At 67.8% G+C, this 221,177-nt stretch carries 219 protein-coding genes, 5 tRNA genes and 1 pseudogene (2 of these 225 cut by a window edge); 126 read left to right on the top strand and 99 right to left on the bottom strand.

Going from position 1 to position 221,177, the window contains the following annotated elements:
* A protein-coding gene (locus ABL840_RS33145) for a MaoC family dehydratase (RefSeq protein ID WP_093206665.1) crosses the window boundary here: on the top strand, positions 1–153 show its final stretch. It extends 318 nt beyond the left edge of the window; 153 of the gene's 471 nt are visible here — the last part of the coding sequence; its start codon lies off the left edge, out of view; its stop codon occupies positions 151–153.
* A 41-nt stretch (positions 154–194) separates the two neighbouring features.
* Here ABL840_RS33145 and ABL840_RS33140 read toward each other — a convergent pair whose 3' ends face one another.
* The 3 genes from ABL840_RS33140 to ABL840_RS33130 all read right to left on the bottom strand — a co-directional run bounded on the left by ABL840_RS33140 (position 195) and on the right by ABL840_RS33130 (position 1,838).
* Positions 195–488, bottom strand: a complete 294-nt coding sequence (locus ABL840_RS33140; RefSeq protein WP_093206666.1) for a DUF4148 domain-containing protein — start codon at positions 486–488, stop codon at positions 195–197.
* 130 nt (positions 489–618) lie between these two features.
* Positions 619–1,080 carry a tRNA (uridine(34)/cytosine(34)/5-carboxymethylaminomethyluridine(34)-2'-O)-methyltransferase TrmL gene (gene trmL / locus ABL840_RS33135; protein WP_093206667.1) on the bottom strand — a complete coding sequence of 154 codons (462 nt, stop codon included), beginning with the start codon at positions 1,078–1,080 and terminating at the stop codon, positions 619–621.
* Positions 1,081–1,112: 32 nt separating this feature from the next.
* Complete coding sequence (locus tag ABL840_RS33130; RefSeq protein WP_093304730.1) at positions 1,113–1,838, bottom strand: ComF family protein; 726 nt, start codon at positions 1,836–1,838, stop codon at positions 1,113–1,115.
* A gap of 41 nt (positions 1,839–1,879) precedes the next feature.
* Between ABL840_RS33130 and ABL840_RS33125 the strand changes: the two genes are divergently transcribed.
* The 8 genes from ABL840_RS33125 (at position 1,880) to ABL840_RS33090 (ending at position 8,388) form a co-directional block, all read left to right on the top strand.
* The gene (locus tag ABL840_RS33125; protein ID WP_093304245.1) at positions 1,880–2,797 is read left to right on the top strand and encodes a biotin synthase; all 918 of its coding nucleotides are present in this window, start codon (positions 1,880–1,882) and stop codon (positions 2,795–2,797) included.
* 224 nt (positions 2,798–3,021) lie between these two features.
* A complete protein-coding gene (locus ABL840_RS33120; protein WP_093206720.1) occupies positions 3,022–3,498 on the top strand; it encodes a DUF2244 domain-containing protein in 477 nt (158 codons plus the stop codon).
* Positions 3,499–3,556: 58 nt separating this feature from the next.
* Entirely contained in the window at positions 3,557–4,735 is a 1,179-nt protein-coding gene (coxB, locus tag ABL840_RS33115; protein WP_093206669.1) for a cytochrome c oxidase subunit II, read from the top strand.
* A 43-nt stretch (positions 4,736–4,778) separates the two neighbouring features.
* The gene (gene ctaD / locus ABL840_RS33110; RefSeq protein ID WP_093206670.1) at positions 4,779–6,419 is read left to right on the top strand and encodes a cytochrome c oxidase subunit I; all 1,641 of its coding nucleotides are present in this window, start codon (positions 4,779–4,781) and stop codon (positions 6,417–6,419) included.
* A gap of 19 nt (positions 6,420–6,438) precedes the next feature.
* Positions 6,439–6,552: a cytochrome oxidase small assembly protein gene (locus ABL840_RS33105; protein ID WP_019656111.1), complete on the top strand. Its 114-nt coding sequence runs from the start codon at positions 6,439–6,441 to the stop codon at positions 6,550–6,552.
* Between the two features lie 40 nt (positions 6,553–6,592).
* Entirely contained in the window at positions 6,593–7,219 is a 627-nt protein-coding gene (locus ABL840_RS33100) for a cytochrome c oxidase assembly protein (RefSeq protein WP_093206671.1), read from the top strand.
* On the top strand, positions 7,216–7,434 hold the full coding sequence (locus ABL840_RS33095) for a DUF2970 domain-containing protein (RefSeq protein WP_093206672.1): 219 nt from the start codon (positions 7,216–7,218) through the stop codon (positions 7,432–7,434). Before ABL840_RS33100 ends, ABL840_RS33095 begins: the two co-directional genes overlap by 4 nt.
* A 72-nt stretch (positions 7,435–7,506) precedes the next feature.
* Positions 7,507–8,388, top strand: a complete 882-nt coding sequence (locus tag ABL840_RS33090) for a cytochrome c oxidase subunit 3 (RefSeq protein ID WP_093206673.1) — start codon at positions 7,507–7,509, stop codon at positions 8,386–8,388.
* A 77-nt stretch (positions 8,389–8,465) separates the two neighbouring features.
* On the opposite strand, the gene ABL840_RS33085 is transcribed toward ABL840_RS33090, so the two are convergent.
* A complete protein-coding gene (locus tag ABL840_RS33085) occupies positions 8,466–8,696 on the bottom strand; it encodes a twin transmembrane helix small protein (protein ID WP_093206674.1) in 231 nt (76 codons plus the stop codon).
* Between the two features lie 27 nt (positions 8,697–8,723).
* Between ABL840_RS33085 and ABL840_RS33080 the strand changes: the two genes are divergently transcribed.
* The 6 genes from ABL840_RS33080 to ABL840_RS33055 are packed head-to-tail and all read left to right on the top strand — an operon-like array spanning position 8,724 to position 13,876.
* Positions 8,724–9,593 carry an SURF1 family protein gene (locus tag ABL840_RS33080; RefSeq protein WP_093304244.1) on the top strand — a complete coding sequence of 290 codons (870 nt, stop codon included), beginning with the start codon at positions 8,724–8,726 and terminating at the stop codon, positions 9,591–9,593.
* Positions 9,580–10,260 (top strand): SCO family protein, encoded by a 681-nt coding sequence (locus tag ABL840_RS33075; RefSeq protein WP_093304242.1) that lies wholly within the window; start codon positions 9,580–9,582, stop codon positions 10,258–10,260. The genes ABL840_RS33080 and ABL840_RS33075 overlap by 14 nt, the downstream gene beginning before the upstream one ends.
* An 18-nt stretch (positions 10,261–10,278) precedes the next feature.
* On the top strand, positions 10,279–11,505 hold the full coding sequence (locus tag ABL840_RS33070; RefSeq protein WP_093304240.1) for a COX15/CtaA family protein: 1,227 nt from the start codon (positions 10,279–10,281) through the stop codon (positions 11,503–11,505).
* A complete protein-coding gene (gene cyoE, locus ABL840_RS33065) occupies positions 11,502–12,407 on the top strand; it encodes a heme o synthase (RefSeq protein WP_093206678.1) in 906 nt (301 codons plus the stop codon). The genes ABL840_RS33070 and cyoE overlap by 4 nt, the downstream gene beginning before the upstream one ends.
* A 10-nt stretch (positions 12,408–12,417) precedes the next feature.
* Entirely contained in the window at positions 12,418–13,035 is a 618-nt protein-coding gene (locus ABL840_RS33060; RefSeq protein WP_093304238.1) for an SCO family protein, read from the top strand.
* Between the two features lie 16 nt (positions 13,036–13,051).
* Entirely contained in the window at positions 13,052–13,876 is an 825-nt protein-coding gene (locus ABL840_RS33055) for a DNA alkylation repair protein (RefSeq protein WP_093304236.1), read from the top strand.
* A 48-nt stretch (positions 13,877–13,924) separates the two neighbouring features.
* On the opposite strand, the gene rpoH is transcribed toward ABL840_RS33055, so the two are convergent.
* Positions 13,925–14,866, bottom strand: coding sequence for an RNA polymerase sigma factor RpoH (rpoH, locus tag ABL840_RS33050; protein WP_093206681.1), 942 nt, complete (start codon positions 14,864–14,866; stop codon positions 13,925–13,927).
* 98 nt (positions 14,867–14,964) lie between these two features.
* Positions 14,965–15,429, bottom strand: coding sequence for a DUF962 domain-containing protein (locus ABL840_RS33045; protein ID WP_093304234.1), 465 nt, complete (start codon positions 15,427–15,429; stop codon positions 14,965–14,967).
* A 185-nt stretch (positions 15,430–15,614) separates the two neighbouring features.
* On the opposite strand from ABL840_RS33045, the gene ABL840_RS33040 reads away from it, so the two are divergent.
* Both ABL840_RS33040 and ABL840_RS33035 read left to right on the top strand, forming a co-directional pair.
* Positions 15,615–16,346, top strand: coding sequence for a response regulator transcription factor (locus tag ABL840_RS33040; RefSeq protein ID WP_093304232.1), 732 nt, complete (start codon positions 15,615–15,617; stop codon positions 16,344–16,346).
* Complete coding sequence (locus ABL840_RS33035) at positions 16,343–18,139, top strand: ATP-binding protein (RefSeq protein ID WP_418116093.1); 1,797 nt, start codon at positions 16,343–16,345, stop codon at positions 18,137–18,139. Before ABL840_RS33040 ends, ABL840_RS33035 begins: the two co-directional genes overlap by 4 nt.
* A gap of 229 nt (positions 18,140–18,368) precedes the next feature.
* Here the strand turns inward: ABL840_RS33035 and ftsY are convergent, their stop codons facing one another.
* Entirely contained in the window at positions 18,369–19,625 is a 1,257-nt protein-coding gene (gene ftsY / locus ABL840_RS33030) for a signal recognition particle-docking protein FtsY (protein WP_093304228.1), read from the bottom strand.
* Between the two features lie 29 nt (positions 19,626–19,654).
* On the opposite strand from ftsY, the gene ABL840_RS33025 reads away from it, so the two are divergent.
* Positions 19,655–21,106: a M16 family metallopeptidase gene (locus tag ABL840_RS33025; protein ID WP_371287212.1), complete on the top strand. Its 1,452-nt coding sequence runs from the start codon at positions 19,655–19,657 to the stop codon at positions 21,104–21,106.
* Positions 21,107–21,120: 14 nt separating this feature from the next.
* Positions 21,121–22,500, top strand: a complete 1,380-nt coding sequence (locus ABL840_RS33020; RefSeq protein WP_093304226.1) for a M16 family metallopeptidase — start codon at positions 21,121–21,123, stop codon at positions 22,498–22,500.
* A 131-nt stretch (positions 22,501–22,631) separates the two neighbouring features.
* Here the strand turns inward: ABL840_RS33020 and ABL840_RS33015 are convergent, their stop codons facing one another.
* Complete coding sequence (locus tag ABL840_RS33015) at positions 22,632–23,546, bottom strand: LysR family transcriptional regulator ArgP (RefSeq protein ID WP_093206686.1); 915 nt, start codon at positions 23,544–23,546, stop codon at positions 22,632–22,634.
* A 78-nt stretch (positions 23,547–23,624) separates the two neighbouring features.
* Here ABL840_RS33015 and ABL840_RS33010 point away from each other — a divergent pair, with 78 nt between their 5' ends.
* The 7 genes from ABL840_RS33010 to pcp all read left to right on the top strand — a co-directional run bounded on the left by ABL840_RS33010 (position 23,625) and on the right by pcp (position 28,674).
* The gene (locus ABL840_RS33010; RefSeq protein ID WP_093206687.1) at positions 23,625–24,263 is read left to right on the top strand and encodes a LysE/ArgO family amino acid transporter; all 639 of its coding nucleotides are present in this window, start codon (positions 23,625–23,627) and stop codon (positions 24,261–24,263) included.
* Between the two features lie 34 nt (positions 24,264–24,297).
* Entirely contained in the window at positions 24,298–24,966 is a 669-nt protein-coding gene (locus tag ABL840_RS33005) for an RsmD family RNA methyltransferase (protein ID WP_093304223.1), read from the top strand.
* Positions 24,967–25,009: 43 nt separating this feature from the next.
* On the top strand, positions 25,010–25,513 hold the full coding sequence (coaD, locus tag ABL840_RS33000; protein WP_019658578.1) for a pantetheine-phosphate adenylyltransferase: 504 nt from the start codon (positions 25,010–25,012) through the stop codon (positions 25,511–25,513).
* Positions 25,514–25,519: 6 nt separating this feature from the next.
* A complete protein-coding gene (gene pxpB, locus ABL840_RS32995; protein WP_093304222.1) occupies positions 25,520–26,182 on the top strand; it encodes a 5-oxoprolinase subunit PxpB in 663 nt (220 codons plus the stop codon).
* Complete coding sequence (locus tag ABL840_RS32990) at positions 26,179–27,177, top strand: biotin-dependent carboxyltransferase family protein (RefSeq protein ID WP_093304219.1); 999 nt, start codon at positions 26,179–26,181, stop codon at positions 27,175–27,177. Before pxpB (ABL840_RS32995) ends, ABL840_RS32990 begins: the two co-directional genes overlap by 4 nt.
* Positions 27,178–27,238: 61 nt before the next feature.
* A complete protein-coding gene (gene pxpA, locus ABL840_RS32985; RefSeq protein ID WP_093304218.1) occupies positions 27,239–27,979 on the top strand; it encodes a 5-oxoprolinase subunit PxpA in 741 nt (246 codons plus the stop codon).
* A gap of 32 nt (positions 27,980–28,011) precedes the next feature.
* The gene (gene pcp, locus ABL840_RS32980; protein WP_093304215.1) at positions 28,012–28,674 is read left to right on the top strand and encodes a pyroglutamyl-peptidase I; all 663 of its coding nucleotides are present in this window, start codon (positions 28,012–28,014) and stop codon (positions 28,672–28,674) included.
* A 22-nt stretch (positions 28,675–28,696) separates the two neighbouring features.
* On the opposite strand, the gene ABL840_RS32975 is transcribed toward pcp, so the two are convergent.
* Positions 28,697–29,407 carry an alpha/beta fold hydrolase gene (locus tag ABL840_RS32975; protein WP_093304214.1) on the bottom strand — a complete coding sequence of 237 codons (711 nt, stop codon included), beginning with the start codon at positions 29,405–29,407 and terminating at the stop codon, positions 28,697–28,699.
* 126 nt (positions 29,408–29,533) lie between these two features.
* Here ABL840_RS32975 and ABL840_RS32970 point away from each other — a divergent pair, with 126 nt between their 5' ends.
* Both ABL840_RS32970 and ABL840_RS32965 read left to right on the top strand, forming a co-directional pair.
* Positions 29,534–30,178, top strand: a complete 645-nt coding sequence (locus tag ABL840_RS32970; RefSeq protein WP_093206694.1) for a Yip1 family protein — start codon at positions 29,534–29,536, stop codon at positions 30,176–30,178.
* A 31-nt stretch (positions 30,179–30,209) separates the two neighbouring features.
* Positions 30,210–30,908, top strand: a complete 699-nt coding sequence (locus tag ABL840_RS32965; RefSeq protein WP_093304211.1) for a histidine phosphatase family protein — start codon at positions 30,210–30,212, stop codon at positions 30,906–30,908.
* Between the two features lie 7 nt (positions 30,909–30,915).
* Here the strand turns inward: ABL840_RS32965 and ABL840_RS32960 are convergent, their stop codons facing one another.
* The 3 genes from ABL840_RS32960 to ABL840_RS32950 all read right to left on the bottom strand — a co-directional run bounded on the left by ABL840_RS32960 (position 30,916) and on the right by ABL840_RS32950 (position 34,487).
* A complete protein-coding gene (locus ABL840_RS32960) occupies positions 30,916–32,520 on the bottom strand; it encodes an amidohydrolase family protein (RefSeq protein ID WP_093304209.1) in 1,605 nt (534 codons plus the stop codon).
* A 127-nt stretch (positions 32,521–32,647) separates the two neighbouring features.
* Positions 32,648–34,024, bottom strand: coding sequence for a tetratricopeptide repeat protein (locus ABL840_RS32955; protein ID WP_093304208.1), 1,377 nt, complete (start codon positions 34,022–34,024; stop codon positions 32,648–32,650).
* Between the two features lie 64 nt (positions 34,025–34,088).
* On the bottom strand, positions 34,089–34,487 hold the full coding sequence (locus ABL840_RS32950) for a tautomerase family protein (protein WP_093206698.1): 399 nt from the start codon (positions 34,485–34,487) through the stop codon (positions 34,089–34,091).
* Between the two features lie 115 nt (positions 34,488–34,602).
* Here ABL840_RS32950 and ABL840_RS32945 point away from each other — a divergent pair, with 115 nt between their 5' ends.
* Genes ABL840_RS32945 through ABL840_RS32935 form a run of 3 tightly spaced genes read left to right on the top strand, consistent with a single transcriptional unit; the run spans position 34,603 to position 37,571 of the window.
* Positions 34,603–35,463 carry a LysR substrate-binding domain-containing protein gene (locus ABL840_RS32945; protein ID WP_093304205.1) on the top strand — a complete coding sequence of 287 codons (861 nt, stop codon included), beginning with the start codon at positions 34,603–34,605 and terminating at the stop codon, positions 35,461–35,463.
* A gap of 41 nt (positions 35,464–35,504) precedes the next feature.
* A complete protein-coding gene (locus ABL840_RS32940) occupies positions 35,505–36,131 on the top strand; it encodes a YitT family protein (protein WP_093304204.1) in 627 nt (208 codons plus the stop codon).
* A 54-nt stretch (positions 36,132–36,185) separates the two neighbouring features.
* Positions 36,186–37,571, top strand: a complete 1,386-nt coding sequence (locus tag ABL840_RS32935) for an MFS transporter (RefSeq protein WP_093304201.1) — start codon at positions 36,186–36,188, stop codon at positions 37,569–37,571.
* A gap of 9 nt (positions 37,572–37,580) precedes the next feature.
* Here the strand turns inward: ABL840_RS32935 and ABL840_RS32930 are convergent, their stop codons facing one another.
* From ABL840_RS32930 to ABL840_RS32900, 7 genes are all read right to left on the bottom strand, one after another.
* Positions 37,581–38,993 carry an amidase gene (locus ABL840_RS32930; protein WP_093304199.1) on the bottom strand — a complete coding sequence of 471 codons (1,413 nt, stop codon included), beginning with the start codon at positions 38,991–38,993 and terminating at the stop codon, positions 37,581–37,583.
* Between the two features lie 167 nt (positions 38,994–39,160).
* Positions 39,161–40,648 (bottom strand): ABC transporter substrate-binding protein, encoded by a 1,488-nt coding sequence (locus ABL840_RS32925; RefSeq protein WP_093304196.1) that lies wholly within the window; start codon positions 40,646–40,648, stop codon positions 39,161–39,163.
* Positions 40,649–40,886: 238 nt separating this feature from the next.
* Positions 40,887–42,380: an ABC transporter substrate-binding protein gene (locus ABL840_RS32920; RefSeq protein WP_093304194.1), complete on the bottom strand. Its 1,494-nt coding sequence runs from the start codon at positions 42,378–42,380 to the stop codon at positions 40,887–40,889.
* A 114-nt stretch (positions 42,381–42,494) separates the two neighbouring features.
* Positions 42,495–43,325, bottom strand: a complete 831-nt coding sequence (locus ABL840_RS32915) for an ATP-binding cassette domain-containing protein (RefSeq protein ID WP_093304192.1) — start codon at positions 43,323–43,325, stop codon at positions 42,495–42,497.
* Entirely contained in the window at positions 43,322–44,311 is a 990-nt protein-coding gene (locus tag ABL840_RS32910; protein ID WP_093304189.1) for an ABC transporter ATP-binding protein, read from the bottom strand. Before ABL840_RS32910 ends, ABL840_RS32915 begins: the two co-directional genes overlap by 4 nt.
* A 5-nt stretch (positions 44,312–44,316) precedes the next feature.
* Positions 44,317–45,192, bottom strand: coding sequence for an ABC transporter permease (locus ABL840_RS32905; RefSeq protein ID WP_093304188.1), 876 nt, complete (start codon positions 45,190–45,192; stop codon positions 44,317–44,319).
* The gene (locus tag ABL840_RS32900; RefSeq protein WP_418116092.1) at positions 45,189–46,139 is read right to left on the bottom strand and encodes an ABC transporter permease; all 951 of its coding nucleotides are present in this window, start codon (positions 46,137–46,139) and stop codon (positions 45,189–45,191) included. Before ABL840_RS32900 ends, ABL840_RS32905 begins: the two co-directional genes overlap by 4 nt.
* A gap of 104 nt (positions 46,140–46,243) precedes the next feature.
* Here ABL840_RS32900 and ABL840_RS32895 point away from each other — a divergent pair, with 104 nt between their 5' ends.
* Positions 46,244–46,537 (top strand): YfhL family 4Fe-4S dicluster ferredoxin, encoded by a 294-nt coding sequence (locus ABL840_RS32895; RefSeq protein ID WP_093308005.1) that lies wholly within the window; start codon positions 46,244–46,246, stop codon positions 46,535–46,537.
* On the opposite strand, the gene ABL840_RS32890 is transcribed toward ABL840_RS32895, so the two are convergent.
* The 8 genes from ABL840_RS32890 to ABL840_RS32855 all read right to left on the bottom strand — a co-directional run bounded on the left by ABL840_RS32890 (position 46,534) and on the right by ABL840_RS32855 (position 53,099).
* On the bottom strand, positions 46,534–47,040 hold the full coding sequence (locus tag ABL840_RS32890; protein WP_093308006.1) for a hypothetical protein: 507 nt from the start codon (positions 47,038–47,040) through the stop codon (positions 46,534–46,536). The genes ABL840_RS32895 and ABL840_RS32890 overlap by 4 nt on opposite strands.
* Positions 47,041–47,080: 40 nt before the next feature.
* Positions 47,081–47,716, bottom strand: coding sequence for an aminoacyl-tRNA hydrolase (gene pth, locus ABL840_RS32885; protein WP_093209697.1), 636 nt, complete (start codon positions 47,714–47,716; stop codon positions 47,081–47,083).
* Positions 47,717–47,799: 83 nt separating this feature from the next.
* Complete coding sequence (locus ABL840_RS32880; RefSeq protein ID WP_093209698.1) at positions 47,800–48,477, bottom strand: 50S ribosomal protein L25/general stress protein Ctc; 678 nt, start codon at positions 48,475–48,477, stop codon at positions 47,800–47,802.
* Between the two features lie 86 nt (positions 48,478–48,563).
* The gene (locus tag ABL840_RS32875) at positions 48,564–49,538 is read right to left on the bottom strand and encodes a ribose-phosphate pyrophosphokinase (protein WP_081269883.1); all 975 of its coding nucleotides are present in this window, start codon (positions 49,536–49,538) and stop codon (positions 48,564–48,566) included.
* 138 nt (positions 49,539–49,676) lie between these two features.
* Positions 49,677–49,753, bottom strand: a tRNA-Gln gene (locus ABL840_RS32870).
* A gap of 70 nt (positions 49,754–49,823) precedes the next feature.
* On the bottom strand, positions 49,824–50,705 hold the full coding sequence (gene ispE / locus ABL840_RS32865; protein WP_093308003.1) for a 4-(cytidine 5'-diphospho)-2-C-methyl-D-erythritol kinase: 882 nt from the start codon (positions 50,703–50,705) through the stop codon (positions 49,824–49,826).
* A complete protein-coding gene (locus tag ABL840_RS32860) occupies positions 50,702–51,238 on the bottom strand; it encodes a lipoprotein insertase outer membrane protein LolB (RefSeq protein ID WP_093209702.1) in 537 nt (178 codons plus the stop codon). Before ABL840_RS32860 ends, ispE begins: the two co-directional genes overlap by 4 nt.
* A 1-nt stretch (position 51,239) precedes the next feature.
* Positions 51,240–53,099: a tetratricopeptide repeat protein gene (locus ABL840_RS32855; RefSeq protein ID WP_093308001.1), complete on the bottom strand. Its 1,860-nt coding sequence runs from the start codon at positions 53,097–53,099 to the stop codon at positions 51,240–51,242.
* A gap of 82 nt (positions 53,100–53,181) precedes the next feature.
* On the opposite strand from ABL840_RS32855, the gene mutM reads away from it, so the two are divergent.
* The 3 genes from mutM (at position 53,182) to mutY (ending at position 57,130) form a co-directional block, all read left to right on the top strand.
* On the top strand, positions 53,182–53,994 hold the full coding sequence (mutM, locus tag ABL840_RS32850) for a bifunctional DNA-formamidopyrimidine glycosylase/DNA-(apurinic or apyrimidinic site) lyase (protein ID WP_093307999.1): 813 nt from the start codon (positions 53,182–53,184) through the stop codon (positions 53,992–53,994).
* A gap of 102 nt (positions 53,995–54,096) precedes the next feature.
* Entirely contained in the window at positions 54,097–56,058 is a 1,962-nt protein-coding gene (locus ABL840_RS32845; protein ID WP_093209705.1) for a dynamin family protein, read from the top strand.
* Between the two features lie 37 nt (positions 56,059–56,095).
* Positions 56,096–57,130: an A/G-specific adenine glycosylase gene (gene mutY, locus ABL840_RS32840; protein WP_093307998.1), complete on the top strand. Its 1,035-nt coding sequence runs from the start codon at positions 56,096–56,098 to the stop codon at positions 57,128–57,130.
* A gap of 19 nt (positions 57,131–57,149) precedes the next feature.
* Here mutY and rapZ read toward each other — a convergent pair whose 3' ends face one another.
* Genes rapZ through ABL840_RS32825 form a run of 3 tightly spaced genes read right to left on the bottom strand, consistent with a single transcriptional unit; the run spans position 57,150 to position 60,620 of the window.
* Positions 57,150–58,028 (bottom strand): RNase adapter RapZ, encoded by an 879-nt coding sequence (rapZ, locus tag ABL840_RS32835; RefSeq protein ID WP_093209708.1) that lies wholly within the window; start codon positions 58,026–58,028, stop codon positions 57,150–57,152.
* Positions 58,025–59,707 carry a DNA repair protein RecN gene (gene recN / locus ABL840_RS32830; protein WP_093307997.1) on the bottom strand — a complete coding sequence of 561 codons (1,683 nt, stop codon included), beginning with the start codon at positions 59,705–59,707 and terminating at the stop codon, positions 58,025–58,027. Before recN ends, rapZ begins: the two co-directional genes overlap by 4 nt.
* Before the next feature lies 1 nt (position 59,708).
* Positions 59,709–60,620, bottom strand: a complete 912-nt coding sequence (locus tag ABL840_RS32825) for an NAD kinase (RefSeq protein WP_093209711.1) — start codon at positions 60,618–60,620, stop codon at positions 59,709–59,711.
* Positions 60,621–60,651: 31 nt separating this feature from the next.
* On the opposite strand from ABL840_RS32825, the gene hrcA reads away from it, so the two are divergent.
* The 5 genes from hrcA to greB all read left to right on the top strand — a co-directional run bounded on the left by hrcA (position 60,652) and on the right by greB (position 62,761).
* On the top strand, positions 60,652–61,659 hold the full coding sequence (gene hrcA / locus ABL840_RS32820; RefSeq protein ID WP_093209713.1) for a heat-inducible transcriptional repressor HrcA: 1,008 nt from the start codon (positions 60,652–60,654) through the stop codon (positions 61,657–61,659).
* 31 nt (positions 61,660–61,690) lie between these two features.
* Positions 61,691–61,767: transfer RNA gene (locus ABL840_RS32815), tRNA-Ile, on the top strand.
* 82 nt (positions 61,768–61,849) lie between these two features.
* Positions 61,850–61,926, top strand: a tRNA-Arg gene (locus tag ABL840_RS32810).
* A 126-nt stretch (positions 61,927–62,052) separates the two neighbouring features.
* Positions 62,053–62,129, top strand: a tRNA-Arg gene (locus ABL840_RS32805).
* Between the two features lie 56 nt (positions 62,130–62,185).
* Positions 62,186–62,761 carry a transcription elongation factor GreB gene (greB, locus tag ABL840_RS32800; RefSeq protein WP_093307995.1) on the top strand — a complete coding sequence of 192 codons (576 nt, stop codon included), beginning with the start codon at positions 62,186–62,188 and terminating at the stop codon, positions 62,759–62,761.
* A gap of 7 nt (positions 62,762–62,768) precedes the next feature.
* Here greB and ABL840_RS32795 read toward each other — a convergent pair whose 3' ends face one another.
* The 4 genes from ABL840_RS32795 to ABL840_RS32780 all read right to left on the bottom strand — a co-directional run bounded on the left by ABL840_RS32795 (position 62,769) and on the right by ABL840_RS32780 (position 66,930).
* Positions 62,769–65,024: a RelA/SpoT family protein gene (locus ABL840_RS32795; protein ID WP_093209716.1), complete on the bottom strand. Its 2,256-nt coding sequence runs from the start codon at positions 65,022–65,024 to the stop codon at positions 62,769–62,771.
* 93 nt (positions 65,025–65,117) lie between these two features.
* Positions 65,118–65,321: a DNA-directed RNA polymerase subunit omega gene (rpoZ, locus tag ABL840_RS32790; protein WP_007835875.1), complete on the bottom strand. Its 204-nt coding sequence runs from the start codon at positions 65,319–65,321 to the stop codon at positions 65,118–65,120.
* Positions 65,322–65,365: 44 nt separating this feature from the next.
* Positions 65,366–65,986, bottom strand: a complete 621-nt coding sequence (gene gmk, locus ABL840_RS32785) for a guanylate kinase (RefSeq protein ID WP_093209718.1) — start codon at positions 65,984–65,986, stop codon at positions 65,366–65,368.
* A gap of 20 nt (positions 65,987–66,006) precedes the next feature.
* A complete protein-coding gene (locus ABL840_RS32780) occupies positions 66,007–66,930 on the bottom strand; it encodes a YicC/YloC family endoribonuclease (protein ID WP_093209719.1) in 924 nt (307 codons plus the stop codon).
* A gap of 91 nt (positions 66,931–67,021) precedes the next feature.
* Between ABL840_RS32780 and ABL840_RS32775 the strand changes: the two genes are divergently transcribed.
* The 12 genes from ABL840_RS32775 (at position 67,022) to ABL840_RS32720 (ending at position 76,372) form a co-directional block, all read left to right on the top strand.
* A complete protein-coding gene (locus ABL840_RS32775; protein ID WP_019656438.1) occupies positions 67,022–68,029 on the top strand; it encodes a serine/threonine protein kinase in 1,008 nt (335 codons plus the stop codon).
* 4 nt (positions 68,030–68,033) lie between these two features.
* Positions 68,034–68,939: a PP2C family protein-serine/threonine phosphatase gene (locus ABL840_RS32770; RefSeq protein ID WP_093209721.1), complete on the top strand. Its 906-nt coding sequence runs from the start codon at positions 68,034–68,036 to the stop codon at positions 68,937–68,939.
* 53 nt (positions 68,940–68,992) lie between these two features.
* Complete coding sequence (rph, locus tag ABL840_RS32765; protein ID WP_093307994.1) at positions 68,993–69,724, top strand: ribonuclease PH; 732 nt, start codon at positions 68,993–68,995, stop codon at positions 69,722–69,724.
* Between the two features lie 3 nt (positions 69,725–69,727).
* On the top strand, positions 69,728–70,333 hold the full coding sequence (locus ABL840_RS32760) for a non-canonical purine NTP pyrophosphatase (protein WP_093209724.1): 606 nt from the start codon (positions 69,728–69,730) through the stop codon (positions 70,331–70,333).
* Positions 70,333–71,595 carry a radical SAM family heme chaperone HemW gene (gene hemW / locus ABL840_RS32755; protein WP_093307992.1) on the top strand — a complete coding sequence of 421 codons (1,263 nt, stop codon included), beginning with the start codon at positions 70,333–70,335 and terminating at the stop codon, positions 71,593–71,595. Before ABL840_RS32760 ends, hemW begins: the two co-directional genes overlap by 1 nt.
* A gap of 32 nt (positions 71,596–71,627) precedes the next feature.
* Positions 71,628–71,712, top strand: a tRNA-Ser gene (locus tag ABL840_RS32750).
* Between the two features lie 406 nt (positions 71,713–72,118).
* Entirely contained in the window at positions 72,119–72,307 is a 189-nt protein-coding gene (locus ABL840_RS32745) for a phage integrase central domain-containing protein (protein ID WP_418116091.1), read from the top strand.
* Between the two features lie 153 nt (positions 72,308–72,460).
* Positions 72,461–72,628, top strand: coding sequence for a hypothetical protein (locus tag ABL840_RS32740; RefSeq protein ID WP_418116090.1), 168 nt, complete (start codon positions 72,461–72,463; stop codon positions 72,626–72,628).
* Positions 72,629–72,692: 64 nt separating this feature from the next.
* On the top strand, positions 72,693–73,901 hold the full coding sequence (locus ABL840_RS32735) for a PP2C family serine/threonine-protein phosphatase (protein ID WP_143043062.1): 1,209 nt from the start codon (positions 72,693–72,695) through the stop codon (positions 73,899–73,901).
* Positions 73,858–74,934, top strand: a complete 1,077-nt coding sequence (locus tag ABL840_RS32730) for a serine/threonine-protein kinase (RefSeq protein ID WP_093307990.1) — start codon at positions 73,858–73,860, stop codon at positions 74,932–74,934. Before ABL840_RS32735 ends, ABL840_RS32730 begins: the two co-directional genes overlap by 44 nt.
* A 101-nt stretch (positions 74,935–75,035) precedes the next feature.
* Complete coding sequence (locus ABL840_RS32725; RefSeq protein WP_418116089.1) at positions 75,036–76,019, top strand: serine/threonine-protein kinase; 984 nt, start codon at positions 75,036–75,038, stop codon at positions 76,017–76,019.
* A 203-nt stretch (positions 76,020–76,222) separates the two neighbouring features.
* Positions 76,223–76,372, top strand: coding sequence for a hypothetical protein (locus ABL840_RS32720; RefSeq protein ID WP_176947693.1), 150 nt, complete (start codon positions 76,223–76,225; stop codon positions 76,370–76,372).
* A 465-nt stretch (positions 76,373–76,837) separates the two neighbouring features.
* On the opposite strand, the gene ABL840_RS32715 is transcribed toward ABL840_RS32720, so the two are convergent.
* Positions 76,838–77,578, bottom strand: a complete 741-nt coding sequence (locus ABL840_RS32715; RefSeq protein ID WP_176947692.1) for a putative phage abortive infection protein — start codon at positions 77,576–77,578, stop codon at positions 76,838–76,840.
* A gap of 48 nt (positions 77,579–77,626) precedes the next feature.
* Here ABL840_RS32715 and ABL840_RS32710 point away from each other — a divergent pair, with 48 nt between their 5' ends.
* Complete coding sequence (locus ABL840_RS32710; protein WP_418115967.1) at positions 77,627–78,604, top strand: IS5 family transposase; 978 nt, start codon at positions 77,627–77,629, stop codon at positions 78,602–78,604.
* 103 nt (positions 78,605–78,707) lie between these two features.
* Here ABL840_RS32710 and ABL840_RS32705 read toward each other — a convergent pair whose 3' ends face one another.
* Positions 78,708–78,959 (bottom strand): hypothetical protein, encoded by a 252-nt coding sequence (locus tag ABL840_RS32705; protein WP_093307634.1) that lies wholly within the window; start codon positions 78,957–78,959, stop codon positions 78,708–78,710.
* Between the two features lie 627 nt (positions 78,960–79,586).
* Here ABL840_RS32705 and ABL840_RS32700 point away from each other — a divergent pair.
* Positions 79,587–80,234, top strand: a complete 648-nt coding sequence (locus ABL840_RS32700) for a helix-turn-helix transcriptional regulator (protein WP_143043036.1) — start codon at positions 79,587–79,589, stop codon at positions 80,232–80,234.
* Between the two features lie 26 nt (positions 80,235–80,260).
* On the opposite strand, the gene ABL840_RS32695 is transcribed toward ABL840_RS32700, so the two are convergent.
* Positions 80,261–81,325 carry an AraC family transcriptional regulator gene (locus tag ABL840_RS32695; protein WP_093307637.1) on the bottom strand — a complete coding sequence of 355 codons (1,065 nt, stop codon included), beginning with the start codon at positions 81,323–81,325 and terminating at the stop codon, positions 80,261–80,263.
* A 215-nt stretch (positions 81,326–81,540) separates the two neighbouring features.
* Between ABL840_RS32695 and ABL840_RS32690 the strand changes: the two genes are divergently transcribed.
* The 5 genes from ABL840_RS32690 to ABL840_RS32670 all read left to right on the top strand — a co-directional run bounded on the left by ABL840_RS32690 (position 81,541) and on the right by ABL840_RS32670 (position 86,873).
* On the top strand, positions 81,541–82,389 hold the full coding sequence (locus tag ABL840_RS32690; protein ID WP_093307639.1) for a TauD/TfdA dioxygenase family protein: 849 nt from the start codon (positions 81,541–81,543) through the stop codon (positions 82,387–82,389).
* Between the two features lie 49 nt (positions 82,390–82,438).
* Entirely contained in the window at positions 82,439–83,497 is a 1,059-nt protein-coding gene (locus ABL840_RS32685; protein ID WP_093307641.1) for a 3-keto-5-aminohexanoate cleavage protein, read from the top strand.
* A 49-nt stretch (positions 83,498–83,546) separates the two neighbouring features.
* Complete coding sequence (locus tag ABL840_RS32680; RefSeq protein ID WP_093307643.1) at positions 83,547–84,518, top strand: Bug family tripartite tricarboxylate transporter substrate binding protein; 972 nt, start codon at positions 83,547–83,549, stop codon at positions 84,516–84,518.
* 43 nt (positions 84,519–84,561) lie between these two features.
* Positions 84,562–85,533 carry a quinone oxidoreductase family protein gene (locus tag ABL840_RS32675; RefSeq protein WP_093307644.1) on the top strand — a complete coding sequence of 324 codons (972 nt, stop codon included), beginning with the start codon at positions 84,562–84,564 and terminating at the stop codon, positions 85,531–85,533.
* Between the two features lie 113 nt (positions 85,534–85,646).
* Positions 85,647–86,873, top strand: coding sequence for a porin (locus ABL840_RS32670; protein ID WP_093307646.1), 1,227 nt, complete (start codon positions 85,647–85,649; stop codon positions 86,871–86,873).
* Between the two features lie 33 nt (positions 86,874–86,906).
* Here ABL840_RS32670 and ABL840_RS32665 read toward each other — a convergent pair whose 3' ends face one another.
* Complete coding sequence (locus ABL840_RS32665; protein WP_093307647.1) at positions 86,907–87,356, bottom strand: MerR family transcriptional regulator; 450 nt, start codon at positions 87,354–87,356, stop codon at positions 86,907–86,909.
* Positions 87,357–87,480: 124 nt separating this feature from the next.
* Here ABL840_RS32665 and ABL840_RS32660 point away from each other — a divergent pair, with 124 nt between their 5' ends.
* The 8 genes from ABL840_RS32660 (at position 87,481) to ABL840_RS32625 (ending at position 99,113) form a co-directional block, all read left to right on the top strand.
* Positions 87,481–88,425: an NAD-dependent epimerase/dehydratase family protein gene (locus ABL840_RS32660; RefSeq protein ID WP_093307649.1), complete on the top strand. Its 945-nt coding sequence runs from the start codon at positions 87,481–87,483 to the stop codon at positions 88,423–88,425.
* A 558-nt stretch (positions 88,426–88,983) separates the two neighbouring features.
* On the top strand, positions 88,984–90,393 hold the full coding sequence (locus ABL840_RS32655) for an EAL domain-containing protein (protein ID WP_418116088.1): 1,410 nt from the start codon (positions 88,984–88,986) through the stop codon (positions 90,391–90,393).
* A gap of 2 nt (positions 90,394–90,395) precedes the next feature.
* The gene (locus tag ABL840_RS32650; RefSeq protein ID WP_093429440.1) at positions 90,396–90,680 is read left to right on the top strand and encodes a hypothetical protein; all 285 of its coding nucleotides are present in this window, start codon (positions 90,396–90,398) and stop codon (positions 90,678–90,680) included.
* Positions 90,681–90,732: 52 nt separating this feature from the next.
* Positions 90,733–91,275, top strand: coding sequence for a hypothetical protein (locus ABL840_RS32645; protein WP_240652177.1), 543 nt, complete (start codon positions 90,733–90,735; stop codon positions 91,273–91,275).
* Positions 91,276–91,304: 29 nt separating this feature from the next.
* Positions 91,305–92,708: a CsgG/HfaB family protein gene (locus tag ABL840_RS32640; RefSeq protein WP_093307652.1), complete on the top strand. Its 1,404-nt coding sequence runs from the start codon at positions 91,305–91,307 to the stop codon at positions 92,706–92,708.
* Positions 92,709–92,806: 98 nt separating this feature from the next.
* Positions 92,807–97,516 carry a beta strand repeat-containing protein gene (locus ABL840_RS32635; protein WP_093307654.1) on the top strand — a complete coding sequence of 1,570 codons (4,710 nt, stop codon included), beginning with the start codon at positions 92,807–92,809 and terminating at the stop codon, positions 97,514–97,516.
* A gap of 101 nt (positions 97,517–97,617) precedes the next feature.
* On the top strand, positions 97,618–98,403 hold the full coding sequence (locus tag ABL840_RS32630; RefSeq protein ID WP_093209752.1) for a Crp/Fnr family transcriptional regulator: 786 nt from the start codon (positions 97,618–97,620) through the stop codon (positions 98,401–98,403).
* A gap of 53 nt (positions 98,404–98,456) precedes the next feature.
* On the top strand, positions 98,457–99,113 hold the full coding sequence (locus ABL840_RS32625) for a Crp/Fnr family transcriptional regulator (RefSeq protein ID WP_093209753.1): 657 nt from the start codon (positions 98,457–98,459) through the stop codon (positions 99,111–99,113).
* Positions 99,114–99,167: 54 nt separating this feature from the next.
* On the opposite strand, the gene ABL840_RS32620 is transcribed toward ABL840_RS32625, so the two are convergent.
* Positions 99,168–100,181 carry an AraC family transcriptional regulator gene (locus tag ABL840_RS32620; RefSeq protein ID WP_093307655.1) on the bottom strand — a complete coding sequence of 338 codons (1,014 nt, stop codon included), beginning with the start codon at positions 100,179–100,181 and terminating at the stop codon, positions 99,168–99,170.
* A 209-nt stretch (positions 100,182–100,390) separates the two neighbouring features.
* On the opposite strand from ABL840_RS32620, the gene ABL840_RS32615 reads away from it, so the two are divergent.
* The 5 genes and pseudogenes from ABL840_RS32615 (at position 100,391) to ABL840_RS32595 (ending at position 105,486) form a co-directional block, all read left to right on the top strand.
* Positions 100,391–101,182 carry an SDR family oxidoreductase gene (locus ABL840_RS32615; RefSeq protein WP_093307657.1) on the top strand — a complete coding sequence of 264 codons (792 nt, stop codon included), beginning with the start codon at positions 100,391–100,393 and terminating at the stop codon, positions 101,180–101,182.
* Between the two features lie 33 nt (positions 101,183–101,215).
* Positions 101,216–102,454 (top strand): styrene monooxygenase/indole monooxygenase family protein, encoded by a 1,239-nt coding sequence (locus tag ABL840_RS32610; RefSeq protein ID WP_093307659.1) that lies wholly within the window; start codon positions 101,216–101,218, stop codon positions 102,452–102,454.
* Positions 102,455–102,473: 19 nt separating this feature from the next.
* Positions 102,474–103,175 (top strand): annotated as a pseudogene (locus ABL840_RS32605) (styrene monooxygenase/indole monooxygenase family protein); the annotation flags it as partial.
* 507 nt (positions 103,176–103,682) lie between these two features.
* Positions 103,683–104,207: a flavin reductase family protein gene (locus tag ABL840_RS32600; RefSeq protein WP_240652178.1), complete on the top strand. Its 525-nt coding sequence runs from the start codon at positions 103,683–103,685 to the stop codon at positions 104,205–104,207.
* A gap of 43 nt (positions 104,208–104,250) precedes the next feature.
* A complete protein-coding gene (locus ABL840_RS32595; protein WP_093307662.1) occupies positions 104,251–105,486 on the top strand; it encodes a dienelactone hydrolase family protein in 1,236 nt (411 codons plus the stop codon).
* 24 nt (positions 105,487–105,510) lie between these two features.
* Here the strand turns inward: ABL840_RS32595 and ABL840_RS32590 are convergent, their stop codons facing one another.
* A complete protein-coding gene (locus ABL840_RS32590) occupies positions 105,511–106,428 on the bottom strand; it encodes a LysR family transcriptional regulator (protein WP_093307664.1) in 918 nt (305 codons plus the stop codon).
* A gap of 158 nt (positions 106,429–106,586) precedes the next feature.
* Here ABL840_RS32590 and ABL840_RS32585 point away from each other — a divergent pair, with 158 nt between their 5' ends.
* Positions 106,587–107,579 carry a Bug family tripartite tricarboxylate transporter substrate binding protein gene (locus ABL840_RS32585; protein ID WP_093307665.1) on the top strand — a complete coding sequence of 331 codons (993 nt, stop codon included), beginning with the start codon at positions 106,587–106,589 and terminating at the stop codon, positions 107,577–107,579.
* The gene (locus tag ABL840_RS32580; protein ID WP_093210063.1) at positions 107,579–109,129 is read left to right on the top strand and encodes an amidase; all 1,551 of its coding nucleotides are present in this window, start codon (positions 107,579–107,581) and stop codon (positions 109,127–109,129) included. The genes ABL840_RS32585 and ABL840_RS32580 overlap by 1 nt, the downstream gene beginning before the upstream one ends.
* Positions 109,130–109,138: 9 nt before the next feature.
* Here ABL840_RS32580 and ABL840_RS32575 read toward each other — a convergent pair whose 3' ends face one another.
* A complete protein-coding gene (locus ABL840_RS32575) occupies positions 109,139–110,560 on the bottom strand; it encodes a short-chain fatty acyl-CoA regulator family protein (protein ID WP_093307667.1) in 1,422 nt (473 codons plus the stop codon).
* Between the two features lie 112 nt (positions 110,561–110,672).
* Between ABL840_RS32575 and ABL840_RS32570 the strand changes: the two genes are divergently transcribed.
* Genes ABL840_RS32570 through ABL840_RS32550 form a run of 5 tightly spaced genes read left to right on the top strand, consistent with a single transcriptional unit; the run spans position 110,673 to position 116,992 of the window.
* Complete coding sequence (locus tag ABL840_RS32570; protein ID WP_093307669.1) at positions 110,673–111,074, top strand: acyl-CoA thioesterase; 402 nt, start codon at positions 110,673–110,675, stop codon at positions 111,072–111,074.
* A complete protein-coding gene (gene prpC / locus ABL840_RS32565; protein WP_093307670.1) occupies positions 111,071–112,234 on the top strand; it encodes a bifunctional 2-methylcitrate synthase/citrate synthase in 1,164 nt (387 codons plus the stop codon). Before ABL840_RS32570 ends, prpC begins: the two co-directional genes overlap by 4 nt.
* 56 nt (positions 112,235–112,290) lie before the next feature.
* Positions 112,291–114,897 (top strand): Fe/S-dependent 2-methylisocitrate dehydratase AcnD, encoded by a 2,607-nt coding sequence (acnD, locus tag ABL840_RS32560; protein ID WP_093307672.1) that lies wholly within the window; start codon positions 112,291–112,293, stop codon positions 114,895–114,897.
* 18 nt (positions 114,898–114,915) lie between these two features.
* On the top strand, positions 114,916–116,112 hold the full coding sequence (prpF, locus tag ABL840_RS32555) for a 2-methylaconitate cis-trans isomerase PrpF (RefSeq protein ID WP_093307673.1): 1,197 nt from the start codon (positions 114,916–114,918) through the stop codon (positions 116,110–116,112).
* A 19-nt stretch (positions 116,113–116,131) separates the two neighbouring features.
* The gene (locus tag ABL840_RS32550) at positions 116,132–116,992 is read left to right on the top strand and encodes an isocitrate lyase/PEP mutase family protein (protein WP_093210072.1); all 861 of its coding nucleotides are present in this window, start codon (positions 116,132–116,134) and stop codon (positions 116,990–116,992) included.
* A gap of 51 nt (positions 116,993–117,043) precedes the next feature.
* Here the strand turns inward: ABL840_RS32550 and ABL840_RS32545 are convergent, their stop codons facing one another.
* On the bottom strand, positions 117,044–117,439 hold the full coding sequence (locus ABL840_RS32545) for a hypothetical protein (RefSeq protein ID WP_093307675.1): 396 nt from the start codon (positions 117,437–117,439) through the stop codon (positions 117,044–117,046).
* Between the two features lie 626 nt (positions 117,440–118,065).
* Here ABL840_RS32545 and ABL840_RS32540 point away from each other — a divergent pair.
* The 3 genes from ABL840_RS32540 to ABL840_RS32530 all read left to right on the top strand — a co-directional run bounded on the left by ABL840_RS32540 (position 118,066) and on the right by ABL840_RS32530 (position 119,690).
* A complete protein-coding gene (locus ABL840_RS32540) occupies positions 118,066–118,545 on the top strand; it encodes a GNAT family N-acetyltransferase (RefSeq protein ID WP_176947667.1) in 480 nt (159 codons plus the stop codon).
* A 94-nt stretch (positions 118,546–118,639) separates the two neighbouring features.
* The gene (arr, locus tag ABL840_RS32535; protein ID WP_093307678.1) at positions 118,640–119,035 is read left to right on the top strand and encodes an NAD(+)--rifampin ADP-ribosyltransferase; all 396 of its coding nucleotides are present in this window, start codon (positions 118,640–118,642) and stop codon (positions 119,033–119,035) included.
* 94 nt (positions 119,036–119,129) lie between these two features.
* Positions 119,130–119,690 carry a dihydrofolate reductase family protein gene (locus tag ABL840_RS32530; RefSeq protein WP_093307679.1) on the top strand — a complete coding sequence of 187 codons (561 nt, stop codon included), beginning with the start codon at positions 119,130–119,132 and terminating at the stop codon, positions 119,688–119,690.
* Between the two features lie 67 nt (positions 119,691–119,757).
* Here ABL840_RS32530 and hpaI read toward each other — a convergent pair whose 3' ends face one another.
* Genes hpaI through ABL840_RS32510 form a run of 4 tightly spaced genes read right to left on the bottom strand, consistent with a single transcriptional unit; the run spans position 119,758 to position 124,685 of the window.
* The gene (gene hpaI / locus ABL840_RS32525) at positions 119,758–120,567 is read right to left on the bottom strand and encodes a 4-hydroxy-2-oxoheptanedioate aldolase (RefSeq protein ID WP_093307681.1); all 810 of its coding nucleotides are present in this window, start codon (positions 120,565–120,567) and stop codon (positions 119,758–119,760) included.
* Positions 120,568–120,603: 36 nt separating this feature from the next.
* Positions 120,604–122,085, bottom strand: coding sequence for an NAD-dependent succinate-semialdehyde dehydrogenase (locus ABL840_RS32520; RefSeq protein ID WP_418116087.1), 1,482 nt, complete (start codon positions 122,083–122,085; stop codon positions 120,604–120,606).
* A 37-nt stretch (positions 122,086–122,122) separates the two neighbouring features.
* Entirely contained in the window at positions 122,123–123,646 is a 1,524-nt protein-coding gene (locus tag ABL840_RS32515; protein WP_093209951.1) for a UxaA family hydrolase, read from the bottom strand.
* A gap of 43 nt (positions 123,647–123,689) precedes the next feature.
* Complete coding sequence (locus tag ABL840_RS32510) at positions 123,690–124,685, bottom strand: tripartite tricarboxylate transporter substrate binding protein (RefSeq protein WP_093307684.1); 996 nt, start codon at positions 124,683–124,685, stop codon at positions 123,690–123,692.
* A 140-nt stretch (positions 124,686–124,825) separates the two neighbouring features.
* Between ABL840_RS32510 and ABL840_RS32505 the strand changes: the two genes are divergently transcribed.
* Entirely contained in the window at positions 124,826–125,755 is a 930-nt protein-coding gene (locus ABL840_RS32505) for a LysR substrate-binding domain-containing protein (RefSeq protein WP_093307711.1), read from the top strand.
* 26 nt (positions 125,756–125,781) lie between these two features.
* Here the strand turns inward: ABL840_RS32505 and ABL840_RS32500 are convergent, their stop codons facing one another.
* Positions 125,782–126,228: a universal stress protein gene (locus ABL840_RS32500; RefSeq protein WP_093209947.1), complete on the bottom strand. Its 447-nt coding sequence runs from the start codon at positions 126,226–126,228 to the stop codon at positions 125,782–125,784.
* A gap of 145 nt (positions 126,229–126,373) precedes the next feature.
* On the opposite strand from ABL840_RS32500, the gene ABL840_RS32495 reads away from it, so the two are divergent.
* A complete protein-coding gene (locus ABL840_RS32495; RefSeq protein ID WP_176947668.1) occupies positions 126,374–126,721 on the top strand; it encodes a FlxA-like family protein in 348 nt (115 codons plus the stop codon).
* A 1-nt stretch (position 126,722) separates the two neighbouring features.
* Here ABL840_RS32495 and ABL840_RS32490 read toward each other — a convergent pair whose 3' ends face one another.
* The gene (locus tag ABL840_RS32490) at positions 126,723–127,271 is read right to left on the bottom strand and encodes a MarR family winged helix-turn-helix transcriptional regulator (protein ID WP_093307686.1); all 549 of its coding nucleotides are present in this window, start codon (positions 127,269–127,271) and stop codon (positions 126,723–126,725) included.
* A gap of 189 nt (positions 127,272–127,460) precedes the next feature.
* On the opposite strand from ABL840_RS32490, the gene ABL840_RS32485 reads away from it, so the two are divergent.
* Positions 127,461–128,447: a tripartite tricarboxylate transporter substrate-binding protein gene (locus ABL840_RS32485; protein ID WP_093209942.1), complete on the top strand. Its 987-nt coding sequence runs from the start codon at positions 127,461–127,463 to the stop codon at positions 128,445–128,447.
* 123 nt (positions 128,448–128,570) lie between these two features.
* Here ABL840_RS32485 and ABL840_RS32480 read toward each other — a convergent pair whose 3' ends face one another.
* Genes ABL840_RS32480 through ABL840_RS32465 form a run of 4 tightly spaced genes read right to left on the bottom strand, consistent with a single transcriptional unit; the run spans position 128,571 to position 132,436 of the window.
* Positions 128,571–129,737: a mandelate racemase/muconate lactonizing enzyme family protein gene (locus ABL840_RS32480; RefSeq protein WP_093209940.1), complete on the bottom strand. Its 1,167-nt coding sequence runs from the start codon at positions 129,735–129,737 to the stop codon at positions 128,571–128,573.
* A gap of 39 nt (positions 129,738–129,776) precedes the next feature.
* Positions 129,777–130,487, bottom strand: a complete 711-nt coding sequence (locus tag ABL840_RS32475; protein ID WP_093307688.1) for an SDR family NAD(P)-dependent oxidoreductase — start codon at positions 130,485–130,487, stop codon at positions 129,777–129,779.
* Complete coding sequence (locus ABL840_RS32470; RefSeq protein WP_093209936.1) at positions 130,477–131,448, bottom strand: Bug family tripartite tricarboxylate transporter substrate binding protein; 972 nt, start codon at positions 131,446–131,448, stop codon at positions 130,477–130,479. The genes ABL840_RS32475 and ABL840_RS32470 overlap by 11 nt, the downstream gene beginning before the upstream one ends.
* 49 nt (positions 131,449–131,497) lie before the next feature.
* Entirely contained in the window at positions 131,498–132,436 is a 939-nt protein-coding gene (locus ABL840_RS32465; protein ID WP_093209934.1) for a dihydrodipicolinate synthase family protein, read from the bottom strand.
* Between the two features lie 112 nt (positions 132,437–132,548).
* On the opposite strand from ABL840_RS32465, the gene ABL840_RS32460 reads away from it, so the two are divergent.
* Positions 132,549–133,484, top strand: coding sequence for a LysR family transcriptional regulator (locus ABL840_RS32460; protein WP_093307689.1), 936 nt, complete (start codon positions 132,549–132,551; stop codon positions 133,482–133,484).
* Between the two features lie 113 nt (positions 133,485–133,597).
* On the opposite strand, the gene ABL840_RS32455 is transcribed toward ABL840_RS32460, so the two are convergent.
* Both ABL840_RS32455 and ABL840_RS32450 read right to left on the bottom strand, forming a co-directional pair.
* Positions 133,598–134,269, bottom strand: a complete 672-nt coding sequence (locus tag ABL840_RS32455) for an RraA family protein (RefSeq protein ID WP_093209931.1) — start codon at positions 134,267–134,269, stop codon at positions 133,598–133,600.
* A gap of 25 nt (positions 134,270–134,294) precedes the next feature.
* Positions 134,295–135,533: an aspartate transaminase gene (locus ABL840_RS32450; RefSeq protein WP_093307691.1), complete on the bottom strand. Its 1,239-nt coding sequence runs from the start codon at positions 135,531–135,533 to the stop codon at positions 134,295–134,297.
* A 143-nt stretch (positions 135,534–135,676) separates the two neighbouring features.
* Here ABL840_RS32450 and nac point away from each other — a divergent pair, with 143 nt between their 5' ends.
* From nac to ABL840_RS32390, 12 genes are all read left to right on the top strand, one after another.
* On the top strand, positions 135,677–136,615 hold the full coding sequence (gene nac, locus ABL840_RS32445) for a nitrogen assimilation transcriptional regulator NAC (protein WP_093209927.1): 939 nt from the start codon (positions 135,677–135,679) through the stop codon (positions 136,613–136,615).
* Between the two features lie 140 nt (positions 136,616–136,755).
* Positions 136,756–137,190: an acetyl-CoA carboxylase biotin carboxyl carrier protein gene (locus ABL840_RS32440; RefSeq protein ID WP_093307712.1), complete on the top strand. Its 435-nt coding sequence runs from the start codon at positions 136,756–136,758 to the stop codon at positions 137,188–137,190.
* Between the two features lie 13 nt (positions 137,191–137,203).
* Positions 137,204–138,559 carry an acetyl-CoA carboxylase biotin carboxylase subunit gene (gene accC / locus ABL840_RS32435; protein WP_093307693.1) on the top strand — a complete coding sequence of 452 codons (1,356 nt, stop codon included), beginning with the start codon at positions 137,204–137,206 and terminating at the stop codon, positions 138,557–138,559.
* Positions 138,556–139,212, top strand: coding sequence for a 5-oxoprolinase subunit PxpB (gene pxpB / locus ABL840_RS32430; RefSeq protein WP_093209923.1), 657 nt, complete (start codon positions 138,556–138,558; stop codon positions 139,210–139,212). Before accC ends, pxpB (ABL840_RS32430) begins: the two co-directional genes overlap by 4 nt.
* On the top strand, positions 139,209–140,198 hold the full coding sequence (locus tag ABL840_RS32425) for a biotin-dependent carboxyltransferase family protein (RefSeq protein ID WP_093307695.1): 990 nt from the start codon (positions 139,209–139,211) through the stop codon (positions 140,196–140,198). Before pxpB (ABL840_RS32430) ends, ABL840_RS32425 begins: the two co-directional genes overlap by 4 nt.
* Before the next feature lie 5 nt (positions 140,199–140,203).
* Positions 140,204–140,587, top strand: coding sequence for an acetyl-CoA carboxylase biotin carboxyl carrier protein (locus ABL840_RS32420; protein ID WP_093307697.1), 384 nt, complete (start codon positions 140,204–140,206; stop codon positions 140,585–140,587).
* A 22-nt stretch (positions 140,588–140,609) separates the two neighbouring features.
* Positions 140,610–141,377 (top strand): LamB/YcsF family protein, encoded by a 768-nt coding sequence (locus ABL840_RS32415; protein ID WP_093307699.1) that lies wholly within the window; start codon positions 140,610–140,612, stop codon positions 141,375–141,377.
* A gap of 178 nt (positions 141,378–141,555) precedes the next feature.
* Positions 141,556–142,308 carry an SDR family oxidoreductase gene (locus ABL840_RS32410; RefSeq protein WP_093209916.1) on the top strand — a complete coding sequence of 251 codons (753 nt, stop codon included), beginning with the start codon at positions 141,556–141,558 and terminating at the stop codon, positions 142,306–142,308.
* 45 nt (positions 142,309–142,353) lie between these two features.
* Positions 142,354–143,055 (top strand): amino acid ABC transporter permease, encoded by a 702-nt coding sequence (locus ABL840_RS32405; protein WP_093209914.1) that lies wholly within the window; start codon positions 142,354–142,356, stop codon positions 143,053–143,055.
* Positions 143,056–143,076: 21 nt separating this feature from the next.
* Entirely contained in the window at positions 143,077–143,841 is a 765-nt protein-coding gene (locus tag ABL840_RS32400; protein WP_093307701.1) for an amino acid ABC transporter permease, read from the top strand.
* Between the two features lie 44 nt (positions 143,842–143,885).
* Positions 143,886–144,620 (top strand): amino acid ABC transporter ATP-binding protein, encoded by a 735-nt coding sequence (locus tag ABL840_RS32395; protein WP_093209910.1) that lies wholly within the window; start codon positions 143,886–143,888, stop codon positions 144,618–144,620.
* Between the two features lie 47 nt (positions 144,621–144,667).
* Positions 144,668–145,510 (top strand): ABC transporter substrate-binding protein, encoded by an 843-nt coding sequence (locus ABL840_RS32390; RefSeq protein WP_093307702.1) that lies wholly within the window; start codon positions 144,668–144,670, stop codon positions 145,508–145,510.
* Positions 145,511–145,669: 159 nt separating this feature from the next.
* Here ABL840_RS32390 and ABL840_RS32385 read toward each other — a convergent pair whose 3' ends face one another.
* Genes ABL840_RS32385 through ABL840_RS32370 form a run of 4 tightly spaced genes read right to left on the bottom strand, consistent with a single transcriptional unit; the run spans position 145,670 to position 150,663 of the window.
* Complete coding sequence (locus ABL840_RS32385; RefSeq protein ID WP_093307704.1) at positions 145,670–148,057, bottom strand: LPS-assembly protein LptD; 2,388 nt, start codon at positions 148,055–148,057, stop codon at positions 145,670–145,672.
* 37 nt (positions 148,058–148,094) lie between these two features.
* Positions 148,095–148,784: a response regulator gene (locus ABL840_RS32380; protein WP_093209904.1), complete on the bottom strand. Its 690-nt coding sequence runs from the start codon at positions 148,782–148,784 to the stop codon at positions 148,095–148,097.
* Positions 148,785–148,788: 4 nt separating this feature from the next.
* Entirely contained in the window at positions 148,789–149,553 is a 765-nt protein-coding gene (locus ABL840_RS32375) for a nuclease-related domain-containing protein (protein WP_093209902.1), read from the bottom strand.
* Between the two features lie 18 nt (positions 149,554–149,571).
* Positions 149,572–150,663, bottom strand: coding sequence for a hypothetical protein (locus ABL840_RS32370; protein ID WP_093445753.1), 1,092 nt, complete (start codon positions 150,661–150,663; stop codon positions 149,572–149,574).
* A 230-nt stretch (positions 150,664–150,893) separates the two neighbouring features.
* On the opposite strand from ABL840_RS32370, the gene ABL840_RS32365 reads away from it, so the two are divergent.
* Positions 150,894–152,054 (top strand): porin, encoded by a 1,161-nt coding sequence (locus ABL840_RS32365; RefSeq protein ID WP_093210124.1) that lies wholly within the window; start codon positions 150,894–150,896, stop codon positions 152,052–152,054.
* A gap of 164 nt (positions 152,055–152,218) precedes the next feature.
* A complete protein-coding gene (gene pilQ, locus ABL840_RS32360) occupies positions 152,219–154,315 on the top strand; it encodes a type IV pilus secretin PilQ (RefSeq protein WP_093429427.1) in 2,097 nt (698 codons plus the stop codon).
* A gap of 32 nt (positions 154,316–154,347) precedes the next feature.
* On the opposite strand, the gene ABL840_RS32355 is transcribed toward pilQ, so the two are convergent.
* The 5 genes from ABL840_RS32355 to ABL840_RS32335 form a co-directional block, all read right to left on the bottom strand.
* Complete coding sequence (locus tag ABL840_RS32355) at positions 154,348–155,301, bottom strand: T6SS immunity protein Tli4 family protein (protein ID WP_093210118.1); 954 nt, start codon at positions 155,299–155,301, stop codon at positions 154,348–154,350.
* Positions 155,302–155,338: 37 nt separating this feature from the next.
* Entirely contained in the window at positions 155,339–155,530 is a 192-nt protein-coding gene (locus tag ABL840_RS32350) for a hypothetical protein (protein WP_418116086.1), read from the bottom strand.
* On the bottom strand, positions 155,527–155,931 hold the full coding sequence (locus tag ABL840_RS32345; protein WP_418116085.1) for a hypothetical protein: 405 nt from the start codon (positions 155,929–155,931) through the stop codon (positions 155,527–155,529). The genes ABL840_RS32350 and ABL840_RS32345 overlap by 4 nt, the downstream gene beginning before the upstream one ends.
* A gap of 4 nt (positions 155,932–155,935) precedes the next feature.
* Positions 155,936–157,078: a hypothetical protein gene (locus tag ABL840_RS32340; RefSeq protein WP_418116084.1), complete on the bottom strand. Its 1,143-nt coding sequence runs from the start codon at positions 157,076–157,078 to the stop codon at positions 155,936–155,938.
* Between the two features lie 362 nt (positions 157,079–157,440).
* Positions 157,441–157,662, bottom strand: a complete 222-nt coding sequence (locus ABL840_RS32335; protein WP_093209827.1) for a hypothetical protein — start codon at positions 157,660–157,662, stop codon at positions 157,441–157,443.
* Between the two features lie 321 nt (positions 157,663–157,983).
* Between ABL840_RS32335 and ABL840_RS32330 the strand changes: the two genes are divergently transcribed.
* The 4 genes from ABL840_RS32330 (at position 157,984) to ABL840_RS32315 (ending at position 160,230) form a co-directional block, all read left to right on the top strand.
* Positions 157,984–158,751, top strand: a complete 768-nt coding sequence (locus ABL840_RS32330) for a hypothetical protein (protein ID WP_418116083.1) — start codon at positions 157,984–157,986, stop codon at positions 158,749–158,751.
* 54 nt (positions 158,752–158,805) lie between these two features.
* On the top strand, positions 158,806–159,324 hold the full coding sequence (locus ABL840_RS32325; protein ID WP_093307454.1) for a GTP-binding protein: 519 nt from the start codon (positions 158,806–158,808) through the stop codon (positions 159,322–159,324).
* A gap of 65 nt (positions 159,325–159,389) precedes the next feature.
* A complete protein-coding gene (locus ABL840_RS32320; RefSeq protein ID WP_093209824.1) occupies positions 159,390–159,773 on the top strand; it encodes a roadblock/LC7 domain-containing protein in 384 nt (127 codons plus the stop codon).
* Between the two features lie 97 nt (positions 159,774–159,870).
* Positions 159,871–160,230, top strand: a complete 360-nt coding sequence (locus ABL840_RS32315; RefSeq protein ID WP_093209822.1) for a hypothetical protein — start codon at positions 159,871–159,873, stop codon at positions 160,228–160,230.
* A 21-nt stretch (positions 160,231–160,251) separates the two neighbouring features.
* Here ABL840_RS32315 and ABL840_RS32310 read toward each other — a convergent pair whose 3' ends face one another.
* Genes ABL840_RS32310 through ABL840_RS32285 form a run of 6 tightly spaced genes read right to left on the bottom strand, consistent with a single transcriptional unit; the run spans position 160,252 to position 167,396 of the window.
* The gene (locus ABL840_RS32310) at positions 160,252–164,037 is read right to left on the bottom strand and encodes a PilC/PilY family type IV pilus protein (protein WP_103893647.1); all 3,786 of its coding nucleotides are present in this window, start codon (positions 164,035–164,037) and stop codon (positions 160,252–160,254) included.
* Positions 164,038–164,042: 5 nt separating this feature from the next.
* Positions 164,043–164,687, bottom strand: a complete 645-nt coding sequence (locus tag ABL840_RS32305) for a pilus assembly PilX family protein (RefSeq protein ID WP_143043023.1) — start codon at positions 164,685–164,687, stop codon at positions 164,043–164,045.
* On the bottom strand, positions 164,684–165,880 hold the full coding sequence (locus ABL840_RS32300) for a PilW family protein (RefSeq protein WP_093307453.1): 1,197 nt from the start codon (positions 165,878–165,880) through the stop codon (positions 164,684–164,686). The genes ABL840_RS32305 and ABL840_RS32300 overlap by 4 nt, the downstream gene beginning before the upstream one ends.
* Positions 165,877–166,317: a type IV pilus modification PilV family protein gene (locus ABL840_RS32295; RefSeq protein ID WP_093307394.1), complete on the bottom strand. Its 441-nt coding sequence runs from the start codon at positions 166,315–166,317 to the stop codon at positions 165,877–165,879. Before ABL840_RS32295 ends, ABL840_RS32300 begins: the two co-directional genes overlap by 4 nt.
* Before the next feature lie 6 nt (positions 166,318–166,323).
* Entirely contained in the window at positions 166,324–166,929 is a 606-nt protein-coding gene (locus ABL840_RS32290; protein ID WP_418116082.1) for a pilus assembly FimT family protein, read from the bottom strand.
* A complete protein-coding gene (locus tag ABL840_RS32285; RefSeq protein ID WP_093307393.1) occupies positions 166,923–167,396 on the bottom strand; it encodes a type IV pilin protein in 474 nt (157 codons plus the stop codon). Before ABL840_RS32285 ends, ABL840_RS32290 begins: the two co-directional genes overlap by 7 nt.
* 60 nt (positions 167,397–167,456) lie before the next feature.
* Here ABL840_RS32285 and ABL840_RS32280 point away from each other — a divergent pair, with 60 nt between their 5' ends.
* Both ABL840_RS32280 and ABL840_RS32275 read left to right on the top strand, forming a co-directional pair.
* Entirely contained in the window at positions 167,457–167,945 is a 489-nt protein-coding gene (locus tag ABL840_RS32280) for a hypothetical protein (protein WP_176947653.1), read from the top strand.
* Positions 167,942–168,562, top strand: a complete 621-nt coding sequence (locus ABL840_RS32275) for a tetratricopeptide repeat protein (protein WP_176947652.1) — start codon at positions 167,942–167,944, stop codon at positions 168,560–168,562. The genes ABL840_RS32280 and ABL840_RS32275 overlap by 4 nt, the downstream gene beginning before the upstream one ends.
* Before the next feature lie 408 nt (positions 168,563–168,970).
* Here ABL840_RS32275 and ABL840_RS32270 read toward each other — a convergent pair whose 3' ends face one another.
* Together ABL840_RS32270 and ABL840_RS32265 are read right to left on the bottom strand one after the other, a co-directional pair.
* A complete protein-coding gene (locus ABL840_RS32270; protein ID WP_093307390.1) occupies positions 168,971–169,456 on the bottom strand; it encodes a pilin in 486 nt (161 codons plus the stop codon).
* 237 nt (positions 169,457–169,693) lie between these two features.
* Positions 169,694–171,916 carry an ATP-binding protein gene (locus tag ABL840_RS32265; RefSeq protein ID WP_093307389.1) on the bottom strand — a complete coding sequence of 741 codons (2,223 nt, stop codon included), beginning with the start codon at positions 171,914–171,916 and terminating at the stop codon, positions 169,694–169,696.
* A 247-nt stretch (positions 171,917–172,163) separates the two neighbouring features.
* Here ABL840_RS32265 and ABL840_RS32260 point away from each other — a divergent pair, with 247 nt between their 5' ends.
* Both ABL840_RS32260 and ABL840_RS32255 read left to right on the top strand, forming a co-directional pair.
* Positions 172,164–172,949, top strand: coding sequence for a response regulator (locus tag ABL840_RS32260; protein ID WP_418116081.1), 786 nt, complete (start codon positions 172,164–172,166; stop codon positions 172,947–172,949).
* A gap of 210 nt (positions 172,950–173,159) precedes the next feature.
* Complete coding sequence (locus ABL840_RS32255; RefSeq protein WP_093429428.1) at positions 173,160–173,381, top strand: hypothetical protein; 222 nt, start codon at positions 173,160–173,162, stop codon at positions 173,379–173,381.
* On the opposite strand, the gene ABL840_RS32250 is transcribed toward ABL840_RS32255, so the two are convergent.
* From ABL840_RS32250 to ABL840_RS32230, 5 genes are all read right to left on the bottom strand, one after another.
* Positions 173,326–173,928: a response regulator gene (locus ABL840_RS32250; protein ID WP_176947651.1), complete on the bottom strand. Its 603-nt coding sequence runs from the start codon at positions 173,926–173,928 to the stop codon at positions 173,326–173,328. The two genes, ABL840_RS32255 and ABL840_RS32250, sit on opposite strands and share 56 nt — an antisense overlap.
* 40 nt (positions 173,929–173,968) lie before the next feature.
* Positions 173,969–174,358 carry a hypothetical protein gene (locus ABL840_RS32245; protein ID WP_143043021.1) on the bottom strand — a complete coding sequence of 130 codons (390 nt, stop codon included), beginning with the start codon at positions 174,356–174,358 and terminating at the stop codon, positions 173,969–173,971.
* A gap of 76 nt (positions 174,359–174,434) precedes the next feature.
* A complete protein-coding gene (locus ABL840_RS32240) occupies positions 174,435–176,645 on the bottom strand; it encodes a TonB-dependent siderophore receptor (RefSeq protein WP_418116080.1) in 2,211 nt (736 codons plus the stop codon).
* Between the two features lie 103 nt (positions 176,646–176,748).
* Positions 176,749–177,021 (bottom strand): hypothetical protein, encoded by a 273-nt coding sequence (locus ABL840_RS32235; protein WP_093209800.1) that lies wholly within the window; start codon positions 177,019–177,021, stop codon positions 176,749–176,751.
* A gap of 118 nt (positions 177,022–177,139) precedes the next feature.
* Complete coding sequence (locus tag ABL840_RS32230; protein ID WP_093307385.1) at positions 177,140–177,931, bottom strand: fumarylacetoacetate hydrolase family protein; 792 nt, start codon at positions 177,929–177,931, stop codon at positions 177,140–177,142.
* A gap of 171 nt (positions 177,932–178,102) precedes the next feature.
* Here ABL840_RS32230 and ABL840_RS32225 point away from each other — a divergent pair, with 171 nt between their 5' ends.
* Positions 178,103–178,990, top strand: coding sequence for a LysR family transcriptional regulator (locus ABL840_RS32225; protein ID WP_093307384.1), 888 nt, complete (start codon positions 178,103–178,105; stop codon positions 178,988–178,990).
* Positions 178,991–179,061: 71 nt separating this feature from the next.
* Complete coding sequence (locus tag ABL840_RS32220) at positions 179,062–179,826, top strand: sulfite exporter TauE/SafE family protein (protein ID WP_093307383.1); 765 nt, start codon at positions 179,062–179,064, stop codon at positions 179,824–179,826.
* Here the strand turns inward: ABL840_RS32220 and ABL840_RS32215 are convergent.
* Positions 179,811–181,037: an ABA4-like family protein gene (locus ABL840_RS32215; protein ID WP_093307382.1), complete on the bottom strand. Its 1,227-nt coding sequence runs from the start codon at positions 181,035–181,037 to the stop codon at positions 179,811–179,813. The two genes, ABL840_RS32220 and ABL840_RS32215, sit on opposite strands and share 16 nt — an antisense overlap.
* Before the next feature lie 132 nt (positions 181,038–181,169).
* Between ABL840_RS32215 and ABL840_RS32210 the strand changes: the two genes are divergently transcribed.
* Positions 181,170–181,796, top strand: coding sequence for a TetR/AcrR family transcriptional regulator (locus ABL840_RS32210; RefSeq protein WP_093307381.1), 627 nt, complete (start codon positions 181,170–181,172; stop codon positions 181,794–181,796).
* A 34-nt stretch (positions 181,797–181,830) separates the two neighbouring features.
* Here the strand turns inward: ABL840_RS32210 and ABL840_RS32205 are convergent, their stop codons facing one another.
* Positions 181,831–182,274, bottom strand: coding sequence for an Lrp/AsnC family transcriptional regulator (locus ABL840_RS32205; protein WP_093209833.1), 444 nt, complete (start codon positions 182,272–182,274; stop codon positions 181,831–181,833).
* A 141-nt stretch (positions 182,275–182,415) separates the two neighbouring features.
* Between ABL840_RS32205 and ABL840_RS32200 the strand changes: the two genes are divergently transcribed.
* The gene (locus tag ABL840_RS32200) at positions 182,416–183,321 is read left to right on the top strand and encodes a DMT family transporter (RefSeq protein WP_093307380.1); all 906 of its coding nucleotides are present in this window, start codon (positions 182,416–182,418) and stop codon (positions 183,319–183,321) included.
* Positions 183,322–183,337: 16 nt separating this feature from the next.
* Here ABL840_RS32200 and ABL840_RS32195 read toward each other — a convergent pair whose 3' ends face one another.
* The 7 genes from ABL840_RS32195 to ABL840_RS32165 form a co-directional block, all read right to left on the bottom strand.
* A complete protein-coding gene (locus tag ABL840_RS32195) occupies positions 183,338–186,463 on the bottom strand; it encodes an efflux RND transporter permease subunit (RefSeq protein WP_176947656.1) in 3,126 nt (1,041 codons plus the stop codon).
* 13 nt (positions 186,464–186,476) lie between these two features.
* On the bottom strand, positions 186,477–187,613 hold the full coding sequence (locus ABL840_RS32190) for an efflux RND transporter periplasmic adaptor subunit (RefSeq protein ID WP_093307378.1): 1,137 nt from the start codon (positions 187,611–187,613) through the stop codon (positions 186,477–186,479).
* Between the two features lie 235 nt (positions 187,614–187,848).
* Positions 187,849–188,391 (bottom strand): Rrf2 family transcriptional regulator, encoded by a 543-nt coding sequence (locus ABL840_RS32185; protein ID WP_093209786.1) that lies wholly within the window; start codon positions 188,389–188,391, stop codon positions 187,849–187,851.
* Between the two features lie 27 nt (positions 188,392–188,418).
* Complete coding sequence (locus ABL840_RS32180) at positions 188,419–189,117, bottom strand: Bax inhibitor-1/YccA family protein (RefSeq protein ID WP_093307377.1); 699 nt, start codon at positions 189,115–189,117, stop codon at positions 188,419–188,421.
* A gap of 184 nt (positions 189,118–189,301) precedes the next feature.
* The gene (locus ABL840_RS32175; protein WP_418116079.1) at positions 189,302–189,697 is read right to left on the bottom strand and encodes a hypothetical protein; all 396 of its coding nucleotides are present in this window, start codon (positions 189,695–189,697) and stop codon (positions 189,302–189,304) included.
* A gap of 81 nt (positions 189,698–189,778) precedes the next feature.
* On the bottom strand, positions 189,779–192,007 hold the full coding sequence (yccS, locus tag ABL840_RS32170; RefSeq protein WP_093307450.1) for a YccS family putative transporter: 2,229 nt from the start codon (positions 192,005–192,007) through the stop codon (positions 189,779–189,781).
* 84 nt (positions 192,008–192,091) lie between these two features.
* Positions 192,092–193,417 (bottom strand): NUDIX domain-containing protein, encoded by a 1,326-nt coding sequence (locus ABL840_RS32165; protein ID WP_093307375.1) that lies wholly within the window; start codon positions 193,415–193,417, stop codon positions 192,092–192,094.
* Positions 193,418–193,556: 139 nt separating this feature from the next.
* Here ABL840_RS32165 and ABL840_RS32160 point away from each other — a divergent pair, with 139 nt between their 5' ends.
* Positions 193,557–194,774, top strand: a complete 1,218-nt coding sequence (locus ABL840_RS32160) for an acyl-CoA dehydrogenase family protein (protein ID WP_093307374.1) — start codon at positions 193,557–193,559, stop codon at positions 194,772–194,774.
* A gap of 35 nt (positions 194,775–194,809) precedes the next feature.
* Here ABL840_RS32160 and ABL840_RS32155 read toward each other — a convergent pair whose 3' ends face one another.
* Positions 194,810–196,132 (bottom strand): PhzF family phenazine biosynthesis isomerase, encoded by a 1,323-nt coding sequence (locus ABL840_RS32155; protein WP_143093999.1) that lies wholly within the window; start codon positions 196,130–196,132, stop codon positions 194,810–194,812.
* A 2-nt stretch (positions 196,133–196,134) separates the two neighbouring features.
* Complete coding sequence (locus ABL840_RS32150; RefSeq protein WP_093307373.1) at positions 196,135–197,124, bottom strand: Bug family tripartite tricarboxylate transporter substrate binding protein; 990 nt, start codon at positions 197,122–197,124, stop codon at positions 196,135–196,137.
* A 103-nt stretch (positions 197,125–197,227) separates the two neighbouring features.
* Here ABL840_RS32150 and ABL840_RS32145 point away from each other — a divergent pair, with 103 nt between their 5' ends.
* On the top strand, positions 197,228–198,067 hold the full coding sequence (locus ABL840_RS32145) for an AraC family transcriptional regulator (protein ID WP_093307372.1): 840 nt from the start codon (positions 197,228–197,230) through the stop codon (positions 198,065–198,067).
* A 129-nt stretch (positions 198,068–198,196) separates the two neighbouring features.
* On the opposite strand, the gene ABL840_RS32140 is transcribed toward ABL840_RS32145, so the two are convergent.
* Together ABL840_RS32140 and ABL840_RS32135 are read right to left on the bottom strand one after the other, a co-directional pair.
* The gene (locus tag ABL840_RS32140) at positions 198,197–198,889 is read right to left on the bottom strand and encodes a response regulator (RefSeq protein ID WP_093307371.1); all 693 of its coding nucleotides are present in this window, start codon (positions 198,887–198,889) and stop codon (positions 198,197–198,199) included.
* Complete coding sequence (locus tag ABL840_RS32135; RefSeq protein ID WP_093307370.1) at positions 198,886–200,508, bottom strand: ATP-binding protein; 1,623 nt, start codon at positions 200,506–200,508, stop codon at positions 198,886–198,888. Before ABL840_RS32135 ends, ABL840_RS32140 begins: the two co-directional genes overlap by 4 nt.
* A gap of 170 nt (positions 200,509–200,678) precedes the next feature.
* On the opposite strand from ABL840_RS32135, the gene ABL840_RS32130 reads away from it, so the two are divergent.
* Both ABL840_RS32130 and ABL840_RS32125 read left to right on the top strand, forming a co-directional pair.
* Complete coding sequence (locus tag ABL840_RS32130) at positions 200,679–200,828, top strand: hypothetical protein (RefSeq protein WP_418116078.1); 150 nt, start codon at positions 200,679–200,681, stop codon at positions 200,826–200,828.
* Positions 200,825–201,667: an intradiol ring-cleavage dioxygenase gene (locus ABL840_RS32125; RefSeq protein WP_093307368.1), complete on the top strand. Its 843-nt coding sequence runs from the start codon at positions 200,825–200,827 to the stop codon at positions 201,665–201,667. The genes ABL840_RS32130 and ABL840_RS32125 overlap by 4 nt, the downstream gene beginning before the upstream one ends.
* Positions 201,668–201,681: 14 nt before the next feature.
* Here ABL840_RS32125 and ABL840_RS32120 read toward each other — a convergent pair whose 3' ends face one another.
* From ABL840_RS32120 to ABL840_RS32110, 3 genes are all read right to left on the bottom strand, one after another.
* The gene (locus ABL840_RS32120; RefSeq protein ID WP_093209769.1) at positions 201,682–202,368 is read right to left on the bottom strand and encodes a winged helix-turn-helix domain-containing protein; all 687 of its coding nucleotides are present in this window, start codon (positions 202,366–202,368) and stop codon (positions 201,682–201,684) included.
* 18 nt (positions 202,369–202,386) lie between these two features.
* Positions 202,387–204,789: an outer membrane protein assembly factor BamA gene (gene bamA / locus ABL840_RS32115; protein WP_093307367.1), complete on the bottom strand. Its 2,403-nt coding sequence runs from the start codon at positions 204,787–204,789 to the stop codon at positions 202,387–202,389.
* Positions 204,790–204,877: 88 nt separating this feature from the next.
* Positions 204,878–205,549 (bottom strand): nuclease-related domain-containing protein, encoded by a 672-nt coding sequence (locus ABL840_RS32110; RefSeq protein WP_093209829.1) that lies wholly within the window; start codon positions 205,547–205,549, stop codon positions 204,878–204,880.
* A gap of 203 nt (positions 205,550–205,752) precedes the next feature.
* On the opposite strand from ABL840_RS32110, the gene ABL840_RS32105 reads away from it, so the two are divergent.
* The 9 genes from ABL840_RS32105 to ABL840_RS32065 all read left to right on the top strand — a co-directional run bounded on the left by ABL840_RS32105 (position 205,753) and on the right by ABL840_RS32065 (position 213,280).
* Entirely contained in the window at positions 205,753–206,913 is a 1,161-nt protein-coding gene (locus ABL840_RS32105) for a porin (RefSeq protein ID WP_093210124.1), read from the top strand.
* Between the two features lie 116 nt (positions 206,914–207,029).
* The gene (locus ABL840_RS32100) at positions 207,030–207,266 is read left to right on the top strand and encodes a hypothetical protein (protein WP_093198418.1); all 237 of its coding nucleotides are present in this window, start codon (positions 207,030–207,032) and stop codon (positions 207,264–207,266) included.
* Positions 207,266–207,886, top strand: a complete 621-nt coding sequence (locus ABL840_RS32095) for an ATP-binding protein (RefSeq protein WP_176947479.1) — start codon at positions 207,266–207,268, stop codon at positions 207,884–207,886. The genes ABL840_RS32100 and ABL840_RS32095 overlap by 1 nt, the downstream gene beginning before the upstream one ends.
* A gap of 235 nt (positions 207,887–208,121) precedes the next feature.
* Positions 208,122–208,805, top strand: a complete 684-nt coding sequence (locus tag ABL840_RS32090) for a response regulator transcription factor (protein WP_093302448.1) — start codon at positions 208,122–208,124, stop codon at positions 208,803–208,805.
* Entirely contained in the window at positions 208,802–210,172 is a 1,371-nt protein-coding gene (locus tag ABL840_RS32085) for a sensor histidine kinase (protein ID WP_093302446.1), read from the top strand. Before ABL840_RS32090 ends, ABL840_RS32085 begins: the two co-directional genes overlap by 4 nt.
* A 144-nt stretch (positions 210,173–210,316) precedes the next feature.
* Positions 210,317–210,805, top strand: a complete 489-nt coding sequence (locus ABL840_RS32080; RefSeq protein WP_093302442.1) for a tripartite tricarboxylate transporter TctB family protein — start codon at positions 210,317–210,319, stop codon at positions 210,803–210,805.
* 37 nt (positions 210,806–210,842) lie between these two features.
* Complete coding sequence (locus ABL840_RS32075) at positions 210,843–212,354, top strand: tripartite tricarboxylate transporter permease (protein WP_093302440.1); 1,512 nt, start codon at positions 210,843–210,845, stop codon at positions 212,352–212,354.
* Positions 212,355–212,493: 139 nt separating this feature from the next.
* Positions 212,494–212,973 carry a hypothetical protein gene (locus ABL840_RS32070; protein ID WP_418116077.1) on the top strand — a complete coding sequence of 160 codons (480 nt, stop codon included), beginning with the start codon at positions 212,494–212,496 and terminating at the stop codon, positions 212,971–212,973.
* 127 nt (positions 212,974–213,100) lie between these two features.
* Positions 213,101–213,280 (top strand): DUF3606 domain-containing protein, encoded by a 180-nt coding sequence (locus ABL840_RS32065; protein ID WP_093198403.1) that lies wholly within the window; start codon positions 213,101–213,103, stop codon positions 213,278–213,280.
* Between the two features lie 27 nt (positions 213,281–213,307).
* Here ABL840_RS32065 and ureG read toward each other — a convergent pair whose 3' ends face one another.
* The 7 genes from ureG to ABL840_RS32030 all read right to left on the bottom strand — a co-directional run bounded on the left by ureG (position 213,308) and on the right by ABL840_RS32030 (position 218,382).
* Positions 213,308–213,958 (bottom strand): urease accessory protein UreG, encoded by a 651-nt coding sequence (gene ureG / locus ABL840_RS32060; protein WP_093198400.1) that lies wholly within the window; start codon positions 213,956–213,958, stop codon positions 213,308–213,310.
* A 16-nt stretch (positions 213,959–213,974) separates the two neighbouring features.
* Positions 213,975–214,643: an urease accessory protein UreF gene (locus ABL840_RS32055; RefSeq protein WP_093302433.1), complete on the bottom strand. Its 669-nt coding sequence runs from the start codon at positions 214,641–214,643 to the stop codon at positions 213,975–213,977.
* 26 nt (positions 214,644–214,669) lie between these two features.
* Positions 214,670–215,314 carry an urease accessory protein UreE gene (ureE, locus tag ABL840_RS32050; RefSeq protein WP_093198395.1) on the bottom strand — a complete coding sequence of 215 codons (645 nt, stop codon included), beginning with the start codon at positions 215,312–215,314 and terminating at the stop codon, positions 214,670–214,672.
* Positions 215,315–215,406: 92 nt separating this feature from the next.
* Positions 215,407–217,125, bottom strand: coding sequence for an urease subunit alpha (ureC, locus tag ABL840_RS32045; protein ID WP_093302431.1), 1,719 nt, complete (start codon positions 217,123–217,125; stop codon positions 215,407–215,409).
* Positions 217,126–217,128: 3 nt separating this feature from the next.
* The gene (locus ABL840_RS32040; protein WP_056594107.1) at positions 217,129–217,434 is read right to left on the bottom strand and encodes an urease subunit beta; all 306 of its coding nucleotides are present in this window, start codon (positions 217,432–217,434) and stop codon (positions 217,129–217,131) included.
* Positions 217,435–217,447: 13 nt separating this feature from the next.
* A complete protein-coding gene (locus tag ABL840_RS32035) occupies positions 217,448–218,050 on the bottom strand; it encodes a HupE/UreJ family protein (RefSeq protein WP_093302427.1) in 603 nt (200 codons plus the stop codon).
* Positions 218,051–218,079: 29 nt separating this feature from the next.
* Positions 218,080–218,382, bottom strand: a complete 303-nt coding sequence (locus tag ABL840_RS32030; protein ID WP_019656517.1) for an urease subunit gamma — start codon at positions 218,380–218,382, stop codon at positions 218,080–218,082.
* A gap of 104 nt (positions 218,383–218,486) precedes the next feature.
* Between ABL840_RS32030 and ABL840_RS32025 the strand changes: the two genes are divergently transcribed.
* Positions 218,487–221,177, top strand: partial view of an ATP-binding protein gene (locus ABL840_RS32025; protein ID WP_093302425.1) — the 5' portion only. It continues 897 nt past the right edge of the window; only the first 2,691 of its 3,588 coding nucleotides appear in the window; the start codon lies at positions 218,487–218,489; the stop codon falls past the right edge of the window.

The following is a 221,177-nucleotide window of genomic DNA, read 5'->3' as shown; positions in this document are numbered from 1 at the left end:
GTGGGCAAGCGCCTGCGGGCCCGCATGAAGCTGCTGACGGCCGAGCCCATTGCCGATGACGGTTTCCAGATGACCTGGGAAACCACCATCGAACTCGAAGGCGCCGCCAAGCCGGCCTGCGTGGCCGAGTCGGTGGTGCGCCGCTACCGCTGAAGCGGCGGCGGCAGCCCCTCTTTCTTTCTCTTTCTTTCTTCTTACATCCTGCGGTCGGTCACTTCGCCGTAGGTGGCCGCGCCCTGGCGGGTGATGCTCCGCGCGCTGGCGCGCACCGCGTCGCGGTCGATGTTTCCGCTCCTGGCCTGCTGCACGCCGGTGCCGCCATTGCTTATCTGCAGCGGCTGGCGCGCATCGGCCTGCACCTGCGCGCGCGACAGCGTCGACTGGAAGGGGGCGGGCGGCAGCGGGTTCTGTTCTCCCTGGAAGGCTTGGGCGCCGCCGGCGAAGGCGAGCGTGGCGAAGACGGCGAGGGTGATCGGCTTGGCGTTCATGGCGAGACTCCTTCGAGCAAGGTGGTGAATGGATCGATGCCGGCCTGCTTCCATCTGACAGCCGGCATGTCTTCCATACGGCGCGTCCGGCCGATCGGATGCGCCCCTGTTGCCCGAAGGGGCTGTTGCTTCAGCCGAAGCCGTTCTGCCGCCAGGCCTCGAACACCGTGACGGCCACCGCGTTCGAGAGATTCAGGCTGCGCTGGCCTTCGCGCATCGGCAGCCGCAGGCGCTGCGGTTCGGCGAAGCCATCGCGCAGGGCGGGCGGCAGGCCGCTGGTTTCCGAACCGAACACCAGCCAGTCGCCGGGCTGGAAGCGCACGTCGTGCACGGGGCGCGAGCCGCGCGTGGTGAGGGCGAACATGCGGTCGGCGGCGGGCTGCTCTGATGCGAGCAGGGCCTGCCAGTCGGCATGGCGCTTCACTTCGGCGTACTCGTGATAGTCGAGGCCGGCGCGGCGCAGCAGGCGGTCGTCCATCGAGAAACCCAGCGGCTCGACGAGGTGCAGCTTGCAGCCGGTGTTGGCGGCGAGCCGGATCACGTTGCCGGTGTTCGGCGGGATTTCGGGGTGGACGAGAACGATATTGAACATGCGTCGATTGTCGGCGGGCCGGCGCGACCGGCTCAGCGCGGCGGATCGGTCCGGGCGAGCACGACGGCGGTGATGTGCGCGGCGCCGGCCTGCCGCAGTACCTGGGCGGCAGCGAAGATCGATGCGCCGCTGGTCATCACGTCGTCGACCAGCACGAGGCGCCGGCCGCGCAGTTCGTCGACGCGCAGCGGCTCCACCGCGAAGGCGCCGCGCAGGTTGCGCAGCCGGTCGGCGCGCGACAGGCCGCTCTGGGCGGGCGTCTCGCGGGTGCGCAGGAGCAGGGTGGCGTCGGTCTTCGCGGGCGCGAGCCGGCGCGCCAGCTCGTGCGCCTGGTTGAAGCCGCGCTCGCGCAGCCGGCCGGGCGCCAGCGGCATCGGCAGCACGATGTCGCAGGCTTCCAGCGCCGGTTCCACCCAGGGCGCGCTGCGCAGCAGCGTGGCGAAAGGCCCGGCCCGGCCGGCTTCGCCACGGAACTTGAACGCCGCGATGGCGTCCGGCCAGGGCCATGCGTAGGTGCAGGCCGCGAGGCAGGCGTCCAGCGGCGGAGGATGTTTCACGCACTCGCCGCAGCGGCTCACGCCTTCGGGGACGGGCAGGGCGCAGCCGCTGCATCGCGCGGTGGGCGGGGCGAAGCGGGCCACGCAGGCATCGCACACCGGGCGCGAAGGCCAGGCGCGGCAGACCGCACACTGGCTGGGCAGCCGCGCGAGCAGGGCGGTGAAAGCCCCGAGAGGTCTTGAAGACGGGAAAGGCCACATGGCCCGGTGGCTGAGCATCGCCTCAATATACTCACGGCCCCATGGCCACCGACCCCTCAAGACGACCGCCGACCATCGATGCCACGGCGGCCGCCCGCTGGCGCCGGCTTGCGCCTGCAGAAGGCGCCTCTCCCTGGCTGCACGAGGAGATCGGTCGCCGCATGGAAGACCGGCTGCAATGGATCAAGGCCCAGCCCCGCAGCTGGGCCGACTGGGCGCCGCTGCGCAGCGGGCTCGAGGCGCATGAACTCGTCGCGCGCCGCTACAAGGACGCCGCCTCCTTCGTGATCGAACCCGAGCCCGCGCTCGCCGCGGCCACCAGCCAGGCGCTGGCAGCGCCGTGGTGGAGCGCGCGCCGCTGGCAGGCCGGCAAGGCACGCTTCGAGGCACCGCCCGAGGACGGCGTCGACCTGCTCTGGGCCAACATGTCGCTGCACATGGCGGCCGACCCCGAGGCACTGATCGCGCACTGGCACAAGCTGGTGGCGACCGACGGCTTCCTCATGTTCTCCTGCCTCGGTCCCGACACCGTGCGCGAGCTGCGCGCGCTGCATGCCCGCCTGGGCTGGCCGGCCGCTGGCCACGAGTACACCGACATGCACGACTGGGGCGACATGCTGGTGCATGCCGGTTTTGCCGAACCGGTGATGGACATGGAGCGCATCGTGCTGACCTGGGCCACGCCCGAGGCCGCGCTTGCAGAGCTGCGCACGCTGGGCCGCAACCTGCATCCGGCGCGCTTTCCCGCATTGCGCGGCAAGGGCTGGCTGCAGGAGCTGAAGAAGGCGCTGCCCGAGCTCGCGCCGGCCGAAGGCGGCGACGGCCGCATCGCGCTGACCTTCGAAGTCGTCTACGGCCACGCGTTCAAGCCGGTGCCGCGCGTGTCGCTGTCGGCCGAAAGCGCGGTGTCGCTGCGCGAGATGCGATCGATGCTGCAACGGGGTCGCCCGGGCGCCTGATCGCTTGCCGGCGAGTCGGCGAAAACGCCTGTCGCACAGGCCGTTTCTTGCCTACTAGTAGTGACCCGTAGGCGTCCCACAGGGCACTCGGGCACTGATATCTACCCGCTACAATCCGCCGTTGCGTGAAACTCGCGGGTATTGTCCCGCGATCGAGGGGTGTCGAATCCTGTTTGTACGAGGGGTTTGGCGACCGTCGACGCACCGATTTGCTGAACTCGCCCGTGTCGAATTCCGTGTTTCGATTTGCCACCGTTTCAGGCCAGAGCATTCAATGGTTCCTGAAGCGCAACTGCTCGGTGACGCCGGGCCAGCTGGGCTGGCTCTACGCTTCGCTGTGCGTGGTATCGCTCGGCATCGGCACCCTGTTCTGGCTGCACGGTGCGCCCATGGTGCTGCCTTTTGCCTGGCTCGAACTGGCCGCTGTCGGGTTTGCGTTCATGGTCTACGCACGACATGCGACCGACGGCGAGAAGATCGCGCTGCAGGAGGGACGGCTCGTCGTGGAGCTCGAGAACGGCGGGCATTACGAGCGCACGGAATTTCTTCCGCACCAGGTGCGGATCGAACCCCAGACCGGCGATCGCTCGCTGATCGAGGTCTCGGGGCAGGGTCGATCGGTCAGGGTGGGGCGCTATGTACGCCCGGAGTTGCGTGCGGCCTTGGCCCGCGAGATTCGAATGGCGTTACGCGGCGCCTGAGGGGGCTCGCGCAGTGCTGCACGGTTGGTTGTCGAAAAATTGAAGAAACGTGAACACGATGAAGAGCATTTGGCGCAATAAGTACAGGCCGGCGAATCTGTTGCTGGCGGCCGGCGCGGCTTTCAGCAGCGCGGCGCACGCAGTCAACGATCTGCCCGGCGGCCCCTCGGTGCGCCAGTTGAATCTTCCGGTCGGCGTGACCAAGATCGCTCAGGAGCAGCATCTGCTCCACACGATCATGATGATCCTGTGCACGGTCATCTTCGTCGGCGTGTTCGCGGTGATGTTCTATTCGATCTGGAAGCACCGCAAGTCGGTGGGCCACAAGGCCGCCAACTTCCATGAATCGGTGGTGGTCGAGGTCATCTGGACCATCGTGCCCTTCCTCATCGTCATCGTCATGGCGCTGCCCGCCACCAAGGTGCTGGTGGCCCAGAAGGACACCACCAATGCCGACCTCACGATCAAGACCACGGGCTACCAGTGGAAGTGGGGCTACGACTACCTGAACGGCGAAGGCGAGGGCCTGGCCTTCATCTCCACGCTCGACAGCTCGCAGCGCGCCATGTCCGACGCAGGTGCCAAGGGCCAGATGCCCGACGACTACCTGCTCAAGGTCGACAACCCGCTGGTCGTGCCGGTGCAGAAGAAGATCCGCATCATCACCACCGCGAACGACGTGATCCACGCCTTCGCCGTGCCGCAGCTGGGCCTGAAGCAGGACGCCATTCCCGGCTTCGTGCGCGACACCTGGTTCCGCGCCGAGACCGTCGGCGACTACTACGGCCAGTGCCAGGAGCTGTGCGGCAAGGAGCACGCCTACATGCCGATCCACGTGAAGGTGCTCTCGGCCGCCGACTACACGGCCTGGGTGTCCGCCAAGCGCAAGGAAGCCGCCGCCAAGCTCGACGACCCGACCAAGGTCTGGACCCTGCCCGACATGCTCACGCGCGGCGAGAAGGTCTATGCCGCCAACTGCGCGGCCTGCCACCAGGCCAATGGCAAGGGAGCCGGCCCGATCAAGCCGCTCGACGGCTCCGCCAAGGTGACCGACGCCGACCACAAGATCCAGCTGGCTGTGCTGCTCAACGGTCAGAACAACGGCGCGATGCCCTCCTGGAAGCAACTGAGCGATACCGACCTCGCGGCCGTGGCCACGTACACCAAGAACAGCTGGTCGAACAAGACGGGCCAGCTGGTGCAGCCGGCCGAAGTGCTGGCCCTGCGCGGCAAGTGATGCGCGAGCGTCCCGCGACGAAGAAATTGCAAGGAACAACGAAATGAGCGCAGTTCTCGACCCCCACGGTCACGCAGCCCACGGCGATCACGCACACGACGAGCATCACGATCACCATGCGCCCACCGGCTGGCGCCGCTGGGTGTTCGCCACCAACCACAAGGACATCGGCACGCTCTACCTGCTGTTCAGCTTCACGATGCTGATGGTGGGCGGCGTGCTCGCGCTGCTGATCCGCGCCGAGCTGTTCCAGCCGGGCCTGCAGCTGGTGAACCCCGAGCTCTTCAACCAGTTCACCACCATGCACGGCCTGATCATGGTGTTCGGCGCCATCATGCCGGCCTTCGTGGGCTTCGCGAACTGGATGATCCCGCTGCAGGTGGGCGCCTCCGACATGGCGTTCGCGCGCATGAACAACTTCAGCTTCTGGCTGCTGATCCCGGCGGCGCTGATGCTGGTGGGCTCGTTCTTCATGCCCGGCGGCGCACCCGCCGCGGGCTGGACGCTGTACGCGCCGCTCACGCTGCAGATGGGCCCCTCGATGGACGCCGGCATCTTCGCGATGCACATCATGGGCGCCTCGTCGATCATGGGCTCGATCAACATCATCGTGACCATCCTCAACATGCGCGCCCCCGGCATGACGCTGATGAAGATGCCGATGTTCTGCTGGACCTGGCTCATCACCGCCTACCTGCTGATCGCCGTGATGCCCGTGCTCGCAGGCGCCATCACGATGACGCTGACCGACCGCCACTTCGGCACCAGCTTCTTCAACCCCGCCGGCGGCGGCGACCCGGTGATGTACCAGCACATCTTCTGGTTCTTCGGCCACCCCGAGGTCTACATCATGATCCTGCCGGCGTTCGGCATCATCAGCCAGGTGGTGCCGGCCTTCGCCCGCAAGAAACTCTTCGGCTACGCCTCGATGGTGTACGCCACCTCGTCGATCGCCATCCTGTCGTTCATCGTGTGGGCGCACCACATGTTCACGACCGGCATGCCGCTGACCGGCCAGCTGTTCTTCATGTACGCGACCATGCTGATCGCCGTGCCCACGGCCGTGAAGATCTTCAACTGGATCGCCACCATGTGGCAGGGCTCGATGACCTTCGAGACGCCGATGCTGTTCGCGGTCGGCTTCATCTTCGTGTTCACGATGGGCGGCTTCACCGGCCTGATCCTGGCCGTCGCGCCCATCGACACGCAGCTGCAGGACACCTACTACGTGGTGGCCCACTTCCACTACGTGCTGGTGGCCGGCTCGCTGTTCGCCATGTTCTCGGGCTTCTACTACTGGGCGCCCAAGTGGACCGGCGTGATGTACAACGAGACGCGCGGCAAGGTGCACTTCTGGTGGTCGCTGATCTCGTTCAACGTGACCTTCTTCCCGATGCACTTCCTGGGCCTGGCCGGCATGCCGCGACGTTATGCCGACTACCCGATGCAGTTCGCCGACTTCAACGCCATCGCGTCGGTCGGTGCGTTCTTCTTCGGCTTCGCCCAGCTCTACTTCTTCCTGTTCATCGTGTGGCCCTCGATGCGCGGCAAGGGCGAGAAGGCTGCACAGAAGCCGTGGGAAGGCGCCGAAGGCCTCGAGTGGGAAGTGCCGTCGCCGGCACCGTTCCACACCTTCGAGAACCCGCCCAAGCTCGACGCGACCGCCACCCGGGTGATCGGTTGAACGATCTGTACGGCACACGATGACACCCGAGCAGAAAAGGAACAACCGTCGCATGGGGCTCACGCTGGCCTCCATCGCCGTGGTGTTCTTCATCGGCTTCATCGTCCGCATGGTCTGGTTCAGCGGTCGCTGAACCAGGCATTCGAGCAGGCAACGAACGGGAGCACACGCGCATGAGCCTCGGTCCTCGCATCCGCCGCGCCAACGTCCGCATGGTCGGCAAGCTGGCCGTCGTGGCCTGCGGCATGTTCGCGTTCGGCTACGCGCTGGTGCCGATGTACCGCGCGATCTGCGAGATGACCGGCATCAACATCCTCGCGCTCTCCGAGCTCGAGGTGCCCGGCGGAGCGAGCGGCGGCAAGAACGTGCGCGTGCCCGACAACACGCAGGTCGACACCAGCCGCACCATCACGGTCGAGTTCGATTCCAACGTGCGCGGCGGCCTCTGGGACTTCAAGCCCGCGGAGCGGACCATGCAGGTGCATCCGGGCCAGCTCAACACGGTGATGTACGAGTTCCAGAACGTGCAGAACCGCCGCATGGCGGCGCAGGCCATCCCGAGCTACGCGCCGCAGCAGGCCGCGCCGTACTTCAACAAGCTCGAGTGCTTCTGCTTCAACCAGTACACGCTCGATCCGGGCGAGAAGAAGCAGTGGCCGGTCGCGTTCGTGATCGACCCGAAGATTTCCAAGGACGTGAAGACCATCACGCTGTCGTACACCTTCTTCGAGGTGGGCGGCAAGACGCCCGCGGCTCCGGTCGCGGCAGTTTCCGGCACCGCCGATGAGCCGCGCTCGTGACCGATCCCTCGAACCGGCCGAAGGCTTCGCTGTGGGACACGGTGAAGGCGGTGGGCTGGTCGTTCTTCGGCGTGCGAAAGAACAGCGCCTACCAGGAAGACCTGCGCAAGCTGAATCCGCTGCACATCATCGCGGTGGCGTTCGTTGCGGTCGTCGTCTTCGTGGTCGCGCTTGTGCTGCTGGTGCGCCATGTGGTCGCCACGGCCTCGGCCTGACGGAAAAGACGCGTTCCACGACAAGCAGAATCCATTGAATCGAGAGAAGAAAGAAAGCCAGGAGCTGAAGAAATGAGTTCAACCACCCACGGAACCACGCCCTACTACTTCGTGCCCGGACCTTCGTCCTATCCGGTCTCGGCCGCGATCGGCCTGTTCTTCGTGATCCTGGGTGCCGCGCAATGGATCAACGGGCATGCGTGGGGCGCCTGGTCGCTGCTGGCCGGCATGGTGATCTGGCTCGCCACGCTGTTCGTATGGTTCCGCGCCGCCATCGGCGAGAGCGAAAGCGGGCAGTACGGCCACAAGGTGGACCTCTCGTTCCGCTGGAGCATGAGCTGGTTCATCTTCTCCGAAGTGATGTTCTTCGGCGCGTTCTTCACCGCCCTGTGGTGGGCCCGCACCCACGCGCTGCCCGCGCTGGGTAGCCTCGACAACGCGCTGCTGTGGCCCGACTTCAAGGCCGTGTGGCCCAGCGTCGCTCCCGGCGCCACCGCTTCGCCGGCCGGCATCGTCGAGCCCTTCCAGACCGTCGGCCCGTTCTGGCTGCCCACGATCAACACCGCGCTGCTGCTGAGCTCGGGCGTGACGCTGACCATCGCCCACCACGCGCTGCGCGCCGGCCATCGCGCGCAGACCATCCGCTTCATGTGGCTCACCGTGCTGCTCGGCCTGATCTTCCTGGGCGTGCAGGGCTACGAGTACCACCACCTGTACACCGAACTGAACCTCAAGCTCAGCTCGGGCACCTACGGCTCCACCTTCTTCATGCTGACGGGCTTCCACGGCCTGCACGTGTTCATCGGCATGCTGATGCTGCTGTTCATCACGCTGCGCCTGCGCAAGGGCCACTTCACGCCCGAGCGCCACTTCGGCTTCGAGGGTGCGGCCTGGTACTGGCACTTCGTGGACGTGGTCTGGCTCGGTCTCTACCTGCTGGTCTATTGGCTTTGAGCGAAGGACCTCTCGGCATTCCAGAAAAAAGGCGCCGGAAGGCGCCTTTTTCTTGGTTCTCCTGGAACGAGCACCACCTACTTGCCGAGCGGCAGTCCGGTGGGCTGGATGTATCCGAACTTCCAGGCGAGCAGCATGCAGAGGAACAAAAACACCGACAGGCCGATCCGAACGGTGAGCGCGCGCGCCATGCCGCCGCTCTTGGCACGCCCGTTGCGCCCGTCCTTCAGCATGAAGTAGAGGGCAAACGCGAGGCTTGCGAAGATGCCCACGAACACCAGGGCAACGAAGTATTTCATGACCCGCATTATCGGCCGCACGCCCCGTTCCCTCCAGTGACCCCCGAACCCCTGTATCCCGAGAAGCGCCTCCGGCGAGGCCGCTTCTGGGTGTTGACCATCGCCGCCGCGCTGACCGTGTCGGCCACCATTTCGCTTGGCCGCTGGCAGCTTTCTCGCGCCGCGCAGAAAGAAGCACTGCAGGCCAGCATCGACGCCGAGAAGCTGAAGCCGCCGCTGACCCAGGCGGAGTTCCTTGCGCTCGGCAAGGCTTCCGACGCCATGCACCGCTCGGTGCGCCTGCGCGGCCTGTGGCTCACGCCGCAGACCGTGTACCTCGACAACCGCCAGATGCACGGCGTGCCGGGCTTCTACGTGCTGACGCCCTTCGCCCTCGAAGGCACCGAGCAGACGGTGATGGTGCAGCGCGGCTGGATCCAGCGCAATTTCGTCGATCGCACGAAGCTGGGAGCGGTCGAGACGCCGGCCGGCATCGTCGAGGTCACGGGCCTGATCGAGCCGCCGCCGAGCCATCTGCTGGAGCTGGGCTCCGCCGCCGCGCCGGCGCCCGCGCCAGCGCCAGCGGCCTCCGCGCCTGCTGAAGCCGCTTCCGCTCCCGCAGCCCCGGCTGCTGCGGCACCGGTCGCCGAAGGGTATTCGCCCATCCGGCAGAATCTCGACCTCGAGGCCTTCCGTGCCGAGACCAAGCTGCCATTGCGCACCGACGTGTCGCTGCAGCAGGGCGGGCCGGCTTCCGAGGGCCTGCAGCGCGACTGGCCGGCGCCGGCGCTGGGCCTCGAGAGGCACTACGGTTACGCATTCCAGTGGTTCGGCCTGTCGGCCCTCGTCGTCATCCTCTATGTCTGGTTCCAATTCATCACGCCCCTCCGCCGCGCAAGGCGCCGCGCACGCGATGGCCGCTTCTGACGAGCCGCTGGGCCTGACGGTGCACTCGATGCCGTCGCCCAACCAGGCGCTCGACGGCGCGGAGGGCCGGCGCACGGTCATCGGGCGCTGGAAGATGATCGCGGTGATGCTGATGTGCGCCTCGCCGGTCATCGCCTCGTACTTCACCTACTACGTGATCCGGCCCGAAGGCCGCAGCGTCTATGGCGAGCTGATCGATCCGCAGCGCGAGCTGCCGAAGCTCGTCGCCGCCGATCGCAGCGGCGCGCCGGTCGACTTCTCCACGCTCAAGGGCCAGTGGCTGCTGGTGACGGTGGCCGATGCCGCATGCGACGCGCTGTGCGAGCAGCAGCTCTACCTGGCTCGGCAGCTGCGCGAAAGCCTCGGCCGCGAAAAGGATCGCATGGACCGCGTCTGGCTCGTGAGCGACGCCGCTCCCGTGCCCGAACGCCTGAACAACGGCCTGCACGGCGCGACCGTGCTGCGCGTGCCCGCCGAGCAGCTGGCGAAGTGGCTCGCGCCCGCGCAGGGCCACTCGCTGGCCGAGCACCTGTACGTGGTCGATCCGATGGGCAACTGGATGATGCGCTTCCCCGCCCGCATGGACGCCGCCGGCGCCAGCCGCGCCAAGCGCGACCTCGACCGCCTGCTGCGCGCCTCGGCGTCGTGGGACGAACCGGGCCGCTGACCGCACGGCAGACGCAGCATGGACACGACGAGCTCTCTCTACGATCTGACGCCAATCGCCTGGCTCATGGCGGTCGGCGTGCTGATCGCGCTCGGCCCGCTGGTGTGGGTCTGGCGCCGCAATGCGGGCAGCGGCCCCGCACGGCGGCTGCATGCGCTGACGGTGCTCACGCTGTTCCTCACCTTCGACCTCACGCTGTTCGGCGCCTTCACGCGGCTCACCGATTCGGGCCTCGGTTGCCCCGACTGGCCCGGCTGCTACGGCAACGCCAGCCCGCACGGCGCGCGCCACGAGATCGCGATGGCGCAGTCCGCGCAGCCGACCGGCCCCGTCACGCACAGCAAGGCGTGGGTCGAGATGGTTCACCGCTATCTGGCCACCGGCGTTGGCGTGCTGATCCTCACGCTCGCGGGCGCGACCTGGATCGTGCGCCGTCGCCAGCGCCGCGCGCCGCCAGCGGAAGGTGAGCACCACGCCACGCTCAGCGCGTGGTGGCCAGCCTTCACCTTGTTCTGGGTCTGCCTGCAGGGCGCTTTCGGCATGCTCACGGTGACCTGGAAGCTGTTCCCCGCGATCGTCACGCTGCACCTGCTCGGCGCCGTGGTGCTGCTGGCGCTGCTCTGCATCCAGGCCGTGCACTACAGGCAGGCGGCTGCGCAGCGGCTGCCCACGCCCGTATCGCCCGCGCTGCGCAATGGCCTCATCGCGACGACCGCACTGCTCGTGCTGCAGATCGCGCTGGGCGGCTGGGTCAGCACCAACTATGCGGTGCTGGCCTGCACGCAGTTCCCGACCTGCCAGGACAGCTGGTGGCCGCCCATGAACTTCGTGCAGGGCTTCGAGATCTGGCGCCACCTTGGCGTGACCGGCGAAGGCCAGCCGCTCGATTTTTCCGCGCTCACCGCGATCCACTATGCACACCGGCTGATGGCCTACGCGGTGTTCGTCGCGCTGGGCGTGCTGGCGTGGCGCATGCGCCGCATCGAGGCGCTGCGCCCGCAGGCGCGATGGCTCGCGGGCCTGGCGCTGCTCCAGCTGGCCACCGGCCTGGGCAACGTGCTGCTCGGCTGGCCGCTGGCCGCGGCCGTGCTTCACACCGGCGGCGCCGCGGCGCTCGCCGTGGTGCTCACCTGGGCGCTGTGCGAGAGCCGGCGCGTCCCGGCGGCGCAGATCGCGCGCGCCAGTGACAATGCGGCTGGTCAGAACAACAACAGTCAAAGAAATCAAAGAAAGGCCGCTGCGTGAGCACCCCGATCCCCGTTCAGCAAACAGGCAACGCCAACGTGCTGCGCCAGTTCTACGCGCTGACCAAGCCGCGCGTGGTGCAGCTGATCGTGTTCTGCGCTCTGATCGGCATGGTGCTGGCCGTTCCGGGCCTGCCTTCGTGGGCCGAAGTGAAGCTCGCGGCGGTGGCCTGCGTCGGCATCTGGCTGGTGGCCGGCGCGGCCGCGGCGTTCAACTGCCTCGTCGAGAAGGGCATCGACGCGAAGATGAAGCGCACCGCCTGGCGCCCCACGGCGCGCGGCGAGCTCAGCGACAGGCAGACCCTGGTTTTCTCCGCGCTGCTGTGCGCGGCTGGCTCGGCGCTGCTGTGGTTCATGGTCAACCCGCTCACCATGTGGCTGACCTTCGCCACCTTCGTCGGCTATGCGGTGATCTACACCGTGATCCTCAAGCCGCTCACGCCGCAGAACATCGTGATCGGCGGCGCCTCGGGCGCGATGCCGCCGGTGCTGGGCTGGGCCGCGATGACGGGCGAGGTGGGGCCGGAGGCGCTGATTCTCTTCCTCATCATCTTCCTGTGGACTCCGCCGCACTTCTGGGCGCTGGCGCTCTACCGCGTCGAGGACTACCGCAAGGCGGGGCTGCCGATGCTGCCCGTCACGCACGGCAACGAGTTCACGCGGCTGCAGGTGCTGCTCTATACCTTCATCCTGTTCGCGGCCTGCCTGATGCCCTTCATCTACGGCATGAGCGGCTGGCTGTACCTCGCGGTGGCCGTGGCGGTGAGCGTCGGCTTCACGGGCTATGCCTTCGCGCTGTGGCGCAGCTACTCCGACACGCTGGCGCGCAAGACCTTCCGCTTCTCGCTGATCCACCTGAGCGTGCTGTTCCTCGCGCTTCTGGTCGATCACTACATTCACTGACTTCGTTTCCATGAACAAGCGCAACGCTCTTCGACTGATGGCTGCCGGCGCCGGCTGGGTGGGCGTTGGCGCCACCCTCGGCCTGGGCCTCTCGGCCTGCAGCGAGACCAAGCAGAGCTTCAATGCCGTCGACATCACCGGTGCCGACTACGCCAAGGACTTCTCGCTGAAGGACGCGGACGGCAAGGTCCGCACCATGGCCGACTTCAAGGGCAAGCTGGTCGTGCTGTTCTTCGGCTACGCGCAGTGCCCGGACGTCTGCCCGACCACCATGACAGAGATGGCTCAAGTGAAGCAGCAGCTCGGCAAGGACGCCGACAAACTGCAGGTGCTGTTCGTCACGGTCGACCCCGCGCGGGACACGGCCGAGGTGCTCAAGGCCTACATGGGCGCGTTCGATCCGAGCTTCGTCGCGCTGATCCCCACGGCAGACGAGCTGGTCGCGGTCGCGAAGGACTACAAGGTCTATTACAAGAAGGTCGACGGCAAGACGCCGACCAGCTATTCGATGGACCACTCGGCCGCCAGCTACGTCTACGACACGCAGGGCAGGCTGCGGCTCTACGCGCGCTACGGCGCGGGCGTGGCGCCGATGGTGTCCGACCTGAAGACGCTGCTGGCTTCCTGAGAAGGGTCGCCACCAGATGGCCGTCGCAGACCAGCTCGGGCACCTGAAAGGACGCAAGGGCGCCTTCCGCATCGCGCTGATTCCGCCAGAGGTGCTTGATGCCCTCAACGACGGGCTGCTCGAAACCGTCAATCTCAATGAATTCCTGGCGCTCGAATTGCCCCGGCTGGCGCGCAGCGTGGCCGGGCACATCGGGCTCGACGCCGAAAGCGAGCGGCTGGCCGACACCATCGCGATGCTCGGCGCCTTCAAGCCGATGCAGCGGCACGGGCACATCGCGCGCGCCCTCTACGACCTGACGGCGCTGCACGGCGAACGCGATGCCGTCGCCCATCGGCTGGCCACGCACGCCAGTGACGTGGCGCGATGCTGGGCGGCGCAATGGGTCACGCTCTCGGGCCTGCCGCTGGCGGCGCAACTGGAGGCGGTGCGGCGCTTTGCCGCCGACCCGCATTTCGGCGTGCGCGAGATCGCGTGGATGGCCGTGCGCGACGCAGTGATCGGGTCGCTCGACGAGTCGATCATGCTGCTGCAGCCCTGGGTGCTCGATGCCGATCCCAACATCCGCCGCTTCGCCAGCGAACTCACGCGCCCGCGCGGCGTGTGGTGCGCGCAGATCGAGGCGCTCAAGACCGAGCCCTGGCGCGCGCTGCCGCTGATCGAGCCGCTGCGCGCGGATACCAGCCGCTACGTGCAGAACTCGGTCGCGAACTGGCTCAACGACGCGAGCAAGAGCCAGCCCGAATGGGTCGACAAGCTCTGCGCGCGGTGGGTGGCGGAGTCGGACACGGCCGAAACCCGCTACATCGCGAAGCGGGCGCTGCGAACGCTCTCCAAATGAAAAAGCCCGGCAGTGCCGGGCTTTGTTCCTGATGGGCGACGGACGGGCTTATGCGTAGTCCGCGAGCGCCTTCTTCATCTTCTTCATGGCGGCCACTTCGATCTGGCGGATGCGTTCGGCGCTCACGCCGTAAACCGCGGCCAGGTCGTGCAGCGTCATGCCGCCCGAGCCGTCGTCGTTGACCTTGAGCCAGCGCTCTTCCACGATGCGGCGGCTGCGGTCGTCCAGCGCCTCGAGCGCGGTCGCGATGCCGTCGCTCGACAGGCGGTCGCGCTGCTGCGATTCGAGCAGGGCGGTGGGTTCCTGCGAGGCGTCGGCCAGGTAGGCGATCGGGCCGAAGGCTTCGTCGCCGTCGTCCGTCGGGCCCGGGTCGAGCATGATGTCGCCGCCGGACAGGCGGGTTTCCATCTCGAGCACTTCCTCGGGCTTGACGTTGAGGCGGGTCGCCATCTGCGACACCTCGTCGGGGCTCAGCGTATCGCGGTGCGTGCCGGTATCGGCAGCGGCCGAGTCGGCCTTGAAGCCCTGCTTCATCGAGCGCAGGTTGAAGAACAGCTTGCGCTGGGCCTTGGTCGTCGCGACCTTGACCATGCGCCAGTTCTTCAGGATGTACTCGTGAATCTCGGCCTTGATCCAGTGCATGGCGTAGCTCACGAGCCGCACGCCCTGGTCGGGGTCGAAGCGCTTCACGGCCTTCATGAGACCGACGTTGCCTTCCTGGATCAGGTCGCCGTGCGGCAGCCCGTAGCCCAGGTACTGGCGGGAAATGGAGACCACGAGGCGCAGGTGCGACAGCACGAGGGCGCCGGCGGCTTCGAGATCGTTGTGGTCGCGCAGCTTGCGCGCGTAGCCCTGCTCTTCTTCGAGCGTGAGCATCGGCAGGCGGTTGGCGGCCGAAATGTAGGCGTCCAGGTTGCCCAGCGGGGGAACCATCGACCACGGGTTGGCGACGGCCAGCTGGTTGGCAGAGACTCCAGACAGCGTTGTCATCAGGGGGAACTCCTTTGTGTTGGCCATATTAGCACTCGGTTAGAGGGAGTGCTAATCCAAGGGTTCCCTTGAATTTCTATCGCTGGAATAGCCAGGGGCTACCAGCGGATGCCCAGTCTTAGGAAGAGCTTGGACAAGACGAACAGGGGACCGACCCAGAGATATTGAATGTCTTCGAAGAAGGAAGGCTTCTTGCCCTCGATCTTGTGGCCCACGAACTGGAAGATCCAGGCCACTACAAAGATAGCGGCGGAAACCGGCAATACAAGTCCTCCCATCGCGTGCACCAGCACCAGGGCCAGCGCGGTCAGGACGAGCATGGCCACCAGGAAGGCCGGGGCGCGCAGCAGCACGTAGTAGACGAGGCTGGCGGCCACGAAGACATAAGCCACCCAGGGATGGATCGCGAACAGCAGCCCGACGATGCTCAGCATGATGGCCGGGATGGCCACGAAGTGGATCAGCTCGTTGGTCGGATTGCGGTGGCTTTCCTCGTAGTGGGCGAGCAGGCGGTCGACCTTGCGGTCGCTCGATTCCAGAGGGGCGGCGGCGGTGTGCGTCATGGCAAGTCTCCGTGGGCGCCGTGCGATGCGGCGAGACTTTCGATGGTGCCGACAGAGAAGCCCGATGGCAAGCGCGGATGCCATGTGAAATTGCTATCAAATAAGTAGCATAAAGCACTACAACCACGGAGGCTGGCGTGACTTTCTACACTGTCACCGGAAGGTTACATCGCTAAGATCGGCGAGTGCCTCCCTTCGACTCCTCACCCGCACCCCTGTCCCCGGCCGCGGAGACCGGCACGGCCGCCCGCACGCCCCGGGCGATCCTCGTCGTGGACGACCACGACCTGCTGCGCCTGGGCGTCTGCGCGCTGGTCCAGGCCCAGGCGAGCCCGTCCGGTGCGAGCATCGAGGTCTTCGAGGCCAGCAACGTTGCCGACGCGCTCAGGCTGTACGAGGCCCATCAGGCGTCCATCGGCCTGGTGCTGCTCGACCTGGCGCTGCCCGACACGCACGGCCTGAGCGGCCTGGCCGAGTTCCGGATGCGCTTTCCCGACGCGCGGATCGTCGTGCTCTCCGGCACCGGCAACAGCACTCTGGCGCAGGGCGTGCTCGCGCTCGGCGCAGCCGCCTTCCTGCCGAAGTCGGCCGACCTGAAGGAAGTCGTGAGCTTCATCCGCGCCTGCGGCCTGCTCGACGGCGGCGCCGACGCGTCGTCGCAGCAGCAACAGGCCGCGCCGTCCCAGCCCGTGCCCAGGGCGCTCACCGGGTATGCCGAATTCGCCCACGCCAGCGCCTGGCAGGAACTCACGCCGCGGCAGATGCAGGTGCTGCAGTGGGTGCTCGAGGGCAAGGCCAACAAGGAAATCGCCCAGCTCGCGAACCTGAGCGAAGGCACGGTGAAGAACCATGTCTCGACCATCCTGCTGCTGTTCGGCATGCGTTCGCGCGCCCAGTTGATCAGCACCCTGCATTGAGCGTGCAGTCCGCCGCGCCGAGCACCCCCGTCGCCGACCACGAACTCGGCCAGCGGGTGCTGCGCGAGCACGTCGCCTCGGTCTACAGCACCTATGGAGTCTCGACGCTGACGCACATGGCCTTCGTGGTCGTGTTCGGCAGCATCATCTATTCGCAGCTGAAGGATCCGAGCCTGCTGTTCTGGCTGGCCGGCCTGCTGATGGCCGACATCTACGTGTTCTTCACGCCGCGCTGGAATCCGTCGAGGCCCGTGCGGGAGAGCGCCTACTGGGCGCGAAAGATCTCGCGCATGGTCACGCTGGTGAGCATGGTCACGGCGGTGGTGCCCTGGCTCATCGTGCCGCACAACAACCTGCCGATGACCTCGCTGCTGATGGCGGTGATCGTCGGCAGCTGCGCGCGGGCGGCGCAGTCGCTCTGGCCGCTGAAGCCGGCGCTCTTCGGCTACACCATGCCGATGTCGCTGGGCATGATCACCGCGCTGGCGTGGCAGGGCGACGGCCTGCACCTGTTCCTGGCGGCGGCCGGCGCGGCCTACCTCCTGCTGACGCTGTACGCGGGCATCGGGCAGCACAAGCTGCTGACCGAGTCGCTGATGCTGCGCTTCGAGAACGAGGCGCTCGCCGCGCGCCTCGGCGAGCAGATCGCCGCCACCGAGCGCGCGAGCGAGGAAAAGACCCGTTTTCTCGGCACCGCCAGCCACGACCTGCGCCAGCCGCTGCATGCCATCGCGCTCTTCGGCGCCGCGCTCGAGAACGAACTGCGCGACCGTCCCGAGGGCCGCAACGCCGAACGCCTGATGCGCGCGGTGAACGCGCTGGGCGCCTCGCTCGACACCATGCTCGACGTCTCGCGCCTGGACGCCGGCGTGATCACGCCGGAGCCCCGCGCGGTGCAGCTCGATGCGCTGTTCCTGCCGCTGAACCACACCTTCGCGGCGCGCGCCGAGCACAAGCAGCTGCAGCTGCGCGTGCGCGCCAGCGGCCTGTGGGTGCACAGCGACCCGCAATTGCTGCACCGCATGCTGTCGAACCTGATGGACAACGCGCTGAAGTACACGATGCGCGGCGGTGTGACGGTCACGGCGCGCGAGCGCGGCGAAACGGTGTGGATCGAGGTGCGCGACACCGGCATCGGCATCGCGGCCGAGCAGTCGGGGCGAATCTTCGAGGAGTTCTATCAGATCAACAATCCGGGCCGCGATCGCTCGCGGGGCCTGGGCATCGGGCTGTCGATCGTGCAGCGGCTGTCCCGGCTGCTGGGGCACCCGGTGCAGATGCACTCACGGCCAGGGCGGGGCACGCATTTCCGCGTGGTGGTGCCCGTCGCGAGCGCTCCGGCCGGCGCCAGGGCCGGAGCGCTCGCCACGGCCTCCCTGATCGAAGAGCGCGGCGCCTCCGCGCTGGCGTTGCCCGGGCGCGTGCTGCTGCTCGACGACGAGCTGGAAATCCGCGAGGCCATGACCGGTCTGCTGCGCTCCCATGCCATCGACGCCCATGCCGTGGCGGACGAGGCCGGCGCCGCGGCCGCGCTGCGCCTGGCGGCCCGCGAGGGGCGGCCCTTCGATCTGCTGCTTTGCGACTACCGGCTCGCCGACGGCGCCGACGGGCTCGATGCCGGCCTGCGGCTCAGCCAGGCCGAGGGGGTGACGACGCCGCTGCTGCTCATCACCGGCGAGACCTCGCCCGACCGGCTGCAGCGCGTGCGCGAATCGCGGGTGCCGGTGCTGTTCAAGCCGGTCGTGGCCGACCTGCTGCTGCAGGCGATGGCCGAGGTCGCGGTTGCCAGATGAAGGCAAAGGCGGCCGCAGGCATCGAGCCTGATTTTGAATTCATTTGTATTCGTTTTGTCGCCAGATGCAGCGAATAGACGCCACAGTCATCGAAACCCATGACTTTCGACACTGGCAGCTACCGGCCCTGTGCCCTATCTTCAAGGCATCGCGTTTCTCGCGAACGGAGTAGGTAGGGGAGAGAGAAAGTGAGCGGCCCCGGCGCAAGCCGGGGCCGTTTTTTTCTTTCTTATCCGAGCAGTGCCTGCGCGAATTCGCGGGCGTTGAAGGTTTCCAGGTCTTCCAGCTTTTCGCCCACGCCGATGAAATAGACCGGAATCGGCCTTTCCCGCGCGATGGCGCACAGCACGCCGCCCTTGGCCGTGCCGTCGAGCTTGGTCACGACCAGGCCCGTGAGGCCCAGCGTCTCGTCGAAGGCCTTGACCTGCGCCAGGGCGTTCTGGCCGGTGTTGCCGTCGATCACCAGCAGCACCTCGTGCGGCGCGGTGCCGTCGGCCTTGGTGACGACGCGCTTGATCTTCTTCAGCTCGTCCATCAGGTGCAGCTGCGTCGGCAGGCGGCCGGCCGTGTCGACCAGCACCACGTCCTTGCCGCGCGCCTTGCCGGCGTTCACCGCGTCGAAGCTCACGGCCGACGGGTCGCCGCCTTCCTGGCTCACGATCTCCACGGTGTTGCGGTCGGCCCAGACCAGCAGCTGCTCGCGCGCCGCCGCGCGGAAGGTGTCGGCCGCGGCCAGCAGCACCGAGGCGCCTTCGTCGGCCAGGTGCTTGGTGAGCTTGCCGATGGAGGTGGTCTTGCCCGCGCCGTTGACGCCGGCCACCATGATCACGGTGGGCGTGAACTGGCCGATGACCAGCGGCTTCTCGAGCGGGCGTAGCAGGTCGGCCACCGTCTCGGCCAGCAGGGCCTTGACTTGCGAGGCGTCGGTGGCCATCTGGCGCTTGACCCGGCCGCGCAGGTCGTCGAGCAGGTATTCGGTCGCCTTCACGCCGGTGTCGGCCATCAGCAGGGCGGATTCGAGTTCTTCGTACAGTGCCTCGTCGATCTTCGCGTTGACGAACACGGCCTGGATGCCGGTGCCGGTCTTGCGCAGGCCGGTCTTGAGCTTGTCGAACCAGCCCTTGCGCTCGGTGGCGATGACGGGTTCGGCAATCGGAGCGACGACCGGCGCTGGCGCCGGAACGGGGGCGGCAACCGGGGGAGCGGAAACAGGGACTGGAGCGGGCGATGCAACCGGTGCGGGGGCCGGCGCAGGAGCTGGCGAAGGCACTGGCGCCGGTGCCGGTGCTGCAACGGGTGCGAGAGCGGGTGCGGGTGGCGGGGCAGGCGTTTCTTCCACCGTCGGCTTCGAGCCGAACCAGCTCGAAGGCGAGAACACCGAGCGCGCCGGCGCGGGCTCCGGGGCAGGCGCCGCCGGGGCCGGCGGGGTGGACGCCGGCGCATCGGGGGTTTCGGCAGGCGGTTTTTTCTTGAAGAAACTGAACATCGGGAGCTTTTTACAATCCGAGCCATTCTATGAAACACCTCCCGCCACGCCGTGCTGCGTCTGGTGCGGTGCTGGCGATGGCGCTTCTGGCGCCGTGGGCCATGCCTGTCCAGGCCCAGTCCACACCGGCTTCCAGCCCGTCTTCCGCCGCCGCAGCCGCGGCGCCTGGCCCCCAGCAATTCACGCTCGCCAACGGCATGACGCTGATCGTGCAGCCCGACCGGCGCTCGCCGACGGCGGTTCAGATGGTCTGGGTGCGCGTCGGTTCCATCGACGAGGTCGACGGCACCTCCGGCGTGGCGCATGCGCTCGAACACATGATGTTCAAGGGCACCAAGGACATCAAGCCCGGTGAGTTCTCGCGCCGCGTGGCCGCCCTCGGCGGCCAGGAAAACGCCTTCACCACCCGCGACTACACCGGCTACTACCAGCAGATCCCGGTCGGCAGCCTCGAACAGGTGATGAAGCTCGAATCGGACCGTTTCGCCAACAACCAGTGGCCCGACGACGAGTTCAAGCGCGAGATCGAGGTGGTCAAGGAAGAGCGCCGCCTGCGCACCGAAGACCAGCCGCGCGCCCTGCTCGGCGAGCAGCAGAACGCCGCCGTGTTCACAGCTTCTCCCTATCACCGCCCCGTGGTCGGCTGGATGAGCGACCTCGACGCCATGACGCCCGAGGACGCACGCGCCTTCTTCAAGCGCTGGTACGTGCCGGCCAACGCTGTGCTCGTGGTGGCCGGCGACGTCGACGTGGCCCAGGTGCGCGCCATGGCCGAGAAGTACTACGGCCGCATCCCCTCGCGCGCGGTGCCCGAGCGCAAGCCGCGCACCGAGCCGGCCCAGCGCGGCATCCGACGCCTCGAGCTGAAGGCGCCCGCCGAGCAGGCCTATGTGTCGCTGGCCTATCGCGTGCCGCAGCTCGCCAATATCGACGACGTGAACAGCGACGCCTGGGCGCTGGTGGTGCTTTCCGCAGTGCTCGACGGCTACGCCGGTGCCCGGCTTGACCGCGCGCTGACCCAGGGGCCCGACCGCGTCGCCGATTCGGCCGGTGCCTATTCAGGCTTCGTCGGTCGCGGCCCACAGCTCTTCGTGCTCGACGGCGTTCCGGCCGCGGGCAAGAGCGCCGAGGTGGTGGAAGCCGCCCTGCGTGCGCAAGTGGCGCGCATCGCCAAGGACGGCGTGGGCGAAGCCGAACTGGCACGCGTCAAGACCCAGTGGGTGGCGAGCGAAACCTACAAGCGCGACTCGGTGATGGCGCAGGCGCGCGAACTCGGCAGCAACTGGATCCAGGGCCTGCCGCTCGACGCCAGCGAGCGCATCGTCGCGCGGCTGCAATCCGTCACGGCCGCGCAGGTGCAGGCCGTGGCCGCCAAGTACTTCGGTGACGACCAGCTCACCGTCGCGACGCTGCGTCCGCTGCCGCCCGAAGCCAAGCCTCGTGGCCGCGGCTTTGCCGCGCCCGCCGGCGAAATGCGCTGAAAGGGCCCGATTCCATGACGAAGACTCTCATCAAGAAGATCGCGCGCCGCGCCCTGTTCGCGGGCGCGGCCGCCATCGCGGGCATCACCGGCGCGCAGGCCGCGCTGCCCATCCAGCACTGGACGCTGGCCAGCGGCGCAAAGATCTACCTGGTGTCGACCAACGCGCTGCCGATCGTCGACGTGCAGATCGATTTCGACGCCGGCAGCCGCCGCGACCCCACCGCGCAGGCCGGCCTGGCCAGCACCACTGCCACCATGGTCGAGAAGGGCGTGCGCGCCGGCAGGAACGGCGAGCCCGCGCTCGACCAGAATGCGCTGGGCGAAGCCTGGGCCGACCTGGGCGCCAGCTTCGACGCGAGCGCCGGCACCGACCGCACCAGCTATTCGCTGCGCTCGCTGTCCGATCCGGCGCTGCTCAACAAGGCGGTGGCGCTGGCGGCGCGCGAGATCGGCGAGCCGTCCTTCCCCGACGATGTGTGGCAGCGCGAGCGCGAGCGCATCAACGCGGCCATCAAGGAAGCCAACACCAAGCCCGCCACCATTGCCGGCCGCACATTCGCGGCCGACGTCTACGGCGTGCATCCCTACGGCCAGGAAGTGACGGAGGAGACGCTCGCGCGCATCGACACCGCCGCCATGCGCCAGCGCTACCAGCAGCTCATCGTGCCGTGCCGCGCCAAGCTCAGCATCGTCGGTGCCGTCACGCGCGCCGAGGCCGAGACCATCGCCACCACGCTGCTGTCGCGCCTGCCCGGCCCCGAGGCCTGCACGCCGCTGCCGCCCATCGCGCCGGTGGCCGCGCTGACCGGGCCGAAGGACGAGCGCATCGCCTTCGACTCGGCGCAGGCCCACGTCCTCATCGGCCAGCCCGGCTACCCGCGCAAGGACCCGGACCACTTCGCGCTCACGCTGGGCAACTACGTGCTGGGCGGCGGCGGTTTCGTCTCGCGCCTGATGAACGAGGTGCGCGAGAAGCGCGGCCTCACCTACAGCATCTACAGCGGCTTCGCGCCGGGGCTCGAGGCGGGCGCGTTCCGCGTCGGCTTCCAGACCCGGCCCGACCAGGCCGAGGAGGCCGTCAAGGTGTCGCGCGAGGTGCTCGCGAAGTTCGTGGCCGAAGGCCCCACCGCCAGCGAGCTGAAGGCCGCCAAGGACAACCTGATCGGCGGCTTCCCGCTGCTGCTGGACAGCAACCGCAAGCTGATCGGCAACGTCGCCAACATCGCCTGGCACGACCTGCCGCTGGACTACCTCGACACCTGGACCGCGCGCATGAACGCGGTCACGGCCGCCGACATCAAGGCTGCTTTCCAGCGCAAGCTGCAGCCCGAGCGGATGGTGACGGTGGTGGTGGGCGCCAAGGACGCGAAAACCGCCAAGGCGCAGCAGTAGCCTGCCCCTCTCCCGGCACCTGCGGCAGGCTCCTTCGTGGGCACCGCGGAACCGGCTCCGCCGGGCCGCAGGTGTCGTCCCACGCGAGGGGGGCGCAGCGACACGAAGCGCGCGAAGCCTGGGGGGAGTGCCTAGCCCAAGGCGTGCGGGCCGCTGCCGGCGGCTGCGCGCACGGCGGCTCCCAACCGCTCCAGCAGCTTCGGCGCCGCGCGCGCGTGCTGCCAGTAGAGCGGCACCGGCAGCGTCGAGCCCGGCACCAGCTCGACCAGCCTTCCTTCCCTGAGTGCGTCGGCCACCATGCTGACGGGGTGCATGCCCCAGCCCATGCCCGAGCACGCCGCCTCGACGAAGGCGCTGGGCGACGGGATCCAGTGCCTGGGCGTCTCGACGTTGCGGTGGCAGATGCGCCGTACCCAGCGCGCCTGCAGCCGGTCCTTGCGGTCGAACACCAGGCTCGGCGCCTCCGCCAGCGTGCGGGCGCCCACGCCTTTTGCGAAATGCTCGCGTACGAACTCCGGGCTGGCCGCCGCCACGTAGTGCATGGTGCCCAGCGCCTCGCTGTTGCAGCCGGCCACCGGCTGGGCCAGCGCCGTCACCGCCGCGAGCACCGCACCGCTGCGCAGCCGTTCGGCCGTGTGGTCCTGGTCGTCCACCGAGAGGTCGAGCAGCGCACCTGGCTCCTGCGCGGCGAAGGCCGAGGCGGCGGCGATGAACCAGGTCGCGAGGGTGTCGGCGTTGACGGCCACCCGTATCGTGACGCGCTCGTCGCCCGCCTCGCCGCCGCCCATGCCCAGGGCGGGCAGGGTCTCGCGCAGCTCGTGCTCCAGCATGCCCACGCGTTCGACGTGCCGGCACAGCTGCTGCCCGGCCTCGGTGGCCACGCAGGGCTGGCCGCGTACCAGCAGGGCGCCGCCGGTGCGTTCCTCCAGTTGCCTGATGCGCTGCGACACAGCCGAGGGCGTGACATGCAGCGCGCGGGCGGCGCGTTCGAAACTGCCTTCTCGCACGACGGCGGCCAGGGCGTTCAGGGCGGCGTAGTCCAGCATGGTTTGAATGAAGAAAAACTGAATCGAATTAAGGAAGTTTAGTTTGAATTAATCCGGTGCGGACGGCATCCTCGAAGCATGCAAGCCGTACACGTCACCACCGCCTTCGCCAACGGGCTCTTCATGAGCCTGGTCCTCATCGTCGCCATCGGCGCGCAGAACGCATACGTGCTGCGCCAGGGCTTGCGTCGCGAGCATGTGGGCGCGGTCGTGCTGTTCTGCGCCGCCAGCGACGCGGTGCTGATCGGCGCCGGCGTGGCCGGCATGGCGCAGGTGCTCCAGGGACGGCCGATGCTGGCCACCGTGCTCGCGGGGCTCGGCGCGGCCTTCCTGTGCGCCTACGGGCTCAGGGCGCTGTGGCGTTCGCGCCAGCCCGCGGCGCTGCAGGCCACGGCGCAGGGGGCTTCGTCGCTGTCGCGCGCGGCCGTGGTGGCGCAGGCGGCCGGCTTCACGCTGCTGAATCCGCATGTCTACCTCGACACGGTGCTGCTCGTTGGCAGCGCCGGCGCGCAGTACGCGGGCATGCTCAAGGTCTGGTTCGTGGCAGGGGCCAGCGCGGCTAGCGTGCTGTGGTTCACCTCGCTGGGCTTCGGTGCGCGGCTGCTCGCGCCGGTGTTCGCCCGGCCGCGCGCCTGGCAGATGCTCGACGCGCTGGTCGGCGGCACCATGCTCGTGCTGGCGGCCATGTTGGCGCGGCGCGCGCTGACGGGGGCGTGAGAGCCAGCGCATGCGGCGGCGTTAAGCTCGCCGCATGCCCCAGAAGAAAGCCGCCCCAGCCTCCCGTTCCGCGCCAGCAGGCAAGTCCAAGCCTGCGGTGAAGCGCCCGTCGAAGCCCAGCGAGGTGCGCATCATCGGCGGCGAATGGAAGCGCACCCGCCTCGCCGTGGCCGACAGGCCCGGCCTGCGCCCCACGCCCGACCGCGTGCGCGAGACCCTCTTCAACTGGCTTGCGAGCCTGGCCGGTGCCGGTGGCGGCGAACTGCCGGGCTGGCAGTGCGTGGATGCCTTCGCGGGCACCGGCGCCCTCGGTTTCGAGGCCGCCTCGCGCGGCGCGGCCGGCGTGCTGCTGTGCGAGCAGGACGCTTCGCTCGTCGCCCAGCTGCAGGCCGTGAAGACCAAGCTCGAGGCCGAGGCCGTGCGCATCGAGCGCGGCAACGGCGTCACGGCGCTCGAACGCGCGCCGGCCGGCAGCCTCGACGCCGTGTTTCTCGATCCGCCCTTCGACAACATCGCCCTCTACGAACCCGCGCTTCGCGCCGCCGCGCGCGCACTGCGCGCCGAGGGCTCTGTGTACCTCGAGGCGCCGCGTCGCTGGAGCGGCGAAGAGCTCGCGGCGCTTGGCCTCGCGGAGTTCCGCTACCTCAAGGCCGGCGCGGTTCACGCGCATCTGCTGAGGCCGGCGGCGCAGGGGACTGCATAATCCGCCGGACAAGCCGCACCGGCAGCATGAGGAAGAAGCAACCATGGCCAGCAACGTCATCGCGGTTTATCCCGGCACATTCGACCCCATCACCCTCGGTCACGAGGACGTGGTGCGCCGTGCCACCCAGCTCTTTTCCAAGGTGATCGTCGCGGTGGCGGCGGGCCACCACAAGAAGGCGCTGTTCACGCTGTCCGAACGCATCGACATGGCCCGCGAGGCCGTCAAGCCCTACAGCGACCAGGTTTCCGTCGAGAGCTTCTCCGGGCTGCTTCGCGACTTCGTCGTCGCGCGCGGCGGCAAGGCCATGGTGCGCGGCCTGCGCGCCGTGACCGACTTCGACTACGAGTTCCAGCTCGCCGGCATGAACCGCTCGCTGATGCCCGACGTCGAGACCGTGTTCCTGACCCCGAGCGACAAGTACCAGTTCATCTCCAGCACCTTCGTGCGCGAGATCGCCATGCTCGGCGGCGAGGTCCACAAGTTCGTTTCCCCGAACGTGGAGCAGCAGCTCGCCGCCAAGGTCCGCAGCCTCGGCCGTGAATAAGCCGCAATGAGCGGCACCCCTCCGCCCCGCCTGCATCTGCTGGGCGATGCAGCACTGCTGTGCGAGCTGCCCGCGCCGGCCACTCTGGCGCAGCAGCAGCGCATCTGGGCGCTGGCCGAGCATGCGCGGGAGTGGCCCGGCGTCGGCGAGACGCTGCCGGGCATGAACAACCTCACGCTCACTTTCGATCCCGTCGTCATCGACCTGGACACGCTTACCGCCCAGGTGCTCGAGGCCTGGCCCAGGCTGGCCGCCGGCGCGGTCAGCGGGAGGCTGGTCGAGATCCCGGTCGCCTACGGCGGCGAACACGGGCCCGACCTGGCCGACGTCGCGGCGCACACCGGCCTCACGCCGGCCGAGGTGGTGCGGCGCCACACCGGCGCCGAGTACGTGGTCTACCTGCTGGGCTTCCTGCCCGGCTTCAGTTTCATGGGCGGGCTGCCGCCCGAGCTCGCCACGCCGCGCCGCGCCGAGCCGCGCCTTGCCGTGCCCGCGCGATCGGTCGGCATCGGCGGCGAGCAGACCGGCATCTATCCGCTGGTGTCGCCGGGCGGCTGGCAGCTGATCGGCCGCACGCCGCTCGAGCTGTTCGACCCCGCGGCCGAGCCGCCCACGCTGCTGCGCCCCGGCGATCGCGTGCGCTTCGTGGCGGAGAGCGTGCAGACATGATCGTCATCCGCAAGCCCGGCGTGCTTGCGTCGGTGCAGGACCTGGGCCGCCACGGCCATCGCCAGCTCGGCATCTGCCCGGGCGGCGCGCTCGACGTGCTCGCGCTCACGCTGGCCAACCGGCTCGTGGGCAATGCGGACGGTGCCGCGGGGCTCGAACTCACGATGGGCGGCTGCGAGCTGCAGTTCGAGACCGACACGCGCATCGCGCTCGCCGGCGACGACTTCCAGGCCACCCTCGACGGCGTGCCGCTGTGGCCCTGCTGGAGCGTGTCGGTCGCGGCCGGCCAGACGCTCAGGCTCGCGGGCGCCAACGCGCCCGGCGTGAAGAAGGCCGGCGTGCGCAGCTGGCTGGCGGTGGCGGGCGGCATCGAGGTGCCGGCGGTTCTCGGCTCGCGCAGCACCGACCTCAAGGCCGGCTTCGGCGGACACGAGGGGCGCGCGCTGCGCAAGGGCGACCGGCTGCCGACGGGCGCTTCGAGGCTCGACGCCGCGCAGCGGCAGCACCGCGCCTTCGGCGTCCGGGGCCCCGACTGGGGACCTGGCGAGGACGACGGCGCCATCTCCCTGCGCGTGCTGCCCGGCCCCGAGTTCGAACTGTTCACGCTGGCCGCGCGCGAGCAGCTCTGGGGCGAGCGCTGGCGCATCACGCCGCAAAGCAACCGCATGGGCAGCCGGCTCGAAGGCGCCGAGCTCAAGCGCAAGCGCAGCGGCGACATGCTCTCCTCGGGCGTGATCCCCGGCACGATCCAGGTGCCGCCCTCGGGCCAGCCGATCATCCTGATGGGCGACTCCCAGACCACGGGCGGCTATCCGCGCATCGGCGTGGTCATCCGCGCCGATCTCTGGAAGCTCGCGCAGGCGCCGCTCAACGGCAGGCTGCGCCTCGTGCAGGTCGACCAGCCGCAGGCGCTGGATGCGTGGGCCGGCCAGCAGCGCTACCTGTCGCAGGTGACGCAAGGGCTTGCTGCTGCGGGTTGGTCGCGCGCGGCATAGACTTTGCAGAAAACCGCGAGATAGTCGCGAGAGATCCGCGACAGTAAAAGGAAGCCCCGCCATGCAAATCGACCTCAACGCAGACCTCGGCGAAGGCGCCGGCAACGACGAAGCCCTGCTCGCGCTGGTGAGCTCCGCCAACATCGCCTGCGGCTGGCACGCAGGCGACGCGAAGACCATGCAGCAGTGCGTGCGCTGGGCGCTGAAGAACGGCGTGGCCATCGGCGCGCATCCCAGCTTTCCCGACCGCGAGAACTTCGGCCGCAGCACCATGCACCTGCCGCCCGAGGAGATCGTGGCCAACGTGCTCTACCAGGTGGGCGCGCTGGCGGCCATCGTGAAGGCCGAGGGCGGCAAGCTCTCGCACGTGAAGGCGCACGGCCAGCTCTACAACCAGGCCGTGAAGGAGCCCGAACTCGCCGATGCGCTGTGCGAGGCCGTTCGCCGCTTCGATCCCTCGCTCAGGTTCTTCGGGCTCGCGGGCAGCAACATGATCGACGCGGCCCGCCGCGCGGGCCTGGAGCCCGTGGAGGAAGTGTTCGCCGACCGCGGCTACATGCCCGACGGCAGCCTCGTGCCGCGCAGCCAGCCGGGCGCGCTGATCGAGAGCGAGGAGCAGTCGATCGCACAGACCCTCTCGCTGGTGCGCGACCGCCGCGTGACCGCCATCGACGGCAGCGTCGTGCCCGTCAACGCGCAGACCGTGTGCCTGCACGGCGACGGCGCCCATGCGCTGGCCTTCGCGCGCCGCATCCGCGAGCGGCTGCAGGCCGAGGGCATCGCCGTACAGGCGATGGCCTGACGGCTCGAACGCCTGAACGAACAAGGCAGGCCGTGGCAGCCAAGCCCATCAAGGTCCTGCTCACCGGCTTCGAGCCCTTCGAGCAGGAGACGCTCAACCCCTCCTGGGACGCCGTGCGCGAGCTCGACGGCTGGAAGGTCGGCCGCGCGACGGTGCATGCGCGCCTGGTGCCTTGCGTCTTCGGCGACGCCATCGATGCGCTGATGCGCGCGATGGACGAACTCCGGCCGCAGCTGGTGCTTTGCATCGGCCAGGCCGGCGGACGCGCCGAGTTCACGCCGGAGCGCATCGCCATCAACATCGACGATGCCCGCACCGCCGACAACAAGGGCCGGGAGCCCATCGACGTGCCGGTGGTGCCGGGCGCTCCCGCCGCGTACTTCTCGACGCTGCCGATCAAGGCCATGGTGCGCGAGCTGCGCGCGGCAGGCATTCCGGCCTCGGTCTCGAACAGCGCGGGCACCTTCGTGTGCAACCACATCTTCTACGGCCTCATGCACCGTATCGCGACGCATCCGGTGCCGGGGCTGCGCGGGGGCTTCATCCACATTCCCTACCTGCCGCAGCAGGCGGCGCGCTTTCCGGGCGCGCCGAGCATGTCGCTCGAAACGCTGGTCAAGGCATTGCGCGTCGCAGTGACCACCGCGCTCGCGGTGGAGCACGACATCGCCGAGACCGGCGGCCGGCTGCACTGAGCCGGCCGGGCGGCTTAAGGGCTCAGGCGGCCGGGAAGTGCTTCGCCAGCCAGCCGTTGAGCGCGGCGTTGACGAGCTCGGGCTTCTCCATCGTCAGCATGTGGCCGCAATCGGGCACCCAGACGACCTGCGCCTGCGGCAGAAGCGCCGCCATCTCGGTCGTGCACTCGGGGGGCGCGAGCCGGTCCTCGTTGCCGCACACCAGCAGCACGGGCGCGCGTACCGATGCGAGGTGCAGGCGGGCGTCGGGCCGGCGCATCACCGCGCGGTTCTGGCTGATGAGTTGCCGGGCGCCCGCGCCGAGCACGATGTCGAGGTAGCGCTGCACCAGCACTTCGTCGGCTGCCTGCGCGGGGTGGAAGGCGAAGTAGACGTTCGGCTCGATCACCTCGCGCAGCTCGCCGCGCTCGAAGTACTCGATGGCGCCTTCGCGCAGCGTGAACATGTCGGGCGTCTCGGGCCGCGCGCTGGTGCCGAGCAGCGCGAGCCCGGCGATGCGTTCGGGGGCCTGGCGGGCCGCTTCCATGGCGACCATGCCGCCCATCGAGGCGCCGCAGAGCACCAGCGGCCCCTCGTTGTCGCGCAGCACGGCTGCGGCCATGCCTTCGATGGTGTCGTTGTGCCGCTGGACGTCGCTCACGCGGGCGCCGAAGGCGGAGGGAAGGGCGGGCAGCTGGGCTTCCCAGATGCGCTCGTCGCAGGCGAGGCCGGGCAACAGGATCAGATTGGGCATGGTCACGGATTCTGCGCGATTGCCGCAGCGAGCGCAGCGGCATAGGTCGTGGCATAGGCCTCATGGCCAGCAGCCATCGGAGGCCGGCCTCGACATACTCCAAGTCACATGTCCGGGAACCCCGCAATGAATCTGGTCGAACGCGTCCAAGCCATCCTGCTCAAGCCCAAGGCCACCTGGCCCGAGATCGACTCGGAGCCGGCCGACGCCGCATCGCTCTACAAGAACTACGTGATGATCCTCGCGCTGATCCCGGCGGTGGCCAGCTTCATCGGCCTGTCGCTCATCGGCATCGGCGCCTTCGGCGTGAGCTTCCGCGTGCCGCTGGCCTCGGGGCTCGCGAACATGATCGTGGGCTACGTGCTGTCGCTGGTGATGGTGTTCGTGCTCGCGCTCATCATCGACGCGATGGCGCCCACCTTCGAAGGCACCAAGAGCCAGATCGGTGCGCTCAAGCTCTCGGCCTATGCGAGCACGGCGGCCTTCGTGGGCGGCGTCTTCAGCCTGCTGCCTTCGCTGTCGGTCCTGGGGGCGCTGGCGGCGCTCTACGGCGTCTACCTGCTCTACACCGGCCTGCCGGTACTCATGAAGTGCCCGCCCGACAAGGCCGTCGCGTACACCGCCGTTGTGGTGGTCTGCGCCATCGTCGGCGGCGTGGTGATCGCCTGGGTGCTGGCGCTGCTCACGCCGTCGCCGATGCGACTGGGCGCGGTGTCCGCGGCCGAAGCGGTGGTGGCGGTCGTGCAACAGGGTGCGAGCCTGAAAACCTGAGCGTCACTCGCAGGGTGGAAAATGGGCGGCAATGCCAACGCCCAAGCCCGAAACCACCACCGACCTGATCCTCATCCGCCACGGCGAGACCGCCTGGAACCGCGAGCTCCGCTTCCAGGGGCACGCCGACGTTCCGCTCAACGACATCGGCCACGAGCAGGCTCGCCGCCTCGGCCTGAGGCTGGCCAGCGAGACGGCGGTGCAGCACGTCATCAGCAGCGACCTCATGCGCGCGCAGCAGACGGCGGCGCCCGGGGCGCAGCAGCTGTCGCTGCCGGTGGTCACCTCGGCGGCGCTGCGCGAGCAGTTCTTCGGCGTGGTCGAGGGCATGCGCTCCGAGGAGATCCAGAGCCTGCATCCGCGTGCCTGGGAGGAATGGCTGGAGTTCCGTGAGGACCACGCCATGCCAGAGGGCGAGACGGCGCGCGAGTTCCACACGCGCATCGTCGCGGCGCTGGGCGGCATCGCGGCCGCGCACAAGGGGCAGTACCTGATCGTCGTCACCCACGGCGGCGTGCTCGACATGGTGTGGCGCACCGCCAGGGGGCTCAGCCTGAGCGGGCCGCGCCGCAGCGAGATTCCCAACGCGGGCTTCAATCGCATCCGCATCGCCGATCCGCAGCGGCCCGACGACATCGAGATCGTCGAGTGGGCCGACACCCGGCACCTGGCCGACCTGCCGCCGCAGCCGACCTACGACCAGACGCGGCACCTGAAGAACAAGGGCTGAGGCTGCCTCAGCCGGCCGCGCCGCAGCTGCCCGGCTTCGGCGTGCGCAGCAGCGGCTGGCCGGCGCCCACGCCCGTGGGCTTGCCGCCGTCGACCGCGAGCTGCCCGTTCACCAGCACCGTGGTCACGCCTTCCGACAGCAACGTCGGCTGCGTGTAGGTGGCCTTCGCCGCATAGCGCGCCGGATCGAACACCACCACGTCCGCGTAGTAGCCCGGGCGCAGGTGCCCGCGCTGCTTCAGCCCCAGCGTGTCGGCCGTGAGCGACGAGCTGCCGCGGATGAATTGCGCCAGCGAGATCGTGTGTTCCTTCACCACGTACTGGTCGTACTTGCGCGCGAAGGTGCCGTAGGCGCGCGGATGGCCCAGCGAGGAGTCGGACGAGGTCATGACCCACGGCCGCTTCATGAAGGCGCGCACGTCGTCGTCGCTCTGGTTGAAGGAGGCGATCATCAGGTCGCCGTCGCGCAGCACGGCGATGGCTGCGTCCACCGGATCGGCGTTCGACGCCTTGGCCACGTCGGCCAGCGTCTTGCCCACGTACTTCGTGCTGCCGGCCGAGAACAGAATGGTTTCGGGGCCGCCGCGCAGCCGCAGGTTCTCGCGCATGTCCTTGCGCAGGCGCTCCTGTTGCGAGGCGTCGTCGAAGCGCTGCAGCGTCGCCGCGCGGCCGCCTTCGTTGGCCCAGGGCGGCAGCAGCGCGGCCGAGAAGCGGGTGCTCGACGCGGTCCACGGATAGTGGTCGGCCGTGATGTCCAGGCCGCCCGCGCGTTCCTTCTCGATGCGCTTGATGATGTCGCCGCTCTGGCCCTGCACGTCGACGCCCAGCGCCTTGATGTGCGCCACGTGCACCGGCAGCTTCGCCTCGTGGCCGATGCGGATCACCTCGTCGATGGAGCCCTTGAGGCCGATGTTGTACATGGACTCGTCGCGGATGTGGCTGTCGTAGAGGCCGCCATGCCGCGCCGCCACCTTCGCGAGCTCGATGACCTCCTCGGTCTTCGAGAAGTTCTGCGGCGTGTAGAAGAGCCCGGTGGAAAGGCCCAGCGCGCCTTCGCACATGCCCTGGCTCACGCGCTTCTTCATCGCCTCGAGCTGCTCGGGCGTCGGTGCCCGGTTGGCCTCGCCCAGCTCGCTCATGCGCACCGGGCCGAAGCCCACGTACATGGCGACGTTGGTGCCCACCGGCGCGGCGCGCAGCTTCTGCGCCTGCGCCGCGATGTCGAATCCGCCGAAGCCGTCGTTGCCGATCACCGCGGTGGTCACTCCCTGCGTGATGAACGGAATGTTCAGGCGCTTCTTCGGGTCGCTGGAGTGCAGGTCGGCATCCGCATGCGTGTGCGCGTCGATGAAGCCCGGCGCCACCACCATGCCCGCTGCGTCGATGACGCGCTTCGCGGTGAACTGCGCCGGCGCAGCCTTGCCGGCGAACACGATGCGATCGCCTGCGATGCCAACGTCGCCCACCACCGGCGTGTCGGAGTCGCCGGTGTAGACGGTGCCGCCGCGCAGCAGCAGGTCGAGCGCGACAGGAGCTTCGTTGGCGGCATGCAGGTTGACGGAGAAGGGCGCGAGGGTCGAGAGAACCGCCAGCGTGACGAGGGACTTGCGCATGGGATGGTTGGCCCGCGAAGGCTTCTTGTTGAAGGAGTGCGGCCAGTTTAGGAGCCGCCTCCGCGCCCTCGCCAATTCCTTTTGCACCATGCCCCATGACCTGAAGGCATGGGCTGCCGGGCCGTGCTCAGCCCTGTGTCGTGAGCTGCCCGAGGCCCAGCCGCCGGTACACCGCCGCCGTCTGCCGGCGCAGCCGCAGCGACTCGGGCTGGCCGTTGAGCTGCAGCTGCAGGATGCCTTGCGCTGCGGCCAGCGAGGCTTCTGTGCCGCTGCGCACCAGCGCATCGAGGTACACCTGCTCGAACAGGTCGCGCTGCGCATGGCTGCCGCCGATCTCGATCATGCGCGGCAGGGCCGTGCCCAGGCCCTCGATGGCCGCAGCGAGGTCGCCGCGCGCATGCGCCACCAGCCCGTGCGCGGCCGGCACGCACACGCGTTGCCATGCCGCGCGGGTCGAGGCAGGTGCATCCGGCGCGAAGGCCACGATGTTGCGCAGCAAGGCATCGGCCTCCGGGCGGCCGGCGCGCGCGAGGCCGTAGAGGTATTGCAGGTCGAGAAAGGGCAGCACATGGTCGGTCTGGCGCTGCCGCAGGTAGCTCGCCACGTCGCTCCAGCGATCGCCCACGTCGATGCCCGCGAGCTCCAGCCGTGCGAGCAGCGAGACCGCGCCGATCTGGTCCTGCGAGTAGTCCTTCACCACGCCCCACGCGTGCTCGTCGTACACCGCGAGCGCCTCGGCATCGCGGCCCAGGTCGATGAGGAACAGCGCCACGTGCCACCAGTTGTGCGTGACCATGAAGGAGTTGAGCCCGGTCCAGGTGTCGCTCACGCTTTCCATGAACGCCAGCCCCTCGGCGAGCCGGCCCTCGGTGAGCATGACGTGCGCCAGCGCGTGATGGGCCCATGGCTCCTTGCGGCACATGGCGATGGCGCGGCGCGCGCTCGCCTCGGCCTCGCGCATCAGGTGGCACTGCTCGTAGCCGAAGGCCGCCATGCCGTGCACGTAGGGCACGTCGGCCGCATGCGGCAGCACCGCCAGCGCGAGCCGCAGCATGCCGGGGCAATCGCCGGTGTTGAAGCAGTGGTATTGGCCGAGCTTGACCGAGACCAGGTCTCGCGGATGCTCCAGGGCCTGCTCGGTGTGCAGCGCGACGGCGCGCGCGATGTCGCCGTCGGCCCAGGCTTCGATGGCTGCGATGTAGCGCTGCTCGCGCGGCGTCGCGCGTGCAGCGCCGGCACGGGCCTTCGCGAGGAACGGCCGCGCATTGGCCGCGGCCTCGCGCGACTCGGCGAACAGGTGCAGCGTGGCGCAGTAGGCCTGCACGACGGGGCTCGCGTCGGCGTCGGCCAGTGCGATCAGGTTGACGGCGCGGGCTTCGCTGGAGATGAAGCCCATGACGAAGTCGTCGACCAGCGGCAGGCTGGCGGCATCGTCGAGGGTGAGCGGGTTGCCGAGGCTGTCGGCGAAGGGCTGGGCGCTGTTCGTGGGGGTTCCGGAGGGCATGGCGGCATGGTGCCATGCCCCCGGCGATGCTTCAACGTCGTACGTCGATGTTCGACGACGCGGCTCAGACGCCGGCCTGCTGGTGGCGGTACTCCTGCGTCCTGCCGCCGTAGCCGTAGGCCGCGCCGCGAGCGTCGATCACGTGGATGTACGACACCTCGTGCAGGTCCGGCCGGATCTTCGCCATGGCCGCGTGCACCTCGCGCAGGTAGCGCGCCTTCTCGGCCTTGGTGTTGGTCTCGTCGGTGATGCTGATATCGAGGTGGAAGGCCGACTTGCCCAGCGAGGCCAGCGACTGCCCGCCGATGAACCAGGCGTCGGCGGCGATGTACTGCACGGTGATGGCGATGACCGGCAGCTGCTTGCCGAGCACGCTCTGCGTGAGCTCGGCAACGACGTCGACGGTCTTGCGGGTGAGGTCGGCGTCGGGTTGGCCGGAGAGGTGGACGACGATGTGGGGCATGGTGGACTCCTTGGATGAACGGGTTGTCGATGGGGTGATTGTGGGAGTCCGATGGCCATCGGAAAAGCGGGAAGATATGATGAATTCCATCGGAATAACGGATGGATGAAGAGCCATGCAGGGATTCGATCTCGAGCAGCTGCGCACCCTGGCCGCCGTCGTCGACGCCGGCAGCCTCACTGCGGCGGCGCCGCGCGTCTTTCTTTCCCAGTCGTCGGTGAGCGAGCAGATCCGCAAGCTGGAAGAGCGCGCGGGGCAGTCGCTGCTCACGCGAAGCAAGGCCGGCGTCGCGCCCACCGAGGCGGGCGTGCGGCTGCTGGGCTACGCGCGGCGCATCCTGGCGCTGAGCGACGAGGCCTTTCGCGACCTGCACGGCGAAACGCTCCAGGGCGAGCTGCGGCTGGCCGTCACCGACTATTTCCGGCCCGGCGACCTGACCCGGCTGCTCGGGCGGCTGGGCGAGAGCTATCCGCAGGTGCGGCTGCACGTCGCCATCCTGAAGAGCGACGAGTTGCGCGCCGCCTATGCGCGCGGCGACTTCGACGTGGCGGTGGGAATGAACATCGCCGGTGTTTCCGCCGCGCAGCCCCGGGCGTCGGTGATCCGGCGCGAGTCGCTGGTGTGGCTGGGTGCGGCGGGCATGCGGCCGGTGCGCGGCGAGCCGGTGCGCCTGCTGGTGCTGCCCGACACCTGTTCGCTGCACCAGTTCACGGTGGCGTTGTTGAGGCGCAGGCATGTGCCCTATACGCTGGCGCACGTGGCGTCGGGCGTGGCGGGGCTGCAGTCGGCGCTGGCGGCGGGGCTGGGCGTGGCCTGCCTCAACGAATCGGCGATCAGCGTGGGGGTGACGCGGCTCGCCACGCCCCACGGGTTGCCGGCGCTGCCGCGCGTGGCCTTCGAGTTCCTGCCCGGGCGCCGGGGCGAAACCGCGTTCGTGACCCGGGCCCGGGAGCTGCTGGCTACCCATCTGGTGTGAGCCGGGCGCCAGGGTGGCGCGGGATTTGCGTCAAGAGAGCCATGGACGCGCCACCTCCCACCACCCAGCCAGACTGGCTACGCCATTCCCGCTTCGACGACGCGCAGGCGATCTTCTCGGGCACGCTTTTCGTCGCCATCGCCATGATGCTGTTCGGCCAGGCGGGTCTGCTCACGGGCGGCACGGCCGGCGTGGCGTTCCTGCTGCACTACGCCACCGGCCTGAGCTTCGGAAAGCTGTTCTTCCTGGTCAACCTGCCGTTCTACTGGTTCGCCTGGCGCCACATGGGGCGGGCGTTCACCATGAAGACCTTCTCGGCCATCGCGCTGCTTTCGGTGATGACCGACCTGGCGCCGCGCTACCTGTCGATCGATTCCCTGAACCCGGCCTTTGCCGCTGTGCTCGGCGGGCTGCTGCTGGGCACCGGCTGCCTGTTCCTCGCCCGCCATCGCGCGAGCCTCGGCGGGGCGACCGTGCTGACGCTGTACCTGCAGGAAAAGCGCGGCTGGCCCGCGGGCAAGGTGCAGATCGGCATCGATTGCACGGTGGTGCTGCTTGCCCTGTTCGTGATTCCGCCGCAGCGCGTGGGGTGGTCGGTGCTGGCTGCCGTGGTGATGGGGATCTTTCTCTGGGTCAATCACAAGCCTGGGCGGTACGCGGCCACCTGAGAGCGGCCCGGCGCCGCGAAGTCTCGTCTAATTCGCCTCCCGGACAATGCGCCCATGCCGCCCCGCTACCGCATCGTCCCGCTCATCGTCGCCGCGCCTCTTTTCCTGCAGAACCTCGACACCTCGGTGATGGCCACGGCGCTGCCGACCATCGCGCACGCGCTCGACGTCAGCGTGCTGCACCTGAACCTCGCGATCACTTCATACCTGCTGAGCCTGGCGGTCTTCCTGCCCGTCAGCGGCTGGCTGGCCGATCGCTTCGGGCCCAAGCGGGTGTTCTGCGCGGCGGTGGCCTTCTTCTCGCTGGGCTCCACCCTGTGCGGAGCGGCGCAGACGCTGCCGCAGCTGGTGGCATTCCGGGTGCTGCAGGGCATGGGCGGCGCGATGATGCTGCCGGTCGGCCGGCTCATCCTGCTGCGCAGCGTGCCGCCTGCGCAGATGGTCTCGGCGATGGTGTGGTTCACGGTGCCGCCCGCTTTCGGCCGGCTGGCGGGGCCGCTGTTCGGCGGGGCAATCGTCACGCTGACTTCGTGGCGATGGATCTTCCTGGTCAACATCCCCTTCGGCCTGATCGCCATCGCCGGGGCGATGCGTTTCATCGGCGACCTGCCCGAAGACAGCTCTCCCGCGCCCTTCGACATCGAAGGCTTCGTGCTGCTGGCCCTGGGGCTGACGGCGTTGCTCGGCAGCCTGGAGATGGTGGGCAAGGCGCTGCTGCCGGTGTCGGTCATCTGGGCGATGGCGGGCGTCGGCGTGCTGGCCTCGCTGGTCTATCACCTGCGAAGCCGCGGCAAGGCAGAGCCGCTGATCGACCTGGGCATCCTGCGCTTCTCGACCTACCGCGCGTCGATCATCGGCGGCACGCCGCTGCGCATCGCGATCGGCGCTTCGCCCTTCCTGCTGCCGCTGATGCTGCAACTGGGCTTCGGGCTTTCGCCGCTGGCCTCGGGCAGCCTGACGATGGCCGCCGCGCTGGGCTCGCTGGCCACGCGCACGGTCATGGCGAGGGCGATACGCACGGTGGGTTTCCGCTCGCTGCTGGTCGGCGCAACCTGCCTGACCTGCCTTTGCTATGTGAGCTACGGCCAGTTCCGGCCCGCCACGCCGCATGTGCAGATCTTCGTGACGCTGCTGTTCGGCGGGCTGGTGAATTCGATGGCGATGGTGTCGCTGCAGACGCTGGGCTTCTCGCAGATTCCCAAGCCGCGCATGAGCCACGCGACCACGCTCAACAGCATGGCGCAACAGCTGTCCCTGAGCCTGGGTGTGACGCTCGGCGCCACGCTGGTCACGCTGGCGGCATGGTGGAACGGCAGCAGCACCAGCCAGCTGAGCGCGGCGGACTTTTCCCCTGCCTTCGGCGTGGTGGGCGCGATGACGCTGCTGTCCCTTCTGTCGTTCACCAAGCTGTCGAAGGACGAGGGCGCCGGGCTGCGCTGACGGGCGTGCCTAGGGCCCCGGGGCCTTGGGCCAGGGCCGCTGCGGCTCGCGGATCTGCTCGAAGGCGCGAGCGACGCGCAGCACCCCGAGGTCGTCGAATCGCTGGCCGGCAATCTGCAGCCCGATCGGCAATCCGCCCGCCGAGTACCCGCAATTCACCGAGGCGGCCGGCTGCTCCGACATGTTGAAAGGCACCGTGAACCCGATGTGCTCCAGCGGCCGCAGCGGGTCGTTGGTGGGTGACGGGGCCTCGGCCGCTGCAGGCATGTTCGGCGACACCGGCGAGATCACGTAGTCGAAGCGCGCGCATGCGCTCACGGCGGCCACGCGCGTCGCGTGGAACTGGCTGAAGCTGCGGAACACGTGCTCGCCGCTGAACTCGGCTGCGCTCTCGGCCCATTCGCGGATGTAGGGCAGCACCTTCGAGCGCTGGTCGGCGCGCAGGCCTTTCAGATCCACCAGGGAACGCATGCGCCACAGGTGGTCCATGCCGTCGAGCATGGCCTGCGACATGAAGGGCTGCATCGGCTCGATGATGGCGCCGGCCTTTTCCAGGAGCCGTGCCGCCTGCTCGACGGCCGCCTGTATCTCCGACTCCACAGCCAGCCCGCAGCCCGCGTCCAGCAGCAGCCCGATGCGCAGGCCGCGCAGATGGTCGGGCGACACGTCGAAGCCGGCCCAGTCGATCTCCTGCGGCGGCAGGCTCATGCTGTCGCGCGCGTCGGGCTTCGACAGCGCCTGCATCAGCAGCGCGGCGTCGCCCACGGTGCGGGTCATCGGCCCGGCCGCGCGGCCCATGTAGGGCGGGTCGATCGGAATGCGCCCCAGGCTCGGCTTGAGCGTGAAGATGCCGCACCAGCTCGCCGGCAGGCGCAGCGAGCCGCCGATGTCGGTGCCAAGGTGCAGCGGGCCGTAGCCCGCCGCGGCGGCAGCGCCGGCACCCGCGCTGGAGCCGCCCGGCGTGAGGCGCAGGTCCCACGGATTGCGCGCCAGCGTGTGGAAGCTCGAAAGTCCCGAGGACAGCATGCCGTAGTCCGGCATCGTCGTCTTGCTCACGATCACCGCGCCGGCTTCCTTTATGCGCGCGGCCGGCGGTGCGTCGGCGGTCGCGGGCCTCAGGTCGACGGCCGCGGTGCCCGCGGGCATCGGGTCGCCGCGCGTCGCGATGTTCTCCTTGATGGTGGCCGGCATGCCGTCGAGCGGGCCGAGCGCGTCGCCGCGCAGCCAGCGCGCCTCCGAGGCGCGCGCCTGCTCGAGCGCGGCCTCGGGCCTGAAGAGCCACGTGGCCTGCAGGTGCGGCTCCCAGCGCTCGACCTGCGCGATCACGGCCTGCGTGACCTCGACCGGCGAGAGCTCGCGGTCGCGGTAGGCGACCGCGAGTTCCTGTGCGGAAAGACTGCTCAGCAAGGCGACATCGGACATTGCTTTACTCACTCATGCTCCGCATTCCGCGCGATTCGCAGCGCACGAAATGCCCACGGCTCCTTCGGGAAACACCGTGGAACCGGCTTTGCCGGGCCACCGGTGTTGCCCCCGGTAGGGGGTTGGCGAAGCGACACCAAGTGCGCGAAGCCTGGGGGCGAGCTTGATCACCCCCACGAGAGTGCGGAGAGGTCGTTCACGAAGATCGGGTTTTCCTTCCAGATGCCCTTGACGCTCTTCTTCGCGACCGTCGGGAACTGCGGCTGGTAGAGGAAGCCGTTGGCCGCGTCGGTGGCCAGCATCTTCTGCGCGTCGCCCAGCAGCTTGTTGCGCTCGGTGGCGTTGGCGGTGGTCTTGATCTTGTCGAACAGCGTGTCGAAGGCCTTCGACTGGTAGCCCCAGTAGTAGTCCGCCTTGGCGTAGTTGCCGAGGTCGAAGGGCTCGACGTGCGACACGATCGACAGGTCGTAGTCCTTGTTGCCGTAGGTGCCGCTGAGCCACTGGGCCCACTCGACGTTCTGCACCTTCACCACGATGCCGATCTTGGCCAGCTGGGCCACGATCACCTCGCCGCCCTGGCGCGCGTACGGCGGCGGGGGCAGCGTCATCTTCAGCTCGAGCGGCGTCTTCACGCCTGCTTCGGCCAGCAGCTTCTTGGCCTTCTCGATGTCGAAGGGGTTGATGCCGGTGGTGTCGACGAAGCCCGCCGCGCCCGGCACGTAGTGGCTGCCGATGGGCACGCCGAAGCCGTCGGCCGCGCCTTCGATGACCGCCTTGCGGTCGATGGCCGCGAGGATGGCGCGGCGCACGCGCACGTCGTCCAGCGGCTTCTTCCTGTTGTTGATCGACAGGATGGTCTTGGCGCGCGAGCCGGCCAGGATCACCTGGAACTGCGGGTTCATCCTGAACTGCTGCACCACGCGCGTGCCGATGCGCGGGAACACGTCGATGTCGCCCGAGAGCATGGCCGCGGCCTGTGCCGCCGTGTCGGAGATGAAGCGGAAGGTGACCTTGTTGATCTTGGCGGTGGCGGGGCTGCGGAAGCCTTCCCACTTGCTCAGCGTGATCGACGAGCCCTTGGCCCAGTTGTCGAGCTTGTAGGGGCCGGTGCCGACCGGCTTGGTGGCGTTGCCCTCGGCGCTCTTGGGCTCGACGATCACCGCCGTGGCCTGGCCCAGCACGAAGGGCAGGTCGGGGTCGATCTCCTTGTTGATGATCACCACGGTGTAGTCGTCGACCACCTGCGTGCTCAGGTTGGCGAAGGTGCGCTTGTCCTTGTTGGTGCTCTTCTCGCTGCCGGCGCGGTCGAACGAGAACTTGACCGCGGCCGCGTTGAAGGGCTCGCCGTTCTGGTACTTCACGCCGCGGCGCAGCTTGAAGGTGTAGGTCTTCAGGTCGGGGGAGATTTCCCAGCTCTCGGCCAGCAGCGGCGTGACGCTGCCGTCGGAATTGATCTTGGTGAGCGTCTCCAGGATGTTGTACTGCACCACCTCGGCGATGGCGGCCGCGGCACCGGTGGTCGGATCGAGCCCCGGCGGCTCGAGCGCCATGCCGATCACGATGGCGTCCTTCCTGCCCTGCGCCATGCCGGCGAGCGGGCTGGCCAGCGCCACGGTGGCGCCGGCGGTGGTAAGGAGGGTGCGACGGTTCAACATACGTGTGATCTCCGGAAAAACAAGCCAGGTTCGAATGGCGGACGACTGCTCCGGCGCACGCCGTGCCCCGAAGGGAGGCGCGACGCCGCGAAAGACACGGCACGCAGCACGAAAGATGCCACGTGCGCGGCCGGTCATTCTCTCGCAGCGGGCGCGCCGGTGCGCGGCCCGCGGGCCGGTTTTTCCTCGGGAGGTTCCCGTAGAGCCCTGGAGTCGCCGCGGCGAAGGCGCGCCGGGTTCAGGCCCAGGACAGGGATGCGATGTCGTTCACGAAGATCGGCGTGTCCTTCCACAGCCCGCGCAGGTTGCGTCCGGCCACGGTGATGAACTGCGGCTGGAACAGGAAGACGTTGGCCGCGTCCTCCGCCAGCAGCCGCTGCGCGTCGCCCAGGTAGCGCAGGCGGTCGGCGGGGCGCGCGGCGTTGCGCGCCTTGTCGAAGACCTCGTTGAACTTCGCCGACTGGTAGCCCCAGTAGTACTCCGGCTTGGTGTAGTTCACCAGGTCGAAGGGCTCGACGTGCAGGATCAGCGAGAGGTCGTAGTTCTTGTTGCCGTAGGTGCCGCTGATCCATTGCGCCCATTCGACGTTCTGGATCTTCGCGACGATGCCCACCTTGGCGAGCTGCGCGGCGATCAGCTCGCCGCCCTGGCGTGCGTAGGGCGGGGGCGGCAGCACCAGTTCGAGTTCGAGCGGCGTCTTCACGCCGGCCTCGGCCAGCAGCTGCTTCGCCTTCTCGACGTTGTATGGGTTGATGCCGGTGGTGTCGACGTACCCCGGCGCGCCCGGCACGTAGTGGCTGCCGATGGGAATGCCGCGGCCGTCGACGGCGGCTTCGATCACGGCCTTGCGGTCGATGGCCGCGGAGATCGCGCGGCGCACGCGCACGTCGTCCAGCGGCTTGCGCCGGTTGTTGATGGCGAGGATGGTCTTGCCGCGCGATGCGTTGAACACCACCTGGAAGCGCTTGTCGTTCTGGAACTGCGGCAGGCTGCGCGACACCGATGCGTGCGGGAACAGGTCGACGTCGCCCGAGAGCAGCGCGGTGGTCTGCGCGGCCGGCTCGGAGATGAAGCGGAAGCTGGCCTTGCGGATCTGCACCGCGTCGGCATTGCGCCAGCCGTCCCACTTGGCGAGCACGATGCTCGAGCCCTTGGCCCAGTTGTCGAGCCTGTAGGGGCCGGTGCCGACCGGCTTGGTCGCGTTGGTCTCCACCGTCTTGGGCTCGACGATGATGGCCGAGGCCTGCCCGAGCAGGAACAGCAGGTCGGGCTCGATCTCCTTGGTGATCAGCACCACCGTGTGCTCGTCGACCACCTGCGTCGCGATGTTGGTGAAGGTGCGCTTGTCCTTGTTGGTGCTGTTGGCGGCGGCCGCGCGGTCGAACGAGAACTTCACGCTCTGCGCGTTGAAGGGCTCGCCGTTCTGGAACTTCACGCCGCGCCTGAGCTTGAAGGTGAGCGTCTTGAGGTCGGGCGAGACCTCCCAGCTTTCGGCCAGCAGCGGCGTGACGCTGCCGTCGGAGTTGATCTTGGTGAGGGTTTCGAAGACGGTGTAGAGCACCACCTCTGCGATCTCGGCGCCGGCCTTGGCCGTGGGGTCCAGGCCCGTGGGCTCGAGCGTGAGGCCGATGACCAGCGCATCCTTTCTCTTCTGTGCCAGCGCGAGCGTCGGCAGGGCCAGCGGTGTCAGGGCTGCGGCGCCGGTGGCGAGCAGGGTGCGTCGTTTGAGCATGGAGCGGTGTCCTCGAAACAGGGGGCAGGCATCATCCGCGACGGCGGACGCATGCGCAACCAGATGCTTATGACCCACTCATCCTAAGCAGAGTGGGCGACGCTTCGATGTCAGTCAGGCCGCGAGCAGCGTGCCGCCCGTGGGCGTGCGAGGCACCGCGTCGAGCAGCGTGCGCGTGTACTCGTGCTGCGCGTGATGGAAGAGCTCGGCGGGCGGCCCCTGCTCGACGATCAGCCCCTTCCACACCACGCACACGTTGTCGCATAGATGGTTGACCACCGCGAGGTCGTGGCTGATGAGCAGGTAGCTGATGCCGAACTGCTGCTGCAGGTCCTGCATGAGGTTGAGCACCTGGGCCTGCACCGACACGTCGAGCGCGCTGACGGGCTCGTCGGCCACGATGAGCTTGGGGCGCGTGATGAGCGCGCGCGCGATGGCGATGCGCTGGCGCTGGCCGCCGGAGAACTCGTGCGGGTACTTGTCGAGGTCGGTGGTGCGCAGGCCTACTGCGGCCAGGCTTTCCGAGGCGCGTTCGCGCTGCTCCGAGCGGCTGGTAGCGGCCAATGCCTCGAGCGGCTCGGCGACGATGCGCGCAACGGTCTGGCGCGGATCGAGCGAGCCATAAGGGTCCTGGAACACCATCTGAAAGTCGCGCCGCGCCACGCGCAGCTCTTCCTTCGACAGCGCGTGCAGGTCGCGGCCTTCGAGCGAGACGGTGCCGGATGTGGGCGTGTCGAGCGCCATCACGAGGCGAGCGATGGTCGACTTGCCCGAGCCCGATTCACCGACGATGCCCACGCTCCGGCCTGCCTGCACTTCGAAGCTCACGCCGTTGAGCGCCTTCACGGTGGGCGGCGGGCCGAAGAGTTTCTCGCGCGGCAGCGCGTAGTGGCGAACGAGGTCGGTGACCTTCAGCAGCGGCGGCACGTTGGTCTTCTCGCTCATGGTGCGGCGGCGACCTCGGTCGCGATCTCTTCCAGCCGGATGCATCGCACCGCATGCTCGTGCGGCAGCATCGTGGCCGGCGGCGTCGTGGTCCTGCAGGCGTCGATGGTGTAGCTGCATCGGCCCGCGAAGGGGCAGCCCTTCGGCAGGTCGACCAGCTCGGGCACGCTGCCCCTGATGGTGGCCAGCCGCAGGCCGCGCGGCGCGCCGATGGCCGGACGCGCGGCGAACAGGCCCTGCGTGTAGGGATGGGCGCGGCGTGCGAACACGGCCTCGGTGGGGCCGCTCTCGACCACGCTGCCGCCGTACATCACGAGCATCTTCGAGACCGTCTGCGCGATCACGCCGAGGTCGTGCGAGATCAGGATCAGCGCCATGCCGCGCTCGGCCACGAGGCTCTTGATCAGCTCGAGGATCTGCTTCTGGATGGTCACGTCGAGCGCGGTGGTGGGCTCGTCGGCGATCAGCAGCTCGGGCCCGCAAGCGAGCGCCATCGCGATGCCGATGCGTTGGCGCTGACCGCCGGAGAACTGGTGCGGATAGGCGTCGAGGCGCGAAGCCGCGTCGGGAATGCCCACGCGCTCCAGCAGCGCGAGCACTTCCTTGCGCGCATCGGCCTTCGAGAGTCCGCGATGCAGCCGAAGAGGCTCGCCGACCTGGCGCGCGATGGTGTGCACCGGGTTCAGCGCCGTCATCGGCTCCTGGAAGATCATGCCGATGCGGTTGCCCCTGATCTGGCACATCTGCTTTTCGGGAAGGCCGACGAGCTCCGTGCCGTCGAAGCGGATGCTGCCGCCGACCTTCGCGGTCGATGGAAGCAGGCCCATCAGCGACATCACGGTGATCGACTTGCCGCAGCCGGATTCGCCGACGATGCCCAGCGTTTCGCCGCGCTCCAGCGTGAAGCCGATGCCGCGCACGGCCTCGGCGGGGCCGCGCTGCGTCTGCAGGCCGATGCGGAGATCCTTGACTTCGAGCAGAGGCATCTTGCTTACCTCGCCCGTGCGAGTCGGGGGTCGAGCAGGTCGCGCAAACCGTCGCCCAGCAGGTTCAGGCCGAGCACTGCGAACGCGATGGCCATGCCGGGGAACACGGCGAGAAGGGGGGCCTGGAACATCATCGTCTGCGCCTCGCTGAGCATGCGGCCCCACGAAGGCTGCGGCGGTTGGGTGCCGAGGCCGAGGTAGGAGAGGGCGGCTTCGGCGAGGATGGCGATGGCGAAGCGGATGGTGATTTGCACGATCAGCACGGCCGAGATGTTCGGTAGCACGTGCTGCATCGTGATGGCGAACGAGCCCTTGCCGCAGGCGCGTGCAGCGGCCACGTACTCGCGCGACCAGATTGCATTGGCCGAGGCGCGCGTGATGCGCGCGAAGGTCGGAATGTTGTAGATGCCGATGGCGATGATCGCGTTGACGATGCCTGCGCCGAACACCGCCGTCATCATGATGGCCGAGAGGATCGCGGGGAAGGCGAGAGAGAAGTCGGTGAACCGCATGATGGCTTCTTCGACCCAGCCGCGCTTTGCTGCAGCGAGCAGGCCCAGTGCGGTGCCGACCACGAGGCCGATGCCGACGGCGATCACGCCCACGAGGATCGACGCGCGTGCGCCCACCAGCAGCAGCGACGCTACATCGCGCCCGTAGGTGTCGGTGCCCAGCCAATGCGCGCCCGTCGGCGGCTTCAGCTTGTTGGCCATGTCCATCTCGTAGGGGGACCACGGCGTCCACACCAGCGAGACGGCGGCAGCGAGCAGCAGGAGCAATGTCAGCGTTCCGCCCAGCACGAAGCTGCGGTGATGCAGTGCGCGGCGCCAGGAGCCCGGCACCTTGAGCGCGGCCGCGTTGGGGACTGCTGCGGTGCTCATATGTCGCTGGCCTTGATGCGCGGGTCGATCACGGCATAGAGCACGTCGACCACGAAGTTCACGACGACCACCATGGCCGCCAGCAGCATCACGCAGTTGCGCACCACGATCAGATCGCGGTTGCTGATGGCCTGGAAGATCAGCCGGCCCAGGCCGGGGAGATAGAAGACGTTCTCCACCACGATCGTGCCGGCCAGCAGCTCGGAGAACTGCATGCCCATCACCGTGATCACGGGGATCATCGCGTTGCGCAGCACGTGCGTCCAAAGCACCATGCGCTGCGACACGCCCTTGGCGCGCGCCGTGCGCACGAAGTCCTCGCGCATCACCTCGAGCACGGCCGAGCGCGTGATGCGAGCGAGGATCGCCGCCTGCACCACGGCCAGCGAAAGGGCAGGCAGCAGCAGCGACTTGATCCCCGCGAAGATGCCTTCGCCCCAGCCCTCGAAGCCGCCGGCGGAGAACCACTGCAGCTGCACCGAGAACACCAGGATCAGCAGGATGGCGAACCAGAAGTTCGGGATGGCGATGCCGACCTGGGCCATGCCCATGAGGCCGACGTCGCCGAGCTTGTTGTGGCGGGCCGCGGCCGTGACACCGACCAGCAGTGCGATCACGACCGTGAAGGTCATGGCCAGCACGGCCAGGGGCACCGTCAAGGCGAGGCGTTCGAGGATGAGGTCGAGCACCGGCGAGCTGTAGGCGTAGCTGTCGCCGAGGTTGCCGGTGAGCAGGCCGCCGATCCAGTGCCAGTAGCGCGTCCAGGCGGGCTGGTCGAGGCCGAGCTTGGTGGCCAGGGCGGCGACGGCCTCGGGCGAGGCGTCGGGGCCCATGAGCATCTGCGCGGCGTTGCCGGGCAGGATCTCGAGCACGAGGAAGACGATGACCGAGGCGCCGATCAGGGTGCCGATCAGCGTGGCGAAGCGCTTGACTAGAAACAGACTCATGGGGCGGGGCGCAGCATAACTGACTCCTGCAACAAGTGTGCCCCGAATGTGGCCTTTGTCATTCACCGACGGCCCGCCCGTTGGGAGCCGCGATAATCGGGGGTATGGCCCTCATGATCACCGACGAATGCATCAACTGCGATGTCTGCGAGCCCGAGTGCCCGAACGATGCGATCTACATGGGCGAGGCGTTCTACGAGATCGATCCGCACAAGTGCACCGAGTGCGTAGGCCATTTCGATGAGCCGCAATGCGTGCAGATCTGCCCGGTGGCCTGCATTCCCGTGAATCCCGAGCACGTGGAAAGCCGCGAGACGCTGATGCAGAAGTACCAGCGTCTCACGGCGATCAAGGTGACTGCCGCGGCTGCGGCATCATCTGCTTCGTCCGGCGCCTAGTCGGCCGACTTCCGCTTCTTTTTCCTGCGCTCCGGCGCGTCGCCGGCTGCCTTCGCGCTCTGGCCGCTGGTGAAGCTCATGCTCGACTTGCGCGGCTCGCCGGCCTCCTTGCGTGCCCGGTCCCGCTCTTTCTGTTCGGCCATGGCGAGGCGCTTTTCCGCGAGCGCGGCGCTTCTCGCCTCCCGCGCGGCCCGCTGGTCGCGGTCATGGGCAGCCTTTTCCAGCGAAAGGCGGTTGCGCTCCATGCGGTCGGCCTGGGTTTGCGCGTTGCGGGTGCCGGCATCGGCGGCGCGGCGGTCTTCGTCGCTGCGGCGGTCGTCCACCTTCACCGTGCTGCCGCCCTCGCAGGGGCGGTCGGAATAGGCGTTGCCGCATCGCCAGGTGCTCGCTCCCTGAGCGTAGGCGCCCGCGGAGCAAATGCCGAGTGCTATTGAAAACATAGCAGCTGCGGCCTTCGAAGCCGTCTTCCTGCTTTCCTCTTTCTCTTTCTTCTTTTCGCTCATCATTTTTTATTTCTCTCCCTCCCTGCACTTCAATGGCCGGCTAGGTGGCGGCAGGCGTTGTGCCCCCTTCGCCGGGCTCCCTCCGCGGCGGCTTGGGCCGGGGCGGTTTGCTCGTGTGAATGACCAGGGTCGCCTTCTCCATCTCGCCCGCCACCAGCGCGGGGATCGCGTGCAGGGTGCGGGTAATGGCGTCCTCGATCGCTTCGCGTTGTTCCTTGAGCGGCTTCTTGAGCACCCAGTTGACGACCTCCGACTTCACGCCTGGGTGCCCGATGCCGAGGCGCAGCCGCCAGTAGTCGCCGGTGCCCAACTGGGCGTGAATGTCGCGCAGCCCGTTGTGGCCGGCATGGCTGCCGCCGAACTTGAGCTTGACCTGGCCTGGGACAACGTCGAGTTCGTCGTGCACCACGAGGATTTCCTCGGGCGCGATCTTGAAGAAGCGCGCCAAGGCGGCCACCGACTTGCCCGACAGGTTCATGAAGGTCTGCGGCTCCAGCAGCCAGATGCTCTGGCCGCCGATGCTCGTGCGCGCGGCAAGGCCGTGGTAGCTGCGCTCGGGCACGAGATTGAGCTTCCATTCGCGCGCGAGGGCGTCGATCCACCAGAAGCCGGCGTTGTGCCGCGTGGCTTCGTACTCGGGGCCCGGGTTTCCGAGGCCGACAAACAGCTTAATCATGGTCGTGGATTATCCGGTCGCCGGAAAAGCAGAAGGCCCGCACGAGGCGGGCCTTCGAGAAGCAACGAATGCGAAGAAGCGGATTACTTCTTGGCAGGTGCCTTGGCAGCGGGCGTCTTGGCCGCGGCCTTGCCACCCTTGCCAGCCGGAGCGGCGGCTGCGTCGGCAGCAGCTGCGCCTTCGGCGGGAGCTTCTTCTTCAGCAGCCGGCGTCACGGCCGAAGCCAGCACCGGGTTTGCCTTGCCGTGGCTGACCCACTTCACGCCGCGGGGCAGCTTGATGTCCTTCAGCGTGACGGTACCGTTCTTCTTCAGGCCCGACAGGTCGACTTCGATGAACTCGGGCAGGTCGGTCGGCAGGCAGTTCACTTCCAGTTCGGTCGTGACGTGGTTGACCAGGTTGTGGTCGAGCTTGACGGCTTCGGACTCTTCCTCGCCCTTGAAGTGCACGGGCACCTTCAGGGTCATGCGGGTCTTGGCGTCCACGCGCTGGAAGTCGATGTGCTGAACCAGCTGGCGGAAGGGGTGGTATTGCACGTCGCGCAGCAGAACCTTGCTGACGTTGCCGCCCAGTTCCATCTCGAGAACGCTCGAGTGGAAGGCTTCCTTCTTCAGGGCGTGCCACAGCGCGTTGTGATCGATCTCGATCAGTTGCGGCTGGGTGTCGCCACCGTAGACGATGCCGGGGGTCTTGCCCGAGATGCGGAGACGGCGGCTCGCACCCGTGCCCTGCTTTGCGCGCTCAAAAGCGACGAATTTCATAACTAGCTCCTGTGAGAGTCCACCGCGACCAGTGCGACTCCGGTTCAAAAAGGCCTCCAGCAAAGGAGGCCCGCTTCATGCCCCGGTCAGAACAGGTTGTCCTGATCCGAGAACAAACTCATCACCGACTCGCCCTTGGCAATGCGCTGGATCGTTTCGGCGATCAGCGGTGCCACGGAGAGCTGGCGGATCTTTCCGCAGGCATTGGCGCCGTCGGAAAGGGGAATGGTGTTGGTCACGACCACTTCGTCGAGGGCCGAGCCCTGCGTGATGCGCTCGATGGCCGGGCCCGAGAAGATCGGGTGCGTGCAGTAGGCGTACACGCTCTTGGCGCCTCGTTCCTTCAGCACTTCGGCTGCTTTGACCAGCGTGCCGGCGGTGTCGATCATGTCGTCCATGATCACGCAGTTGCGGCCGTCGATCTCGCCGATCACGTTCATGACTTCGCTGACGTTGGCCTTCGGGCGGCGCTTGTCGATGATGGCGAGGTCGCAGTTCAGCTGCTTGGCCAGCGCGCGGGCGCGGACCACGCCGCCCACGTCGGGCGAGACCACGATCAGGTCTTCGTAGTTCTTGGCGCGCAGGTCGCCCAGCAGGACCGGCGAGGCGTAGATGTTGTCGACGGGGATGTCGAAGAAGCCCTGGATCTGGTCGGCATGCAGGTCCATCGTGAGCACGCGCTCGACGCCGACGGTTTCCAGCAGGTTGGCCACCACCTTGGCCGAGATCGGCACGCGGCTGGAGCGCGGACGGCGGTCCTGGCGGGCGTAGCCGAAGTAGGGGATCACGGCGCTGATGCGTTCGGCCGATGCGCGCTTGAGCGCGTCGACCATGATCAGCAGTTCCATCAGGTTTTCGTTGGTCGGCGCGCAGGTCGACTGAACGACGAACACGTCGCGCGCCCGGACGTTCTGGTTGATCTCGACGGTGACTTCTCCGTCGGAGAAGCGGCCGACGCGGGCAGCGCCCAGCGAAGTGCCGAGGTTGTGCGCGATTTCTGCGGCAAGGCCCGGATTGGCGTTGCCGGTGAAAACCATGAAATCAGGGTGATTAGCCTGCATGAGCGCGTCCCGGCAGTGCAAGTGGGCTTAGGAAGCCGCCAAAAGGTTCGTATGCGTGGCGGCCGGTGAGCCGCCGATTATTGCAGCGGGTGGGCTGCAAATGAAGACTGCGGCCGTCGGGCCGCAGTCGTGAAGATTTGGCAGGGGAGAAAGGATTCGAACCTTTGCATGCTGGAATCAAAATCCAGTGCCTTAACCAGCTTGGCGACTCCCCTACACGGGTCGATGGTTTTCACCACCAACCGATATATGTCGCATCGAACCGAATGAACGGTCCGATCATCTTCAGGTTGCCCATCCAAGGAGCGGATGAACTTCCAGGTTGCTGCATTGACGAACCTGCCAGCCTTCGGGGGCTTCGAGCAGTTCCGCTTCCTGCGGCGATTGCGGCAGCTTCGCGAACACCGAGCTTCCGGAGCCGGTCATCCGGGCCTTCAATCCCTGGGTGCCGAGCCATTCGATGGCTTCGGTGACCGCGGGGCAAAGTCGCTGGGCAACCGGCTGCAGGTCGTTGTGACCGAAGTCGAAAACCTGGTTTCCCAAGTTTGTCGCTTCAGACGATTCGCTGTCTGCAGCAAAGCCTGAGATTATAGCAACAGGCGTAGCGCGTTGGAGATCTGAAGCCGAAAAAATTAATCGGGTATCGAGTCCCTCGGGTGGTTTGACCACCGCGAAACGCGCGGATGGGAGTGTAACCGGTGTGATTTGCTCCCCGATGCCCTCGACCCACGCATTGCGGCCACCGAGGAAGAAGGGCACGTCGGCGCCCAGCTTCAGGCCGATGTGGGCCAGCCGCGACAGCGGCAGGTTCAGCCCCCACAGGCGGTTCAGCGCGAGCAGGCAGGTGGCGGCATCCGACGAGCCTCCGCCCATGCCCGCCTGTGCCGGCACATGCTTGGCGACGCCGATGTGCGCGCCCTGCCCGGGCGCCGCGAACGGCTGCAGGGCGCGTGCGGCGCGCAGGATCAGGTCGTCCGCGGGCAGTTCAGTCGTCAGGTCTTCGCGGCTCAGCTGGCCGTCGCGCCGCAGTTCGACGTGCAGCGTGTCGCACCAGTCGATCAGCATGAAGACCGACTGCAACAGGTGGTAGCCGTCGTCGCGCCGGCCGGTGATGTGAAGGAAAAGATTGAGCTTGGCCGGCGCTGGAAGGTCGTAGATCGCCTTCATGACCGCTCGAACACGATGCGCAGGTCGGCCCGCGGGCTCGGCGACTCGCGCACGGCATTCAGCCGCCCGGAGCCGAGTTGCGCAAGATCGGGCTTCCAGCCGGGCACGGGCTCGTTGCGGCCGGCCAGCCAGCCGAACAGGGCGCCGACCGGAATGGCCGCGCCGGTGGCCGCCTCGATCAGTTCGTCGACGGAGTCGAAGCGCCGTGTCTTGCTGCCGTCCTTCAAGAGAGCTTCGCCCGGCGCCCAGTGCAACTGGGCGAGGGTGCTGCCGATGGGCGTCGTGAGCGTGAGGTCGCCGGCCTCGGCAGACCCGCGCAGTTCGAACAGCGCAGCGAAGGTCTGGACCGGCTCGCTCTCGATGCGCAGCGACATGCGGCCGCTCCAGCTCTCCGAAGGCTTCGGCACGGCAGAGCCGCCGGACAGCTGCGCGCATCCGGCGGCCAACAGTGCCGCCGCACCGCCCGCCGCCAGAAATGCGCGACGGCCATGGCGGCCGGCCTGCATCGGCGCGAGTGCTCCTGCCTGCGCCATGTCAGGGCTTCACTCGCAGGCGCTTCAGCGTTTCCTGCAGCGTTTCGTTCTCGGCATCGCTCAGCAGGGCTTCCTTCCAGATCGTGACCGCGCGGTCCTTCTGGCCGGAGGTCCACAGGACTTCGCCGAAGTGAGCGCCGATCTCGGGATCGGGCCGGGTCTTGTAGGCCGCCTCGAGGATGCGGATGGCCTCGGCCGTGTTGCCGAGCCGGAACTCGACCCAGCCCAGGCTGTCGGCGATGAAGGGGTCTTCCGGCGCCAGCTGCACCGCCTTCTGGATCAGCGTGCGTGCCTCCTCGAGACGGATCTTGCGATCGGCCAGCGAGTAGCCCAGCGCGTTGTATGCGTTCTGGTTGTCGGGCTTGAGCTCGATGAGGCGGCGCAGCAGGCGCTCCATGTCGTCGAGGCGATTGAGCTTCTCGGCGATCATGGCCTGGTCGTACACCAGATCGCCATCGTCCGGCGACGCAGCCGAGGCCTGGGCGAGCATGTCGTAGGCCGCCTGGTACTGCTTCGCGTCGCGCAACAGCTGCACTTCGGCAAGGAACTTCTGCTTCTTGTCGTCGGCCGTGCGCTCGGGCAGGCCGCGGATGATCTCGCGGGCCTGGGGCAGCTTGCCCTGGCGCGCCAGCAGGGTCGCGCGGCGGGTCTGCGCGGCCACCACCTCGTCGGCGCCGTCGACGCGCGAGAGCCAGCGTTCGGCCGCCGCATAGTCCTTGCGCCGTTCGGCCAGCTGCGACAGAGCGAAGTACGCCTGCGACACGCCGCGCTTGCGGTCGGCCGCATCGTCGGCATCCTTGCTGTTGCCGCTCTTCGAACCGGCCGACAGCTCGATGAAGCGCTTGATCGAAGCCTCGGCCGCCGCGTCCTGCCGGGCCTGCATCTGCAGGCTGCCCAGCAGCAGCCACGGTTCCGCGAGCTCGGGGCGCGAAGTGGTCAGCGCCTGAAGCTGCGCGGAGGCGTCGCTGTAGCGGCGGTTCTCGACCAGCACGCGCGCATAGGCGACGCGCAGGTCGGGCGAGGCCTTCGGGTTGTTGTTCAGGAAGCGCGTGACGATCGGTTCGGCCAGCGGCTGGCCGGGGTCGATCATCTCGAGTGCCAGAGCGGCGGGCGCGTCGGAGGCCGGGTCGATCTCCTGGCCCTTGCGCGCGGCTTCCAGCGCACCGGAAGCATCGCCCGCGTTGAGACGCAGCCTGCCGACGGTGGCCCAGGCTAGCCCGCCGGTGGTGGGGCTCTTCAGCTCGTCGACCAGCGCCTGCTCGACCACCGAGGCGGCCAGCTTCTTGTCGGATGCGCGCGAGTAGTTGCGCGCGATCACGGCCATCAGCAGCGGACGCTCGATCTGCGAGGTGGCGGCCACCTCGGCGCGCAGCGGCTCGACGGTTTCGCTGATGCGGTTCAGCGCGATCAGGATCTGCAACTCGATGCGGCGTGCGTCGCGCGAGTTCGGCAAGGTTTCCTGCCAGGCGCGTGCCGCGGCAAGCGCCGCGTCGCCGGAGCGCGACTGCAGGGCGATCTCGACCGCGCGCTGGAACAGCTTGCCGTCGCGCAGCCGCCGTGCGGCGTCGAGCACCAGTGCGTAGCCGGAACCGGGATCGCCCGAACGGGCCGTCATCTCGCCCATCAGGATCTCGTAGAACAGGTCGGCCGTCAGCGCTGACTGCAGCGGCGCGGGTTCGGCGGCCGCTTTGGCCGCGGCCGGTCGCGGCCTGACCACAGGCTTCGACGGAGCCGGCCGTTCGATGACGGGAGCGGGGCTGGTGGGGGCTGCGGGATCGGGGGATTGCGCCTGGACGGCGCAGGCCAGCAAGGCGAGAGACGCGGCCGCCGCAAGGCGGTGTCGGCGGGGCGAAAGATTCATCTGACCATAATAATCCAGCCTTTTGTACGAGCATCGCGTGGGGCTTCGTTGCCGCTGGCGTTTGCCGAAGATTTACTTTTTCATGCCCGAGCTACCCGAAGTCGAAGTCACCCGCCGTGGGTTTGCCGACCGCATCGCAGGCGGGCGCATCGAAGCGGTGCGCATCGGCAAGCCCCTGCGCTGGGCGCTGATGGTGCTGCCCGAGGCGCTGGTCGGACGGCAGGTGCGCGAGGTGCGCCGGCGCGGCAAGTACCTTCTGATCGATCTCGACCGCGGCATCCTTCTGCTGCACCTGGGCATGTCGGGCAGCCTGCGCTTCGATGCAGCGCTGCCGCCGCCTGGCCCGCACGATCACTTCGATCTTGTTACCAACCGCGGCACTCTCAGGCTCAACGACCCGCGCCGCTTCGGTGCAGTTGTTTACGTGGAAGACGAGTCCGCGCCTTGGGCAATAAAGCTGCTGGGCGGCCTTGGCATGGAGCCGCTGGACGAGGGTTTCGACCTCGACGCCTTCCATGCCGGCCTCAGGAAGCGCAAGACCGCCGTCAAGCAGGTGCTGCTGGCGGGCGACGTGGTGGTGGGCGTGGGCAACATCTACGCGTCGGAAGCGTTGTTCCAGGCGGGTATCCGGCCGACGCTGTCGGCGGCGCGCATCAGCCGCCCACGAGCCGCCAAGCTTCATGCGGCGGTGCGCGAGATCCTGGCGCGGGCGGTGGAGAAGGGCGGCAGCACGCTGCGCGATTTCTCCAATGTGGACGGACAGAATGGCTATTTCCAGCTCGAAGCGACTGTCTACGGCCGGGCCGGCGAGCCCTGTCGGGTTTGCGCAACGCCGATCCGGCTGCTGCGCCAGGGGCAGCGCTCCACCTATTACTGCCCCAACTGCCAGAAGTAGGCGCAGGCTCGCAAGATGGAAACAGCAAAATAGAAACAATCTAGAAACGGTGGCAGCACGCCCGCCGATGTATATTTGTAAATTGTTTCTTACATATTCCCCTTGAGCCGCTCCTTCAACCAACAACTCGATCAGCACGGTGCGTGGCGAAGCAATTTCGCCCACCGGCTGCAGTGGCTGTCCCGCTGGCTGACCGAGAACGAGCTGCTCGACCAGGCAGTGGCTGAGCGCCTGCGCGGGCTCGAGACGCAGATTCGCACGAGCAAGGTCATGGTCGCCTTCGTGGCCGAGTTCTCGCGCGGCAAGTCGGAGCTGATCAACGCCATCTTCTTCGCCGGCTACGGGCGGCGCATCATGCCCGCGAGCGCCGGCCGCACCACGATGTGCCCGACCGAGCTGGGCTACGACGCCGCGCATGCGCCCAAGCTGCGCCTGCTGCCCATCGAGACCCGGCTGGAGCCTCATTCGCTGGCCCATTGGCGCGACAAGCCCACGCGCTGGACCGAGATCGCCATCGACGTCGGCAACGCCGAACAGCTGGCGCAGGCGATGGGCAAGGTGGCCGAGGTGCGCTGGGTGAGCAAGGACGAGGCCCGCACGCTGGGCTTCTGGAACGACGACACGCCCGATGACAACCCGGTGCAGGACGCCGAAGGCCGCGTGGAAATTCCGCGCTGGCGCCACGCGGTGCTGAACATGCCGCACCCGCTGCTGGAGCAGGGGCTGGTGATCCTCGATACGCCGGGCCTGAACGCGATCGGCGCCGAACCCGAACTCACCGTGAGCCTGATCCCGCAGGCGCACGCGGTGGTCTTCATCCTGGGCGCCGAAACCGGCGTGACGCGCTCCGACCTTTCCATCTGGCGCGAGCACCTGATCACCGAGGACGAAGGCAACGACACGCGCTTCGTGGTGCTCAACAAGATCGACACCATGTGGGACACGCTCAGCACGCCCGCGCAGATCGAGCAGCAGATCGAGCGCCAGCGCGAAGGCGCGGCCCGCCTGCTCGAAGTGCCGCTGGCGCAGGTGCTGCCCGTGTCCGCGCAGAAGGGCCTGCAGGCCAAGATCCAGCACGACGGCCAGCTGCTGCAGGCCAGCCGCCTGCCGGCGCTCGAATCGCTGCTCGCCGAAGGCGTGCTCGGCAAGCGCGAGACCATGCTGCGGCTCGCGGTGGATGCGGGCATGACCGCGCTGCGCGCCGAGGCCGAGCGCATTCTGAAAGTGCGCCAGCGCGACCTGGCCGAGCAGGCGCTCGAGCTGCAGGGGCTGCGCGGCAAGAACGTCTCGGTGATCCGCCACATGCGCGCGCGCATCGACCAGGAGCATGCCGAGTTCGAGGGCAGCAACACGCGCATCCTGGCGCTGCGCTCGGTGCAGGGCAAGCTGCTGCGCGAGGTGTATGCCGTGCTCGGCCGCACCGCGCTGAAAGCCGACATGGTGAAGCTTTCGGCCGCGCTCAAGCGCCCCGGCGTCAAGTTCAACGTGCGCAAGGTGTACGCCGAGACATTCGACTCGCTGCGCAACAACCTGCGCGAGGTGCAGGCGACCACGGCAGAGATCCAGTCGATGCTGCATGCCACCTTCCGCCAGCTCAACGCCGAGCAGGGCTTCACCCTGCAGGCGCCGGCCGAGCCCGACCTCACGGGCTTCGAGCAGGAGCTGGCGCAGATCGAGCGCAGCCATATCCACTACCTGGGCGTGGGCAACCTGCTGAAGCTCGCTCAGGCCGACTTCTGCGACAAGCTGGTCCGCGCGCTCGCCAGCCGGCTGCGGCTGGTCAACGAGGCCGCCATGACCGAGGTCGAGCGCTGGAGCAAGGGTGCGAGCGCGCAGATCGATGCGCAACTCAAGGAGCGCCGTCGCAACTTCAGCAAGCGCATCGAGGCGATCGAGCGCATCCAGAGCGCGGCGGGCAACCTCGATGAGCGACTGGTCGAACTCGCCGCGCAGGAAAGTAACCTCTCCGAGCTTCATGTGCAGCTGCGCGAGTTCACTTCGCTGATCGCGCAGCACGGAAGGCCGCAGCCCGCGGCCACCATCGGCGAACTGCGTGCGGCCTGAAGATTCCGCCTCCAAGGCGGCGACTGCAACCCTGTCATTGCCCCCGGATTTCGCAGCCCAGATCGTGAGCTGGCAGCGCAGCCACGGGCGCAGCCAGCTGCCGTGGCAGAACACGCGCGACCCATACCGCGTGTGGCTGTCGGAAGTGATGCTGCAGCAGACGCAGGTGTCGACCGTGCTGGGCTACTTCGCGCGCTTTCTCGAACGCTTTCCCGACGTGAAGGCGCTGGCCGCCGGCACCGAGGACGAGGTGTTCGGGCTCTGGAGCGGGCTGGGCTACTACAGCCGGGCGCGCAACATGCACCGCTGCGCGCAGGAAGTCGTCGCGCGATTCGGCGGCGAGTTTCCGCGTACCGCGGCTGAACTCGTCACCCTGCCGGGCATCGGCCGATCGACCTCGGCCGCCATCGCAGCCTTCTGCTTCGGCGAGCGCGTCGCGATCCTCGACGGCAACGTGAAGCGCGTGCTGACGCGCGTGCTCGGCTTCGCGGGCGACATGTCTTCCGCGGCGCAGGAGCGCGCTTTGTGGGACCTAGCGACGCAACTGCTGCCGCCCGCGAAGGAAAAGGAGGCCATCGCGTCCTACACGCAGGGCGTGATGGACATGGGCGCCACGGTGTGCCTGCCGCGCAAGCCGAGCTGCATGATCTGCCCGGTGCAGAAGAGCTGCGCGGCCCTGCGTGAAGGTACGCCGGAGCGCTACCCGGTCAAGACGCGCAAGCTCAAGCGCAGCGCGCAGTCGCTCTGGGTGCTGCTGGCGCGCGACGCGCAAGGCCGTGTGTGGCTGGAGAAGCGGCCGTCGAAGGGCATCTGGGCCGGGCTCTACTGCCTGCCGGTGTTCGACAGCCGTGAAGAGCTTCTTGCCGCCCTGCCTGCGGCGGCGCGACGTGGTGTGCAAGACCTACCGGCCTTCGTGCACGTGCTGACCCACAAGGACCTGCACCTGCATCCGATACAGGTCGACGGCGGCCAGCCGCAGGGCGAGGGCGCACGCTGGGTCGGAGCGGAAGAATGGAGCCGGCTGGGTCTGCCGGCGCCGATGCGCAAGCTGCTGGAGGGCGGCGAGGCCTAGCCAGCTCGCGCCTAGTCGATCAAATCGCGTCGAGTTCGCGGTGGCGCTTGAGCGCACCCCAGCGGGCGCCGAACGAGCGCGCCAGTTGCTCGACCAGGAACACCGAGCGGTGCTGTCCGCCCGTGCACCCGATGGCCACCGTCACGTAGCTGCGATGGTCGCGCGCCAGCGCGTCGAGCCAGTGCGTCAGGAACTGCTCGATGTCGTCGTACATGCGCGCCACGTCGTCGTGCTCGCGCAGCCATTCGATCACCGGCTCGTCGCGGCCCGTGAGCGGGCGCAGCGCCGGCACGTAGTGCGGGTTGGGCAGCATGCGCACGTCGAACACGTAGTCGGCGTCCAGCGGCACGCCGCGCTTGAAGGCGAAGGACTCGAACACCAGCGTCAGCGCGCTCTGCGGCGCCGAGATCAGCGACTTGATGTAGCTCTGCAGCTGCGCCGGGCGGATCAGGCTGGTGTCGATCACGTCCGCGCCGTCGCGCAGGTCGGCCAGCAGCTCGCGCTCGAGCTCGATGGCCTGGGTCAGCACGCGGTGCTGCTCGGGTGCGTCGGTGCGGCCTTCCTGGCGCGAGAGCGGGTGGCGGCGGCGGGTTTCGGAGTAGCGGCGCAGCAAGGCGTCGGTGGTCGCGTCGAGGAACAGCGAGCGCAGCGAGATGCCACCGTCGCGGCGCAGCGCCTCGAGCTGCTGCGGAACGATGGGCAGCGAGACGCCGCTTCGCACGTCCATGGCAATGGCCACGCGCGTGGCCTGCTGCTCGTGCTGCAGCGCGATGAACGAGGTCAGCAGCTCGGGCGGCAGGTTGTCGACGCAGTAGTAGCCCGCGTCTTCCAGCGCATGCAGGGCCACCGACTTGCCGGAACCCGACATGCCCGTGATGAGCACGAGATCGAGGGTCATTGCAGGGCTGCCGAAGTCTTGTGGCCGAGCATTTCGCGCGCGTGGGCGAGCGAGGTCTGCGAGACCTTCTCGCCGCCCAGCATGCGGGCGATTTCCCTGGCGCGGCTGTCGTCGTCGAGGCGCGACACGCCGCTCTCGGTGCGCGGGCCGTCGCTGCCGGTTGCGGCTGTCTGGCGCTTGGCCACCACGAGGTGGTGGTCGGCGCAGGCGGCCACCTGGGGCAGGTGGGTCACGGCGAGCACCTGGCGATCGCGGCCGAGCTGCTTCATCAGGCGGCCGACGGTCTCCGCGACCGCGCCGCCAACGCCGGAGTCGACCTCGTCGAAGATCAGCGTCTGCGCGGCGCCGAGCTGGCTGGTGGTGACTGCGATGGCCAGTGCGATGCGCGACAGTTCGCCGCCCGAAGCCACCTTGCCGATGGCCCGGGGCGTGCTGCCGGTGTGGCCGGCCACGAGAAAGGCGACGTCCTCGAGGCCTGCGCGGCTGGGCTGTGCCAGCGGCTGAAGTTCGACTTCGAAGCGCCCGCCCTGCATGCCCAGGCCCTGCATCGCGTCGGTGACGGCCTGGCCGAGGCGCGGCGCGGCCTGCTTGCGGGCCTTGCCCAGCGCCTTGGCTTCCTTCATGTAGGCCTGCTGCGCGGCCTGCTCGGCGCGTTCCAGGCCTTCGAGATCGCTTTGCGCGTCGAGCGCCTGCAGCTCGGCCTGCCAGCCGGCCAGCAGCGCCGGCAGCTCGACCGGCGGGCGCTTGTAGCGGCGCGCGAGCGACATCCACAAGCCCATGCGCTCGTCGAGTTCGGCGAGGCTTTGCGGGTCGGTGTCGGCATCGCGAAGGTAGCCGTGCAGCGTGTGCGCCGCGTCGGAGGCCTGCGCCACGCAGGAGGCGAGCACCTCGCCCAGTGCGCGGAACTCGGGCTCGATGTGCTCGCAGTTCTGCAGCAGCGTGGTCGCGCGCTGAAGCGCGGAGAGGGCGCCGTTGTCGTCGTCTTCGAGCGCCTGGCTGGCGCCCTGTGCCGCGTCGATCAGCGCCTGCGCGTTCGAGATGCGCGAGTGGTTGGTGGAGAGCTCCTCCCACTCGTCGGCGCCCGGCGCGAGCTTGGCGACTTCGGAGATCTGCCATTGCAGCCGTTCGCGTTCGCGCTGCAGCGAGTCTTGCGCCGAGCGCGCGTGCTCGAGCGCGGAAAGCGCTTGTCGCCAGGCTTGCCATGCGGCATCGAGCGCGTCGGTGCGCACGCCGGCGTAGGCATCGAGCAGGCCGCGCACCGCCTCGGGCCGCGTCAGGCTCTGCCAGGCGTGCTGGCCGTGGATGTCGAGCAGGCGGTCGCCGAGTTCGCGCAGCTGCGTGGCGGTGGCGGGGCTGCCGTTGATCCAGCCGCGGCTGCGGCCCTGCAGGTCGACCGTGCGGCGCAAAAGCAGCGCGTCGCCGGCTTCGAAGCCGCCTTCGTCGAGCCAGCTGCCGAGGGCTGGATCGGCATCGAACTCGGCGCTCACGTCGAGCCGCTCGGCGCCTTCGCGCACCGCGCCGGCATCGGCGCGATTGCCCAGCGCCAGCTGCAGCGCGTCGATCAGGATGGATTTGCCCGCGCCGGTTTCGCCGGTCAATACCGTGAAGCCGCCGGACAGGTCGAGTTCGAGTGATCGCACGATCACGAAGTCGCGCAGTGCGATGCGTCGCAGCGCCATTTCAGGAGCCCCCTTCGTTCCAGTGAAGTTTCTTGCGCAGCGTGTCGAAATAGCTCCAGCCGCGCGGGTGCAGGAAGCGCACGCGGAAGTCGGAGCGGCGCACCACCACGCGGTCGCCAATCGCCAGCGAGGCCAGCGACTGCATGTCGAAATTGGCGCTGGCGTCGCGGCCGCCGACCAGCTCGATGACGATCTCGTCGGCGTCGGGCAGCAGCACGGGGCGGTTCGACAGCGTGTGTGGTGCGATGGGTACTAGCACCCAGCCCGGCACGGCAGGATGCAAGAGTGGCCCGCCGGCCGACAGCGCATAGGCGGTCGAGCCGGTGGGCGTGGCGATGATCAGGCCGTCGGCGCGCTGGTTGGCAACGAAATGGCGGCCCACCGACACGCGAAGCTCGACCATGCCGGAGGTGGCGCCGCGATTGACGACCACGTCGTTCATCGCAAAGGCGTCGAACACCGATACGCCGTCGCGCACGACCTGCGCCTGCATCAGGCTGCGGTGGTCTTCCTCGTACTCGCCGGCCAGCATCGGAATGAGCGTGGCCTGGTAGTTGTCGAGCGGGATGTCGGTGATGAAGCCGAGCCGGCCGCGGTTGATGCCGATCAGCGGAATGCCGTAGCTGGCGAGTTGCCGGCCGATGCCGAGCATGGTGCCGTCGCCGCCGACCACGAGGCCTAGGTCGCAGCGCTGGCCGATTTCCTCGACGGTGAGGGCCTGGTAGCGCGGATGGGCGGGGGCGCCGTCATCGGCTTCTTCGCATGTCGGGCGCTCTACGAACACCGTGCAGCCCTGGGATTCGAGGAAGGCGCCGATGCCCTCCATGACGCTGTCGCGCGCATCCGCCTGCGCCCGGGCGCCGGAAGCCTGGTATTTGCCGATCAGGGCTACGTGACGAAAGCGAGAGGTCATATCTCACAAATTACAACACTAAAATCTTGCAATGCTGGACGACCGTGCCAAGTTGCTGCTCAAGACGCTCGTCGAGCGCTACATCGCTGACGGGCAACCCGTGGGTTCGCGGACGCTTTCGCGTTCCTCGGGGCTCGATCTGTCGCCGGCAACCATCCGCAACGTCATGTCCGACCTCGAGGCGCTGGGGCTGATTGCCAGCCCGCACACCTCGGCTGGCCGCATTCCAACGCATCGCGGCTATCGCCTCTTCGTCGACACGATGCTGACCGCCCAGCGCGAGCAGATGACCGCGCCGAGCCTCGCGCCCGACCAGCCGCAGAAGGTGATCGCCAATGCTGCGCACCTGCTGTCGAACATGTCGCAGTTCGTCGGCGTGGTGATGGCGCCGCGGCGCGCATCGGTGTTCAAGCAGATCGAGTTCCTGCGGCTGTCGGAGCGGCGCCTGCTGGTGATCATCGTCTCGCCGGACGGCGACGTGCAGAACCGCGTGATCTTTCCGGAGGCCGACTATTCGCAGTCGCAACTGGTCGAGGCCTCGAACTACATCAACGCGAACTATGCGGGCCTGACCATCGAGCAGGTGCGCGACCGGCTGCAGTCCGAGATCGAGATGCTGCGCGGCGAGATCGCGACGCTGATGCAGGCCGCTGTGCAGGTCAGCTCCGAAGTGCTGACCGAGGCGCAGGAAGACGACGTCGTGATCTCCGGCGAGCGCAACCTGCTGGCAGTGAGCGATTTCTCCAGCGACATGGGGCAGCTGCGCCGCGCCTTCGAGCTCTTCGAGCAGAAGGCCCAGCTGATGCGCCTACTGGACGTGTCGAGCAAGGCCGAGGGCGTGCGCATCTTCATCGGCGGCGAGAGCCAGGTGGTGCCGTTCGAGGAGCTGTCCATCGTCAGCGCCAACTACGAGGTCGACGGGCAGGTCGTGGGCACGTTGGGCGTGATCGGGCCGACGCGCATGCCTTACGAGCGCATGATTCAGATCGTCGACATCACGTCGCGTCTGGTGAGCAATGCGCTGAGTCATCGCAAGTAGGTCGCGCGGCGCGAATAGAATCGTTCCGCGTGGGCCGTTAGCTCAGTTGGTTAGAGCAGCGGACTCATAATCCGTTGGTCGCTGGTTCAAGCCCAGCACGGCCTACCACCACTCCCTCGGCGATTCGATCTTTGCATCTTTTGTCGTGCTTTCGGGGAGCAGCCAAAAACAGGCTATAATCGAGAGCTTCGCGGCTGTAGCTCAGCTGGATAGAGTACTTGGCTACGAACCAAGGGGTCGTGGGTTCGATTCCTGCCAGCCGCACCATCTTGAAAATGCCCGGAAGATTCGTCTTCCGGGCATTTTTCTTTTTCGGGCTTTGCGCCACTTTCATGACAGTTCGCCAGAGTAAATCCGAAAAGGACAATAAAGCGGGCTATAATCGCTAGCTGTGCGGCTGTAGCTCAGCTGGATAGAGTACTTGGCTACGAACCAAGGGGTCGTGGGTTCGATTCCTGCCAGCCGCACCACTATAAAGAAAGCCCGCAACGCGAGTTGCGGGCTTTTTTCTTTTCGGAGGTTTGGCGTGAACAAGGCATTCACCAAGGAAACGGATTCCGACGGAGACGACGACGGCGCCGATGGTGCCTCGCCTCCGATCCCCGCGGGCGGCAAGAACTACATCACCCCCGAAGGCTACGCACGTCTGCGCGACGAACTGCTGCAGCTGATGGACGAGGAGCGCCCGAAGATCGTCGAGACCGTGCACTGGGCCGCGAAGAACGGCGATCGCTCGGAGAACGGCGACTACCTCTACGGCAAGAAGCGCCTGCGCGAGATCGATCGTCGCATCCGCTTTCTCACCAAGCGCCTCGAGATCGCGGAGGTCACCGATCCATCGGTGCACCATGGCCGCGATCAGGTCTTCTTCGGTGCCACCGTCCTTTATGCCGACGAAACCGGCGCCGAGCGCAGCGTCACGATCCTCGGCATCGACGAAGCGGAGAGTGCGAAGTCGCAGGTCAGCTGGATATCGCCGATCGCGCGGGCGCTCTTGAAGTCGCGCGAGGGTGACGTGGTGAAGCTCGTCACGCCGGGTGGGGCGCACGATGTCGAGATCCTGTCCGTGAGCTATCCGGCGCCGGGCCCGGCTGTGGAATAACGGAGGGTCAGGGCGCGGGAACCGTCCTGGAAGCGGTCAGTACAGATGCCGTACGCCGCGCCGCGCGCAGTACCGCATCCAGATGCGCGCGGTCGCGCACTGCGATCACGAAGCGCAGGTCGGTCGAATCCTGCGGAGTTTCGTCGGCCATCTCCACGTGCGTGATGTCGGCCTCTGCATCGGCCAGCGTGGCTGCGACACGCGCCAGCACGCCCTTGTCATTGCGCACGGTAATGACTACCCCGGTCTCGAAAGCACGCGTCGGCTCGTCCGCCCACTCGACGGCGAAGAAGCGCTCGCTATCCTTGTGGCGCAGCCGCTGGCCGACGCCGCAGTCTTCGGTGTGCACCACCAGGCCTTCGCCATGGCCGAGGTAGCCGACGATCGGGTCGCCGGGAATCGGCCGGCAGCACAGCGCGAAGCGCACTGAAGAGTTCTCGCTGCCGTCCAGCGTGACAGCGCCTTGCGACACCGTTTCATGAGAAATGAAGCGCTCGCGGCTCAGCAGCAGCGCGTCGGGTCGTTCGCCCAGTTCGGAAAGCATTGCCACCAGACGCTTCGCGACGATGCTCGCGATGCGCTTGCCAAGGCCGATGTCGGTCAGCAGTTCGGAGCGGGTGCGGTTGCCGGTGAAGCGCAGCAGCTTCTCCCACAGCGCCTGATGTTCCTCGTCGTCCTCGGGCAGCTTGCTCAGGCCCTCGGCGCGCAATGCTTGCGCGAGCAGCTTCTCGCCCAGGCCTTCGGACTCGGCATGCGCCAGCGTCTTCAGGTAGTGGCGGATCTTGGAGCGCGCCCGACCGGTTCGCACGAAGCCCAGCCAGGCAGGATTGGGCGTCGACACCGGCGCCGTGATCACCTCGACCACGTCGCCGTTCTTGAGCTCGGTGCGCAGCGGCACCTGGTCGCCGTTGATGCGCGCGGCCGAGGTGTGGTCGCCGATGTTGCTGTGGATGGCGTAGGCGAAGTCGACCACCGTGGCGCCGCGGGGCAGCGCCATGATCTGGCTCTTGGGAGTGAACACGTAGACCGCGTCGGGAAACAGGTCGACCTTGACGTGGTCCCAGAACTCGGCGGCGTCGCGCGTCTCGTCCTGGATGTCGAGCAGCGACTGCAGCCACTTGGTGCCCAGCCGGTCGTTGCTGGCGGCGTTCGGCTCGGCGGCCTTGTACAGCCAATGTGCGGCCACGCCCGATTCGGCCACCACGTGCATCGCCTCGGTCCGCAACTGGAACTCGACGCTCACGCCGGCCGGCCCCACGAGCGTGGTGTGCAGCGACTGGTAGCCGTTGAGCTTGGCGATCGCGATGTGATCCTTGAATTTGCCCGGCAGGGGCTTGTACATCTGGTGCAGGATGCCGAGCCCGGTGTAGCAGGCGATCACGTTCGGCACGATCAGGCGGAAACCGTAGATATCGGTCACCTGGGCGAAGCTCAGGTGTTTTTCCTCCATCTTGCGGTAGATGGAATAAAGCGTCTTCTCGCGGCCGGCGATCCGCAGCGTCATGCCGGCGGCCGAAAAGGCGGCCTCGACCTCTTTCTGCACCTTCTGGATCAGGTCGCGGCGTCGGCCGCGCGCCTTGGCGACGGCCTTCGACAGCGTGGCATAACGCCACGGTTTCAAATGCCGGAACGACAGTTCCTGCAACTCGCGGTAGGTCTGGTTCAGCCCCAGGCGATGGGCGATGGGCGCATAGATGTCCAGCGTCTCGCGCGAGATCCGGCCCCACTTTTCACGCGGCGCGTCGGCCAGCGTGCGCATGTTGTGCGTGCGGTCCGCCAGCTTGACCAGGATGACGCGCACGTCGCGCGCCATCGCCAGCAGCATCTTGCGGAACGACTCGGCCTGGTTCTCTTCGCGGGTGTTGAACTGAAGCTTGTCGAGCTTGGTGAGCCCGTCGACCAGCTCGGCAACCGGGGCTCCGAAGCGCTCGATGAGCTCGGGCTTCGTGACGCCGCAGTCCTCGATGGCGTCGTGGAGCAGGGCGGCCATCAGCGCCTGCGCGTCGAGCTTCCACTCGGCGCATTGCGCCGCCACGGCGATGGGGTGGGTGATGTACGGCTCGCCGCTATTGCGCAGCTGCCCCAGGTGAGCCTCGTCCGCGAAACGGTAGGCGCGGCGGACCAGCTCGGTGTCTTCGGGGCTCAGGTAGTCCAGCCGCGCGGTCAGTGCGGCGAAGCTCGCGGCGGCCGCATTCAGCGCCGCCGGGCTCGGCTTCGGCGTGCCTTTGGGGGCATGGGACTGAGATTTGGCGACCGCGCTCATGCCTACCACTTTAGCGTGACCGATGTGTGGACGCGTCCGGACATAAAAAAAGCACCGCATTGCGGTGCCTTTTCGTTGCAGGGCTGCGTCAGATCAGCCCGGCACCTTCTTGAGCATTTCGAGGCCGATCTTGCCTTCGGCGATCTCGCGCAGGGCGGTCACGGCGGGCTTGTTCTTGCTCTCGATCTTGGGGGCGTGGCCCTGGCTCAGCATGCGCGCGCGGTAGGTGGCGGCCAGGACGAGCTGGAAGCGGTTCGGAATGTTGACGAGACAATCTTCGACGGTGATGCGGGCCATGATGAGGATCTTTCGGTCGGTCTGGGAGCGGGTGGGCTCGGAAATCAGGGGATGTTCAGTGCGGCGAAGGTGTCGGCACGCGCTCGGCGCTGCGCGGAATACCGGAGCCGCTGAGCGTGGACAATCGCCTTGAGATCGAAAAGTGCCCGCTCAAATAACTCGTTGATTATAACGAAGTCGAATTGCCCCGCCTGGGCCATCTCTTCGGCGGCGTTTTTCAGGCGCAGTTCGATGACCGAGGCGCTGTCTTCCCCGCGCCGTTCGAGCCGGGAGCGCAGTTCTTCCCAGCTGGGCGGCAGGATGAAGATCATGACCGCGTTGGCGAAGGTCTTGCGGATCTGCAGCGCGCCCTGGAAGTCGATCTCGAGGATGACGTCGGCCCCCTGGGCGATGCGGTCTTCGACGGCCTTCTTGGAGGTGCCGTAGCGGTGGCCGTGCACATGGGCCCATTCCACGAAGCCGTCGGCCGCGATCATCGCGTCGAACTCCGTCGGCGAGGCGAAGAAGTACTCGCGGCCGTGCTTTTCCTGCCCGCGGGGCGACCGGGTCGTGTGGGAAACCGAGGGCTGGACCGCCGAATCGAGTTCCATCAGCGCCTTGACCAGGCTCGATTTGCCCGCGCCGCTGGGCGCCGCCACCACGAAGATATTGCCGGGGTAATCCATTCTTTCGCTCGTCTTCGTCGTCATTCGATGTTCTGGACCTGCTCGCGCATCTGCTCGATCAGGACCTTCATGTCCACGCCGATGCGCGTGAGCTCCAGTGCCGCCGACTTCGATCCCAGGGTGTTGGCCTCGCGGTGAAGCTCCTGGATCAGGAAATCGAGGCGCTTGCCGATCTCGCCGCCCTTCTTGAGCAGCCGCTCGATCTCGTCCAGATGCGAGTTCAGCCGGGTGAGTTCCTCGGCCACGTCGATGCGGATCGCGAAGGCGGTGGCTTCGGTCAGCGCGCGGTCCTGGGCTGCTTCGGGCAGCGTGCCGCCCGTGCCGGAGGTCAGGCCCATGGCTTCCTGCCAGCGCTCCAGGAAGCGGGTGCGCTGCTGCTCGACCAGTTGAGGCACCAGCGGGCCGGCCTGCTGCACCAGGGTGCGCAACTGGGCGAGATGGTCTTCGAGCATCTTTGCCAGCCGCGCGCCTTCGCGCTGGCGGGCCGACACCAGGCCTTCGAGCGCCTTGCCCGTCACTTCGAGCAGGTCGGGGCCCCAGTCGCCTCGGGTGGCGCTGTCGCCGCCGGCCAGGCGCAGCACGTCGGCCACGCTGAGCTCCCGTGCGCTGGGCAGCCATGCCTTGATGCTGTCCTGCACGCCGTTGAGCCGCTGCAGCAGCTTGACGGAGGGCTCGACAACGCCTCCCTGGGCCGCGCTTTCGATGGCGGCCCGAACTTCGACCTTGCCGCGCTTGAGTTTGCCCGTGAGCAGCTCGCGCAGCGCGGTTTCGTGCTGGCGGAGCTCCTCCGGCAGCTTGAAGGTGAGATCGAGGAAGCGGCTGTTGACCGAGCGGATTTCAACCCCGAGCCGGCCCGCGGCGGAAGGCCGTGCTTCGGCTTCGGAGTGGCTGCCTGCGGGGCCGTTCTGGCCGCTGGCGTAGCCGGTCATGCTGTAAACTGGCATTGCGCCTCACTGTGGTTTTGCTTGCATGCACCGAGGCGTCGGCACCGCGTTCGCTTGCCGCACCATCGCCTTCGGGCGAAACTCCCGGATTATGTCAAAGGTCAAGCCTACGCCCCTGCCGCCCGATACGGTCATTGGTGGTTACCGCGTTGTACGCCGGCTTTCCGCGGGCGGTTTCGGTGTCGTCTACCTCGCCATCGATTCCAGCGGACAGCAGGTTGCCATCAAGGAATATCTGCCGTCGTCGCTCGCCACCCGGGGGCCGGGCGAGCTTGCTCCGCAGGTGCCGCCGGAGAAGCTGTCCCTCTACCGGCTGGGCCTCAAGAGCTTCTTCGAGGAGGGCCGCTCCCTGGCGCAGATCTCGCACGCATCGGTGGTGAGCGTGCTCAACTTCTTCCGTGAGAACGAGACCGTCTACATGGTCATGAACTACCTGGAGGGCGCGACCCTGCAGGATTTCGTGGTCACGGCGCGCGACCTGAAGAAGCAGAAGGTGTTCCGCGAGTCGACCATCCGCTCGCTTTTCGACGAAATCCTGCGCGGCCTGCGCATCGTCCACCAGTACAAGATGCTGCACCTGGACATCAAGCCGGCCAACATCTTCGTCACCGACGACGACCGTGCCGTGCTGATCGACTTCGGCGCCGCGCGCGAAGTGCTCAGCAAGGAAGGCATCTTCATCCGCCCGATGTACACCCCCGGCTTCGCAGCCCCCGAGATGTACCGGCGCGATTCGTCCATGGGCCCCTGGACCGACATCTATGCCATCGGCGCCTGCATCTACGCCTGCATGCAGGGCTATCCGCCCAACGACGCGCCCCGGCGCATCGAGAAGGACCGCCTCAGCCTGTCGCTGTCGCGCCTTCGCGGCGTGTACTCCGACAACCTGATCGAGGTGGTCGAGTGGTGCATGTCGCTCGATCCGCTGTCGCGTCCGCAGTCGGTCTTCGCGCTGCAGAAGGAGCTCAGCCGCGAAGGCGAGCGCCGCTATACGAAGCTCACGGTGGGCGAGAAGGTGCGCCTGTCGATCGACAACATTCGTTCCTTCGACAAGAAGGGCCTGCCCAAGGCTGCCGCGCCCACCACGCGCCCTGCATGACATCATGAAATTCTCCGTCTTCCAGGTCAGCCGCAAGGGCGGGCGTCTCAAGAACGAAGACCGCATGGGCTATTGCTACACGCGGGAATCGGGGTTGTTCGTGCTCGCCGACGGCATGGGCGGCCACCCGGAAGGCGAAGTGGCGGCGCAGCTCGCGCTGCAGACCATCGCCGCGCTGTTCCAGCGCGAGGCGCGCCCCACGGTGAAGGACGTGAAGTCGTTCCTTGCCGAATCGGCCATGGCCGCGCACCAGCAGATCATGCGCTACGCGAGCCACAAGGCCATGCTCGACACCCCGCGCACCACCGTCGTCGCGGCGGTGCTCCAGGGCAACGCCGCCACATGGATGCACTGCGGCGACTCGCGCCTGTACGTCGTGCGCGACGGCCGCCTGCTGGTGCGCACGCGCGACCATTCGCACGCCGAGCGACCCAAGCCGCACGGCTCCGACATGCCCGTCAACCGCAACCTGCTGCTGACCTGCCTGGGCTCGCCGACCACGCCGCTCTTCGACGTCTCGGCGCCACTGCAGCTGCAGCGCGGCGACCGCATCATGCTGTGCTCCGACGGCGTCTGGGGCGTGCTCGACGACGAGCTGATCGTGCACACGCTTTCCTCCGGCAAGCCCGTGTCCGACGCCGCCCCCGATCTCGCCGAGATGGCCCTGCGCAAGGGCGGCAGCCACAGCGACAACGTCACGCTTATCGCGCTCGAATGGGAAATGCCCGACAGCGCGGACGACCGCAGCGGCGTTTCCACCGAAACCATCGAGGACGGCGTGTTCGCCTCGACCATCCAGGCCGGCATGCCCGCGGACAACGAGATCGACGATCTCGACGAGGACGCCATCGAGCGTTCCATCGCCGAGATCAACGAAGCCATCCGCCGATCGGCCGCGCGCAAGAGCTAGCTGAACAGGCCGCGCGACAGCGGCCGCCCCTTTTTTCTTTTTTGGATTCGACAATGACTGCTTTCACACGAAGCGGCGGCCGCGCCGCCGACCAGCTGCGCCCGGTGCGCATCACCCGCGGCTTCACCATCCATGCCGAAGGCTCGGTGCTCATCGAGTTCGGCCAGACCCGCGTGCTGTGCACCGCCTCCGTCGAGGAGAAGGTTCCGCCGCACAAGAAGGGCAGCGGCGAAGGCTGGGTCACGGCCGAATACGGCATGCTGCCGCGCGCCACGCACACCCGCAGCAGCCGCGAGGCCGCCAAGGGCAAGCAGACTGGTCGCACGCAGGAAATCCAGCGCCTCATCGGCCGCTCGATGCGCGCCGTGTTCGACCTCGCCGCGCTCGGCGAACGCACCATCCACCTCGACTGCGACGTGCTGCAGGCCGACGGCGGCACGCGCACCGCGGCCATCACCGGCGCCTTCGTCGCCGCGCAGGACGCCGTCGACAAGCTGATCGCCTCCGGCGCCCTTGCCGCCTCGCCCATCAAGGGTCACGTGGCCGCCATCTCGGTCGGCATCGTCGGCGGCACACCGCTGCTCGACCTCGAATACACCGAGGATTCGGCCTGCGACACCGACATGAACGTCGTCATGACCGGCGCCGGTCACTTCGTCGAAGTGCAGGGCACCGCCGAAGGCGTGGCCTTCACGCGCGAGGAAATGAACATCCTGCTCGGCCTGGCCGAGAAGGGCATCGGCGAGCTCGTGACCCTGCAGAAGCAGGCACTGCTCGCGAGCTGATCCATGAAGCTGGTCCTGGCCTCCAACAACGCGGGCAAGCTCGCCGAGCTCCAGCAGCTCTTCGCGGAGCTGGCCGTCACCCTCGTTCCGCAATCGGCGCTGGGCGTGGGCGAGGCCGAGGAGCCCTTCCGTACCTTCGTCGAGAACGCGCTGACCAAGGCGCGCCATGCCAGTGCAGCCACCGGCTTGCCGGCCATGGCGGACGACGCGGGCCTGTGCGTCGATGCCTTCGGCGGCCTGCCGGGCGTCGACACCGCCTACTACGCCACGCAGTTCGGCTACGCCAAGGGCGATGCCAACAACGTGAAGGCGCTGCTCGAGCAGCTGGACGGCGTGGCGAATCGCCGTGCGGCGCTGGTGAGCACGCTGGTCGCGCTGCGCAGCCATGACGACCCCGAGCCGCTCATCGCCGTCGGCCGCGTGGTCGGCGAGATCGCGCCCGCGCCCGTCGGCGACAACGGCTTCGGCTTCGACCCCGTCATGTACCTGCCGGCCTTCGGCAAGACCTTCGCGCAACTGCCGCCCGAAGTGAAGAACGCGAACAGCCACCGCGGCCGCGCGGCGCAAGCCATGCTGGCGCTGATGCGCGAGCGCTGGCTGCAGTCCTGATGGCCACCACCTTCCCGATCCAGCCGGCGCACTCCGTCGGCGCGCCGCAGGCCAACGACGTGCTGCACTGGATGCGGCCCGGTCCGCTGCAGCTCAGCGCGCTGCCGCCGCTGTCGCTGTACATCCACCTGCCGTGGTGCCTGCGCAAGTGCCCGTACTGCGACTTCAACTCGCACGAATGGCGCGCGACCAGCGAGGCGGACATCGACGGCATTCCCGAAGCGGCGTACATCGACGCGCTCGTGGCCGACCTCGACGCCGCGCTGCCGCTCATCTGGGGCCGCACCGTCCACACCATCTTCATCGGCGGCGGCACGCCCAGCCTGTTCTCCCCGCAGGCCATCGACCGCCTGCTGGGCGACATGCGCGCGCGCCTGAAGCTCGCGCCCGACTGCGAGATCACGCTCGAGGCCAACCCCGGCACCTTCGAACGCAACCGCTTCCGCGCCTACCGTTCCGCCGGCGTCACGCGCCTGTCGGTGGGCGTGCAGAGCTTCAACGACGAACACCTGAAGGCCCTCGGCCGCGTGCACGACCGCGCGCAGGCCATTGCAGCGCTGGAAGAGGCCGCCGCCACCTTCGACACCTTCAACCTCGACCTGATGTACGCCCTGCCGGGCCAGACCCTGGAAGGCCTCGACGCCGACCTGTCGCAGGCGCTGGCGCTCGCGCCGCCGCACCTCTCGGTGTACCACCTGACCATCGAGCCCAACACCTGGTTCGCCAAGTTCCCGCCCACGCTGCCCGAGGACGACATCGCCTACGCCATGCTCGACCGCATCACCGAGCGCACCGGCGCCAAGGGCATGTCGCGCTACGAGGTGTCGGCCTATGCGCGCGAGGGGCATCAGTGCGCGCACAACCTCAATTACTGGCAGTTCGGCGACTACCTCGGCATCGGCGCAGGCGCGCACAGCAAGCTGAGCTTCGCGCACCGCATCGTGCGCCAGGTGCGCTTTCGCGAGCCGCGTCTGTACATGGACAACGCCCGCGCGGGCGCGGCGGTGTCGCAGAGCGACGAAGTGGCGCTGGCTGACCTGCCGTTCGAGTTCATGCTCAACGCGCTGCGATTGAAGCAGGGCTTCACGCTGCCGCAGTTCAGCGAGCGCACCGGGCTGGCGATGACCTCCATCCAGCGCGGCCTCGAGGAGGCGGAGCGCAAGGGACTCGTGGCGCGCGACCTGTTCCGCGTATGGCCGACCGAGCGCGGACTGGACTTCCTGAGCGATCTGCAGGCGATGTTTCTGCCCGACGAGGAGTAGGGCCGCGCGGGCGGCTTAAAATTACAGGCTTCGGAGAGTTGGGTGAGTGGTTTAAACCAGCAGTCTTGAAAACTGCCGACGTGAAAGCGTCCGTGAGTTCGAATCTCACACTCTCCGCCGGAATCGATCCCTGGCAGTTTTTGAAAGTCCCGCGCAGCCTCTGCGACGGGACTTTTTCATTGGAGGATTCGTCCTTTCGAGTCTCGAAAGATCCGATGGGAATCCTCGCTAGCCGGCGCTGAGCATGGCATCAATCATGGTATTTTTCTACCGATACCATGACACTCACCGCTAAAGCTGCTGATACGACCAAGCCGCGCGAGAAGGCGTACAAATTGGCGGATGCCCACGACCTCTGTGTTTCGCCTAAGGGCGCAAAGAGTTGGCGAAGCCAACTACACCGCGGCGAGAAAGCAGAAGACGAGGACATACGGCCTGTACCCTGTAGTGGGCCTGGCGGACGCGCGAAAGGCGTATATGGCGGGCCGCCAGCGCTAAAGGGGGCCCGACATTCGAGGCAGTCATGCGGGGCTGGCTAAAGGCGAAGCTACCGACCCTTTCGAACAGCAAACATCAGATCCAAGTCGCGAACACGTTGGAGCGCTACGCGCTCCCAGCTCTCGGGAGGCTGCCCATCGACGCCATTCCGAGACTTCTCGCGTACACGTTCGTTCGGGTAGGGAGTTGCGCCGCATGCTGTGGGGCGAGTTAAAAGAGAACGGCGCCGTGCGGGCGGTGCCCGAGGCGCGCATGAAGATGCGCGGGGGATGGTGCGCTCGTGCTCGATTCCCCTACCCATCCAGGGCACCCGCTTTCAGAGAATACGTTCCTGTTTGCTCTGTCTCGGCTGGGCTATCGTGGCCGAATGACGGCGCACGGATTCCGTGCCCTGGCGTCGACCGTGCTCAATGAGGTTTCGGACTTCCCGCATGACCTGATCGAGCGTCAGCTTGCCCACAAGGCAACAAATGCAGTACGTGCGGCGTACAACCGTGCTGAGTATTTGGCGCAGCGGCGTGACATGATGCAGTGATGGTCAGACTGGCTGGAGACGGCGCAACTGGCAGATCTTCGGCCCGCCAATTAAAGAGCCCTTTTTGCAAATCACTGACTACACTGTCTGCATGGCGCCGCGAAATCCTTTACAACTGAATTTGCCTTCAATGACTCCTTGGCTGGAGGAGGTGCTGAGTTCAATGCCCTCGAAGGGGCGGCATGGCTTGAAGGTCATCAACGATTTGGCTTTTGGCTTTACCGACGACCGAGAAACCGAAAAAGGCAATCAAGACCGGTTAGCGGTGGCTTATTGCCTGGACCCATTGCAAAGCGGGGAGAAGTGGTTTTTTGCCGGCATCTGCGATGGTGTCGGAGGTGAGGCGCAAGGCGAGGCGGCTGCCAGCTTGGCGCTTTCGGAAATCATTTCTCATCTATGTGTTTGCGAGAAAGGGTCCCTCGAAGGGAGGCTTGATACAGCAATCGTTCGCGCACATAGGGAAGTCAAACAGCGCTTTCAGAAGCGGTCAGCCACTACTTTCGCGGGCGTGCTCGTGTCCGAGCGCCAAGGCTTCGCGATAGGTTCCGTTGGAGATAGTCGAATCTATTCGGTTTCGCCCGAAGGTGTAGCTAAGTTGTCGCAAGACGATACTCTTGTCGAGATGCTGCGCCGTCAGTCCCCACGCAATGATGAGAAAAAGATTCGCGAAGCAATCGAGGCGCTGACTCCTCGGTGGCGCGAAAGCTTGGGGCAGGCAATTGGAAGTGACCTAGCCTTGGAGCCTAGGATTTCTTCGTGGCCCCAAATTGAACCCGATGTCGGATGCCTGCTATGCACGGATGGTGTCTGGAAGCCAACTGAAAATGTCCTCGCACAAGTTTCGCGCAGTAGTCCGGGACGCACAGATCTTGCTCGTAGGTTGCTAGCACTTACTGATCATCTCGGTGGCACGGACAACGCAACTGCCATCGTTCTTCCCGATTTGGAAAAAGTGCAGCAATGGCTCCGTGCGCCACACTCGATTCACGAGGCGGGGCTGGTACACATTGTCCTTGCTGGCGAAGGGGCCGTCGTCCCGTGGGCGCTTTTCAGGCGTACAGAGAGTCCGCGAGATCTTCGAGAAAGTCGAATCTCAGAGCAGGAAGTCACAGGTTCGACAGAGCTCAAGGATGAGGTGCCCGTTAAGCCGAAGCGCCGCGGAAAGTCGAAGCCTGGTAAGGCCGTAAAAGAAGATGACTTTCAGATGACGATTGTGGAGGGTCCCAACGATGATGCATCCAGTTCCCCCAGCGCGATACCAGAAAAGCGCTAAGGCCTCGCAAAGCGGCGGCTATGGATTGGTAGAAATTTGGCACGATACGTCTCTAGCTAGAGAGGTTGTCATCAAATGGACCGCTCCCGAGAACGCTAAGCAACTGATCGGGGAAGTTCGTGCGCTCAGCCGACAGCTTTCGGCGCATATCGTCGAAATCTATGATGTTGTCTTGACGCCAGATGGACAGCTGCGCGGCATCATCATGGAATACTTGACCGGTGTTGGCTTTGAGGTGGTCGACCTCACCGACCCGGCTAATCGATCTCGTGCTCTCGCCTTGTTGTACCAGATGGCGCAAGGCTTGGCGGATTTGCACGCTGCGGGACTTGTTCATAGAGATGTGAAGCCGGCAAACGCCGTGTGCACTGCAGATGGGCGCCTGAAACTCGTTGATTTTGGTCTTAGTACGCCCGGGGTGGGCGCAGTGACTGTTGAAGCGAAGGGGACGCTTGCCTACGCTGCACCAGAAATGTTTGGAAAGCCTCCTATATCCGTCACTGCTGCACTCGATGCGTATAGCTTTGGCATGGTGTGCTGGAAGAAGCTCGTCGGCATGTGGCCCGATGTGGGTCCAATGATGGTGCCAGATTCGGTTTGGTATCCGCTGCCATCGATTGCAACGAAGATTGATTTACCTCCACGCCTCGCAATGAAGATCGATGCATGCTTAGAGTTCGAAGGCAGCAAACGACCGCATATGCAGGAAGTGGCCGATGCCCTTATGGCTGAGTTGGTGTTCGGAAAGCACACTGCGTGTGTTATGAGGGCCGGAAAACCGCCAGATGCTGTGAATACGGACATAACGAAGGCATCAAGCCTGAGCACGCCGTATGGAACTATCGACATTGGCTATGACGGTTATCAATTCACGATCAAAAAGATAAGCGGCGAGGTGTTTGTCAACAACTCTCCTGCGCAGGTCGGCCAGCCATTGTATGAGGGCTGCCTTCTTACGTTTGGCGGGAGGCAACTCAAGGGTGACCGAATATTTGTCCCTTTTCGGCAAAGTTCTCCTGAGATCGTGTTTTAGGCTTAATTCATCTGGGGGCGGACATGGCGGATCTTGTCGGATCACGGTACGAGGTCGGGGAGGAGATTGGGCACGGTGGCATGCAAACAGTCCGCAGGGCCGTGGATCGCAAACTCGATAGGGAGGTTGCGATAAAGACTCCGCTAACCTCGAGTGCGGCCAAGCGTTTTGAGGAAAGTGCTCAGCTCAGTGCTCGGGTTCGTCATCCCAATGTGGCGAGTGCACTCGACTACTTTATCGATGGCAATACAGCGTACTTCGCTGAGGAGTTGATCCATGGGATTAATCTGCAGCAGTGCTTTGATGCGCATTTTTGGCGGCTCTGCGCCGACACTACGGCAAAGCTCCTGCATAACCTGGCAAAGGGCCTCGCCGCATCGCACGAAGTCGGCGTCATCCATCGTGACTTAAAGCCGTCAAATATCATGGTGAGCCGAGATCTGAGTTTTACGATGGTGAAGATCACTGATTTTGGTATTGCCAAACTCGCTGAGAAGCAGCTTGAGGCTGATTTGAAGAATCAGCATGAGAACAGTGCCACTAGTTCAACACTCATCGGTGCGATTCCGTTCATGGCACCGGAAGCTGTGTCAAAGGCTTCAGTAAAGGCGCCGCCGGGTCCAAAAATGGACGTGTGGGCGCTCGGCGCAATCGCTTACTACCTGCTGACTGGCAAGCATCCTTTCGGGCACGACATCACTGCAGTCGTTGGCATCCTTGCGGGCAATCCTCCGAAGAAGCCCGAAGCAAACATTCTCGGCGGTGCGACCCACAAGCTCGCCGCCGACCTATGGGCGACGATTCTGGAATGTTTGAAGACTAATGCCGAGGATCGGCCGTCTGCGGTCGAACTTGTGGAACGTTGTGCCGCGATGCGTTATTTGGACGAACCACGAGTGACTGCGGAGGTCACTGGCAAAGACCCTAGAACACCTGTGTGGTTCGGCGAGTCCAGTCTTGGAACGGTCGCGCTACCGCATGGTGAGTTCATCGAAGGACAGCCTGCTGTCGGTCGGCGAGTAAGTTGTTTTGCGTTCAGCGGTAATCCGAAGCCTAGGGGCGTCGCGGTGATGCAGCTGAAGTGATCCTTGGAAGATGGGTGTGAGCGAGTGTGTGGATGTTGGTGTGCATCCGAAATCGTAGGTCCGCTAACGGTTTGCCCGGGCTTATTCAGTTCCAGGTGCTCGAAATCGATTGACTCCACGACAGTCACACGGGGTGCGTCGGCGGGGGGGCAACGTTATCGAAGGGATCGTCCGAAGGCGAGAATGTCAAGGAGACGCGCAGCATGGGCGCGCTGCCCAGCGGCGGAATGGTGCAGATGCCCTCCGGCATGTACCTGCCCGTCGTGCAGCCGAACGCGGTGCCATGCTACGTCGAGTACTTGAAGATGAGTTTTACCTCATTGCAGCAGGCGCAGGATGGACCTGCAAGATGATGACAGGAGACGTACGCGAAGTAAGCTACACCAGCGCGCCGCGTACGTCGGCCCGACTATTGGCGCGAGGCCGAACAAGGGTTGTAGCTGCATGTCATACCAAAGCTAATCACGCCGATGGTCCGCGCGTTCTCCAACGCCTATGAACTGGCCAGTCGAGTGAAGAGGGCGAATGCAACCTGTGAGACGCGACGCCAAAGTGGGGGTACACAAATCCGAAGGAGGATGTTGCCTCGGACCTTGACGAGATTGTTGGAGGGGTGAGAGCTACAGTGAGAAGCTGCGCAGTCGTGGCTATGAGCCCGATGAGGTGTTCGAAGAGTTGGAGGCAGACGTCGAAAAGCTGCACAAGCTCAACATTCTTGAGGTCCTCGTGATGATGCGAAGGGGCAAGCCACTTGCTGCAGGTACCTCATCAGAACAGAACTCCTAACATGACGATGCGGCCCTTCCCGATCTGGAGATCTAGCGGACGACTTCAGTTGGGTTCTGTCCGAATGCTCCCTGATAGCGCGTATTTCCTGGTGGAATCGGTTGCTCAGTCAGAAAACTTCGCATGCCTTCGCGACTGGAGATGCGCAATCCGCTTTCGCTGGCGACGTACACGTTCGCGAAAAGAATAAAGGGCAAGTGTTCGAGAAACCTGTAGCGCACCAGCAAGTTGCGAAACTGTCCAGCGTCAACAACGTCCTCCGAGCAATTAAGCAGAAGCAGCGCAAGCTCACTGGTCGAAAGTTGCGCTCTCAAGATGCTGGCATAAGTCTGCTTCTGTACGTGGGAAAGGACATCATCGGGCTGCCGATCAATCATCTTGAGCGCTTGATATAGATGCCTGAAATAGTGTCCAAGCACATAGTTGTGCTGATTCTGCAACTTTCGATAGTTCGCCAGTGTTTGCTGCGGAGTTTGGGAAATGCTCTTAATGCACCGAGCGACTTCCGCGAAGACTGCGCGCCCCTCGACAACTGGATCTGATGCTGCCCTTACTGGAGGCAAGCCGGCCAACCTGCGCAACTCGTTCAAGTCCACATTGGGAAAGATGCGAGGGTCGAATCGGAGGCCCTCGGAGATGCGATGTAGGAGGTCGATCGCACTGTAGAACGAGGTTTCGAATGCCTGGATATGGGCCTGCCGATTGCTGCGGAACTGGAAGTTCGCTGCAATAGCTACGCCCACAAACGCTAAGGAAGGTCTGATCAAGTCCACGGATGGCCGCTCTGAACGTTGAACACGCACGCTGAAGGAGGACCAACGATGAGCCAGATCAGTTTTTCGGATGCCGAGCATGCAGGCAAGAGGAAGAAGACGCGCCGGGAAGTCTTCCTTGCCGAGATGGAACTGGTCGTGCCTTGGAAGGCGCTACTCAAAGTCATCGAACCACACTACCCGGTGGCGGGGCGAGGACGCCGACCGTATCCGCTCGAAGCGATGCTTCGTGTGCACTTGATGCAGAACTGGTTCGCGTTGAGCGATCCGGCGATGGAGGAAGCCCTGTACGAGATCACCTCGCTGCGCACGTTCGCAGGCCTGGGCATGGAGTCGATTCCCGATGAGACGACGATCCTGAACTTCCGCCACTTGCTGGAGGCCAGCGATCTGGCGGAGGACATCTTCAAGCAGGTCAACGCCCACCTGGCCAGGAAGGGGCTGCTTCTGAAGAGAGGCTCCATCGTGGACGCCACGATCATCGCGGCGCCCAGTTCGACAAAGAACGAGAGCGGCGAGCGAGATCCGGAGATGCACCAGACGAAGAAGGGCAACCAGTGGCACTTCGGGATGAAGGCGCACATCGGCGTGGACGCGGACTCGGGGCTGGTGCACACGGTGACGACCACGGCCGCCAACGAGGCAGACGTGGAGCAGGTGAGCGACCTGCTGCACGGCAAGGAGAGCGAGGTGTGGGCAGACTCGGGCTATCGCGGAGCACAGAGTCGGGTGAAGCGCAGCGTGCAGTGGCACATTGCAGGCAGGCCCAGCGACATGGCGAAGATGCCCGAGGGCCGAGCCAAAGCCAGAGCGCGCAAGCAGGAATACCAGAAGGCCAGCATCCGGGCAAAGGTGGAGCATCCGTTCCGGGTGATCAAGCGGCAGTTCGGCTTGGCGAAGGTGAGGTTCAGGGGGCTGGCCAAGAACACGGCGCATGTGATCACGCTGTTTGCACTGTCGAACCTGTGGATGGCCAGGAAGAAACTGATCGCGATGCTGGGACAGGTGCGTCTGCAGACGGCATGAAGGGCCGCAGGGCCTCTCAAACGCATGGGATGCTCGGTGAGACGAGCCTGTGAGCGCAACGACCAAATACGCGCGCTCGCCATCAAGCCAATTTACGACTTGATCAGACCTTCCCTAACGCTGAAAAGAGCGCGTTGATGCCACCGAACAGGTCGCCGATTTGCCCGAGCTTGCTCGTGTCGCTCTTTGCGAGAAGCTCAGCCATGAACTGTGCACCATGCAACGCCCATCCAAACCAAGCGCACAGAACTGCGGCCAACATGGCGAGTAGGCGAACGAATCCCCAAACATGAGGCGAGCAGGCAAGCAGGATGAGCGCGGCTGTGGGAATGGCCCAGAGATAGATGTGAGTCATGGTGGCACTAGATGGCTATCCGATAGAACTGTATCGCAGGGGCTTGCATGGATCACTTCGGCCGTAGGTAGGTGCTTGCTCTTGCTTCGTCGGGGCGAAGAGCGACCGTCGAAAGATCGATTCATTTTTTCTTGGAAATGAGACGTCTCGCCCGGCACAGTTCCCTGCATGCCTAAAGCACAAGAAACCATCAATCGTCGCGGCGATCTTCCACTGGCGGGACGCGTGATGGAGCTTCGCAGCTTCACTCGCGTCTCTGAAGAGAGCGTAGCTCAAGCCGATACTCCGCTCGCAACCGAGCAGCTCGTCTTTGCTGCCGGCGCGAGCGTTCGGCGCTACGACTGGTATCGCGAGCGCAGCTGTCTCGAACAGCTCGTCGTTGAAGAAGGCGCGATTCGTCTCAACCGTCTGACGCGCGGATCCAGGAGCATGCGCCCGCCCGCCCCATCTCCTTCTCGTAGTACTGGGGGAGGCTCTTGCCCAGCGCATCAAGTGCGGTGATGGGGGAACGATCAGTCTTCCATGCTATGCCGCGCCGGCGTGCGGCGCATTGGACTTTGGTCCAATGCGCACCCGAAGCCGCTCTCCTAGGATCACCGTTCGTTCAGGTATTCCGCTCCAAGGTTCATGTCACGGCAGACTCCCGCTCACATCCCCGTCGATCACGCGGGGCAACTCGCGAACCATGCGGCCATCGGGCTGTCGGCGCTGGAAAGCCTGCCCCAGGCCATCGCGGTGCTCGATCCGCATTGCCGCGTGAAGTACGTCAACCGTCTTGCACACAGTCTTTGCGCATCTCCGGGCCCGTGTCGCATGCTGTGCGGATACTGGCAATTCCGGGAGGAGGACGCGCAGGCCCGGCTGGAGGAGCTCGTGCGAAACGTGTGCGTTCCGGGGCGGAGCTCTACCATCGGCGGCGGGTTCCGCATGCGGTCCGGCGAAGGACCGCCGTTGCAGGTCTCGGTTCTTCCCTTGAAGGCCAGCCATCCTCTCGCATCGCCTCGCTCGGTCCCGCTGGCACTGGTCTTCATCGTGGCCTCGCAGTCCGCGTCCTTCGCGGCGTCGCACGTGATCGCCGACCAACTGGGGCTGACGGCGACGGAAGCCAGGCTCGCGGCAAGCCTTGCCGCCGGGAAGACGGTGTTCGATTTCGCGGCTCTGCAGCGTTGCACGATGCACACCGCGCGCAGCCATCTCAAGAACCTGATGCGCAAGACCGGCTGTCGCCGGCAGTTCGACGTTGTGCGCCTCGTGCAATCTCTTCAAACGGGCTGACGTGCCAGGTCGTGGGCGCAACGGCCTCACTTGATCGCCGTGTTCCTGTATTTCCTGGCGCGTGATTGCTCGGCTCGTGTAGTGCGAGACGTCGGCGAATCCACGCGGCTGCCGCGCCAAGCCTCCGGCGAGCAGCCGAACTGCGCACCGAACCATCGCGTGAATGCGCTGTGCGTGCTGTAGCCCAGCAGCGCGGCCACCTCGCCCAGGCTGTAGCGGCTGTTGGCCACATAGCGGCGGGCGAGCTCCTGCCGGACGTCGTTGAGCAGCTGCTTGAAGGTCAGCTTGCGCTCATCGAGTTCGCGCTGCAGTGTGCGCATGCTCATTCCCAGGCCCGGCGCCACCGACTTGCAGGTGGCGCGTCCCGCCGGGAGCATGAGGTAGATGGCCTTGCGCACTTCCTGGTCGATCGAGCGCTGGCGATCGTCGGGGAGCGTTGCGATCAGCTTGCGCGCGTAGGCGGCGAGCACGGGGTCGGCCCCCGGGTTGGGCACGTCCAGGTCCGCCGCGCGGCACACCAGCCCGTTGAAGCCGCCGTCGAACTCGATGCGGCATCTGAAGAAGCGGCGGTGAAAGGCCGGGTCGGCGGGCGGCTCGTGCGCGAAGCTCACGCTGGCCGGCTGCCACCTGTCCCCGAGCAGCGCCTCGCACATCCGGTAGAGCACGCCGATCGCCAGTTCGATGGACTGCCGCGCGGGCTCCGACAAGGCCAGCTCCTCGCGCAGCACGACCATGCTGCCGACGTCCTCCACCTGGATGGCCAGCCTCTCGTTGAGCAGGTGAAGGTGCTCGATCAGCGTGAGCAGCACCTGCCGCAGCGTCGGCTGGTGCATGAGCAGCAGGCTGACCATGCCGAAGTTCGACAGCTGGCGCCGCGCCGCGATGCGCAGCCCGAAAGATTCGCAGCCCGTCTGGCTCGCCGCGTCTTCCAGCAGGCGCGCCACGCGATCGGCCTCGACGAGCTGGTCGGGTTCCCTGACGAGCTGCGCGCGAAGCCCGGCCCTGCGCAATGCCGCGCCCGGGTCATAGCCGAGTTCCTGCGCCACCTCCGGGAAGTTCGTCAGTGCCGCCGCGCGCACCAGAGCCGTCATGCCGGGCCTTTCACAAGTGCTCAAGTGCGGGGAATTCTGGCATCAAATGCAAAGCGAATGGCACGAAATGCAAAGCGCCGCGGCACTTGCACTCCTACAGTTCCCTTCATGCACTGACCCTGGAGCAAGGGCAGGCAAGAAAAAAGAAACGCACGACGACAAGACTTTCCGCGGACCAGGCCGTGGATTGCCGCCGGCCCACATGGAGACAAGACATGCGGATCGAACCACTAACCTGCGCCATCGGCGCCCAACTCGTCGGAGTCAGCCTGGCCGATGCGGCACGGGATGACGAGCTGTTCGCGGAGATCAAGGCGCTGCTGTTGCGGCACAAGGTGCTGTTCCTGCGCGACCAGAAGATCAGCCGGGCGCAGCACGTGGCCTTCGCGCGGCGCTTCGGCGAGCTCGAAGACCATCCCGTCGCCGGCAGCGATCCGGAGCATCCGGGCCTGGTGCGCATCTACAAGACACCCGACGCGCCCAACGACCGCTACGAGAACAGCTGGCACACCGATGCCACCTGGCGCGAGGCCCCGCCGATGGGCTGCGTGCTGCGCTGCGTCGAATGCCCGCCCGTGGGCGGCGACACCATGTGGGCCAACATGGCGATGGCCTACGAGCGGCTGCCCGGGCATGTGAAGGAGCTGATCGAGCCGCTGCGCGCCCGGCACAGCATCGAATGCACCTTCGGCGCGGCGATGCCGATCGAGAAGCGCCTGGCGCTCAAGGCCCAGTACCCGGATGCGGAGCACCCCGTGGTTCGCACTCATCCCGAGACCGGCGAGCGGGTCCTGTTCGTCAACGGATTCACCACGCACTTCACCAACTTCCATACGCCGGCCAACGTGCGATACGGCCAGGACTTCACGCAGGGCGCCTCTTCGCTGCTGCAGTACCTCATCAGCCAGGCCGCGATCCCCGAATACCAGGTGCGCTGGCGCTGGCAGCCCGACAGCGTGGCGATCTGGGACAACCGCGCCACGCAGCACTACGCGGTGATGGACTACCCGCCATGCCACCGAAAGATGGAACGCGCCGGCATCGTCGGCACGCCGACCTTCTGATCCCCGCGCTTCTTCTTTTTCTTCTTCCGCATTTCCCACGGAGCTCCCGATGAACTTCCTCGACGGTCACTTGTTCCCCGAAAACCAGCAACCGCTGATCATCACCGCCGCCCCCTACGCGCCCTCATGGCTGCCCTCGGACTTTCCCGGCGAGATCGCCGTGACGATGGAAGAGCAGATCCAGAAGGCGGTGGACTGCTACAACGCCGGCGCCACCGTGCTGCACCTGCATGTGCGCGAACTCGACGGCAAGGGCAGCAAGCGGCTGTCGAAGTTCAACGAGCTGATCGCCGGCGTGCGTGCGCGCGTGCCCGAGATGATCATCCAGGTGGGCGGCTCCATCAGCTTCGCGCCGGAGACCGAAGGCGCGGCTGCCAAGTGGCTCTCGGACGACACGCGCCACATGCTGGCCGAACTCGATCCGAAGCCCGACCAGGTCACGGTGACCATCAACACCTCGCAGATGAACATCCTCGAGCAGTTCGATGCACGGGACATCCGCGGCACCTCGATGGAAGACCCGGCCGTCTTCAATGCATACAAGGAAATGACGGTGCCGGCGCAGCCGGGGTGGGCCGAGGAGCACATCCGCCGTCTCACGGCCGCGGGCATCCAGAGCGCCTTCCAGTGCTACAACATCAATAGCTTCGAGTCGGTCGAGCGGCTCATGCGCCGGGGCGTCTACAAGGGCCCGCTGGTGATGAACTGGGTGGCCATCGGCGGCGGCATGGACGCGCCAAACATCTACAGCCTTGCCAATTTCGTGCGCGCCGTGCCCGACGGCGCGGTGCTCACGGTGGAGAGCTCGGTGCTCAACGTGCTGCCCGTGAACATGATGGGCATCGCCATGGGCCTGCACGTGCGCTGCGGCACCGAGGACAACCTGTGGAACCAGTCGCGCACGGCCAAGATCGGCACGGCGGCGCAGGTCGAGCAGCTGGTGCGCATCTCGCGCGAGTTCGGCCGCCCGATCGCCACGGCGCAGCAGGCGCGCGAGATCTCGAAGATCGGCGTGTTCTACGACTCCGTGGAAGAGACGCTGCTGGCCAACGGCTTCGCGCCCAACCGCAACGGCGGCCAGCAGGGCTTCCTGCGCAAGGCGGCCTGAATCCCCGGAACCCCCGGATTCCCCGATTTCACCGATCACCGGAGCAGCCATGCCGCGTCTTTCTCTTCTTGCCGCCATGCTCGTCGCCGCCACTGCCGCGCTGGGCTCGCCGTGGGCATCCGCATACACCGACAAGCCGGTGAAGATGATCGTTCCCGCGCCGCCGGGCGGGACCATCGACGTGCTCGCGCGCATCGTGAGCGACCAGCTCTCGCGCGACATCGGCCAGCCGGTGGTGGTCGAGAACAAGCCGGGCGCCGGCGGGGCCATTGCCGTCAAGTACCTGCTGTCGCAGCCGGCCGACGGCCAGACGCTGATGATGACCGCCAGCAACGTGCTCACCGAGGTGCCGCACGTGCTCAAGGGTGGCTTCGATCCGCTGAAGGACGTGAAGCCCGTCGCGCTGATCGCGCGCTCGTCGATGCTCTTCATCGCTTCGCCGCAGTTTCCCGCGAAGGACGCGAAGGAGGCCATCGCCTACGCGAAGGCCCATCCGGGCCAGCTGTCCTATGCCTCCTACAGCGCGGGCACGGCGTCGCAGTACGCCGGTGCCATCCTGAACAAGGCGGCGGGGCTGGACATGCAGCACGTTCCGTATCCGGGCTCCGCTCCGGCGCTGGCCCAGGTGATGGGCGGGCAGGTGCCGCTGATGTTCGACGGCGCCGTCACGTCCAGGCCGCTGATCGCCGCGGGCAAGGTGCGGCTGCTGGCTGTCGCGAGCAAGGCCCGCCTGCCGGAGTTTCCCGGCGTGCCCACCTTCGCGGAGCTGGGCTATCCGGCGCTGGACTTCGGCAACTGGACCGGCGTGATCGCCTCCTCGCAGATGCCGGCACCGCTGGTCGAGAAGATCCATGCGGTGCTGCAGAAGGTCGCGGCCAACCCGGCGGTGCGCGCGAGCGCCTCCAACGCCGGCTTCGAGCCGATGGCGGAGCGCACGCCCGCGCAGGCGCAGGTCGAGCTGCAGGAAGAGTTCACCCGCAACGCCGGGATCGTCAAGAGCTACGACATCAGGCTGAATTGAGCCGGGCTCAGTGCCGACAAACAGCAAAACGAGGAGAGATCACATGGTCAAGGCCATCCGCTTCCACGAGACGGGCGGGCCCGAAGTGCTGAAGCTCGAGGACGTCGAGGTCGCGGACCCCGGGCCCGGCGAGGCACGCGTGCGCCACAGCTTCATCGCGGTCAACTTCATCGACATCTACTTCCGCACCGGCCGCTATCCGCTGGCGCTGCCCAACGGGCTGGGGTCCGACGCGGTCGGCGTGGTTGAGGCCGTCGGGCCGGGCGTGACGGAGGTCAGGCCCGGCGATCGCGTCGGCTATCTCCTCGGCCCGCAGGGCGCCTATTCGCAGGCCCGCGTGATGCCGGCCGACGTGCTGATACCGCTGCCGGATGGCATCTCCGACCGCACCGCCGCCACGCTGATGATGAAGGGCATGACGGCGCAGTACCTGTTCCGCCAGGTCTATCCGCTCGAGGGCGGCGAGACCATCCTGTACCACGCGGCCGCCGGCGGCGTGGGCCTGATCGCCTGCCAGTGGGCGCGCGCGCTGGGCGTGACGATGATCGGCACCGTCAGCAGCGACGAGAAGGCCGCGCTCGCCCGCGCCAACGGTTGCGCGCACACCATCGTGACCTCGCGCGAGAACATCGTCCAGCGCGTGCGCGAGATCACCGAGGGCCGTGGCGTGCCGGTGGTCTACGACTCGGTGGGAAAGGACACGCTGATGGATTCGCTCGACTGCCTGCAGCCGCGCGGCACGCTGGTGAGCAACGGCACTTCGTCGGGCTCCGTGGTGGTCGACTCGCAGCTGCTCGCGGCCAAGGGCTCCCTCTGGATGACGCGGCCGGCGATGGTGCACTACATCCACCCGCGCGCCCACATGCTCGACATGGCGCGGGAGCTGTTCGACCACGTGCTGGCCGGGCGCATCGTCAGCGAGCCGCAGCAGAGCTTCGCGCTCGCCGACGCTGCGCAGGCGCATCGTGCGCTCGAGTCCCGCAGGACGACCGGATCGACCGTCCTGATTCCCTGATCCGCTCAAGCCCCTGATACCGAAGTCCCCCGATGCCCTGGTGCTCTCGAAGCACCGGGGCGCTTCACCGCGCCTGTCGCGATCCACCTGGTCCACGTGAGGAGAACATGTCCATGAAAAGAACAATGCTGCTGCTATCCGTGCTTGCCGTCTCCGGCGGCGCCGCGGCGCAATCGTCGCTCACCGTGTTCGGCGTGATGGACGCCGGCGTCAGCCACTACAGCACGAAGAGCCGGTCCTGGGGCGGCACACCGGCCCGGCAGGTGACGCAGAGCCAGACGGTGCTGTCGCCTTCGGGCTATGCGTCGAGCCGGCTGGGCTTTCGCGGCACCGAGGACCTGGGCGGCGGCCTCGCGGCGGGCTTCTGGCTGGAAGCGCCGCTGGCCAACGACACGGGCGGCGGCATCGCGAACTTCGGTCGCCGCTCCACGCTCAGCCTGTCGGGGCCCTTCGGCGAGTTGCGGCTGGGCCGCGACTACACGGCGTCGTTCTGGAACGACGCCGTGTTCGATCCCTTCTCCGTCAACGGCGTGGGCACCAACCTGGTCGCGGTGGTCAACAGCAACATTGCCGCCTCCCGGGCGCTGGCCACCGGCGGCCTGCTCAACGGCGGGCTTTCCGCCGGCACCGACAGCTACCTGCGCACCAGCAATGCCGTCAGCTACTTCCTGCCGCCGGGGCTCGGCGGCTTCTACGGCCAGGTGCAGTACGCCTTCCACGAGAACGTGAAGACGAGCGGCACGACCGACAGCCCCTCGGGGCGCGGGCGCTATGCCGGCGCGCGCGTAGGGTGGGCCAGCGGCCCGGCCGACGTGGCGCTGGCCTACGGCGAGAGCACGCTCGTGAGCGCCGCACCCGCCGGCGAGAAGATCAAGAGCCTGAACCTCGGCGGCTCCTACGACTTCGGCGCGGTGAAGGTCTTCGGCGAATGGTCGAGCGTGCGCGACGCGCGCGACAACGCCGGGCTTTTCGGCACGCGCTCCACCGACCGCTACGACGGCTTCGTCGCCGGCGTGAACATGCCGGTGGGGCCGGGCGTCATCCGCGCTTCGTTCGCGCGCGTGAATTTCAAGAACGGCAACGGCCTGCCGAACAGCGACGCCTCGGTCGACAAGCTGGCGCTGGGCTACGTGCACAACCTGTCCAGGCGCACCGCGCTGTATGCGACGGTGGCGCGCATCGGCATCCGAAACGGGCACAACAACCCGACGGTGATGGGCGTCACGCCGCTGGTGGTGAGCCTGCCGGCGATATTTCCGCAGGCTGCGTACGTCACCACCGGTGGCATGGAGCCGCGCAGCGCGATCGGCTACGACTTCGGCATACGCCACGCCTTCTGATCGGCGGGAGTCGTCCGGTTGCGCTTTCGCCGCTCAGGCGTTGCGTGAAGCCTTCGTGGGCCTTGCCTCGCTTGCCAGGGAGGACAACTTCATCTCCGACAGCACGCGCCTCGCATTGGCGGCGCAGCTCATGTCGTCGGGCTTCGCCTCGATCTGCGCCATCAGCTCGACCAGCTGGGCCTTGCTCTTCGCGAGCTGCGCCTGCAGCGTCTCGATGTCTTCCACCTTGCGGCGCAGCGTGTCGAGCAAGGCGCCACGCTCCCACTGCGCGAGATCGCCGGGCAGCAGCGCTCGCAATTCGTCGAGGCTGAAGCCCGCTCGCTGCGCGGTGGCGATCAACTGGAGCATCAGTACCGCGTCGGCGGGATAGCTGCGGTAGCCGTTGGCCTGGCGCTCGGCGGCCTTGAGCAGGCCGATGCGTTCGTAGAAGCGGATGCGGGAAGCCGCAAGGCCTGTCTGCTGGGCGAGTTCTCCGATCTTCATGTGGGCCGTGCTCCGTGCGAAGCTGCAGTTTGACATTGAACCTTGCTTCAAGGTTACTCTCGCGCCGATACGCACGAGGTGCGGCACAGGCAGCAGATGCAGCGCTGCGATTCGAGGAAACGGCATGCAGACGATATTGGGTGCGAACGGCCAGATCGCGGTGGAACTGGCGCGTGAACTGCACAGCGGGTACACGCGCGAACTGAGGCTCGTGAGCCGCAATCCACGCAAGGTGAATGACACCGACGTGCTGGTGCAGGCCGACCTTCTCGATGCGCGCCGCACCGCCGAAGCGGTCGAGGGCAGCAGCATCGTCTACTTCACCGCCGGGCTGCCGCCCGACTCCCGGCTGTGGGAAGAGCAGTTTCCGGCGATGCTGAATAACGCCCTCGAGGCGAGCAGGGCGGCGGGCGCGAAGTTCGCCTACTTCGACAACACCTACATGTACCCGCAGGACGACCGGCTGCAGACGGAGCAGACGCCCTTCGCGCCGGTGGGGCGCAAGGGCCGCGTGCGCGCAGCGATGGCGTCCATGGTGCTCGAGGAGATGGCGCGAGGCGACATCCCGGTGCTCATCGGAAGGGCTCCGGAGTTCTATGGACCCGGCAAGACGCAGAGCTTCACCAACGCGCTGGTCATCGACAACCTGAAGGCCGCTAAGAGGCCTCGCGTGCCGGTGCGCGACGACACGCTGCGCACGCTCATCTGGACGCCCGACGCGAGCCGCGCGCTGGCCACGCTCGGCAACACGCCGGATGCATTCGGTCAGACCTGGCACCTGCCCTGCTGCGATGACCGGCAGACCTACAGGAGCTTCGTCGCCATGGCCGCCGAGGTCTTCGGCCGCGATGCCGCCTTCTCGGTGATCGGCAAGCGGACCTTGCTTGCCGCCGGCCTCTTCTCCAGGCGGGTGCGCGAGATCGCGGAACTGCTGCCGCGCTACGAGCAGGACAACCTCTTCGATTCCACGAAGTTCAAGCGCCGGTTCCCCGACTTCGATGTGACCACGTATCGCGAGGGCCTCGCGCTGATCCAGCAGGAATGGCGCCAGGAGTCGGCGAAAAGCTGAATTGCTCCCCGCAGCGCCGGGGCAGTGATCCCGGCGCCTCCCATGTTGATGGGAGCAGTAGCGATGTCTTTCGTGCCAGCTGCTGACAAATGTGAACTGGCACACATCCGCGATCCGAAAGCGAATGCCAAGACCTACTGCAATCCGTAGTATTCATTTTGTTTCAAAAACGTCCTACGGAGCTTGCACGTGATGACCTGCATACCCTCGTTCTTCCGAACGTACGAGCCGCTCGATGCGGTTCGTGGGCATGCCGCACGAGCGCGTGGCCCCGTCACATCGAAGGCCACGATCATGAAGCCCGACTCCTAGTGCTCTCCTTGCAGTGATGCGCATCGCGGCGATCCGCCGCGAACCGTGCGACTGCCTTCAGCGACCCGACAGCTGCTTGCCGATGGCCCTTGCGAGGGCTCGTGCATGGCGGCTTGCGTTCGTCCGCTGACTTTCGGATTTCGATTTTTATCTCGCGCCGCTGCGCGAGATGGAGAACCGTTGCCGCGACAGAAGCGGCCGGTCCTCCCTTACAGGGTTCGAGAAGATTTTTGGATCGAGGATGCAATGGCTGCTATCTCAGCACTGACCGCCTGGCCCTCAGGTGCGCACCGGCCCGCCGTGCGAGCCCCGCGCGCTTCGACGGGGGTGTGTCTGCACGACTCGCGCACCGAGCCTGCCGCGAGCGTCGCGCATGCTTTCGCGGCGCCCGTGGGCCGTGCGGCGACGCGCAGGGCCTGCGCCTTCGTGTTCGTCGCGAACCTTCCGCTCCTCGCGGAAGCGTACGGACAGGATTTCGCATCGGCCGCAAGCCTGGAGATCCAGCGCCGGCTCTGCGCCAACTTCGTCGTGTCTGCGTCGTCCGACATGGCCAGGCTGCGGGACGATTGCTTCCTGCTCTGGCACAACGAAGCCTTCGAATGCGCGATCTTCGAAGGCCGTGCGCCGGGCGAGTTTCCCCGCACGATGCGGCGCGCGAGCCGTCCCATCGAGGCCTTGCTCGCGGTGCTCGGCGCGGAGCCCGTGCGCGCCGGCGGCATCGCCGCGCTGGTGCAGCTGCACGCGGACTGGATCGACGTATGCCCGCCCGAGCAACTCGGTGCCTCCGAGATCGAACTGGCACTGTGGACCGCGCAGCCCTTTCCCGAGGCGCACGAGACCCGCGCCGACGGCTGGCGCCAGCTCTACCGGGCCGACATGGACATGGCCGTGCGCCTGAGCGAGGCCACGCGCGGCGAGGAGCTGACGTTCTCGTGGCGGCCGGTCGTGCAACCGGGCAGCGCCGCGACCGTGCTCTACCGCGAAGGTCGCACGCGCGTCGCATCGGGCCGGGGCGAACAGGGCCTGCTGGAGCCCGACGTGTTCATGCCCTGCCTGCAGCGGCTGGGCCTCACGCGCGCGTTCGACCGCACGGTCATGCGGCATGCCGTCGCCGCATTGCGGATGCAGCCTTCCGCGCACATCGGCGTGAGCATCTCGGCGCAGGGCGTTCGCGTCGATCACTGGTGGGCCTCGCTGCTCGCGGTGCTCGACAAGGAGCCCGCGCTGGCTTCGCGGCTGGTGATAGAGATCGTCGACAGCGCAGCGCTGCCCGACTTCGAGGCCGCACGGGACTTCTGCGTGCAGCTGCAGCTGCGCGGCTGCCGCATCGCCATCCGCGATTTCGGCAGCGGTGCCGACAACCTCGCGGCCGTCCAGGCCTGCAGGCCGGACATCGTCAAGCTCGATGCCGCCCTGCTGCGCCGTGCGCGTGAAGGCGCGTTCGGCCGCGAGTGCCTGCGCGACATGCTGTCGCTGTGCACGCATCTCGCGCCGCACGTGGTCGTCGACGGCATCGAGCGCGACGACGACCTGCACATCGCGTCGCAGGCCGGCGCGCAGTGGATGCAGGGCTTCGGCGTGCGAGGCGCGGAGCGGCATGCGCGCATCGGCTCGCCTGTTGGCGGCGACGCCGGTGGCAGCGCGGAGGCTGAATGACCATGAGCCTCCTGAACACCGACATCCAGCTGCGTCTCGCGCGCCTGAGCACCGACCTTCTGCTGCTGCAGCGTGCCGTCCAGGAGCTGATGCTCGAGTGCACCCCGCAGCCTCCCGGCATGAGCGAGAGCGACCTGATCGCCGCGGCGCAGTACCGCGCGCTGGAGGCCGCGCTGCACGCGCCCGACAGACCGGCCGTGCCGGCCACCCAGGAGGGCGCCGAACTGCTCGTGTGGCCGGGCTTCACCGAGCCGGTGCCCATGCGAAGGGCGGCAATGCGCGCCTGACCGCTTCGCGCATCGGCCTCGACCTTCTCCCATTTCGTTTCGTAGGACTTTCATGCTTACTCAAATCACCAGGGTTTCCAGGACCACGCGCGCCGCGCTGTTCGGCCTGCTGGCCGCCACCGGCGCATGCGCGCTGGCCAACAACGTCGGAGAGAACGCCGCGTGGCAGTTCCAGACCTCCGCCGACAAGGCCAACCAGGCGGCGGTGCAGGACATGATCCAGCGCAAGAAGGCCGGCTCGTACGGCGCGGCCAACTACACCACCAACAACTACATCGGCAAGCAATACAACTGCGACGTCACCTCGACCGCGCAGGGCAACCAGGGCACCAACAGCACCACCGCCAACTCGCCCGGCACCAGCGGCGCGTCGGCCAACTCCACCGGCAACTCGAGCACCGGCGTCGGCGGCACGGGCACGGTGAGCACCGGCCAGGCCAACAGCGGCACGGTCGGCTCGGCGGTGATCGGCTCCACCACCAGCAACGTGCAGGGCTGGTCGAGCCAGGCCCTGAACTCCAACCAGACCAACACCGGCAGCCAGAGCGCAAGCATCAGCGGCAGCTCGGCCTGCGCCTTCGGCGCGCTCAACTGACCCCCAAAGCAGACAGGGAAGCAAGAGGAATGATCACATTCAAGTCGATCCGCGCGTTGCCGCGCGGACAAGCCGCATCGCGCGGACTGGCCGCGGCGGCCGCCGTCATGAGTCTGGCCGGCTGCGTCACCGCGCCGCAGCAGCAGATGGCGCCGAAGGAAGCGCCCGTGGTGCTCGGCCCCGCCGTGCGCCAGAACGTCACGCCCATGGAGGCGGTGCTCGCCTGCTTCGGCGACCACGTGGCCGCCACCCAGCGCCCGCCCTTCGTCATCACCGTGGGCGACGTGAAGGACTACACCGGCAAGTACAGCATCAACGAAGGCAACGCCATCACGCAGGGCGGCGCGCTGATGGTGTATTCGGCGCTCGGCAAGCTCGGCGGCGCGGTGCAGGTGGCCGAGCGCTTCGACCCGGTCATCGCGGAACGTGAACTGGGCTATGCCGATCGCCGCCAGCTCGGCGACGGCCGCACGCACCAGCTCGGCGGCCCCAGCGGCGGCCAGGCCGTGCCGTGGCTGCCGTACTTCGGCGGCACCATCAACAAGTCCGACTACTTCATCGTCGGCGGCATCACCGAGCTCAACTACAACATCAACTCGGGCGGCGCCGAGATCGGCGTGAACCAGGTGGGCATCAAGGCGCGCACCTTCACCCAGTCGGTGGGCGTCGACCTGCGCATCGTCGACACCAAGACGCTGATGATCGTGAGGACCGTCAGCCTCACGAAGCAGTTCAACGGCTACGAAGTCGGCTTCAACGTCTTCCGCTTCTTCGGCAGCAAGCTCTACGACATCGACGTCGGCGCCAAGGGCCAGGAGCCCGTGCAGATGGGCGTGCGCGCCGCGCTGGAAGAGGGCGTGGTGCGCCTGGTGGCCGCGGTCGCCAAGGTCGACCCCAACCCCTGCCTGGGCATGCGCCTGACCGAGGACCTGCGCGTCGCGCCCGCCGAGGAGCTGCGCAAGGTGGCCAACCCGCTCGTCGATTCGGCCGGCGCGGTGGTGCAGCAGGGCGAGGCCGTCAACGCGGCCAGCCAGACCGGCGCGAGCCTGACGGGCTCGAGCGTGCAGATCCCCTTCGAGTTCGGCGCGGCCGCGCTCACGGGCGGCACGCTGAACCTTCTCGACCAGATCGCGGCGGCCGCCGCCAAGGCGCCCACCGAGGTCGTGCTGGTCGCGCGCGACACCGAGAACTGGGACGCCGGCAAGCGCGACCTGCTGACCGACCAGCGCATCGGCGTGGTCACGACGGCGCTCGCGTCGCGCGGCCTGGCGCCCGGCGGCATCAGCGTCACATGGCGCCCGGACAAGGCGGATACGTCGATTCATCGCGACGGCCCCGGCCTGCAGGAGATCGCAAAGCTCCGTGTCCAGGGTGCGGTGAGGGGTGGACCGGCCCGTCCGGTCCGTGAGGGGAACGCAACCGAAGGGAAGTAACCGGGACACACAAGGTCTTCATCGCAGCAAACAACGGCACTCCGCCGATCAGCAATCCATCCAGTCAGTCCTTCTTTCAGATCCATCAAAGGAACGTCATGCAGAAGAATCGCAAGCACTCGGGCCGCCGCGTCAACGGCGCGCCGCTCAACAGCATCGGCATGGCCGTGCTGGCCACGCTCGTGGCCAGCGGCGCGCAGGCCGCCGAAACGGTCGTCACGCCCGTGGCCGCCAACACCACCGCCTACCAGAGCGTGCAGTCGGTGCAGGACAAGACGCTGCCGGTGAGCGCCACGGCCGCCGGCACCACCATCGACATCACGACGGCCGGCCCGCAGACCGGCAACAGCAACACGGTCACGCAGAACGCGGTGAAGGCAAGCGCCACGGGCAATGCCTTCGTCAACGCGGTCGACCTCTCGCTGACCGGCGGCACGGGCGCGACGCCCGCCGAAGGCGCGGCCTCGCTCGGCGTGCAGACCAACAGCGGCGTCGTCTCCAGCCTCGCCACCGGCAACACGGTGAAGGTCGATCTCGACGGCTTCTCGAGCGGCGGCGCCGCCAACACCAGCAACACGATTGCGGCGAGCACCACGCTCAACAGCGGCTCGTCGACCATCTCGGGCGCGGTGCCCGTCGACTATGCCTCGACCAATCCAGGCTCGGTCTCGCTGGCCTACACGCCCGCCGGCGGCAGCGTGACGGCCCAGGGCAGCCTGGTCGTCAACTCCGTGCAGCAGGCCACCGGCGCGGCTTCGTCCGCGTCGGCCAGCGGCAACAACCTGACGCTCACGCTGACGGCACCCGGCACCAACGCGGTCGACGCCGCACCGGCGCTCGACGGCAACACGGTCTCCGCGACGCTCAAGGGCAACGCGGCCAACAGCACGGCCAGCATCCAGGCCGGCGGCGCGCCGGCCTTCACCGGCTCGGCCGTCGTCGCGAACCAGCAGCTGAACCAGTCGGCCACCCCGGTGACGCACACGGCCTCGGCCAGCGGCAACGCCATCATCGCTTCCATCGGCAGCGACACCGCCGGCAGCACCAACACGCTGCAAGGCGCACTGTCCGTGCAGGGCAACACCATCTCCAGCAGCGCCACCGGCAACGAAGCCCTCGGCGCCACCACCGGCACGGCCGGCAATCGCATCGTGCTGGCCGACGGCGTCTCGATCGCCGGTTCGGGCGGCGCCACCTCCAACACCGGCGCCTACAACGCGGGCAGCCTGTCGAGCACGGTCGCGGCCGATCTGGTCGTGTCGAACAGCCAGGGCAACGTGGGCGTCTCGCTCAGCGCGGCCACGCAGGGCGCGGGCATCGTCGCGGGCGTGCAGTCGGTCGACGGCGGTACCGTCACCGTCGCGAACAACGCGACCACCGCATCGGCGACCGGCAATGCCGCGTCGAGCGCGATCCTCAGCGGCAAGGACGCCGCCTCGTTCACCGCCACCGCGGCACTGGCGAACCAGCAGAGCAACTACAACGGCGGCGTGAACGCCGCCGCGGGCCTGAGCGCGATCGCCGCGATCACCGGCGGCGAGGACGGCACCAACAACGCCAGCGCAGTCTCGGTGACGGGCAACCGCACCGCCGCGACGGCCTACGGCAGCAGCGCGAGCCAGAGCCTCGCGCTCCAGGCGAACGCACTGCCGCTGTCCGGCGCCAATGCCACGCTCGCCGGCGGCAGCCTGCCCGACGGGAACGTCACGGCCGCGGGCGCGGCCACGGTGACGAACCTGCAGGGCAACTACTCCGCCCCCGTCAGCGCCCAGACCTTGGGCTCCGTCGTCGGCCTGATGGCCGATTCGCGCGGCACCGGCGGCGACACCATCCACGGCAGCACCTTCACCGTGGGCGGCAACACGCAGGAAGCCGTGGCCGTGAGCAACGGCGCCAACAACGCGCTGTCGCTGACCGGCACCACCGTCGGCGCGGGCGCCGGCGTGGCGAGCGTCCAGGTCGTGGACCAGGGCTCGCCGGTCAGCGCGGAGCTGACGAGCTCGGTGGCCGGCGTCTATCTCGGCACGCACACCACCGACAGCTCCGTCGCGCTGACGAACAACCTGCAGCGCGCGGTGGCGTACGGCAACTCGGGCGCCAACAGCCTGAACGTGTCGGCCAACAGCGCGAGCGTGCCGCTGTCGGAGACACCCGCCTCGGTGGCGACGCCCGCGGCCGGCACGGCCAGCGTCAATGCCGCCTACGGCGTGCTGAGCAACCAGTCGGTGTCCGGTGACGTCTCGGCAGTGGCGGACGGCCGCGGTGTCGGGCCGGTCGGCTCGCAGACCGTGCTGATCGAAGGCAACGTCACCCGCAGCACCGTCTCGAACCAGGGCAACGCCTTGGTCGGCGCCGCCTACGGCAACGATGTCTCCAACGCCGCCAAGCTGGCGCTGGGCACCGGCGCCACGGTGGCCGGCGCGGCATCGGTGGGCAATGTCACCAGCGTGCAGAACGTGAACGGCGCGGCCATCACCGCATCGGTGCCGGGCGGCAACGTCGTCTCCACTGCGATCGAGGACAACGTCGTGGCATCGACGGTCACGACCTCCGGCAACCAGCTGCAGGCCCTGGCCTACGGCAACCGCGCGAGCGGCAACACCCTCGATGTGTCCGGCAACACGCTGGCCACCGTCACGGAACAGCCGCGCGCCGTGAGCGCCGGCGCCACCGCGACGACCGATGCGGCCTTCAGCGTGCAGAGCGTGCAGAACGGTTCGGGCAGCCTGAGCGCATCGCTGCGCAACGGCGTCCTGGGCACGGACGCTTCGCAGATCCGCACGCAGGTCGGCGGCAACGTCACCGGCTCCAGCGTGGTGTCGAACGGCAACAGCGCCAGCGCCGCCGCCACGAGCAACAGCGCCGTCAACGGCCTGACGCTCGCGGGCAACAGCCTGTCGACCTCCAGCGCGGTGCAGAACGTGCAGACGACCAGTGCGGCCATCGAGGCACTGGCGGGCCAGGCCGGCACGCCGGGAACGCCCGCGTCGCCCTCGGCGCCCTTCAGCTACAGCGCGCACGTGATCGACACCGACGTGCTCGGCGGCAACACCGTCGGCAACACCACGACGATCACCAGCGGCGTGCTGGGCGTGCAGATCGCCAGCCTCACGCAGGCCCAGATCAACTACCTGACCGCCAACGGCTGGAGCGTCGGCAGCGGCAACACGGCCGGCATGCTGACCGCGCCCGCGTCCATCCTGGGCCCGGTCTCGGTCGCGACCTACAGCCAGCTGCAGACCGGCTCCGCCGTGCCGTTCGATGCCACCATCCCGGGCACTCCGGCCGTGGCCGCGGTTCCGAACCGCGGCGGCGTGACGGTGGCCGTCGCAGGCAACGTCACCGGCTCGCAGCTCGCCGTGACCGGCAACAGCAGCAGCGCCGCCGTCACCGGCAACAGCGCCACCAACAGCGCTTCGGTCACCGGCAACACCATCGCCTCGGGCGGCGCGACCACGGCCAGCGCGAGCGGCCTGGTCGGCGGCACGACCGGTGCGCAGGCCGACCACACGGTGTCGAACGTGCAGCAGGTCACGGGCGTGCCCGCGCTGTCGACCAGCGTCTACGGCACCTTCGCCGTCGACACTGCCGCGGGCGCGGCCATCTCGGGTTCGGCGCTGAGCGTTTCCGACAACAGCCAGCGCGGCACCGCCGTGGCGAACACCGCGGCCAACAGCCTGAGCCTGAGCGGCACCAACGTCGCGAGCACCTCGGCGCTGTCGTCGGCGCAGTCGGGCGCCGCGGCCGTCTCGGCGGCTTCGGACCTCGAGCTGTACGCACCGGGCGCTGTCTCGGCATCGTCGGTGGACCTGTCGCGCAACAAGAACACGTCGCTGGGCGTGATCAACGACGTGACCAACACCCTGAGCGTGAAGGCCTCCAACGTGACGCCGGCCGGCGCCACCGGCAACGCGGTGCTGGTGCAAGGCACGGCCACCGGCGACCACGTGCTGAACAATGCCCAGCTGGCGACGACCTCGGTGAGCAGCACCGCGACCACGCGCCTGTACAACCAGGACCAGACGGCCTCGGCCACGACGGGCCTGGTCAACAGCACCGCGACCATCAGCGGCAACAGCACGACCGCCGAAGCCTCGGCCAACCGTGCCGACAACAGCGTGGCGCTCAACGGCACCGCGGTGCAGGGCGCGAGCGCGGGCCTGAACAACCTGCAGCTCAGCAGCGCGGCAGTGACGGCAAGCGCCTCGACCTCGGCCACGTTCAAGCTCGAAGGCACCAGCCCGGCCACGCCGGCGGCGCTGAACAGCGGCATCACGATCGACGGCAACAGCACCACGGCGCTGGCACGCGGCAACGCAGCCACCAACGCGCTGAACCTGTCGGCGGGCAGCGGCTATGCCGCCGCCGCGGCGGTCGCGGGCAGCACCGCGGGCGGCACCACGCAGGCCACGGCGGCATTGCTCAACACGCAGGGCAACAGCGGCAACGTGACGGCCAGCGCCACGGGCACGTACCAGGTCGCGCTCAACGGCGTGAGCGCGGGCACGGCTCCCGGCCTGACGAACGGCACAGCCGCGCTGACGGACAACACCGTCGCGGCGCAGGCCTACGGCAACACGGCGACCAACGCCGTGACCGTCGCGGCCACGGTGGCGAACCGTCCGACGGTGGCGGTGGCGAACTACCAGACCAACAGCGGTGCCATCGTCGCGACTGCGAGCGGCGTGAACTACGGCACGGGCATCACCGGCGCCACCACCGGCAGCACGCTGCGCGCGGCCGGCAACCAGGTGACGGCGACCGCGGTGGGCAACTCCGCCGTGTCGACCATCGCTTCGGCGCGCTGACCGGCGCGCCATCCATGCCCCCGGCGAGCGCTCGTGCGCCCGCCGGGGCTTTTTCCGCCAGCGCGGCGTGCACGGCTGCATGGCCGGGTGTTCCACAAGCCATGTACCTGCATCCCCTCATTGCCAATGTGCCTCCGGCAGAGCGCGAGGCGCTCGTCCAGAGCTGCGAGCTGCGCTCCTTCAGGCGCAACGAGACGGTGCTCGCCGCCGATACCTGGACCGACCGGATCTATTGCGTGGCCAGCGGCCTGCTGCGCGTCGTCGTCCACGGCAAGGGCAGCGCGCAAGGCACCGACGTCACCACCGACTTCATCCGGCAGGACGATTTCTTCATGGGGCCGTCCCTTGCGCAGGACGGCTACCAGGCCACGCAGACGCTCATCGCGGCGCTGCCTTCGGCCGTCTACCTGGTGCCGGTGGCCGCCATGCGGCGGTTGTGCGCCGCGCATCCCGAAGTGGCCATCGGCCTGCTCGGGCTCGCGATGAAGCGCATGGCCGTGGTCAGGGGCCAGCTGCGCCGCATCTCGGCACTGTCGGCCGAAGACCTGGTGAGCCGCGTGCTGCATCAGCTCACGCTGCTCGCGCCGGCGAGCACCGGCGGATACGACAAGCGCATCACCCAGTCGGTGATCGCCTCCTACTCGGGCCTTTCGCGCGAGGTGGTCAACAAGACCATGCGCGCGATGGAGAACCGCGGCCTGGTTCGCAGGGACGAAGACGGCGTGCACGTGTCGCCCGACTTCGCCGCCACCGACTTCGGCGAGCTGCGGCCGGCCGAACCCGGTCTTTCCGGCGCTGCGGTGCAGCAGCCGGATGGCCCGATGCTGCCGCCGCAGTTGTTCGATTCGCTGCGCACGCGCGGGGAGCGCGACTCCGGAAACGACTGAGCCCCCCATGTTTATGTGTTTCGCCGACGGGCTCTGGTGCGCATCATGCAGGCATGTATCTGCACCCCCTGATGGCGGGACTTCCGCCGGCGGAACGAGAGGCGCTCGCCGAATGCAGCAGGCCTCGTTCCTACAAGCGAAACGAAGTCCTGCTGGCGGCAGGCGATACGACCGACCAGATCTATTGCGTGGCCAGCGGCCTGCTGCGTGTGGTCACGCCGGGCCACGCCGAAGGCTCCGAGATGACGACGGAGCTCATCGGTCCGAACGACTTCTTCTTCGATCTCTCGATCCGGGAAGACCGCTACCGGACGAAGCAGACGCTGATCGCCACCTTGCCTTCGTCGGTGTTCCTCGTGCCCATCGCGAAGATGCGCGGCCTCTGCGTGCGCCGCCCCGAAGTGGCGCTGGGCCTGCTCGGGCTCACGATGAAGCGCATGAACGTGCTGCGCGACCAGTTCCGCCGCATCTCCGTGCTTCCCGCCGAAGACCTGGTGCTGCGCGTGCTGCATGAACTCACTCGCCTCGCACCGATCGGCCCGGGCGGATACGACAAGCGCATCACGCAGTCGGTGATCGCCTCGTACTCCGGGCTCTCGCGGGAGATGGTCAACAAGATCATGCGCGCCATGGAAATCCGCGGGCTGGTGCGTCGCGACGAAGACGGCGTGCATGTGGCCGAGGATTTCGTCGCGACCGACTTTGCGTAGCCTTCGCCCTCGGGCCCGGTGTTTCGAACGGGCCGCAGTTGCGGCAGCCGCGAATCAGCCGTGGCGTTCTTCCGCCAGCGTCTCGGAAGGCCGCTCCCCGAAGCGCGCACGGTACTGCGCCGCGAAATGCCCCAGGTGAAGAAAGCCGTACTTCTGCGCCACCTCGCGCACGCCGGCTCCGTTGGCTCCGGCTGACGCCTGCAGTTCGGCCCGCACCCTCTCGAGCCGCGTCTCGCGCAGGAACTCCATCGGACCCTGTCCCGCATGCTGGCGGAAGGCCAGCTGCAGGGCCCTCGCACTGCACCCGACCTCGCGGCAGACATCGGCCAGCGACAGAGGCTGGTCGGCATGCGCCTCCATGTACTCCTGGGCCCTGCGGACCACGCGCGGCAGCAGGCTGCGCCGCTGGGTGTCGCCGGCGAGGGCGCGGGAGTGGTTGTGTCCGGCCGACATCAGCAGGCTGGCCATCAGGTACGCCTCGGCGTGCTCGGCCAGCGGGCTGCCGGCCTGCAGCGCATTGCCGGCGTCGAGCGTGAGCCGCAGGTAATCGATGAAGTGCACCAGCGGCGCGAGCGCGGGGTTGTCCAGCGGCACGCCGAGGTCGAACACCAGGTGCTGCCGGACGGGTGCCTGCAGCAGCGATTCGAGCCGCGAGAGCAGGGCGGGGCGCGCCAGCCGCACGATCAGGTGCGGGCTGTCGTCGGCCCAGCGCATCGACAGCAGCTCGGTGGGCGAGGGCAGCGACGCGAGGCGGGGCGTGGCGTCCACCTGCTGCGCGCCGCAGCGGATCTCGGCCGCGCCGCGCAGCGGAATCTGCAGCAGGAAGAAGTCCTGCAGGTAGCCGGGGTCGATCTGCACGCCGGGGCCGTACTGCACGTAGTTGAGGCTCACGTCCCGGTGCAGCCGGGCGCTGTGGTGGCAGGCGTCGAGGCCGGCGCGGGGGCGCAGGGTGACCAGGCCGTGCGGGCAGAACACGCGTGCCACGCTTTCGCGGGCTTCGTCCACGTCGTGGCTCTCGAAGAGCCGGTAGCGCTGCAGCGGCAGCTGTGGGGTCGCGGCGGTTTCCATGGGGCGAGGGCACCGTAGCAAAAACCGCTCCTGCCCACAATTCGGGCAGTCCCTCGGCACCCCTGCACCCCCCCGGGCCAGAAAACTGCGCGCCAGGGACACGGCCTGCGTTTGCGGGATCCGCCGCGGGCACTCCTCCCCATAACGTTCGCTCCACAGGCCGCCCGGCCTGTTGCCCGATGTTCGATCAACCGAGGAGAGCAAGCGTCATGTTCAAGGGACTCGAAGGCAGGAGCGCCATCGTCACCGGCGGTTCCACGCTGATAGGCGCCGGCGTGGTGCGCGCGCTGCACGCGGCCGGCGTGAAGGTCGTCATCGCCGACATCGATGCCGGCAACGGCCAGCCGCTGGCCGATTCGCTGGGCGCCGACGCGCGCTTCGTGCGCACCGACATCACCGACGATGCACAGGTGAAGGCCTGCGTGGCGGAGGCGGCCGAGCGCCACGGCGGCGTGCATTTCCTTATCAACCTGGCCTGCTCGTACGTGGACGACGGCTTCAAGTCGCCGCGCGCCGATTGGCTCACCTCGTTCAACGTCAATGTGGCAAGCGCGGTGGCGATGCTGCAGGCCGTGCATCCGCACATGGTGGCGGCCGGCGGCGGGGCAGTGGTCAATTTCACGAGCATCTCGTCGAGCGTGGCGCAGACGGGCCGCTGGCTCTATCCGGTGAGCAAGGCAGCTATGGCGCAGCTCACCCGCAACATGGCGATGGACCTCGCGCCCGACCGCATCCGCGTGAACAGCGTGTCCCCGGGCTGGACATGGTCGGCCGTGATGAACCAGCTCACCAACGGCGACCGCGCCAAGACCGACCGCGTGGCCGCGCCTTTCCACCTGCTGGGGCGCGTCGGCGACCCCGACGAGGTGGCGCAGGTGGTTCTGTTCCTGTGCTCCGACCACGCGAGCTTCGTGACCGGTGCCGACTACGCGGTGGACGGCGGCTACTCCGCCATGGGCCCTGAACAGGCCGTGCCCGCCATTCCCAAGCTGATGGACTGACCCGCTCCACGCGGAGCATCGAAGGAGCATGAAATGAAGCGAATCGCCATCGTCGGCGCGGGCCAGTCGGGCCTGCAACTGGGTCTCGGACTGCTCGCCGCGGGCTACGAGGTCACGATGTTCAGCAACCGCACGGGCGAGGACATCCGCCAGGGCAAGGTCATGTCCAGCCAGTGCATGTTCCACACCTCGCTGCAGATCGAGCGCGACCTGGGCCTGGACCACTGGGCGAGCGTATGCCCCACGGTCGACGGCATCGGCCTGGCCGTGCCGCATCCCGAGCAGAAGGGCGCCAAGGTCATCGACTGGGTCGCGCGGCTCAATTCGAGCGCGCAGTCGGTCGACCAGCGCGTGAAGATCCCGGCCTGGATGGACGAATTCAGGAAGAAGGGCGGCGAGCTGGTCTTCAAGGACGCGGGCATCGACGAGCTCGAGACCTGCACGCAGAGCCACGATCTCACGCTGGTGGCCAGCGGCAAGGGCGAGATCTCCAGGCTCTTCGAGCGCGACGCGCACAAGTCCACCTACGACAAGCCGCAGCGCGCGCTGGCGCTGACCTACGTGAAGGGCATGAAGCCGCGCGAGCCGCACTCGGCCGTGTGCTTCAACCTGATTCCCGGCGTGGGCGAGTACTTCGTGTTCCCGGCGCTGACGACCACGGGCCCCTGCGAGATCATGGTGTTCGAGGGCGTGCCAGGCGGCCCGATGGACTGCTGGGCCGACGTGAAGACGCCGCAGGAGCATCTGGCGCGCAGCAAGTGGATCCTCGACACCTTCACGCCGTGGGAGGCCGAGCGCTGCAGGGACATCGAGCTGACCGACGACAACGGCATCCTTGCGGGCCGCTTCGCGCCGACGGTGCGCAAACCGGTGGCAACGCTGCCCTCGGGCCGCAAGGTGCTGGGCCTGGCCGACGTGGTGGTGCTCAACGACCCGATCACGGGACAGGGTTCGAACAACGCGGCCAAGTGCGCCGACACCTATCTCAAGAGCATCCTCGCGCGCGGCGATGGCCCGGCCGACGCCGCATGGATGCAGCAGACCTTCGACCGCTACTGGTTCGGCTACGCGCAATGGGTCACGCAGTGGACCAACATGCTGCTGGCCCCGCCGCCGCCCCACGTGCTCAACCTGCTCGGCGCCGCCGGCGCGATGCCGCCGCTGGCCAGTGCGTTCGCCAACGGCTTCGACGATCCGCGCACCTACTTCCCGTGGTTCGCCGATCCGGACGAGGCCGGGCGCTACATCGAGACCTGCGCGGCGGTCGCCTGACCGACGCCGGAGCGAAGGCATGAAGCGACGCGTGGCCATCGTCGGCGCGGGGCAATCCGGCATGCAGCTCGCGTTGGGACTGCAGCGTGCCGGGCATGAGGTGACGGTCTTCTCGAATCGCGCCCCGCGCGAGATCTTCGAGGGGCCGGTGATGTCCAGCCAGTGCATGTTCGAGACCGCGCTGCAGACCGAGCGCGAACTGGAGCTGGACTGGTGGGCCGACGAATGCCCGCCGGTGCAGGGCATCGGCATGGCGGTGCGCAATCCGGATGGGGGCAAGGCCATCGAATGGAGCGCGATGCTGGACGGCCCCGCCCGGTCGGTGGACCAGCGGCTCAAGATACCCGCCTGGATGGCCGAGTTCGAGAAGCGCGGCGGCACCCTGGTGCTGCAGGACGTGGGGATCGACGAGCTGGAAGCCTGCGCGCGTTCGCACGAGCTCGTGGTCGTCGCGAGCGGCAAGGGCGAGATCTCGAGGCTCTTCGAGCGCGACGAGGCGCGGTCTCCTTACGACCAGCCGCAGCGCGCGCTGGCGCTGACCTATGTGAAGGGCATGAAGCCGCGCGAGCCGCACTCGGCCGTGTGCTTCAACCTGATCCCCGGCGTGGGCGAATACTTCGTGTTCCCCGCGCTGACCACCACGGGCCCCTGCGAGATCATGGTGTTCGAAGGCGTGCCCGGCGGCCCGATGGATTGCTGGGAAGACGTGAAGACGCCGCAGGAGCATTTGGCGCGCAGCAAGCGGATCCTCGAAACCTTCCTGCCTTGGGAAGCCGAGCGCTGCAGGGATATCGAGCTCACCGACGATAACGGCATCCTCTCGGGCCGCTTCACGCCGGTGGTGCGCAAGCCGGTGGCGACGCTGCCCTCGGGGCGCAAGGTGCTGGGCCTGGCCGATGCGATCGTGCTCAACGACCCGATCACGGGGCAGGGTTCGAACAACGCGGCCAAGTGCGCCGACATCTACCTGAAGCGCATCCTCGAGAACGTCGACGCGCCCTTCGACGCCGAATGGATGCAGCAGACCTTCGACCGCTACTGGGAAGGCTACGCCCGCTGGGCCGCGGACTGGACCAACAGCCTGCTCGCCCCGCCCCGGCCCCACCTGCAGAAGCTGCTGCAGAGCGCCACCCACATGCCCGCGGTGGCGAGCACCATCGTGAACGGCTTCGACGACCCGCGCGCGTTCGCGCCCTGGTGGTTCGACGCCGCGCAGGCCGACCGCTTCCTGGAGGACCGGGCGCGCGAGGCGGCCGTCGACCGCTTCGACCGGCGCGACTTCCGCAGGGCGCTCGGGCAGTTCAGCACCGGCGTCACCGTCATCACGACGCGGGCCATCGACGGCCGCCGCGTGGGCATGACCGCCAACTCGTTCTCCTCGGTGTCGCTCGATCCGCCGCTGGTGCTGTGGAGCCTGGCGCGGCAGGCGCCGAGCGTGGCCGACTTCACCGGCGCCAGCCACTTCGCGATCAACGTGCTGGCGGCGAACCAGCATCACCTGTCGCGGCAGTTCTCCACGCCGCAGCCGGACAAGTTCGGTGGGGTCGACTGCTGCGAGGGCACGGCCGGCGTGCCGCTGCTCAACGGCGTCATCGCCCGCTTCGTGTGCCGCAACGTGAGGCAGTACGACGGCGGCGACCACCTCATCTTCATCGGCGAGGTCGAGCGCTACGAGCGCTTCGACGGCGAGCCGCTGGTCTTTCACTCGGGCTACTACCAGGTGACTACGCGGCACCCGGAGTGCGTGCAATGAGCGCGCAGCCTGAACCACTCACCCAATGAACGGAGCAATTCACATGCAGCAAAAAGCCACCGACACCACGCGGCAGGTCCGCATCCAGGCCACCGATGGAAGCGGCAGCTTCAGCGGCTATCTCGCCGTGCCGCGCTCGGGCACCGGCCCGGGGTTGGTGCTGGCGCAGGAGATCTTTGGCGTGAACGCCACGATGCGCGAGGTGGCCGACTACTACGCCGAAGAGGGTTACGTGGTGCTCGTGCCCGACCTGTTCTGGCGGCAGGAGCCCGGCGTGCAGCTCGGCTACTCGCCGGAAGACTGGCAGCGCGCCTTCGCCCTCTACCAGGGCTTCGACGAAGCCAAGGGCATGGAGGACATGCAGGCCTCGATCACCGCCTTGCGCCAGCGGCCCGAAGTGCAGGACGCCAAGGTCGGCGTGCTCGGCTTCTGCCTGGGTGGCAAGCTCGCCTACCTCAGCGCCTGCCGCACCGACGCGGACGTCGCCGTCGGCTACTACGGCGTGGGCATTGACGCCGCGCTCGACGAGGCCGACAACATCCAGCGCCCCCTCACGCTGCACATCGCCGAGCTCGACAAGTTCTGCCCGCCCGAGGCGCGCGAGCGCATCGTCTCCGCGCTCAAGGGCCGACCCGGCGTCTCTCTGCATGTGTATCCGGGCATGGACCACGCCTTCGCCCGCCTAGGCGGCGAGCATTTCCACAAACCCTCGGCCCTCATGGCCCACGAGCGCAGCATTGCCGCGCTGAAAGGCACCATCGGCCCGCACTACGACCTGCCCGCGCTGTGGGACAAGCACTGCGAGTACGAGTTCGGCACCCGCAACGTCGACGACACCATGTCCACCATGGTGGCCGAGCCCTACGTCAACCACATCCCGACCATGACCGGCGGCGTGGGCTACAAGAACCTGCACGCGTTCTATACGAACCACTTCGTCAACAGCAACCCGCCCGACACCTCGCTGGTGCCGATCTCGCGCACCGTGGGCGCCACGCAGGTGGTCGACGAGATGCTGTTCTGCTTCACTCACACCACCGAGATCCCGTGGATGTTGCCGGGCGTGGCGCCCACCGGAAAGCGCGTGGAGATCCCGCTGCTGGCGGTCATCAAGTTCCGCGGCGACAAGCTCTACCACGAGCACATCTACTGGGACCAGGCCAGCGTGCTGGTGCAGGTGGGGCTGCTCGATGCGAAGCTGCTGCCGGTGGCGGGCATCGAGACCGCGCGCAAGCTGCTGGACGAGACTCTGCCTTCGAATACGCTGATGAAGCAGTAGGGCAGAGGCTGAAGCCCTGAGGGCTCAGCCCGAAGCCTTCACCGCGTCGACCAGGAAGCGCACGAAGGCCCTTGCCGCATCGGGCAGCGACCGGCCCGCCATGGTTTCGATGGCGAGGTGCCGCTCGTGCATCTCGCGGTCCTTCAGGGGAATGGCGACCAGCGCCTTGCTCTGCAGCAGCGTGCGGATCGACAGCGGGCCGTAGAAGGCGATACTGCCGCCGCCAGCCGCCGCGAAGCTCAGCAGCGAATTCGCGTGGTTGCTGGACATGGCCAACTCGTAGCGCAGCTCCTGCCGCGAGCAGCTGGCGTCGAGCAGCCGGCGGATGGAGCTGTCTTCCTGCGGCAGCCCCAGCGGATACGCCACCACCTGTCGAAGCGACAGCTGCCGCTGCTGCGCGAGCGGATGGTCCATGGCCATCACGGCGAGGATGGGGCTCGGGTGCCGCAGCTCGACCTCGACGCCCGGTTCGGGCCAGGCGGCCAGGGTGATGCCGACGTCGGCTTCGCCATCGCGCACCAGCCGAGAGATGTCGGCGGGCGCGCAGACCTCCAGGTGAAAGCGGATGCCCGCGTGCTTGAGGCGGAACTGCGCGATCAGCCTGGGAATGAAGTCGAAGGCGAAGCCCTCGGTGCTCGCCACGCGCACGTGCCCGGTGCGCAGTCCGCGCAGGCCGGCGATGTCGTTGGCGACGCGCTCGATGTCCTGCTGCGCGCGCTTGGCGTGCGCGGCCAGCAGCTCACCGGCGGCGTTGGGCACCATGCCGCGCGCATGGCGCTCGAAGAGCAGCGTGTCGAGTTCGCGTTCCAGCCGCGCCACCTGCCGGCTCACGGCCGATGGCGCCACGTTGAGCTTGAGCGCGGCTTCCTTCACCGAACCGGTCTTCACGACCTCGAGGAAGTAGCGGACCGCGGGTTCCTGCAGGGCACGAGGCGACGGCATGAATGGCTCCTGCGCGTGGGTGGAATGGATGCTGTCGATTGCCGATTTGGCAACGCAGAATTCTAAACATTGCGCTTGTGACACCGGCATGACGATCCTAGGATGAACTCGTTCGCACCTCGAACCCCCGTCATCCAGTCGAAATTCCAGGAGTTCCGATGAACCGTCTCCCGCTCGTGGCGCGCATGGCATTGCTTTGCTGCAGCCTTGGATTTGGCGCCGTGCCGCTGACTTCTCTTGCCGCCGAGACGGGCTTTCCCGCCCGGCCGGTCACGCTGGTGATTCCCTTCCCGCCCGGCGGCGCCACCGACGTCAACGGCCGCGTGATCGCGCAGCGGCTGGGCAAGGAGCTCGGGCAGCCGGTGGTGATCGAGAACCGCGGCGGCGCCGGCACGGTGGTCGGCGCGAGCTACGTGGCGAAGTCCGCGCCCGATGGCTACACGCTGCTGCTGAGCTCGGGCTCCACCTTCACCGTCAATCCGGCGATCCGCAGCAACCTGCCCTACGACCCGGTGAAGAGCTTCGAGCCGATCGGCATCGCCGGACGCGTCGCGCTGATCCTGCTGGCGAACAGCGAAGTGCCGGTGCAGACGGTCAAGCAGTTCGTCGAGTACGTGAAGGCCTCGCCCGGCAGATATTCGTACGGCTCCTTCGGCACCGGCACCACCGCGCAGTTCGCGGGCGAAACCATGCTGCACGCCACCGGCCTGAAGATGACGCATGTGCCCTACAAGGGCAGCGCACCGGCCATGACCGACCTGATGGGCGGCCAGATCCCGTTCAGCATCGACACGGTGAGCGCGGCCGTCCCGCAGCTCAAGAGCGGCAAGATCAAGGCCATCGCGCTGACCACCGCGCGCCGCTCGGCGCTGCTGCCCGACGTGCCCACCTTCGCCGAGAGCGGCTATGCCGAGGTCGACATGGATTCGTGGCTCATGCTCGCAGCGCCGAAGGGCGTGCCCGCCGACGTGAAGGCCAGGCTGGAGAAGGCACTGGCCGCGACGATCGCCGACCCTGAGACGAAGACCAAGCTGCTGGCTGCGGGCCTGGAGCCGAGCTACAGCAACGCCGCCGCGAGCGTCGAGCTGATCAACCGCGAACTGCCGATCATGCGTGCCGTCGCTGCGCGCGCCAACATCACCGCCGACTGATGAGCTTCACCAAAACCACGCACGACACCACCACGGAGCTCGTCGAGAAATCCGCCGTCGAGCTGCGCCGCCTCATCGGCAGCAAGGAAGTCTCGCCCGTCGAACTGCTGGAGGCATGCATCGCGCGCATCGAGCGCGTGAACCCCTTCGTCAATGCGGTGACCGCCACCTGCTTCGAGCGCGCGCGTGCCGAGGCTCGCGAGGCGGAGAACGCCGTGATGCGCGGCGACACGCTCGGCCTGCTGCACGGCCTGCCGATGGGCGTGAAGGACCTGGAGCCCACAGAGGGCCTGCTCACGACCTGGGGCTCGCCGATCTATCGCGACCATGTGCCCACGGAAGACATCGAACTCGTGGCCCGCCTGCGCCGCGCGGGCGCCATCGTGGCGGGCAAGACCAACGTGCCCGAGATGGGAGCGGGCGCCAATTCGCGCAACGACGTGTGGGGCGCCACCGGCAACCCCTTCAATCCGAACCTGAACGCAGGTGGCTCTTCCGGCGGCTCCGCGGCCGCGCTGGCCTGCGACATGCTGCCGGTGTGCACCGGCTCCGACACCGGCGGCTCGCTGCGCATTCCCGCGGCCAAGTGCGGCGTGGTGGGCTTCAGGCCTTCGCCCGGCGTGGTGCCGAGCGTGCGCAAGCCGCTGGGCTGGACGCCCATCTCGGTCGTCGGCCCCATGGGCCGCACCGTGGAGGAAGCCTGCCTGCAACTGGCGGCATCCGCGGGCATGACTGCGGGCGATCCGCTGAGCTATCCGCTCGATCCGCTGTCCTTCCTCGTGCCGCAGCGCGTCGACCTCGGCAGGCTGCGCGTGGCGTGGACCGAAGACTTCGGCACCTGCGCAGTGGACAACGACATCCGCGCCACCTTCCGCCGGAAGATCGAAGCCATGCGGCACCTGTTCGCCCGCTGCGACGAGGTCGGCTTCGACATGGGCGAGGCTCATCGCTGCTTCGACGTGCTGCGCGCCGAGGCCTTCGTGGCAGGGATGCAGGCGGCCTACGAGCGTGACCCCGAAAGCCTGGGCCCCAACCCGCGCGCCAACTACGAGATGGGCGCGAAGATGAGCCTGCTCGACAGCGCCTGGGCGCAGGCCGAGCAGACGCGGCTTCTCAAGCGCTTCCAGGCGACCTTCGCCGACTACGACCTGGTGCTGTCGCCGACCACGCCGGTCTCGCCGTTCCCTTGGACGCAGCTGTACGCCGCGACCATCAACGGCGAGCCGCAGGCCAACTACTACCGCTGGCTCGCGCTGACCTACGTGGTCACGCTGACCACGCACCCGGCCATCTCGCTGCCCTGCGGCGTCGACCACGCGGGCATGCCCTTCGGGCTGCAGATCGTCGGCGGCTTCAGGGCCGACCACCAGCTGCTGGGCGCGGCGCATGCGATGGAGGCGGCGTTCGCACCCGACCCGCGCCTGTGCCGGCCGATTCCCGACCTGAGCGCGTTGCGCGCGGCAGAACCGGCGCTGAAGTCGATCGTGAAGACGCCGCCCGTCTTCGGCGACAGTCGCCTCGCCGCGTCCGAAGCCGTGTCGGCCGTCTGAGGTGGCGCCTTACGCGTCCGCCACCGCGTAGGGCGTGAACCTGCTTTCGTTCTCGTTCACGTCCAGCGCCCGCCCGATGAACGGGAACGCCCGCTGGGGGCAGGCCGTTCGCTCGCACACCTTGCAGCCCATGCCGATGGGCGTGGGCACCTCCTGGTCGGCCAGGTCGAGGCCCTTGGAATAGATCAGGCGCGGCGCGTGGCGGATGTCGCAGCCCAGGCCGATCGCGAAGGTCTTGCTGGGCGAGTCGAAGCCGCGCTGCCCGTGCGACACCGTGCGCGCCACCCACAGGTAGGTGCGCCCGTCGGGCATGCGCGCGAGCTGCCTCAGCACGCGACCGGGCTGCGCGAAGGCCTCGTACACGTTCCACAGCGGGCAGGTGCCGCCGGTCTTCGAGAAGTGGAAGTGCGTGGCCGACTGCCGCTTCGAGATGTTGCCCGCGCGGTCCACCCGGATGAAGAAGAAGGGCACGCCGGGCGCGCCGGGCCGCTGCATCGAGCTCAGGCGATGGCAGACCGTCTCGAAGCCCACGCCGAAGCGGCGCCCCAGCAGGTCGATGTCGTAGCGCAGGCTTTCCGCGGCTTTCAGGAAGAGCTCGTACGGCAGCAGCACCGCGCTGGCGAAATAGTTCGCCAGCCCTATGCGGGCCAGCGCATGCGTCGGGGCGTCGTCGAAGCCGGCGCCTTCCAGCAATGACTCGATCAGCCGCGTCTGCTCCAGCAGCGCCAGCTGGGTCGCGAGCTGGAACGACTGCTGGCCCGGCTCCAGGCCGCCCGACAGGCGCAGCACGCGGCTGGCGGGGTCGTAGCGGCGCTGGCTGTCGATGGCGTCGTCATCGGTGGGCACCACGCGCACGCCGTGCTGCTCCAGCAGCCGCTGCTGCAGCCATTCGGACAGCGGCCCGCCGTGGCCGCGCGCTTCTTCCGCGAGTCTTTCCGCCCGCAGGTCCAGCTCCTCGAAGTGGTTCTGGTGGGCGAAGAAGAAGTCGCGCACGGCCTCGAAGGGCATGGGGCGTGCGCTCGTGAGCTCGCCGCGTCCGTCGCCGAGTCCGGCGGCCATGATCTCGAGCCGCTCCATGGCTTCCTGGTGGCGGTGGTGCAGTGCGAGCAATGCGCGCGCCACCGCCGGCATCTGCGAGGCGACTTCGCGCAGCTCGGGCAGCGCGACGGCTTCTCCGCCGGGGTTGTCGGCCAGCGCGTCGCGCATGCTCGACACGAGGCGGGCTTCCTCGTCCTCGGAGAACTGCTGCACGTCGACGCCCAGCGTGCGGCTGATCTTGAGCAGCACGGCCACTGTCAGCGGCCGCTGGTTCTGTTCGATCTGGTTGAGGTAGCTGGGCGAGAGCCCGAGCGCCTGGGCCAGCGCCACCTGCGTCATGCCGCGCTCCGCGCGCAGCTTGCGCAGGCGCACGCCCATGAATGTCTTGCTCATCGTGCGGCTCCTGGCGTATTTGCAATATTCGCAAATATCGCGTTTTCCATTCGCAATGATTGGCTGTTTCAGTCCTTCATTATGGCCACGCATTTGCGTAAATTGCGAATCCATGACAAACCAGAACGAGGCGGTCGAGCTCACGGAAATCGTGTTTCCCGAGCACGCCAACCACTACGGCACGCTCTTCGGCGGCAACGCGCTGATGCTGATGTCCAAGGCGGCCTTCCTGTGCGCGCGGGCGTTCGCGAAGTCCGACGTGGTAATGGCCCGTTGCGGCGACGCGCAGTTCCTCGCGCCAGTGCCGGTGGGCAATGTGCTGCATCTGCGCGGCTGGATCAGCCGCGTCGGCCGCAGCTCGCTGACGGTCTGCGTGAGCGGCACCGCGCAGCAGCTCGGGCGCGAGCCGCGGGCGGTGCTGCGGTCCTGGTTCGAGATGGTCGCCGTCGATGGCAACGGCCGGCCCGCGCGCATTCCCGGCGCCTACCTGCATCGAGAGAAGGAAGAAGCATGAACGACATCGCAACCCCCACGGCTCCCGGCTTCAAGCCCAAGAAATCCGTGGCCCTGTCCGGCGTGACGGCCGGCAACACCGCGCTGTGCACCGTCGGCCGTACCGGCAACGACCTGCACTACCGCGGCTACGACATCCTCGACATCGCCGAGGTCTGCGAGTTCGAGGAAATCGCGCACCTGCTGGTGCACGGCAAGCTGCCAACCGCGGCCGAGCTGCGCGCCTACAAGGCCAAGCTGAAGTCGATGCGCGGCCTGCCCGCGAGCCTGAAGGAGGCGCTGGAGCAACTGCCCGCCGGCGCGCATCCGATGGACGTGATGCGCACGGGCGTCTCGTCGCTGGGCTGCATGCTGCCCGAGAAGGAAGACCACAACCTGCCGGGCGCGCGCGACATCGCCGACCGGCTGATGGCTTCGCTCGGCTCGATGCTGCTGTACTGGTACCACTGGTCGACGCAGGGCAGGCGCATCGATGTCGAGACCGACGACGACTCCATCGGCGCGCACTTCCTGCACCTGCTGCACGGGCGCAAGCCTCCAGCGAGCTGGGAGCGCGCGATGCACACCTCGCTCAACCTCTACGCCGAGCACGAGTTCAATGCCTCGACCTTCACCGCGCGCGTGGTGGCGGGCACCGGCTCCGACATGTACTCGGCCATCACCGGCGCCATCGGCGCGCTGCGCGGGCCCAAGCACGGCGGCGCCAACGAGGTGGCCTTCGAAGTCCAGAAGCGCTACGACTCGCCCGACGAGGCCGAAGCCGACATCCGCCGCCGGGTCGAGGCGAAGGAAGTCGTGATCGGCTTCGGCCACCCGGTCTACACCGTGAGCGACCCGCGCAACGTGGTCATCAAGGGCGTGGCGAAGTCGCTGTCGCAGGAGGCCGGCTCGACCAAGATGTTCGACATCGCCGAGCGGCTGGAGGGCGTGATGTGGGAGGCCAAGAAGATGTTTCCCAACCTCGACTGGTTCAGCGCCGTGAGCTATCACATGATGGGCGTGCCCACGGCGATGTTCACGCCGCTCTTCGTCATCGCGCGCACCTCGGGCTGGGCGGCGCACATCATCGAGCAGCGCGTCGACAACAAGATCATCCGGCCCAGCGCCAACTACACGGGCCCGGAAGACCTGAAGTTCGCGCCGATCCAGGATCGGAAGTAAAAAGCGAAGAAGAGACGAGACAAGCCAAGACGAAGAAGAGGCCCGAGCGCCGCCCCATGAACACCCAATACCGCAAGAAGCTCCCCGGCACCTCCCTGGACTATTTCGACGCACGCGAGGCCGTCGAGGCCATCCGCCCGGGCGCCTGGGCCACGCTGCCCTACACCTCGCGCGTGCACGCCGAGAACCTTGTGCGCCGCTGCGAGCCGGCCATCCTCCGGCAGAGCCTGACGCAGATCGTCGAGGGAGAGAGGGAGCACGACTTTCCGTGGTTTCCGGCGCGCGTGGTGTGCCACGACATCCTTGGCCAGACCGCGCTGGTCGACCTGGCGGGCCTGCGCGACGCCATCGCGGAGCAGGGCGGCGACCCGGCGCAGGTGAACCCGGTGGTGCCGGTGCAGTTGATCGTCGACCATTCGCTGGCTGTGGAGTGCGGCGGCTTCGACCCCGATGCCTTCGAGAAGAACCGCGCCATAGAAGACCGGCGCAACGAAGACCGCTTCCACTTCATCGACTGGACGAAGCGGGCCTTCAGGAACGTGGAGGTGATCCCGCCGGGCAACGGGATCATGCATCAGATCAACCTGGAGCGGATGTCGCCCGTGGTGCACGCGCAGGACGGCGTGGCCTACCCCGACACGCTGGTGGGCACCGACAGCCACACGCCGCACGTCGATGCGCTGGGCGTGGTCGCCATCGGCGTGGGAGGACTGGAAGCCGAGAACGTGATGCTGGGCCGGGCCTCGTGGATGCGCCTGCCCGTCATCGTCGGCGTGAAGCTCTCGGGCCGGCCGCAGCCGGGCATCACCGCCACCGACGTGGTGCTGGCGCTGACCGAGTTCCTGCGCAAGTCGAAGGTGGTGGGCGCGTACCTCGAGTTCCACGGCGAGGGCGCGGCCAGCCTCACGCTCGGCGACCGCGCGACCGTCTCGAACATGGCGCCCGAGTACGGCGCCACGGCCGCGATGTTCGCCATCGACCGGCAGACCATCGACTACCTGCGCCTCACCGGCCGCAGCGACGAGCAGGTGCGGCTGGTCGAAACCTATGCGAGGCACACCGGCCTGTGGGCTGACGCGCTGAAGGACGCGGTGTACGAGCGCGTGCTGCACTTCGACCTGTCGACCGTCGTGCGCAACATGGCGGGCCCGTCGAATCCGCATGCGCGCGTGGCCACCACCGAGCTCGCGGCGCGCGGCATCGCGGCGCCGTGGCGCGACGAGCCGGGCCGCATGCCCGATGGCGCCGTGATCATCGCGGCCATCACCAGCTGCACCAACACCAGCAATCCGCGCAACGTGATCGCGGCCGGCCTGCTGGCGCGCAACGCCAACCGCCTTGGCCTCGTGCGAAAGCCGTGGGTCAAGTCGTCGCTGGCACCGGGCTCGAAGGCGGTGACGCTGTACCTGCAGGAGGCCGGCCTGATGGGCGAGCTCGAGAAGCTCGGCTTCGGCGTGGTGGCCTACGCCTGCACCTCGTGCAACGGCATGTCGGGCGCGCTGGACCCGGCAATCCAGCAGGAGATCGTCGATCGCGACCTGTACGCGACGGCGGTGCTCTCGGGCAACCGCAATTTCGACGGCCGCATCCATCCGTACGCGAAGCAGGCCTTTCTTGCCTCGCCCCCGCTGGTGGTGGCCTATGCCATTGCCGGCACCGTGCGCTTCGACATCGAGCGCGACGTGCTGGCGGTGGTCGACGGCAGGGAGGTGCGCCTGAAGGACATCTGGCCCGCCGACGAGGAGATCGACGCCATCGTGAAGTCGAGCGTGAAGCCCGAACACTTCCGGCGGGTGTACGAGCCGATGTTCGCCATCCAGCCGGACACCGGAGAGAAGGTGGCGCCGCTGTACGAGTGGCGCCCCGCATCCACCTACATCCGCCGCCCGCCATACTGGGAAGGCGCCCTGGCCGGCGAACGCACGCTCAGGGGCATGCGGCCGCTGGCGATCCTGCCCGACAACATCACCACCGACCACCTCTCGCCCTCCAACGCGATCCTGATGGACAGCGCGGCCGGCGAGTACCTCCACAGGATGGGCCTGCCCGAGGAGGACTTCAATTCCTACGCCACCCATCGCGGCGACCACCTCACCGCGCAGCGCGCCACCTTCGCCAACCCCACGCTCAAGAACGAGATGGTGCGCAAGGGAGACGGCAGCGTGCGAGCCGGCTCGCTGGCGCGCGTGGAGCCCGAAGGGCAGGTCATGCGCATGTGGGAGGCCATCGAGGCCTACATGCTGCGCAGGCAGCCGCTGATCATCGTGGCGGGCGCCGACTACGGCCAGGGTTCCTCGCGCGACTGGGCCGCCAAGGGCGTGCGGCTGGCCGGCGTGGAGGCCATCGCGGCAGAGGGCTTCGAGCGCATCCACCGCACCAACCTGATCGGCATGGGCGTGCTGCCTTTGGAGTTCAAGCCTGGTACCAGCCGCCTGACGCTGGGCCTGGACGGCACCGAAACCTACGACGTGAGCGGCGCGCGCGAGCCGCGTGCCGACCTGACGCTGGTCATTCACCGCCGCAACGGCGAGCGTCTCGAAGTGCCCATGACCTGCCGCCTCGACACCGCCGAGGAAGTCTCGATCTACGAAGCCGGCGGCGTGCTGCAGCGCTTCGCACAGGACTTCCTCGCCTCGAACGCGGCGGCGCCAGCCATCGCCTGAGCGGAGAATCGCGACACCATGGCTTCTTCCTTCGCACCGCAGATCAGGATCCCCGCCACCTACATGCGCGGCGGCACCAGCAAGGGCGTGTTCTTTCGCCTGCAGGACCTGCCCGAAGCCGCGCGGGTGCCCGGCAGGGCGCGCGACGCGCTGCTGCTGCGCGTCATCGGCAGCCCCGACCCCTACGGCAAGCAGATCGACGGCATGGGCGCCGCCACCTCGAGCACCAGCAAGACCGTCATTCTTTCGAAGAGCGACCGGCCCGGCCACGACGTGGACTACCTCTTCGGCCAGGTGTCGATCGAACAGCCCTTCGTCGACTGGAGCGGCAACTGCGGCAACCTCTCGGCGGCAGTCGGCCCCTTCGCCATAACCAACGGCCTCGTCGACGCGGGCCGCGTGCCGCGCGACGGCGTGGCGGTGGTGCGCATATGGCAGGCCAACATCGGCAAGACCATCGTCGCGCACGTGCCCATGGCGGGCGGCGCGGTGCAGGAGACCGGCGGCTTCGAGCTCGACGGCGTGACCTTCCCGGCCGCCGAGGTGCAACTCGAATTCATGGATCCGGCGGCGGAAGAAGAAGGTGCGGGCGGGGCGATGTTCCCGACGGGCCGGCTGGTCGACGAACTCGAAGTGCCCGGCGTCGGCACGCTGCGCGCGACGATGATCAACGCGGGCATCCCGACCGTCTTCGTGGAGGCGCAGGCCGTCGGCTACACCGGCACCGAGCTGCAGGACGCGATCAACGGCGACGCCAGGGCGCTCTCGATGTTCGAGGCGATCCGCGCGCACGGCGCGCTGAAGATGGGCCTCATCGGGGACATCGCCGAGGCGGCCACACGCCAGCACACGCCCAAGGTCGCTTTCGTCGCGCCGCCGAAGGACTACACGGCCTCCAGCGGCAAGGCCGTGCGCGGGGCGGACATCGACCTGCTCGTGCGCGCGCTGTCGATGGGCAAGCTGCACCACGCCATGATGGGCACGGCTGCTGTGGCCATCGGGACGGCGGCGGCCATTCCGGGCACGCTGGTCAATCTCGCGGCCGGCGGCGGCGAACGCGCGGCGGTGCGCTTCGGCCATCCCTCGGGCACGCTGCGCGTCGGCGCCGAGGCGCGCAAGAGCGGCGGCGAATGGGTGGTGACCAAGGCCCTGATGAGCCGCAGCGCCCGTGTGCTGATGGAAGGCTGGGTGCGCGTGCCCGGCGACAGTTTCTGATCGATTGGAAGTTCTTCGAATGTCTACCCGCAAGCAACTCAAGTCCCTCGCGCAGGCCCGCCGCGGCCTGATCGTGCCGGGCGCCTTCAACGCCTTGTCGGCCCGGGTCATCGAAGACCTGGGCTTCAAGGCGATCTACATCACCGGCGCGGGCGTCACCAACATGTGGTTCGGCATGCCCGACCAGGGCTTCATGGGGCTCGCCGAAATCGCGGACCACACCGCGCGCATCCGCGACGCGGTCTCGGTGCCGCTGCTCGTCGATGCCGACACCGGCTTCGGCAATGCCCTGAACGTGCGCCACACGGTCCGCACGCTGGAGCGCGCCGGTGCCGACTGCATCCAGTTCGAGGACCAGGTGGCGCCCAAGCGCTGCGGCCATTTCTCGGGCAAGGAAGTCATCTCCACCGAGGAGGCCGTGAGCAAGATCAAGGCCGCCGTCGACGCCCGCCAGGACCAGGACCTGCTGATCATGGCCCGCACCGACGCGGCCGCCGTCCACGGCTTCGAGGCCGCGGTCGAGCGGGCGCAGAAGTTCGCCGAGGCCGGTGCCGACATCCTTTTCGTCGAGGCCGTGACGAAGGAGGAAGAGGTCCGGGCGCTGCCGAAGCGCCTGGACAGGCCGCAGCTCATGAACATGGTGATCGGCGGCAAGACGCCGATCTTCAACGCGACCGAACTCGGCGAGCTGGGTTACGGCATCGTCCTGTATGCCAACGCGGCGCTGCAGGGGGCGGTGGCGGGCATGCAGAAGGCGCTGACGGTGCTGCGCGACGAGAAGGAAGTGCAGGAGTCCAGCGGGCTGGTCACGCCTTTTGCGGAGCGGCAGAGGCTGGTGGGGAAGCCGGAGTGGGATGCGCTGGAGAAGCGGTATACCTGATGGGCTGTGCGAGGTCCTGCATGCGAGGCCGAACCACCCAATCTCGCACCATCACTCAAATCGGATCTCAGCCACGGTAGGCGCATTCGGCTCCCTGGTTTGGGCATTCGCAATGCCACCGTCCTTTTCGTTCCTGAACCAGTAGCGGCAGCCGGTTCGAGAGATCATCGTCACGCACATCGAGCCGTCGGGGTTGAGAACCCACTTGCCCGACGCCTTGCCGGGCCCGCTTTGATTGACAAAGTCGACGCGGCCATCCGAATAGAACTGCCAGCGCGACACCATGCCGGTCGAAAGATTGCTTGAAATGATGGGCTTGCCGATCAAGGTGGTCTCGATCTCGGCTTTGCTCAGAAACACGCGGCTCTGGACGGGGGCGGACTCCTCGGAGACGGCGGGCACGGCGGCAATGCAAAGCAGGGCGCGGATGGCATAGCGTGTGAACATGACATGCCTCTCTGACGTCGCGTAGTCGGCGTGCGTTCAGCCATGCGCGTGCGTCCAAGCGTCTGGTTGGCCTGTCGGTAGTGCCCGATGGTGTTACATGGAATTAACTAAAAAGCGCTACTTCTTGCGCGCTGGATCCGGCCGGTGCACGCGAACGAGGCCTGCTTCTTCCTGCGCTCCACAGCCATGCCGGGAGGTGGTGGCCCGAGATCGAGACGAGGAAGGCGGCGTTCTTTTTCGGCGACGACACGACTTGTGCTCCGATGGCCCTCCGGCAAGGTGGCCGAAGGGCGTTGTGGGGTGGCTTGGGCAAACTCCGTGGCAACGCGCCGGTGACGGCGGAAGAGCACTATGAAGGCAACGGTGCAGTGGTTTGTGTTGTGCTGTGTCGTGCGTACGGCGGTTGTAAATGGTCTGTTGATTCCCGCGCAGACGTGACCCACGTTTCAGCTGAAGCTCGGCCCTTCTCATACCTCGGAGCGCAGGCCTTCGCTCCAGTGCATCGGCACGCGAATGGTCGAGGCCCCGGCTTCAGGGGCGAGCCACGCGTGCGGCTCGAGTCGGCCAGAGCCAACTGGTCAGGCTCACCGGCACAATTCGGCCAAGAGCCGACACACTGGAAGCCAATGAAAATCCAAGTCCGACCAGCGACGGCAGGCGATGCGATCGACGCCTGCGGTGTCATTCGGAGTTCAATCCTCGAGTGCTGTCACGACGACCACCGCGGCGACGCGAAAGTGCTTCAAGGGTGGCTGCGCAACAAGACGCCTGATTTCGTGCGCATGGTCATCTCTTCGCCAAGCGCGTTCTCGGTTGTTGCCAGTGTCGACGGGGTGACGGTCGGATTCGGGTCGGCCTCGAGATCCGGTGAGGTGACCCTCTGCTACGTCGCGCCCTCCGTGCGCTTCGCAGGAGTGGGCAAGGCGCTGCTCATGGCAATCGAAGACGACGCCAATCGATCGGGGGTCGAGGCCTTGCGCCTGGAGAGCACGCGTACAGCCCGGGAGTTCTATCTCCGCAACGGATTCGTTGCCGAAGGGCCTGCGGTCCTGGCCTTCGATATGGAGGCGCAACCGATGCGAAAGCAGCTCAGGCCCGAGGTCTAGTCCCGGACCGGACCTCACGCGAGGTGGCTTCCGTGAAGAAGAGCGACACGAGTAGACTCCGCGGCTTTTCCTTTCCGCAGAGGAGCGACCCGCGATGGCTATCCTGGATGCCGGCCCCTATTTCCACGGCACGCGCGCGGACCTTCAGGTGGGTGATCTGCTCACGGCCGGCTTTCGGTCGAACTACGACGACAGCGTCGTCATGAACCACATCTACTTCACCGCCTGGCCCAAGGGCGCGGGGCTGGCTGCCGAAATGGCGAAGGGCGACGGCCGTGGCCGCGTCTACATCGTCGAACCCATGGGGGCCTGCGAGGACGATCCCAACGTCACCGACAAGAAGTTCCCGGGCAATCCCACGCGCTCGTACCGAAGCAGGGAGCCGCTGCGAATCGTCGGCGAACTGGAGACCTGGGAGCCCTTCGATCCGGAGTACATCCGGCAGCTCAGGGAGCGCGTGCGCGTTGGCATGGGAGAGATCATCAACTGAGCCCCGCCTGCCGTGCCCGCGCCACTTCGGCCGCTGCGAGGTATTCGTCGACAAGCAATGCTCCAGCGGAGCACCCCACTCGAAGGAGACTCTCATGGGACTTCTGACCTTCAGCCTCAACCTCACCCTGGACGGCTGCGTCGACCACCAGGAGGGAATCGCCGACGACGAGACGCACGCCTTCTTCACCAACCTCATGGATGAGGGTGGTGCGATGCTGTGGGGCCGCACCACCTACGAGATGATGGAGAGCTACTGGCCGGCGGTCGCCCGCGGCGATGTGGACGCGCCGCCGGCGGTGCGCGAATGGGCGGTCAAGCTGGAGATCAAGCCGAAGTACGTCGTGTCGTCGACGCGATCGGATTTCCCGTGGACCAACAGCCACCACGTCGCCGGCGACTTGCGCTCGGAGGTGCAGAAGCTCAAGGACGCGACCCCGGCAGGCGTGCTGCTCGGCAGCGGCAAGCTCGCGACCGAGCTGGACCGGCTGGATCTGATCGACGAGTACAGGTTCCTCGTCCATCCCAGGATCGCCGGCCATGGCCCGACCCTGTACCAGGGCGGACTGCCCGGTACGCGACGGCTCGAGCTGGTCTCTGCGAGTCCGCTCGGCAACGGCGTGGTCGCCATGCATTACCGGCGCGCGCGCGTCTAGCAAGCGGTTGCGGCGGACAGTCCGTTGTGCGACGCCCGCCACCGAACGGGGGCGTTGAACGCCTTGCTCAGTACGCTCCCTGCGACCCGGCAGGCGCAGGTGCTGCGGCAGGCGCACCGAGGAAGTCCGCCGCCAGCCTGCGCGCCGCGCCCGCGTACAGCAGCACATCCACCCCCACGGCCACGAAGGTGCAGCCGAGTTCGAGATAGCGCCGCGCCAGCTTCGGGTCTGAAGTCAGCGTGCCTGCCGCCTTGCCCGAGGCCACGATGATCCGCATCGCGTTCTCGATGGCGGCCTGCACTTCGGGATGGCCGGGGCGTCCGCGATGGCCCATCGAGGCGGCGAGGTCGGCCGGTCCGATGAAGACGCCGTTCACTCCGTCGACCGCGCAGATCTGCTCGAGGTTGGACAGCGCGGTCACGGTCTCCGCCTGCACCAGCAGGCAGACTTCGCCGTCGGCGATGTCGAGGTAGTCGGAGCGCGCGCTCCACTGCGATGCGCGTCCGACCGCGCTGCCCACGCCGCGGATGCCGAGCGGCGGGTAGCGCGTGGCCGACACCAGCGCGCGTGCCTGCTCGGCGGTGTCGACCATCGGCACCAGCAGGTTCTTCGCGCCGATGTCGAGCAATTGCTTGATGAGCGCGGTGTCGCCCTGAACGGCGCGCACCACCGGCTGCGCGCGATGCGGCGCCACCGCCTGCAACGCGGCCAGCGTGGAGCGCAGGTCGTTGGGAGCGTGTTCGCCGTCGATCAGCAGCCAGTCGAAGCCGGCGGTCGCGCTGACCTCGGCCATGTACGGATCGGCCATGGAGAGCCAGAGGCCGACCTGCGGCTGGCGCGCGGCCAGGGCCGCCTTGAAGGAGTTGCTTGCGGGCATGCTTTCGAATCCGGGAAATGAGTGAGATGAATGAAGTCAGTCGAGCTGGCCCTGGCACACGTACTTGATGTGCATGTAGTCCTCCAGCCCATGCACCGAGCCCTCGCGGCCGTAGCCCGACTCCTTCACGCCGCCGAAGGGCGCCGCCTCGGCCGCCAGCGCGCCTTCGTTGATGCCCACGATGCCCGACTCCAGCGCATCGGTCACGCGCCAGATGCGCTTCACGTCCGTCGAATAGAAGTACGCCGCGAGCCCGAAGGGCGTCTCGTTGGCCGCGGCGATCACCTCCGCCTCGCTCTCGAAGCGCGTGACCGGCACCACCGGCCCGAAGGTCTCCTCGCAGCTGCATTCCATCGTCGAGTCGGCATTCACCAGCACCGTGGGCGCGTAATAGTTGGGCCCGTCGCAGCGCGCATCGCGCAGCCGCTTGCCGCCGACCACCACGCGGGCGCCGCGGGAGACGGCGTCGCGCACGTGGCGCTCGATCTTGTCGACCGCGCGCGCGTTGATCATCGGCCCGATCTGCGAGCCCTCGTCGCTGGCCGGCCCGACCCGCAGCGCACCCACCCGCGCCGCCAGCTTGTCGACGAAGGCATCGTGCACACGTGATTGCACGAACACGCGGTTCGGGCACACGCAGGTCTGGCCGCCGTTGCGGAACTTGGCGGCCATCAGGCCTTCCACCGCCGCGTCGATGTTCGCGTCGTCGAACACGATGAAGGGGGCATTGCCGCCGAGCTCCAGCGAGAGCTTCTTCAGCGTGTCGGCCGAGCGGCGTGCCAGGTGCTTGCCCACGGGCGTCGAGCCGGTGAAGGTGATCTTGCGCACGCGCGGGTCGTCGAGCCAGGCGTCGACCACCTCGGGCGTGCGCTCGCGCGAGGCGGTCACGATGTTGAGCACGCCCGGCGGCACGCCGGCCTCCTGCGCCAGCTTCACCAGCGCCAGCGAGGTCAGCGGCGTGTCCTCGGCCGGCTTGCACACCACGGTGCAGCCTGCGGCAAGGGCAGGCGCGATCTTGCGCGCGATCATCGCGGCCGGGAAGTTCCACGGCGTGATCGCGGCGACCACGCCCACGGGCTCGCGCAGCGCGAGCATGCGCCGGCCGGTCACCGGTGCGGGAATGATCTCGCCGTTGGCGCGCGTGGCTTCCTCGGCGAACCATTCGATGTAGCTGGCCGCGTAGGCGACCTCGCCGCGGCCCTCGGCCAGCGGCTTGCCCTGTTCGCGGGAGATGAGGCGGCCCAGGTCTTCCTGGTGCGCCATCACGAGGTCGTTCCAGCGCTTGAGGATCTGGGCGCGTTGCTTGGCGGGCACGGCGCGCCAAGCGGGGAAGGCGGCGTGCGCCGCGTCGGTGGCCGCGCGTGCGTCGGCTGCATCGGAATCGGGAACCTGCGCGACCAGCGTGCCGATCGCCGGATCGGTCACGTCGAGCGTGCGGCCGGAGGCGGTGCGCAGCCACTCGCCGGCGATGAAGTTTTCGGTGCGTTGCAGGTCGGGGCGCGAGAGGGTCAGGGGCATGGGGGTTGCGTCTTGCATTTTTTCTTGAACGGCGGGCTCAGCTCACGATGCCCAGGTGCCATGGCACGAACTCGTGATCGCCGAGGCCCAGCGTCTCGCTTCTGGTCGGCTCGCCCGAGGCGTGGCGCAGGATCTGCTCGAAGATGTGCCGGCCCAGTTCGGGCACGGAGAGTTCGCCGTCGATCACCACGCCGCAGTTGATGTCCATGTCTTCCTCCAGGCGCCTGAACATCGGCGTGTTGCTCGCGAGCTTGATCGTCGGCGCGGGCTTGCTGCCGAACATCGAGCCGCGCCCGGTGGTGAAGCAGATCAGCTGCGCGCCGCTGGCGATCTGGCCGGTGACGGCCACCGGGTCGTAGCCCGGCGAATCCATGAAGACGAAGCCCGGCTCGTCGATGGGTTCGGCGTATTCGTACACCGCGCGCAGCGGCGTGGTGCCGCCCTTCATGGCGGAGCCCAGCGATTTCTCGAAGATGTTGGCCAGGCCGCCGGCCTGGTTGCCGTGGCCCACCACGCCGTTGAACTGCGCGTTCTGGCCGGCCGCGTAGCGCTCCCACCAGGCGAGGCGGTCGAGCAGCTTCTGCCCGACCTCGGGCGTGGCGGCGCGGCGCGTGAGCATGAATTCGACACCGTGGATCTCCGGCGTTTCCGACAGGATGGCGGTGCCGCCGTGACGCACCAGCAGGTCCATCGCCGCGCCCAGTGCAGGGTTGGCGGTGATGGCCGAGAAGCCGTCGGAGCCGCCGCATTCGAGCCCGATCTTCAGATGATGCGCGCCGACGCGCGTGCGCTGCGCCGCATTGGCCTCGGGCAGCATCTCCTCGATCGCGCGGATGCCGGCCTCGATGGTCGCGCGCGTGCCGCCCACCTCCTGCATCACCAGCGTGCGCATCAGCCGGCCCGCCTGGAGGCCCTGCGAATCGACCAGCGCATCGACCTGGTTGCGCTCGCAGCCCAGACCCACGATGAGCACGCCGGCCAGGTTCGGATGGCGCGCGTAGCCCGCCAGCGTGCGGCGCAGCACGTCGAAGTGCTCGCTCGGCGACGACATGCCGCAGCCGCTGGTCTGCGCGAATGCGGCCACGCCGTCCACGTTGGGAAACGCCGCCATGCGCTCGGGCGTGAAGTGCGCGGCGATGCGCTTGATCACGGTGGCCGAGCAGTTCACCGACGAGAGGATGCCGATGAAGTTGCGCGTGCCGACGCCGCCACCGGGCCGCTCGAAGCCCATGAAGGTCGCGCGCTCGGCTTCGGGCACGAAGTCCACGGGCCGCACGTCCTGGCAGAAGGCCGGGTCGCGGTAGCTGTCGACCAGCGTGAGGTTGTGGCTGTGCACGTAGTCGCCGGCCTGCAGGTCGCGCGAGGCCACCCCGATCACCGTGTCGTACTTCCTTACCTCCTCGCCGGCCGCGATGGCGCGCGACGCGATCTTGTGGCCGGCGGGAATCTGCGCCCTGGCGCGCACGCCGAACTCGGCGATCGCCTCGCCCAGGGCGATGGCGTTCTTGGCGACCAGCACGTTGTCGTTCGGATGCAGGCGAAGCAGGGGGCTGTCGTTCATGAAGAAAAAGGAATGGAAAGGTGCTTGCGGATGGAAGGCTTGCTCAGCCCTTTTCCATCAGCTCCTTGAGGTTGAGCTTGCGAATGAGCTCGGTCTCCTGCCGGTAGACGGCCTGCACGTACTTCTGGTACTCGGGGCCGTCCTGGTACATGACGGGGGCGTCGATGCTTTCCGCCACCTTGCGGAATTCCTCGCTGTTGACGGCGGTGCGGAACGCATCGCGCAGCTTCTTCTCGACCGCCGGCGGCAGGCCCTTGGGCGCGCCGATGCCGTTGGGCGCTTCCACCACCACGTCGTAGCCGAGCTCCTTGAGCGTGGGCGTGTCCTTGAAGCGCGGCGTGCGCGTCTCGCCCCAGGTGGCGAGCAGGCGCAGCTTGCCGCTTTCCACGTGCGGCGCCCAGGAGCTGCTGTCGGCCAGCATGTCGACCTGTTCGCCCAGCACGTCCTGCAGCGCGGCCGAGCCGCCCTTGTAGGCGATGGCGTTGAACTTCACGCCGGCCGCCTGCGCGAACTGCTCCATGCCGACGTGCGTCGCGCCGCCGATGCCGGCATGCGCATAGGTCACGGTGCCGGGGTGGGCCTTGGCATGCGCCACCACGTCGCGAAGAGACTTGAACGGCGAGCGCGCGGGCACCGCGATGCCGAAGGTCTGGCCCGAAGTGCGTGCGAGGTAGGTGAGATCTTTCAGCGGATCGAGCTGCACGGTGCCGATCTGGGAGAAGCGCGTCACGGAGATCGGTATCTGGCCGATGGTGTAGCCGTCGGGCCGTGCCGAGGCCAGTGCCTTGGTGCCGATCATTCCCGAGGCGCCCGCGCGGTTCTCCAGCGCGATGGGCTGGCCGAGCTCGCGTGACGCGATCTGGCAGATGATGCGCATCGACCTGTCGGCCGTGCCGCCCGCGGGCCATGGGCAGATGAATGTGAGGGGACGTTCGGGGTAGTCGGCTGCCAGCGCGCGTGCTGGTGTGCTGGCGAGTGCGGCGGCGCCCAGGCCGCCCAGCACGAACTGGCGGCGTGCCAGCTTGCGAGGGGTTTTCATCGTTGTCTCCAGGAATCGTTGTTCGGCAGGCAGGGCGGATTCTTCCGGAGACAATCATTGCCATCCAATGAAATAGCGGACTCTCTTCATGAGCTTGAGGTTATGAAGAGAAAGAAGGCCGCATGACGCCCCACGACACCATGAGCCAGATCGACCGCGTGCTTCGCTCCAACCTCAAGCTGCGCCACCTGCAACTGCTGGTAGCGCTCGACGAGTTCCGCCACCTGGGCCGCGTGTCGGAGTTCCTTTCGATCACGCAGCCGGCCGTCTCGAAGATGCTGGCGGAGATCGAGCGCATGTTCGACCTGAAGCTGTTCGTGCGCTCCACGCGCGGCACCGAGCCCACGCCCTACGGCGCGACGGTGGTGCGCTTCGCGCGCTCGGTGCTGGCCGACTACCAGCGCACGCGCGACGAGATCGACGCCGTGGCCAGCGGAGGCGCGGGCCGCACCAGCGTCGGCGCGATGGTGGTGGCCACGCCGAGCCTGCTGGTGCAGGCCATCCAGCGGCTGAAGAAGCAGTCGGCGCTGACCACCGTGATGGTGGAGGAGGGCGACCTCACGCGGCTGCTGCCCCGCCTGCGCGTGGGCGAGCTCGACCTGATCGTCGGCCGGCTGGAGCCCGGCTATGCATCGCCCGACCTGGAAACCGAGGCCCTCTACGCGGAGCCGATGTGCATCGTAGTGGGCCCGGAGCATCCGCTGGCGAAGGCTTCCAGGCCCAGCTGGGCGATGCTCGCCGGGCTGCCCTGGGTGGTGCCGCCGCCGTGGGCTTCGTCGCGCTCGAAGCTGGCGCAGATGTTCTACAAGCATCGTCTCGTGCCGCCGGCGGACATCGTCGAGACGGCTTCGTTCCTCGTGACGCTTTCGGTGATGCACCAGCGGCCGGCCGTCGGCTTCCTGGCGCGCGGCGTCGCCCGGCACTTCGCGAAGCAGGGACAACTCTGCATCCTGAAGATCGACGTGCCGATCGAACTCCCGCCAGTGGGCATCATCACGCTGCGGGGCCGTTCGCAGACGCCGGCCAGCCAGCTGCTGATGGACTGCCTGCGCAAGGTCGCGCCGAAATAGGAAACAGGAGGCAGGAGACCGTTCCGTCAGCGCAGCACCAGCACCGGGATGTGCGAGTGCGTCAGCACGTGCAGCGTCTCGCTGCCCATCAGCAGGCGCGCGAGGCTGCGGCGTCCGTGCGAGGCCATCACGATCAGGTCGCACTGCTGGTTCTTCGCGGTGGTGATGATGGCCTCGGCCACCTGGTTCGACCGCATGACGATGGCCTGCGCGCTGCGCACGCCCTTGGCGAGTGCCGAAGCCGCCACCTTGTCGACCAGCTGCTGCGCGGCCCGGTCGGTGTGCGCCTGCGATTCCTGGATGTCGCGCTGGCTCAGCATCATCGAGCCCTCGAAGTAGCCGACCGGCTCGATGTGCGCGACGGTGACGCTCACCAGGTCCGCATTGGTCAGAAGAGCCAGGTCGATGGCGGCTTTGACCGCTTGCTCCGACAGCGCCGAGCCGTCGGTCGCGACAAGAACACGCTTGTACATGGCAGGCTCCTTGGCCCCCGGCACCGCGGGTGCCCACACTTCAGTCTAGTTCGCGATCGCGGCCATGCAAGCCGGGCAGGCTACCCTTCATTTTTCGTGCCGGCTGCCGATAACTCCTGCTCGTACACGAAAAAGGAGGATCGAAATGGTGAATGCCATCGGTGCAACCGGCAGCGCGAGAAGCGGGGGCGACGTGAACGTCGAGATTGCGAAGATTCAACGCCAGATCACGGCGACGCAGAAGCAGATCAAGGAAACACAGGGCCTGCTGCTCAGCACGCCCGAAGGCGATGCGCGCAAGATGGTCCAGCAGCAGCTCCAGGCGCTGGCGGCCCAGCTGGCCATGCTGCAGCAGCAGATGAACGCGCTGCGCATGGGCGCCGTCCAGAAGAGCGCCATGGCGTCGATGGAGGAAAGCGCCTCCGCCTCGCAGCGTGCCGGCAACGGCAGCCGCAACGCTTCGATCGGCGGCATCGTGGACGTGCAGGCCTGATTCAGCCTCCGCGCTCGGGCCACCGGTGCCGCGTGCCGCCGGAGCGCCGGTCGGCCTTCTCCGCCACCACGCCCTGCGCGAGAAGCTCTTCCCCGCGCTGCTCGAGGTGCTGCAGGCAGCGCAGGAAGGCCTCCATGTCCGCGGGCGCGATGCCTTCCAGCAGCTCGGTGTTCAGCCCCGCGATGCGCGGGAAGAGTCCGCCGAACAGCTGCTGGCCCGAGGCGCTCAGCCGCACGTGCACCTCGCGCCGGTCTTCCGCGTTCTGGCGGCGGTGCACCAGCTTCTTCTCGACCAGGCTGCGCAGTCCGCGCGAGGTGCGCACCCGGTCCAGGTGCAGCTGCGCGGCGAGCGCCGACGACGTCATCTCGCCTTCTTGCGCGAGCGTGGCGATCATTCCCCATTCGCGGCGCGTGATGCCGAAGCCGCCCTCGACCAGCCGGGTGGCCATGCCGCTGCCCGCGCGCACGGCGCGCGCCATGCGATAGAGCAGCAGGTCGTCCAGGGAACGGGGCGCGCGCAACGCTCCTGCATCGGGAAAAGCTTGTTGCATATGGGTGGCGGAACGGCGGGGTGAGTGTGGTTCGCCCGCCTCGGCGGGCAGTTGATTGATTAGATCAACTGTTTGCCCATACGTATAAACCAGTAACAAATTTGAACGAGCGGAAACAGTCTTGACGCGCGATTTTCGCCGTGAAACCCGCGCCTTCCCGTTCACGACAACTGTCCCGCAGGAGATCCGATGCCCGCATTTCTTTCCAGGCGCAAGCTCATCATGGCAGGGGGCATGGCCCTTGCCGCTTGCGCTCCCCTGGCCCATGCCCAGGCGCCCGCCGCGCTGGACGGCGGGCCGCTCACCCTTGTGGTCGGCTATGCGCCGGGCGGCAGCACCGACCGCATCGCGCGGCTGATCGCCGAGCGTCTCGGGCCGAAGCTCGGCGTGCAGGTGAGCGTGGAAAACCGCCCGGGCGAGGGCGGCCGGCTCGCGGCCAAGGAAGTGAAGCGCGCGCCCGCCGGGCAGAACGTGCTGATGCTGGGCAACCCCGCCGTGATGGTGGTCGCGCCGCTGGTGTTCAAGGACGCGGGCTACGACCCAGACAAGGACTTCGTGCCCGTCTCGCAGGTCAGCAGCTACGACTTCGCGCTCGCGGTCGGCCAGAAGCTCCAGCTCGACCGCGCGATGTTCCTGGTGGGCCGGCTCTGGGCGCATCCGGAAGAGGCCGTGTTCGGCGTGCCCGCCACCGGCAGCCTGCCCCACTTCTTCGGCCTGATGGTGGGCGACGCCCTGAGCGTGCAGCCGCAGATCAAGGGCTACGGCGGCTCCGCGCCGCTGGCGGCCGACCTGAGCGGAGGCAGCCTGCCGATCGCCATCGACACGCTCGACTCGCTCTATCCGCAGCACGTGGCCGGCAAGATCCGCATCCTCGCCACCTCGGGCAAGAAGCGCGCGAGCTTCGCGCCCAACATCCCGATCTTTCGCGAGGCCGGCATGAAGATCGATGCCGACGGTTGGAACACCTTCTTCGCGCCCAGCTCGATGGCGCCGGCCAGGGTGCAGCTGCTGGCCAACTCGATCCGCGACGTCATGAAGGACCCGGGCCTGCAGAAGGCGGCCGACGCGCTCTTCATCACGCCGGTGGTCAGCAACGCGGCCGAGACCGCGCAGATGCTCAAGGCCTATCGCGCGCAGTGGGAGCCGGTGGTGCGCCGCTCCGGCTTTCAGCCCTGAACTTGATACTCCCCCCAGGCTTCGCGCACTTCGTGTCGCTTCGCCAACCCCCCTCGCCGGGGGGCGACACCTGCGGCCCGGCAAAGCCGGTTCCGCGGTGTCCCGCGAATGGGCTGCGCTGGTTCAGGCGGCGAGGGCTCGCATCTCGGAGATCAGGTCGGCCTTGCCTTCGAATCCGATGCCGGGCAGCGGCGGCAGGGTGACGTAGCCGTTGTCCACTTTCACGCCGTCGGGGAAGCCGCCGTAGGGCTGGAACAGGTCGGGGTAGCTCTCGTTGCCGCCGAGGCCGAGGCCGGCGGCGATGGCCAGCGACATCTGGTGGCCGCCGTGCGGGATGCAGCGCGAGGGCGACCAGCCGTTCTCCTTCAGCATGTCGAGCGTGCGCAGGTATTCCACGAGACCGTAGCTCAGGGCGCAGTCGAACTGCAGCCAGTCGCGGTCGGGGCGCATGCCGCCGTGGCGGATGAGGTTGCGCGCGTCCTGCATCGAGAACAGGTTCTCGCCCGTGGCCATCGGGCCGGCGTACACCTCGCCGAGCTTGGCCTGCAGTTCGTAGTCGAGCGGGTCGCCGGCTTCCTCGTACCAGAAGAGCGGGTATTGCGAGAGCGCGCGACCGTAGTCGACGGCCGTCTGCAGGTCGAAGCGGCCGTTGGCGTCCACCGCGAGCTGCTGGCCGGGGCCGAGGATCTTCAGCACCGACTCGATGCGCTCGCAGTCTTCGGCGAGCGTTGCGCCGCCGATCTTCATCTTCACCACCGAGTAGCCGCGCTCCAGGTAGCTGGTCATCTCGCGCTGCAGGCCCTCGAGGCCCTTGCCGGGATAGTAGTAACCGCCGGCCGCGTAGACGAACACGCGCGGGTCGGGCTTGCCGGTGCCGTAGCGCTCGGCCAGCAGCTGGTAGAGCGGCTTGCCTGCGATCTTGGCGGTGGCGTCCCACACGGCCATGTCGATGGTGCCCACGGCCACCGAGCGCTCGCCGTGGCCGCCGGGCTTCTCGTTGATCATCATGCGGGCCCAGATCTTGTGCGGATCGAGGTTGTCGCCGGTCTCGTCGAGCAGCGACGCGGGCTCGGCCTCCAGCAGGCGCGGCAGGAAGCGCTCGCGGATCAGCCCGCCCTGGCCGTAGCGGCCGTTCGAATTGAAGCCATAGCCGATGACGGGCTTGCCGTCGCGGATCACGTCGGTGACCACGGCCACGAGGCTCAGGGTCATCTTCGAGAAATCGATGTAGGCGTTGCGGATGTCCGACTTGATGGGGCGGGTGGATTCGAGGATGTTGACGATTTTCATGGTCGGGTTCCGGGGATGAGAAAGAAGCGAAAAGGTTGTTCAGCGGTGCAGCGACGAACCGCCGCAGATGGCGACGTCCTGCCCCGTGATGGCCGCCGCCTGCGGCGAGAGAAGAAAGCCCACGAGCGCGGCGATTTCCCCGGGCTGGATCAGCCGGCCTATGGGCGGCATGCGCGGCGCGCTGCCCGCGCGGGCCGGGTCCTGCAGCATCGAGGTCTGCGTCGCGCCGGGCGACACCACGTTGACGGTCACGCCCCGGGCCGCGACTTCCGCGGCCCAGCTTCGCGCGAGCGCGATCAGCGCGGCCTTGGTCGCGGCGTATTGGCCACGACCGGGCAGGCCCTGCGCGACGCGGCTGCCGACGAACACCACGCGGCCACTGCCGCGCGCGGCCATCGCCGGCACGAGCGCGTCGGCCAGGCGCGTGGCCGCGTCGACGTGCAGGCGCCACATCAGCTCGCCACCAACATGGTCGAGCGAGCCCAGTTCGCCGACGCGCAGCACGCCGGCCGCATGCACCAGCGCATCGGCATCCTGCAGCGCGGCGGCGACGCGCGCGATGGCATCGGCATCGCACAGGTCCACCGCCGTGTGCGTGAAGCCTGCGTGGGAGGACAGCGTCGGCGCGGCGAGGTCGACGCCGCTCACGCGCCAGCCGGCCTCCAGCAGGTGCGAGGCGATGGCGCGGCCGATGCCGCCGCTGCTGCCCGTCACCACCGCATGGGGCGCCGTGGCGAACTCATTCGACATGGATGTTGCCCTCGGTGATGATCTTCTTCGAGCGCGCCATGTCCTCGGCCTGGAACTTCGAGAAGTCCTCGACGCTGCCCGGCGTCAGCAGCAGGCCCTGCGCGTTCAGCGTCTCGCGCATGTCGGTGCCCAGCGCCTTGTTGACCTCGGCGTTCAGCCGCTGCGTGATGGCCGCCGGCAGCTTCGCCGGGCCCCACAGACCGTACCAGCTGTAGAACTCGTAGCCCGGGATGCTTTCACCCACCGTGGGCACGTTCGGCAGGCTGGTCGCGCGCGTGGCCGAGGTCACGGCAATCACCTTCAGCATGCCGCTCTTGTGATACTGCAGCGAGCCGAGGATCGGGTCGATGAAGCCGTCGATCTGCCCGCCGATCAGGTCCTGGAAGGCCGGCGCCGTGCCCTTGTACGGCACGATCAGGTAGTCGAGCCCGCCGCCCGCGCGCTTGAGCAGCTCGGTCGACAGGTGCCCCGCCGATCCGATGGAGCCCACCGCGAAGGTCATCTTGCCGGGGTGCGCCTTGGCGTACGCGATGAGCGACTTCACGTCGTTCACCGGCAGGTTCTTGTTGACCGCCACCGACAGCGGCGCCTTCGCCACCAGCGCCACCGGGGTGAAGTCTTTCACCACCTCGTAGGGCACCGACTTCATGGTCATCGGCGCGGTGGTGAAGGTCGAGGCGTTGAACAGCAGCGTGTAGCCGTCGGCCGGCGCCTTCGACACCACGTCGGCACCGATCACGCCGTTGCCGCCCGCGCGGTTCTCCACGATGAAGCTCTGGCCCGTCTGCTCGCCGAGCTTCTGCGCCAGCAGGCGGCCGATGGTGTCGAGCGTGCCGCCCGGCGGAAACGGGATCACCATGCGCACCGGGCGGCTGGGCCAGTTCTGGGCGAAGCCGGCGGTCGATGCGGCTGCCAGCGCGAGGGCGGCCAGGGTGGCGCGCAGGAAGTGCTTGCGTTGCATGTCTCTTGTCTCCTTGTGTTTTCTCGATCGGGCGTCATGGCCCGTGGGCTCAGCGCTTCGACAGCCCGGCCTGCTCGACGGCGGCGCGCAGCGCGTCCATCTCGCGCGCGTTCGGCGCCTCGGTCGGCGGGCGCACCGTGGCGTTCTCGAGCACGCCGGCCAGGTACATGCCGCCCTTCATGCGCGCATGCGCCTCGCCGGTGGGCTCGCCGCCGCCGTACACGGCATCTTTCAGCGGCGTGATGAGCGCCTGCACCGCCATTGCCTTCTTCAGGTCGCCGGCCTTCACCGCGTTCCACAGGTCGATGATCAGTTGCGGGATGAAGGTCGCGAAGCCGACCAGCGCGCCGTCCACGCCCTGGACCATGGAGGCCAGCAGGTATTCGTCGTGGCAGGTGAGGATGGCCTTCGAGGCATCGGCCTCGCGGATCGCCTGGATGTCGCGGGCGTACTTGTTCATGTCGCGCTGGCCCACCTTGAAGGCCTGCAGGTAGGGCAGGCGCGCCAGCTCGGCCAGCAGCTGCGAGGAGTACGAGGCGCGCGTCCATGCCGGGTACACGTGGCATACGAGGTCCAGCTCCGGCGCGGCGCGGTGGATGGCCTCGAAATACTGCAGCGCATGGCCGGGCGTGAAGCCGAAGCGCAGCCAGTGGTGCGGCGGCATCACGTCCAGCGCCACCGCGCCGGCGGCCTGGGCGGCGCGGGCATGCTCGGCGGCCTCGGCCAGGCCCTCGCAGACGATCGACGAGATCACCGGCATGCGGCCGCGCAGCTCGTCGGCCACGATGCGCGTCACCTCGGCACGCTCCGAAGGCGTGAGCGAGAACACCTCGCCGGTATGGCCGTTGGTCATGATCGCCACCACGCCGTCGTGGCCGGCCAGCCACGAGGCCAGCTTGCGCAGCGCCGGCTCGTCGATGCGGTGGTCGTTCGTGAAGGGGCAGGAAATGGCGGGGATGATCCCGCGATAATTCGCGATGGAAGGCATGCTGTGTCTCCGTGATGGTTCAAGTTGCAGGAATGGGTGCATCTTTTGCCGGCGGGGCACGGGCCGTCCAATACTCGAATCGCATACAACTATTCAACCGATCGCGCAGCGCATGGGCCCCGGCAACCGACCGCTCGACCTCGAATGGCTGGAAGATTTCCTGGCCCTGGCCGAGACCGGCAATTTCTCGCGTGCCGCGCAGGCGCGCTCCATCGCGCAGCCCGCCTTCAGCCGGCACATCCGCTCGCTGGAGGAATGGGTGGGCGTCGACCTGTTCGACCGCAGCGCGCATCCCACCGCGCTCACGGCGGCGGGCAAGCGCTTCCAGCCGCTGTTGCAGGAAGCGCTCGCGGGCCTGGAGGCCGCGCGCATCAAGGCCCGCGCCGCCCACGACCTCGCGGCGGCCAGCCTGAGCTTCGCCGCCACCCACGTGCTTTCGCTGACCTTCTTCCCGCGCTGGCTGGCGGGCGTGGAGTCGAGCCTGAGCATGGGGCCGATCCAGACCATCTCCGACAGCTCGTACGCCTGCGAAGACCTGATGCTGCAGCGCCGCGTGCAGTTCGTGCTGTGCCACGGCCATGCGGGTGCGCCCGGCCGGCTGGACGAGGCGCAGTACCCGGTGCAGCGATTGAGCGAGGACGTGCTGGTGCCCGTGAGCGCACCCGACGCGAAGGGCGCGCCGCAGCATGCGCTGGGCGAGGGCCGATCGCCCTCCGTGCTCGCCTACAGCGAGGCTTCGGGGCTCGGCCGGATCATGCGGGCCATGCAGGACAGCGAGTTCGGCAAGGACTTCGCCACGTCGCTGTCGATCGTCTTCACGGCCCACCATGCCGCGCTGCTGCGCACCATGGCGCTGGAGGGGCGCGGCCTGGCATGGCTGCCGATGAGCCTGGTGGCCGATGACCTGCGTAACGGCGCGCTGGCCGATGCCGGCGCGGGCGGCTGGCGCGTGCCGGTGGACATTCGTCTGTACCGCCAGCAGGCGCAGATGGCGCCGGTGGCCGAGGCGCTGTGGGCGCTGGTCAGCGAAAGCACCTCAGCCGCCTGATTGGCCCCGCTTGTTCGCGGGACACCGCGGAACCGGCTTTGCCGGGCCGCAGGTGTCGCCCCCGGCGAGGGGGTAGGCGCAGCGACACGAAGTGCGCGAAGCCTGGGGGAGTTCTAGTTCATGCAGCGAGCTTCGAGCGCGTCCAGGAAGGAGCGGTCCCATCGGCCTTCCTTCATCGCCTGGATGGTGCGCGCTTCCGTCTCCAGATGCGCGCGGGCCTTCTCGATCAGCAGCTCGGCCTCGTCGGGCGAAAAGGCCAGCAGCCCGTCCTGGTCGCCCACCACGATGTCGCCCGGGTTCACGACCATGCCGCCGACCGACACCGGCACGTTGATCTCGCCGGGGCCGTCCTTGTAGGGGCCGCGGTGGTTCACGCCGCGCGCGTACACCGGGTAGTCGCGCTCGCGGATCTCGGCCACGTCGCGGATCGCGCCGTCGAGCACCAGGCCCGCGGTGCCGATGGTCGCGGTATAGAACGACAGGATGCCGCCGATGACGGCGTTGGTGACGTCGCCGCCCGCATCGATCACCAGCACGTCGCCGGGCCGGCAGAACTCGAAGGCGCGCATGGGCGTGAGGTTGTCGCCGCCGCGCGTCTTCACGGTGACGGCCGTGCCCGCCATGGTCTTGTGGCCGGGGCGGTGGTAGGGCTGCAGGCCGACGCTGCCGATGTTGCGGTGCAGGTTGTCGCTGAGCGCGGCGACCGGAATGTCCTGCAGCGCGGCGAGGATGTGCGCCGCCACCTGCGGGGCCGAAGGGTTCTTGCGAATGGCTTTGTAGGGCATGGGGATCGTCCTGGTCGTGAAGTCTTCAGCGCAGTGCGGCCACGGCGCGCGCGATGCGCCTGCAGCCTTCTTCCAGCGTCTCGAGCGACGTGGCGATGGAAAGCCGGAAGTAGGGCGACAGGCCATATGCCGTGCCCGCCACCACGGCCACGCCTTCGCTCTCGAGCAGGTACATCACCACGTCGCCGTCTTCCTGCAGCCGCTTGCCTTGGGGCGTGGTCTTGCCGATGAGCCCGCCGCAGTTGATGTACAGGTAGAAGGCGCCTGGCGGCGTGGCGCAGCTCAGGCCGGGAATGTCGTTGACGAGTGCGAGCGTGCGGTCGCGCCGCTGCCGGTAGACGGCCACGCTCTCGGCCACGAAGCTCTGGTCGCCGTTCAGCGCCGCGGCGGCGGCCGCCTGGCTCACCGAGCAGCAGTTGCCGGTGGATTGCGAAAGCAGCGTGTCCAGCGCCTTGATGAGGTCCACCGGCCCGGCCGCGTAGCCGATGCGCCAGCCAGTCATCGCATAGGTCTTGGAGACGCCGTTCACGATCAGCGTGCGGTCGCGCAGCAAAGGTGCCACCGCCAGGATGTGCGGCAGCGGCTCGCCGTCGAAGCGGATGTGCTCGTAGATCTCGTCGGTCATCACCATCACCTGCGGATGGCGTTCGAGCACCTCGGCCAGTGCGCGGTACTCGGCGGCGGTGTAGCTCGCGCCGGTCGGGTTGCTCGGCGAATTGATGAGCAGCCAGCGCGTGCGCGGCGTGATGGCGGCCTCGAGCTGCGCGGGCGTCAGCTTGAAGCCGTTCACCTCGGGGCAGGGCACGGTGACGGGCGTGCCCTCGCAGGCCAGCACCATGTCGGGGTACGACACCCAGTAGGGCGCCGGAATGATCACCTCGTCGCCCGGCTCCAGCGTGATCGCGAAGGCGTTGTAGATCGCGCTCTTCGCGCCGCTGGTGGCGATGATCTCGTTCATCGCGTAGCTCAGGCCGTTCTCGCGCTGCAGCTTGGCGACGATGGCCTCGCGCAGCTCCACGGTGCCCGCCATCAGCGTGTAGCGGGTGGCGCCGCGCTCGATGGCGGCGGCCGCGGCCTGGCGGATGTGGGCGGGCGTGTCGAAGTCGGGTTCACCCACCACGAGGTTCACGATCGACTTGCCCTGCCTGCGCAGCTCGTTGGCGCGGTCGGCGGCCGAGGTGCTGGGCGAGGGCTTGATGCGCCGCACGCGGGCGGCAATGCGGGAGGCAACGTTGGAGTCGGCGCTGGAGGTAGTGGCTTGCATGGACCGAACGGTACGCACATCGCTCCCGCGAGGCCAAGACGAGATTGCACTGGTCGTATAGGCGCAGCTTATGACTCATGGTGAGCACCCATATCCGCCGCGCGGGGCCGGTGCTAGGCTTGGCTTTTGCTTGGGGACAAGGCGTGAACCTGCGACGCCTCAAATATTTCGTGAAGATCGTGGACATCGGAAGCCTCACGCAGGCGGCCGAGGTTCTTTTCATCGCCCAGCCAGCGCTGAGCCAGCAACTGGCCACGCTCGAAGGCGAGGTGCGGCAGCAGCTGCTGGTGCGCACCAAGCGCGGCGTGACGCCCACCGAAGCCGGCAAGGTGCTGTACCGCCATGCGCAGATCATCCTGCGCCAGTGCGAGCAGGCGCGTGTCGACATGGAGGCCGCGGGCGAGGGGCTCTCGGGCCAGGTGTCTGTGGGGCTCGCGCCGGGCACGGCCGCCTCGGCGCTCTCGCTGCCGCTGCTTCGCACCGTGCGCGCGCGGCACCCGGGCATCCTGCTCTACCTGAACGAGAACTACGGCACTACGCTCAGCGAACTCATCATGAACGGCCGGATGGACCTGGCCGTGCTGTACGGCGACAAGGCCATCCACGGGCTGACCTTCCTGCCGCTGCTCAAGGAGCCGCTCTTCCTGGTCGGCCCCGCGTCGATGCCCGCTCCCTCGCAGCCGGTGAAGCTGGCCGACCTGCGCGACATCGAGCTCTTCCTGCCGCGCCCCTACAACGTGGTGCGCAAGCTGGTGGACGCGGCCTTCGTGCGCGCGGGCATGGTGCCGCGCGTGGTGGCGGAGATCGAGTCGGCCTTCACCCTCACGGCGGCCATTGCCGACGGGCTGGGCGCCACCATCCTGCCGGCGTCGATGGCGCGCGAGGTGGTGGCGAGCTGCGGCGCCTGGCAGTTCCCGATCGTCGATCCGGTCATCGAGGCGCCGCTGGCGCTGTGCCAGTCCGACCACCTGCCGCTGTCGGAGCCCGCGCAGGCGGTGAAGGACATCCTGCTCGAACTGGTGGCCGACCTGGCCGGCACCGTCGCGTCGACGCCCGAGCCCGAGATCGCCGCGCTGCCGTGACGCTGGCGTATCGGTGGGCGTCATAAGGCGCCCTTATCCCGGCACAGCCAAACCGTCTTTGGCTTCAGGCTCGCGGCCCGTTACCTTTCATGCATGCCGTCACGCGCTCGCGGAGCGCGTCGGCCATCACAGCCACCGGCATGAAGCAGGAACAGATCAAGACGCTCATCGACGCTTTGGCCGCATCGGACCTGGCGGAGCTGGAGTACAGCGAGAACGGCAGCACGCTGCGGCTGGTGAAGCTGGCTGCGCTGGGGGCCGCGCCCGTCGCGCGGACGCCGGCCGTCGCCCGCAAGGCGGCGAAGAGGACCGTCGAGGAAACGGCGGCGCCGGCGCCTGCCGGTGACGAGTGCCTCGCACCGCTGCACGGCGTGGTGCATCTCCAGCCCGCCCCGGGCGAGCCGCCTTTCGTGCAACCGGGGCAGGCGGTGGAAGCCGGCCAGATGCTGTGCGTGATCGAGGCGATGAAGATGTTCAACGAGGTCCGCGCCGACCGTGCGGGCGCCGTCCGGCAGGTGCTCGTGCAATCGGGCCAGGAAGTGGAAGCGGGGCAGCCCCTGTTCCGCTTCGAATGAGGAGGCACGCGCGATGCCGTTCGACACCGTCCTCATCGCCAACCGCGGGGAGATCGCGCTGCGCATACAGCGCGCCTGCCGTGGCCTCGGCCTGCGCACCGTGGTCGTGCACTCGGAGGCCGACCGCGACGCGATGTACGTCGCGCAGGCCGACCAGGCGCTGTGCATCGGTCCCGCCGCGCCGGGCCTGAGCTACCTCAATCAGTCGGCCCTCCTGTTTGCTGCCGAGGTGAGCGGCGCGCAGGCGATTCATCCCGGCTACGGCTTCCTTTCGGAGAACGCGGGCTTCGCGCAGCGCTGCGAGGAAGCCGGCCTCGTCTTCATCGGCCCCAGCGCCGCCTGCATCCGCACCATGGGCGACAAGGTTTCGGCCAAGCGCGCGATGCGCAAGGCCGGCGTGCCCTGCGTGCCCGGCCCCGACGAGGCGCTGCCGGACGATGCCGCCGCCGTGCAGGCGCTGGCACGCGAGATCGGCTACCCCGTCATCGTCAAGGCCGCGGGCGGCGGCGGCGGTCGCGGCATGCGCGTGGTGCACGAAGAGTCCGCGCTGCTCGACGCAATGGCCCTCACCCGCGAGGAAGCGCGCCAGGCCTTCGGCAACCCCGAGGTCTACATCGAGAAGTTCCTGCTGCACCCGCGCCATGTCGAGATCCAGGTGCTGGCCGACAGCCACGGCAACGCCGTATGGCTGGGCAGCCGCGACTGCTCGCTGCAGCGGCGCCACCAGAAGGTGATCGAGGAAGCGCCCGCGCCCGGCATCGACGAGGCGCTGCTGGCGGAGGTGGGCGAGCGCTGCGCGGCGGCGTGCAGGCAGATCGGCTACTGCGGCGTCGGCACCTTCGAGTTTCTCTACGAGAAGGGCGCCTTCTACTTCATCGAGATGAACACGCGCCTGCAGGTGGAGCACCCCGTGACCGAGATGACCGCCGGCATCGACATCGTGCAGCAGCAACTGCGCATGGCCCGCGGCGAGCGCCTGTCGATCGCGCAGGCCGACGTGCGCTGCCAGGGCCATGCCATCGAGTGCCGCATCAATGCCGAGAACCCCGATACCTTCGCGCCCGCGCCGGGCCGCATCACCGGCTGGCAGGTGCCCGGCGGATTCGGCGTGCGCGTCGACTCGCATGCGGGCGCGGGCTACCGCGTGCCGCCGTACTACGACTCGATGATCGCCAAGCTCATCGTGCATGGCGCGAGCCGCGCCGACGCGCTGGACCGTATGCGCCTCGCGCTGGCCGAGACGCGCGTGGAGGGCATCGCCACCAACGTGCCGCTGCATCGCGAGCTGCTGCGCGACGAGGGCTTCGCCGCCGGCGGCGTCGACATCCATCATCTCGAACGCTGGCTGCAGCAAAGGAGCGCGGCGTGAGCACGGCACCATCCATCAGCCTCCTGGGCACCACCGCGCTGCTCTTCGAGGCGCCCGGCGGCATGAACCTGCCCTCTCAGCAGCGCATCTGGGCCCTGGCGCACGAGGCCGAGAGCTGGCCCGAGGTGCGCGAGGCCGTGCCGGGCATGAACAACCTGATGCTCACCTTCAGCCGGGCGCCGCGCCACCTCGATGCGCTGCGCGCACGCCTGTGCGAGGCCTGGGACGCGGCCACCGCCATGCGGCGCGAAGGCCGCGTCGTCGAGCTTCCGGTGGTCTACGGCGGCGAGGGCGGCCCGCACATGGCCGACGTGATGGCGCACACGGGCCTGGGCATCGAGGCCATCGTGGAGCTGCACAGCGCGCCGCTCTATCCGGTGTATGCCCTCGGCAGCCATCCCGGCTACTGCTACCTGGGCGGCATGGACCCGCGCATCGCCACGCCCCGTCGCAAGACGCCGGTGCTGAGCATCCCGGGCGGCGCGGTGTCGATCGGCGGCGCGCAGACGGGCGTGTCGGCATCGGCCGGCCCGAGCGGCTGGAACACCATCGGCAGCACCTCGATGGCGTTCTTCGATCCCGCGAAGGATCCGCCCGCGACGCTGCAGCCCGGCGACATGATCCGCTTCCGCGTGGAGGGCATCGTCCGATGATCGAGATCCTTTCCTCCGCCGCGCTCGCGACCGTGCAGGACCTGGGCCGCACCGGCAGCCTGCGCTGGGGCGTCGGCACCTCGGGCGCCATGGACAACCTCGCGCTGGCCGCCGGCAACCTGCTGCTGGGCAACCAGCTCGGCGCCGCGGCCGTCGAGATACCGGTGTTTCCGTTCAAGGTGCTCTTCGACGAGGACTGCGCCTTCGCGCTCACCGGCGCCGACTGCGCCGCCCGCCTGGACGACCAGCCCCTGCTGCCCTGGTGGGTGCACCAGGCGCGCGCCGGCCAGGTGCTCACGCTGGGACTGCCGCAGGGCGGCGCGCAGCGCGGCAGCCGCGCGGTGCTGTGCGTGGCCGGCGGCATCGACGTGCCCGAGGTGCTGGGCTCGCGCAGCACCCAGCTGCGCGGCGCATTCGGCGGCCACGAGGGGCGCGCGTTGCGCCGGGGCGACCTGCTGCGCGCGGCCGGCGCGGCCAGCGCCTGCCGCACCGGCTTCGGCCTGGTGCCGCCCGCGCTCGCGCTGCCGCTGGAGCGCGACGGCGCGATGGCCGTGCGCGTGCTGCCGGCGGCCGAGTACGCGGCTTTCGAGCCGTCCTCCCGCGAGGCCTTCTGGGCCGGCGAATGGAAGATCACGCCGCACAGCGACCGTTACGGCTACCGGCTCGAAGGCGAGGCGCTGCGGCCGATCGCGCCGATGGAGCTGCGCTCGCACGGCATCGTGCCGGGCGTGATCCAGGTGCCGCACAACGGGCAGCCGATCATCCAGATGCGCGACGCCCAGCCTTCGGGCGGCTACCCCAAGTTCGGCACCGTGATCGAGGCCGACATGTGGCGCCTCGGCCAGGCGCCCATCGGCAGCCGCATCCGCTTCATCGAAACCACCTGGGACGAGGCGCTGGATGCCCTCGACGAGGTGCGCGCCTGGCTCGACAAGGTCGCGCGCATGGTGGAACTGCATCGCGGCGCGCCCGCCGCCAGGAACTGAACGGCATGCAGGACGTTTCCCGACTCGCCGCCTGGCTGGCAGGCACCGACATCGGCCTTCTCGAGCTGCGCACGCCCGAGGGCACGCTGCGCCTCGGGCGCCTGGGCGACGACGTCGTCGAACTGCCGCAGGACGAGGAAGAGATCGAGCCCGTGCCGGTCAAGGCCCCCTCGCTCGGCGTCTTCCTGCACGGCCACCCGCTCGCGACCGCGCCGCTGGCGCGCATCGGCGCTCGCGTGGAGGCCGGCCAGACCGTCGGCCTGCTGAAGATCGGCCCGCTGCTGCTGCCGGTGGCCGCGCCGCAGGCAGGCATCGTCGATGGCGTCCATGTGGCCGATGGCGCAGCCGTCGGCTACGGCACGCCGCTGCTCGACCTGCACCCGCTCTGACGAACAAGAGAAGGACACCCCGATGGACATCGACCTGAACGCAGACCTCGGCGAAGGCTTCGGCCCCTGGCGCATGGGCGAGGACGAAGCGCTGCTCGACATCGTCTCCTCCGCCAACGTGGCCTGCGGCTTCCATGCCGGCGACCCGGTCATCATGGACCGCACGGTGCGCATGGCGCGCCAGCGCGGCGTGGACGTGGGCGCGCACGTGGGCTTTCCGGACCTGATGGGCTTCGGCCGCCGGCAGATGCAGATCGAGACGAAGGAGCTGGTGGCCTACGTGCTCTACCAGCTCGCCGCGCTCGACGGCATGGCCCGCACGGCAGGCCACCGCATGACGCACATGAGCTTCCACGGCGCGCTCGGCAACATGGCGGCCGCCGATGCCGCGCTGGCCGAGCCGCTGGTGCGCGCGGTGGCCGACTTCGATCCCTCGCTCACCGTCAGCACCTCCGCCAGCCGCGCCATCGAGGACGCGGCCGGGCGCTGCGGCCTGCGCGTGCGCAGGACCTTCCTGGCCGACCGCGCCTGCGGCGACGACGGCCTGCTGGTGCCGCGCAAGCTGCCCGGCGCCGTGATCCACGAGCGCGAGGCGGTGCTGGCGCGGGTGCGCCAGCTGCTGGAAGACGGCACCGTCACCAGCGTCACCGGCAGGAAGATTCCGATGCGCGTGCATTCGATCCTGCTGCACGGCGACACGCCCGGCGCCGTCGAGCTGGCGCGCGCCGTGCGCGGCGTGGTCGAGCAGGCCGGGCGCGTGGTACCCATCTCCAGGCAGGCGAACGACTGACCGGCCGCTTCGATGCACCGGGGCACGAACATGGTGCTTACCCTTAGTCATATGCACGGATCGCGGGCGACATAAGGGGGGCTTATCGCTCCACAGCCAATCCGTCTTGGCGCAGCGCACAGGCGCTGGCTACAGTGAATTCCAGGCAGCCATCTGCCACCCGACGAAAGAACAGAACATGCCGTTTTCCGACTACAAGACCGCACTGGTGACCGGAGCCTCCTCGGGCATCGGCGCAGCCGTCGTCGAGCGCCTGAGCAAGGAGGGCCTGAAGGTCCACGCGCTCGCTCGCAGCGCCGACAAGCTGGCCGACCTCGCCGCGCGCACCGGCTGCATTCCGCACGCCATCGACGTGAGCGACATCGCCGGCATCACCGCGCTCGCGAAGGAAGTCGAGTTCGACGTGCTGGTCAACAACGCCGGCGTGGACCGGCCCGGTTCCATCCTCAAGGCCGACGCCGAAGGCATCGACCTGCTGGTGGACGTGAACCTGCGCGCGGTGCTGCACCTGTGCCGCCTGGTGGTGCCCGGCATGGCGGCGCGCGACCGCGGCCACGTGGTCAACATCAGCTCCATCGCGGGCGCCTACAACTTCGGCGGCAACAGCACCTATCACGCCACCAAGGCGGCGGTGAGCATGCTCTCGCGCCAGCTTCGCATCGACTGCTTCGGCAAGCGCGTGCGCGTCACCGAGATCTGCCCGGGCCGCGTGGCCACCGACATCTTCGCGCACGTGCACGGCGACTCCGAGGACACCTACAAGCGCTTCGTCGAGGGCTTCGAGCTGCCGCAGGCCGAGGACATCGCGAACGCCATCGCCTTCGCCATCTCGGCGCCCATCGCGGTGAACGTGGGCCACATGGAGATCACGCCCACGCTGCAGGTGCCCGGCGGCCTCTCGACCACCCGGCCCGAAACGCCACGGGCCTGAGCGGCACGAACGCATCCGATCCAGGCAAGGCAAAGGAACCGGCGCATGAAAGACTTCGACCTGCTTGCCATCCTGCTGAAGCCGGAGTTCGGCGACATGCTGCTGCATGGCCTGCTGGAAACGCTGAGGATCGCGGCCGGTTCCTGGCTGCTCGCCATGACCATGGCCATCGTGCTGCTGGTGGTGCGGCTCACGCCGAGCCGCATCGCCGAGCGCGTGGTGGCCGGCTACATCTCCTACCACCGCAACGTGCCGACGCTGGTTCAGCTCATGTTCTGGTACTTCGGCATCTTCAGCCTGCTGCCCGACGCGCTGCAGGGCTGGCTGTCGGCCAACAACGCAGAGAGGCTGCTGTCCATCGTCGCGCTGGGCCTGTGTCAGGCGGCCTACTTCAGCGAGGACATGCGCTCGGGCCTGCGCGCAATCCCGGCCGGGCAGGCCGAGGCGGCACGCGCGCTCGGCCACGGCTACATCGGCTCCATGCGCCACGTGATGCTGCCGCAGGCCATCCGCAACGCGGTGCCGGCGCTGGTCAACCACAGCGTGTCGCTCTTCAAGAACAGCAGCCTGGCCATGGCCATCGGCGTGGCCGAGCTGACGCACGCGGTGAAGGAGATCGAGAGCCAGAGCTTCCGCACCTTCGAGGCCTACAGCGTGGCCACCGTGCTCTACCTGGTGTGCTCGCTGCTCATCATGGCCGTGGGCGGATGGCTGTCGCGGCGCTACCGCATCGCAGGCGCGAGATAAGAAGAAAGAAGCGGAACCACGATGTACAGCGTCTACGAAATCCTCCGCGACAACTGGCTGCTGCTGCTGGTCGGCCAGTACCCCAACGGCCCGCTCGGCGGCATCGTCGCCACGCTGATCCTCTCGGTGCTGGGCATCGTGCTGGCCTTTCCGCTGTCGGTGCTGCTCGCACTGGCGCGGCTGTCGCCCTGGCGCGTGCTGCGCTGGCCCGCCACCGTGCTGGTGTACGTGGTGCGCGGCGTGCCGCTGCTGATGGTGATCCTGTGGGTCTACTTCCTGGTGCCGCTGCTCATCGGGCGCGACGTGTCGGGCTTCACCACCATGCTGTGCACGCTGGTGATCTACGAGGGCGCCTATCTCTCGGAGGTGGTGCGCGCGGGCATCCAGGCCCTGCCCAAGGGACAGACCGAGGCGGCGCGCGCGCTGGGCCACAGCCACCTGGGCACCATGTGGTTCGTGATCCTGCCGCAGGCGCTCTACAACATGCTGCCCAGCATGCTGAGCCAGTTCATCTCAACCATCAAGGAGACCACGCTGGGCTACGTGATCAACGTGCAGGAACTCACCTTCGCGGCCAACCAGATCAACAACCAGCTGCTGACCAAGCCCTTCCAGGTGTTCTTCATCCTGGCGATGACCTACTACGTGGTCTGCTTCAGCCTGACGCAGCTCACGCAATGGCTCGAGCGGCGCATCGCGCACAAGCGGCTCGGTGCCGCGCAGGCGCAAGCCTCGGCCGCGGACGGCACGCCGCTTCCTTCGCCGATGGCGGCGCCCCAGCCATGACCGCGACGCCTGTTCCACACCCATCGCCCGCGAGGGACGACACCATGATCCTGTTCTCCAACATCAACAAGTGGTACGGCGACTACCAGGCGCTGGCCGACATCAACGCCGAGGTGAAGAAGGGCGAGGTCGTGGTGGTCTGCGGGCCCTCGGGCTCCGGCAAGTCCACGCTGATCCGCACCGTGAACCGGCTGGAGGAAGTGAAGTCGGGCCAGTTGCTGTTCGACGGCCAGGACATCCACGCGCCCATGCGCAGCGCGGCGCTGAACAAGTTGCGCAGCCGCATCGGCTTCGTGTTCCAGAGCTTCAACCTGTTCCCGCACCTGTCCGTGCTGGAGAACATCATGCTGTCGCCGATGCGCGTGCTCGGCGTGAAGCGCGCCGACGCGAAGGCCAAGGCCGGGCAGCTGCTGGAGCGCGTGGGGCTGTCGAACAAGGCAGGCGCGTATCCCGCGCAGCTCTCGGGCGGCCAGCAGCAGCGCGTGGCCATCGCCCGCGCGCTGGCGATGGAGCCGCCGGCCATGCTGTTCGACGAGCCCACCAGCGCGCTCGACCCCGAGATGGTGGGCGAGGTGCTGTCGGTGATGCGCGGGCTCGCCAACGACGGCATGACCATGATGTGCGTCACGCACGAGATGAACTTCGCCCGCGAGGTGGCCGACCGCATCTGGTTCATGGACGCGGGGCGCATCCTCGAGAAGGCCGACCCCGCCACCTTCTTCGGCAGTCCGCAGCATCCGCGCGCGCAGCGCTTCCTGTCGGACCTGCGCGCGCATTGAATCCGTCTTCCCTCGTTCAGTTCCACGCAATCCCCCAGGAGTCCACCATGTCGAAAAAGACCGTCTTCCGCCTCGCCGCCATCGGCACCTTCCTCGGCACGGCCTCGCTGCTCGCGCACGCCGACCAGTGGAGCGACATCAGCCAGCGCAAGGAACTCAAGTGCGGCACCTTCGCCGACGTTCCTCCCTTCGCCGCGCCCGACCCGAAGACGCGCGAGATGGTGGGCCACGACGTCGACCTGTGCAACGCGCTGGCCAAGGAGCTGGGCCTCACCGCCAAGGTCACGCCGCTGTCGGTGGAAGCGCGCGTGCCCGAGGTGAAGCTCGGCCGCGTCGACGTGACCGTGGCCAACCTGGCCTACACCAAGAGCCGCGGCGAGCAGATCCAGTTCAGCGACCCGTACTACGTGGCCAAGGAGATGCTGGCCGTGAAGGCCTCCGACCCCGGCACCGCCAAGGCCGACTTCAAGGGCAAGCGCCTGAGCTCGACCAAGGGCTCCACTTCCGAGCTGTCGATCAAGATGAACGGCTCCGAGCCGGTCACCTTCCAGGACACGGGCTCGGCCTTCATGGCCGTGCAGCAGAACAAGTCGGTCGGCATGGTCGCCAACACCATGACCATCACCAAGCTGGTCAACCAGTCGAAGACCGAAGGCGTGGCGCTGAAGATGATCAAGGAGCCGATGGTGCTGCAGCCCGTGGGCATCGGCATGAAGAAGGACGAGCCTGTGCTGCTGTCCAAGGTGAACGCCGCCCTCTATGCGCTGGAGAAGTCGGGCGAACTCGACCGCATCTGGGCCAAGTGGCTGGGCCCGAACACCGAGTACAAGATGGTGCGCGAGGAGAAGGTCACGCCGCTGGCCGAGCTCAAGTTCGAAATGCTGCCCTGAGTCTCCGGCGCCGCGCACGCAGCAAGGCCCGCGAGGTTTGAAACCGCAGCGGCCAAGGCCAGGAACACCGCGGAACCGGCTTTGCCGGGCCGCAGGTGTTGCCCCCTCGGAGAGGGGGTTGGCGAAGCACACGAAGTGAGCGAAGCCTGGGGGAGCTTCCTAGTCGTAATTTGTGAAGCGGCTTGGTTCCTCGGTCTGCGTGTTCAGCGGCTTGTAGCCCTGGATGTTCTGCAGCAGCGTGCTCGTCGGGTTCGAGCCGATGTTGCCGAAGCCGTTGAACTGGATCTGGAACATCAGCCGGGTGTCGGGCGAGGTCCGGCCCGAGACGAGGCGCTCGAGCACGACGCGGCCCACCCAGCAGCAGGCGTTGTATTCGGCGCCGATCAGGCTGTCCGACATCGCGCGGTCGTGCAGGCTGTAGCTCAGCCGGCCCACTGCATACCAGCGGCCCGGGTCGCCGGGTTTTCTTTCGCCGAAGAGCCCTCTGGTCAGCTCGCTCAGCGGCCACTGCCAGTTGAAGTCCACCGTCTTCGTGCCGTCGTTCGCGGTGGTGCTGCTGTCGGCCTGGTAGCGGAAGGCGGCGGTGAGGGTGTGATACGGCGCCGGCGTGTAGCGCAGCGTGAGCGCGTCGCGCGTGCTCTTGCCGGTGTCCATGTTGTACTGGGCCAGGCCGTCGATGCTCCACTTGGGATTCCAGTGCACCTGGCCGCCCAGGATGAAGTCGCCCGAGCGGTCGGTCACCGCGGTGCCGCCCGGCAGCGTGACGTTCTGGTCGCTGAAGCGGAAGCGCTGCGCGATGCCGAAGCGCGCCGACTCGGCGCCGGTGACGGGGTCGATCAGGCGCGTGGTCACGCCGGTGGTCAGCGTGTTGGTGTCCGAGATGCGGTCGTTGCCCGAGAACGCGTTCTCGGTGTAAAGCGTGGCGAAGCTGATGTCGTTGGCGGCCGTGTCGTACACCGGCAGCTGGCTCTGGTCGCGGTAGGGCGTGCGCACGTAGAAGGCGCGCGGCTCCAGCGTCTGGCGCCATGCGCTGCCGAACAGGCTGGTGTCGCGCTCGAACACCAGTCCGCTGTCCAGGCTCACCGTGGGCACCACGCTGCTGATGGAGGTCGCGCCGCTGGCCAGCGGCGAGTCGAGCTGGTAGGAGGCCGTGTGCAGCAACAGCTTCGGGATCACGTAGCCGCCCGGCGTGACCCACGGCCGGCTGATCTGCAGGTTGCCCACCATGCGCTCGCCGTTGGGCTGCTTGATGCCGTTGAGCGTGGGCGAGTAGGCCGAGTCGATCTCGAAGCGCGAGTAGTCCAGCGTGCCCGACACGTCGAAGCCGTGCAAGTCGTACTTGTTGTAGTTGGCCGTGATCTGCGGCACGCGGTTGTACGAGGGCGTGATCGGCGAGGCGGCGTACTGCAGCGTCTGGTAGGAGAGGGTGCGCGCCTGCCCGCTCCAGTCGCCCTTGCTCCAGTTGAGGTCGACCTCGTTCGTGAGCGTGCGCGAGGTGAGCGTGGGCGAGTGCGAGAAGTCGCGCCAGTAGTCGTCGTCGCTCACGCGGTTGATGTTGAACGAGGTGCTCAGCGAATCGAGCCCGAAGGGCTTGGGGTCGAGCTTCTGGTCGTGCTTGGCCCACAGGCCCCAGCGGTTGCGGTCGCGCAGGCTGTCGCTGGGCATCTCGTCGATGCGGATCTGGCCGCTGTAGTTCTTCTCCAGGTAGCGGAACTCGGTACCGACGTTGATGCCGCGGCTGGTCATGAGTTCGGGGTAGAGCGTGAGGTCGCGGTTGGGCGCGATGTTCCAGTAGTACGGCTGCAGGTACTCGAAGCCGTTGGTGGTGTCGAAGCCGATCACCGGCGGCAGCAGGCCGCTCTGCCGAGCGTTGCTCAGCGGAAAGGTGACCGACGGAATGGAGGGCGTGGTCACGCCCAGGAAGGTGATCTGCGCGTCGGTGGCGGTCGCGAGATTGGTGTCGCTGTCGGTGGTCATCGTGACTGCGCTGAGCATCCAGTCGGGCATCCACCCTGGGCGGTTCTCGCGCAGGCAGGTGGTGTAGGTGACGTGCCGGGCCACAGAAACCTTCGGGCCGACGAAGTCGATGCGCTCGGCCTCGCCGTGCCCGCCGTTGGCCAGCAGCGTGTAGCGCACGTGGTCGAAGAAGCCCTCGAAGCTCTCGACCTTCAGGCGCAGCTCGGGGCCCTCGTACACGTTGCCGGCCTGGTTCAGGTGCACGTTGCCGGTGGCGGTCGCGGTGTCGGCCGGCGGCCGGTACTCGAGGCGGTCGGCCGTGATGCGCGTGTCGCCGCGCCGCAGCGAGGCATTGCCCTCGACCGTCACTTCGAGGTCGGGGCGTCCGCTGAGCCGGTCGCCGTCGACGATGCTCGGGCGCATGCCGCGTTCGGCCGGCGGGATCGTCTCGATCAGCTCGGGCGTGCGGCGCAGCGTGATCGGCGCCTCGGTCCATGCGTCGTCCTGTGCCGAGGCCGAGTGCGAACGCAGCATCAGCAGCGAAAGCAGCACCATCGGCGGCAGCGGAAAGCCGCGCCAGCGTAGTTTCATGTGAAGAGAAGAATGGTCCGGAAGGAGGCCGGCGTGTTCAGGCGTCCTGCCTGGCCTGCGATTCCCATGCGAAGCCGACGCCGTAGACCGAGCGGATCCAGTCGTGCGCGGCCGAGACGGTGGCCAGCTTCTTCCTGAGGTTCTTGATGTGCGTGTCGACGACGCGCTCGTTGACGTCCAGCGCCTCCGGGAACGCGGCCTCGAGCAGCTTCGAGCGCGTGAGCACGCGCCCCGGCTCCTGCGAAAGCGCGCGCAGCAGCAGCGACTCGCGGCGCGTCAGCGGCAGGTAGTGCCCGTCGAGGATCGCGCAGCCGCGCACCGCGCCGAAGGTGATCGGCATCGAAGGGCGGGCCACGTGTCGCCGCTGCGCGCAGCGGCGCAGCACGGTGTGGATGCGCACCACGACTTCCCTCGGCGAGAAGGGCTTGCACACGTAGTCGTCCGCGCCGAGATCGAAGCCGCGCAGCCGGTCGGACTCCTGCGCGCGTGCCGTCAGCATGATGATCGGGTGGTCGCTGCGCGCGCGGATCTTCTCCAGGATCTGCAGGCCGCTCACGCGCGGCAGTTCCACGTCGAGCAGGGTCAGCGCGGGCGGCGAAGTCAGGATGCGGTGCAGCGCGACCGCGCCGTCCTCGATGTGCTCGGCTTCGTGCCCGGCGCGGCGTAACTCGTCCAGCAGCACCGAGGCGGCGTCTTGCCCTTCCTCCACCAGCAGGATGCGGCTCATCGCGTCATTGCAGCTTCAGTGAACCGGGGTGCGCCTGCCTGACGGGTGCAGGTGCGTGCGTGTTGCGGTCGCGGCAGTTGCGCATGTGGTCGTCCACCGTCAGGTCGCCCTGCAGGTCGGTCAGCAGCTGCAGCGTGCGGTCGATGGCGGCGTTGTCGAGCATGGGGTAGCCCTGCTCGGTGCGCCCGTTGTTGCGCGCCACGCGCGCGATGTAGGGCAGGTCCTGCGGCGTGATGACGACGCTGGGCATCACGCCTTCGAGCTCCACGCCGTCGAAGGGCAGCAGCACGAAGTACTGCACCCGCAGGTCCGACGGCACCAGGCTGCGCAGGTGCGTGGTCTTGCGGCCGCACTGCCAGGCAGGGTCCTTCACCTCGCGCGCCAGCGAATGCCCGTGCTGGCGCAGGAACCAGCGCGGCACCGTGTGGGCCGAGGTCTTGCGGTACACCACCGCGTTGCGCCAGCCCTTCACCTCGAACAGGTACACGCCGGCCTCGCACACCAGCGCGACGTCGAAGCGCGCCGTGGGTACGGCGCTGCCTTCGTACATCGGGATGACGAGGTCGCGCAGCACGTGCATGCGTCCGAAGGCCGGCTGGAAGGCTGCGGCGAGCTGCTGGATGGCCAGCGTGGTTGCCGTGCTGCTCGCGGACTCGCTTTCAGGGGAGCAGATGCGGTGCGTGGGCGCGACGGCGTCCGGCTTCTTGTGTCCGTGGCCGGCCAGCGTGAGCACGGGGCGGGTCGGAACTTTGTGCAGGGCAGTGGTCATGTAGAGCTCCTTCGAATCTCAAGGATTGCGCAACTTTCGGGAGACTTTGTGCAGAAACGGCATTTGCCCAGCTTGTCCGCCTTGCCCGGCCTGTTCGTTCTGCCCGGCCTGCAGGTCCGCCACGGTGTCGATGGACGCACCGCTTCCGATGCTTCCCATGAGGACGACCCACGCGAGCGCAAGCTCTCCGTTTGCCGCGGCCAGCACGTGCAGGTCGAGCAGCAGGCCCTGGTAGTCCTCCATGAGCTGTACTTCGGAGATCTCGCCGCGGTCGCGGCGCTGCTTGGAGGACTCGAAGCCCGCTCGCGCATTCACGACGCGCGCGTATGCGGTGTTGGCGATGTCGCTCTGCATCTGAAGCCGTTGCAGCGCCTCTGCCACCTGCTCGCGCGCTTGCGAGACCGCATGCGCGTAGAGAGGCTTGCCGGGCACCTCGATGTCCCGTGCCTCCTCTGCCGCGGCGTCGATGGTGCCCGCGGGCATTGCCGACGGGTCCGCGTCGTAGAGCGCGGCGGCGAGATTGATGTCGTTCCTGTTGGCGAGCACGGCCATCGGCAGCTCGCGCGGCACCTCGGCCGCGAAGCGCGGCAGCGACTTGTCCTGCAGCGCGTCGGCGAGCATCTCCTGGAGCGCGGCTTCCGACATGCGGCACTGCCTTGCCAGGTAGGCGATGTAGCTCGCGCGCTGGGCCTTCAGCTTCTCGATGGTCGATTGCGCGCCGGCCTGCCGTTGCGCGAGCTGCTTCGCGAAGTCGTCGTGCGGCAGCGCGCTGCCCTTGATGAGCGAGGTCTGCCGCTCGACGGCCGAGCGCGTGTTCTCGAGGTAGACGAGCTCCAGCGTCTTCACCTTGAGCGCGATGTATGTGGCGGCAATGCCCGCCTCCGCGTTGCCTCCGAGCGATGCGGCCATCAGCTTGTCCATCGCGGGGTCTTCGAACCCGGCCCACCACGACTGCGTGTCCACGCGGGCCCGGGTGCGTGCCTTGTCGTGGTCGACGAACATGCCCGCGGCGAGCACCGAGGTCGAGTGGACCATCGCGATGCTCGTGCTGGCGCATGCGATGGCCAGCGCGCCGCACACCGCCGCCGTCAGGATTCTTGAGCGCTTCACGCCAGGGTCTCCAGCTTCTTCATGAGCGCATCTTTTCAGGCGATCTGGGAGAAATTTGAAGGACCGTGCAACAGCCCTGTGCGCGCGTGCGGCACAGGTGTGATGTACGCACACAACACTCGGTGCAGCGGAAAGCCGAACCACCAAATTCCTCCCGAATTGGGCGAAACCATGCATGCAGCCGGTCGATACCGAGCGGCCGCATCAGACCTGAAACTGGAGAACCCTGAATGAAGAAAACCCTCACGGCATTCGCTGCCCTGGCCGTCTGCGGCCTGGCTTCTGCCCAATCGTCAGTCACGTTGTTCGGCGTCGTGGACGCCGGGCTGACCTACCAGTCGACGACCTCGCGCGACACCACCACCGGCGCGTCGGTCAAGCAAAGCAAGACGAGCCTGGGCAACTCCGCCTACAACTCCAGCCGCATCGGCTTCCGCGGCACCGAAGACCTCGGCGGCGGCCTTGCAGCGAGCTTCTGGCTCGAAGCGCCCATCACCAACGACGACGGCGCCACCGGCATCTCCACCTTCTCGCGCCGCTCCACCGTGAGCCTGTCGGGTGGCTTCGGCGAACTGCGCCTGGGCCGCGACTACACGCCCACCTTCTGGAACGACACCGTCTTCGACCCGTTCGGTACCAACGGCTCGGGCACGAACGTGATCAGCACCGTCAGCGGCAACACCACGATCAACAACGCCAACTACGTGCGTGCGAGCAACTCGATCGGCTACTTCCTGCCGCCGAACCTGGGCGGTTTCTACGGCCAGGTGCAGTACAGCCTGCACGAGAACGCCAGCACCGACGCGACCAGCACCACCGCAGCCTCGAGCAGCAGCGCGGGCCGCTACGTCGGCGGCCGCTTCGGCTACGCCAACGGTCCTCTGGACGTGGCACTGGGCGTGGGCCGCAGCACCGTGGTGGACACCACCGCGCTGGAGCGCAGCGTGCAGACCATCAACCTGGGCGCTTCGTACGACTTCGGCCCGGTGAAGCTGTTCGGTGAGCTGTCGAACGTGAAGAACAAGTTCGACTACTCGGCAGCGGCCGACCGGCACGACAGCTACAACGGCTACCTGATCGGCGCGACGGTGCCGGTGGGTGCCGGCCTGATCCGCGTGGCGTACTCGCAGGTCCGCTACAACGAAGGCACGGCCGGCATCACGGGCGAAGACCCGCTGGCGCGCAAGTTCGCGATCGGCTACGTGCACAACCTGTCCAAGCGCACGGCGCTGTATGCGACGGTGGCGCGCGTGAACAACCGCAACGACGTGAACTACACGGGCAGCCTGGTGTCGGCGAGCACGACCGGCTACGGCAGCACGGGCACGAGCTACACGGGCCTGCCGCGCTCTTCCACCGGCTACGACTTCGGCATCCGCCACGCGTTCTGATCCTCTGATCGCATGAGGATGTGACGGGGCAGCGCGGCCGCCGCAAAGGCGCCGCGCTGCCCGTTCCGGTCGCGCAATGGCTTGCGCGGACTCTGGAACACGCTGCACTCGGGAGGGAACTCAGCGCAGCGAGGAGAAGGTGCCGCAGTTTCAAGGCAGGTCAAATGAACAAACAGATATTCGCGCTCGCGCGCTGGTTGCGCGCGTGTGCCTTCCTGCTCCTCGCCCTCGGGTCGCTCGCGGCGGCACAGGCGCAGAACAGGATCGAATCGGTCACGGGCTCCCTGCAGGCAGGCAGCGAAGTGCTGCGTGTCGATTTCTCGGAGCCGCTGACGGCTGAGCCCAACGGCTTCGCCATCCAGTCGCCCGCGCGCATCGCGCTCGACTTTCCCGGCATGAGCAGCAGCCTGGGCCGTGAGGCCATCGAAATGAGCCAGGGCAATCTGCGCTCCGTGAATGTGGTGCAGGCCGGCGAACGCACGCGACTCGTGCTCAACCTGAAGCAGGCGACCGCCTACAGGACCGAGCTGCGCGGCAAGTCGCTGCTCGTGACGCTGCAGCCCGCCGCAGGCCCTGCGCTGGCGACTTCCGCGTCGGCCACCTTTGCCGAGAACCGCAACCGCGACGTGCTGCCGCTGCGCGACGTCGATTTCCGCATGGGCACCGAAGGCACCGGTCGCGTGATCGTGTCGCTGCCCAACGACCAGGTCGGCGTGGACATCCGCCAGCAGGGCAAGGGCCTCGTGGTCGAGTTCACGAAGTCGTCGTTGCCCGAGGGGCTCAACCGCCGGCTCGACGTGTCCGACTTCGGCACGCCAGTGCAGACCGTGAGCCTGCAGCAGGCCGGCGATCGCGTGCGCATGGTGATCGATCCGCGCGGCGAGTGGGAGCACAGCGCCTACCAGAGCAACAGCCAGTTCGTGGTGGAGGTGCGCCCGCGCAAGGTCGACCCGACCAAGCTGACGCAGGGCGTCGGCTACAACGGCGAGAAGCTGTCGCTCAACTTCCAGAACATCGAGATCCGCTCGCTGCTGCAGGTGATCGCGGACTTCACCAGCTTCAACATCGTCACCTCCGACTCGGTCACGGGCTCGCTCACGCTGCGGCTGAAGGACGTGCCCTGGGACCAGGCGCTGGACATCATCCTGGAGGCGAAGAACCTCGGCATGCGCAAGAACGGCAGCGTGCTGCGCATCGCGCCCGAGGACGAACTCAATGCCAAGGAGAAGCTCAGGTTCGAATCGCAGGCTGCGATCCAGAGCCTGGAGCCCGTGCAGACACGTTCATTCCAGCTCAACTACGCGAAGGCGCCGGCGATCGCCCAGAGCCTGACCGGCACGGGTTCGTCGACGGGCGGAACCAGCGGATCGGCGACCCGCATCCTGAGCGCGCGCGGCAGCGTGATTGCCGAGCCGCGCACCAACCAGCTCTTCGTCTCGGACATTCCGTCGCGCCTGGCGCAGGTGGCCGAGCTGATCCAGAAGCTGGACGTCTCGGTGCGGCAGGTGCTGATCGAGGCCCGCATCGTCGAGGCGTCGGACACCTTCAGCAAGTCGCTGGGCGTGAAGCTGGGCGGCTCGGTCAAGGGCAGCAACAGCTCCATCGGCACGCAGCCGACCACCTCGAGCGACGGGACCACCACCTTCTCGGGCAACTCGACGAGCAACTTCATCAACCTGCCCGCCACCAGCTCGAGCGGATCGAGCGTCGGCACCTTCGCCGTTTCGCTGTACAACTCCAGCCTCTCGAAGATCCTCAACCTGGAGATCTCCGCGCTGGAGGACGAAGGCAAGGGCAAGGTGGTGGCCAGCCCGCGCGTGGTGACCGCGGACCAGACCAAGGCGCTGATCGAGCAGGGCACCGAGCTGCCCTACCAGTCGGCGACATCCAGCGGTGCCACTTCGGTGTCGTTCCGCAAGGCCAACCTGAAGCTCGAGGTCACGCCGCAGATCACGCCCGAGGGCAACATCATCCTGACGCTCGACGTGAACAAGGACTCGGTCGGGCAGTCGACGAGCGCGGGCTACGCGATCAACACGAAGCACGTGCAGACCGAAGTGCTGGTCGAGAACGGAGGCACCGTCGTGATCGGCGGGATCTTCGAGCTGACCGACAACGTGGACGAGTCGCGTGTTCCGGTGCTGGGCGAGATACCGGTGGTCGGAGCCCTGTTCCGCACGCGCAGCCGCACGTACAACAAGACGGAGCTGCTGGTCTTCATCACGCCGAAGATGATCACCGACCGGACTGCGCTGCGCTGAGCAACAGGCGGATGGCGGGTTGGAGCAGCCCGCTACCTGATCGCCACCGCTGCAGGCGGGGCGCCCGGCACCGCCACGCGGAACTTGAGGCCATCGAGCAGCTTGTCCCACAGCGCGATGGCTTCTTCGTCGTTGACCGACGAAGAAGCCGCCGCGCCCACGCGATCGGAGGCCACCTTGGTGAACATCGCCGCATGCAGCAGCGCGGGGCGCGCGACGTTGCCGGTTTCGCCGATGAACATCCATTCGAAGTCGTGCGAACCATCGGCTTCGCGGACCAGCGACTCCTCTCCGTCCCAGCCGTGGACTTTCTTCTTGCCCTCGCGCAGCGTCGTCAGCCTGGGATAGCTGCTGCCGGCGTCTCGCTTGCGATCGTTGATGAGCTTGAGCAGGCCGTAGCCATTGCTGCCCTTCGTGCTCTGGCTCTGGTTGCTCTGGACGCTGAACACGACGTCCGGCAGGTCCGCCATGTGAAGGCCGGCCTGGGACAGGGCTGGGCCTCGAGAGCCATCGACACGGGTGAAGCCGTATTCATGGCAAAGGCCTTGATCCGTGGGAACCTCGTCGGGCTCGCGTGCGCGCAGATTGCTGGCGAGCTCGACAGCATCTCGAAGGATCGAGTCTGCGGTCACGTTGTAGCTCTCGGCCGTGGCGTCGCCTCCAACAAAGATGTGCGGGCCTACGACGTAGTAGATGTCAAAGCTCTCCAGCTCGTATTTCTTTGCAGACACGCTCTTGAATGAACGCATGAGCCAGAGATTCGGTGCCGGCCCTTTGCCAAAGTAGGTGATCTCGGCCGTCTTGTCTGCTGACAGTATCTTTGCGCGGTCGGCGGCCATCACTTTCTCGACGTCATTGGCCCGGTTGGGCAGCGTCGGAAAGTCGCGCCCGAACGCCAGTCTCGAATCGACGGGTGCGGTCAGCACATAGCGGCCGAAGCACAGCAGTTTGGTGTGATCGAACAGTTTCTCGATGCGTCGGTTCATGCAGACAATCCTCGTCTTCAGTGGTTGGTAGGTGAGTTCAGTTCTTCTCCGACCACCACTGGGAGTCGAAGTCGGCGGCGATGCGCACGATGCCGTAGAGCGTGGCTGCGCTGGCGTTGGCGTCGCTGTAGCTGCCCTGGTGGTCGTATCCGGCCTGCACGAACTTGGCTTTCGCGCGCACCTTGGCGGCGCTGCGTTCCACGGGTACCGTGCCGTCGCTTGGCGTCATTGGCAGCTGAAGCTTGAGCCTGAGAACTTGCCTCGGTCGCCTTTCACGCGTAACGACCCTTCGCCGTTGTCTCCCTGGTTTCCGGGCAACAAGGTCCAGGTCAACGGGTCGCCGGCGATGACAGGGTCGCCATCGACCACGCGCCACACCAGGTCGTTCCAAGCCGGCTGCCCCGGGTCGCTGCCGTAGTGCGCATAAGTGCGTGGATGGAACGTGTCCCGGATAGCGTCCGCAAATCTCATGGCATCTTCAATCCGGGTCATCGTGGCTTTTAGACCGATCTGAGCTTTCGACTTGCCGCCCTTGGCTTTTGGCAAATTGAGCTGCCCCGCCGGATCGATCCACTCCGGATTGATCAACCTCCACCACTTGTCCCGATCGAGCGTGTAGATCTCGCTCACCGCGTCACTGCTGGGCCATTTCGCCAGGAACTTGCCGTTGTCGTCCTGCACCTGCAGCCACTGCGTGCCATAGGCGGCCGCCGGCAAAAGCTCCAGGCCGCCTTGCGCATTGGCCAGCACGGCCGTCACTTCCTCGCCGTTGTCGCCCAGGACGCTCTGCGTGATGCCACCCACCAACTGGGACTTCAGATGCCACCAGGGCTTGTTGCTGCCCTCGAAGCCCGCGCGCATGCGCTTGTACGCGGCGGCCGCGCCGGTGGTGGGCATCACCCCATGCACCACGCCCAGGATGCGATGCCTGATGGCGCCGTAGTCCGCGTGCATCATCGCCCGCGCCAGGATTCCGCCCATGCTGTGCGTGACGACGATGACGCCGGGGCAGTCGAAAGCCGTTGTGGTTGTAGGTATCGATCAGCAGCTCGATCTTCTTCGCGAGCTGCCTGCCTTCCTCGCCGTTGCTCCGAAGCCAGTTGTAGCCGAAGGCGTGCACCGGATACCAGCAGTTGCCGATCTTGCGGATGTCGTCCTCGCTCAGCGGTTGCGCGTCGTGGACGCCGAAGCTCGACGGTGGCCGGCCGATCAGCGCCTCGGGGTTGCTCTTGTCGAGCCATGCCGGTGAGACGACGTACTTCTTGCCTTCCCGTCGCAGCATGTCGTTGAGCTGGCGCTCCATCAACTGCAGGATGCTGCCGTAGGCGTCGAACATCACTTCGCTCCATCCCCGTGCGCGGGCCTTCTGCGCGGCGGTGAAGCTTTGCTGGTTGCTCGCCAGCGGGTGCGTCGGGTCGGCCTTTGGATCGGTGATGAGCAGCTTGCTGACATCGCCCAGGTCGTCGGGCACGTTGTCGTGGCGCTGGTCGGAGCTGATGGTCGCGGAGCCCGTGGCATCGAAGCGGCGGCCTTGCTTGCCTTCGATCTTTTCGTCGGTGACCTTGTAGCGGTCGACTTCCACTTCGTCCGGGTCCAGCCGCATCTGGCGGGCTGCCGCGCTTGCGTTGCGCCGCGAGAAGGCGTCGCCTTTCTTGTCGGGTGACCACGAGAGGTTGTCGCTGCGTTTGAGCAGTTCCTGCCGCTCGCGGGACAGGCGCAGGTTGCTGCCCATGATGCCGGGCAGGAAGACGATCGGGATGAGCTTGCCCGGAGGCACGCGCACGCGGATCTTTCTCCTGTCGTCGAGCGGGGTCGTCACGGCGGTGACTTCCGCGAAACCGCCCAGACCCAGGCTGAAGTCCAGTCATGTGTCCTCTTCTTCTCCCTGTACTGCCATCTCTGGTCCTCCCCGGTTTGCGCATGCCGGCGTGCCCGCTCCGCACGGGAACATGGGCATTGCGGCTGCCTTTGATTAGTCGGTCGGGACTATATGAATGTCGGATGCGCCTGAAATGACATTTAGCAAGTAGCGCAGGCAATACGTGAAGAAGTGCTCAAGGCGCGAGGAGGCTGCGGAGGCAGATATTCATCGGCGCCTCGACGGAGGAAAGGAAGTGACGGGCTCCGACGGCGTCGAGGTCACCAGGGTGCCGGAGCGTTCCCGATCTCCTCCTGCTCCACCCAGTGCGTCCCCGCGCCATGGGCCCTGTTGCCTGCTTCCACGGCGGCCTGGAATGCGGCGCGCACCGCGGGCGTGTCGGGCTCCCACAACCAGTGGCCTTCGACCGCATGCCCGAACAGGCCCGCCTCCGGCAGGCGCCAGCGCAGGCGGATCCATGGGCTGAGGGCTGGCTTGGACATGCCGGCGAGTCTGCGCGGCAATGTGGGAGGCATCTTGAGGGAGGCCTGCGGGCTCCCGCGGCGGCAACGGCCAGGGCTCTTCGCTACCGATTCCCGTAGGTCCTAGTCGGGTTTTGTAATCTAGTGTTTTTAATTGCAACGAGTGTTATATTTTCCCAGAAACAATCATTTAACACTTAGGCATTCGATTGGAGGCGGGCCGCAAGGCTGTCCGCAGGGTGCCTTTCCGATGGGAGCTCCGGAATTGCAGGTCAAATCGCAAGAAAGCCCCAAATTGGTGCGCTCGGCGCTGGTCACCGCATGGCTACGCCCGAGCCGCCGATGAACTCGCCAGTCACCTTGCCGCGCAGTCGCCGGCCGTTGCTGAGCTTCAGCGTCGAAGGCCTGCCTGCTCGCGACGAACTCCTCTTCAAGTCCCTCGTTCGGTTGCTCGATCACCGCACCCACCAGCACTGGGCCTGGCAGGTCGAGGACGCCGACCTGCGCGTGGTGGGCGACCGGCTCCCGGCGCCGCCCGCCGAAGCAGACGACCGCTCGGTGCCGCTTCTGACGATCGGCGAGAACCCGCCCTCGCGCGGCCCCTTCCTGCGCCTGCCGCTGCATGCCGATGCGCTCGAGGCCATGCTCAACCGCCTCGGCGCGATGGTGGTCCATGCCCGCGAGCTCGGTCTTGCCGCATCCCGCGACCGTGCCGCCGAGCGCGGCGACGAGTACCGCCTGCTGCGCTGGCCTTCGCTCGCGCTGCTCGACACCACCATGCGCATGAAGCTCGCCACGCTGCTCGCGAGCCGCCCGGCTTCGCTGCAGGCGCTTCAGCAGAGATCGGGCGCCAGCGCCCAGGAGTGCGCGGACTTCATCGCGGCGCTCGAGAACGCGGGGTTCGTCGCGGCCAGCAGCAGCAACGGCAGCAGCGGTGGCACCGGCTTCGCGGCCAGCCGCGCGCCCGAGTCGATCTGGCCCGATTCGCAGGTCCGGGGCGGCACCGAGGCGCCCTTCGCGCCTGTCGCGGTGCGAGAGACCGTGCAGCCGGGCCTGCTCGCGCGCATCCGCAGCCGCCTCGGCCTGCTGGCCTCCGGACCGAGGGCCTGAAGCGATGAGCCTGCGACACATGACATCGACGACATCGACCGACCCTGAATGAGCGTGGAGCACAAGATCCTTTTCACCGGCACCATGGGTGCGGGCAAGACCACCGCCATAGCGGCCGTGAGCGAGATCGCGCCGGTGCGCACGGAGGTGCGCAACAGCGACACCTCGGTTGCCAAGGCCACGACCACCGTCGGCCTGGACTATGGCGAACTCACGCTCGACAACGGAGAGAAGCTGCGCCTGTACGGCACGCCCGGGCAGATGCGCTTCGACTTCATGTGGCGCATCCTCGCGCGCGGCGCGCTGGGCCTCGTGATCCTGGTCGACAACAGCCGCCCCGATCCGCTGGCCGACCTCGAGGTCTACCTCGACGGCTTCTCCGAGCTCATCGACAGGACCGCCTGCGTGGTGGCGGTAGGCCGCACCGAGACCCATCCCGAGCCGGGCCTCGACGCCTACGCCCAGCGCATGCAGGACAAGGGCGTGCTGCGCCCCGTGCTGCCGGCCAACGTGACCGATCCGCAGCAGGTGGTGCAGCTGCTCGAGCTGCTGCTGCTGCAGCTCGAAGCCTGAGCGCCGCACCGCCTCTTTTCTTTCCCTTCCTTCCTTCTTTCCTTCCTTCGCCGGACCCGAGCCACATGAACATCTCTCCCCGCATCAAGGACGCCGCCGAGACCGCCGTGGACACGCTCATGCGCGAGATCAAGGGCGCGAAGGCCGTGGTGATCGCGACGGAAGACGGCCTCGAGCTGGCCGCGCGCACCGAGAACAACGCGCAGGTCGCGCGCCTGTCCGCCATCGCGAGTTCGCTGGCCGCGCTGGGGGCGGTGGCCGGCGAGGAGAGCGGGCTGGGGCAGTGCGAGAACGTCGCGATAGAGACCGCGCTCGGCCACATCCTGATGCTGCAGGCCCGCAACGACGAGGCCGACCTCATCGTGAGCGTGGTGACGGGCAAGGACGCGGTGATCGGTCAGGTCCTGTACTTCTCCAAGCAGGCGACGCTTGCCCTTCAGCGCGCCTGAGCCTGAGCGCGCTTACAGCCTTTCAAAAAGCGGCCGCCGCTCATCACTCGCCCGGGTGGCGGCCGATTCTCAGGGCGATGCACTACGAAAGACTTCGATGGCAAATATCAAGCAATCCATGGACGAACTGATGACGATCGACGGTGCGCTGTGCGCTGCGCTGGTCGATTCCGGCAGCGGCATGATCCTGGGGCAGATCGGCTCGGGCGTGGACCTGGAAGTTGCCGCCGCGGGCAATACCGAGGTGGTGCGCGCCAAGCACAAGACCATGAATGCGCTCGGCCTGAACGACGTGATCGAGGACATCCTGATCACGCTCGGACGCCAGTACCACATCATCCGCCCGCTGCAGAAGCACGAAGGCCTGTTCGTCTACCTGGTGCTCGACAAGTCGAAGTCCAACCTCGCGCTCGCGCGCCGCAAGACGCAGGACGTGGGGCAGGCACTGGCGGTCTGAAGCGGCGCGCCGCCGGCCTGCCTACTCCACCACCGGGATCTCGCGCCAGTTGAGCAGCCGCAGGCTCAGGCTCGACGACAGCGACACCTTCAGGTTCTCGACCGTCCCGGTGTTGGAGCCCACCGACAGCGTGGTGCCGCCGTTGGTGCTGCTGGTGAAGCGCAGGTCGGTCACCGCATACGACTCGGAGATGTAGGCGGCGTTGTTCTCCAGCGCCGACTGCCCGGTGCCGAAGTTGATGGCATAGACACGGCTGGTGCCGGAAGGGCTGCAAGCATCGGCCGTGGTGAGCGTTGAAGCGAAGGCCACCACGCCGCCGGTGGTCGTGGTGCTGGTGATCATTCGCCAGGCGATGCCGCTGCTGCTGTCGGTGCCGAGGTCGACATACCAGCCCATCGAGCTGCTGCCCAGCGTTGTGGTGGAGGTCAGGTCGGTCAGCGCGGTGAGGTTGCTGCGCGCGATCGGAAAGCTCACGCCCGAGGGCAGCGAGGAAGAGGTGTTGAAGGCGGAGGCCGTGCCGTCGAGCAGCGCGTAGAAATCCTGTGCCGCCGTCGAGCTCACGTCGCTGGACGAGAGCAGCTGGCCGGTGCCCAGCAGCACATAGCGCTTCTTCGTTGTCGGATGCACCTCGACCAGCGGTTGCGTGGTGACGGGCTGGGCGTTGCCGCTGGCATCCGTCAGGTTGGCCATCAGCAGCGGCGAGCTGTAGGTCGACGTGCCGGTCACGTCGAAGCGCCAGACCTGTCCGTTGAGGTCGCCCGCGTAGATGGCGTCGGCCGTGCCGTCGGTGAAGTCGCGCACGTAGGCGGTGGCGTGCGTGAGGCCGGCGGCGGTGCTGCCGGTCTTGACCTTCTCCAGCAGCGCGCCGGTCTTGGGATTGACGAAATAGATGTAGCCGTAGCCGTCGCTGTTGTTGTAGCCAGAGGTGAGAACCACCACCCAGCCGTACTTGGCGGTCTTCACCACCACGGGCTCGCCGTAGCTGTAGCCCATGGTCGAGTCGGTGAACTCCCATAGCACCTTGCCCGCGACCACCGATTCGGAAGTCATGCCCGCCGGATTGGTGACATCGATCGCGTAGAAGCTCTTGCCGCCCTTGCCCAGGCCGCCCACGAGGATGGTGCGCCAGTCCGAGGTGGCGGTCGACGTGGTGGTGAGCGAGCCGCCCGCGTAGTTGAAGTCGACGTCGAAGCTCAGCGGCGTCGCGTCGACGTAGTAGTGGTGGGTATAGCTCGGGTTGCCCAGCGCGGTGAGCCCGTCGGAGGCAGAGGTGTTGGGCGCGCCGCTCGGTCCCTGGAACAGCGCGCTCGGCACGTAGGCGAATATCTCCGTGCCCGCGTCGGTGCCCGACAGCGTGCCGTTGAAGGCGTGCAGCATGCCGTCGTTCGCGCCCACGAAGACCATCGTGGGCCGGCTCGACCACGAGCTCTTGAAGGCCGCGTAGCCGGGGTTGATCGAGTCGGAGTAGGTGAGGCTGGGCACTCCCACCGGAGTGACCTTGGAACCCACGATGTCGCCCAGCAGCACCGAGCGCGCCCGGTAGGCCTGGCTGCTGCCGCTGGTGGTCGAGCCGGCTTCCTGCGTCTGGTCGCCGCGCAGGTAGTTCAGGTAGTCCGACCCATCGCTGCCGCGGTAGGACGTGACCAGCGCGGCCTTCTGGCTGGTCGTGAGGCTCGCGTAGCGGAAGGGCTGGCCGCTGCTGCCGTCCCAGGTCGCGATGCGGCGCGAGGTGCTCCAGCCGGTGTCGGCGAGCTGCGTGGCGAGCTTGGCGGTCGAGGTCCACATCACGGTCGACGAAGTGCTCAGGTCGGTGCCGATGGTCACGCTGCTGGCGGTGAGCACGCCGCTCCAGTTCTTCGAGGCGTACTGCGCGGCATACGAGGCGCTGCCCGAATCGCTCACCTGCGCGGACGACAGTGACAGCGAGGTGGTGTAAGCGCTGACGGCCGAGGCGATGGCGGAGAAGGCCTTGGTGAGGCCCGAGACCATCTGGCTCGCGTTGCCGGCCAGGAAGTAGTTGTCGGGCCGGTACTCGGTGGCGGTTCCCATCGTGATGGTCTCGCTGCTGCTGTTCCACCAGCTCTGCGTGAGCGCGGTCGTGGTCTGGGTCGGGTCGTAGCCCGACGGCACGGTGAAGCCGCCGTACTTGGCTGCGAGCCAGTAGGGGTTCTTGTCGGCCGCGGTCTGGTACTCCATCACGTCCATCCAGTAGGTCGAGACGGTTTGCGTGCCCGTCAGGTCGGAGCGGATGTCGTTGGTGTGGGCCTGGTAGGCCAGGCCCGCCATGTAGTAGGTGGCGTAGGAGCTGTTCCACCACGCATCGACCTTGGAGCTCAGCCCCTCGAGCGTCAGCAGGTTGTTGGTGTAGGTGCGCGCCAGATTGAAGGAGTCGCTGCTCACCGCCGACGGCTTGGTGCGGGTGCTGGTCAGCGTGCCGCCGCCCACGTTGTAGTCGTAGTGCGTGTTGGTGTCGCCGATGCCCAGGATGAAGTTCTTCTGGCAGGCGTACAGCACCGGGTCGGTCCAGGTGGTGACGGCCGGGAAGCCGTCGAGCAGCGTGGTGCGCGTGCTGGACGAGGAGGTTGTGGCCGGCGTGATGTAGCTGGTCCACGTCGACACGTTGCCGAGGTTCTCGAAGTAGCGCACAGCCGCGTAGTAGAGCTCGCTGACGTTGTCGTAGGTCATGTACGACGAGGAGGCCGTGCCGAACTTGTTCAGGTAGTTCATCACGCCGCTGTTGCTGATGGTCACGCCGCTGGTGCTGGTGGTCGCCGTGGCGGTGGCGCTGTCGGGGTTGGTCACCATGATGCCGGTGGTCGAGCTCCACTCGGCCTTGCTGTTGGTGGTGACGGTGCTCGACAGCGGCGTGGGGTAGGTCGGCCCGATGTAGCCCATCGGTGCTCGCAGCACGGCCCCCTGGTTGCTGGCGCCGCTGCCGTTGAGGTAGGAAAAGGCGCTGTAGCGGATCTTGTTGGCGTAGCTCTGCATCAGCCCTTCGGGCTTGTACTGGCCGTTGGGATACAGCACGCAGTTGGACTCCACGCCGCCTGAGGAAGTGCTCGAGTCGCAGACCAGCACGCGGATGTACACGCGGTAGGTGCTGGCCGCATTGTTCGACGACGATGCACTCACCCAGTCGGTGCCGCTCACGCTGGTGTTGCTGTAGCTGCTGCCGGTGCCCGAGAACACCATGGTGTTGCCGCGCTTCCAGATGCTGGTGTTGAACGAGGTCCAGCTCAGAGGCGTCACCGACGAGATCAGGGAAGACGCGATGTTGTGACCGGTGGAGGTCGCCTGGCTGGTGCCGCGCAGCGGGAAGTTGGTCTGCGAGCCCTGGCTCGATCCCCAGGCCTTCTCGAGGATGGTCTGGCTGGTCGTGTCGACGCTGCGGTAGCCGCCCGTGAGCGCCCAGCGGAACGGGTCGATGGTCTGCATCGTGGCCCAGTTCATGAAGTTGCCGCTCCACTTGCCCGAGCAGGTGTGGTAGTTGGTGCCGGTGGCAAGGCCCGCGGGCTGGAAGTAGCTGCTCGCCGGCGTCGTGGAGTTCAGCACGTAGGTGTAGCACTTCAGCGGATCGAAGTAGCCGAGGTAGGTCGAGCTGTCCGCATAGTTGCCGAGGTTGGCCACGCTGATGGCGGTCGGGTACTCGACCGACAGCGTGAGCGCGAGGTTGCCGGGAACGTCCGCGCTCGCGAAGACCGGCTGGTCGGCCAGTGTCACCGCGGGCGATGGAGCGGCGCCCAGCAGCAGGGCGGCGGCGGTCAGCGCGAGGGAGATGGCACGGAATCTGGCGCGGGATCGATTCATCGGGTTCATTCGGGCCGTGTGAACGAAGTCTGGAGAAACACCTGCGTCGAGCGCACGCCGGTGACGCGCACGCTCAGCCGGTAGACGGGCGAGATGGTCGAGGCCGGTCGCTGGCTCGCAGGCAGCTGGCTGCTGCCACCGGTGACGTTGCTGCTCGACGGCGAATACACGCAGGTGCTCGTCGTCGCGGTGCCGGCGGCGCGGCAAAGGCGGTCGATGACATAGCGGATCGTGACGTCCGAGGTCGCGCCTGTCAGGTCCGACGCCGTGGGGCTGAAGGTGGCTCCGGTGAAGTCGGTGCCGTTGGGCGAGCTGCTGTTGGACAGCAGCACCAGCGGGATGCCTTGGTCGTTCGCCGTCAGCTCGACCGCGCTGTAGTTGGCCGAGGGAATGCTCGCCGCCGAGAGCGTGGCCGTCTTCAGCGCACCGCTCTTGAAGGCCGTCAGCACGTTGGAGGCTGCCTGCTCGCCCTGGCTCGCAAGGTCGCGCCGGAACGCGAGGTTGCCGGCGCTTGCCAGCGAAGTGTGCGTGGAGCGCATCACGGCCACGCCGCCGACCAGCAGGATGACCAGCACGATCAGGCAGAACAGCAGCACGATGCCGCGCTGGCGCCGGCCCCGCGGGGCGCGAAAGGGAACAACAGGTGTCATGACGTGGGCAGGAGCAGCACGTTGCGAAGAGGAATCGTCGACTCGACGACACGGTGGCGGAAGTGCTGCTCGCTGGTACTGAAGCTGATCGTCTGCTGCAGCGAGGTCGCTAGATCGCTGAAGAGCGTGAGCGAAGCGGGCGAAGGCAGCTCGCCGTTGTCGTTCGCCCGCTCGGGGTTCGCGCTGCGCAGCACCAAGGCGACGCGGATGGCCACCACCTGTCGCGCGGTGGCCGGCGTGGTCATCATGGTGGCGATGTCGTAGCCTGTGGCGCCCGGATCCACCCAGGTGTCGAGCACACCGTCTGCGTTGGTGTCGAGCCCGTACAGCGCGTGCATCTCCGATACGCCGTCGGCGACGGCCTGCGATGCGTCGGTGCCGTTGGCCATCAGCAGGTCGTAGCTGTAGAGCGTGTTGTTGCTGCCCACGCCGAACATCTGGAACTGCGTGTTGCCCGCGTTGACGTTGCCCAGCGGCGTGAAGTACGCGCTGCCGCTGGCCGCGAGCGTGGACAGGCTGGTCGACGAGCCGGAGGCGGTGTAGTAGGTGCTGCCCAGCGGCAGTGCGTCGTTGTCGGCGCTGTCGGCGAAGGCTGTGCTGGAATGCACCTGCTCCAGCAGGCAGTCGGTGGTGCCGCTGGCGCTCACCAGCCCGAGGTCGCCCTCGGCCAGTCCCACGGTGCTGTCCAGGCGCAGGATGTTGGTCGACTTGCCGCTCGAGAGAATGAGCCTGGGCACGTCGCCTGAAGAGGCCGTGCCGCCCATCACCACCAGCACGTCGGAGCCCGCGTCGGACTGGCTCTTGCCGATCAGCACCGGCGCCACGCGCAGGTTGGCGCTGCCGCTCGCGCCGCCAAGGAAGGCGGTGGCGAAGGGGGCGGGAAAGGCCGAGCTGCGCGGCAGGTTGGGCGTGCTCGGCAGCGTCGCGTTCAGCAGGCAGCCGAAGGCGCCCGCGAGCGTCCACGACTGCGTGAAGCCCGAGCCCGCGGTGCGCACCGCGCGGTCCAGTACGTAGGCGGCGTAGGCGCCGGTCTGGCCCATGTCGTTGGTAGCTGTGGTGGTGCGCCTGCTCGATTCGCCGAAAATCAGCAGGCTGGTCACGGCCAGCGTCACCACCAGGCCGATGATGACCGCGACCATCAGCTCGATAAGCGTGACGCCATGCTGGCGGCGCCTGCGCATGGTGGCCTTCATGGCAGCACCACCCGTGTGACAAGCTTGCTCGATGCGTTGGTGGCGGTGGACTCGCGCGTCACCGCGCGCCAGGCGATCACGATGTCTGCTGCGTTGGCCGTACCCGAGCTGTTGGTGGCGCCCGAGACGGCAGTGACCGTCAGCGTGGCATTGGGCAGGCCGCCGCTGCTCATGTCGCTCACGCGCGTCTGCCACGCGGTGGTGTCGACCGAGATGGAGTTCTTCAGCCACATCGTGCTGGCGATCTCATTGGCGAGCAGCGCGGCGCGGTTGCGGTCCTCTGCGTCGACGGAGATCGTGAGCGCGCGCGCCAGCATGCCCGCCATGCCGAGCAGGCCGAAGGAGAAGATCAGCAGCGAGACGAGCACTTCGATCATCGCGAAGCCCGAGGAGGCCCGTGCGCCGTGGTGCCGGTGAATGGCGAATGGTGTCTTCATGTCCGCTCAACTCGGGCAGCCATCGGGCGCGCTGGACGAAAGGGTCTTGGCCGGATCGCACATGTGGACCTGCCCGCCCAGGCTCACGACCACGCGCAGAGGGCGGTCGGCCGAGCTCATCGTGATGTTGTAGGTCGGCGTCGAGCTCAGGCTGCACGTGGCACCGGTGACGCCGGTGCTGCTGTTGGCCACCAGCCGGCCCAGCGGGCTGAAGCAGACGGCGGCGGGCCCGCTGATGCTCACGCCGGTGCCGGCGATCGTCAGCACGCCGGCCTCGACGAAGGTCGCGACACCGGAGGTGTCGAGCGTGGACGATGCCACGAAGTTGATCGACCAGTTGCTGCCATTGGCCACGGCCGTCAGGCTGGTCTTCGGGGCCGTGTCGTTGGTCAGCGAGAACACGGCCGTGCGGCTGCGGCGTACCGCTTCGGCCTGTGCCTGGCGCAGGCCGTTCTGGAGTGTGTCGCTTACCGTGCGAACACGGGTGTTGGCGATCCAGGCGAGCAGCGTCGGCATTGCGAGCGCAATGAGGACGGCCATCACGACCAGCGTCACGGAGAGCTCCACCAGGGTGAAGCCTGCTAGCGGCGCGGCGCGCCTGATCATCAGCATGCCCCCCGACTCGTCACCCAGTCGTTGCTGCAGGTCGTCCAGCCGGTGGGCACGCCGACGGTCGCGCGGTTGTTGGACTGGTCGACAGTGAAGATGAAGCCCGCGGTAGTTCCGCTGCCCGTGGCCACCAGCGTGTAGCCCGTGGCGCTCACCGCGCCGTACGTGCCGTCGCACGACAACGTGAAGGTACCGACCATGCGCAGCGTGGAGGACACCAGGCATGGTGAGGTGTAGCTGCCTGTGGACAGGTAAGTGCGGTTGTCCTGGAAGTAGCGCTCCATGTTCGCGCGCATCGTCGACAGGCCGGTAGTGGCGTCGACGATGCGTCCGCGCAGAACGTAGTCGCGGTAAGCCGGATAGGCGATGGCGGCGAGGATCGCGATGATGGCCGCGGTCACCATCAGCTCGATCAGGGTGAAGCCGCGCGCGCGCGGCCGGCGTTCGTTTGGCTTCTGAAGCCGCTTCATGGCGTTTCTTCTCCTCGTATGCGGGAAGCAATCCGATGCTTCGCGGACACCGAGTCGACCATGCAACGTGGGAGAAATCTGGCCGATGCGTTGTTGTTTGTGTGCGCCGAAGCGCGCCGCATCCGAGCTTTCTCCGACTTTGTCGCCGAGCATTTCCACCGCGTCGGGCTTGCCGATGTTCAGGAGAAGCGATCGATGAAAAAGAAAGGGCTGACGCCTCTCATGCTGGCATGCATTTCGCCTTGCATCGGGTTCAACGATGCTCAGGAGATCCGTTTGTCGAGAAAGAAGATATGGCCATCCCTTGTGCTGGCGTGCATGACGGGCCTTTCGGCTGCAGCGTGCGCAGCGTCGGCAACAGCGAGTGGTGGCAGCACGGCTGTAGATGCCGCGCTGAAGGCTTGCGCGGCAAGTGTGGCGAAGGACGCGAGCGGTGGTCCCGACCAGACCGCAATGACGGCGTGCATGACCAAGGCGGGCTTCACGAAGCCGCCTCAGGAAGGCGAGCACAGGCCTCCACCCCCCGCTGGTGCCGCGCTTCGCAAATGACGTTGAAAAAACCATTGCCGCGCAGCAGTCGGCGAAATGAGGCGAATTGGCTGAGGCGGCCCGAGGATGGCGACCGCAAGGGGACGAAGTGCGTGGAATCGCCAGATTCGCACGGCGACCCCGTGCCCGAGGAAAAGCCAGGGCTGAGACCCGACGCCATCAGTCTCGAAGCCGCCATCGCGATGACCGGCATCAGCAAGCGCACGCTGTGGCGGCGTGTGTCGGATGGAACGATCGCCAAGCACAAGGAAGACTCGCGCGGAAGGGCGATGCTTGCTCTCGCGCAGATCACAGACCTGATCGATCTTGTGTTGACCGGGGAGGAACTTCACCTGATCGTGAAGGCCGATAGCGGCGATGCGAATGCACAGGCCGATGCTGGCGCGATGTTCTTCGTAGAGGCCCGCTTTGGGGCTGCCGTCTACTGGCTGGATCTTGCTGCCACGCAAGGCAATACCGACGCCATGCAGTGGCTCGGGAACTGCCACGCATCCGGCCTGGGCGTTCCCAAGGATGAGAGCCTCGCAATCATGTGGATCGCCAAGGCGGCTTCGCTGGGTCATCCGGTGGCTCGTCAGCAGATCCAGGGCATGAGGGCTGGACACTGCGAGCCGTAGTCATGCGCTTGTACCTGCGGACTCTCTGTTCTGCGCTCGTGCTCATTGCGCTGGTGGGTTGCGGAGGTTCGCACATGCCTGGCGATGAGCCGGCAGATTTCGGTGCGGACGTCACGGTGCGCAGCATGACCGCCGCGCAGCAGAAGTGCAATGCGGCAGGCTTGCCGGACCTCTACGAATGTGCTGGAGCTCCGCCGTCGCCTGCTGGGGAGCAACTGGCGGCTCGTGGGGCACTCGATATGTATCAGCTCTTCGAGAAAGGGTGCCTCGAAACTGCGGGCGAGAGGCAATGCGAGTTGCTGTTGGAGACCGCGTATCGAAAAGCTGGCGTGCAACAGCCATCGTCGCCCTGACGCAGACACAAAAAAAGCCGCCATCAGGCGGCTTGGATCGGGCAGAGGGTTTGAATCAGGTGCCGTTCGGGCAGCCTGCCGGTGCGTACTTCGAGTCAGCTGTGGTCGCGCAGGTCCAGCTGCCTGCGCTGCTGCGAGTCCAGGTGATCGTGTAGGGCGTTGCTTTCAGCGTTGCAGCAGCACTGCCGGCGAATTGGGCCGAAATGGTGCCGGTGGTGGTCAAGGCGGCAGTGTTGGTGGTCGCGGTAAGTGCCGTGCCAGCAGTCGAAGTCAGGGGGGTCGTATAGCTCAGGATGTTGGAGCTGGTGGCGCCGAGGTCGCAGGCAGCCGCATCAGTCTTTCCATTGTTCAGGCAATCTTCATAGGCCGTCTTCAAGGCGCCGGTTTCGCCCATGGCGCGGGCCACTTGCGACTTGGCGATGTAGGTCTGGTATTGCGGAATCGCGATCGCAGCCAGGATACCGATGATCGCCACGACGATCATCAACTCGATGAGGGTGAAACCCTTTTGCACGTTGCGTGCGAAGGAACGACGGTTCATTGTGAAACTCCTGCAGTTGAGAAAGTGCGCCCGGAAAGATCTCCGGGACGTGCTTCTTTCTGCAGTCCGCATGCCACCCGTCCAGGGGTGGTTCATGCGCGTTCGAACAGGTGTTTCAGGACGTAAAGGCGCGTGTACATTCGTGCCGTTTCGTCATGACGCGCGGCCGTGCGTGCCATGGCATCTCGCCGGTGGTGTCATCCGCGCGTCGTATCGATGCCCGTTGATGTGTAGCGCTCAATGCGCGGCTGCAAGCCGCTGCGCTTCGAGCATCAGCGGCACGCGCACCTGCGCGACCAGCCCGTGCGAGCCCGTCTTCAGCACCACGTCCCCGCCATGCGCACGCGCGATCGAACGGCACACGGCAAGCCCGAGTCCGCTGCCCGCCGCGCTCGAGGAGCGGGCCTGCGCGGTGCGGTAGAAGGGCTTGAAGACCTGCTCGAGTTCGCTGGCGGGCAGGCCCGGTCCGCGGTCGCCGATCTCGACCACGGCGTCGGGGCCGTCGGTGAACAGGCGCACGCGTGCCAGGCGGCCGTACTTGACGGCGTTCTCGATGAGGTTGTCGAGCACGCGGCGCATGCCGATCACGTCGACCTCCACCGGTGCGTGTTCCGTGCGCCGCAGCTGCACGTCCTTGCCGACGAACGCGGCCTGCTCGACCACGTCCTCGACGAGGCTCGCGAGGTCCATGCGCTCGCGCGCGGTCACCACCGAGGCGTCGCGGATGAAGCTGAGCACGGAGCCGATCATGAGCTCCATCTCCTGCACGTCTTCGAGCATGCCGGCGCGCACGTCGTCGGGAACATCCTCGATGCGAAAGCGCAGGCGCGTGAGGGGCGTGCGCAGGTCGTGGCTGATGGCGCCGATCATCACCGTGCGGTCGTCGACGAAGCTGCGCAGTCGTGCCTGCATGCGGTTGAAGGCCTGCGCGGCACGGCCTATTTCGGCGGGGCCTTCGAGTGCCATCACCGGTGCCGACGGGTCGCGGCCGAGCTGGTCGGCCGCGCGCGCGAAACCGGCGATGGGCCGCACCAGCCGGCGCGAGAACAGCCAGCCCGCAGGCGCGACGATGGCCGCCGCGATCAGGAACCACAGCAGCACGCGGCGCTGCCAGGCATTGGGAAAGGACTCGGGCGCCGGCTGCACCACCACCCAGCTGCCCTCGGGCGTGTACACGGCGGCGATGAAGTCGCCCTCGACGAAGGGAGCGGGCGCGAGTCCGAAGAGGCCGCGCGTGGCGGGGCGCGCGGTGTCGGAGGTCTCGGTGGTCGTGGCCTCGGTGTTGGCGGGCGCGCGTGGCGGCTCGACCGTGACTGCCGCTGGCGGTGCCGTGCTTGCCGCCGGCGCGGGGTTGGGCGAGGAAGGGCGTGCAGCGGATTCGGAGCGTGGCAGCGGCGCGGGAGTCGACGGAGGAGCTTCCGCCCTGGAAGGGGCCTCGCGCGGTGGCGGGCTCTCGACGACCGGCGGCAGGCCTCGCATGTTGCCTCCGGGTTGCATCGATGGTGCCGTGGGCTGGCCGCGAGCCATGCCCGGCGGTGCCGTCTGTGATGGCGAGGCCGGCTCAGGTGCTCTCGGCGCGATGGCCGTCGCGGGTGGCGCCGGTGCGGGGGAAGGCGATGGCGGCGTGCCGGTCGCGCCCGTGGTGCCGGACGGTGGTGCTGTCGTCGTGCCGCCCGGAGAACTCGTGGTCGGTGGCGTGGCGCCAGGCTCGGGTGTTGCGGCCGGCGTGGATGACCGGGGCGATGCGGAGGGGCCGCCCGCCGGATCTGCGGCCGGAGCACTGCCTGGCGGCGACTGGGTTGTCGTGCCGGTGGGCGGCGATGGCTGCTGTTGCTGCTGTTGTTGTGATGAAGGCGGAGGCGCCGGCGGAGTCCCCGTCATGCTGTCCCTCTGTCCCCGATCCGTGCCGAAGCCTCCGCCGGGCCCTCCGAAGCCGCCCGGAAATCCCATGCCCCCGGGGCCTCCCGGGCCGCCGCCACCACCGCCGCCCGGCGGTCCGCCCCGGGCCTGCACCTTCAGGAAGCCGCCTGCGGAAGCCGCACTGGCGATGCCGCGCGACGCGTCATGCCCGTCGCCCGTGGCGGCGACAGGCCCCGTGGTGCCCGCGAACGGCAGTGGAGTGAAGAAGTAGAGCCGCACCTCGGCTTCATCCCGCGTCAGCAGTTGCGCCAGGTCACGGCGCGAGCGCTCGGACGTCAGCCAGCCCTGGCCCTTGGGCTGGGGCGCCTTCGCCTGCAGCGTGCGCTGCAGCAGGTGGGCGTTGCGGCCCTCGGCGCTGCGGCCCGAGAGCACGCGCGCGATGTCGCCGAGCTGCCACTGGCGTTGGGGCTGGGGCGGGAGCAGCACGGTCAGCGCCAGCGTCACGACCTGCGCCACCACCAGCCCGCCCAGCAGCAGGCCCATGATCTGCCACGCGAGCGGCGGACCCAGCCAGCGGCGCGCGGTACCTTGGGTTTTCATGGGGCGATGCTGGCACGGACGGCAGGTGATGTCACGCCGGCGTGGCTCGATCTTTGCATTCCCATCTTTTTCTCCCAAGTCAGCGCGCTTGCGCGGGGCCGGGCCATGCGCAAGCGTTCGAGCGCGCGAGTCTGTTCAGCGGATGTTGCTGCCGGATTTCACTGCATTGCAATACATTGCAGCGCCTGCAGGGGCTTCGGGCGGGGGCAGTGCGCGGCCTATGATGCGCTACCCGATCCGCCGTAACGTGAACCTGTCCACCCGCATCCTTATCGTCGACGACGACGCCGGCATCCGCAGCCTGGTGGCGTCCTTCCTGGAGAAGCATGGCTTCCAGGTCGACGCCGCCAGCCATCCGGCCGAAATGCGCGAGCGCCTGGCGCAGGCGGAATACGCACTCATCGTGCTCGACGTGATGATGCCCGGCGAGGACGGCCTGAGCGCGCTGCGCGAGCTGCAGCGCATCGGCGGGCCGCCCGTCATCATGCTGTCGGCCGTGGGCACGGACATCGACCGCATCGTGGGCCTGGAGATCGGCGCGGAAGACTACCTCGCCAAGCCGTGCAACCCGCGCGAGCTGCTGGCACGCATCCGCACCGTGCTGCGCCGGACCGCGCATGGCGCCGTCGCTGGCGGGCAGCCTGCACGAGCTGCGCCGCAGTCGCAGCAGGCGAGTGCTGAAGTGCCCGAGGGGCAGCAGCAGCCGCTGGTGCTGCATTTCGCCGGCTGGCGCATGGATCTGGAGGCGCGACAGCTGCACGACCCGCAGGACCGGCTGGTGGATCTCTCCGACGGCGAATTCCGCCTGCTGCGGGCGCTGGTGCAGCACCCGCGCCGCGTGCTGACGCGCGACCAGCTCGTGCAGTACGCCCTGGGTGCCGAAAGCGATTCGTACGACCGCGCGATCGACGTGCAGGTCAGCCGCCTGCGCCGCAAGCTGGCCTCCGGCGAGACACGTGCGGACCTGATCCGCACGGTGCGCAACGAGGGCTACATGTTCGTGCCCGCCGTCACGCGCACGCGCGAGGCCTGAAGGCTCGTTCCGCCCAGTCACGGCCCCTCATTCGCGGGATGCCGCGGAACAGCCTCTGCCAGGCCGCAGGTATCGCCCCCGGCGAGGGGGTGGCGCGCGCGACACGAAGTGCGCGAAGCCTGGGGGAGTGCCCGCAACACGCTGAAATTCGCAGGAAATGCGAAGCCCGCAATCTCGGGGCCTCGCATTCATCACTACCCCTACCTATTCATGACATCGTTCGACTGGCTGTGGGACTGGCGCACCCTGATCGCGCTGGCTGTCTGCGACGCCGCGCTGCTTGCGATGTTCCTGGCGTGGGACGCCCGGCGCATCGCGTTCCTCGCACGGCGCTGCGTCGCGGCGCACGAGTCGCCGCAGGCGCGGCACTGTCGCTTCAGTCCGGAAGACTGCGGCGCATTTCGTCGGCAGCCGCCTGGCTCCGAGGCCTGAGTTCCAGCTTGCGGCAGGCACCGAAGCCGCTCTCTTCCCGGAGACCGGCCGCAGCGCGCTCCGGCGTCGCAAGCGTTTCGGCGATCAGGTCCAGCAGATGGCCGGCCGCTCGCGGATCGAGCACGGTGCCGGTGGCGAGGGCACGCAACGCGAAGGCGATGTCGGCGTCTTCCGCATCGCTCAGGAGATAGCCCGTCGCTCCCGAGGCGAAGGCCGACAGCACCAGTTCCCGCTCGTCCGTATCCGACATGGCGATGACCTGTGCGCGCGGCAGCTTCGCGCGTACGTCGCCGATCAGCGCAGCACCCTGGCCTATCGGATAGAGCTGCATGTCGACGAACACCAGGTCGAATGGCAGCGATGCGAGCATCGCCTCGGCCTCCTCGCATGTGGGCGCAAGCACCACGCGCCGCTCCGGCGCGAGATGCCCCAGGATGCGCTTCATGCGGCTCGCGACGACGGGATCGCTTTCGACGACGAGGGCGCCGAAGAAGAGTTGCGGCCGGCTTGGGCGCGAGGCTCCGGCAGGGAAGTGCAGGCCGCGCACGCAAGTACCTTCGGGCGTGAGTTGCAGGATCCGACCCGTTTCAGGGCGCCGTCTTCGACTGCCCCAGGCGGCCATGCGTGCGCTTGCAGCTGCCGTCGCGAGAACCGGTGCCGCTCGTCGTGATCGGTGCGAGCGTCGACCGGCTGTAGTTGCCGGCTGCGGCCGTTCCGCGCTCCGTGCATGTGTCGCTGCCCGCCAGGAAGATGCCGGCCGCCAGCGCGCCGAAGGCCAGCAGGCCCGCAAGACGCGGCAGCCACACGGACTTCGCGGATCGCGGCATGGCGGAGGAAGCGGGCGATGTCCTGCCGCTCCATCGGGCCCGCATGACGAGTTCCGGGGGAAGGCCGTCCGCGTGCGCGAGCGCTGGAAGGCCGTCGAGGCGAAGCGCGCGAAACGCGTCGTGCGGGTTGCGATGCCGGAGAGTCTTCATGACCGGTATCGTGGACTTCAAAGGGGGAGAAAAATTGGACGGCCGCCCCCTGGACGGCCGTGACTGCGCAACGGAATCAGAAATCGAGCTTGGCGCTCACGCTGAACGTGCGCGGGTCGCCGGGCTTGATGTAGTTGTCGTACTGGTACTCCCAGTAGCGCTTGTTCGCCACGTTGTTGATGGCCGCGCGGAAGGTCGTGTTGCGTCCGCCGATGCGCGTCGTGTAGCTCGCGCCGATGTTCGCGATGGTGTAGCCGGGCACGCTCAGCTGGTTCGCCGCGTTGAGCATGGTGTTGCCCGTGTACTTCATGTCGGCCGAGAGCCTGAGCCCCGGCACCTGCGCCACGTCGTAGGACACCTGCGCGGTTGCCACCAGCTTCGGAGCGCCCGCCACGCGGTTGCCGATGTAGCTGCTGCCGCGTTCGTACGAGCTGTCGAGCAGCATCAGGTTGCCGCCGATCCGCCACTGCGAGCCCAGGCGCGTGGAGGCGCCGAGTTCCAGGCCCTGGTAGATCGACTGGCCGTCCTGCACCAGCACGTTGGCGCTGTTGGCGTACTCGGCGCCGCGCTCGATGCGGAAGAGCGCCGCGGTGGCGCTCCAGCGGTCGCGCTCGGTCTTCAGGCCCAGTTCGTACTGCTTGCTCTTCAGCGGGTTGAGCAACTGACCTTCGTTGGCGTAGAGGCTGCCGACGGTGCTGCCCGGCTCCAGCGATTCGACATAGCTGGTGTAGAGCGTGGTGTCGGGCGCGGGCTTGAACATCAGCGCCAGCGTGGGCGTGATCACGCCGCTCTTGCGATAGCTCGAGTTGCGCTCGCCGGTGGTGTCGTAGCCGATCTGCTCGTAGGTCGTGCTGCGCAGGCCGCCCAGCACCGACCACCTGTCGGACAGCTTCAGCGTGTCGCTCGCGAAGACGGCGCGCTGCGTGATGTCGCTGTTGCGGTAGGGCGTGAAATCGGTGGAGCTGGCGTAGCTGTTCGTGTTCTGTCCGAAGATGCTGCCGGTGCCGATCAGCTGGTAGACGCTGTTGCTGCTGTAGTAGTTGACCTGCTTCTGCCACGACGCGCCCAGCGTCAGCTGGTGCTCGAAGTCGCCGGTGCGCAGCTTGCCCGTGGCCATGGCCTGCCACTGGTTGAAGCGGTGGCCCTCGGCGCTGTCGGAGCGGTAGTCGTCATAGCTGCCGCCGGAGTCGAGCAGGTAGGCGATGCCTTCGTTGCGGCTGCGCGTGGCGCTGCTGTGGCTGTAGCTGGTGCTCAGCGTCCAGTCGGGCGAGAGCTTGTACTGCAGGCCGGTCGAATACAGGTTGAAGTCGGTGGCCAGGTGCTGGCCCGCGCCCACCAGGCCCTGGTTGTCGGCGCTGATGGTGGCGGGCAACTGCGTGCCCGTGTAGCTGCCCAGGTAGATCGATGGCGTCTGGCCGGTGGAGGTGCGCTTCTGGTAGAGCGAGTCGAAGGTCCAGGTGAGCTTGTCGGTGAGCTTCGCGTCCAGTCCGAGCGACACCGAGTTGCGGCGCACGTTGCCGTCGTTGTAGGTCTTGCCTTCCTCGTGCGTGGCGTTGAGCCGGTAGCCGAAGCGGTCGTCCGTGCCGAAGCGCCCGCCCAGGTCGACGTGCTCGCTCCAGATGCCGGCCGTCTTGTAGCCCACCTCGATGCTGCGCACCGGCTGGTCGGTCGGCTTCTTCGTCACGTAGTTGACGATGCCGCCCGGCGAACCGAAGCCGTACATGAAGCCCGACGAACCCTTGAGCAGCTCGATCTGCTCGAAGTGTTCGTAGGGCAGGGTGATGGCGTAGCTGAGGAAGGGCTGGCCGTTGATGCGGTAGCCGTTCTGCCAGTCCAGCGGCAGGCCGCGCACCGTGATGTAGCTGGCCCAGGCGCTGTAGGCGCCGCTGTTGTCCGATACCGATGCGTCGAGCGCGAACACGTCGCCCAGCTTCGACACCTGGCGCTCGGCCATGTCCTCGCCGCGCACGACGGTGGTGGAGAAGGGCGTTTCAAGCTGCGAGCGCGCGCCGAGCGCGCCGCTGCTCACCTTGGCGCCGAGGTGCTGCTGCGTGTCGTCCTGCGACTCGGCGGTGACCGTCACCGTTGGCAGCGCTGCCGCGGCAGCGTCCTTGCCTTGCGCCTCCTGCGCGTGCGCGCGGCCGATCTGGGCCGCGGCCCACAGCACCAGCAGCGTGGCGCGCGCGGGCGGGCCGAATGCGCTGCGCCTGAATGAGGGCGGGGAGGCCGTGGAAATCGGCGAAAGGGCCGTGACGGCGGCGGCGGTGTTCTGGCGTCCTGGGATCAACTTTGACTCGCGTTGTAGATAAGAATGACTCTCATCTTCAGTGCGAATCTCGTAGAAATATTGGAGCTTGGCCCTGCGGCCCGTGCGGGCTGCCTCTTCCGGATCAGTGGCCGTTGCCCGGCGACGGCGCCAGCCCGCGCTGCTTCAGGAAGTCGTAGAGGCTGACCGCGAGCACCTGCGCGATCGGAATGGGCAGCGTCACGCGCAGCACCGCCGCCCGGTGGACCGGGCACTTGTCGGAGCTGTGATCGACGCGGCTGGCGTCGAAGGTGATGTGGACGCAGCCCGCGTTGACCCAGTAGCCCGAGACTTCGTCCGCGAACACCTGCGGGGCGTGCAGGTCGTCGATGTAGATGGCTTGCGGAGGCTGGGACATGGCGGCTCTGTGATTGCGGAGCCGCCGATGATCGGCATCAATCTGGCAGGAAAAAAGGAGTGGCCACCCTCACCCTCGCGCCCCCGGGGCTTCCTTCGTGCCTGTGCCGTGCCTTTGCTCAGACGATCCGCACCGACAGCTCCGGAAGCCGGTCGATGTGGATCTCGATCAGGTCGCCACGCACCACGGGCCCCACATTCTCCGGCGTGCCCGAGTAGATGATGTCGCCCGGCTTCAGCTCGAAGGCCTGCGACAGCCGGCTGATCTGCTCGGCCACCGACCAGATCATGTGCCTGAGCGTGGCGTTCTGCTTCGTCTGCCCGTTCACCTTGAGCCAGATCGCGCCGTCGGTGAAATGGCCGACCTTCGCCACTGGATGGATCGGGCCCACGGGCGCCGATTGGTCGAAGCTCTTGCCGATCTCCCAGGGCTTCTTCTGGTCGCCCATCTCGCGCTGCAGGTCGCGCCGCGTCATGTCGAGGCCCAGCGAGTAGCCGTAGACGTGGTCGAGCGCCGAGCTCGTCGGGATGTTGCGCCCGCCCTTTCCGAGCGCCACCACCAGCTCCACCTCGTAGTGGTAGTTCTTCGTGAGCGTGGGGTAGGGATGGTCGGCCACGGTGCCGGGCGTCACGACCTGGATCGCGTCGGCCGGCTTCTGGAAGAAGAAGGGCGGCTCGCGGCTCGGATCCGAGCCCATCTCGCGCGCATGGGCCTCGTAGTTGCGGCCGATGCAGTAGATGCGGCGCACCGGATAGACCTGCTCGCTGCCGACGATCGGGATGGTCGACGGGGCGACATCGAACGGCGTGGCCTGTGCGCGGGCGGCCCCGGCGGACAGCGCGCAGCCGGCGATGGCGCCGGTTGCCATGGCGGCGGAACCGGCCAGCAGGCCGCGACGGGAAGTGATCATGAAGGTCTCCTTGGTCTTGTGTGGAAATGCGCTTGCCGTACCTCGCACGGCGGCTTCATTCTGGGACGGCGGGGTGGCGCGCAATCGCACGCATCTACGCAAAAACAGGACAGAACCCACCACTGCAGAATCGGCGCACGGGGCCACGTACCGGCCCGGCAGGACGCCCGCATGCTCACCCACAAACAGCTTCGCTATTTCGTCGACATCGTCGACGCGGGCAGCTTCAGCCTTGCGGCGGAGCGCCTGTTCATCGCGCAGTCGGCCCTGAGCCGGCAGATCAAGGAAATGGAGCGGCATCTGCAGGTGCCGCTGCTGGAGCGCGATGCGAGGCATCTGGAGATGACGCCCGCGGGTCGATCGCTTTACGGCGATGCGCGGCGCATTCTCGCGGCGCTGGAGAGCGCGGCCATCGGGGCGCGTCATGCGCAGCGCGGCATCGAAGGCACGGTGCAGCTGCTGCATTCGAGTTCGGTGCCGCTGACGCACGGCCTGCTCGAATGCCTGAAGAAGCATGCACAGCGCCACCCCGGCGTCTCCATCGAAGTGTCGCAGCGTGCGTCGGAGTACCAGGCGATGGACATCGAGCAGGGCAATGCCGACGTCGGCCTGGCGCGCGAGCCGGTGCTGCGCCGCTACCCGGGCGTGCAGCAGTCGCCGCTCTTCTCCGAATCACTGGTGGTGGCCGTGCCCGCTACGCATGCGCTGGCCGGCCGCGAGCGCGTGACCATCGCCGAACTGCGCGATGAGCCGTTCGTCGCGACGCCGCATCTCGAACGCGGCGGGCTGAGCCATTGCGTGGCGGAGCTCTGCCGTGCGCAGGGCTATCACCCCAGGAGCGCGCAGGTTCGCTCGCGAAAGTGGTCGCAGCTGGCGCTGGTGCAGGCCGGCTTCGGCATCGCGATCGTGCCCGAGTCGATGGGGCGCATGGCGCCGGAAGGCGTGAAGCTGCTCGCGCTGGATGGCGACGATGTATGCACCACGGTGCTGGTGCTGTGGCGCGCGGAAGATGCCTCGCGGCTCGCGCAGGATCTGGTCGCGTCGTTGCGTGCCGTCTAGCTGATTTCGAGATCGATGGGCGCCGAATTCGGTATTGGCGCGGGAGTCGCGAAGTCCATAGATTCGCGGGCATGGATTTCATCTCCGGTGCCTTGCCTGTCACGCCTTCCCAGTTCGCCGTCGTCTGCACGGGCGTTGTCGTCGCCTACGTCATCTTCGGCATCGCCGGCTTCGGCACCGCGCTGGTCGCCGGGCCGGTGTTGGCCAACTTCATTCCGGTGGCCAGCGTCGTGCCGCTGCTGGCGCTGCTCGATTTCTTCGCGGCCGTGGCCAACGTGAGCCGCGATGCGCGATCGGCCGACGTCGGCGAGCTGCGGCGGCTTGTGCCGGTGATGGCGTTGGGAAGTCTCGTGGGAGCGGCGCTGCTGCTGCTCGGGCGGCCGCAGCTGATGCTGCTGGCGCTGGGCATCTTCGCGGTGGCCTATGCGCTGTATTCGCTCAGCGGCATCAAGCCCGCCTCCCGGCTGTCGCAGCGCGCAGCGATGCCCTTCGGCTTCGTGGGCGGCATCTTCTCGGCGATGTTCGGCAGCGGAGGCTTCATCTACGCGATCTACCTGTCGGGGCGCATCGAGGCGAAGGAACGCATCCGCGTCACGCAGTCCACGCTGATCGGGCTCAGCACGCTGACGCGGGCGGTGCTCTTCCTGCTGGCCGGCGTGTATGCGCAGACGTCGATCCTGTGGCTGGCGGTGCTGCTGTTTCCCGCCATGCTGGTGGGCACGGCGGTGGGCAGGCGCATCACGCTGCGCCTGTCGCGCGAGCAGTTCATCAAGGTGGTGGCGCTTGCCGTGCTGTGCTCGGGCGCCTTCCTGATCTACCGCTATGCCGCCGGTTGAATGCCGAGGGGAATCAGCGGCATGCCTGCGTAGGCCAGGCTGAACGTCCAGAGAATCAGCGCCGCATAGAGGCCCGTCAGGAGCCACACCGCCGCGCGGCCCCACGGCATGAGCGACATGCTGATGAGCGCACCCGCCAGCGGCAGCAGCTGTTGTGCGTGCACGCCGAGAAAGTGTGGCACGCGCAGGTCGCCTCCGGTTGCAGACCAGCCGAACAGCGGAAGCGTGGCGCCGCCCGCGACGGCACCGATGGTCGATCCGCCATGCTGGCTGATCGCGATGCCCGCGCCCGCGCCGGCCACGAAGGTCAGCACCAGCCCCAGCACCACGGCCAGCCGGTAGGGCGCTGCCAGCGCATCGCCGTGGCGCGCGAACAGCCACGCTAGCGGCAGTGCCGTGGCGCTGAGCAGCAGCGCACCCACGCCCATCAGGCTGTACATGACGATGTGGAAGGTCGAGTCTTCGTTGAAATGCGAAGCCTGCGCTAGCGCGCCTTGCAGCGTGATGTAGCCGATCTCGAAGACGCCCGTGGCGATCACCACCGCGACGATGATGCGTGCGATGCGGGCACCGCGCTGCTCGTGCGGCAGGTCGCCGATCAGCCATGCGGTGGTCAGCGCATAGAGACTGACCGAAGCCATGAACTTCAGCGGCTTGACCCAGACGCCGACGCCGTTCAGCGTGCGCGGATCGAGCCACGCCGCCACGAGGGCAGGCACCATCGCCGCGAGCAGCAAACCACCGAACCAAGCGAGCTGCGGCTGGCGCCGATGCAGCTCCCATGCCAGTGCCATGCACGTGGGCGCGACACGCAGCGCCAGAAAAGCCAGCAGACCGACCGGGCCGAACAAGAAGGTGAGGGCGAAGCAGGGGATGAGCAGCACCGGCGCGATGCCCGCGCGCTCTCCCTCGCGTGCGATCCAGGTGCCCACGAACAGGTCGAAGGCGAGGTAGTGGAACCACCCGGCCGTGAGAAGGCCCGGATGCTGGAACAGCGCATGCACCGCCGACAGCGAGCTGTATCCGCCGCCGGCCGCCGACCAGTAGGTTGCCATCAGCCACCAGTACGCCAGCCCCAGGCCGACGGGAATGACGATGCCGGTCGTGGCCCAGATGAACGGCTTGGCACGGCCCAGCCATGGGGCCGCGCCGAGCGCAGCCCAGGCGGGAAGGGCGACAGTGCTGCCTGCGCTGAAAAGTGAATCGAACATGTGCGCCTCGCGATCGAAGAAGGCAATCCAGGGTCGGAAAGATGTTATCTTTACAGTGTTTAGATGAAAGCGCAACCTGATTCTTCGAGGAGGTAGAGTTCCTCCTTTGAAGACCGGGAACAGCAGGCAGCCATGGCGGCAAAGAAAATCGAAGAAGCACCCGTGCCCTATCACCACGGCGATCTGCGCGCGGCGCTGATCGGGGCTACCGAAGTCCTGCTGGCCGAGCGCGGCATCGAGGGCTTCACCCTGCGCGAGGCGGCGCGACGCGCGGGCGTGTCGGCAGCCGCGCCCGTGCATCACTTCGGCAGCGCGGCCGGGTTGCTGACCGAGGTGGCGATCCTCGGCTTCGAGGAACTCACGCGCTGCCTGCGCGAGGGCACCGAAACGGGCGGTACCGATCCCGCACGCCGCCTGCGCGGCCAGGGCATGGGCTATGTGCGGTTCGCGCTGGCCTATCCGGCGCGCTTCCAGCTCATGTTCCGCAAGGACCGCCTGACGCCGGACGCACGGCTGGAGGCTGCCGGAGATGCGGCATTCGCCGAGCTGGAGATGGCGGTGCGCGACTACACCGGCTGGGGCCGCAAGAAGCCGCTGAACCGCGCGACGCAGGCGACAGTGCTGGGCGCATGGTCCACCGTGCACGGCTTCGCGCATCTCGCGCTGGACGAGAAGTTCGGCGGACACGCCGGCGGCGCGGGAACGAACGACTTCGTGGAGAACATGCTGCCCGAGATACTGAAGCAGTTCTGGCCCTAGCCTTCAGCCGCTCGTTCGTTCATTCACTCTTCGTTCATTGCCCCGGAAAGGGCGGCAGCCGCCTGCGGATCGTCTGCGCCTTCACGATGGATGTATTGGTCTCGGCCTTGCTCGCGATGCGGTCGAGGATGCCGTCGAGCTGTTCGAGCGACTGCAGGAACAGCCGCGCAACGAAGCAGTCTTCTCCCGTGACCTTGTCGCATTCGCAGAACTCGGGCGTGCCTTCGATGAGCTTCTGCACCGCCTGCAGTTGCCCCGGCAGCGGACGGATGCGCACGATGGCCTGGAACTGGTATCCCAGCGCCTTCGGATTCACGTCCAGCGTGTAGCCCCGGATCACGTCGCGCTCCTCGAGCCGGCGCAGCCGTTCGGAGACGCTGGGCGACGAGAGACCCACGTGGTGGGCCAGTTCCTTCAGGGACATGCGCGCGTTGCCGGCAAGGGCTTGCACGATGGATTCGTCGATCGGATCGAGCATGAAGACCATCTCCGGTGAACTGGGTTAAGTGCCTTGATTTCAACGGCCATTGCTGGCGATTGCCTTATTAAAAGCATATCCAATTCGCACTGGCCGTGGCACGCTTGCAGCTTTGCTTCCTGCCGTTCGGAACGGAAAGACATGCAGACACAGCTTCGCGGTGCGCTCGAGATGAGCGCGGCCATGGTGATTTCCGGAACCATCGGATGGGTCGTCGTGCGCTTCAACCAGCCGCTGCCCGACTTGCTGTTCTGGCGCTGCGTATTCGGCGCGGCGACGCTGTTGGTCGTGTGCTTCGTGCTCGGCCTTCTGCGACGCGGCCTCACGCTGCGCAACTTCGCGCTGGCTGCATTCGGCGGCGTGGCTCTGGTCATCAACTGGGTGTTGATCTTCGCGTCGTTCTCGCACGCGTCGATCGCCATCGCCACCGCGGTCTACAACACGCAGCCGTTCATGCTGGTGGCGCTCGGCGCGCTTCTCATGTCGGAACGGCTGACCGCGATGAAGGCGATCTGGCTGTGCATCGCCTTCGCCGGCGTGGTGCTGGTGGCGCAGGCCAAGTCCGGCGGTGGCGCCGGAGGCTCGTCTTATTTCGTCGGCGTGCTGATGGCGCTGGGCGCGGCCTTCTGCTACGCGGTGGCGGCCCTCGTGGCAAAGAAGCTCGATGGCATCGCGCCGCATCTCATCGCGCTGATCCAGGTCTGCGTGGGCATCGTGATGCTCGCGCCGTTCGCGAACCTGAAGACATTGCCCACCGATGCGGCCACCTGGGGCGTGCATCTCGCGATGGGCGTGATCTACACGGGGCTGGTGTTCGTGCTGCTGTACGGCGCGCTGCAGAAGCTGTCGACGCCGGTGGCGGGCGCACTGTCGTTCATCTATCCGCTGGTGGCCATCGGCGTCGACTACGTCGCCTTCGGCCAGCGGCTGGGCACGCTGCAGTTGGCGGGCGCGGCCGCCATCCTGATCTCGGCGGCGGGCATGACCTTCGGCTGGACCCTGCCGGGCCTGCCGAGGCAGCAATCGCCCGCTGCCGGAAGAAGCTGACGATGGCGCCCGCGGCTCAGGGTGCCGCCGCGGCGACGTCGTTGCGCCTGAAAAGCGCTGTCGCGCTCCGCTTCACCAGCAGGTAGAACAGCGGCACGAAGAAGATCCCCAGCGCGGTCGCGGCCAGCACTCCGCCGAACACGCCCGTGCCAATGGCCACCTGGCTCGCCGAACCCGCGCCGGTGGCCAGCGCCAGCGGCACCACGCCGGCCAGGAAGGCCAGCGAGGTCATCAGGATCGGCCGCAGCCGCAGGCGGGCGCCTTCGGCCACCGCATCGAGCAACGGCACGCCACGGCGCAGCGCGGCTTCAGCGAACTCGATGATCAGGATCGCGTTCTTCGCCGACAGCCCGATGGTCGCCAGCAGACCGACCTGGAAGTAGATGTCGTTCGAGAGGCCGCGCAGCGACGCGGCGATCACCGCGCCGAGCACGCCCAGCGGTATCACCAGCATCACCGAGAACGGCACAGACCAGCTCTCGTACAGTGCGGCCAGGCACAGGAACACGACGAGGATCGACAGTGCGAACAGCAGCGGTGCCTGCCCGCCCGAGAGCCGCTCCTGGTACGAGAGGCCGCTCCATGCGTGGCCAGTGCCGCGCTGCTTCTTCGCGATGCTTTCCACCGCCGCCATCGCCGTGCCCGAGCTCGTGCCGTGCGAGGCCGCGCCCTGGATCTGCACGGCCGGCAGGCCGTTGTAGCGCTCCAGCTGCGGCGCGCCCTGCGACCAGCGCGTGGTGGCGAAGGCCGAGAACGGCGTCATCGCGCCGGTGGCGCCGCGCACGAACCACTGGCGGATGTCGTCCGGGTCGGAGCGGTAGGGCGCGTCGGCCTGCACGTACACGCGCTTGACGCGGCCGCGGTCGATGAAGTCGTTGACGTAGCTGCCGCCCCAGGCGATGCCCAGCGTGGTGTTCACGTCGTCCAGCGACAGCCGCAGCGCCGAGGCCTTGAGCTGGTCGATGTCGATCTGCAGCTGCGGCGTGCCGGCCACGCCGTTGGCGCGCACGGACTGCAGGCGCTGGTCTTTCTTCGCGTCGCGCACGAGCGACTCGCGCGCCTGCACCAGCCGCTCGGCGCCCATGCCCGAGGTGTCTTGCAGCCAGAACTCGAAGCCGTTGGATTCACCCAGCCCCTCGATCGGCGGCGGCACCATGCCGTAGACCTCGGCGTCGCGCTGCTGCTTCGAAAGCACTGTGCCCGCACGCTCGACGATGGCCTGTGCGCGCTTGTCCGCGTGCCTGCGCTCCGACCAGTCCTTGAACGAGACGAAGGCCATGCCCATGTTCTGCCCCGAGCCGCCGTAGCTCCAGCCCGAGAGCGTGAAGATGGTGTCTGTCGTGTCCTTCTCGGTTTCCAGGAAGTGCTTCTCGACCATGCGGTTCACGGCGTCGGTGCGGCTGCTCGTCGAGCCGGCCGGCAGCGTGAGCTGCACCATCACGCTGCCCTGGTCTTCCTCGGGCAAGAAGCCTCCGGGCAGGCTCAGGTACAGCGCGCCCATGCCGGCCACGATGGCCGCGTACACGGCCGTGAAGCGCAGCGGCTTGCGCAGGATGCGGCCCAGCAGGCCCACGTAGCGACCCTGTGCGGCGTCGAAGCGACGGTTGAAGGCGCCGAGAAAACCGCGCGTGCGCGGCGTGTCGTCGGCCTTCAGGAAGCGAGCGCACAGCGCCGGGATCAGCACGATGGCCACCACCACCGACAGCACCATCGACGCGATGATCGTCACCGAGAACTGCCGGTAGATCACGCCCACCGAGCCGCCGAAGAAAGCCATCGGCAGGAACACCGCCGACACCACCACCGCGATGCCGACCAGCGCGCCGGTGATTTCCTTCATCGACTTGATGGTGGCCGCCTTGGGGTCGAGTCCTTCCTCGTGCATCACGCGCTCGACGTTCTCCACCACCACGATGGCGTCGTCCACCAGCAGGCCGATGGCCAGCACCATGCCGAAGAGCGTGAGCACGTTGATCGAGTAGCCGAAGGCCGCGAGCACGCCGAAGGTGCCCAGCAGCACCACCGGCACGGTGATGGCCGGGATGACCGTGGCACGCCAGTTCTGCAGAAACAGGTACATCACGACCACCACCAGCGCGATGGCCTCCAGCAGCGTCTTGATGACCGACTTGATCGAGATCTTCACGAAGCGCGTGGTGTCTTCCGCGTAGGCCACGCGCAGGCCGGCGGGCAGCGAGGGCTCCATCTCGGCCATGCGCGCCTTCACCGCGCTGGCGGTGGTCAGCGCGTTCGAGCCCGGCGCCAGCATGATGGCCGCGCCCGCGGCGGGGTGGCCGTTCAGCCGCGTGGTCTCGGCGTACGACTCGCTGCCCATCTCCACGCGCGCCACGTCGCCCAGGCGCACCACGGCGCCGTCGGCCTGCGTCTTCAGCACGATGTCGCGGAACTGCGCCGGCGTCTGCAGCCGCGACAGCGCCGTCACCGTGGCATTGAGCTGCTGCTTCGCGGGCGAGGGCCGCGCGCCGATCTCGCCGACCGACACCTGCGTGTTCTGCGCAGCGATGGCGGCGGTCACGTCCGAGGGCATCAGCTGGTAGCTCGCGAGCCGGTGCGGGTCGAGCCAGATGCGCATCGCGTACGCTGCGCCGAAGGCCTGCACCGAGCCCACGCCGTCGACGCGGCTGATGGGGTCGCGCATGTTGCTGGCCATCCAGTCGGCCACGTCGGTGTCGGTGCGGCGGCCGGTCTCGTCGTAGAGCGCCACGATCAGCAGGAAGTTGTTCTGCGACTTCGCGACCGTCACGCCCTGCTGCTGCACCGCCTGCGGCAGGCGGCTGGTGGCCTGGCTGACCTTGTTCTGCACCTGCACCTGCGCCGTGTCGGGGTTGATGCCCTGGCGGAAGGTGACGCTGATCTCGGCCCAGCCGGCCGAGCTGCTGGTCGACTTGAAGTACAGCAGGCCGTCGATGCCCTTGAGCTGCTGCTCGATGACCTGCGTGACGCTGCTTTCCACCGCCTGCGCCGAGGCGCCTGGGTAGTTGGCGGAGACGACGACGGTGGGCGGCGCGATGTCCGGGTACTGCGACACCGGCAGCGTGCGGATGGCCACGCCGCCGGCCAGCATGATCAGGATGGCGATGACCCATGCGAAGACGGGCCGCTGTATGAAGAAGTTGGCGATCACTGGAGTTGTCTCAATCTGCCGAGGAAGGTGCCGCCGCGGCCGACACCGGCACCGGCTTCACCTTGTCGCCGGGGTGGGCGCGCTGCAGGCCGTCGACCACGAGCCGGTCGCCTTCGCGCAGCCCGCTCGTCACGACCCACTGGTCGCCCGCCGCGCTGCGCACTTCGAGCGCGCGCAGCTCGACCTTGTCGCCCGCGCCGACCACCAGCGCGGTGGGTTCGCCCTTCTCGTTGCGCGACACGCCGCGCTGCGGCGCGAGCACGGCCTGCCGCTCCACGCCGGACTCGACCTGCGCGCGCACGTACATGCCGGGCAGCAGCAGCCCTTGCGGGTTGGGGAATTCGGCGCGCAGCGTGACCGAGCCGGTGGCGGCGTCGACGGCCACCTCGGTGAACTTCAGCGTGCCGGCGTGCGGGTAGGGCAGGCCGTCTTCCATGCGCAGGCCCACGCGCGTGCTGGCGGGCGCCATGTCGCCCGAGATGAAGCGGCGCTTGAGCCGGGTGAGCTCGAGGCTGGACTGCACCACGTCGACGTAGATCGGGTCGATGCGCTGGATGGTCGCGAGTGCCGTGGCCTGGCCCGGCGCCACCAGCGCGCCCTCGGTCACGCTGGAGCGGCCGATGCGGCCCGAGATGGGTGCTTCGATGCGCGTGAACTCGAGGTTGATGCGCGCGGCCTTCAGCGCCGCCTTCGCGGCCTTCACGCCGGCCTCGGCCTGCACGAGCGCGGCCTGAGCCTCCTCGTGCTCCTGCCTGCTCACCGCGTTGGCCTTCACCAGTTCGCCGAAGCGCTCCGACTTGCCGCGCAGGCTCGCGATGCTGGCCTGGGCCGTGGCGAGCGCCGCCTGCGCCTGCTCGTGCGCAGCCTCGAAGGGGCCGGGCTCGATCTCGTACAGCACCTGGCCCGCGCGGACCATGCTGCCTTCCTCGAACAGGCGCTTGCGCACGATGCCGTTGACCTGCGGCCGGACCTCGGACACGCGGAAGGCGGCCGTGCGGCCCGAGAGCTCGGTGTGCACGGGCACGTCGCCCGCGTGCAGCGCCATCACGCCGACTTCGGGCGGTGCCGCTTCGGTGTCGGAGGTCTGCCTGGCGCCGCAAGCGGCGAGGGCGAGCAGGGAAAGAGGGAACAGGAGCTTGAAAGTCATGGCTGTCCGGGAACGCGATGCGGCGCGAGCCGGAGTCGTCCGGGTCGCGCATGCTTGATGTTTTGCACTGTTATGGTGCATTGTGCCTGCCGTGCTGCGTTGCAACATGAAGGATTCCTGAGGCTTCCGAGGGATAAGAACCAACGAAAAAGCCCACGCAGGCAGGCGCCCGCCGCCACGTCGATCCGTGACGGCGGGCCCTGCCGCGTGGGCCGGTCGGCTGGCTGGCTCGGAGCTAGCTGGCGCTTTGCTGGCGCCGTCCCAGTGCGAACACCGAGTTCGGCGCGTCGACGACGAAAGGCTTGCGCGTGGCCGGCTGGCCGGCCGGCGTACGCCGGGTCTCGGTCCGCACCGCGGCCTGTACGCCCTTTGCCTTCTGTTCGTCGACAAGGCTTTGCAGCGAGATCGACTTGAGGAACTCGACCGCCCGCAGGTTCACGGTGGCCCAGAGCTCGTCGATTTCGCAGCGGCCCGTTTCGCCCGGCGCGTCGGCATCGCGCCGGTGGGTGGTTTCGGCATCGTGTTCCTCGATCGAGAGGACGATGTCGGCCACGGAAATCTCCGCCGCCTTGCGGCTCAGAGAATACCCGCCGCCCGGACCCCGGGTCGATTCAACCAGGCTGGCGCGCCGCAACTTGCCGAACAGCAGTTCCAGGTACGACAGCGACACGCGCTGGCGCAGGCTGATCGAGGCCAGGGTGACGGGGCCCGAACGGCCGTGCAGGGCGATGTCGATCATCGCGGTGACCGCGAAGCGGCCCTTGGTGGTGAGACGCATGGGATGTTTTCCTTCCTTCGTGGGGAATTACTCGTCCCGGCCGCCGGCGATGCCCAGCAGGGCCAGCAGCGACTGGAAGACGTTGTAGATGCTGAGATACACACCCAGCGTGGCGGAGATGTAGTTGGTTTCCAGGCCGTCCTTCACGCGCTTGAGGTCGTGCAGGATGAAGGCCGAGAAGATGCCGATGGCCAGGACCGACAGCGTCATCATCAGCGCGCTCGACTTCAGGAAGAAGTTGGCGATGCCGGCCACCAGCAGCAGGATGGCGCCGATGAAGAGCCACTTGCCCATGCCCGACAGGTCGCGCTTGATGACGGACGACAGCGTGGCCATGCCGAAGAAGATCGCGCCGGTGCCGGCGAACGCCGTCATCACCAGGCTGGCGCCGTTGGCCAAGCCGAGCACGGTGCCGACCAGGCGAGACAGCATCAGGCCCATGAAGAAGGTGAAGGCCAGCAGCACCGGCACGCCGGCGGCGGTTTCCTTGGTCTTCTCGATGGCGTACATGAAGCCGAAGGCGCCACCGAGGAAGACCATCAGGCCGATGCCCGGCGACATGGCGCGCGAGAAGCCGGTGGAGACGCCGATCCAGGCGCCGAGAACGGTGGGCACCATCGACAGCGCGAGCAGCCAGTAGGTGTTGCGCAGGACGCGGTTGCGCTCCTGCGGCGAGGCGATCGGGAGATCGATGCTGTCGTGATAGGCGGTAGGGCTGTTGTTCATTTTGTGTTGGTTCCTTGAGCTGGACCTGCACCGGCCGCGTGGCGCTCGATGGCGCACGCGAAATGGCACAGGGCCGTGAATGAGATGCGGGGTAGCGGCTGCGAGACGGGCGCCGCAGGTGGCGGACGGCCCGGATCGCACATGGGGAGCCGTGGCGGCTCCCGGTCGCGCAGGCTTTTCGGGCCTAGGCGACGAAGGAAGCGGCGCGGGGTGGCCGCTTGGGTCGCGCCAGGAACGGCGAGACGATGGTGGTCAGGCCGAGTTTCGGCGGCTGTTCCGTGAAGCGCAGCAGCGCGGGCGCGCCGTTGCGGGCGTCGACCAGCTCGGCGTGTTCGGAGCCGGCTTCGTCGATGGAGAGGGTGTCATCCGATGCCTTGTCGGCATCGCTCGCCAACGCCGGGGCGTCGGAGGAGGCGGTGAAGGCGACGCTGACGACCAGCGTCTGGGTGGCCTGAGCGGCCTGCGGGTCAGCGTGCGAATGTGCGGAATGGCCGGCACCCATCATGTTGTGGGCAAGCACGGCGAAGCCGTAGCAGGACAACATGATTGCGAGGACGGTAGCGGCAAACCAGCGGGACATGTAGGGGTATTTTAGCCGTCGCGCATGACGAAGTTCGCGGCGGCGTTTTCAACCGACCTGATCGCACGGATGTTCCGTTCCTCAGGCCGGCGCGGTCGTGGTTTCGCTGCCTTCGGACTGCAGCCATTCCCGTGCGTGGGTGCGCAGGGCGTCTATCTGCAGCCATATCAGACCGAGTTCGGTATGGAAAGTTCGCGCCTGCGGGTCGCCGGCGCTCCCGCTTTCACCTCCGTCGGCAGCGGCCTGCGCCAGCGCGGCGCGTGCAGCCGACTCCGCCTCCGCACCGTCCGTTACATCCACCGCGCCCTTTTCCAGCCCGGCCGCCAGCGCCTCGAGTGCCGCGATCGCCCCTTCGGCCGACGCATGCAGCACCGCCATCTGCGCCGAATCGGGCAGCGCCGCGCGGTGGGCACCCAGCGCCGACAGATAGCTCAGCAGCGTGTGCGAGCGGATCAGGAAGCGCAGCGCCACCCCCGCGCGCGGCCGCACGTAGCCCGGCTCGCGGAACATGTCCGACACGGCGGTCGACAGCGCAGCGTCCGCGTTGTGGTCGTTGCGCCGGGCCAGCCGGTAGTCGAGGTGGTCGCGGGCGCCGGTGCGGTACTGCACGACGATCTGCCGCAGGTAGCCTGCATGGCCGCGCATCGCGGCGGCGGCCAGCTCGTTGATGCGCCGCGCCTGCCAGTGGGGCAGCACCAGCAGCACGGCCAGCCCGGCGATGGCGCTGCCGATGGCGGTGTCGACCAGCCTCGGCACCAGCAGCACGCCGCTGTCGCCGACCTGGTTGAAGCACATCAGCACCAGCAGCGTCATCGATGCGGTGGCCAGCAGGTAGCGCGTGGTGCGGGTCGCGAAGAACAGTACCCCGGCCACCACCGCGAGCACCGACTGCACCAGCGGCTGCGGAAAGAGTTGCAGCAGCGCCCAGCCCGCCACCACGCCGAGCGCGGTGCCGGCAATGCGCTGGCCCATGCGCGCGATGGTGTCGCCATAGCTCTGCTGGCAGACGAAGAGCGTGGTCAGCAGGATCCAGTAGCCCTGCGCCGGGTGGATGGCCTGCATCACGCCATAGCCCGCCACCAGCGCGATCGACAGCCGCAGCGCATGCCGGAAGAGCGGCGAGCGCACGGTGAGCTGGCGCCGCACGCGCTCGACCGCGTCGCGCCACGAGCGCGGCGAGCGGTCGAACAGGCCCATCTCCGTGCGGCCCGCGCGTGCCGAAGGCTGGCTGGCGCCCGCGAGCTGGCCGTCGAGCAGCGCGAGGTTGCGCGCCAGCGCTTCCACGGAAGCCAGCAGGGCGAGCCGCGCAGGGGTATCGGCCCGAGCGCGCTCGTGCTCGATGGCGCTGCGCAGGTCGGCCAGCGCCTGCACGGTTTCCGGGCCCACCTCGAAGGGTTCGCGCCGCGCGACCGACTCGGCCAGCCGCTGGCAGGCCAGCCCCTGCAGGCCCAGCACGCGCTGACAGCGGTAGAGCAGGTCGCTGTGGAAGAAGGCGTCGGCCAGCGCGTTGTAGTCGTCGTGCGAGGAGCTGGCGCGCTCGTGCACGTCCTGCGCGATCAGGTACAGCCCCCGGTAGCGCGAGATGCGCCCGGTCGGCGCCCGCGCGCCGATGCGGCGGAAGATGCTTTCCTTGGCCGCGTTGAGTTCGGTCACCACTTCCGCGTTGAGCTGCGCGAGCGCGAGCCGCTTGCGCTCGATGTCGATGCCGCGCAGCGGCTCGAAGAGCGACGCCTTGAAGCGCACGTAGTTGCCCAGCACCGTGAAGAGCGTCACCAGCCGCGCCTGCACCGGCTGCGCCGGAAAGGCCGCGCACCACAGCACCGAGAAAACGCCGTACCAGGCCGCGCCGGCCACAAGCAGCAGCGGCTCGCGTCCGCGATGCGCCACGCCATGCGAACCCATGTTCTCGATGCCGAGCGTGGCGTACATCGCGAGGATCAGCGTCGCATAAGCGATCGCCTTGTACCGCGCCTCCACCGCGCCGAGCATCGTGAGGCAGAAGGCCGAGAGCGCCAGGCCGGCGATGAACAGCAGCGGCATGCCGAAGGCCGCCTCCACCGCGAAGGCGATGGCAGCGAAGCAGCCCAGCGTGACCAGCTGCGCGCGCAGCCGCCCGCGCCAGCTGTCGTCGGTTTCGGCGAGCGCGCTGGCAATGGCGCCGAGGAACAGGGGAATCACCGCGTCGGGATGGCCGGTCCAGGCGCAAGCCGCCATGAGACTGCCGAGCGTGAGGAGGATGCGCACGGGCTGCGCGCGAGAAGCGAATGACCGCAGCTGCTGGCGCAGCGCGTCCGGAGACAGGGGAAGCATGATGGGCCGATCTTGCACGATGCATGCCACGGCCGCGTGGCACCGGCTCGAAGATTCGACTCTTCTTTCTGTCTCTCTACCTGCTCATCTGCGCGGGCTGCGAAGGAAGCCGTGGCGCGCCGCGATCCAGCGGACTTCGTCTTCGCCGGCCGCGTGGTCCTCGGACAAGCCCGCGAACAGCATCCCGTCCTCGGCCAGCAGGAACCGGCGCGAGTGCGCATCGCCGTCTCCCGGCAGCACGCGCAGCGTGGCCTCGCCGAGTTCGATCCGCTCGCCCGGCGCGGGGAGCACGGCGGAGGCATCTGGCCAGATGTCGCGCAGGGCTTCTTCCGCGTGGCCGTGCGTCGACAGCAGCCATCGCATACGCCCCGGCGCCGCCGCGACGAGCGCCTCGATGTGCGCGGGGCTCGCGGGCAACGCGTCGATCAACGCCCAGTCGCCGCCCGACGTGCCCACGAAGTAGCTGTGCACCAGCGCGCCCGAGGCATCGCCCGCTTCACCAGTGACCCGCAGCACCCGGGCCGAGAGCCGCATCGCCAGCCCGGCCTCGTGCGCGTAGCGCCCGCCGCCCTGGCCGTCGGGGTCGACATGGCCGACTTCCTCGTATGCGGGTTCCTCCATGTTCACTGGCCGCCGCCCCTTGGGGCCGTCCGCCAGCCGGGGCATGACGCGCGGAATGTGCTTGAGGTCGCGCGCATGCGTCATGAGCCCGGCCACGCTGTCGAACTGCGCAAGGCCCTCGAGGATGCGCCGCGTCACGTTCATCAGCTTGAGTCCGCGCGCCGGCGCCACGGCCTCGGAGGGGCGCAGCCACATGTGCTCGACCGTCTCGCGGCCGTCCGGACGCACGCTCTGCACCTCGGGCATCGTCGCGAGAAAGAAGCGCGTGTCGAAGCGCCGCGGCATGCCCGGCGGCGTGAGCCAGTGCGAGAAGTACGCGAGCCGGTCGGTCGCGAGCTTCCAGCCGTTCTGCCTGCACAGGGAGAGCAGGGCATCGGTGCCTTGCTCCGCCGCCTGGCGCATGGCCGCGAGCTGCGCGGGCGGCAGTTCGTCCAGAGCCACGATCTGGCCGGCGGCGTCGGTCGCGAACAGCACGCCGGCTTCCTCGAAGCATTCGCGGATCGCGGCCGCGTAGTAGTCGAGGCCGCCCTCGGACAGGCCCAGGCGTGCGCTTGCGGCACCGTCGTCGAGGCCGCTGCAGCTTTCGTGCAGGCCCCGGTCGTGCGCGTCGATCACTCCGCCCGGAAACACGCTGGCGCCGCTGTTCTGGTCGTCGGCCTTCTCGGCCCGCCGCAGCATCAGCACCTCGAGGCCGTCGCTTCCGTCGCGCAGGACGATGAGGGTGGCCGCCATCCGCACGGGGCGCGGCGAAGCGGGCAGGGACGAGGCATCCGGTGATCTGGCGGTCATGCCCGCATTGTCGCGCCGGCCGCTGCTGCCAAGGTGACAGCGCAAGGGCCCCGCTGTCGCGCGGAAGACCGTGCGAAACGCGGCGTGCGACTTACCGTCAAGGCACGCAAACACATCGACTCTTGCTGAAGGACGCACCATGCATTTCGAATTCACGCCCCGGGTGATCGCGCTGCGCGAGGAACTGCTCCGGTTCATGGACGAGTACGTCTATCCGAACGAGAAGCGCCACGAGGAGGAGCTGGCCGCCAACGCCCGCGCCGGCCGCCCCTACGCCGAGCTGCCGATGATGGCCGGCCTGAAGGCCAAGGCGCGCGAGCGCGGGCTGTGGAACCTGTTCCTGCCCGAGTCGGAGCACGGGCCCGGCCTGAGCAACGTCGAGTACGCGCCGCTGTGCGAGATCATGGGGCGGCGCTACTGGAGCTCCGAGATCTTCAACTGCTCCGCGCCCGACACCGGCAACATGGAAGTGCTGGCGCGCTACGGCACCAAGGCGCAGCAGGAGCGCTGGCTGAAGCCGCTGCTGGCCGGCGAGATCCGCTCCTCCTTCGCGATGACCGAGCCCGAGGTGGCCTCGAGCGACGCCACCAACATCCGCTGCAGCATCCGCCGCGAGGGCGACGAGTACGTCATCAACGGCCGCAAGTGGTACATCACCGGCGCGATGAACGAGCGTTGCGAGATCTTCGTGCTGATGGGCAAGACCGACCCCGACAACGCCGACCGCCACAAGCAGCAGTCGATGATCCTCGTGCCCAAGAACACGCCCGGCGTGACCATCGTGCGCGACATGGCGCTGCTGGGCGTGTACGACCCGCCCTTCGGCCATCCCGAGATCGTGTTCGAGAACGTGCGCGTGCCGGTCGAGAACATCCTGCTCGGCGAAGGCCGCGGCTTCGAGATCGCGCAGGGCCGCCTCGGGCCGGGCCGCATCCACCACTGCATGCGCGCCATCGGCATGGCAGAGGCCGCGCTGGAGATGATGTGCCAGCGCCTGGTGTCGCGCACCGCCTTCCACAAGCCGCTGTCGGAGCAGGGCGTCTGGCGCGAGCGCATCGCCGAGTCGCGCATGCTCATCGAGCAGTCGCGCTGGATGGTGCTCAACGCCGCCTACCGCATGGACACCGTGGGCAACAAGGTCGCAGCGAAGGAGATCGCGATGATCAAGGTGCTCACGCCCAACAACTGCGTGAAGGTGGTCGACTGGGCCATGCAGGCCTTCGGCGCCATGGGCCTGAGCCAGGACACGCTGCTCACGAACTTCTACGCCTACGAGCGGCACCTGCGCGTGGCCGACGGTCCCGACGAGGTGCACCGCAACGCGATCGCCAAGCAGGAGCTGGCGGCGTACCAGTAAGAAGGAAAAAAGGAAGAAGGCGACCGCCGCGCCGGTCAGTCGCGCACTTCCAGCGTCAACGACACCTCGGCCGCGCCTCCGCGCGGCAGCGACACGACGCCGACGGTCGTTCGGGCCGGCAGCGGTGCCTCGGCAAAGACCTGCCGCAGCAGGGCCGAGGCCGCGTCCATCACTTTCGCGTGCTCCGCGAAATCGCCGCCGGTCCGGAGATACCCGTTCAGCGTGACGACGCGGGCGACGCGCGAGAGGCTGCCCAGTTCCTCCCGCGCGGCGCGCAGCAGAGCGGCAACGGCGGCCACCGCTGCGCGCTGGCCGTGCGCCACGTCGTCCGGCCCCCGCAGCGGCCCGGCAATGACTTCGCCGTTCTCGCGCCCGACAACGCCGCTCGAATGCCACAGGTTGCCGGCCTTCGAGAAGGTGGCGTAGGTTCCGGAAGGACTGGCACGCGCAGCTTCCGGCGGGCAGAGCACTTCCAGGCGCAGATCCTCCGGTGGCTCCTCGCAGCATTCACCGCCGACCCGGCAGCCTTCCTGCGCCATCGCTTCCGACGGCAAGCCCACATGAATGGCGGAAGGCGAACCCATGGCTTCGCCCTGTCGCACCGTCACCGTGAGTGCGTCCCCGCCGACCAGGCTCAGGCGGCGCAAGCCCCATGCGAGTGCCGCCGCGGCGATGCCCGTGGCCGCATCTTCGGGATAGCCGGAGGATTTCGGAAACTGCCGTGCGCTGACCGCGCAGCCCTCGCCCTGCGACATCGCGTATGGATACAGGCCGGTCGAGCCCAGCCGCTCGCACAGCGACTCGACACGCGCGAAGTCCACGCGCAGGCCGTGCAGCTGCTGCGCGTCCGCCAGTCGCACCAGCGTCTTCACGCGGCTGGTCGCGGCGTTGAGCACGGGCCCCACGATGCGCGCCGCATCGATGCCCAGGCACTGTGCGATTTCGTCGACCAGGGCCTGCTGCGTCACTTCCTCGACCACCGCGCGCGGCTGGCTGATCTGTACCGTGCCGTCGACGCGCTGGCCCGTCACGGTGCCGCTCAGCGTCTGGATGGCGATCGGCGAGCCGTCCCATTCGCCGCGCCGGTGCAGCAGCCAGAGCGCGCCTACGGTGGCGTGGCCGCACATCTCCATTTCGTGGTTGGGCACGAAGTAGCGCATGCGCAGGGCATGCGCAGGCGTTTCGGGCTTGAGCACGAAGACCGATTCATGCCCGCTGCGCCGCGTGTATTCCTGCATCTGCGCGGTCGAGAGCGCGTCGGCATCGAGCCAGACCGGCGCGGGATTGCCGCCGGTTCCAGGGTCGGCCCCCACGAAGACGCGGATGTTGTGGGCGTGCGGAAGGTGGGTCGTCGTCATCTTCATTCGGCCTTTGCATTCACCGAGCGCGCGATGCCGCCCCAGAGCTGGATGTCGCTGCGTATCTGTGCCTGGAACGCATCGGGCGGCACGGTCCACGGCGTCACGCCCTTGGACTGCATGTCGGCGCGCAGGGCCGCATCGCGCATGGCCGCGTCGAGCGCCGCGCGCAGTCGCTGCACCACCGGCTGCGGTGTGGCCGCCGGCGCCATCAGGCCATACCAGAGCTGCGGCCTGAAGCCCTTGATGCCGGCCTGCTCGAAGGTAGGCAGGCCCTCGAAGCCGGCCGAGGGCTCGCTGATCGCCAGCGCCCGCATGCGGCCGCCGCGCACCTGCGCGAGCAGCGAGGGCGGGTTGTCGAACAGCGCCTGGATCTGGCCCGCCATCAGGTCGGCCTGCGCGGGGGCCGCGCCGCGGTAGGGCACATGGGTCATCTCGATGCCGGTGCGCTGCTTGAAGAGCTCGCCCGCCAGATGGCTCAGGCTGCCGTTGCCGATGCTGCCGTAGTTGAGCGCCTGCGGATGGGCCTTGGCGTAGTCGACCAAGCCCTTCACGTCGCGCGCCGCCAGCGAGGGCGTCACCACCAGCACGAAGGGCGTGGTGCCGATGGTGCCTATGGGCACGAGGTCCTTGACCGGGTCGTAGGGCAGCTTTGGGTACACCGCGTCGGCGGAGGCGATGGTCGAGGTGGTGGCGGCCACCAGCGTGTAGCCGTCGGGGTTCGCCTTCGCGCCGAAGCCGGTGCCCACGGTGCCGCCGGCGCCGGAGCGGTTGTCGATGATCACCGACACGCCGAGGGAGGTCTGCAGCCGCTGCTGCACCGAGCGGAAGATCACGTCCGTGCCGCCGCCGGCGGGGAAGGGTACGATGATCGTCACCGGCTTGGCCGGATAGGCCGTTTCCGGGGCCGACCACGAGGCGGCGGGGCCGTACAGGATGCCGGCGGCTGCCAGCCCGATGAGCGCGCGGCGGCGCAGTGCTTGGGGTTTCATGTTTCTTGCTTGCGGGAGTGGTGTTTCCCGATTCTGTTGAGCGTGCGCGAACGCGCGCGGCCGATTGCGACATGCACGAGTTCAATTGCGACAAGGAGTGGCCATGCACCTGACGAACACCCGCATACCGGCGCCGCGCCAGTCGCTGTTCGTCGAGCGCCTGTCGCACCACGCCACCATGGTCGCGAACGCGCGCGAGCGCTATGCCACCGACACCCACGTGCACGACTGCGACATGCTCTTCGTGCCGCTGGCGGGACGCTTCAGCGTCAGCGATGCGCAGGGCGGCGCGCAGACCCTGGGCCCGGGGCACTTCCTCTGGTTCGCCGCCGGCAGCGCGCATTCGACCACCACGCTCACGGCGGGGCAGACGCACGTCGCGGTCTATGTGGACCCCGGGCTGTGGGCGACCGCGCTGCAGGCGCAGGGAGTTTCGGCTCCATTGCAGGGCATGCGCGCGGGCAGCACGGCGCTGCGTGCGCTGTCGCAGCGGATGTTCGAGTCGGCGAAGGCCGGCACCGCGGAGAACTACGCGCTGTGCGGCGCGCTCGTCATGGAGGCGGCGCGGCTTGGCGGCAATCCGCTGTCGGACGGCGATCCCACCTCGGCATTGCTGGTGGCCGAGCTGCTCGCGGAGGCCATCGAAGCCGATCTTTCACAGCCGCTGTCGCTGGAGGCCTTCGCGCAGCAGCACCGTCTTTCGCGCCGGCAGGTGGAGCGCGTCTTCCGCGCGAAGTACGGCGTGTCGCCGCTGGCCTACCTGCAGCGCAGGCGGCTGGAGCGCGCGGAGTATCTGCTCAGAAACACGTGCGATTCGGTGCTTTCCATCGCGCTGCAGGTGGGCTGGGAGTCGGGCTCGTACCTGTCCCGGATGCTGGAGAAGACCTGGGCGAAGACCGCCACGCAGATCCGCGCCTCGGGTCTCGCCGGCAGCGGCGACTAGGGCCTGTTCACACTATTTCCAGGGTTGCGTTGGCGCTCCTGGCGTGTGCGCATGCACACGCGTCGTCGCGCGCCTTGATTGGCCCGCCCTGGCTGCCCTTCGCGACCCCGGAAATAGTGTGAACAGGCCCTAGCCCGCCGGCGCCTCCCACGCGAAGCCCACGCCATACACCGACCGTATCCAGTCATGCTCCGGCGTCACGGCGCCGAGCTTGCGGCGCAGGTTCTTCACATGGCTGTCGATGGCGCGTTCCGTCACGTCGACCGTGTCGTCGTAGGCCAGCTCGAGCAGGCGGGCGCGCGAGAAGATGCGGCCCGGGTGCCGCGAGAGCACCTGCAGCAGCCCGAACTCGCGCCGCGTGAGGTTCAGCGGCGTGCCTTCGAGCGACGCGCGCCAGTGCACGTCGTCCAGCACCAGCCCCGGTGCGTCGTTCTGCGAGCCCGAGCCCAGCGCCAGGCCCGGCGCGGTGCGGCGCAGCACCGCGCGAACGCGCGCCACCAGCTCGCGCGGGGAGAAGGGCTTGCACACGTAGTCGTCGGCGCCGAGTTCCAGGCCCAGCAGCCGGTCGACCTCCTCGATGCGCGCGGTCAGCATGATGATCGGGTGCGTCGTGTGCTCGCGCGCGCGGCGCAGCACCTCGATGCCGTCGAGCCGCGGCAGCATGATGTCCAGCAGCGTGAGGTCGGGCGGCGTCGCGACGATGCTTTCGAGCGCGCTCTGCCCGTCGATGAAGTGCTCGGTTTCGTAGCCCGCGTGGCGCAGGTAGTCCTGCACCACCGAGGCGATGTCGGTTTCGTCTTCGACGATGACGATGCGTGTCATGACGTTGCTGCCAGTGGAAGGGTGAGGGTCAGGCGCAGGCCGCCCAGGGGCGAGGCCGACGCGTCGATGGTGCCGCCGTGCGCCTCGATGGTCGCGCGGCAGATGGAAAGGCCCAGCCCCGAGCCGCCGAGTTCGCGGCTGCGCGAGGTCTCGCCGCGGAACAGCCGGTCGAAGAGGCGAGGCAGCTCGGCCTCGGGCACGCCCGGCGCGCTGTCGTCGAACACTAGCGTGATGCGGTTGCCGGTCCACGCGCCATCGACCAGGACATCGATGTGCAACTCGCCGCCCTGGTCGGTGTAGGCCAGCGTGTTCTCCAGCAGGTTCATGAAGACCTGGTGCAGCCGGTGCGCGTCGCCCTCGACGGCGGGTTGCGCCGATGCCCCGATGCGGTCGATGGCGCGGCGGTCCACCGTGATGCCGCGCGCGGCGAAGCGGTCGCGGGTGTGGTCGAGCGCCTCCTTCAGCAGCGACAACGGAAACACCGTGGCCGTGAGCAGGTCGTTCTGCGGCTCGCGCATGCTGCTTCGCAGGTCGTCGACCAGCTGGCCCAGGCGGATCACCTGCCGGTGCAGCCGCAGGGCGGTGCGTTCGTCGAAGGTGCGCACGCCGTCCTGCAGCGCCTCGATTTCCGCGCGCATGGCGGCCAGCGGCGTGCGCAGCTCGTGGGCCGCGTCGGCCAGCCAGGCACGGCGCGAGGCCTCCATGGTGTCGAGCCGTTGCGCCATGTCGTTGAAGGTGCGGCCCAGCAGCGCCAGCTCGTCCGAGCCCTGCACCGCGACGCGGGTGGAAAGCCGGCCGCGCGCCACGTCCTGCGCGGCCTGGGTGAGCTCGTCGATGGGCCTGAACCAGCGGCGCGCCAGCAGCCACGAGAGCACCAGCGCGAAGCCGAGGCCGCACAGGCCGGTGAGCACGATCACGCCGGACTGCCGCGCGACGAAGGCTCGGTCGGCTTCGCTCTCCAGGCCCTGCAGCGGCGTCAGCGCCAGGTAGCCGATGACGGTGCGGTCGCGGCGGATCGGCGTGCGCGCGGCGTTCGCGAGGTCGACCTCGGCGCCCACCACGCGCGAGCCGTGCGCGTCGAGCAGGGCCAGCCGCTGGAAGATGGAGTCCGGCATGTCGCGCGGATCGCGGAAGAACCACGGCGGCGGCACGGTCGGCAGCCGGCGCGGCGTCAGCTCGAGCTGGGGCGACGACAGCCCCGAATCCGAGGGCGGCGGGGGCGGCGGCCTGCCGCCGTCGGCGCCTTCGCCACCACCACCGCCGTCAGGGGGAGGATTCCCGCGCATGGTGCGGTACTCGTACCAAGGCGGCAGCCGCCGTTCGTCGCCATTGCCGTTGCCGCTGCCGGCGGTGTCGAGCGCGGCGGCCATCCGGCCCATCTGCAGGCGGCGCCAGGCGTCGTCGTTGTTGTGCAGGCCCTTCCAGTCGCCGTTGGTGGCGTAGTACTTCTGCAGCTGCTGCGCGAGCCAGTCCATGCGCCGGATCTCGATCTCGGCCACGTAGGAGCCCAGGCCGCGCTGCAGCGCGATGATCGACAGGCCCGCGAAACTGATCAGCAGCACGATCAACAGCGCGGCCAGCGCCAGGAAGATCTTTCTGGAAAGGGTCAGGTGAGGCATGGGCTCGGGGGAGGCATTGCCGCATTCTGCGGCATGCATGGCGGACGGGCGAGGGGAAGCAGGGTGGGTCGACAGCCGATCATCGCGGCCGAATGTGGAGGAATCTGGGAGAAATGTTCTCCATCATTTCTCCCCGATCGGGCTGCACGATGCGTCCCATGACTCCGCACATGGACCTGCCGCTGTCGCTGCTGCTGGCGATCACGGTGTTTTTCTGGCTGCTCGCCCAGGCCTGGACACTGATCGTCTTCTGGGCGGAGAGCCGGGCCACGCGGCCCTCCCCGCCCGATGCGGCGGAAGAAGAAAAACGCACTCCATGACGACTCTTCCCGAATCCCAGGCGCCCATCGGGCGCCGCGGCCTGCTGGCCGCCCTCGGCGCGGCCGGCCTCTCGGCCGCCGCGAGCCCGGCACCCGCCGCCGCGCGGCAACTGCCGCTTACCGCGCAGACCACCGAAGGGCCCTACTACCTCGACCTTGCCCTGGAGCGTTCGGACATCACCGAAGGACTCGACGGCGTGCCGCTCGAGGTGCGCTTCACCGTGTGCGACGCGGCCGGCCGTCCGCTGCCGAAGCTGCGCGTGGACCTCTGGCACTGCGACGCGCAGGGCCGCTACTCGGGCTTCGGCGAGCAGGGCGACGACCGCGCGCTCTCCTTCGAGGGCAAGACCTTCCTGCGTGGCAGCCAGCGCACCGACCGCGAGGGCGCGGTTTTCTTCCGCAGCGTGTATCCGGGCTGGTACGCGGGGCGCACCACGCACATCCACTTCAAGGTGATCAACGGCGCCCGTGCGGTGCTCACCTCCCAGTTCTTCCTGCCCGATGCGCTCAGCGAGTTCCTCTACACGCAGGTCTCGCCCTATCAGCGCTCGCGGCTGCGCGACACGCTGAACAGCGCCGACGGCATCGCGCTGAAGGCCGGAGCCACGGTGCTCGGCTCGGTGCGCGAGGAGCGCCAGCGCTATGTCGCCACGCTCGCGCTGGTGGTCGACCCGGCGGCGAGCCCGGCGATCGACCGGCCGCCGCGTCCCGGCGGTCCGCCGCATGCGGGGATGCCCCCCGGAGGCATGCCGCCCGACGGCCTGCGCATGCCGCGTCCGCGCTCGCCGGAGGGCGCGGCGCGCATACGCGCGATCGTGCCGCCGCGCGCCGAAGGCTGAGTGCCTGGCCTCTTTCAGGCCGGCCGCTCCGCGAAGCTGAAGCCCACGCCGTAGACCGAGCGGATCCACTCGTGCGAAGGCACGGCGGCCGCCAGCTTCTTGCGCAGGTTCTTGATGTGGCCGTCCACGGCGCGCTCGTTGACGTCGAAGGCTTCCGGAAACGCCGCCTCGAGCAGCTTGGAGCGCGTGAACACCCGGCCCGGGTCGCGCGACAGCGCCCGCAGCAGCAGCAGTTCGCGGCGCGTCAGCGTCAGCGCCTGCCCTTCCAGGCAGGCATTGCCGCGCGGATCGTCGAAGCGCACGGCCGTCGAGGGCCTGGCGACGCTGTCGCGCCACTGCGAGTGCCGGCGCAGCACCGTCTGGATACGCGCCACCACCTCGCGCGGCGAGAAGGGCTTGCAGACATAGTCGTCGGCACCCATGTCCAGCGCCAGCAGGCGGTCGGCCTCGTGGCTGCGCCCCGTCAGCATGATGATCGGGTGGTTGCAGTGCGATCGCACCTTCTCCAGCACCCGGATGCCGTCGATGCGCGGCGGCACCACGTCCAGCAGGGTGAGCGCCGGGGGCTCGCCCAGGATGCGCTCCAGCGCGGCCTCGCCGTCGCCGATGCGCTCGATCTCATGGCCTGCGCCGAGCAGGTGGCCCAGCAGCAGCGAGGCGCTGTCGTGGCGTTCGTCCTCCACCAGCAGGATTCGACCCATGGCCAGGACTCCTTGCGCTCAGAACGAGGTTCCGATCTGGAACTGGAAGCGCTGCGTGCGGTCGGCCGCGATGTTGTTGGCCGTGTCTTCCTTCTGGTAGATCAGAGGCACCGCATAGGCCAGCCGCAGCGGGCCCAGCGGCGAGATCCAGCTGATGCCGATGCCGGTGGAGGCGCGGATGCGGTTCTGCGCCTTCCATTGCGCATCCGTCATGCCGGCCGTGCGATCGGCGAACACGTTGCCCGCGTCGAAGAAGGTGTACAGCCGCAGCGTCTTGTCGTTGCCCGCGCCAGGGAAGGGCGTGCTGAACTCCATGTTGAAGATCGCCTTGCGCGTGCCGCCGAGCGCGCCTTCGGTGACCGAGTCCTTCGGGCCCAGCGAGTTCTGCTCGAAGCCGCGGATCGAGCCCAGGCCGCCGGCGTAGAAGTTCTTGAAGATCGGATAGGTGCTGTCGCCCAGCGCGCGCGCATAGCCGAGCTGGCCGTTGATGGCCAGCGTGTACTGCTTCGACAGCGGGAAGTACTGCTGGTACTGGTAGTTGGTCTTCAGGTAGCGCAGCTCGCTGCCCACGCCCATCTCGAGGTTGGCGCTCTGCAGGCGGCCGCGCGTGGGCACCAGCGCGCTGTCGCGGTCGTCGCGCGACCAGCCCAGCGTGGCGGGGATGGCGATCATGCTCGACTTGGCGCAGCTCACGCTCGGGGCGGTGCCCGTGCACTTGAAGTAGTCGAGGTACGCCTGCGGCGTGGCGGTGTACACGTACGAGCCGTCGACCAGCGTGTAGGTGCCGTTGGTGCCGGGCGTGAACGACCAGCGCTCCAGCCCGATGCCCAGGAACACCGTGTCCTGCTCGCCCACCGGGAAGCCGAAGCGCACCGAGCCGCCGTCGCTCGCGAGCTTGTAGTTGCCGTCGGCCTCGTAATAGGGGCGCGTGGTGGTGTGGAACACGTTCAGCGTGCGCGAGATGCCGTCCTTGGTGAAGTACGGGTCGGTCGCCGTGAGCGAGATGGTGCGGTTGTACGAACTGGTGTTCACGCTCAGGCCCAGGTAGTTGCCGCTGCCGAACACGTTCTCCTGCGTGATACCGAAGGTCAGAGAGACCTTGTCGGTGGAGGAGTAGCCCGCGCCCAGCTGCAGCGAGCCGGTGGGCTTCTCGGTCACGTTCACGGCCAGGTCGACCTGGTCGGGCGAGCCGGGCACGTCGACGGTATCGACGTTCACGTCGGTGAAGAAGCCCAGGCGGTCGACGCGGTCGCGCGAGGCGCGGATCTTGTTGCCGTCGTACCAGGCGCCCTCGTACTGGCGGAACTCGCGGCGGATCACTTCGTCGCGCGTCCTGGAGTTGCCGCCGATGTTGATGCGCCGCACGTAGGCGCGGCGCGAAGCCTCGGCCCTCAGCACCAGCGTCACGCGGTTGTTCGCGCGGTCTATCTCCGGGTCGGCCTTCACGCGCGCGAAGGCGTAGCCGAAGGTGCCGAAGTAGTCGGTGAAGGCCTTGGTGGTGGCGGCCACGTCCTCGCCGTTGTAGGGCCGACCGGGGCGGATGGTCACCAGCGTCTTGAACTCGTCCTCGTGGCCCATGTAGTCGCCCGCGAGCTTCACGCCGGCCACCACGAACTTCTCGCCTTCCGTGATGTTGATCGTGAGGGTCAGCGTCTGCCGGTCGGGCGAGATGGCGACCTGCGTCGAGTCGATGCGGAACTCCAGGTAGCCGCGCGTGATGTAGTAGGAGCGCAGCGTCTCCAGGTCGCCGTTGAACTTGGTGCGCGAGTACTGGTTGGACTTGGTGTACCAGTCGAGCCAGCCGCCCGTGTCCTGGTCGAACAGGTCGAGCAGCGTGCTCTCGCTGAAGGCCTTGTTGCCGACCACGTGCACTTCCTTGATGCGCGCGGGCTCGCCCTCGGTCACCGTGAAGGTCAGGTTCACGCGGTTCTTCTCCAGCGGCGTGACGGTGGTGATGACCTGCGCGTTGTAGAGGCTGCGGCTGATGTACTGCCGCTTGAGCTCCTGCTCGGCACGGTCGGCGAGCGCCTTGTCGTAGGCCTGCCCGTCGGCCAGCCCGATCTCGCGCAGCGCCTTCTGCAGCGCGGCCTTGTCGAATTCCTTGGTTCCCACGAAGTCGACGTCGGCGATGGTGGGGCGCTCTTCCACCACCACCACCAGCACGTTGCCGTTCACGTCGATGCGCACGTCCTTGAAGAGGCCGAGCTTGAACAGCTCGCGGATGGCGGCGCTGCCGCGTTCGTCGCTGTAGGTGTCGCCGGCTCGCAGGCCCATGGTGGCGAAGACGGTGCCGGCTTCGACGCGCTGAAGGCCTTCGAGCCGGATGTCCCTGATGGTGAACGGATCGAATGCCCAGGCGGGAGAAGCGGCGATGGAGGCAAGCAGCACGGCTGCAGCTGCGAGTGACTTGGGAAACTGCATCGCCGCATGGTTCCCGCCAATGTCGGAGAAATTTGGGACTTTTCCCCGCCCGCCCCGGAGTGCTCGGGGTCTTTACCTCGGCTTTGCCTTACTGCAACCCCATTGCGTTCGGCGCGGACCATGCCGGCATCGCGACGGCTTCCGGCACCTGGCCGCTTCTTTCGCGGCAGTTGCGCAGGTGGTCGTCGATCGTCAGATCGCCCTGTATCTCGAGGAGGCGCTCCACGGTGCGGTCGACGGCCCGGTCGTCCAGCAGCGGGTAGTTGCGCGCGAGGCGGCCGTTGTTGCGCACCAGTCGCGCGATGTAGGGCAGGTCCTGCTGCGTGATCACGGCTGCAGGCATCACGCCCTCGAGCTCGATGCCCTCGCAGGGCAGCAGCACGAAGTACTGCAGCCGCAGCTCGTCGGAAAGCAGGGCGCGCAGCTGCGAGGTCTTGCGTCCGCCCTGCCATGCGGGGTCTTTCACCTCGCGCGCGCTCTTGCCCCCGTGCAGCCGCAGGAACCAGCGCGGCGGGGACTGGTCCGACTTCTTGCGGTAGACGAAGGCGTTGCGCCAGGCCTTGATCTCGAAGAGGTAGACGCCGGTCTCGCACACCAGCACCGCGTCGATGCGCGCGGTGGGCACCGTGTGGCCCTCGGGCATCGGGATGATGAGGTTGCGAAGAATGCGCAGGTACGAAAAGGTGGGGCTGAACGCGTTGGCGAGCTGCTGCACACCCAGCGAGGTGGCGGTAGTGCTTGGCGGCAAGGCGATGGTCATGGAGAGCTCCTTCGATCGCAGGAGCATCGCGCCGCTTTTGGGAGACTTCTTGAACGAGGTGTTTCCTTCGGTCGATGGCGATGGTTTGCGTGCAAACAACAGTTCTCGCAAAGCAATGGTCAACCACAAGATTCCTCCGAATTTGAACGGGACCATGCGTGTCGGCTGCTCGATGGAGAGCCGCTGCAACTGGAGAACCCTGAATGAAGAAAACCCTCACGGCATTCGCTGCCCTGGCCGTCTGCGGCCTGGCTTCTGCCCAATCGTCAGTCACGTTGTTCGGCGTCGTGGACGCCGGGCTGACCTACCAGTCGACGACCTCGCGCGACACCACCACCGGCGCGTCGGTCAAGCAAAGCAAGACGAGCCTGGGCAACTCCGCCTACAACTCCAGCCGCATCGGCTTCCGCGGCACCGAAGACCTCGGCGGCGGCCTTGCAGCGAGCTTCTGGCTCGAAGCGCCCATCACCAACGACGACGGCGCCACCGGCATCTCCACCTTCTCGCGCCGCTCCACCGTGAGCCTGTCGGGTGGCTTCGGCGAACTGCGCCTGGGCCGCGACTACACGCCCACCTTCTGGAACGACACCGTCTTCGACCCGTTCGGTACCAACGGCTCGGGCACGAACGTGATCAGCACCGTCAGCGGCAACACCACGATCAACAACGCCAACTACGTGCGTGCGAGCAACTCGATCGGCTACTTCCTGCCGCCGAACCTGGGCGGTTTCTACGGCCAGGTGCAGTACAGCCTGCACGAGAACGCCAGCACCGACGCGACCAGCACCACCGCAGCCTCGAGCAGCAGCGCGGGCCGCTACGTCGGCGGCCGCTTCGGCTACGCCAACGGTCCTCTGGACGTGGCACTGGGCGTGGGCCGCAGCACCGTGGTGGACACCACCGCGCTGGAGCGCAGCGTGCAGACCATCAACCTGGGCGCTTCGTACGACTTCGGCCCGGTGAAGCTGTTCGGTGAGCTGTCGAACGTGAAGAACAAGTTCGACTACTCGGCAGCGGCCGACCGGCACGACAGCTACAACGGCTACCTGATCGGCGCGACGGTGCCGGTGGGTGCCGGCCTGATCCGCGTGGCGTACTCGCAGGTCCGCTACAACGAAGGCACGGCCGGCATCACGGGCGAAGACCCGCTGGCGCGCAAGTTCGCGATCGGCTACGTGCACAACCTGTCCAAGCGCACGGCGCTGTATGCGACGGTGGCGCGCGTGAACAACCGCAACGACGTGAACTACACGGGCAGCCTGGTGTCGGCGAGCACGACCGGCTACGGCAGCACGGGCACGAGCTACACGGGCCTGCCGCGCTCTTCCACCGGCTACGACTTCGGCATCCGCCACGCGTTCTGATAGCGGACGCGCGCCGCGCGGGAGGGAAGGGGCATGCACTGCCTTTTTTCTCCCGCGCGGCTTTTTCGTTTTCCGCGCTTTCTTTCCTTCATCCATCCAGCAGCGAGCTTCGACCAATGAACCGAATCCGACTTCTCGCGGGCGCACTGGCGGCCTCCGGGCTGACCGGCTGCATCATGCTTCCCCCGCCGCCCATGCCCTATCGCCCGCCGCCGCCGATGCTCTTCGGCGACGCCCGCAGGCCGCCGCCTCCCGGATGGGGAATGTGCGCGGCCGACGGCGCCCCGGTGCAGGAACGCTGCGCGCGCGACGTGCCGGGCGAACCCCGGCCGCAGCCTCCGGGAGCACGCTGATGAGCGGAGCGCAGCTGCAATCGGGCAACCTCGGAGCCATCATCGCCGGCGTGATCCTGCTGGGGCTCGGCGGCGTGGTCGGCATGATGTTCTCGCTGTTCGTCGCCAACCTGCGGCAGAGCACGAAGGCGCGCGAGTTCGCGCAGAAGGCCCGCGAGGAAGCGCAGCAGCGCCTGGTCGCCAGCCGGGCGCAGGACATCCGGCCGCTGCTCGACGCGGCATCGGCGCAGGCCCAGGCCGACGCCAAGGCCAAAGCCATCCACCTCGACATCCAGCTGCCGCAGGAAGCGGTGCGCGTGTTCGCGATCGAGACGGAGCTGCGTGAGCTGCTCGCGAAGGTCACGGCCTATGCGGCCAGCGTGATGCGCACCGGCGCGACGCTGCAGGTGTCGGCGCACGCCGACGGCGAACAGGCGGTGATCCACTGGCGCGATCTCGACGCCGTCGACGCGCATCCGCCGCTCGCGAGATTCTTCGACAACAAGCTGTCGGCCGCCGTGACGGCCAGCGCCAGAGCCTGCGAGCGCATCGCGGGGCACCACGGCGGGCGCATCTACTCGGCGCCCCGCGACGGCGGCGTGCTGGGGCTGACGCTGCGGCTGCCTTTGCTGCAGGCCTGAACCGCCCGGCAGTCCAACATGAACAAACGGTAATGAAGCGGCCGCGCCTTCTCTGATCCAATGGCGGCTAGGATGCCTCCGGCGGTGCCCGCGCGAACGATGGGCAGCCCGCCGGCCCCATCGCCATGAGCACCAGAACGCAGCCCCTTCACAGCCTCTTCCTTCTTCTTCCGTCGCCAGCTTCCGCCGCCGTCCCGCAACGGGGCGCCGCGCGGGCGTGCTAGGTCCCAGCGCCATGTGGCGCTGCCTCATCGTCGAGGACGACGCCGACAACGCGCGCTACATCGCCGAGGGCTTCCGCTCGCTCGGCCATGTGGCGGTGATCAGCCGCGACGGCGCCGATGCGCTCGCGCGCGCCACCGGCGAGCCGTGGGACCTCGTCATCCTCGACCGCATGCTGCCCAACGAGGTGGACGGCCTGTCGATCCTCTCGACCATGCGCGCGCTCGGCAAGAAGACGCCGGTGCTGGTGCTCAGCGCACTGAGCGCGCTCGACGAGCGCGTGCGCGGCCTCAAGGCCGGCGGCGACGACTACCTGGCCAAGCCCTTCGCCTTCTCGGAACTCGCGGCGCGCGCCGAGGCGCTCGTGCGGCGCTCGCGCACCGGGCCCGAGATCCGCACGCTGCAGGTCGCCGACCTCACGCTCGACCTCGCGCGCCGCCATGTCGAGCGCGGCGGCCGGCCCATCGCGCTGCAGCCGCGCGAGTTCAGGCTGCTGGCCTATCTCATGATGCATCCGGGCCAGGTGGTCACGCGCACCATGCTGCTGGAGGCGGTGTGGGACTACCAGTTCGACCCGCAGACCAACGTGATCGACGTGCAGGTCAGCCGCCTGCGCGGCAAGCTCGACGCGGGCGGCGCCCCCACGCTGATCCACACCGTGCGCGGCGTGGGCTACACGCTGGCGGCGCCGCAATGACGGCGGCCCTGCGCCGGCTGTGGCGCTCGGTCGGCTTCAGGCTCGCCTTCTACTACGGGCTGCTGGTGGCGATCACGATGCTGGCGGCGCTGGCCATCGTCTACATGCAGACGGTGGGCGTGCTGCAACAGCGCATGGTGCGGCAGGTGGCCGCGAGCATGCAGCAGCTGATGGTGCGCTACGACGCGCGCGGCGCCGACGGCGTGGCCGGCGAGATCTCCAACGCGCTCTCCGACGGGCGCAACTCCGACAACGAGATCTACCTGCTCACCGACCGCGAGGGCAACAAGCTCGCCGGCAACCTCGACCAGATGCCTTCGCAGGCCCCCGACGCCGGCGACGGCGTGCACCGCCGCGTGGTGCGCGCGGGCCAGACCGTCATCGCGTATCTCGTGATGCGCCCGCTGCCCGACGGCGGCCTGCTGGTGGTGGGCCACGACCTGCGCGACCAGGAGTCGATCGAATCTCTGGTGGCGAGCGCGAGTGCTGCGGCCGGCATCGTGGCGGTGCTGCTGCTGATCGGCGGCACCTTCGTCTTCCGCCAGGAGCTGGAGCGCAGCGTGGGCGCGGTGCGACGCACGGCGGCGCGCATCGCGGCGGGCGAGCTGCAGGAGCGCGTGGAGCCCTCGGGCGAGGAGGACGAGTTCGCGCTGCTGGAGCACGACATCAACGCGATGCTCGACCGCATCCAGTCGCTCATGGACGGCGTGCGCCACGTTTCCAACACCATCGCGCACAACCTGCGCACGCCCCTCACGCGCGTGCTGGTGCGGCTGCGCGCGGCGGAGGCCGGCCTCGGCGAGGACGATCCGCAGCGCGAGGCGGTGGCCACCGCCATCCGCGAACTGGAGGAGCTGGCCGTGGTGTTCGAGAAGCTGCTGCAGATCGCGGAGGTGGAAGCCGGCGCGCGCCGGCAGCAGTTCGCGCCGGTGGAGTTGCACGTCATCGCCGACGACGTGGCGGAGCTCTACGAGGCGGTGGCCGAGCTGCGCGGCATCGTGCTGCTGCGCGATCCCGCCGACATGGCCATGGCGCTGGGCGACCGCGACCTGCTGGCCGGCGCCGCGGCCAACCTGCTCGACAACGCGCTGAAGTACGCTGGCAGCGGCGCCACCGTGCGCGTCGGCACGCACACGGTGGACGGCAGGGCGCAGCTCTTCGTTCAGGACGACGGACCGGGCATCCCGCACGCCGAGCAAGAACGCATCGGCGTGCGCTTCCACCGGCTCGACCGCAGCGTGCCTGGGCACGGGCTGGGGCTGGCCAGCGTGCTGGCGGTGGTGGCGCTGCACGGCGGCCGGCTGGACTTCGCCGATGCGAAGCCGGGCCTGCGCGCGTGCATCGACCTGCCGATGGCGGACGGCTGAGCGCCTTCGTTCCTTCTCCCCCTCGTGCGTTCGCAACATTGCCGAATGGCAATGTCTTGTTCATGCACAGCGAGGCCGTGAATTCCTAGGATCGCCTGAGCGCACATCTCGTGCGGATCAACGCAGTTCCAGGAGACATCAACGGTGAGAATCAAGAGTCAGAGAGACTTCTGCTCGGGCGTGCTCTTCAGCGCCTTCGGCGTGGCCTTCGCATGGGGCGCCACGACCTACAACGTCGGTACCGGCGCCCGCATGGGGCCGGGCTACTTTCCCCTGATCGTGGGCATCCTCATCGCGCTCATGGGCGTGTTCATCACGCTCAAGGCGCTGGCCGTGGAGACCGACGACGGCGAGCCCGTCGGGCGCATCGCATGGAAGCCGCTGGTCTTCATCATCGGCGCGAACCTGATGTTCGGCGTGCTGCTGGGCGGACTGCCGAGCGTCGGGCTGCCGTCGATGGGACTCATCGTGGCCATCTACGCACTCACCTTCATCGCGAGCCTCGCAGGGGACAACTTCGGCTGGAAGGGCGTGACCATCCTCGCCACCATCCTCGCGCTCGGCAGCTACCTGGCCTTCGTGGTGGCGCTGAAGCTGCAGTTCCAGGTGTGGCCGACCTTCATCTCGGGCTGATGCGCAAAGAAGAACAACAAGACCAAAGACAAGACACATGGACCTGATTACCAATCTCTCGATCGGCTTCGGCGTCGCCTTCACGGCGCAGAACCTCGTCTACGCCTTCGTCGGCTGCCTGCTGGGCACGCTGATCGGCGTGCTGCCGGGCATCGGCCCGGTCGCGACCATCGCGATGCTGCTGCCGGCCACGTATGCGCTGCCGCCCGTGTCGGCGCTGATCATGCTGGCGGGCATCTACTACGGCGCGCAGTACGGCGGCTCGACCACGGCTATTCTGGTGAACCTGCCCGGTGAATCTTCATCGGTGGTGACCGTGATCGACGGCTACCAGATGGCGCGGAAAGGAAGGGCGGGGCCGGCACTCGCGGCGGCAGGCCTGGGCTCGTTCTTCGCGGGCTGCGTGGGCACGCTGATCCTGGCCGCCTTCGCGCCGCCGCTGACCGAGCTGGCCTTCAAGTTCGGCCCCGCCGAATATTTCTCGCTGATGATCCTGGGCCTGATCGGTGCCGTGGTGCTGGCTTCGGGCTCGCTGCTCAAGGCCATCACGATGATCCTGCTGGGCCTGGCGCTCGGCCTCGTGGGCACCGACGTGAACTCGGGCGTGGCGCGCTACAGCTTCGACATTCCCGAGCTCACCGACGGCATCGGCTTCATCGCCATCGCCATGGGCGTGTTCGGGTACGGCGAGATCATCGCCAACCTCGCGGTGCCCGAACATGAGCGCGAAGTCTTCACCGCCAAGGTGAAGGGCCTGTGGCCCACCAAGCAGGACTTCAAGGACATGACGCCCGCGGTGCTGCGCGGCACTGCGCTGGGTTCGGCTCTTGGCATCCTGCCCGGCGGCGGGGCGCTGCTGTCGGCCTTCGCGGCCTACACCATCGAGAAGAAGATCAAGCTCAAGCAGGGCGAAATGGCCTTCGGCAAGGGCAACATCCGCGGCGTGGCGGGGCCCGAGTCGGCCAACAACGCCGGTGCGCAGACCTCCTTCATCCCGCTGCTGACGCTGGGCATTCCGCCCAACGCAGTGATGGCGCTGATGGTGGGTGCGATGACCATCCACAACATCCAGCCGGGCCCGCAGGTGATGACCAGCAACCCCGAGCTGTTCTGGGGCCTGATCGCCTCGATGTGGATCGGCAACCTGATGCTGATCGTGCTGAACCTGCCGATGATCGGCATCTGGATCAAGCTGCTGACCATTCCCTACAAGTGGCTCTTCCCGTCGATCGTGCTGTTCTGCGCGGTGGGCGTCTATTCGGAGAACAACAACACCTTCGACGTGTGGATGGTGGCGATCTTCGGCATCGTGGGCTACCTGTTCCTCAAGCTGAAGTGCGAGCCCGCGCCGCTGCTGCTGGGCTTCATCTTGGGCCCGATGATGGAAGAGAACCTGCGCCGCGCGCTGCTGCTGTCGCGTGGCGACTGGAGCGTGTTCGTCTCGCGGCCGCTGTCGGCGGGGCTGCTGGTCGCGGCGGCGCTGCTGCTGATCGTGGTGCTGCTGCCCTCGGTGAAGGCCAAGCGGGAAGAGGCCTTCGTCGAGGACTGACGCCGAGGGAAGGGCCCGGGAAGGGCGGCGTGCCGGAACTCCGCGCGATACTTGCGGTCCCACGCTGCCGCCGCTTTCCCTCCCTTCGATGCCCGTCGTGCGACTTCCTTCTCCCTCGATCCTTCTTCGTGCGCTCGCCATGAGCGCTGCTCTTTTCGCAGCAGGTGCCCTTCATGCGCAGGCCCTGCCGCCCGGCGTGCGACTGGGCATGTCGGCCGAGGAACTGCAGGCGGCCATGCCCGCGGCGGAGCGCGTCCAGAGGCCGCAGCGCCTTGGCGGCGGCCTCGTAGGTTCATGGCGCGCGGCACCGGTCGAGATGGCGGGCCTGCTGTTCGAGCCGACCTTCTTCTTCGCGGCCTCGGAGCTGCGGCGCGTCGAGTACGTCGCCTCGACGCAGGCCACGCCGGACGGCGGCACGGCAGCCTTCGCGGCGCTGGTGCAATGGGGCCGCGGCGCATTCGGCAACGAGCTCGCATCGCGCGACCCCGGCAGCGCCTATGCCGCATGGGTGAGCAACGACACCGACATCTACGTGCAGCAGCAGGCCGGCGATCCGCGCCGCGCCAGCGTGCGATTGGTCTACAAGGCGCGGCAGCTGCGCGACGGCAGCGAACTTTAAGTAGCGCGTGCGGGCGCGGCATCGGCGTTGTCCTGCAAGCGCGCCGGAATCTGTCCGACGGACGCCGCCGGGCAGGCGGGGAGACTGCTGTGTTTCCCCAAAACCCTTCTTTTTTCCGGAGACGACGATGCCAGACGACAGCGAGATCCGCATTCCGCAGGACGACGAACGGATCGACGTCACCGACCTGAAGGAAGTCGACTACTGGACGAAATGGTTCGGCGTCAGCGAGGCCCGGCTGCGCACCGCGGTGGCCTCGGCCGGCACGCGCAAGGACGACCTGCGCGTGTACCTCGGGCTGCCCTGAACCGGACAGGATCCCTGCCGTCGCGCTTCAGGCGGCGGCCAGCATGCCCCGCTCCTCGATGAACGCGACCACGTCGGCCACGCCCGAGAGCGTCTTGAGGTTCGTCATCACGTAGGGACGCTGGCGGCGCATGCGCTGCGTGTCCTGCTCCATCACGTCGAGATTGGCGCCCACGTAGGGCGCGAGGTCGGTCTTGTTGATGACGAAGAGGTCGCTCTTGGTGATGCCGGGGCCGCCCTTGCGCGGAATCTTCTCGCCCGCCGCCACGTCGATCACGTAGATCGTGAGGTCCGACAGCTCGGGGCTGAAGGTGGCCGCGAGGTTGTCGCCGCCGGATTCGACGAACACCACGTCGGCGTCGGGAAAGTCCTCCAGCATGCGGTCGATGGCCTCGAGGTTGATCGAGGCGTCTTCGCGGATCGCGGTGTGCGGGCAGCCGCCTGTTTCCACGCCCATGATGCGCTCGGCCGGCAGCGCGCCGGCCACGGTGAGCAGGCGCTGGTCTTCCTTGGTGTAGATGTCGTTGGTGATGGCGATCAGGTCGTACTTGTCGCGCATCGCCTTGCAGAGCATCTCCAGCAGCGTGGTCTTGCCGGAGCCGACCGGGCCGCCGATGCCCACGCGCAGTGGCGGAAGTCTCTTGGTGCGGTTGGGAATGTGGTGCAGGGCGGAGGTCATGAGGGTGGTGCTCGGTTCAGCTTCGGAAGAGGCGGGAATATTGTGTTTCATGGCGGGCCGACAACACCGCCAGCAGGGGCGCGAAAGCCTGGCGCTCGTCGTCGCCGAGGGCCATGGCGCGGGTCACGGCTTCGGGGATTTCCTGCGCCAGCCGCCCGAGGATGCGCTGGCCCGCGCTCTGGCCCAGCGGCACGGCCTTGACGGCGGCGCCGACCATGTTCTCGGCCCAGCCGAAGGCGAAGGCCAGGCAGCCGTCGTGCACCGTGGCACCGGCGCGGCTGGCAGCGAAGGCGAATGCGATGGGGTAGCTCGCGCCCAGGCCGGCGAAAACTTCCGCCGTGTCCGCGTGGTGCAGCTTCAGCCATTCGACGAAGGAGCGGCCCATCTGCTCGGTCTGCAGAAGGAATTCGGCCGATTCGCGGGTGGCCATCACCCAGTCGTTGAGCTGGCGCACGCGCGCCATGTCGCCGGCCTGCCAGGCCGCGATGGCCTGCGCGCAGACGGCGAGGTCGCCCCTGGCGAAGCTCAGGTGCAGCTGGTCCGAGAGCCATTCGGCGGCGCACGCTTCCGAATCGACGCCGGCCCATTCGACGGCGGCTTCGACTCCCTCGGAGTACGAGAAGCCGCCCACGGGCAGGGCCGGGGAGGCGAGCCAGATCAGCTGCAGGAGGCTTTGGGCGGACACGTCAGTCGTTGCGCCTCGTGTCGTGTTCAGTGCGAGTGGCCATGGTGGCCGTGACCATGGTCGTGGGAGTGGTCGTGCGGGTGGTCATGCTCGTCGAGCAGCTCCGGCGCGAGCACGAGCGGCTTCGGGCCTTTGCCGGCACTGCTGCCGTGCGAGTGGCCGTGGTCATGGTGGTCATGCCCGTGATGGTCATGCCCGTGGCCATGCGAATGCTCGTGCGATCCGTACGCACCACCCTCGGGCTCGAAGGCTTCTTCCACCGCGACGACGATCAGGTGCATCGAGCGCAGCATGTCGGCCAGCACGTGGTCGGGCTCGATCTTCAGGTGGTCGGGCTTCAGCTCGATCGGCACGTGCCGGTTGCCCAGGTGGTAGGCCGCGCGCGTCAGGTCGAAGGGCGTGCCGTGCGCCGTGCAGTGCGTGATGCGCAGCACCGGCTGCGGCGCCGCGACCACGCGCACCAGCGAGCCGTCTTCGGCCACCAGCACGTCGCCGCCGCGCACGGCGGTGCCGCGTGGCAGGAACACGCCGATCTGGCGGCCCTGCGAGTCGGTGGCGTCGAAGCGGCTCTTCTGGCGGATGTCCCAGTCGAGCTCGATGGTGGCTGCGCGCTTGAGCAGCACGGGCGCGAGGCCGCGGCCCTGGGGCATGAGTTTGTTGGCGGTGAGCATGGTGCAAATGGAGCGCCCCGGAGGGCGCCCGCTGGCTGGATGAATACCTTCGAGGATACGCAGCCTGTCAAGCAGGCGCATTCCCCGGGGTTTCAGAACAGGAAATACCGCTGAGCCATCGGCAGCAGCTTGGCCGGCTCGCAGGTCAGCAGGTTGCCGTCGGCGCGCACCGCGTAGGTCTGCGCGTCGATCTCCATCTTCGGCGTGTAGCCGTTGTGGATCAGGTCCTTCTTGCGCACGTTGCGGATGTTCTTCACCGCGCTGAGCTGCTTCTTCAGGCCGTAGCGTTCGCCGATGCCCGCGGCCAGCCCGGCCTGCGAGACGAAGGTGAGCGAGCTCTTCGCGAGCGATCCGCCGTAGGCGCCGAACATCCGGCGGTAGTGCACCGGCTGCGGCGTGGGGATCGATGCGTTCGGGTCGCCCATGGCGGCCAGCGCGATGCTGCCACCCTTCAGGATGGTGAAGGGCTTCACGCCGAAGAAGGCCGGCTTCCAGATCACGATGTCGGCCCACTTGCCGACCTCGATAGAGCCCACCTCGTGCGCGATGCCGTGCGCGATGGCCGGGTTGATCGTGTACTTGGCGACGTAGCGCTTCGCGCGGAAGTTGTCGTTGCGCGCGCTGTCCTCGGGCAGCGTGCCGCGCTGCAGCTTCATCTTGTGCGCGGTCTGCCAGGTGCGGATGACGACCTCGCCGACGCGGCCCATGGCCTGGCTGTCGGAGCTGAACATGCTGATCGCGCCCAGGTCGTGCAGCACGTCTTCCGCGGCGATGGTTTCCTTGCGGATGCGCGATTCGGCGAAGGCCAGGTCTTCCGCGATGCCGGCGTCGAGGTGGTGGCACACCATGAGCATGTCGACGTGCTCGTCGAGCGTGTTCACGGTGTAGGGCATCGTGGGGTTGGTCGACGACGGAAGGAAGTTGCTTTCGCCCACCACGCGCAGGATGTCGGGCGCGTGGCCGCCGCCCGCGCCCTCGGTGTGGAAGGCGCAGATGCCGCGCCCGCCCACCGCGGCAATCGTGTTCTCGACGAAGCCCGATTCGTTGAGCGTGTCGCTGTGGATGGCCACCTGCGTGTCTGTGGCGTCGGCCACGTCCATGCAGTTGCTGATGGCCGCGGGCGTGGTGCCCCAGTCTTCATGCAGCTTCAGTCCGATGACGCCCGCGTCGATCTGCTCGTGCAGCGCGTGCGGCAGGCTGGCGTTGCCCTTGCCGAGGAAGCCCAGGTTCATCGGGAAGGCGTCTGCCGCCTGCAGCATGCGCTCGATGTGCCAGGGGCCGGGCGTGGAAGTGGTGGCGAAGGTGCCGGTGGCAGGGCCGGTGCCGCCCCCGAGCATGGTGGTCACGCCGGAGGAAAGCGCCTCCTCGATCTGCTGCGGGCAGATGAAGTGGATGTGGCTGTCGATGCCGCCGGCGGTGACGATGTTGCCCTCGCAGCTGATGATCTCGGTGCCCGGGCCGATGACGATGTCCACGCCCGGCTGCACGTCGGGGTTGCCGGCCTTGCCGATGGCGGCGATGCGGCCGTCCTTCAGGCCGATGTCGGCCTTCACGATGCCCCAGTGGTCGAGGATGAGTGCGTTGGTCAGCACGGTGTCGACCGCTCCCTGCGCACGGGTGCGCTGCGACTGCGCCATGCCGTCGCGGATGGTTTTTCCGCCGCCGAACTTCACCTCCTCGCCGTAGCCGCCGGCGCGAAGGGTGTAGTCGGCCTCGACCTCGATCAGCAGTTCGGTGTCCGCGAGACGGACACGGTCGCCCACGGTGGGGCCGAAGATTTCCGCATAGGCGCGTCGCCCGATGGTGGCCATGTTTCAGAGCTTCCCTTGAACGAGGCCGCGAAAGCCGTAGACGATGCGATCGCCGGAAAAGTCGACCAGCTCGACCGTGCGCTGCTGGCCCGGCTCGAAGCGCACCGCGGCGCCCGAGGCGATGTTCAGCCGCATGCCGCGCGCGGCCTCGCGATCGAAGCCGAGCGCGCCGTTGGTCTCGGCGAAGTGATAGTGCGAGCCGACCTGGATCGGCCGGTCGGCGGTGTTCTGCACCACCAGCGTGAGGGTGCGGCGGCCGGGGTTGAGCGTGTGCTCGCCGTCGTCGGTGAGGAGTTCTCCGGGAATCATGAGCGGGCCCGCCTCAGATGGCCTGTGCCAGCAGCGTCGCGCCCAGGCCGAGAACGGCGGCGCCCGCGATGCGCGGCAGCCAGGCGTTGGCGTGGCGCAGCGCCCAGCCGAGCGCGATGCCTGCGGCGTGCAGCAGCACCGTGGCGCTGACCATGCCGGCCAGCGTGAGGGCCGCGCCTTCCTCGCTGGCCAGTTCGTAGCCGTGCGCAACGCCGTGGAACACCGCGAACACGCCGACCACGGCCATCGCCGCCACGGCCGGCAGGCGCACGCGCGTGACCACCAGCAGGCCCAGCACCAGCAGCGAGGCCGCGATCATCGGCTCGACCGCCGGCAGCTGCACGCCGGCCAACCCCATCAGCGCGCCCGCCAGCAGCATGCCGGCGAAGGCGAGCGGCGCCCAGAGCAGGTCGGGCCAGGCGCGGCGCGCGGCCAGCGCGCTCCACAGGCCGACCGCGACCATGGCGGCCAGGTGGTCGGCGCCGGTCAGCGGGTGCATGAAGCCGGTGACGAAGCCGTGGTGCATGCCGCCGTCGACGCCGGTGTGGGCACTGGCCGCCAAAGGCAGCAGCAGGGAGGCGAGCAGGGCAAGGGTACGGGAGGCGTTGTGACGCATGAGGGCTCCTGTTGTTCTTCGAGTGGAATTCAGACGATGGGCTGATGGACGGTCACGAGCTTGGTGCCGTCCGGGAAAGTGGCTTCGACCTGGATGTCGGGAATCATCTCGGCGATGCCCTCCATCACGTCGGCGCGGGTGAGCACGCTGCGGCCGTCGCTCATGAGCTCGGCCACGCTCTTGCCGTCGCGCGCGCCTTCCATCACGGCGGCGGAGATCAGGGCGACGGCTTCGGGATAGTTGAGCTTGAGGCCGCGGGCCTTGCGGCGTTCGGCCAAAAGTGCCGCGGTGAAGATCAGCAGCTTGTCTTTTTCGCGCGGGGTCAGTTCCATGAGATCGGCGTCGGGTGGCGGGAGGAGGCGGCCATTATGGGCAAGCCGGCTTCTTTGCAACAGTCGTGCCCTGTTCGCCAAAAGCCGTACGGATGGCACGGAAGATGCACCGAAACGGTGTGAACCCTGAAGCCACGACCGCCACCCCCGACGACGCCCCCCAGCGCATCGTCAAGGTGCGGCGCGACTACAACAGCTGGGTCGCCAGCGAGACGCTGGAAGACTATGCCCTGCGCTACACGCCCCAGCGCTTTCGCAAGTGGTCCGAATGGCGGGTGGCCAACACGGCCTTCGGGGCGGCCTCGTTCCTGATCCTGGAGGCGGTGGGCGCCACGCTGCTGGTGCAGTACGGCTTCGCCAATGCCTTCTGGGCCATCCTGGCGACGGGGCTCATCATCTTCCTGGCGGGGCTGCCGATCAGCGTGTACGCGGCGCGCTACGGCGTCGACATGGACCTGCTCACGCGCGGCGCGGGCTTCGGCTACATCGGCTCCACGCTCACCTCGCTGATCTACGCGAGCTTCACCTTCATCTTCTTCGCGCTCGAGGCGGCGGTGATGGCCTACGCGCTGGAGCTGGCGCTGGGCATTCCGCCGGTCTGGGGCTACCTGGTGTGCGCGCTGGTGGTGATCCCGCTGGTCACGCACGGGGTATCGGCCATCAGCCGGCTGCAGCTGTGGACCCAGCCGCTGTGGCTGCTGATGCTGGTGGTGCCCTTTGCCTATGTGCTGGTGCGCGATCCTGGTGCGTTCGCGGGCATCGTGCACTACAACGGCGTGCGCTCGGGCACCAAGGGCTTCGATCTGCACCTGTTTGGCGCAGCGCTCACGGTCGGCATCGCGCTCATCACCCAGATGGGCGAGCAGGCCGACTACCTGCGCTTCATGCCCGCGCGCACGGCGGCCACGGCGCGCCGCTGGTGGGCCGGGGTGCTGGCCGGCGGGCCGGGCTGGGTGGTGCTGGGGGTGCTCAAGATGCTGGGCGGGGCGCTGCTGGCCTACCTGGCGATCACGCACATGGTGCCGGCCGACCGGGCGGTGGACCCGAACCAGATGTACCTGGCGGCCTACGAATACGTGTTCCCGCACTACGGCTGGGCGGTGGCGGCCACGGCGCTGTTCGTGGTGATCTCGCAGCTCAAGATCAACGTGACCAACGCCTACGCCGGCTCGCTGGCCTGGAGCAACTTCTTCTCGCGCGTGGCGCACAGCCACCCGGGGCGGGTGGTGTGGGTGGTGTTCAACGCGCTCATCGCCTTCATGCTGATGGAGATGAACGTGTTCGAGGCGCTGGGCGACGTGCTGGGCCTGTTCGCCAACATCGCCATCGCCTGGATGATGGCGGTGGTGGCCGACCTGGTCATCAACAAGCCGCTCGGCCTGTCGCCGCCGGGCATCGAGTTCAAGCGCGCGCACCTGTGGGACATCAACCCGGTGGGCGTGGGCGCGATGGCGCTGGCCTCGGGGCTTTCGATCACGGCGCACCTGGGCGTGTTCGGGCCGCTGGCGCAGGCCTTCTCGGCGCTGATCGCGCTTGGCACCGCGCTGGTGGCCTCGCCGCTGCTGGCCTGGGCGACCGGCGGCAAGTACTACCTGGCGCGCGGCGTGCCGTCCTCCGGGGCCGGCGCCGTGCGCTGGGCCAGGGTCGAGCACGAGGGCAGCTACCAGCGCCTGAAGGTGCAGCACTGCGTGATCTGCGAGCGCGAGTACGAGGGGCCCGACATGGCCCATTGCCCGGCCTACCAGGGCGCGATCTGCTCGCTGTGCTGCACGCTGGACGCGCGCTGCGGCGACCTGTGCAAGCCGCACGCGAGCCTGTCCTCGCAGTGGTCGGCCGTTCTGCGCTGGTTGCTGCCGCGGCGCAGCTGGCGCTATCTCGACACCGGGCTCGGACACTTCCTGCTGCTGATGCTGGTCATCGTGCCGCTGCTGGCGGTGGTGTTCGGCGTGCTCTACCAGCAGGAGCTGCGTGCCTTCGCCGAAGGCGCGCTGGAGCTGGCTTCCGAGCCCGACGTGGCGGCCGCGCTGGCAGGCGTGCAGAAGCTGTCGCTGCGCTCGGGCTTCCTCAAGGCGTACATGGCGCTGCTGGTCATCGCGGGCATCGTCGCGTGGTGGCTGGTGCTCGCGCACCAGAGCCGCAAGGTGGCGCAGGAGGAGTCGAACCGCCAGACCCACCTGCTGGTGCGCGAGATCGAACTGCACCGCGAGACCGACCGCGCACTGCAGGCCGCCAAGCAGTCGGCCGACGAGGCGCGCGAGATCGCGGAGCAGGCCAAGCTCGCGGCCGAGCTGGCCAAGCAGGCGGCCGACCAGGCCAACCAGGCCAAGAGCCGCTATATCAGCGCCATCAGCCACGAGCTGCGCACGCCGCTCAACAGCATCCTGGGCTATGCGCAGCTCATGGGCGAAGACCACTCGGTGCCGCCGCACCGCCAGCAGGCGGTGGCCGTCATCAAGCGCGGCGGGGAGCATCTGCTGTCGCTTATCGAGGGCACGCTGGCCATCGCGCACATCGAGGCCGGCAAGCTCACGCTGCATGCGCGGCCGATGCGCTTTGCCGACACGCTGCGCGAGCTGGCCGACATGTTCGAGCTGCAGGCCGCGGAGAAGGGCCTGCAGTTCCGCTTCGAGGCGGCGGGGCCACTGCCAGAGGTGGTGCGCGCCGACGAGAAGCGCGTGTGCCAGATCCTCATCAACCTGCTGGGCAACGCGATCAAGTTCACGGCGGCGGGGCAGGTCACGCTGCGGCTGGCCTATGCGCGCGAGTTCGCGTCGGTCGAAATAGAGGACACCGGC

Origin of the sequence: Variovorax sp. NFACC27 (assembly GCF_048301545.1) — a bacterium.
GTDB lineage: Bacteria > Pseudomonadota > Gammaproteobacteria > Burkholderiales > Burkholderiaceae_C > Variovorax > Variovorax gossypii.
Note: the sequence above shows the minus strand (reverse complement) of the source record. Positions and strands in the feature narration are given on the sequence as shown.

Bases quoted from the DNA above. Each gene is read 5' to 3' on its own strand.
- ABL840_RS33140 (WP_093206666.1), bottom strand. From the start codon at position 488: ATGAACGCCAAGCCGATCACCCTCGCCGTCTTCGCCACGCTCGCCTTC.
- trmL (WP_093206667.1), bottom strand. From the start codon at position 1,080: ATGTTCAATATCGTTCTCGTCCACCCCGAAATCCCGCCGAACACCGGC.
- ABL840_RS33130 (WP_093304730.1), bottom strand. From the start codon at position 1,838: ATGTGGCCTTTCCCGTCTTCAAGACCTCTCGGGGCTTTCACCGCCCTG.
- ABL840_RS33125 (WP_093304245.1), top strand. From the start codon at position 1,880: ATGGCCACCGACCCCTCAAGACGACCGCCGACCATCGATGCCACGGCG.
- coxB (WP_093206669.1), top strand. From the start codon at position 3,557: ATGAAGAGCATTTGGCGCAATAAGTACAGGCCGGCGAATCTGTTGCTG.
- ctaD (WP_093206670.1), top strand. From the start codon at position 4,779: ATGAGCGCAGTTCTCGACCCCCACGGTCACGCAGCCCACGGCGATCAC.
- ABL840_RS33105 (WP_019656111.1), top strand. From the start codon at position 6,439: ATGACACCCGAGCAGAAAAGGAACAACCGTCGCATGGGGCTCACGCTG.
- ABL840_RS33100 (WP_093206671.1), top strand. From the start codon at position 6,593: ATGAGCCTCGGTCCTCGCATCCGCCGCGCCAACGTCCGCATGGTCGGC.
- ABL840_RS33090 (WP_093206673.1), top strand. From the start codon at position 7,507: ATGAGTTCAACCACCCACGGAACCACGCCCTACTACTTCGTGCCCGGA.
- ABL840_RS33085 (WP_093206674.1), bottom strand. From the start codon at position 8,696: ATGCGGGTCATGAAATACTTCGTTGCCCTGGTGTTCGTGGGCATCTTC.
- ABL840_RS33075 (WP_093304242.1), top strand. From the start codon at position 9,580: ATGGCCGCTTCTGACGAGCCGCTGGGCCTGACGGTGCACTCGATGCCG.
- ABL840_RS33070 (WP_093304240.1), top strand. From the start codon at position 10,279: ATGGACACGACGAGCTCTCTCTACGATCTGACGCCAATCGCCTGGCTC.
- ABL840_RS33060 (WP_093304238.1), top strand. From the start codon at position 12,418: ATGAACAAGCGCAACGCTCTTCGACTGATGGCTGCCGGCGCCGGCTGG.
- ABL840_RS33055 (WP_093304236.1), top strand. From the start codon at position 13,052: ATGGCCGTCGCAGACCAGCTCGGGCACCTGAAAGGACGCAAGGGCGCC.
- rpoH (WP_093206681.1), bottom strand. From the start codon at position 14,866: ATGACAACGCTGTCTGGAGTCTCTGCCAACCAGCTGGCCGTCGCCAAC.
- ABL840_RS33045 (WP_093304234.1), bottom strand. From the start codon at position 15,429: ATGACGCACACCGCCGCCGCCCCTCTGGAATCGAGCGACCGCAAGGTC.
- ftsY (WP_093304228.1), bottom strand. From the start codon at position 19,625: ATGTTCAGTTTCTTCAAGAAAAAACCGCCTGCCGAAACCCCCGATGCG.
- ABL840_RS33025 (WP_371287212.1), top strand. From the start codon at position 19,655: ATGAAACACCTCCCGCCACGCCGTGCTGCGTCTGGTGCGGTGCTGGCG.
- ABL840_RS33020 (WP_093304226.1), top strand. From the start codon at position 21,121: ATGACGAAGACTCTCATCAAGAAGATCGCGCGCCGCGCCCTGTTCGCG.
- ABL840_RS33015 (WP_093206686.1), bottom strand. From the start codon at position 23,546: ATGCTGGACTACGCCGCCCTGAACGCCCTGGCCGCCGTCGTGCGAGAA.
- ABL840_RS33010 (WP_093206687.1), top strand. From the start codon at position 23,625: ATGCAAGCCGTACACGTCACCACCGCCTTCGCCAACGGGCTCTTCATG.
- ABL840_RS33005 (WP_093304223.1), top strand. From the start codon at position 24,298: ATGCCCCAGAAGAAAGCCGCCCCAGCCTCCCGTTCCGCGCCAGCAGGC.
- coaD (WP_019658578.1), top strand. From the start codon at position 25,010: ATGGCCAGCAACGTCATCGCGGTTTATCCCGGCACATTCGACCCCATC.
- pxpB (WP_093304222.1), top strand. From the start codon at position 25,520: ATGAGCGGCACCCCTCCGCCCCGCCTGCATCTGCTGGGCGATGCAGCA.
- ABL840_RS32990 (WP_093304219.1), top strand. From the start codon at position 26,179: ATGATCGTCATCCGCAAGCCCGGCGTGCTTGCGTCGGTGCAGGACCTG.
- pxpA (WP_093304218.1), top strand. From the start codon at position 27,239: ATGCAAATCGACCTCAACGCAGACCTCGGCGAAGGCGCCGGCAACGAC.
- ABL840_RS32975 (WP_093304214.1), bottom strand. From the start codon at position 29,407: ATGCCCAATCTGATCCTGTTGCCCGGCCTCGCCTGCGACGAGCGCATC.
- ABL840_RS32970 (WP_093206694.1), top strand. From the start codon at position 29,534: ATGAATCTGGTCGAACGCGTCCAAGCCATCCTGCTCAAGCCCAAGGCC.
- ABL840_RS32965 (WP_093304211.1), top strand. From the start codon at position 30,210: ATGCCAACGCCCAAGCCCGAAACCACCACCGACCTGATCCTCATCCGC.
- ABL840_RS32960 (WP_093304209.1), bottom strand. From the start codon at position 32,520: ATGCGCAAGTCCCTCGTCACGCTGGCGGTTCTCTCGACCCTCGCGCCC.
- ABL840_RS32955 (WP_093304208.1), bottom strand. From the start codon at position 34,024: ATGCCCTCCGGAACCCCCACGAACAGCGCCCAGCCCTTCGCCGACAGC.
- ABL840_RS32950 (WP_093206698.1), bottom strand. From the start codon at position 34,487: ATGCCCCACATCGTCGTCCACCTCTCCGGCCAACCCGACGCCGACCTC.
- ABL840_RS32945 (WP_093304205.1), top strand. From the start codon at position 34,603: ATGCAGGGATTCGATCTCGAGCAGCTGCGCACCCTGGCCGCCGTCGTC.
- ABL840_RS32940 (WP_093304204.1), top strand. From the start codon at position 35,505: ATGGACGCGCCACCTCCCACCACCCAGCCAGACTGGCTACGCCATTCC.
- ABL840_RS32935 (WP_093304201.1), top strand. From the start codon at position 36,186: ATGCCGCCCCGCTACCGCATCGTCCCGCTCATCGTCGCCGCGCCTCTT.
- ABL840_RS32930 (WP_093304199.1), bottom strand. From the start codon at position 38,993: ATGTCCGATGTCGCCTTGCTGAGCAGTCTTTCCGCACAGGAACTCGCG.
- ABL840_RS32925 (WP_093304196.1), bottom strand. From the start codon at position 40,648: ATGTTGAACCGTCGCACCCTCCTTACCACCGCCGGCGCCACCGTGGCG.
- ABL840_RS32920 (WP_093304194.1), bottom strand. From the start codon at position 42,380: ATGCTCAAACGACGCACCCTGCTCGCCACCGGCGCCGCAGCCCTGACA.
- ABL840_RS32915 (WP_093304192.1), bottom strand. From the start codon at position 43,325: ATGAGCGAGAAGACCAACGTGCCGCCGCTGCTGAAGGTCACCGACCTC.
- ABL840_RS32910 (WP_093304189.1), bottom strand. From the start codon at position 44,311: ATGCCTCTGCTCGAAGTCAAGGATCTCCGCATCGGCCTGCAGACGCAG.
- ABL840_RS32905 (WP_093304188.1), bottom strand. From the start codon at position 45,192: ATGAGCACCGCAGCAGTCCCCAACGCGGCCGCGCTCAAGGTGCCGGGC.
- ABL840_RS32900 (WP_418116092.1), bottom strand. From the start codon at position 46,139: ATGAGTCTGTTTCTAGTCAAGCGCTTCGCCACGCTGATCGGCACCCTG.
- ABL840_RS32895 (WP_093308005.1), top strand. From the start codon at position 46,244: ATGGCCCTCATGATCACCGACGAATGCATCAACTGCGATGTCTGCGAG.
- ABL840_RS32890 (WP_093308006.1), bottom strand. From the start codon at position 47,040: ATGAGCGAAAAGAAGAAAGAGAAAGAGGAAAGCAGGAAGACGGCTTCG.
- pth (WP_093209697.1), bottom strand. From the start codon at position 47,716: ATGATTAAGCTGTTTGTCGGCCTCGGAAACCCGGGCCCCGAGTACGAA.
- ABL840_RS32880 (WP_093209698.1), bottom strand. From the start codon at position 48,477: ATGAAATTCGTCGCTTTTGAGCGCGCAAAGCAGGGCACGGGTGCGAGC.
- ABL840_RS32875 (WP_081269883.1), bottom strand. From the start codon at position 49,538: ATGCAGGCTAATCACCCTGATTTCATGGTTTTCACCGGCAACGCCAAT.
- ispE (WP_093308003.1), bottom strand. From the start codon at position 50,705: ATGAAGGCGATCTACGACCTTCCAGCGCCGGCCAAGCTCAATCTTTTC.
- ABL840_RS32860 (WP_093209702.1), bottom strand. From the start codon at position 51,238: ATGGCGCAGGCAGGAGCACTCGCGCCGATGCAGGCCGGCCGCCATGGC.
- ABL840_RS32855 (WP_093308001.1), bottom strand. From the start codon at position 53,099: ATGAATCTTTCGCCCCGCCGACACCGCCTTGCGGCGGCCGCGTCTCTC.
- mutM (WP_093307999.1), top strand. From the start codon at position 53,182: ATGCCCGAGCTACCCGAAGTCGAAGTCACCCGCCGTGGGTTTGCCGAC.
- rapZ (WP_093209708.1), bottom strand. From the start codon at position 58,028: ATGACCCTCGATCTCGTGCTCATCACGGGCATGTCGGGTTCCGGCAAG.
- recN (WP_093307997.1), bottom strand. From the start codon at position 59,707: ATGGCGCTGCGACGCATCGCACTGCGCGACTTCGTGATCGTGCGATCA.
- ABL840_RS32825 (WP_093209711.1), bottom strand. From the start codon at position 60,620: ATGACCTCTCGCTTTCGTCACGTAGCCCTGATCGGCAAATACCAGGCT.
- hrcA (WP_093209713.1), top strand. From the start codon at position 60,652: ATGCTGGACGACCGTGCCAAGTTGCTGCTCAAGACGCTCGTCGAGCGC.
- ABL840_RS32795 (WP_093209716.1), bottom strand. From the start codon at position 65,024: ATGAGCGCGGTCGCCAAATCTCAGTCCCATGCCCCCAAAGGCACGCCG.
- rpoZ (WP_007835875.1), bottom strand. From the start codon at position 65,321: ATGGCCCGCATCACCGTCGAAGATTGTCTCGTCAACATTCCGAACCGC.
- gmk (WP_093209718.1), bottom strand. From the start codon at position 65,986: ATGGATTACCCCGGCAATATCTTCGTGGTGGCGGCGCCCAGCGGCGCG.
- ABL840_RS32780 (WP_093209719.1), bottom strand. From the start codon at position 66,930: ATGCCAGTTTACAGCATGACCGGCTACGCCAGCGGCCAGAACGGCCCC.
- ABL840_RS32775 (WP_019656438.1), top strand. From the start codon at position 67,022: ATGTCAAAGGTCAAGCCTACGCCCCTGCCGCCCGATACGGTCATTGGT.
- ABL840_RS32770 (WP_093209721.1), top strand. From the start codon at position 68,034: ATGAAATTCTCCGTCTTCCAGGTCAGCCGCAAGGGCGGGCGTCTCAAG.
- rph (WP_093307994.1), top strand. From the start codon at position 68,993: ATGACTGCTTTCACACGAAGCGGCGGCCGCGCCGCCGACCAGCTGCGC.
- ABL840_RS32760 (WP_093209724.1), top strand. From the start codon at position 69,728: ATGAAGCTGGTCCTGGCCTCCAACAACGCGGGCAAGCTCGCCGAGCTC.
- hemW (WP_093307992.1), top strand. From the start codon at position 70,333: ATGGCCACCACCTTCCCGATCCAGCCGGCGCACTCCGTCGGCGCGCCG.
- ABL840_RS32745 (WP_418116091.1), top strand. From the start codon at position 72,119: ATGCGGGGCTGGCTAAAGGCGAAGCTACCGACCCTTTCGAACAGCAAA.
- ABL840_RS32740 (WP_418116090.1), top strand. From the start codon at position 72,461: ATGACGGCGCACGGATTCCGTGCCCTGGCGTCGACCGTGCTCAATGAG.
- ABL840_RS32730 (WP_093307990.1), top strand. From the start codon at position 73,858: ATGATGCATCCAGTTCCCCCAGCGCGATACCAGAAAAGCGCTAAGGCC.
- ABL840_RS32720 (WP_176947693.1), top strand. From the start codon at position 76,223: ATGGGCGCGCTGCCCAGCGGCGGAATGGTGCAGATGCCCTCCGGCATG.
- ABL840_RS32710 (WP_418115967.1), top strand. From the start codon at position 77,627: ATGAGCCAGATCAGTTTTTCGGATGCCGAGCATGCAGGCAAGAGGAAG.
- ABL840_RS32705 (WP_093307634.1), bottom strand. From the start codon at position 78,959: ATGACTCACATCTATCTCTGGGCCATTCCCACAGCCGCGCTCATCCTG.
- ABL840_RS32700 (WP_143043036.1), top strand. From the start codon at position 79,587: ATGTCACGGCAGACTCCCGCTCACATCCCCGTCGATCACGCGGGGCAA.
- ABL840_RS32695 (WP_093307637.1), bottom strand. From the start codon at position 81,325: ATGACGGCTCTGGTGCGCGCGGCGGCACTGACGAACTTCCCGGAGGTG.
- ABL840_RS32690 (WP_093307639.1), top strand. From the start codon at position 81,541: ATGCGGATCGAACCACTAACCTGCGCCATCGGCGCCCAACTCGTCGGA.
- ABL840_RS32685 (WP_093307641.1), top strand. From the start codon at position 82,439: ATGAACTTCCTCGACGGTCACTTGTTCCCCGAAAACCAGCAACCGCTG.
- ABL840_RS32680 (WP_093307643.1), top strand. From the start codon at position 83,547: ATGCCGCGTCTTTCTCTTCTTGCCGCCATGCTCGTCGCCGCCACTGCC.
- ABL840_RS32675 (WP_093307644.1), top strand. From the start codon at position 84,562: ATGGTCAAGGCCATCCGCTTCCACGAGACGGGCGGGCCCGAAGTGCTG.
- ABL840_RS32670 (WP_093307646.1), top strand. From the start codon at position 85,647: ATGAAAAGAACAATGCTGCTGCTATCCGTGCTTGCCGTCTCCGGCGGC.
- ABL840_RS32665 (WP_093307647.1), bottom strand. From the start codon at position 87,356: ATGAAGATCGGAGAACTCGCCCAGCAGACAGGCCTTGCGGCTTCCCGC.
- ABL840_RS32660 (WP_093307649.1), top strand. From the start codon at position 87,481: ATGCAGACGATATTGGGTGCGAACGGCCAGATCGCGGTGGAACTGGCG.
- ABL840_RS32655 (WP_418116088.1), top strand. From the start codon at position 88,984: ATGGCTGCTATCTCAGCACTGACCGCCTGGCCCTCAGGTGCGCACCGG.
- ABL840_RS32650 (WP_093429440.1), top strand. From the start codon at position 90,396: ATGAGCCTCCTGAACACCGACATCCAGCTGCGTCTCGCGCGCCTGAGC.
- ABL840_RS32645 (WP_240652177.1), top strand. From the start codon at position 90,733: ATGCTTACTCAAATCACCAGGGTTTCCAGGACCACGCGCGCCGCGCTG.
- ABL840_RS32640 (WP_093307652.1), top strand. From the start codon at position 91,305: ATGATCACATTCAAGTCGATCCGCGCGTTGCCGCGCGGACAAGCCGCA.
- ABL840_RS32635 (WP_093307654.1), top strand. From the start codon at position 92,807: ATGCAGAAGAATCGCAAGCACTCGGGCCGCCGCGTCAACGGCGCGCCG.
- ABL840_RS32630 (WP_093209752.1), top strand. From the start codon at position 97,618: ATGTACCTGCATCCCCTCATTGCCAATGTGCCTCCGGCAGAGCGCGAG.
- ABL840_RS32625 (WP_093209753.1), top strand. From the start codon at position 98,457: ATGTATCTGCACCCCCTGATGGCGGGACTTCCGCCGGCGGAACGAGAG.
- ABL840_RS32620 (WP_093307655.1), bottom strand. From the start codon at position 100,181: ATGGAAACCGCCGCGACCCCACAGCTGCCGCTGCAGCGCTACCGGCTC.
- ABL840_RS32615 (WP_093307657.1), top strand. From the start codon at position 100,391: ATGTTCAAGGGACTCGAAGGCAGGAGCGCCATCGTCACCGGCGGTTCC.
- ABL840_RS32610 (WP_093307659.1), top strand. From the start codon at position 101,216: ATGAAGCGAATCGCCATCGTCGGCGCGGGCCAGTCGGGCCTGCAACTG.
- ABL840_RS32595 (WP_093307662.1), top strand. From the start codon at position 104,251: ATGCAGCAAAAAGCCACCGACACCACGCGGCAGGTCCGCATCCAGGCC.
- ABL840_RS32590 (WP_093307664.1), bottom strand. From the start codon at position 106,428: ATGCCGTCGCCTCGTGCCCTGCAGGAACCCGCGGTCCGCTACTTCCTC.
- ABL840_RS32585 (WP_093307665.1), top strand. From the start codon at position 106,587: ATGAACCGTCTCCCGCTCGTGGCGCGCATGGCATTGCTTTGCTGCAGC.
- ABL840_RS32580 (WP_093210063.1), top strand. From the start codon at position 107,579: ATGAGCTTCACCAAAACCACGCACGACACCACCACGGAGCTCGTCGAG.
- ABL840_RS32575 (WP_093307667.1), bottom strand. From the start codon at position 110,560: ATGAGCAAGACATTCATGGGCGTGCGCCTGCGCAAGCTGCGCGCGGAG.
- ABL840_RS32570 (WP_093307669.1), top strand. From the start codon at position 110,673: ATGACAAACCAGAACGAGGCGGTCGAGCTCACGGAAATCGTGTTTCCC.
- prpC (WP_093307670.1), top strand. From the start codon at position 111,071: ATGAACGACATCGCAACCCCCACGGCTCCCGGCTTCAAGCCCAAGAAA.
- acnD (WP_093307672.1), top strand. From the start codon at position 112,291: ATGAACACCCAATACCGCAAGAAGCTCCCCGGCACCTCCCTGGACTAT.
- prpF (WP_093307673.1), top strand. From the start codon at position 114,916: ATGGCTTCTTCCTTCGCACCGCAGATCAGGATCCCCGCCACCTACATG.
- ABL840_RS32550 (WP_093210072.1), top strand. From the start codon at position 116,132: ATGTCTACCCGCAAGCAACTCAAGTCCCTCGCGCAGGCCCGCCGCGGC.
- ABL840_RS32545 (WP_093307675.1), bottom strand. From the start codon at position 117,439: ATGTTCACACGCTATGCCATCCGCGCCCTGCTTTGCATTGCCGCCGTG.
- ABL840_RS32540 (WP_176947667.1), top strand. From the start codon at position 118,066: ATGAAAATCCAAGTCCGACCAGCGACGGCAGGCGATGCGATCGACGCC.
- arr (WP_093307678.1), top strand. From the start codon at position 118,640: ATGGCTATCCTGGATGCCGGCCCCTATTTCCACGGCACGCGCGCGGAC.
- ABL840_RS32530 (WP_093307679.1), top strand. From the start codon at position 119,130: ATGGGACTTCTGACCTTCAGCCTCAACCTCACCCTGGACGGCTGCGTC.
- hpaI (WP_093307681.1), bottom strand. From the start codon at position 120,567: ATGCCCGCAAGCAACTCCTTCAAGGCGGCCCTGGCCGCGCGCCAGCCG.
- ABL840_RS32520 (WP_418116087.1), bottom strand. From the start codon at position 122,085: ATGCCCCTGACCCTCTCGCGCCCCGACCTGCAACGCACCGAAAACTTC.
- ABL840_RS32515 (WP_093209951.1), bottom strand. From the start codon at position 123,646: ATGAACGACAGCCCCCTGCTTCGCCTGCATCCGAACGACAACGTGCTG.
- ABL840_RS32510 (WP_093307684.1), bottom strand. From the start codon at position 124,685: ATGAAAACCCCTCGCAAGCTGGCACGCCGCCAGTTCGTGCTGGGCGGC.
- ABL840_RS32505 (WP_093307711.1), top strand. From the start codon at position 124,826: ATGAGCCAGATCGACCGCGTGCTTCGCTCCAACCTCAAGCTGCGCCAC.
- ABL840_RS32500 (WP_093209947.1), bottom strand. From the start codon at position 126,228: ATGTACAAGCGTGTTCTTGTCGCGACCGACGGCTCGGCGCTGTCGGAG.
- ABL840_RS32495 (WP_176947668.1), top strand. From the start codon at position 126,374: ATGGTGAATGCCATCGGTGCAACCGGCAGCGCGAGAAGCGGGGGCGAC.
- ABL840_RS32490 (WP_093307686.1), bottom strand. From the start codon at position 127,271: ATGCAACAAGCTTTTCCCGATGCAGGAGCGTTGCGCGCGCCCCGTTCC.
- ABL840_RS32485 (WP_093209942.1), top strand. From the start codon at position 127,461: ATGCCCGCATTTCTTTCCAGGCGCAAGCTCATCATGGCAGGGGGCATG.
- ABL840_RS32480 (WP_093209940.1), bottom strand. From the start codon at position 129,737: ATGAAAATCGTCAACATCCTCGAATCCACCCGCCCCATCAAGTCGGAC.
- ABL840_RS32475 (WP_093307688.1), bottom strand. From the start codon at position 130,487: ATGTCGAATGAGTTCGCCACGGCGCCCCATGCGGTGGTGACGGGCAGC.
- ABL840_RS32470 (WP_093209936.1), bottom strand. From the start codon at position 131,448: ATGCAACGCAAGCACTTCCTGCGCGCCACCCTGGCCGCCCTCGCGCTG.
- ABL840_RS32465 (WP_093209934.1), bottom strand. From the start codon at position 132,436: ATGCCTTCCATCGCGAATTATCGCGGGATCATCCCCGCCATTTCCTGC.
- ABL840_RS32460 (WP_093307689.1), top strand. From the start codon at position 132,549: ATGGGCCCCGGCAACCGACCGCTCGACCTCGAATGGCTGGAAGATTTC.
- ABL840_RS32455 (WP_093209931.1), bottom strand. From the start codon at position 134,269: ATGCCCTACAAAGCCATTCGCAAGAACCCTTCGGCCCCGCAGGTGGCG.
- ABL840_RS32450 (WP_093307691.1), bottom strand. From the start codon at position 135,533: ATGCAAGCCACTACCTCCAGCGCCGACTCCAACGTTGCCTCCCGCATT.
- ABL840_RS32440 (WP_093307712.1), top strand. From the start codon at position 136,756: ATGAAGCAGGAACAGATCAAGACGCTCATCGACGCTTTGGCCGCATCG.
- accC (WP_093307693.1), top strand. From the start codon at position 137,204: ATGCCGTTCGACACCGTCCTCATCGCCAACCGCGGGGAGATCGCGCTG.
- ABL840_RS32425 (WP_093307695.1), top strand. From the start codon at position 139,209: ATGATCGAGATCCTTTCCTCCGCCGCGCTCGCGACCGTGCAGGACCTG.
- ABL840_RS32420 (WP_093307697.1), top strand. From the start codon at position 140,204: ATGCAGGACGTTTCCCGACTCGCCGCCTGGCTGGCAGGCACCGACATC.
- ABL840_RS32415 (WP_093307699.1), top strand. From the start codon at position 140,610: ATGGACATCGACCTGAACGCAGACCTCGGCGAAGGCTTCGGCCCCTGG.
- ABL840_RS32410 (WP_093209916.1), top strand. From the start codon at position 141,556: ATGCCGTTTTCCGACTACAAGACCGCACTGGTGACCGGAGCCTCCTCG.
- ABL840_RS32405 (WP_093209914.1), top strand. From the start codon at position 142,354: ATGAAAGACTTCGACCTGCTTGCCATCCTGCTGAAGCCGGAGTTCGGC.
- ABL840_RS32400 (WP_093307701.1), top strand. From the start codon at position 143,077: ATGTACAGCGTCTACGAAATCCTCCGCGACAACTGGCTGCTGCTGCTG.
- ABL840_RS32395 (WP_093209910.1), top strand. From the start codon at position 143,886: ATGATCCTGTTCTCCAACATCAACAAGTGGTACGGCGACTACCAGGCG.
- ABL840_RS32390 (WP_093307702.1), top strand. From the start codon at position 144,668: ATGTCGAAAAAGACCGTCTTCCGCCTCGCCGCCATCGGCACCTTCCTC.
- ABL840_RS32385 (WP_093307704.1), bottom strand. From the start codon at position 148,057: ATGAAACTACGCTGGCGCGGCTTTCCGCTGCCGCCGATGGTGCTGCTT.
- ABL840_RS32380 (WP_093209904.1), bottom strand. From the start codon at position 148,784: ATGAGCCGCATCCTGCTGGTGGAGGAAGGGCAAGACGCCGCCTCGGTG.
- ABL840_RS32375 (WP_093209902.1), bottom strand. From the start codon at position 149,553: ATGACCACTGCCCTGCACAAAGTTCCGACCCGCCCCGTGCTCACGCTG.
- ABL840_RS32365 (WP_093210124.1), top strand. From the start codon at position 150,894: ATGAAGAAAACCCTCACGGCATTCGCTGCCCTGGCCGTCTGCGGCCTG.
- pilQ (WP_093429427.1), top strand. From the start codon at position 152,219: ATGAACAAACAGATATTCGCGCTCGCGCGCTGGTTGCGCGCGTGTGCC.
- ABL840_RS32355 (WP_093210118.1), bottom strand. From the start codon at position 155,301: ATGAACCGACGCATCGAGAAACTGTTCGATCACACCAAACTGCTGTGC.
- ABL840_RS32350 (WP_418116086.1), bottom strand. From the start codon at position 155,530: ATGACGCCAAGCGACGGCACGGTACCCGTGGAACGCAGCGCCGCCAAG.
- ABL840_RS32335 (WP_093209827.1), bottom strand. From the start codon at position 157,662: ATGTCCAAGCCAGCCCTCAGCCCATGGATCCGCCTGCGCTGGCGCCTG.
- ABL840_RS32330 (WP_418116083.1), top strand. From the start codon at position 157,984: ATGAACTCGCCAGTCACCTTGCCGCGCAGTCGCCGGCCGTTGCTGAGC.
- ABL840_RS32320 (WP_093209824.1), top strand. From the start codon at position 159,390: ATGAACATCTCTCCCCGCATCAAGGACGCCGCCGAGACCGCCGTGGAC.
- ABL840_RS32315 (WP_093209822.1), top strand. From the start codon at position 159,871: ATGGCAAATATCAAGCAATCCATGGACGAACTGATGACGATCGACGGT.
- ABL840_RS32310 (WP_103893647.1), bottom strand. From the start codon at position 164,037: ATGAATCGATCCCGCGCCAGATTCCGTGCCATCTCCCTCGCGCTGACC.
- ABL840_RS32305 (WP_143043023.1), bottom strand. From the start codon at position 164,687: ATGACACCTGTTGTTCCCTTTCGCGCCCCGCGGGGCCGGCGCCAGCGC.
- ABL840_RS32300 (WP_093307453.1), bottom strand. From the start codon at position 165,880: ATGAAGGCCACCATGCGCAGGCGCCGCCAGCATGGCGTCACGCTTATC.
- ABL840_RS32295 (WP_093307394.1), bottom strand. From the start codon at position 166,317: ATGAAGACACCATTCGCCATTCACCGGCACCACGGCGCACGGGCCTCC.
- ABL840_RS32290 (WP_418116082.1), bottom strand. From the start codon at position 166,929: ATGCTGATGATCAGGCGCGCCGCGCCGCTAGCAGGCTTCACCCTGGTG.
- ABL840_RS32285 (WP_093307393.1), bottom strand. From the start codon at position 167,396: ATGAAGCGGCTTCAGAAGCCAAACGAACGCCGGCCGCGCGCGCGCGGC.
- ABL840_RS32280 (WP_176947653.1), top strand. From the start codon at position 167,457: ATGCAACGTGGGAGAAATCTGGCCGATGCGTTGTTGTTTGTGTGCGCC.
- ABL840_RS32275 (WP_176947652.1), top strand. From the start codon at position 167,942: ATGACGTTGAAAAAACCATTGCCGCGCAGCAGTCGGCGAAATGAGGCG.
- ABL840_RS32270 (WP_093307390.1), bottom strand. From the start codon at position 169,456: ATGAACCGTCGTTCCTTCGCACGCAACGTGCAAAAGGGTTTCACCCTC.
- ABL840_RS32265 (WP_093307389.1), bottom strand. From the start codon at position 171,916: ATGAAAACCCAAGGTACCGCGCGCCGCTGGCTGGGTCCGCCGCTCGCG.
- ABL840_RS32255 (WP_093429428.1), top strand. From the start codon at position 173,160: ATGACATCGTTCGACTGGCTGTGGGACTGGCGCACCCTGATCGCGCTG.
- ABL840_RS32245 (WP_143043021.1), bottom strand. From the start codon at position 174,358: ATGAAGACTCTCCGGCATCGCAACCCGCACGACGCGTTTCGCGCGCTT.
- ABL840_RS32235 (WP_093209800.1), bottom strand. From the start codon at position 177,021: ATGTCCCAGCCTCCGCAAGCCATCTACATCGACGACCTGCACGCCCCG.
- ABL840_RS32230 (WP_093307385.1), bottom strand. From the start codon at position 177,931: ATGATCACTTCCCGTCGCGGCCTGCTGGCCGGTTCCGCCGCCATGGCA.
- ABL840_RS32225 (WP_093307384.1), top strand. From the start codon at position 178,103: ATGCTCACCCACAAACAGCTTCGCTATTTCGTCGACATCGTCGACGCG.
- ABL840_RS32220 (WP_093307383.1), top strand. From the start codon at position 179,062: ATGGATTTCATCTCCGGTGCCTTGCCTGTCACGCCTTCCCAGTTCGCC.
- ABL840_RS32215 (WP_093307382.1), bottom strand. From the start codon at position 181,037: ATGTTCGATTCACTTTTCAGCGCAGGCAGCACTGTCGCCCTTCCCGCC.
- ABL840_RS32210 (WP_093307381.1), top strand. From the start codon at position 181,170: ATGGCGGCAAAGAAAATCGAAGAAGCACCCGTGCCCTATCACCACGGC.
- ABL840_RS32205 (WP_093209833.1), bottom strand. From the start codon at position 182,274: ATGCTCGATCCGATCGACGAATCCATCGTGCAAGCCCTTGCCGGCAAC.
- ABL840_RS32200 (WP_093307380.1), top strand. From the start codon at position 182,416: ATGCAGACACAGCTTCGCGGTGCGCTCGAGATGAGCGCGGCCATGGTG.
- ABL840_RS32190 (WP_093307378.1), bottom strand. From the start codon at position 187,613: ATGACTTTCAAGCTCCTGTTCCCTCTTTCCCTGCTCGCCCTCGCCGCT.
- ABL840_RS32185 (WP_093209786.1), bottom strand. From the start codon at position 188,391: ATGCGTCTCACCACCAAGGGCCGCTTCGCGGTCACCGCGATGATCGAC.
- ABL840_RS32180 (WP_093307377.1), bottom strand. From the start codon at position 189,117: ATGAACAACAGCCCTACCGCCTATCACGACAGCATCGATCTCCCGATC.
- ABL840_RS32175 (WP_418116079.1), bottom strand. From the start codon at position 189,697: ATGTCCCGCTGGTTTGCCGCTACCGTCCTCGCAATCATGTTGTCCTGC.
- yccS (WP_093307450.1), bottom strand. From the start codon at position 192,007: ATGCTTCCCCTGTCTCCGGACGCGCTGCGCCAGCAGCTGCGGTCATTC.
- ABL840_RS32165 (WP_093307375.1), bottom strand. From the start codon at position 193,417: ATGACCGCCAGATCACCGGATGCCTCGTCCCTGCCCGCTTCGCCGCGC.
- ABL840_RS32160 (WP_093307374.1), top strand. From the start codon at position 193,557: ATGCATTTCGAATTCACGCCCCGGGTGATCGCGCTGCGCGAGGAACTG.
- ABL840_RS32155 (WP_143093999.1), bottom strand. From the start codon at position 196,132: ATGACGACGACCCACCTTCCGCACGCCCACAACATCCGCGTCTTCGTG.
- ABL840_RS32150 (WP_093307373.1), bottom strand. From the start codon at position 197,124: ATGAAACCCCAAGCACTGCGCCGCCGCGCGCTCATCGGGCTGGCAGCC.
- ABL840_RS32145 (WP_093307372.1), top strand. From the start codon at position 197,228: ATGCACCTGACGAACACCCGCATACCGGCGCCGCGCCAGTCGCTGTTC.
- ABL840_RS32140 (WP_093307371.1), bottom strand. From the start codon at position 198,889: ATGACACGCATCGTCATCGTCGAAGACGAAACCGACATCGCCTCGGTG.
- ABL840_RS32135 (WP_093307370.1), bottom strand. From the start codon at position 200,508: ATGCCTCACCTGACCCTTTCCAGAAAGATCTTCCTGGCGCTGGCCGCG.
- ABL840_RS32130 (WP_418116078.1), top strand. From the start codon at position 200,679: ATGGACCTGCCGCTGTCGCTGCTGCTGGCGATCACGGTGTTTTTCTGG.
- ABL840_RS32125 (WP_093307368.1), top strand. From the start codon at position 200,825: ATGACGACTCTTCCCGAATCCCAGGCGCCCATCGGGCGCCGCGGCCTG.
- ABL840_RS32120 (WP_093209769.1), bottom strand. From the start codon at position 202,368: ATGGGTCGAATCCTGCTGGTGGAGGACGAACGCCACGACAGCGCCTCG.
- bamA (WP_093307367.1), bottom strand. From the start codon at position 204,789: ATGCAGTTTCCCAAGTCACTCGCAGCTGCAGCCGTGCTGCTTGCCTCC.
- ABL840_RS32110 (WP_093209829.1), bottom strand. From the start codon at position 205,549: ATGACCATCGCCTTGCCGCCAAGCACTACCGCCACCTCGCTGGGTGTG.
- ABL840_RS32105 (WP_093210124.1), top strand. From the start codon at position 205,753: ATGAAGAAAACCCTCACGGCATTCGCTGCCCTGGCCGTCTGCGGCCTG.
- ABL840_RS32100 (WP_093198418.1), top strand. From the start codon at position 207,030: ATGAACCGAATCCGACTTCTCGCGGGCGCACTGGCGGCCTCCGGGCTG.
- ABL840_RS32095 (WP_176947479.1), top strand. From the start codon at position 207,266: ATGAGCGGAGCGCAGCTGCAATCGGGCAACCTCGGAGCCATCATCGCC.
- ABL840_RS32090 (WP_093302448.1), top strand. From the start codon at position 208,122: ATGTGGCGCTGCCTCATCGTCGAGGACGACGCCGACAACGCGCGCTAC.
- ABL840_RS32085 (WP_093302446.1), top strand. From the start codon at position 208,802: ATGACGGCGGCCCTGCGCCGGCTGTGGCGCTCGGTCGGCTTCAGGCTC.
- ABL840_RS32075 (WP_093302440.1), top strand. From the start codon at position 210,843: ATGGACCTGATTACCAATCTCTCGATCGGCTTCGGCGTCGCCTTCACG.
- ABL840_RS32070 (WP_418116077.1), top strand. From the start codon at position 212,494: ATGAGCGCTGCTCTTTTCGCAGCAGGTGCCCTTCATGCGCAGGCCCTG.
- ABL840_RS32065 (WP_093198403.1), top strand. From the start codon at position 213,101: ATGCCAGACGACAGCGAGATCCGCATTCCGCAGGACGACGAACGGATC.
- ureG (WP_093198400.1), bottom strand. From the start codon at position 213,958: ATGACCTCCGCCCTGCACCACATTCCCAACCGCACCAAGAGACTTCCG.
- ureE (WP_093198395.1), bottom strand. From the start codon at position 215,314: ATGCTCACCGCCAACAAACTCATGCCCCAGGGCCGCGGCCTCGCGCCC.
- ureC (WP_093302431.1), bottom strand. From the start codon at position 217,125: ATGGCCACCATCGGGCGACGCGCCTATGCGGAAATCTTCGGCCCCACC.
- ABL840_RS32040 (WP_056594107.1), bottom strand. From the start codon at position 217,434: ATGATTCCCGGAGAACTCCTCACCGACGACGGCGAGCACACGCTCAAC.
- ABL840_RS32035 (WP_093302427.1), bottom strand. From the start codon at position 218,050: ATGCGTCACAACGCCTCCCGTACCCTTGCCCTGCTCGCCTCCCTGCTG.
- ABL840_RS32030 (WP_019656517.1), bottom strand. From the start codon at position 218,382: ATGGAACTGACCCCGCGCGAAAAAGACAAGCTGCTGATCTTCACCGCG.